179 protein-coding genes, 1 pseudogene and 2 riboswitches (1 of these 182 only partly in view) are annotated in these 178,678 nt (G+C 67.2%); of the genes and pseudogenes, 96 read left to right on the forward strand and 84 right to left on the reverse strand.

Annotated features, from left to right (window positions below; translation table 11 throughout):
• From LH400_RS17210 to LH400_RS17225, 4 genes are all read left to right on the forward strand, one after another.
• Nucleotides 1-162, forward strand: the 3' end of a protein-coding gene (locus LH400_RS17210) for an ABC transporter ATP-binding protein (RefSeq protein ID WP_229154136.1). 594 nt of this gene lie to the left of the window's left edge; 162 of the gene's 756 nt are visible here — the last part of the coding sequence; its start codon lies beyond the left edge, outside the window; the stop codon is at nucleotides 160-162.
• Nucleotides 159-2,753 (forward strand): ABC transporter permease, encoded by a 2,595-nt coding sequence (locus LH400_RS17215; protein ID WP_370638409.1) that lies wholly within the window; start codon nucleotides 159-161, stop codon nucleotides 2,751-2,753. The genes LH400_RS17210 and LH400_RS17215 overlap by 4 nt, the downstream gene beginning before the upstream one ends.
• 232 nt (nucleotides 2,754-2,985) lie before the next feature.
• A complete protein-coding gene (locus tag LH400_RS17220) occupies nucleotides 2,986-3,744 on the forward strand; it encodes a Bax inhibitor-1/YccA family protein (RefSeq protein ID WP_229154137.1) in 759 nt (252 codons plus the stop codon).
• A 106-nt stretch (nucleotides 3,745-3,850) separates the two neighbouring features.
• Entirely contained in the window at nucleotides 3,851-4,414 is a 564-nt protein-coding gene (locus tag LH400_RS17225; RefSeq protein WP_229154138.1) for a GNAT family N-acetyltransferase, read from the forward strand.
• 56 nt (nucleotides 4,415-4,470) lie between these two features.
• On the opposite strand, the gene LH400_RS17230 is transcribed toward LH400_RS17225, so the two are convergent.
• Nucleotides 4,471-5,205 carry an SDR family oxidoreductase gene (locus LH400_RS17230; protein WP_229154139.1) on the reverse strand — a complete coding sequence of 245 codons (735 nt, stop codon included), beginning with the start codon at nucleotides 5,203-5,205 and terminating at the stop codon, nucleotides 4,471-4,473.
• Between the two features lie 44 nt (nucleotides 5,206-5,249).
• Here LH400_RS17230 and LH400_RS17235 point away from each other — a divergent pair, with 44 nt between their 5' ends.
• Nucleotides 5,250-6,197 (forward strand): AraC family transcriptional regulator, encoded by a 948-nt coding sequence (locus LH400_RS17235; protein WP_229154141.1) that lies wholly within the window; start codon nucleotides 5,250-5,252, stop codon nucleotides 6,195-6,197.
• Nucleotides 6,198-6,201: 4 nt separating this feature from the next.
• Here the strand turns inward: LH400_RS17235 and LH400_RS17240 are convergent, their stop codons facing one another.
• The 4 genes from LH400_RS17240 to acnA all read right to left on the reverse strand — a co-directional run bounded on the left by LH400_RS17240 (nucleotide 6,202) and on the right by acnA (nucleotide 11,834).
• Entirely contained in the window at nucleotides 6,202-7,407 is a 1,206-nt protein-coding gene (locus LH400_RS17240; protein ID WP_229154143.1) for a YihY/virulence factor BrkB family protein, read from the reverse strand.
• A 122-nt stretch (nucleotides 7,408-7,529) separates the two neighbouring features.
• Nucleotides 7,530-7,874: a DUF2794 domain-containing protein gene (locus LH400_RS17245; protein ID WP_229154442.1), complete on the reverse strand. Its 345-nt coding sequence runs from the start codon at nucleotides 7,872-7,874 to the stop codon at nucleotides 7,530-7,532.
• 176 nt (nucleotides 7,875-8,050) lie between these two features.
• The gene (locus LH400_RS17250; RefSeq protein ID WP_229154145.1) at nucleotides 8,051-8,836 is read right to left on the reverse strand and encodes a DUF1223 domain-containing protein; all 786 of its coding nucleotides are present in this window, start codon (nucleotides 8,834-8,836) and stop codon (nucleotides 8,051-8,053) included.
• Nucleotides 8,837-9,074: 238 nt separating this feature from the next.
• The gene (gene acnA / locus LH400_RS17255; RefSeq protein WP_370638410.1) at nucleotides 9,075-11,834 is read right to left on the reverse strand and encodes an aconitate hydratase AcnA; all 2,760 of its coding nucleotides are present in this window, start codon (nucleotides 11,832-11,834) and stop codon (nucleotides 9,075-9,077) included.
• Between the two features lie 358 nt (nucleotides 11,835-12,192).
• On the opposite strand from acnA, the gene ccmA reads away from it, so the two are divergent.
• Nucleotides 12,193-12,891, forward strand: coding sequence for a heme ABC exporter ATP-binding protein CcmA (gene ccmA / locus LH400_RS17260; protein WP_229154147.1), 699 nt, complete (start codon nucleotides 12,193-12,195; stop codon nucleotides 12,889-12,891).
• A complete protein-coding gene (gene ccmB, locus LH400_RS17265; RefSeq protein ID WP_229154148.1) occupies nucleotides 12,888-13,547 on the forward strand; it encodes a heme exporter protein CcmB in 660 nt (219 codons plus the stop codon). The genes ccmA and ccmB overlap by 4 nt, the downstream gene beginning before the upstream one ends.
• A 69-nt stretch (nucleotides 13,548-13,616) precedes the next feature.
• Here ccmB and LH400_RS17270 read toward each other — a convergent pair whose 3' ends face one another.
• The gene (locus tag LH400_RS17270; protein WP_229154149.1) at nucleotides 13,617-13,883 is read right to left on the reverse strand and encodes a BrnA antitoxin family protein; all 267 of its coding nucleotides are present in this window, start codon (nucleotides 13,881-13,883) and stop codon (nucleotides 13,617-13,619) included.
• Entirely contained in the window at nucleotides 13,849-14,139 is a 291-nt protein-coding gene (locus LH400_RS17275) for a BrnT family toxin (protein WP_229154150.1), read from the reverse strand. Before LH400_RS17275 ends, LH400_RS17270 begins: the two co-directional genes overlap by 35 nt.
• Nucleotides 14,140-14,409: 270 nt before the next feature.
• Between LH400_RS17275 and tam the strand changes: the two genes are divergently transcribed.
• The 8 genes from tam (at nucleotide 14,410) to LH400_RS17315 (ending at nucleotide 19,141) form a co-directional block, all read left to right on the forward strand.
• Nucleotides 14,410-15,180 carry a trans-aconitate 2-methyltransferase gene (gene tam / locus LH400_RS17280; protein WP_229154151.1) on the forward strand — a complete coding sequence of 257 codons (771 nt, stop codon included), beginning with the start codon at nucleotides 14,410-14,412 and terminating at the stop codon, nucleotides 15,178-15,180.
• A gap of 71 nt (nucleotides 15,181-15,251) precedes the next feature.
• Nucleotides 15,252-16,013: a heme ABC transporter permease gene (locus tag LH400_RS17285; RefSeq protein ID WP_229154152.1), complete on the forward strand. Its 762-nt coding sequence runs from the start codon at nucleotides 15,252-15,254 to the stop codon at nucleotides 16,011-16,013.
• 10 nt (nucleotides 16,014-16,023) lie between these two features.
• Nucleotides 16,024-16,221, forward strand: a complete 198-nt coding sequence (gene ccmD, locus LH400_RS17290) for a heme exporter protein CcmD (RefSeq protein ID WP_229154153.1) — start codon at nucleotides 16,024-16,026, stop codon at nucleotides 16,219-16,221.
• Nucleotides 16,218-16,895: a DsbE family thiol:disulfide interchange protein gene (locus tag LH400_RS17295; protein WP_229154154.1), complete on the forward strand. Its 678-nt coding sequence runs from the start codon at nucleotides 16,218-16,220 to the stop codon at nucleotides 16,893-16,895. The genes ccmD and LH400_RS17295 overlap by 4 nt, the downstream gene beginning before the upstream one ends.
• Nucleotides 16,892-17,227, forward strand: coding sequence for a type II toxin-antitoxin system ParD family antitoxin (locus tag LH400_RS17300; RefSeq protein WP_229154155.1), 336 nt, complete (start codon nucleotides 16,892-16,894; stop codon nucleotides 17,225-17,227). Before LH400_RS17295 ends, LH400_RS17300 begins: the two co-directional genes overlap by 4 nt.
• A gap of 6 nt (nucleotides 17,228-17,233) precedes the next feature.
• Nucleotides 17,234-17,530: a type II toxin-antitoxin system RelE/ParE family toxin gene (locus tag LH400_RS17305; RefSeq protein WP_229154156.1), complete on the forward strand. Its 297-nt coding sequence runs from the start codon at nucleotides 17,234-17,236 to the stop codon at nucleotides 17,528-17,530.
• A 4-nt stretch (nucleotides 17,531-17,534) separates the two neighbouring features.
• A complete protein-coding gene (locus LH400_RS17310; RefSeq protein WP_229154158.1) occupies nucleotides 17,535-18,098 on the forward strand; it encodes an NUDIX hydrolase in 564 nt (187 codons plus the stop codon).
• A gap of 2 nt (nucleotides 18,099-18,100) precedes the next feature.
• Complete coding sequence (locus LH400_RS17315) at nucleotides 18,101-19,141, forward strand: DUF2332 domain-containing protein (protein WP_229154160.1); 1,041 nt, start codon at nucleotides 18,101-18,103, stop codon at nucleotides 19,139-19,141.
• A 27-nt stretch (nucleotides 19,142-19,168) separates the two neighbouring features.
• Here the strand turns inward: LH400_RS17315 and LH400_RS17320 are convergent, their stop codons facing one another.
• From LH400_RS17320 to dapF, 6 genes are all read right to left on the reverse strand, one after another.
• Nucleotides 19,169-19,921, reverse strand: coding sequence for a tellurite resistance TerB family protein (locus tag LH400_RS17320; RefSeq protein WP_229154162.1), 753 nt, complete (start codon nucleotides 19,919-19,921; stop codon nucleotides 19,169-19,171).
• Nucleotides 19,922-19,997: 76 nt separating this feature from the next.
• Entirely contained in the window at nucleotides 19,998-20,660 is a 663-nt protein-coding gene (locus LH400_RS17325) for a septation protein A (protein WP_229154164.1), read from the reverse strand.
• A gap of 199 nt (nucleotides 20,661-20,859) precedes the next feature.
• Entirely contained in the window at nucleotides 20,860-22,260 is a 1,401-nt protein-coding gene (gene ftsY, locus LH400_RS17330; RefSeq protein WP_229154444.1) for a signal recognition particle-docking protein FtsY, read from the reverse strand.
• Entirely contained in the window at nucleotides 22,257-22,574 is a 318-nt protein-coding gene (locus tag LH400_RS17335) for a hypothetical protein (RefSeq protein ID WP_229154166.1), read from the reverse strand. The genes ftsY and LH400_RS17335 overlap by 4 nt, the downstream gene beginning before the upstream one ends.
• A gap of 19 nt (nucleotides 22,575-22,593) precedes the next feature.
• The gene (gene mtaB, locus LH400_RS17340) at nucleotides 22,594-23,901 is read right to left on the reverse strand and encodes a tRNA (N(6)-L-threonylcarbamoyladenosine(37)-C(2))-methylthiotransferase MtaB (protein WP_229154168.1); all 1,308 of its coding nucleotides are present in this window, start codon (nucleotides 23,899-23,901) and stop codon (nucleotides 22,594-22,596) included.
• A complete protein-coding gene (dapF, locus tag LH400_RS17345) occupies nucleotides 23,901-24,815 on the reverse strand; it encodes a diaminopimelate epimerase (RefSeq protein WP_229154170.1) in 915 nt (304 codons plus the stop codon). Before dapF ends, mtaB begins: the two co-directional genes overlap by 1 nt.
• 690 nt (nucleotides 24,816-25,505) lie before the next feature.
• Here dapF and hrcA point away from each other — a divergent pair.
• The gene (gene hrcA / locus LH400_RS17350) at nucleotides 25,506-26,618 is read left to right on the forward strand and encodes a heat-inducible transcriptional repressor HrcA (RefSeq protein ID WP_229154172.1); all 1,113 of its coding nucleotides are present in this window, start codon (nucleotides 25,506-25,508) and stop codon (nucleotides 26,616-26,618) included.
• 223 nt (nucleotides 26,619-26,841) lie between these two features.
• Nucleotides 26,842-27,564: a nucleotide exchange factor GrpE gene (grpE, locus tag LH400_RS17355; RefSeq protein ID WP_229154173.1), complete on the forward strand. Its 723-nt coding sequence runs from the start codon at nucleotides 26,842-26,844 to the stop codon at nucleotides 27,562-27,564.
• 25 nt (nucleotides 27,565-27,589) lie between these two features.
• Here grpE and LH400_RS17360 read toward each other — a convergent pair whose 3' ends face one another.
• From LH400_RS17360 to LH400_RS17375, 4 genes are all read right to left on the reverse strand, one after another.
• Nucleotides 27,590-28,456: an alpha/beta fold hydrolase gene (locus LH400_RS17360; RefSeq protein ID WP_229154175.1), complete on the reverse strand. Its 867-nt coding sequence runs from the start codon at nucleotides 28,454-28,456 to the stop codon at nucleotides 27,590-27,592.
• Nucleotides 28,457-28,493: 37 nt separating this feature from the next.
• Nucleotides 28,494-29,009, reverse strand: coding sequence for a methylated-DNA--[protein]-cysteine S-methyltransferase (locus LH400_RS17365; protein ID WP_229154176.1), 516 nt, complete (start codon nucleotides 29,007-29,009; stop codon nucleotides 28,494-28,496).
• 124 nt (nucleotides 29,010-29,133) lie between these two features.
• On the reverse strand, nucleotides 29,134-30,054 hold the full coding sequence (gene folD, locus LH400_RS17370; protein WP_229154178.1) for a bifunctional methylenetetrahydrofolate dehydrogenase/methenyltetrahydrofolate cyclohydrolase FolD: 921 nt from the start codon (nucleotides 30,052-30,054) through the stop codon (nucleotides 29,134-29,136).
• Between the two features lie 413 nt (nucleotides 30,055-30,467).
• A complete protein-coding gene (locus LH400_RS17375) occupies nucleotides 30,468-31,967 on the reverse strand; it encodes a sensor histidine kinase (protein ID WP_229154180.1) in 1,500 nt (499 codons plus the stop codon).
• 259 nt (nucleotides 31,968-32,226) lie between these two features.
• Between LH400_RS17375 and LH400_RS17380 the strand changes: the two genes are divergently transcribed.
• The 3 genes from LH400_RS17380 (at nucleotide 32,227) to LH400_RS17390 (ending at nucleotide 34,097) form a co-directional block, all read left to right on the forward strand.
• On the forward strand, nucleotides 32,227-32,838 hold the full coding sequence (locus LH400_RS17380; protein ID WP_229154182.1) for a glutathione S-transferase family protein: 612 nt from the start codon (nucleotides 32,227-32,229) through the stop codon (nucleotides 32,836-32,838).
• Complete coding sequence (locus tag LH400_RS17385; RefSeq protein ID WP_229154184.1) at nucleotides 32,835-33,488, forward strand: uracil-DNA glycosylase family protein; 654 nt, start codon at nucleotides 32,835-32,837, stop codon at nucleotides 33,486-33,488. The genes LH400_RS17380 and LH400_RS17385 overlap by 4 nt, the downstream gene beginning before the upstream one ends.
• 123 nt (nucleotides 33,489-33,611) lie before the next feature.
• Nucleotides 33,612-34,097 (forward strand): Lrp/AsnC family transcriptional regulator, encoded by a 486-nt coding sequence (locus LH400_RS17390; RefSeq protein ID WP_229154186.1) that lies wholly within the window; start codon nucleotides 33,612-33,614, stop codon nucleotides 34,095-34,097.
• 94 nt (nucleotides 34,098-34,191) lie between these two features.
• On the opposite strand, the gene LH400_RS17395 is transcribed toward LH400_RS17390, so the two are convergent.
• From LH400_RS17395 to LH400_RS17410, 4 genes are all read right to left on the reverse strand, one after another.
• On the reverse strand, nucleotides 34,192-35,061 hold the full coding sequence (locus LH400_RS17395) for an NAD(P)-dependent oxidoreductase (protein ID WP_229154188.1): 870 nt from the start codon (nucleotides 35,059-35,061) through the stop codon (nucleotides 34,192-34,194).
• 89 nt (nucleotides 35,062-35,150) lie between these two features.
• Nucleotides 35,151-35,435, reverse strand: a complete 285-nt coding sequence (locus LH400_RS17400; RefSeq protein WP_229154190.1) for a helix-turn-helix domain-containing protein — start codon at nucleotides 35,433-35,435, stop codon at nucleotides 35,151-35,153.
• 16 nt (nucleotides 35,436-35,451) lie between these two features.
• Complete coding sequence (locus LH400_RS17405; protein ID WP_370638411.1) at nucleotides 35,452-36,264, reverse strand: ABC transporter permease; 813 nt, start codon at nucleotides 36,262-36,264, stop codon at nucleotides 35,452-35,454.
• Nucleotides 36,261-36,971 (reverse strand): ABC transporter permease, encoded by a 711-nt coding sequence (locus LH400_RS17410; RefSeq protein WP_229154192.1) that lies wholly within the window; start codon nucleotides 36,969-36,971, stop codon nucleotides 36,261-36,263. Before LH400_RS17410 ends, LH400_RS17405 begins: the two co-directional genes overlap by 4 nt.
• 111 nt (nucleotides 36,972-37,082) lie before the next feature.
• Between LH400_RS17410 and LH400_RS17415 the strand changes: the two genes are divergently transcribed.
• The gene (locus tag LH400_RS17415; RefSeq protein WP_229154194.1) at nucleotides 37,083-38,051 is read left to right on the forward strand and encodes an MBL fold metallo-hydrolase; all 969 of its coding nucleotides are present in this window, start codon (nucleotides 37,083-37,085) and stop codon (nucleotides 38,049-38,051) included.
• Between the two features lie 76 nt (nucleotides 38,052-38,127).
• Here LH400_RS17415 and LH400_RS17420 read toward each other — a convergent pair whose 3' ends face one another.
• The 3 genes from LH400_RS17420 to LH400_RS17430 form a co-directional block, all read right to left on the reverse strand.
• Nucleotides 38,128-38,925 (reverse strand): ABC transporter substrate-binding protein, encoded by a 798-nt coding sequence (locus tag LH400_RS17420; protein WP_229154196.1) that lies wholly within the window; start codon nucleotides 38,923-38,925, stop codon nucleotides 38,128-38,130.
• Nucleotides 38,926-39,062: 137 nt separating this feature from the next.
• Nucleotides 39,063-39,674, reverse strand: coding sequence for a molybdenum cofactor guanylyltransferase MobA (mobA, locus tag LH400_RS17425; protein WP_229154198.1), 612 nt, complete (start codon nucleotides 39,672-39,674; stop codon nucleotides 39,063-39,065).
• Nucleotides 39,675-39,735: 61 nt separating this feature from the next.
• Nucleotides 39,736-40,629, reverse strand: a complete 894-nt coding sequence (locus LH400_RS17430; RefSeq protein ID WP_255617739.1) for a DMT family transporter — start codon at nucleotides 40,627-40,629, stop codon at nucleotides 39,736-39,738.
• A gap of 325 nt (nucleotides 40,630-40,954) precedes the next feature.
• Between LH400_RS17430 and LH400_RS17435 the strand changes: the two genes are divergently transcribed.
• Nucleotides 40,955-41,551, forward strand: coding sequence for a hypothetical protein (locus LH400_RS17435; protein WP_229154202.1), 597 nt, complete (start codon nucleotides 40,955-40,957; stop codon nucleotides 41,549-41,551).
• A gap of 78 nt (nucleotides 41,552-41,629) precedes the next feature.
• On the opposite strand, the gene LH400_RS17440 is transcribed toward LH400_RS17435, so the two are convergent.
• Together LH400_RS17440 and moaA are read right to left on the reverse strand one after the other, a co-directional pair.
• Nucleotides 41,630-42,112 carry a hypothetical protein gene (locus LH400_RS17440; RefSeq protein WP_229154204.1) on the reverse strand — a complete coding sequence of 161 codons (483 nt, stop codon included), beginning with the start codon at nucleotides 42,110-42,112 and terminating at the stop codon, nucleotides 41,630-41,632.
• 5 nt (nucleotides 42,113-42,117) lie between these two features.
• On the reverse strand, nucleotides 42,118-43,107 hold the full coding sequence (moaA, locus tag LH400_RS17445; RefSeq protein WP_229154446.1) for a GTP 3',8-cyclase MoaA: 990 nt from the start codon (nucleotides 43,105-43,107) through the stop codon (nucleotides 42,118-42,120).
• Nucleotides 43,108-43,313: 206 nt separating this feature from the next.
• Between moaA and LH400_RS17450 the strand changes: the two genes are divergently transcribed.
• Nucleotides 43,314-43,679, forward strand: a complete 366-nt coding sequence (locus tag LH400_RS17450; RefSeq protein WP_229154206.1) for a gamma-butyrobetaine hydroxylase family protein — start codon at nucleotides 43,314-43,316, stop codon at nucleotides 43,677-43,679.
• A 59-nt stretch (nucleotides 43,680-43,738) separates the two neighbouring features.
• On the opposite strand, the gene LH400_RS17455 is transcribed toward LH400_RS17450, so the two are convergent.
• The 6 genes from LH400_RS17455 to LH400_RS17480 form a co-directional block, all read right to left on the reverse strand.
• Nucleotides 43,739-44,356 (reverse strand): pyridoxamine 5'-phosphate oxidase family protein, encoded by a 618-nt coding sequence (locus tag LH400_RS17455; RefSeq protein WP_229154208.1) that lies wholly within the window; start codon nucleotides 44,354-44,356, stop codon nucleotides 43,739-43,741.
• Nucleotides 44,357-44,502: 146 nt separating this feature from the next.
• Nucleotides 44,503-45,033, reverse strand: coding sequence for a copper chaperone PCu(A)C (locus LH400_RS17460; protein ID WP_229154210.1), 531 nt, complete (start codon nucleotides 45,031-45,033; stop codon nucleotides 44,503-44,505).
• A gap of 65 nt (nucleotides 45,034-45,098) precedes the next feature.
• Complete coding sequence (locus LH400_RS17465) at nucleotides 45,099-45,506, reverse strand: hypothetical protein (protein WP_229154212.1); 408 nt, start codon at nucleotides 45,504-45,506, stop codon at nucleotides 45,099-45,101.
• Nucleotides 45,507-45,686: 180 nt separating this feature from the next.
• Nucleotides 45,687-46,367 carry an energy-coupling factor ABC transporter permease gene (locus tag LH400_RS17470; RefSeq protein WP_229154213.1) on the reverse strand — a complete coding sequence of 227 codons (681 nt, stop codon included), beginning with the start codon at nucleotides 46,365-46,367 and terminating at the stop codon, nucleotides 45,687-45,689.
• 53 nt (nucleotides 46,368-46,420) lie between these two features.
• Nucleotides 46,421-46,635, reverse strand: a riboswitch (cobalamin riboswitch).
• Nucleotides 46,636-46,713: 78 nt separating this feature from the next.
• Nucleotides 46,714-47,445: a proteasome-type protease gene (locus tag LH400_RS17475; protein ID WP_229154214.1), complete on the reverse strand. Its 732-nt coding sequence runs from the start codon at nucleotides 47,443-47,445 to the stop codon at nucleotides 46,714-46,716.
• 167 nt (nucleotides 47,446-47,612) lie between these two features.
• Entirely contained in the window at nucleotides 47,613-48,224 is a 612-nt protein-coding gene (locus tag LH400_RS17480) for a hypothetical protein (protein WP_229154215.1), read from the reverse strand.
• Nucleotides 48,225-48,378: 154 nt separating this feature from the next.
• Between LH400_RS17480 and LH400_RS17485 the strand changes: the two genes are divergently transcribed.
• A complete protein-coding gene (locus LH400_RS17485; protein ID WP_229154216.1) occupies nucleotides 48,379-49,068 on the forward strand; it encodes a DUF2161 family putative PD-(D/E)XK-type phosphodiesterase in 690 nt (229 codons plus the stop codon).
• Between the two features lie 84 nt (nucleotides 49,069-49,152).
• Here LH400_RS17485 and LH400_RS17490 read toward each other — a convergent pair whose 3' ends face one another.
• Nucleotides 49,153-50,004 carry a delta-class carbonic anhydrase gene (locus tag LH400_RS17490; protein ID WP_229154217.1) on the reverse strand — a complete coding sequence of 284 codons (852 nt, stop codon included), beginning with the start codon at nucleotides 50,002-50,004 and terminating at the stop codon, nucleotides 49,153-49,155.
• A 325-nt stretch (nucleotides 50,005-50,329) separates the two neighbouring features.
• Here LH400_RS17490 and LH400_RS17495 point away from each other — a divergent pair, with 325 nt between their 5' ends.
• From LH400_RS17495 to LH400_RS17510, 4 genes are all read left to right on the forward strand, one after another.
• Nucleotides 50,330-50,863 (forward strand): prolyl-tRNA synthetase associated domain-containing protein, encoded by a 534-nt coding sequence (locus LH400_RS17495; RefSeq protein WP_229154219.1) that lies wholly within the window; start codon nucleotides 50,330-50,332, stop codon nucleotides 50,861-50,863.
• A complete protein-coding gene (gene trxA, locus LH400_RS17500) occupies nucleotides 50,860-51,873 on the forward strand; it encodes a thioredoxin (RefSeq protein ID WP_229154221.1) in 1,014 nt (337 codons plus the stop codon). Before LH400_RS17495 ends, trxA begins: the two co-directional genes overlap by 4 nt.
• A gap of 95 nt (nucleotides 51,874-51,968) precedes the next feature.
• Complete coding sequence (locus tag LH400_RS17505; protein ID WP_229154223.1) at nucleotides 51,969-52,676, forward strand: LON peptidase substrate-binding domain-containing protein; 708 nt, start codon at nucleotides 51,969-51,971, stop codon at nucleotides 52,674-52,676.
• Between the two features lie 123 nt (nucleotides 52,677-52,799).
• Complete coding sequence (locus LH400_RS17510; RefSeq protein ID WP_370638412.1) at nucleotides 52,800-52,994, forward strand: Trm112 family protein; 195 nt, start codon at nucleotides 52,800-52,802, stop codon at nucleotides 52,992-52,994.
• Between the two features lie 70 nt (nucleotides 52,995-53,064).
• Here LH400_RS17510 and LH400_RS17515 read toward each other — a convergent pair whose 3' ends face one another.
• The 8 genes from LH400_RS17515 to LH400_RS17550 form a co-directional block, all read right to left on the reverse strand.
• Nucleotides 53,065-53,247 (reverse strand): hypothetical protein, encoded by a 183-nt coding sequence (locus LH400_RS17515; protein ID WP_229154227.1) that lies wholly within the window; start codon nucleotides 53,245-53,247, stop codon nucleotides 53,065-53,067.
• A complete protein-coding gene (gene cysN / locus LH400_RS17520) occupies nucleotides 53,244-54,998 on the reverse strand; it encodes a sulfate adenylyltransferase subunit CysN (protein WP_229154229.1) in 1,755 nt (584 codons plus the stop codon). Before cysN ends, LH400_RS17515 begins: the two co-directional genes overlap by 4 nt.
• Nucleotides 54,998-55,900, reverse strand: a complete 903-nt coding sequence (cysD, locus tag LH400_RS17525) for a sulfate adenylyltransferase subunit CysD (RefSeq protein WP_229154231.1) — start codon at nucleotides 55,898-55,900, stop codon at nucleotides 54,998-55,000. Before cysD ends, cysN begins: the two co-directional genes overlap by 1 nt.
• Nucleotides 55,901-56,179: 279 nt before the next feature.
• Nucleotides 56,180-56,932 carry a phosphoadenylyl-sulfate reductase gene (locus LH400_RS17530; protein WP_229154232.1) on the reverse strand — a complete coding sequence of 251 codons (753 nt, stop codon included), beginning with the start codon at nucleotides 56,930-56,932 and terminating at the stop codon, nucleotides 56,180-56,182.
• Nucleotides 56,929-57,444 carry a DUF934 domain-containing protein gene (locus tag LH400_RS17535; protein WP_229154233.1) on the reverse strand — a complete coding sequence of 172 codons (516 nt, stop codon included), beginning with the start codon at nucleotides 57,442-57,444 and terminating at the stop codon, nucleotides 56,929-56,931. Before LH400_RS17535 ends, LH400_RS17530 begins: the two co-directional genes overlap by 4 nt.
• Entirely contained in the window at nucleotides 57,444-59,132 is a 1,689-nt protein-coding gene (locus LH400_RS17540; protein ID WP_229154234.1) for a nitrite/sulfite reductase, read from the reverse strand. Before LH400_RS17540 ends, LH400_RS17535 begins: the two co-directional genes overlap by 1 nt.
• A 75-nt stretch (nucleotides 59,133-59,207) precedes the next feature.
• Complete coding sequence (locus tag LH400_RS17545; RefSeq protein WP_229154235.1) at nucleotides 59,208-59,558, reverse strand: DUF2849 domain-containing protein; 351 nt, start codon at nucleotides 59,556-59,558, stop codon at nucleotides 59,208-59,210.
• 301 nt (nucleotides 59,559-59,859) lie between these two features.
• On the reverse strand, nucleotides 59,860-61,968 hold the full coding sequence (locus LH400_RS17550) for a TonB-dependent siderophore receptor (protein ID WP_229154236.1): 2,109 nt from the start codon (nucleotides 61,966-61,968) through the stop codon (nucleotides 59,860-59,862).
• 341 nt (nucleotides 61,969-62,309) lie between these two features.
• Between LH400_RS17550 and LH400_RS17555 the strand changes: the two genes are divergently transcribed.
• Nucleotides 62,310-63,539 (forward strand): ABC transporter substrate-binding protein, encoded by a 1,230-nt coding sequence (locus LH400_RS17555; RefSeq protein ID WP_229154237.1) that lies wholly within the window; start codon nucleotides 62,310-62,312, stop codon nucleotides 63,537-63,539.
• A 140-nt stretch (nucleotides 63,540-63,679) separates the two neighbouring features.
• Here the strand turns inward: LH400_RS17555 and LH400_RS17560 are convergent, their stop codons facing one another.
• On the reverse strand, nucleotides 63,680-64,930 hold the full coding sequence (locus LH400_RS17560) for a ubiquinone biosynthesis hydroxylase (RefSeq protein ID WP_229154239.1): 1,251 nt from the start codon (nucleotides 64,928-64,930) through the stop codon (nucleotides 63,680-63,682).
• Between the two features lie 135 nt (nucleotides 64,931-65,065).
• Here LH400_RS17560 and tesB point away from each other — a divergent pair, with 135 nt between their 5' ends.
• The 7 genes from tesB to LH400_RS17595 all read left to right on the forward strand — a co-directional run bounded on the left by tesB (nucleotide 65,066) and on the right by LH400_RS17595 (nucleotide 71,276).
• The gene (gene tesB / locus LH400_RS17565) at nucleotides 65,066-65,929 is read left to right on the forward strand and encodes an acyl-CoA thioesterase II (protein WP_229154242.1); all 864 of its coding nucleotides are present in this window, start codon (nucleotides 65,066-65,068) and stop codon (nucleotides 65,927-65,929) included.
• Nucleotides 65,930-66,191: 262 nt separating this feature from the next.
• Nucleotides 66,192-66,530: a P-II family nitrogen regulator gene (locus tag LH400_RS17570; protein ID WP_229154447.1), complete on the forward strand. Its 339-nt coding sequence runs from the start codon at nucleotides 66,192-66,194 to the stop codon at nucleotides 66,528-66,530.
• A 20-nt stretch (nucleotides 66,531-66,550) separates the two neighbouring features.
• Nucleotides 66,551-67,939: an ammonium transporter gene (locus tag LH400_RS17575; RefSeq protein WP_229154244.1), complete on the forward strand. Its 1,389-nt coding sequence runs from the start codon at nucleotides 66,551-66,553 to the stop codon at nucleotides 67,937-67,939.
• 284 nt (nucleotides 67,940-68,223) lie between these two features.
• On the forward strand, nucleotides 68,224-69,231 hold the full coding sequence (locus LH400_RS17580; RefSeq protein WP_229154246.1) for a zinc-dependent alcohol dehydrogenase family protein: 1,008 nt from the start codon (nucleotides 68,224-68,226) through the stop codon (nucleotides 69,229-69,231).
• 41 nt (nucleotides 69,232-69,272) lie between these two features.
• Nucleotides 69,273-69,635 (forward strand): nuclear transport factor 2 family protein, encoded by a 363-nt coding sequence (locus LH400_RS17585; protein ID WP_229154248.1) that lies wholly within the window; start codon nucleotides 69,273-69,275, stop codon nucleotides 69,633-69,635.
• Nucleotides 69,616-70,452, forward strand: coding sequence for a 4'-phosphopantetheinyl transferase family protein (locus LH400_RS17590; RefSeq protein ID WP_229154250.1), 837 nt, complete (start codon nucleotides 69,616-69,618; stop codon nucleotides 70,450-70,452). Before LH400_RS17585 ends, LH400_RS17590 begins: the two co-directional genes overlap by 20 nt.
• Nucleotides 70,449-71,276 carry a metallophosphoesterase family protein gene (locus tag LH400_RS17595; protein ID WP_229154251.1) on the forward strand — a complete coding sequence of 276 codons (828 nt, stop codon included), beginning with the start codon at nucleotides 70,449-70,451 and terminating at the stop codon, nucleotides 71,274-71,276. Before LH400_RS17590 ends, LH400_RS17595 begins: the two co-directional genes overlap by 4 nt.
• 436 nt (nucleotides 71,277-71,712) lie before the next feature.
• Here the strand turns inward: LH400_RS17595 and LH400_RS17600 are convergent, their stop codons facing one another.
• From LH400_RS17600 to LH400_RS17620, 5 genes are all read right to left on the reverse strand, one after another.
• Nucleotides 71,713-72,330: a ribonuclease D gene (locus LH400_RS17600; RefSeq protein ID WP_229154252.1), complete on the reverse strand. Its 618-nt coding sequence runs from the start codon at nucleotides 72,328-72,330 to the stop codon at nucleotides 71,713-71,715.
• Nucleotides 72,331-72,597: 267 nt separating this feature from the next.
• The gene (locus LH400_RS17605) at nucleotides 72,598-73,497 is read right to left on the reverse strand and encodes an MBL fold metallo-hydrolase (protein ID WP_229154253.1); all 900 of its coding nucleotides are present in this window, start codon (nucleotides 73,495-73,497) and stop codon (nucleotides 72,598-72,600) included.
• Between the two features lie 108 nt (nucleotides 73,498-73,605).
• On the reverse strand, nucleotides 73,606-73,860 hold the full coding sequence (locus LH400_RS17610; protein WP_229154254.1) for a hypothetical protein: 255 nt from the start codon (nucleotides 73,858-73,860) through the stop codon (nucleotides 73,606-73,608).
• Nucleotides 73,861-74,123: 263 nt separating this feature from the next.
• On the reverse strand, nucleotides 74,124-75,332 hold the full coding sequence (gene pcaF / locus LH400_RS17615; RefSeq protein ID WP_229154255.1) for a 3-oxoadipyl-CoA thiolase: 1,209 nt from the start codon (nucleotides 75,330-75,332) through the stop codon (nucleotides 74,124-74,126).
• A gap of 103 nt (nucleotides 75,333-75,435) precedes the next feature.
• Nucleotides 75,436-76,407 (reverse strand): CHAD domain-containing protein, encoded by a 972-nt coding sequence (locus tag LH400_RS17620; RefSeq protein ID WP_229154256.1) that lies wholly within the window; start codon nucleotides 76,405-76,407, stop codon nucleotides 75,436-75,438.
• A 575-nt stretch (nucleotides 76,408-76,982) separates the two neighbouring features.
• Here LH400_RS17620 and LH400_RS17625 point away from each other — a divergent pair.
• From LH400_RS17625 to LH400_RS17650, 6 genes are all read left to right on the forward strand, one after another.
• Nucleotides 76,983-77,393, forward strand: a complete 411-nt coding sequence (locus LH400_RS17625) for a twin-arginine translocation signal domain-containing protein (protein WP_229154257.1) — start codon at nucleotides 76,983-76,985, stop codon at nucleotides 77,391-77,393.
• Between the two features lie 520 nt (nucleotides 77,394-77,913).
• Nucleotides 77,914-78,537 (forward strand): Holliday junction branch migration protein RuvA, encoded by a 624-nt coding sequence (gene ruvA / locus LH400_RS17630; protein WP_229154259.1) that lies wholly within the window; start codon nucleotides 77,914-77,916, stop codon nucleotides 78,535-78,537.
• A gap of 61 nt (nucleotides 78,538-78,598) precedes the next feature.
• Nucleotides 78,599-78,877: an AbrB/MazE/SpoVT family DNA-binding domain-containing protein gene (locus tag LH400_RS17635; protein ID WP_229154448.1), complete on the forward strand. Its 279-nt coding sequence runs from the start codon at nucleotides 78,599-78,601 to the stop codon at nucleotides 78,875-78,877.
• A complete protein-coding gene (locus LH400_RS17640) occupies nucleotides 78,874-79,272 on the forward strand; it encodes a type II toxin-antitoxin system VapC family toxin (RefSeq protein WP_229154261.1) in 399 nt (132 codons plus the stop codon). The genes LH400_RS17635 and LH400_RS17640 overlap by 4 nt, the downstream gene beginning before the upstream one ends.
• A complete protein-coding gene (gene ruvB, locus LH400_RS17645) occupies nucleotides 79,269-80,315 on the forward strand; it encodes a Holliday junction branch migration DNA helicase RuvB (protein WP_229154263.1) in 1,047 nt (348 codons plus the stop codon). Before LH400_RS17640 ends, ruvB begins: the two co-directional genes overlap by 4 nt.
• Nucleotides 80,316-80,451: 136 nt before the next feature.
• Nucleotides 80,452-80,787 (forward strand): zinc ribbon domain-containing protein YjdM, encoded by a 336-nt coding sequence (locus LH400_RS17650; RefSeq protein WP_229154265.1) that lies wholly within the window; start codon nucleotides 80,452-80,454, stop codon nucleotides 80,785-80,787.
• Between the two features lie 107 nt (nucleotides 80,788-80,894).
• On the opposite strand, the gene LH400_RS17655 is transcribed toward LH400_RS17650, so the two are convergent.
• A complete protein-coding gene (locus LH400_RS17655; RefSeq protein ID WP_229154267.1) occupies nucleotides 80,895-81,500 on the reverse strand; it encodes a TetR/AcrR family transcriptional regulator in 606 nt (201 codons plus the stop codon).
• A gap of 121 nt (nucleotides 81,501-81,621) precedes the next feature.
• Between LH400_RS17655 and LH400_RS17660 the strand changes: the two genes are divergently transcribed.
• Nucleotides 81,622-82,878: an MFS transporter gene (locus tag LH400_RS17660; protein WP_229154268.1), complete on the forward strand. Its 1,257-nt coding sequence runs from the start codon at nucleotides 81,622-81,624 to the stop codon at nucleotides 82,876-82,878.
• Between the two features lie 23 nt (nucleotides 82,879-82,901).
• On the opposite strand, the gene LH400_RS17665 is transcribed toward LH400_RS17660, so the two are convergent.
• Nucleotides 82,902-84,323, reverse strand: coding sequence for a DUF2254 domain-containing protein (locus LH400_RS17665; protein WP_229154269.1), 1,422 nt, complete (start codon nucleotides 84,321-84,323; stop codon nucleotides 82,902-82,904).
• Between the two features lie 199 nt (nucleotides 84,324-84,522).
• Nucleotides 84,523-86,712 (reverse strand): esterase-like activity of phytase family protein, encoded by a 2,190-nt coding sequence (locus tag LH400_RS17670; RefSeq protein ID WP_370638413.1) that lies wholly within the window; start codon nucleotides 86,710-86,712, stop codon nucleotides 84,523-84,525.
• 158 nt (nucleotides 86,713-86,870) lie between these two features.
• Here LH400_RS17670 and ybgC point away from each other — a divergent pair, with 158 nt between their 5' ends.
• From ybgC to LH400_RS17725, 11 genes are all read left to right on the forward strand, one after another.
• On the forward strand, nucleotides 86,871-87,326 hold the full coding sequence (gene ybgC / locus LH400_RS17675) for a tol-pal system-associated acyl-CoA thioesterase (RefSeq protein ID WP_229154270.1): 456 nt from the start codon (nucleotides 86,871-86,873) through the stop codon (nucleotides 87,324-87,326).
• A 227-nt stretch (nucleotides 87,327-87,553) separates the two neighbouring features.
• Nucleotides 87,554-88,276 (forward strand): protein TolQ, encoded by a 723-nt coding sequence (gene tolQ, locus LH400_RS17680; RefSeq protein WP_229154271.1) that lies wholly within the window; start codon nucleotides 87,554-87,556, stop codon nucleotides 88,274-88,276.
• Between the two features lie 39 nt (nucleotides 88,277-88,315).
• Nucleotides 88,316-88,756: a protein TolR gene (gene tolR / locus LH400_RS17685; protein WP_370638425.1), complete on the forward strand. Its 441-nt coding sequence runs from the start codon at nucleotides 88,316-88,318 to the stop codon at nucleotides 88,754-88,756.
• Between the two features lie 17 nt (nucleotides 88,757-88,773).
• Nucleotides 88,774-89,886 carry a UCP034077 family protein gene (locus tag LH400_RS17690; protein ID WP_229154274.1) on the forward strand — a complete coding sequence of 371 codons (1,113 nt, stop codon included), beginning with the start codon at nucleotides 88,774-88,776 and terminating at the stop codon, nucleotides 89,884-89,886.
• Between the two features lie 253 nt (nucleotides 89,887-90,139).
• On the forward strand, nucleotides 90,140-91,450 hold the full coding sequence (gene tolB / locus LH400_RS17695) for a Tol-Pal system beta propeller repeat protein TolB (RefSeq protein ID WP_229154276.1): 1,311 nt from the start codon (nucleotides 90,140-90,142) through the stop codon (nucleotides 91,448-91,450).
• 241 nt (nucleotides 91,451-91,691) lie between these two features.
• A complete protein-coding gene (gene pal / locus LH400_RS17700) occupies nucleotides 91,692-92,228 on the forward strand; it encodes a peptidoglycan-associated lipoprotein Pal (protein WP_229154278.1) in 537 nt (178 codons plus the stop codon).
• 172 nt (nucleotides 92,229-92,400) lie between these two features.
• Complete coding sequence (gene ybgF / locus LH400_RS17705) at nucleotides 92,401-93,357, forward strand: tol-pal system protein YbgF (protein ID WP_229154280.1); 957 nt, start codon at nucleotides 92,401-92,403, stop codon at nucleotides 93,355-93,357.
• Between the two features lie 62 nt (nucleotides 93,358-93,419).
• Nucleotides 93,420-94,715, forward strand: a complete 1,296-nt coding sequence (gene tilS, locus LH400_RS17710) for a tRNA lysidine(34) synthetase TilS (RefSeq protein WP_229154282.1) — start codon at nucleotides 93,420-93,422, stop codon at nucleotides 94,713-94,715.
• Nucleotides 94,716-94,864: 149 nt separating this feature from the next.
• Nucleotides 94,865-96,802, forward strand: coding sequence for an ATP-dependent zinc metalloprotease FtsH (ftsH, locus tag LH400_RS17715; protein ID WP_229154284.1), 1,938 nt, complete (start codon nucleotides 94,865-94,867; stop codon nucleotides 96,800-96,802).
• A gap of 232 nt (nucleotides 96,803-97,034) precedes the next feature.
• Nucleotides 97,035-98,381, forward strand: coding sequence for a phosphoglucosamine mutase (gene glmM, locus LH400_RS17720; RefSeq protein ID WP_229154286.1), 1,347 nt, complete (start codon nucleotides 97,035-97,037; stop codon nucleotides 98,379-98,381).
• Between the two features lie 116 nt (nucleotides 98,382-98,497).
• Nucleotides 98,498-99,466, forward strand: coding sequence for an outer membrane protein (locus tag LH400_RS17725; protein ID WP_229154288.1), 969 nt, complete (start codon nucleotides 98,498-98,500; stop codon nucleotides 99,464-99,466).
• Nucleotides 99,467-99,606: 140 nt separating this feature from the next.
• On the opposite strand, the gene LH400_RS17730 is transcribed toward LH400_RS17725, so the two are convergent.
• Both LH400_RS17730 and LH400_RS17735 read right to left on the reverse strand, forming a co-directional pair.
• On the reverse strand, nucleotides 99,607-100,878 hold the full coding sequence (locus LH400_RS17730) for a GNAT family N-acetyltransferase (protein ID WP_229154290.1): 1,272 nt from the start codon (nucleotides 100,876-100,878) through the stop codon (nucleotides 99,607-99,609).
• Nucleotides 100,879-101,023: 145 nt separating this feature from the next.
• Nucleotides 101,024-101,575, reverse strand: a complete 552-nt coding sequence (locus LH400_RS17735; RefSeq protein WP_229154292.1) for a DUF924 family protein — start codon at nucleotides 101,573-101,575, stop codon at nucleotides 101,024-101,026.
• 119 nt (nucleotides 101,576-101,694) lie between these two features.
• Here LH400_RS17735 and LH400_RS17740 point away from each other — a divergent pair, with 119 nt between their 5' ends.
• Nucleotides 101,695-101,937, forward strand: coding sequence for a sulfurtransferase TusA family protein (locus LH400_RS17740; RefSeq protein WP_229154294.1), 243 nt, complete (start codon nucleotides 101,695-101,697; stop codon nucleotides 101,935-101,937).
• Nucleotides 101,938-101,996: 59 nt separating this feature from the next.
• Here LH400_RS17740 and LH400_RS17745 read toward each other — a convergent pair whose 3' ends face one another.
• Together LH400_RS17745 and LH400_RS17750 are read right to left on the reverse strand one after the other, a co-directional pair.
• Nucleotides 101,997-103,151 (reverse strand): CobW family GTP-binding protein, encoded by a 1,155-nt coding sequence (locus tag LH400_RS17745; protein WP_229154296.1) that lies wholly within the window; start codon nucleotides 103,149-103,151, stop codon nucleotides 101,997-101,999.
• Between the two features lie 23 nt (nucleotides 103,152-103,174).
• Nucleotides 103,175-104,707 carry a D-alanyl-D-alanine carboxypeptidase family protein gene (locus tag LH400_RS17750; RefSeq protein ID WP_229154298.1) on the reverse strand — a complete coding sequence of 511 codons (1,533 nt, stop codon included), beginning with the start codon at nucleotides 104,705-104,707 and terminating at the stop codon, nucleotides 103,175-103,177.
• A 306-nt stretch (nucleotides 104,708-105,013) separates the two neighbouring features.
• On the opposite strand from LH400_RS17750, the gene LH400_RS17755 reads away from it, so the two are divergent.
• Nucleotides 105,014-106,183 (forward strand): M20 aminoacylase family protein, encoded by a 1,170-nt coding sequence (locus LH400_RS17755; RefSeq protein ID WP_229154300.1) that lies wholly within the window; start codon nucleotides 105,014-105,016, stop codon nucleotides 106,181-106,183.
• 10 nt (nucleotides 106,184-106,193) lie between these two features.
• Here the strand turns inward: LH400_RS17755 and LH400_RS17760 are convergent, their stop codons facing one another.
• Nucleotides 106,194-107,339: a diguanylate cyclase gene (locus tag LH400_RS17760; RefSeq protein ID WP_229154302.1), complete on the reverse strand. Its 1,146-nt coding sequence runs from the start codon at nucleotides 107,337-107,339 to the stop codon at nucleotides 106,194-106,196.
• Between the two features lie 336 nt (nucleotides 107,340-107,675).
• Here LH400_RS17760 and LH400_RS17765 point away from each other — a divergent pair, with 336 nt between their 5' ends.
• Together LH400_RS17765 and LH400_RS17770 are read left to right on the forward strand one after the other, a co-directional pair.
• The gene (locus tag LH400_RS17765; RefSeq protein ID WP_229154304.1) at nucleotides 107,676-108,428 is read left to right on the forward strand and encodes a Crp/Fnr family transcriptional regulator; all 753 of its coding nucleotides are present in this window, start codon (nucleotides 107,676-107,678) and stop codon (nucleotides 108,426-108,428) included.
• 213 nt (nucleotides 108,429-108,641) lie between these two features.
• Nucleotides 108,642-109,298: a response regulator transcription factor gene (locus LH400_RS17770; protein WP_229154306.1), complete on the forward strand. Its 657-nt coding sequence runs from the start codon at nucleotides 108,642-108,644 to the stop codon at nucleotides 109,296-109,298.
• Between the two features lie 43 nt (nucleotides 109,299-109,341).
• Here LH400_RS17770 and LH400_RS17775 read toward each other — a convergent pair whose 3' ends face one another.
• Nucleotides 109,342-112,797 carry a PAS domain-containing hybrid sensor histidine kinase/response regulator gene (locus LH400_RS17775; protein WP_229154308.1) on the reverse strand — a complete coding sequence of 1,152 codons (3,456 nt, stop codon included), beginning with the start codon at nucleotides 112,795-112,797 and terminating at the stop codon, nucleotides 109,342-109,344.
• A gap of 191 nt (nucleotides 112,798-112,988) precedes the next feature.
• Here LH400_RS17775 and mscL point away from each other — a divergent pair, with 191 nt between their 5' ends.
• Entirely contained in the window at nucleotides 112,989-113,426 is a 438-nt protein-coding gene (gene mscL, locus LH400_RS17780; protein WP_229154451.1) for a large conductance mechanosensitive channel protein MscL, read from the forward strand.
• A gap of 174 nt (nucleotides 113,427-113,600) precedes the next feature.
• Nucleotides 113,601-114,776, forward strand: a complete 1,176-nt coding sequence (locus LH400_RS17785) for a pyridoxal phosphate-dependent aminotransferase (protein WP_229154310.1) — start codon at nucleotides 113,601-113,603, stop codon at nucleotides 114,774-114,776.
• Between the two features lie 123 nt (nucleotides 114,777-114,899).
• Here the strand turns inward: LH400_RS17785 and LH400_RS17790 are convergent, their stop codons facing one another.
• Nucleotides 114,900-115,841 carry a hydrogen peroxide-inducible genes activator gene (locus tag LH400_RS17790; protein ID WP_229154311.1) on the reverse strand — a complete coding sequence of 314 codons (942 nt, stop codon included), beginning with the start codon at nucleotides 115,839-115,841 and terminating at the stop codon, nucleotides 114,900-114,902.
• Between the two features lie 100 nt (nucleotides 115,842-115,941).
• Here LH400_RS17790 and LH400_RS17795 point away from each other — a divergent pair, with 100 nt between their 5' ends.
• Together LH400_RS17795 and LH400_RS17800 are read left to right on the forward strand one after the other, a co-directional pair.
• On the forward strand, nucleotides 115,942-116,181 hold the full coding sequence (locus LH400_RS17795; RefSeq protein ID WP_229154313.1) for a YdcH family protein: 240 nt from the start codon (nucleotides 115,942-115,944) through the stop codon (nucleotides 116,179-116,181).
• A gap of 393 nt (nucleotides 116,182-116,574) precedes the next feature.
• Nucleotides 116,575-117,591, forward strand: a complete 1,017-nt coding sequence (locus LH400_RS17800; RefSeq protein ID WP_229154315.1) for a TerC family protein — start codon at nucleotides 116,575-116,577, stop codon at nucleotides 117,589-117,591.
• A gap of 134 nt (nucleotides 117,592-117,725) precedes the next feature.
• Here LH400_RS17800 and LH400_RS17805 read toward each other — a convergent pair whose 3' ends face one another.
• Complete coding sequence (locus tag LH400_RS17805; RefSeq protein WP_229154316.1) at nucleotides 117,726-118,091, reverse strand: winged helix-turn-helix transcriptional regulator; 366 nt, start codon at nucleotides 118,089-118,091, stop codon at nucleotides 117,726-117,728.
• Nucleotides 118,092-118,147: 56 nt separating this feature from the next.
• On the opposite strand from LH400_RS17805, the gene LH400_RS17810 reads away from it, so the two are divergent.
• Both LH400_RS17810 and LH400_RS17815 read left to right on the forward strand, forming a co-directional pair.
• A complete protein-coding gene (locus tag LH400_RS17810; RefSeq protein WP_229154317.1) occupies nucleotides 118,148-118,471 on the forward strand; it encodes a nuclear transport factor 2 family protein in 324 nt (107 codons plus the stop codon).
• Nucleotides 118,471-119,256: an SDR family oxidoreductase gene (locus LH400_RS17815; RefSeq protein ID WP_229154318.1), complete on the forward strand. Its 786-nt coding sequence runs from the start codon at nucleotides 118,471-118,473 to the stop codon at nucleotides 119,254-119,256. Before LH400_RS17810 ends, LH400_RS17815 begins: the two co-directional genes overlap by 1 nt.
• A 338-nt stretch (nucleotides 119,257-119,594) precedes the next feature.
• On the opposite strand, the gene LH400_RS17820 is transcribed toward LH400_RS17815, so the two are convergent.
• The 4 genes from LH400_RS17820 to LH400_RS17835 form a co-directional block, all read right to left on the reverse strand.
• Complete coding sequence (locus tag LH400_RS17820) at nucleotides 119,595-119,975, reverse strand: cupin domain-containing protein (RefSeq protein WP_229154319.1); 381 nt, start codon at nucleotides 119,973-119,975, stop codon at nucleotides 119,595-119,597.
• Nucleotides 119,976-120,048: 73 nt separating this feature from the next.
• A complete protein-coding gene (gene hemA, locus LH400_RS17825; protein ID WP_255617776.1) occupies nucleotides 120,049-121,329 on the reverse strand; it encodes a 5-aminolevulinate synthase in 1,281 nt (426 codons plus the stop codon).
• 243 nt (nucleotides 121,330-121,572) lie between these two features.
• The gene (locus tag LH400_RS17830) at nucleotides 121,573-121,779 is read right to left on the reverse strand and encodes a hypothetical protein (RefSeq protein WP_229154320.1); all 207 of its coding nucleotides are present in this window, start codon (nucleotides 121,777-121,779) and stop codon (nucleotides 121,573-121,575) included.
• Nucleotides 121,776-122,711: an NAD-dependent epimerase/dehydratase family protein gene (locus LH400_RS17835; protein ID WP_229154321.1), complete on the reverse strand. Its 936-nt coding sequence runs from the start codon at nucleotides 122,709-122,711 to the stop codon at nucleotides 121,776-121,778. The genes LH400_RS17830 and LH400_RS17835 overlap by 4 nt, the downstream gene beginning before the upstream one ends.
• 116 nt (nucleotides 122,712-122,827) lie before the next feature.
• On the opposite strand from LH400_RS17835, the gene LH400_RS17840 reads away from it, so the two are divergent.
• Genes LH400_RS17840 through LH400_RS17850 form a run of 3 tightly spaced genes read left to right on the forward strand, consistent with a single transcriptional unit; the run spans nucleotide 122,828 to nucleotide 125,559 of the window.
• A complete protein-coding gene (locus LH400_RS17840; RefSeq protein WP_229154322.1) occupies nucleotides 122,828-123,457 on the forward strand; it encodes a sugar transferase in 630 nt (209 codons plus the stop codon).
• Nucleotides 123,458-123,512: 55 nt separating this feature from the next.
• The gene (locus LH400_RS17845; RefSeq protein WP_229154323.1) at nucleotides 123,513-124,829 is read left to right on the forward strand and encodes an NAD(P)H-dependent oxidoreductase; all 1,317 of its coding nucleotides are present in this window, start codon (nucleotides 123,513-123,515) and stop codon (nucleotides 124,827-124,829) included.
• The gene (locus LH400_RS17850; protein ID WP_229154324.1) at nucleotides 124,801-125,559 is read left to right on the forward strand and encodes an endonuclease/exonuclease/phosphatase family protein; all 759 of its coding nucleotides are present in this window, start codon (nucleotides 124,801-124,803) and stop codon (nucleotides 125,557-125,559) included. Before LH400_RS17845 ends, LH400_RS17850 begins: the two co-directional genes overlap by 29 nt.
• Here the strand turns inward: LH400_RS17850 and LH400_RS17855 are convergent.
• The 4 genes from LH400_RS17855 to LH400_RS17870 form a co-directional block, all read right to left on the reverse strand.
• Entirely contained in the window at nucleotides 125,546-126,031 is a 486-nt protein-coding gene (locus LH400_RS17855; protein ID WP_229154326.1) for a MarR family winged helix-turn-helix transcriptional regulator, read from the reverse strand. The two genes, LH400_RS17850 and LH400_RS17855, sit on opposite strands and share 14 nt — an antisense overlap.
• Nucleotides 126,032-126,166: 135 nt before the next feature.
• A complete protein-coding gene (locus tag LH400_RS17860; RefSeq protein ID WP_229154328.1) occupies nucleotides 126,167-126,880 on the reverse strand; it encodes a class I SAM-dependent methyltransferase in 714 nt (237 codons plus the stop codon).
• Nucleotides 126,881-127,272: 392 nt separating this feature from the next.
• Nucleotides 127,273-127,818, reverse strand: coding sequence for a hypothetical protein (locus LH400_RS17865; protein WP_229154330.1), 546 nt, complete (start codon nucleotides 127,816-127,818; stop codon nucleotides 127,273-127,275).
• A gap of 113 nt (nucleotides 127,819-127,931) precedes the next feature.
• The gene (locus LH400_RS17870; RefSeq protein WP_229154332.1) at nucleotides 127,932-128,363 is read right to left on the reverse strand and encodes a hypothetical protein; all 432 of its coding nucleotides are present in this window, start codon (nucleotides 128,361-128,363) and stop codon (nucleotides 127,932-127,934) included.
• 178 nt (nucleotides 128,364-128,541) lie between these two features.
• On the opposite strand from LH400_RS17870, the gene ureC reads away from it, so the two are divergent.
• Nucleotides 128,542-130,254 (forward strand): urease subunit alpha, encoded by a 1,713-nt coding sequence (gene ureC / locus LH400_RS17875; protein ID WP_229154334.1) that lies wholly within the window; start codon nucleotides 128,542-128,544, stop codon nucleotides 130,252-130,254.
• A gap of 82 nt (nucleotides 130,255-130,336) precedes the next feature.
• Here the strand turns inward: ureC and LH400_RS17880 are convergent, their stop codons facing one another.
• A complete protein-coding gene (locus tag LH400_RS17880) occupies nucleotides 130,337-131,065 on the reverse strand; it encodes a GntR family transcriptional regulator (protein WP_229154336.1) in 729 nt (242 codons plus the stop codon).
• Nucleotides 131,066-131,140: 75 nt separating this feature from the next.
• Between LH400_RS17880 and uxaC the strand changes: the two genes are divergently transcribed.
• From uxaC to kduD, 8 genes are all read left to right on the forward strand, one after another.
• Nucleotides 131,141-132,547, forward strand: coding sequence for a glucuronate isomerase (gene uxaC / locus LH400_RS17885; protein ID WP_229154338.1), 1,407 nt, complete (start codon nucleotides 131,141-131,143; stop codon nucleotides 132,545-132,547).
• A gap of 34 nt (nucleotides 132,548-132,581) precedes the next feature.
• A complete protein-coding gene (locus LH400_RS17890) occupies nucleotides 132,582-133,571 on the forward strand; it encodes a TRAP transporter substrate-binding protein (RefSeq protein ID WP_370638414.1) in 990 nt (329 codons plus the stop codon).
• A gap of 81 nt (nucleotides 133,572-133,652) precedes the next feature.
• Nucleotides 133,653-134,168, forward strand: coding sequence for a TRAP transporter small permease (locus LH400_RS17895; protein ID WP_229154340.1), 516 nt, complete (start codon nucleotides 133,653-133,655; stop codon nucleotides 134,166-134,168).
• 1 nt (nucleotide 134,169) lies between these two features.
• Nucleotides 134,170-135,450: a TRAP transporter large permease gene (locus tag LH400_RS17900; RefSeq protein ID WP_229154342.1), complete on the forward strand. Its 1,281-nt coding sequence runs from the start codon at nucleotides 134,170-134,172 to the stop codon at nucleotides 135,448-135,450.
• The gene (locus tag LH400_RS17905; protein WP_229154344.1) at nucleotides 135,447-136,925 is read left to right on the forward strand and encodes a mannitol dehydrogenase family protein; all 1,479 of its coding nucleotides are present in this window, start codon (nucleotides 135,447-135,449) and stop codon (nucleotides 136,923-136,925) included. The genes LH400_RS17900 and LH400_RS17905 overlap by 4 nt, the downstream gene beginning before the upstream one ends.
• Before the next feature lie 19 nt (nucleotides 136,926-136,944).
• A complete protein-coding gene (locus LH400_RS17910) occupies nucleotides 136,945-137,277 on the forward strand; it encodes a cupin domain-containing protein (protein WP_229154346.1) in 333 nt (110 codons plus the stop codon).
• A 90-nt stretch (nucleotides 137,278-137,367) separates the two neighbouring features.
• Complete coding sequence (kduI, locus tag LH400_RS17915; protein ID WP_229154348.1) at nucleotides 137,368-138,192, forward strand: 5-dehydro-4-deoxy-D-glucuronate isomerase; 825 nt, start codon at nucleotides 137,368-137,370, stop codon at nucleotides 138,190-138,192.
• Complete coding sequence (kduD, locus tag LH400_RS17920) at nucleotides 138,189-138,947, forward strand: 2-dehydro-3-deoxy-D-gluconate 5-dehydrogenase KduD (protein ID WP_229154349.1); 759 nt, start codon at nucleotides 138,189-138,191, stop codon at nucleotides 138,945-138,947. The genes kduI and kduD overlap by 4 nt, the downstream gene beginning before the upstream one ends.
• Before the next feature lie 36 nt (nucleotides 138,948-138,983).
• On the opposite strand, the gene LH400_RS17925 is transcribed toward kduD, so the two are convergent.
• Nucleotides 138,984-140,015: a Gfo/Idh/MocA family protein gene (locus LH400_RS17925; protein ID WP_229154350.1), complete on the reverse strand. Its 1,032-nt coding sequence runs from the start codon at nucleotides 140,013-140,015 to the stop codon at nucleotides 138,984-138,986.
• 207 nt (nucleotides 140,016-140,222) lie between these two features.
• On the opposite strand from LH400_RS17925, the gene LH400_RS17930 reads away from it, so the two are divergent.
• The 4 genes from LH400_RS17930 (at nucleotide 140,223) to argC (ending at nucleotide 144,270) form a co-directional block, all read left to right on the forward strand.
• On the forward strand, nucleotides 140,223-141,362 hold the full coding sequence (locus LH400_RS17930; protein WP_255617779.1) for a DegT/DnrJ/EryC1/StrS family aminotransferase: 1,140 nt from the start codon (nucleotides 140,223-140,225) through the stop codon (nucleotides 141,360-141,362).
• Nucleotides 141,363-141,647: 285 nt separating this feature from the next.
• A complete protein-coding gene (locus LH400_RS17935) occupies nucleotides 141,648-142,511 on the forward strand; it encodes a hypothetical protein (protein ID WP_229154351.1) in 864 nt (287 codons plus the stop codon).
• Nucleotides 142,508-142,888 carry a DUF2019 domain-containing protein gene (locus LH400_RS17940; RefSeq protein WP_229154352.1) on the forward strand — a complete coding sequence of 127 codons (381 nt, stop codon included), beginning with the start codon at nucleotides 142,508-142,510 and terminating at the stop codon, nucleotides 142,886-142,888. The genes LH400_RS17935 and LH400_RS17940 overlap by 4 nt, the downstream gene beginning before the upstream one ends.
• 326 nt (nucleotides 142,889-143,214) lie before the next feature.
• Complete coding sequence (argC, locus tag LH400_RS17945) at nucleotides 143,215-144,270, forward strand: N-acetyl-gamma-glutamyl-phosphate reductase (RefSeq protein ID WP_229154353.1); 1,056 nt, start codon at nucleotides 143,215-143,217, stop codon at nucleotides 144,268-144,270.
• A 94-nt stretch (nucleotides 144,271-144,364) separates the two neighbouring features.
• Here argC and LH400_RS17950 read toward each other — a convergent pair whose 3' ends face one another.
• Together LH400_RS17950 and LH400_RS17955 are read right to left on the reverse strand one after the other, a co-directional pair.
• Nucleotides 144,365-145,129 carry a dienelactone hydrolase family protein gene (locus tag LH400_RS17950; RefSeq protein WP_229154355.1) on the reverse strand — a complete coding sequence of 255 codons (765 nt, stop codon included), beginning with the start codon at nucleotides 145,127-145,129 and terminating at the stop codon, nucleotides 144,365-144,367.
• A gap of 156 nt (nucleotides 145,130-145,285) precedes the next feature.
• Nucleotides 145,286-146,371: a COX15/CtaA family protein gene (locus LH400_RS17955; protein ID WP_229154356.1), complete on the reverse strand. Its 1,086-nt coding sequence runs from the start codon at nucleotides 146,369-146,371 to the stop codon at nucleotides 145,286-145,288.
• Between the two features lie 133 nt (nucleotides 146,372-146,504).
• On the opposite strand from LH400_RS17955, the gene LH400_RS17960 reads away from it, so the two are divergent.
• Nucleotides 146,505-146,714: a DUF2842 domain-containing protein gene (locus tag LH400_RS17960; protein ID WP_229154358.1), complete on the forward strand. Its 210-nt coding sequence runs from the start codon at nucleotides 146,505-146,507 to the stop codon at nucleotides 146,712-146,714.
• Nucleotides 146,715-146,867: 153 nt separating this feature from the next.
• Nucleotides 146,868-147,137: a hypothetical protein gene (locus LH400_RS17965; RefSeq protein ID WP_229154360.1), complete on the forward strand. Its 270-nt coding sequence runs from the start codon at nucleotides 146,868-146,870 to the stop codon at nucleotides 147,135-147,137.
• Nucleotides 147,138-147,305: 168 nt separating this feature from the next.
• Here LH400_RS17965 and LH400_RS17970 read toward each other — a convergent pair whose 3' ends face one another.
• A complete protein-coding gene (locus tag LH400_RS17970; RefSeq protein WP_229154361.1) occupies nucleotides 147,306-148,058 on the reverse strand; it encodes a hypothetical protein in 753 nt (250 codons plus the stop codon).
• A 281-nt stretch (nucleotides 148,059-148,339) separates the two neighbouring features.
• On the opposite strand from LH400_RS17970, the gene LH400_RS17975 reads away from it, so the two are divergent.
• Entirely contained in the window at nucleotides 148,340-148,900 is a 561-nt protein-coding gene (locus LH400_RS17975) for a polysaccharide biosynthesis/export family protein (RefSeq protein ID WP_229154363.1), read from the forward strand.
• A gap of 223 nt (nucleotides 148,901-149,123) precedes the next feature.
• The gene (locus LH400_RS17980; RefSeq protein ID WP_229154364.1) at nucleotides 149,124-150,668 is read left to right on the forward strand and encodes an undecaprenyl-phosphate glucose phosphotransferase; all 1,545 of its coding nucleotides are present in this window, start codon (nucleotides 149,124-149,126) and stop codon (nucleotides 150,666-150,668) included.
• A 25-nt stretch (nucleotides 150,669-150,693) separates the two neighbouring features.
• Here the strand turns inward: LH400_RS17980 and aroQ are convergent, their stop codons facing one another.
• The 4 genes and pseudogenes from aroQ to LH400_RS17995 all read right to left on the reverse strand — a co-directional run bounded on the left by aroQ (nucleotide 150,694) and on the right by LH400_RS17995 (nucleotide 152,944).
• Complete coding sequence (gene aroQ, locus LH400_RS17985) at nucleotides 150,694-151,158, reverse strand: type II 3-dehydroquinate dehydratase (protein WP_229154365.1); 465 nt, start codon at nucleotides 151,156-151,158, stop codon at nucleotides 150,694-150,696.
• Between the two features lie 86 nt (nucleotides 151,159-151,244).
• Nucleotides 151,245-152,207, reverse strand: coding sequence for an agmatinase (speB, locus tag LH400_RS17990; protein WP_229154366.1), 963 nt, complete (start codon nucleotides 152,205-152,207; stop codon nucleotides 151,245-151,247).
• Nucleotides 152,208-152,335: 128 nt separating this feature from the next.
• Nucleotides 152,336-152,554 (reverse strand): annotated as a pseudogene (locus LH400_RS26400) (type II toxin-antitoxin system RelE/ParE family toxin); the annotation flags it as partial.
• A 63-nt stretch (nucleotides 152,555-152,617) separates the two neighbouring features.
• The gene (locus tag LH400_RS17995) at nucleotides 152,618-152,944 is read right to left on the reverse strand and encodes a hypothetical protein (protein WP_229154367.1); all 327 of its coding nucleotides are present in this window, start codon (nucleotides 152,942-152,944) and stop codon (nucleotides 152,618-152,620) included.
• Between the two features lie 437 nt (nucleotides 152,945-153,381).
• Between LH400_RS17995 and LH400_RS18000 the strand changes: the two genes are divergently transcribed.
• Nucleotides 153,382-154,557, forward strand: a complete 1,176-nt coding sequence (locus tag LH400_RS18000; protein WP_229154368.1) for an amidase — start codon at nucleotides 153,382-153,384, stop codon at nucleotides 154,555-154,557.
• 10 nt (nucleotides 154,558-154,567) lie between these two features.
• On the opposite strand, the gene LH400_RS18005 is transcribed toward LH400_RS18000, so the two are convergent.
• Entirely contained in the window at nucleotides 154,568-154,951 is a 384-nt protein-coding gene (locus LH400_RS18005; RefSeq protein WP_229154369.1) for a hypothetical protein, read from the reverse strand.
• Nucleotides 154,952-154,995: 44 nt separating this feature from the next.
• Nucleotides 154,996-155,103, reverse strand: a riboswitch (SAM-I-IV-variant riboswitch).
• 201 nt (nucleotides 155,104-155,304) lie between these two features.
• Between LH400_RS18005 and LH400_RS18010 the strand changes: the two genes are divergently transcribed.
• Nucleotides 155,305-155,787 carry a GntR family transcriptional regulator gene (locus tag LH400_RS18010; protein WP_370638426.1) on the forward strand — a complete coding sequence of 161 codons (483 nt, stop codon included), beginning with the start codon at nucleotides 155,305-155,307 and terminating at the stop codon, nucleotides 155,785-155,787.
• A 51-nt stretch (nucleotides 155,788-155,838) separates the two neighbouring features.
• Here LH400_RS18010 and LH400_RS18015 read toward each other — a convergent pair whose 3' ends face one another.
• Genes LH400_RS18015 through LH400_RS18025 form a run of 3 tightly spaced genes read right to left on the reverse strand, consistent with a single transcriptional unit; the run spans nucleotide 155,839 to nucleotide 159,636 of the window.
• A complete protein-coding gene (locus tag LH400_RS18015) occupies nucleotides 155,839-158,091 on the reverse strand; it encodes a xanthine dehydrogenase family protein molybdopterin-binding subunit (protein ID WP_229154371.1) in 2,253 nt (750 codons plus the stop codon).
• Nucleotides 158,084-159,142 carry an FAD binding domain-containing protein gene (locus LH400_RS18020; protein WP_229154372.1) on the reverse strand — a complete coding sequence of 353 codons (1,059 nt, stop codon included), beginning with the start codon at nucleotides 159,140-159,142 and terminating at the stop codon, nucleotides 158,084-158,086. The genes LH400_RS18015 and LH400_RS18020 overlap by 8 nt, the downstream gene beginning before the upstream one ends.
• On the reverse strand, nucleotides 159,139-159,636 hold the full coding sequence (locus LH400_RS18025; protein WP_229154374.1) for a (2Fe-2S)-binding protein: 498 nt from the start codon (nucleotides 159,634-159,636) through the stop codon (nucleotides 159,139-159,141). The genes LH400_RS18020 and LH400_RS18025 overlap by 4 nt, the downstream gene beginning before the upstream one ends.
• 188 nt (nucleotides 159,637-159,824) lie before the next feature.
• On the opposite strand from LH400_RS18025, the gene LH400_RS18030 reads away from it, so the two are divergent.
• Nucleotides 159,825-160,412, forward strand: a complete 588-nt coding sequence (locus LH400_RS18030; RefSeq protein WP_229154376.1) for a TetR/AcrR family transcriptional regulator — start codon at nucleotides 159,825-159,827, stop codon at nucleotides 160,410-160,412.
• Between the two features lie 277 nt (nucleotides 160,413-160,689).
• Here LH400_RS18030 and LH400_RS18035 read toward each other — a convergent pair whose 3' ends face one another.
• The 5 genes from LH400_RS18035 to LH400_RS18055 all read right to left on the reverse strand — a co-directional run bounded on the left by LH400_RS18035 (nucleotide 160,690) and on the right by LH400_RS18055 (nucleotide 166,969).
• A complete protein-coding gene (locus LH400_RS18035; protein ID WP_229154378.1) occupies nucleotides 160,690-162,771 on the reverse strand; it encodes an acetyl/propionyl/methylcrotonyl-CoA carboxylase subunit alpha in 2,082 nt (693 codons plus the stop codon).
• A 67-nt stretch (nucleotides 162,772-162,838) separates the two neighbouring features.
• The gene (locus LH400_RS18040; protein ID WP_229154379.1) at nucleotides 162,839-163,426 is read right to left on the reverse strand and encodes a hypothetical protein; all 588 of its coding nucleotides are present in this window, start codon (nucleotides 163,424-163,426) and stop codon (nucleotides 162,839-162,841) included.
• A gap of 589 nt (nucleotides 163,427-164,015) precedes the next feature.
• Nucleotides 164,016-164,492 carry a pyridoxamine 5'-phosphate oxidase family protein gene (locus LH400_RS18045; protein ID WP_370638415.1) on the reverse strand — a complete coding sequence of 159 codons (477 nt, stop codon included), beginning with the start codon at nucleotides 164,490-164,492 and terminating at the stop codon, nucleotides 164,016-164,018.
• Between the two features lie 362 nt (nucleotides 164,493-164,854).
• A complete protein-coding gene (locus LH400_RS18050) occupies nucleotides 164,855-166,168 on the reverse strand; it encodes a cation:proton antiporter (protein WP_229154381.1) in 1,314 nt (437 codons plus the stop codon).
• A 123-nt stretch (nucleotides 166,169-166,291) separates the two neighbouring features.
• The gene (locus LH400_RS18055) at nucleotides 166,292-166,969 is read right to left on the reverse strand and encodes a protein-L-isoaspartate(D-aspartate) O-methyltransferase (protein ID WP_370638416.1); all 678 of its coding nucleotides are present in this window, start codon (nucleotides 166,967-166,969) and stop codon (nucleotides 166,292-166,294) included.
• A gap of 331 nt (nucleotides 166,970-167,300) precedes the next feature.
• On the opposite strand from LH400_RS18055, the gene LH400_RS18060 reads away from it, so the two are divergent.
• The 9 genes from LH400_RS18060 to LH400_RS18100 all read left to right on the forward strand — a co-directional run bounded on the left by LH400_RS18060 (nucleotide 167,301) and on the right by LH400_RS18100 (nucleotide 178,608).
• Nucleotides 167,301-168,275, forward strand: coding sequence for an MDR/zinc-dependent alcohol dehydrogenase-like family protein (locus LH400_RS18060; RefSeq protein ID WP_229154461.1), 975 nt, complete (start codon nucleotides 167,301-167,303; stop codon nucleotides 168,273-168,275).
• Between the two features lie 531 nt (nucleotides 168,276-168,806).
• Nucleotides 168,807-169,910: an NAD-dependent epimerase/dehydratase family protein gene (locus LH400_RS18065; protein ID WP_229154383.1), complete on the forward strand. Its 1,104-nt coding sequence runs from the start codon at nucleotides 168,807-168,809 to the stop codon at nucleotides 169,908-169,910.
• The gene (locus LH400_RS18070) at nucleotides 169,907-171,964 is read left to right on the forward strand and encodes an NAD-dependent epimerase/dehydratase family protein (protein WP_229154385.1); all 2,058 of its coding nucleotides are present in this window, start codon (nucleotides 169,907-169,909) and stop codon (nucleotides 171,962-171,964) included. The genes LH400_RS18065 and LH400_RS18070 overlap by 4 nt, the downstream gene beginning before the upstream one ends.
• Nucleotides 171,965-172,067: 103 nt before the next feature.
• Nucleotides 172,068-173,189, forward strand: a complete 1,122-nt coding sequence (locus tag LH400_RS18075; protein ID WP_229154386.1) for a glycosyltransferase family 4 protein — start codon at nucleotides 172,068-172,070, stop codon at nucleotides 173,187-173,189.
• A gap of 2 nt (nucleotides 173,190-173,191) precedes the next feature.
• On the forward strand, nucleotides 173,192-174,307 hold the full coding sequence (locus tag LH400_RS18080; protein WP_229154463.1) for a CgeB family protein: 1,116 nt from the start codon (nucleotides 173,192-173,194) through the stop codon (nucleotides 174,305-174,307).
• Nucleotides 174,307-175,401 carry a CgeB family protein gene (locus LH400_RS18085; RefSeq protein ID WP_229154388.1) on the forward strand — a complete coding sequence of 365 codons (1,095 nt, stop codon included), beginning with the start codon at nucleotides 174,307-174,309 and terminating at the stop codon, nucleotides 175,399-175,401. The genes LH400_RS18080 and LH400_RS18085 overlap by 1 nt, the downstream gene beginning before the upstream one ends.
• A complete protein-coding gene (locus LH400_RS18090) occupies nucleotides 175,398-176,498 on the forward strand; it encodes a CgeB family protein (protein WP_229154390.1) in 1,101 nt (366 codons plus the stop codon). Before LH400_RS18085 ends, LH400_RS18090 begins: the two co-directional genes overlap by 4 nt.
• 57 nt (nucleotides 176,499-176,555) lie before the next feature.
• Nucleotides 176,556-177,617: a UDP-glucuronic acid decarboxylase family protein gene (locus LH400_RS18095; protein ID WP_229154392.1), complete on the forward strand. Its 1,062-nt coding sequence runs from the start codon at nucleotides 176,556-176,558 to the stop codon at nucleotides 177,615-177,617.
• A 226-nt stretch (nucleotides 177,618-177,843) separates the two neighbouring features.
• Complete coding sequence (locus LH400_RS18100) at nucleotides 177,844-178,608, forward strand: TIGR04290 family methyltransferase (RefSeq protein WP_229154394.1); 765 nt, start codon at nucleotides 177,844-177,846, stop codon at nucleotides 178,606-178,608.
• The last annotated feature ends 70 nt before the right edge of the window (nucleotides 178,609-178,678 follow it).

Here is a 178,678-nt window from a genome sequence, read left to right on the forward strand (position 1 = left end):
CTCGTCACCCATGATCCGGCGCTCGCGCATCGCTGCAGCCGCGAGATCAGGGTCCGCTCGGGCATGATCGGCGACGCCACTGGGACCGGCGCCGATGTCGGCGCTGACAGGATCCCCGCGCCGGCGGCTGCGGGATCCGCCGCGCAAGCGGACGCCATATGACCGCGATCGACAGTGCCGCCAGCTATGCCGGCACCGGCTCCGGGTCGCCGGCCGGCCGTCTGGCCCGGGCCCGCCTTGCCTGGCGCTTTGCTTTGCGCGAAATGCGCGGCGGGCTCTCCGGCTTCTACATCTTCCTGGCCTGCATCACCCTCGGCGTCGGCGCGATCGCGGCAGTGAATTCCGTCGCGACGATGATGACGACCGGCATTGCCGCCGAAGGCCGTGCGATCCTCGGCGGAGATCTGCGCTTTGCGCTCATCCAGCGGCAGGCGACGCCGGAGGAGGCCGACTATCTGAAGAGCCTCGGCGATGTCTCGAGCGCGGCTTCGCTTCGCTCGATGGTCCGGCTTTTAGACGGCAGCGACCAGTCGCTGACCGAAGTGAAGGCGGTCGATGGCGCCTATCCGCTCTACGGCGAGGTCGAGACCGAGCCGCAGCGGCCGCTGGAAGACTTCCTGGCCGAACGGGACGGGCGGTACGGTGCGGTCGCGGCAAGCGAATTGTTCGAGCGGCTGGGGGTCCAGCCGGGCGCTGTGGTCGATCTCGGCGGCATCGGGATCGAGCTGCGCGGCGTCCTCACCCGCGAGCCGGACGTCTTGTCGGACGGGATCAACTTCGCGCCGCGGCTGATGATCTCGAGAGCGGCGCTCGAAGCTTCCGGCCTCGTCCAGCCGGGCAGCCTGGTCGAATACGACTATCGCGTCCGGATGAAGGATTCGGCCGGCGCCAAGGCCGCCGAGGAGGCCGCGCGCAAGCGCTTCCCCGATTCCGGCTTCCAGATTCGCACGGCGCATGAGGCAGCGCCGGCGCTGCAGAGGAACATCGAGCGGTTCTCGCAATTCCTGACGCTCGTCGGCCTCACCGCCCTCATCGTCGGCGGGGTGGGCGTGGCGAACGCCGTCGGTGCCTATCTCGATTCCAAGCGGCAGGTGATCGCGACCTTCAAGAGCCTCGGCGCCAGCGGCGGCTTCGTCGTGACCGTCTATCTGATGCAGATCATGACGCTTGCCGGGCTCGGCATCGTCGCCGGCTTGATTCTCGGGATCATCGCGCCCTTCGCGACGGCACGGTTCCTGGAAAGCATCATCCCCGTCGCGGCCGAGGCGTCGGTCTATCCGCCGGCCTTGCTCCTGGCGGCCGCCTTCGGCGCGCTCACGGCGCTCGCCTTCGCGCTCATCCCCCTCGGGCGCACCCGCGACGTCGCCGCGACCGCCCTGTTCCGGGAGGCCGGCGGATCGGGAGAGGGGCGCATGCGCTGGTCCTATCTCGGCGGCGCGCTCGTCCTTGCGCTGCTGATCGCCGGCCTCGCGCTCTTGATGGCGAGCGACAAGCGCGTGGCGCTGATCTTCCTCGGCGGGACGGCTGCCGCCTTCGTCATCCTGCGCGGCGTCGCCATCGGCATCGAATGGCTGGCGCGCCGCGCGCCGCGCATCGCCTCGACGCCTCTGAGGCTCGCCATCGGCAACATCCACCGGCCGGGCGCGCTGACGCGGTCGGTGGTCCTGTCGCTCGGCCTCGGCCTGACGCTGCTCGTTACGCTGGCGATCATCGACTTCGACCTGCGCCGGGAGATCGGCACGGGCATGGCTTCCCGGGCGCCCGACTTCTTCTTCGTCGACATCCAGAAGGACCAGATGACGGGCTTTGCGAAGCGGATCGACGCGCTTGCCCCCGGCTCGCATCTCAACACCGCGCCGATGCTGCGCGGCCGCATCGTCAAGCTGAACGGCGAGGATGTCTCGAAGATCAAGGTGCCGCCTGAGGGGGCCTGGGTGCTGAAGGGCGATCGCGGCGTCACCTATTCGCCGACCGTGCCGGAACACTCGACGGTCACCGAAGGAAAATGGTGGCCGAAGGACTATCACGGCGCGCCGCTCGTCTCCTTCTCCGACGAGGAGGGCCGCGAACTCGGCCTGAAGGTCGGGGACACGCTGACCGTCAACGTCCTCGGCCGCAACATCACGGCGACGATCGCGAACTTCCGCAAGGTGGAATGGGAGTCGCTGTCGATCAATTTCGTCATGGTCTTCTCGCCGGACGCGTTCGCCGGCGCGCCGCATTCCTGGCTCGCCACGCTGACGATCCCCGATGCGGGCGAAGCGGCGGAAAAGGCCGTCGTGAACGGCGTCACCAACGCCTATCCGGCGATCACCACGGTGCGCGTCAAGGAGGCGCTCGACGCGGTCAACGACCTCATCGCGCAACTGGCGCTGGCGATCCGCGTCGCCGCCGCCGTGGCGCTGGTCGCTTCCGTGCTGGTGCTCGCGGGCGCGCTCGCGGCCGGCAATCGGGGCCGGGTCCACGACGCCGTCGTCCTGAAGACGCTCGGCGCGACGCGGCGGACCCTCATCCGCGCCTTCGCGACCGAATATCTTCTGCTCGGCCTTGCCACCGGCATCTTCGCCATCGGCGCCGGCGCTCTGGCGGCTTGGTTCGTCGTCTCCGAGATCATGGCGCTGCCCTTCGTCTTCGACTGGACGGTGGCGCTGACGACGCTCGTCGTCTCACTGGTCTTGACGGTCGGCTTCGGCCTTCTCGGCACATGGCGCATCCTGGGGCAGAAGGCGGCGCCGGTGTTGCGCAATTTGTGACTTCGGGAGGATGGGTCTCCGGCCGGTTCGCTCTCACTGTCGATAACGCAGAATTAATCCTGACTTACGCGGAATTGTTTCGATCGCACCGGCCCGCTCTTGTGTTGAAAAGGGCCAATCCGCATATTGTGGTCAGGACTGCTGGGGGTCCCGCCAGCGGCGCCTCCGTTTGACGATCCGCAAGGATTGGTCGACGGACACCGGACGGGACACGCAGAAAGGAATTCGATCCATGGCTGACTTTCGGAATGCCAGCGTGAGGTCCGTTCCCTCGGCCGGTACCCGCGCGGATATCGACCAGGGCCTCCGCTCGTACATGATCAAGGTCTACAACCTGATGGCGGGCGGCCTCGTCCTCACGGGTATTGCGGCCTATGCCTTGTACTCATTTTCCGTCGTGACAAACGGCGCGGGCGACATCATCGGGCTTACCGCCCTCGGCGAAACGGTCTTCCAGTCGCCCCTTCGCTGGGTGCTGATGCTGGCGCCGCTGGCGATGGTGTTCTTCCTGTCGTTCCGCGTCAATAAAATGAGCGTCGCCGCCGCGCAGGCCACGTTCTGGGCCTATGCCGCGATGGTCGGCCTCTCGCTGTCGACGATCTTCCTCGTCTACACGCAGGAATCGATCACCCAGGTGTTCTTCATCACGGCCGCCTCCTTCGGCGCGCTGTCCCTGTTCGGCTACACGACCAAGCGCGACCTGTCGGGCATGGGCTCGTTCCTGTTCATGGGCGTGATCGGCATCGTCATCGCGATGATCGTGAACATCTTCCTTGCCTCTCCGGCGCTGACCTTCGCCATCTCGTGCATCGGCGTCCTGGTCTTCGCAGGCCTCACCGCCTACGATACGCAGCAGATCAAGGAAATGTACTACGAGGGCGACGGCTCGGCCGTGATGGGCCGAAAGGCTGTCATGGGCGCCCTGCGCCTCTACCTCGACTTCCTCAACATGTTCCTCTTCCTCCTGCAGCTCTTCGGCAACCGCAACTAAGCGGGCAGGGTTCGAGACAGACGATCGGGGCGGTCCTTAGGGGCCGCCCTTTTCATTTGCGCCGGCTTCTGCAAGATCGCGGCGAAACGCCAGCACCGAGCAGAACATGACCGCCTTCATCATCCGCCCCGTCGCCTTGTCCGACGTTCCGGCAATTACCGCGATCTACGAGCATGCCGTGCTGCACGGCACCGCGACCTACGAGCTCGCGCCGCCGAACGAGGGCGAGATGAGGCAGCGGCTGGAGGCGACGGTCGGGCAAGGCTACCCCTATATCGTCGCGGAAGATCGGGCCGGCGCGGTGATCGGTTATGCCTATGCCAACGCGTTTCGCGCGCGTCCGGCATATCGGTGGTCGGTCGAGGATTCCGTCTACCTCGCGCCGGCGGCCAAGGGGCAGGGCGTCGGCACCGCCCTCCTGACCCGGCTCGTCGAGATCGCGACCGAGAGCGGCTTCCGGCAGATGGTCGCGGTCATCGGCGGCTCCGACCATGCCCCCTCCATCCGCTTGCACGAACGTGCGGGATTTCGGAAGATCGGCATCTTCGAGAAGTCTGGCTTCAAGTTCGGCCGTTGGATCGACACTGTCCTCATGCAGATGGCGCTCGGCGAGGGCGGCGACAGCCTGCCGGACGAGGACGCCTTTCCCGGCACGCTCTACCGCCGCTGACCCGATGCGGCCGGAGCGGCTCGTGGGAAGCCCTCGGGTCTCTATGCATCAAAGTCTCAGTCCTGCGCCGTCGGGCGGATGACGATACTGCCGACGTCCACATCCTCAGGCTGCTCAATCGCGAAGGCGATGCCCCGGGCGATCGCGTCTGGGGAAATCGCGATCTGCGCAAGCCGCGTCTCGATCGCCTCCCTCGCGGCCGCATCGGTCATCGAATTGGCGAAGTCAGTGGACGTCATGCCCGGTGAGACCTCCGTCACCCTGAGATGCGGACCCGCCTCCTGGCGCAGCCCCTCGGTGAGCGTGCGCACCGCATTCTTGGTGGCGGCATAGACGCCCATCGTCGGCAGGATCTTGAGGCCGGCGGTGGAGACGACGTTGACGAAATGGCCGGATTGCTGGCGCCTGAACACGGGCAGCGCGGCGGCGATGCCGTGAAGCACGCCCTTGATGTTGACGTCGATCATCGCGTTCCAGTCGTCCACCTTCAGGGCGTCGAAGCGGGAGATCGGGCCGATCCCAGCGTTGTTCACCAGGACGTCGAGACGGCCGAAGCGGTCGCATGCAAGATCCACGAGGCCCTGGACTTCCTGAGGCTGGGTGACGTCGACCGACTGCCAGACGGCTCGGCCGCCCGCGGCGGTGATGTCGTCGGCAAGCGATGCCAGCCGGTCGGCACGGCGGGCGCCGAGAACGACGGCGGCTCCGCGCTTTGCCAGCATCAGCGCCGTGGCGCGGCCGATCCCGCTGCTGGCGCCGGTAATCGCGACGATTTTCTTCTCGATGGACATGGGCGGCTCCCGTCTGGAGGATGTTCTGACGACGGAAGTTAGCCGTGAGGCGCAGGATGCTCTATGCCAGTGGCACCATGGTTTTGTCGCAAGCGTCCAAAGCTCCGCTCGACCCTCTCTTCGACGTCCTGTCGACGCTGGGCGCGCGCAGCGTTCGGCGCACGCGTTTCGAGGCGGCCGGCGACTGGGCGCTCGCCTTTCCCGCGTTGGCGCGGCTGAAGTTCGTCGCCATGGTGAGGGGCGAGTGCTGGATCGTGCTGCCGGATCGAGCGGCCCTGCGGATGGCGGCGGGGGACGTGTGCCTGATCGGGACGACACCCTTCGTCATCGCCAGCGACCCGGCGTTGGAGCCGGGCGACGGGGCGCCGCTCTATGCCGACGGCTGCGACGTCGTGCGCCGCGGCGGCAATGACTGCGTCATGCTCGGCGGCGGGATCAGCTTCGACAGCGAAGGAGCGGATTTCCTCCTCGAGATGCTGCCGCCTTTCATGCATGTCGAAGGTGTCTCTCCCTCAGCCTCGGCGATGGCGAAAATGCTGGGTCTGCTGGAACGGGAGATCGAGCAGCAGGGGCTCGGCGGCTCGCTGATCATCGAGCGGCTGACGGAAGTGCTACTCGTCGAAGCGCTTCGCGTTCATCTCAGCGATGTCGGCGGCGAGGGCCTCGGCTGGGTCGGCGCGCTCGCGGACCGCCAGATCGGCCATGCCTTGCGACTGATGCATGGCGACGTCGCTCGCGCCTTCACGGTCGCGGACCTGGCGGCGGCGACCGGCATGTCGCGATCCGCCTTCTCCGCCCGCTTCACCAGCCTCGTCGGCAAGGCGCCGCTCGAATATCTCCGGAACTGGCGCATGATCCGCGCGCGGGAGATGTTGCGGCAGGACGGGGCGCGGGTCGACGTTGTCGGCCTGGCGGTCGGTTACGCCTCGCAGAGCGCCTTCTGCCATGCGTTCAAGCGGATGTTCGGACATCCGCCGACACGCGGCCGGTGAGTGCTCAGCCCCGGCGCTGCCGGCGCTGGAGATAGGCCAGCGTGAGCGCTGCCGGCAGGGCGAATGCCAGGCGCCCGATGGAGAGCCGGTCCGGGCGCCCGACCTCGCGGCGGTTGCCGCTCCCTGGCGAGCCGGAGGAGGAACGCGCAGCATCGCCGTCGCCACGGCCTTGCTGCGACCGCCGGCTTCCGCCGTCCCGCCGCGTCGTGGTGCTGTCGTCGTCCGCGACCGTGTCGGCCATCAGCGCGCCACGCTTGCCCATCGGCTTGGTGGGGCCGGTGGTCGTATCGCGGGCCGTCTGGTGTTCCATCTCGGAGTTCAGCTCGGCCCCGATGATGAGGACGATCATCGTCAGCCAGATCCAGGTCATAAAACCGATCAGGGCGCCGAGCGACCCGTAGGTCGCGTTGTAGGAGCCGAAATTGGCCGTGTACCAGGAGAAGAGCACCGAGACGACCGCGGTGACGATGACGGTGAGGGCGGTGCCGGGCGTGATCCAGCGCCACTGCGCATTGGCGCGGTTCGGACCCCAGCGATAGAGCCCGGCGATGCCGAAGGAGATGACGAGGAGGGTCACGATCAGGCTGACCGCCGAGATCGTCCATTGGGCGGCGCTTCCCAGCCCGAGCGTCCCCAACAGGTTCGGCAGGACGACGGCGAGGACGACGAGCAGGATCGCCGCGATCACCAGGCACAGGGTGAAGAGGAGCGAGATGGCGTTGAGCATGAGGAAGGAGCGATCCTCCTTTTCGTCATACGCGACGTTCATCGCCTCGAACAGCGCCTTCACGCCGGAATTGGCGCTCCACAGCGAGATCGCGAGCGACAGGAAGAGCGACAGGCCGAGGGTGGAATTGTTGGACGAGGCGAGGCGGGTCAGCTGCTCGCGAAGGATGTCCATGGCACCGCCTGGAAGAACGCCGCCGAACTGGCCGAGCTGATCGGTGACGGTGGAGGCGTCGGCGAAGAGGCCGTAGACGGACATGATCGCGGCCATGGCGGGCACCATGGCGAGCAGCAGGTAATAGGTGACCCCGGCCGCGACCAGCATGACCCGGTCGTCGCCGATCTCCGCGTAGACGCGCCACAAGATGCTCTTCCAGCCGGCCGCCGGGATCTCGCTCGGCTTGACCGCGTCGCGGCCGTGACCGCCGCGCGGTGTCTGCCCGCGTCCGGCGTCGTTCGGCCTTCTTGCGCGTGATTTCGGCATCGTTCGTCTCCTCGTATCTGCGGAGACGTAACGGAGTGGCATGCGGGTCGATCCATAGGCGCGACCGGGACCGGCGAATCTTGCTTAGCCGGCACGAGGATGCGGACCGCCGACGATCCGGATCAGCCGGCCTCCGCCTGCTTCAGCGCCTTGTCGAAGACGCCGAGCACGGTGGAGAGGTCGTGGCCCCGCTTCATGATCAGCCCGCCGGCCGCGACGACCTGGTAGGCGCCCTGCTTGCGAGCGAGCTTGGGGTTCTTCTCGACACGGTACAGCGGCATCTCGCTGGTGCGGCGAAAGACCGAGAACACCGCCTGGTCCTTCAGCGTGTCGATCGCGTAGTCGCGCCATTCGCCGGCGGCGACCATGCGCCCGTAGATCTTCAGGATTTCCGACAGTTCCCGCCGATCGAAGGAGACGATCGGCATGCGCGCCCCGTTGGCGGGGAACGGCACCAGATTGGCCATCGCCTCGCCGTTGATAGTCGGATTTGCCAAATCGGTCCCTCGTCCCTAGCCGTGCATCGGCCGCCTTCATGACGGCATGGTGACATGAATTTGGGGACCCTGCAAAAGCCTTTCAAACCGAAAAAGCGGGATGGAAGGCAGGTTTGCCGCGTCCCTTCGCTGTTTCGCCCGGCCAACTATTCGTCGTCGAACTCGATCAGGCTGGCCGCCAGGATCGGGCCCGGCAGCCCGTCGGGCGTGACCGACTGGATGATCGCCGCGCAGCCATCGCTGCCATTGCCGCGCTTGGTGAGTGTCGCGATCGGAAGGTCGACCTCCAGCGGCTTTCCCGAGACGAGCCCCATGATTCGCCAGTCGCGGACGGAATGGGTGTTGATCAGCGTGTGCCCGCGGTTCTCGCCGCGGTCGACCTCCGTCTCGGACCGGTCGTCGAAGGTGACCAGCATCAGCACCGGCCCGTGTCCGCCGCTGCCGGCCGAGGCGGTCTTGGCGACGATGTGCAGGCGGTCGCCCTCGACGCTCAGCCCGACGCTGGAGCCGCCGGCGGGATCGAGCGCGGTACGCGGGAGCATCTTGCGGATCTTCTTCTCGTGCGATCCGACGACGCCGGTGCGGCCGTTGATCACGAGCTCCGGCGTATAGATCGTCGACTCGTGGAACGCTTTGGCATAGGCGCGCTGGCGCTCGGTGTTCTGCGGCGAGCCGAAGGTGTCGCGCCAGCCGATATAGTCCCAGTAGTCGACATGATAGGACAGGGCCAGCATGCCGGGCTCCTCGGCAATCCGTGTCAGCAACTGGTCCGCCGGCACGCAGGTCGAGCAGCCCTGGCTGGTGAAGAGCTCGAGGACATGGGTGATCGGCTGCTTGATCCGCTCGCCGCCATAGGTCGCGCCGCCGGCAAGGCAGGCAGCGGCCAAGGCGGTCAGCAGACAGAGGACGCGGCGGATCGCCGGGCGGCTCACGATTTCGATCCGACGGCTGCGGTCACGGGCCGAGCACTCGCAGGTTTCAGGGCAGAGGATGTCATGCGGCCGGACCCTAGAGATCGTGTCGGACACCGGCCACTCAATTGCGGGTGAAAGCCCGCTCCTGGCAAACAAAGTGGAATTTCAGCATCAATAAAACGACAAGGCCGCCGAAAATCAATCCGGCGGCCTTGTTCATCGGTTGGCGGCCCGGCAGCTACCGGCCGCGGCGGTCTCAGGCGGCGAGGCGCCGCAGCACGTAATGCAGGATGCCGCCGTTCTTGTAGTATTCGAGCTCGTCCAACGTATCGATCCGGGCCTGGATCTTCACCGTCGAGACGGAGCCGTCGGGCTTTTCGATCTTGGCGTCGAGGATCTGGCGCGGCTTCAGGTCGGCGAGGCCCTCGATCGTCACCTTCTCGTCGCCCTTCAGGCCGAGCGACTGCCAGCTGGTGCCTTCCTCGGCGAAGACGAAGGGCACGACGCCCATGCCGACGAGGTTGGAGCGGTGGATGCGCTCGAAGCTCTCGGCGATGACTGCCTTGACGCCGAGGAGCACGGTGCCCTTGGCCGCCCAGTCGCGCGAGGAGCCGGTGCCGTATTCCTTGCCGGCCAGAACCACCAGCGGCACGCCCTCGGACTTGTACTTCATCGCAGCGTCGTAGATGGACAGCTCCTCGCCGGACGGCTGATGCACCGTCACGCCGCCTTCGACGCCCGGCACCATCTGGTTCTTGATGCGGATGTTGGCGAAGGTGCCGCGCATCATGACCTGGTGGTTGCCGCGCCTGGCGCCGTAGGAGTTGAAGTCGATCGGGCGGACCTGATGGCCGACGAGATATTCGCCGGCCGGGCCAGACGCCTTGATCGAGCCGGCGGGCGAGATGTGGTCGGTGGTGATCGAATCCCCGAACAGGCCGAGGATGCGGGCCCCCTTCACGTCCTCGACCGGCTTCGGCTCCTGCGCCATCCCCTCGAAGTAGGGCGGGTTCTGGACATAGGTCGAGCGGTCGTCCCAGTCATAGGTGAGGCCGCCGGAGACGGCGATCTTCTGCCAGTGCTCGTCGCCCTTGAAGACGTCGGCATAGCGGGTCTCGAACATCTCGCGCGTCACCGTCTCGCGGACGATCTCGGCGATCTCGTGGGTGGTCGGCCAGATGTCCTTCAGGAAGACGTCGTTGCCTTCCTTGTCCTTGCCGAGCGATTCCTTGGTGATGTCGACGAACATCGAGCCAGCGATCGCATAGGCGACGACGAGCGGCGGCGAGGCGAGGTAGTTCGCCCGGACGTCCGGGTTCACGCGTCCCTCGAAGTTGCGGTTGCCCGAAAGCACCGAGCAGGCGACGAGGTCGTTGGCGTTGATCGCCTCCGAGATCGGCTCGGGCAGCGGGCCGGAATTGCCGATGCAGGTCGTGCAGCCATAGCCGACGAGGTTGAAGCCCATGTCGTCGAGGTCCTTCTGGAGCCCCGCCTTCTGAAGATATTCGGTGACCACCTGGCTGCCCGGCGCCAGCGAGGTCTTCACCCAGGGCTTCACCTTCAGCCCCTTCTCATGCGCCTTGCGGGCGACGAGGCCGGCAGCGACGAGGACGTTCGGGTTGGAGGTGTTGGTGCAGGAGGTGATTGCGGCGATGACGACGTCGCCGTCGGCAAGGCCGTGCTCGGCCCCCTCGACCGGATGGCGCACCGTCTCCGGCGTCTCCTTCGGCGGCACCGCGCCCTCGTCCATATAGCGCGAATCGCCTTCCGACTGCGGCGTCTCGCTCTTCTTGCGGCCGCCCTTGATCTCGTCGAGTGCATCCACGAACTTCGCCGCGGCGTCCGTCAGCGCGACGCGGTCCTGCGGGCGCTTGGGGCCGGCGAGCGAGGGCACGACGGTCGACAGGTCGAGGCCCAGCGTGTCGGTGAACACCGGATCCTCGATGCCGTCCTCGCGGTACATCCCCTGTGCCCGCGCATAGGCCTCGACCAGCGCGATCCGGTCCTTGTCGCGGCCGGTCGCCTCCAGATAGGCGATGGTGTCCTTGTCGATCGGGAAGAAGCCGCAGGTCGCGCCGTATTCCGGCGCCATGTTGCCGATCGTCGCCTGGTCCTCAAGGGTCAGGTTGGACAGGCCCGGGCCGTAGAACTCGACGAATTTGCCGACGACCTTCTTCTTGCGCAGCATCTCGGTGACGGTGAGGACGAGGTCCGTCGCGGTCGTGCCCTCGGGCAGCTTGCCCTCGAGGCGGAAGCCGATGACCTCGGGGATCAGCATGGAGATCGGCTGGCCGAGCATCGCGGCCTCGGCCTCGATGCCGCCGACGCCCCAGCCGAGGACCGACAGGCCGTTGACCATGGTGGTGTGCGAGTCGGTGCCGACGAGCGTGTCCGGATAGGCGATCGTCTCGCCGTTCTCGTCCTTCGTCCAGACCGTCTGGGCGAGATATTCGAGGTTCACCTGATGGCAGATGCCGGTGCCGGGAGGCACGACGCGGAAGTTCCGGAAGGCTTCCGAGCCCCAGCGCAGGAAGGTGTAGCGCTCGCCATTACGGCCGTATTCGGCGTCGACGTTCTTCTCGAACGAATCCTTCTGGCCGAAGAAGTCGACCATCACCGAATGGTCGATGACGAGGTCGACCGGGACCATCGGGTTGATCTTCTTCGGGTCGGCGCCGAGTTGGGTCGTCGCGTCGCGCATCGCCGCGAGGTCGACCACGGCGGGAACGCCCGTGAAGTCCTGCATCAGGACGCGGGCCGGGCGATAGGCGATCTCGTAGCCGGCCTTGCCCTTGTCCTCCAGCCACTTTGCGACGGCACGGATATCGTCGGCGGTGACCGTGCGCCCGTCCTCGTTGCGCAGGAGGTTCTCGAGCAGCACCTTCATGGAGAAGGGCAGGCGCGAGGCGCCGGTCAGGCCGTTCTTCTCGGCTTCCTTGAGATCGAAATAGACGTAAGGCTTACCGGCCGCGGTGAGCGTCTTCCTGGATTTGAAGCTGTCGGGATGCTGGGACACGATGTTCCGTTCCTTCTCGAACCGATGGTGAGTCCGAAGGGCGAACGGCCTTCATGCGCTGCGGAAAAGCGCTCGAAGATGCGGGTGCGACCATTTCCGCTGTCCGCCCTGACGCCCGTCGGTGCCATGCGGGCGCCTGAGATCGGCGCTGAAGATATCCACGCCGGTCGCTGGAGTGGGTTGCGGCCCTTATAGGCAAGTTTGTAACGGCTATAAAGGGCGCGATCGGCGGAATGGCCGAAATTCCGATGCAGTGCGGAAGAGACGGAGGAACCTTGGTGGAAAAAGCCGGCGCAGCGGCGAAATCTCGTGTCGATCCGGACCTTTGGCGCATGCGTCTTCTCGCGGTGCGGACGGCGTGAGCCAGGTTCTCGTCACCGTCTCGGGTCTCCTCGTCGGCCGCGGCAGCGCCGCCGTCGCGGGGCCGTTCGATGTCGTGATTCGCAGCGGCGCGGCGCTTCTCGTCACCGGCCCGAACGGCGCCGGCAAGTCGACGCTGCTGCGCACGCTTGCGGGGCTGCTGCGTCCGATCAGCGGGACGGTCTCTGTCGAGGGCGCGCTCGCGCCGGACGGCGAGGCGGCGCGGCATCTTGCCGAAGCCTGCCACTATGTCGGCCACAGGAATGCGATGAAGCCTTCCGTCGCCGTCGGCGACAACCTCGCCTTCTGGGCCCGCTTTCTCGGCGGCGGCGGGACGAGCGTCACTGCTGCGCTGGAGGCCGTCGGCCTGCCGGGTGTCGCGCATCTGCCCTTTGCCTATCTCTCCGCCGGCCAGCAGCGGCGGGCGAGCCTTGCCCGTCTCCTCGTCGCGGCGCGGCCGGTCTGGATCCTCGACGAGCCGACATCCGCGCTGGACAGCGCCTCGCAGGCGCGCTTCGCCGGCCTGGTCGACGACCATCGCCGGGCGGGCGGCATCGCCATCGCGGCGACGCACCAGCCGCTCGGCCTGGAGGACGCCGAAAGCCTGTCCCTTGCGCCCGGCGCCGTCGACTCGTCCGTGACGGGCTCCCCCGACATCGACGAGGCCGCGCTCGACGCCGCGGAGGGCTGGCTGTGATCGCGGTCTTCGCGCGCGACCTGCGCCTTGCCTTCCAGGGCGGCGGCGGGGCGATGACCGGCGTCATCTTCTTCCTCGCCGTGGTCGCGACCGTGCCCTTCGGCATTGGGCCGGACCTCAACCTCCTGTCGCGCATCGGCCCGGCCATCCTGTGGATCGGCGCGCTGCTGTCGGCGCTGCTCACCCTCGACCGGCTGTTCCAGGCCGACCGCGACGACGGCACGCTCGACCTCCTGATCACCGGCCCGACGCCGCTGCCGCTCACCGTCCTGTCGAAATGCCTGGCGCTCTGGGTCGCCTCCGGTCTGCCGCTGGTCGCAGCCTCGCCGCTGCTCGGCCTGTTCCTGGCGCTCTCGCCGCAGGCGATCGGCGCGGTCATGGCGACGCTCTTCGTCGGAACGCCGGCCATCACCTTCATCGGCGCCGTCGGCGCCGCCGTCGCCGTCGCCCTGCCGCGCGGCGGCCTCCTCGTCTCGGTGCTGGTCCTGCCGCTGGCGATCCCCGTCCTGATCTTCGGCGTCTCGGCGACCTATGGCGCGGTGAACGACCCCGACCCGTTCCTCCCGCCCTTCATGATTTTGTGTGCCCTGACACTGTTCTTCGGCGCGCTGGGGCCTGTCGCGGCCGCTGCGGCGCTGAAGGCGGGGGCGGATTAAAGGAGGTAGGGAGCGATGCTGCTGCTCGGCGGGATGAGACTGACCAGAACGCGATGATCCTGTTTTTGGTCACGGCTTTGCCCGGTGGGCCTGAACGTATGCCGACAGCACTGCGGCCATGCGCGACGTATAGCCCTTCGGACTTTCGGCCTTGAAAAAACTCAGCACATCCTCCGGCAGTCGCAGCGAGACGTTTGGCTTCGTCCTCGGCGGAGAGACACGCGCATGCTTCCAGAAGGACTCATCCATAGCAGGGATATCGCTGGTGTCGATCTCGCTGTCCGGCAATGCGGCAAGCTCTTCAGAGGTCAAAGGCTTTTCGAATCTCCGTCTCATACCGTTTCCTTTCATGACGCAGTGCCGGTCGAGCAGAAATTATGCGGCAGACGCCGGCGCGATCCGTGTGGACGACCACGACCACGGCTGCCCCATCAATCATTCCGACACTGATCTCGCGGATTTCTCCGTAGGCGAACCGATCGTCGATCCAGTCGACCGTGAAACCATCGAAGATTCGCGCGGCTTGCTCGAAGCTCATGCCGTGCTTGGCAACATTGTCGCGGTTCTTCTTGTCGTCCCATTCGAACTGCATCGACCGTCTCGCCGCTCGGGCCGAATTGTAATACGATTTGTATGACGAATCCATAGAACGGATATCGTCAGATGGCGTTCTTGGGCGACCTGCGTTCAATCTTGGCCCGCTGATTGAGCCGTCCGGCGGTTTCCAATCGGCGCACCGACAGGATCGCGATAACGCGATAATCTGTACGCCGCCGGCCTGGTCGACGCTCCCGCCTAAAGGACGGCTTTGGAAAGCACGCCTCGACACTAAACCGGCCCTCATGACAAACCGGACGCCCCCATGACCGACTGGAACGCCGACCTCTATCTCCGCTTCGCCGACGAGCGGACCCGCCCCGCTGCCGATCTCCTGGCGCGGGTGCCGCTCAAGAGCGTGCGCCACGCCGTCGACATCGGCTGCGGGCCCGGCAATTCGACCGAGCTGATCGTCCGGCGCTTCCCCGAGGCCTCCGTCGAGGGCGTCGACACCTCGCCGGACATGCTGGAGAAGGCCCGTGCGCGTCTGCCGGGCGTCACCTTTCGGCAGGCGGATGTCACGACCTTCCGGGCCGAGCCGCCGGCGGACCTGATCTTCGCCAATGCCGTGCTGCAATGGGTGCCGGACCATGAGCGCCTGTTCCCGCAACTGATGGAGAGCCTTGCGCCGGGCGGGGTTCTCGCCGTGCAGATGCCGGACAATCTCGATCAGCCCTCGCACCGGCTGATGCGGGAGGTGGCCGCCGAGCCGGAGTTTGCGGAGAAGATCGGCGACGCCAATGCGGTGCGCGCGACGATCCCGTCGGTCGAGGACTATTACGACCTCCTCCAGCCGCATGCCCGCGGGATCGACATCTGGCGCACGACCTACTGCCACGTGCTCCCGGACGCCGGGGCGATCGTGGAGTGGGTGCGCGCGACGGGGCTCAGGCCGTTCCTCGATCCCTTGGACGAGGCAGCGAAGGCGGACTTCCTCGCCGCCTATACGGCCCGGATCGCAAGGGCCTATCCGCCACTTCGCGACGGCCGCGTGCTTCTGCCCTTTCCACGCCTCTTTATCGTGGCAATGCGCTGAGTCCGTCCGATCGGCGTCGGACCGGAAAGAAGCCGTTTGCGGTCAGTTCGGAGAGGCTCTAAATTCGCGTCATGACCGACTTCACCGCCCCGGCCAAGCGTTCGCGCTTTTCGATACTCGCCAATCCGACGCGGTTCCTCGAACTGTCCGGCAAGGTCCAGCCCTTCCTCTATGGCCTGGCGCTTCTCGCCATCGCCGTCGGGATCGGCCTCGGCTTTGCCGCGCCGCCGGACTACCAGCAGGGCGCGACCGTCCAGATCATGTTCATCCACGTGCCCTTCGCCTGGCTGTGCATGATGATCTGGACCGTGATGAGCGTCTCGGCGCTCGGCACGCTCGTCTGGCGCCATCCGCTCGCCGACGTCTCGGTCAAGGCGGCGGCGCCGATCGGCGCGGTGTTCACGGCGCTGGCGCTGATCACCGGCTCGATCTGGGGCCGGCCGATGTGGGGCACTTGGTGGGTTTGGGACGCGCGGCTGACCTCGGTCTTCGTCCTGTTCCTGATGTATCTCGGCCTGATCGCGCTCACCCGCGCGCTCGACGACCCCGGCAAGAGCGCCAAGGCGGCGGCGATCCTCGTCCTCGTCGGCTTCGTCAACATTCCGATCATCAAGTTCTCGGTCGACTGGTGGAACACGCTGCATCAGGGCGCCTCGGTCATCCGCATGGACGGCCCGTCCATGCCGGCTGTTTTCCTGGCGCCGCTGCTCGTCTCGGCGCTGGGCTTCACGCTCCTGTTCTTCGCGCTGCATCTGACCGCGATGCGCAACGAGATCATGCGCCGACGCGTCGCCGCCCTGTCGCGCCTCGCCGCGCGCCGGGTCGAGGGCTGAGGAGAATTTCATGCAGCACGATTATTTCGGCTTCATCGCCTCGGCCTACGGCCTGTCGGCGCTTGGCATCGTCGCGCTCGGCCTCTGGGTCTTCTTCGACGCGCGGGTCCAGCGCCGGGCTCTGAAGACATTGGAGGCGCAGGGCATCCGCCGGCGCTCCGCCGGCCGCGACGACCGGGCCTCCGGCGCCGCAGGGGCGGGCCGATGAGCGAGGAGCCGGAGACCCCGACGCTGATCGAGACCGCTCCGGCCGATCAGTCGCCGACGGCCGCCGCCGGGGCCGGCAGGCGCCGGCGCAACTGGCTCGTGCTCCTGCCGCTGGTCGTCTTCGGCGGCCTCGCCGCCGTGTTCCTGGCCCAGCTCGTCGCGGGACGGGCTCCGAACGAGGTGCCGTCGGTCCTGATCGGCAAGACGGCGCCGGAGACGACGCTGCCGCCGCTCGAGGGCGTCACCCGCGCCGACGGCACGCCGATGCCGGGCCTGGACCTTACGGGCTTCGGCGACGGGCGGCCGGTGCTCGTCAACGTCTTCGCCTCCTGGTGCGCGCCCTGCCGCGAGGAGCATCCGCTCTTGATGCAGCTTGCCCGGGACAAGCGCTTCCGCCTCGTCGCGATCAACTACAAGGACAAGCCGGAGAACGCGCGCAAGTTTCTGCAGAGCCTCGGCAATCCCTATGACGCGATCGGCGTCGACGAGAAGGGCGCGGCGACCATCGACTGGGGCGTCTACGGCGTGCCCGAAACCTTCCTCGTCGCGCCCGACGGCGAGATCCTCTACAAGCAGACCGGCCCATTCACACCGCAGGCCATCGAGCGCGGCCTGATGCCGGCGCTGGCCGAAGCGCTGAAGCGCGAGCCGAAGGGCGTGTCGCCGGTGAGTTGAAAACGTTTCTTCGTTCCTCGGCAGGACTTAAATCCAGCGGCACTTGGGAGATTGGAGACAGGCTGACCATGGGGATCCAAAAGTCACTGAACTTCACCGAACATTTCGGCCGGCTGATCGAGGAGCAGGTCCGCGACGGGCGCTTTGAGAGCGAGGTCGAAGTCGTACAGGCCGGATTGCAGCTTCTCGAACAGCGCGAACGTAAGCTGGCCGCATTCCGTGCTGCGATCGACGAAGGCGAGGCGAGCGGCGGATTCCATGAGATCGACTGGGGCGACCTTTTTGAAGAGGTCGAAGCTGAGGAGCGGGGCGCACGCGATACGAAGGATTGACGCGGCATGGCTGGTCGCCCGCTCTATTCGGCGAGAGCCGAAAGTGATCTTCGGGAGATCTATCGAGACAGCCTTCGCCTCTTTGGCCGCCAGCAGGCTCGGCAATATTCCGGTCGGCTCCGAACTCTCTGTGAGAAGCTCGCCGAAGGATACACCCGCGGGCGGCCGTTCGACGAAACGAGGGCGGGTTATCTGCGCAAGCTCGTCGGGGCACACTACATCGTCTACCGGTTCGGCGACGAGGGTCGGATGTATGTCGTCCGCATCCTGCATTCCCGCATGAACCTTCCGGACCATCTGTAGCGGCATGACCGAACCCTCCTTCACCCACCGCACGCCCGAGGGCGACGACGTTGCGCGCAGGATCTGCGACACCTGCGGCTTCGTCGCCTATGAGAACCCGAAGATCGTCGTCGGCTCCGTCGTGCACCACGGTGGCGGCATCCTCCTCTGCCGGCGCGCGATCGAGCCGCGGCGCGGTTTCTGGACGATCCCGGCCGGCTATCTCGAGCTGAACGAGACGCCGGAGGAGGGCGCCAGGCGCGAGGCGCGCGAGGAGGCCAATGCGGCACTTCGCATCGACCGGCTGCTCTCCGTCTATTCGGTGCCGCGGATCAGCCAGGTGCAGCTGATCTATCGCGCAAGCCTCGCCGAGTCCGGCTTTTCTGCCGGGCCGGAAAGCCTCGATGTGGCGCTCTTCGCCTTCGAGGACATTCCCTGGGACGAGATCGCCTTCCCGTCGGTGCACTGGGCGCTGAACCATGATCGCGAGGCCGAGGCCGGAGCGCCGCCGGTGCCCTTCGCCAACCCGCAGGGGGCAACCGGCAACATGATGCCGGACGGGCGCCGGCTTGGCCACGGGGAGTTCTGACGGTGACGCTCGCCGGGCCGCTGCGCGTGCAGTTCGAGGGACAGGCCGAGGCCTGCGAGCGGCTCGGCTCGCCCTTCACCGCCGCGCTCTGCCGGCTCATGCCGCAGGTTCTGGACCGCACGACTGCGACCGGCCGGCTCGTCCACGATTGGGCCGAGGGACCGGATGCGGCGCTGCCGCTGCGCCTCGCCGGCGCGCTGCACCGCCTGGTCCTTGCGGGCACGGATGCCGCGCTCGCGTCCGTCTATCCGCCGAACCCGCTGGATGCGAGCGGCCTCGCGGCCGCCGCCGCCCGCGCGCTCGTCGTCCATGATGCGGAAGTCGCCGCCTTCCTCGCCTCGCCGCCGCAGACCAACGAGGTCGCCCGGTCGGCCGCGCTTCTGCCGGGGCTCCTCCTCGTCGCGCGGGAGACGGCACGGCCGATCGTGCTTGCCGAGATCGGCTCCAGCGCCGGCCTCAACCTGTCGCTCGACCGCTTCTTCTATGATTTCGGCGGGGCGCGCTGGGGCGATGCCGCCTCTTGTGTTCAGCTGAGGCCGGACCTTCACGGCGCCGTCCCGGACCTTGCCGGCGATCTCGCCATCGTGTCCCGACGGGGATGCGACATCTCGCCGGTCCCGTTGGAGACACCGGAGGCTCGTCTGCGGCTGCGAAGCTATGTCTGGGCGGATCAGGCCGCGCGGCTCGCCCGTCTCGGCGCCGCGATCGACATCGCCCTCGATCAGGGCGTCGTCGTCGAGAAGCGCGATGCCGCCGATTTCGTCCGGGACGCCCTGGCGGGCCGGCCGGCGGATGCGGCCTTCTGCCTGATGCATTCGATCATGTGGCAGTACATGCCGGAGCGGGCCAAGGCCGCGATTACCGAGGCGATGCGCGCAGCCGGCGTCGAGGCGACGGCGGACCGGCCCTTGGCCTGGCTGCGGCTTGAGCCGGATGGGGCCGGCGAGGGCGCGGCTGTCAGCCTCGACCTGTGGCCAGGCGGCGAGACACGGCAGCTCGGGCGCGCCGACTTTCACGGCCGCTGGCTCGACTGGCACAGCTGAGCCGGTCTGGCGCGCCCCGCGGGACGCCTATTCCTGCAGCTCGCCCGCCGTGCGGCCGATCTCCTCGACGAGTTCGGCCGGCAGTTCCAGCCTTGCGGCCAGCATGTCGAGATAGGCCTTCTCGGCCGGATGATCGGGATCGATCGCCACGAGCGAGGCTGCATAGACTTCGGCCGCCACCTCGCGGTTTGCCACCTTGGCGACGATCTCGTCGATCGACAGCGGCCGGCGCATCTGGTCCATCAGCAGGCCCTTTTCATCCGCCTCGAGGTCGAGCTCGTCGATCCGGCCGAAGATCCGCTCCTGTTCGGCCTGATCGATGTAGCCGTCGGCCTTGGCCGCCGCGATCATTGCCGACAGCATCAGCCGGGCGCGATCGTCCTCCTCGCCGTGCGGCAGGAATGGCGTGCCGGACGCTTCCGGAATGTCGTTCGCGGGAAGTCGCGCGGCACCGCCGCCCACTGGGCCCGCGGGACGCGCCTGCTGGTTCTGGTAGTTCTGATAGGCCTTGTAGGCGAGACCGGCGATCAGCGCGGCGCCACCGAGCTTCACCGCCGACCCGCCGAGCTTCTTCATCCCCTTGCCGCGAAACAGATGCGAGGCGAGGCCACCGGCGAGCGCCCCGGAAAGCGCCGATCCCGCCTGCCCCTGCAGCAGACCGCCGACCTGGTCGATCATCGAGCCGCCCGACTGGCGATCGTGAGGGGGCCGCGTGCCGTGCGGGCTCGGCCGAGCGGTGCCGGCGCCGAGGAAGTCGGATAGTAGGCGCTGAATGTCCATGGGGAAGCTCCGTCGAGAAAGGGTCTGACCCCGATATCGCGATGGCCCCCGCTCTTCGCAATCCTGCCGGCGCGATCTATTCCGTTTTGGGCTTTCCGGTGCCGAGGGGTTCCAGCGAGTGCTTCTTCAGGAGCGGGATCTGCGCGAGCATGAAGACGATGGTGATCGGCATCGTCGCCCAGACCTTGAAGGCGACCCAGAAATCCGTCGAAAAATTGCGCCAGACGACCTCGTTGACCACCGCCAGGAAGACGAAGAAGATGCCCCAGCGCAGCGTCAGCTTGCGCCAGCCTTCATCGTCGAGCTTGAACGCCTGGTCGAAGACATAGCCGAGCAGCGCCTTGCCGAAGAAAAGCCCGCCGAGCAGGACCGCCGCGAAGAGCACGTTGACGATGGTCGGCTTCATCTTGATGAAGGTCTCGTCATGCAGCCACAGCGTTAGCCCGCCGAAAACGATCACGACGGCGCCGGAGACCAGCGGCATCAGGGGAAGCGTCCGCGTGATCGCCCAGGACACGGCGAGCGCGATCGTCATCGACGCCATGAACAGCGCGGTGGCCACGAAGAGCGGCCCTCCCAGGCTGCCGAGGGCGGGCACGGCGGCCACGATGTCCTCGCCGCGCGAATTGGCGAAGAAGAAGACGACGAGGGGGCCGAGTTCCAGCGCGAACTTCAGGAGCGGGTTGACCTCCTTGCGCCCCGGTGTGTTCGGCTCGTCTTCGATGATGTGCTCGGTCATGTCAGCGGTATTGCCTTTTCAGCCCGGGGCTTCGCCCCGCATCCGTTCCAATTCGCCGCGGAACAGCCGTTCCGGCCTGCGGTTCGCGGCCGCTTCGGCCCGTTCCCAGCTGAGATGGCCCGGATCGAACCCCGGCTCAAGACCGCGACGAGGACCTCGGATGAATTCGGGTCGAATCTATGACTTGCCCCGGTGTCCGTCAGGCCATCTCGGTTCCCGCGATCGCCCGGGCGAAATCCTTCGCCTTGAAGGGTTCGAGGTCGTCGATCCCTTCGCCGACGCCGACGAAATAGACCGGCAGCTTGTGCTTGCCGGCGATGGCGACGAGGATGCCGCCCCTGGCCGTGCCGTCGAGCTTGGTCATCACAAGTCCGTTAACGCCGGCGACGTTTCGGAAGATCTCGACCTGGGAGAGGGCATTCTGCCCGGTCGTGGCATCGAGCGTCTGGAGGACCGTGTGCGGCGCGTCCGGCTCGCGCTTGCCGAGAACGCGGATGATCTTCTCGAGCTCGGCCATCAGCTCGGCCTTGTTCTGCAGCCGGCCCGCGGTGTCGATGATCAGGACGTCGGAACCGTTCTCCACCGCCCGGTCATAGGCCTCGAAGGCGAGCCCCGCGGCGTCGGCGCCGATCTGCTTGGCGATGACTTCGGAGCCGGTGCGTTCGCCCCAGATCTTCAGCTGCTCGACCGCGGCGGCCCGGAAGGTGTCGCCGGCACAGAGCGTCACCGTGAGCCCGGCGCGAGTCAGCTTGGCGGCGAGCTTGCCGATCGTCGTCGTCTTGCCGGTGCCGTTGACGCCGACGACGAGGATGACGTGGGGCTTCTTCTCGAGGTCGAGTTCCAGCGGCAGCGCCACCGGCTGCAGCGTCTTCTCGATCTCCTCGGCGAGGATGCTGCGCACTTCCGCGCCCGAGATCTCGCGGCCGAAGCGGCCCTCCGACAGGCGGTCGGTGATGCGGATCGCGGTCTCCAGGCCGAGATCGGCCTGGATCAGAACGTCCTCGAAGTCCTGCAGCGTGTCCTCATCGAGCCGCCGCTTGGTGAACAGCGAGGTGATCGAGGAGGAGAGCTGGTTGGAAGAGCGCGAGAGGCCTTCCTGGAGCCGCTGCAGCCAGGGAACGCGCGCCGGCTGCACCGCTTCGGCGGCGGGCTCCGCCTTCTCCCGCAGCCGGAAGCCCGCATCGGGCGAAACCGCAGGGCGGGGCGCCGCGGCGGAGGGGACGGGAGCGGACGTCGCCGGTCCTGCTACTGTTCCTGCCTCGGCGCCCGGCTCGTCCGCGAACTGGGGGTCCCTGCGCAGGGCCGCCGGGTCACGGTCTGGATCCTCGTCCTCGGGCGGCAGGTCTTCGTCCAGCCAGGAGAAGTCGGCTTCCTCCTCCTCCCCGGCTTCCACGGGCTCGACGCCCAGATGGTCGTCCGCATGGGCGGGCTCGACGTCCGGAGCCGGCAACTCCGGCTCGGCCTCCGGTTCGCGCGTCTCGCTCTCGATCGGCTCCAGCGGCGCGTCGAGAAAGGAGAAGTCGGTCTCCCCGTCCTCGGCCGGTGCGTTTTCGGCGTCGCTCGAACCGTCACCCTCGTCAGGTGCGGTGGCGCCGCTCAGCTCCCGTTGCTGCGCGTCGAAGTTTTTTTTTGAGCCTCGTCGGTCTCGGCCGGCGTGTCTTCGCTCTCGGGCGCCTGCTTGGCGGCTTCGGCGAGCGGCGTGATACCGCCGCCGTCGGCGACGTCCGCCCCGGCTTCCTCGTCGGTCAGCGTGTTGGCGGCGGCCTGCGGCCTCAGGTCCGGATCGGGAGCATCCGCGCGGCCGACTTCCGTGTCGCTCGGGCGCGGCGCCTCGCCATGTTCGGGAACGCGCGCATCTTCCGGGTCCGACCCGAAGGAGAAGATCCGCCGGAAGAAGCCTTTTTTCTCAGCCATGTCTGTCGTCGATTCTCTTTCAAAGGGCCGGCGCGGGAAGAAGCGCCGCATCTGGCTCGCCGAGCGTCTGCCCGACGAGAGATCCGTCCGCGATCCCCGTCATTCTAGCGGAGACGATCGCGCCGGGGAGGCCTGCATCGACCCGGCAGAGGGTGAAGTCCTCGCAGCGGCCCACGCCCTCGCGCTCGACGAGGACGCTCTGGCAGGTGCCGACGCGGCGCTGGAGGTGGGCCGCATGGGCGGCCTCGCCGAGTGCCCGCAGCCGCGCGGCCCGCTCCTTGACGACGGGCTTTTGCAATTGCGGCATCCGGGCGGCGGGCGTTCCGTCCCGCGGCGAGAACGGGAAGACGTGGAGGAAGGTCAGCCCGCATTCCTCGACGAGGTTGAGGGAGTTCTGAAACATCTCGTCGGTCTCGGTCGGAAAGCCGGCGATGATGTCGGCGCCGAAGACGATGTCGGGCCGCTTGGCGCGCATCTCGGCGCAGAAGCCGATCGCGTCGGCTCGCAGGTGCCGCCGCTTCATGCGCTTCAGGATCATGTCGTCGCCCGCCTGCAGCGACAGATGGAGATGCGGCATCAGTCGCCGCTCCGAGGCAACCGCCTCCACGAGCGCCGGGTCCGCCTCGACCGAATCGATCGAGGAAAGGCGCAGGCGGAGAAGGTGCGGCACGTGGCGCAGGATCGCCTGCACGAGATCGCCGAGCCGCGGGGTCCCCGGGAGGTCGGCCCCCCAGCTGGTCATGTCGACGCCGGAGAGCACGACCTCGTTGTAGCCGCCGTCGACGAGGCGCTTCACCTGGTCCACCGCGGCGCCCATCGGCACGGAGCGCGAATTGCCGCGGCCATAGGGGATGATGCAGAAGGTGCAGCGGTGGTCGCAGCCGTTCTGGATCTGCACGATCGCCCGCGCCCGGCCTTCGATCGCGTCGACCATGTGGCCGGCGGTCTCGGTGACGCTCATGATGTCGTTGACGCGCACCTTCTCTTCGGCCGAGACGCCGAAGTCGGGCAGTGCGCGATAGGCCTTTGCCGTGAGTTTCTCGTCATTGCCGATGACGGCGTCGACCTCGGCCATTTCGGCAAAGCGCGCGGGTTCGGTCTGCGCGGCGCAGCCGGTGACGACGATGCGCGCGCCCGGATTGTCGCGCCGCGCCCGGCGGATCTGCTGGCGCGCCTGGCGCACCGCCTCGGCGGTCACCGCGCAGGTGTTGAAGACGATCGCGCTCTCGCCGCCGGCGCCGAGGCCGGCGGCCTCCGCCTCGCGCTTCATGATTTCCGCCTCATAGGTGTTGAGGCGGCAGCCGAAGGTGACGACGTCGATGCCCATCAGGCCGGTTCCGCGGCGGTCTCTTGGTCGCGCGTGAACGCGCCGGTCGCGGGGTCGAGCCGCCCCGACCACTCCCATTCGGCCGGGCCGGTCATGACGACGTGATCGTCGTCGCGCCAGTCGATCAGAAGGTCGCCGCCCGGCACGGTGACCGTCACGCTCCGGCCGGTGCGGCGCGTGCGCGCGGCCGAGACGGCGGCAGCGCAGGCCGCCGAGCCGCAAGCCTTGGTCAGGCCCACGCCGCGCTCCCAGGTGCGGATCGTCAGATGGTCGCGGCCGGTCACCTCCGCGATGGAGATATTGGCGCGGTCGGGAAAGATCGGGTGGTTCTCGAGGACCGGCCCGAAGCGGTCGAGCGCGAAGGACCAGACGTTCTCTCTTACCCAGAACACCGCATGCGGATTGCCCATCGAGACGACCGAGGGCGAATGCAGGACCGGCGCGTCGATCGGCCCGATCTGCAGTTCGATCGCGCGCGTGTCGCGGAATTCCTCGGCGAGCGGGATCTCGTCCCACGCGAAACGCGGCTTGCCCATGTCGACGGAGATCAGCCCGTCCTCGCGCTCCGAGGCGTTGAGGATACCGGCCCGGGTCTCGAACACGAAGTCGCGGCCGCCGGTTTCGGCCGCAAGGGCCTGGACGACGCAGCGCGTGCCGTTGCCGCAGGCGCCGGCCTCCGAGCCGTCGCGGTTGATGATCGCGACGAAGGCGTCGGTGCCGCTGGTGCGCGCGTCGTGGATCGCCATGATCTGGTCGAAGCGGGTGGCGGGGTCGCTTGCGAGGGCGCGCGCGGCCTCTGCCGATATGCGGGCCTTCGTGCCCCGCAGATCGGCGACCAGGATCTCGTTTCCGAGCCCGTTCATCCGCGCGAAGGGGATCGACGGGCCGGCCAAATGGTCGGCGCTGGCGCTCATGCGCCCGTATATGGCCGATCCGGGCGTCGATTGAAAGGCGGGGAGCCGGTCCGAAACCTGCCGCCGGTCACCGAATGCATGTGATGGCGGCAGGAGGCCGGTTCCCCGCGCCGCAATCGGACGATGAGCCGGCGTCACGACCGCCTCCGCGGGGGGAGATCCCGAGACGGGTGAGTTCCTGCCGTCGAAGTTTCAATCCACGCCTCCGCAGGGGAGGCGACTCCGCGTCCAGCTCGTCCAGGGCAAGCCTGTAATGTTTCAATCCACGCCTCCGCAGGGGAGGCGACAGTCGCCGGCCACCAGGATCGAGAGGCCGGTGACCGTTTCAATCCACGCCTCCGCAGGGGAGGCGACCGACTTAGCCTAAGTCACGGACAGTGCTGGCGAAAGGGGCAAGGCTGCGCGAACCGGGTCGGGCGGGGCCCTTCCGTCTGCCGATTGCCGATCGCGGGCGACGAAATCGTCAGTCGTTTCAAGGAGCCGGTGTCGGCGCGAGCCTCACGGGGATGGCCGGCACGCTTCCGGTTCGCGCGGCGGGCTCGGGCCCACGCTCCGGCAGATTCGCCGCCGGCGGCCATTTCGGCAAGTGCCGCCTTCTGGAGACCTGCCAGCCGAGGCCGGCGCGCTTCCCCTTCCACCCGGCCGCCCTCCTGCCTATACTCCGGCCATGACCAATCCCTGCCGATCGTCATGACCGATTTGCGTATCTCCGCCAGTGACTTGGCCCAGGCGAGCCAGGGCGTCCTGGACGAGCGGGCGCGCGAGATCTTCCGGCTGATCGTCGAGAGCTATCTCGATCTCGGCGAGCCGGTCGGCTCGCGCATGCTGTCGAAGCTCCTGACGAGCTCGCTCTCGCCGGCCTCCGTCCGCAACGTGATGAGCGATCTCGAAACGCTCGGGCTGATCTATGCGCCGCATGTCTCGGCCGGCCGGCTGCCGACCGAGCTCGGCCTGCGCTTCTTCGTCGACGCCTTTCTCGAAGTCGGCGACCTCGCGCCCTCCGAACGCGATGAGATCGAGGAGAAGGTCCGGCTCGTCGGCGACGGCCGGCCGATGGATTCGCTGCTGACCGAGGCGAGCAATCTTCTCTCCGGCCTGTCGCGCGGCGCCGGCATCGTCCTGACCACCAAGTCCGATCTGCGGCTGAAGCATATCGAGTTCATCCGGCTGGAGCCGATGCGGGCGCTCGCGGTGCTCGTCGGCGAGAACGGCGAGGTCGAGAACCGGCTGTTCGACCTGCCGGCCGGGGTCACCGCCTCGCAGCTTCTGGAGGCGGCGAATTTCCTCAACGCCCACGTGGTCGGGCGCACGCTCTCGGAGGCCATGGAGCGGATCGCCCGGCTGAAGGGCGAGACGGCGACGGCGCTCGACAAGCTCTCGCAGGAAATGGTCGACAAGGGGCTCGCGGTCTGGTCCGGCGCCTCCACCGACCAGCCGGCCCGGCTGATCGTGCGCGGCCGCGCGAATCTTCTCGAAAACGTCACGGCGGCGGAGGATCTCGAACGCCTGCGGCTCCTGTTCGACGATCTCGAAACCAAGAGCGGCATCGTCGAGCTTCTCGGCCTCGCCGAGACCGGATCGGGCGTCAGGATCTTCATCGGCTCGGAGAACAAGCTGTTCTCGCTCTCCGGCTCATCCCTCGTGGTCGCGCCCTACAAGGGCGGCGGGGAGAGCGTGATCGGCGCGGTGGGGGTGATCGGGCCGACGCGGCTCAACTATCGCCGCATCGTGCCCATGGTCGACTATACCGCCCGCATCGTCTCGCGCCTCATCGCGCGCGGCACGCCCTCCGGCAAGGCTTGATTTCTCGCTCCCGCAATTCGATATGCCGCTGCGATAACGCTTTCGTGCTGCAGGCTCGCCGCCGCCGGGATTAATCCGGCGCAGGGGACTGCGGCCAGTCGCATCGGACCGAGAATCGGGAACCGACTTTCGGAAATTCCGATGCGATACCGATAACTTGGAGCGTAGGACCCGAAGCTGAAGCGGGGTCCTGCGCTCTTGAACTGAACGGGGTGACCAACGGATGACCAGCGAGACCGGCAAACGCGAAGAAGACAAGTTCGCACAGAAGGGCGCCGGCGCGGCGGGCGCAGCGGCGGGATCCTACGCGGCCAACGCCAATGGCGACGAGGCGGATGGCGGCGAGGCCAGCGGCTTCGCCGACCAGGAAGCCGCGGCCGGCGCCGACCAGGAGCGGATCGCGGCGCTCGAAGCGGAGAATGCCGACGTCAAGGATCGCATGCTGCGGCTCGCCGCCGACATGGAGAATCTGCGTCGCCGCACCGAACGCGAGATCAAGGACGCGCGCACCTACGCGGTGACGGGCTTCGCCCGCGAGATGTTGCAGGTGGCTGACAATCTGTCCCGTGCGCTGGAGGCCGTGCCGGCCGAGCATCGCTCCGACGAGGGATCGGGCCTGAAGGCGCTGATCGAGGGCGTCGAAGTGACCGAGCGCGGCCTGCTCTCCTCGCTGGAGAAGCATGGCGTCAGGAAGCTTGAGCCCGAGGGCCAGCGATTCGACCCGAACTTCCACCAGGCGATGTTCGAGGTGCCGAACCCGCAGGTGCCGAACAACACCGTCGTCCAGGTCGTCCAGGCCGGTTATGCGATCGGCGAGCGGGTGCTGCGCCCGGCCATGGTCGGCGTCGCCAAGGGCGGGCCGAAGCAGGCCGCCGGCGAGGCGAAGCCCGCGACGGCGGCGGAGACGCGCGAGGGCGCGGCGGACGAGTCCGACAGCGCGGCCTGAGCCGGCGCGGCCGGAGCCGGGCGGCTCACGGCCAGGACGCGACGGCGCGAAAGAATGCGAGGAGGCGCCGGGCGAGTTCGTCCGGCGCCTCTTCTGCCATATGGTGGCCGCTGTCGATCGCGCCGCCTTCGAGGCTGCCGGTCCAAGGTTTCCAGATGGCGAGCGGGTCGCCGTAGAGCAGTTCGAGATCGTCGCGCTTTGACCACAGGCACAGGGTCGGGCAGGCGAGCCGCCGGCCGGCCGCCCGGTCCGCTGCGTCGTCGGCCCGGTCGAGGGTGAGGCTCACGCGATAGTCTTCGACCATGCCGTGGACGACCGCTGGATCCCGGATGGCGGCCTGGAAGTCGGCGAAGTTCTCCCTGCCCATCGCCTCCGGTGACCCGCCGTACCATGCCTGCGGATCGGCAAGGATCGCGCGTTCCGGCTTTTCCGGCACGGCGAAGAAGAACCAGTGCCACCAGGCGCGGGCGAAATTCTCCGTGCACCGTTCCAGCGCCTCCAGGATCGGCACGCCGTCGAGGACGGCAAGCGCTGCAACGCGACCGGGATTGTCCATGGCGAGACGAAAGGCGGTGTAGGAGCCGCGGTCGTGGCCGACCACCGCGAAGCGCCGGTGGCCGAGCCGGGACATGAGTTCGGCAAGGGCCCGAGCCTTGGCGCGCTTCGACGATCCCGCATGATCCGCCGGCTGGAAGGAACCGCCGAAGCCCGGAAGGTCCAGGCAGATCACGGTGAACCCGGCAGCCGCAAGGATCGGCGCGACGAGGTGCCAGGTCGTGTGGGTTCGCGGATGGCCGTGAAGGAGGAGCAGCGGCGGGCCCGAGCCGCCGCGGCGAAGCCGGATCTGCCCGTCCGAGATCGCGACGGTTTCCAGCTCGAATCCTTCGAACATGCCAGACTCTCCATGGGCGGGTCGATGCGGCAAAGGGCTACAGCAGCGATAGCTGGGCGCTGGGTGCGCCGGCCCTGTTTCCTTCGAGGCGCAGGAGGAACGTCTTGGTCGGGAGCCCGCCACCGAAGCCGGTGAGCTGGCCGTTCGCGCCGATGACGCGGTGGCAGGGCAGGACGATCGGCAGCGGGTTCCTGCCGGCTGCAAGCCCCACCGCCCGGCTTGCCTCCGGCGCGCCGATCAAGGCCGCGACCTCGCCATAGCTGCGGGTCTCGCCATAGGGGATGTCCGCGAGGGCGTGCCAGACGCGCTCCTGGAAGGGCGAACCGCGAAAGCGCAGGGGCAAGTCGAAGCGACGCAGCTCCCCTGCAAAATACGCCTCGATCTGCCGTGCGGCCTCCGCGAAGGGGCCGTTATCGCGTCGCCAGCCGGGCTGCGGTCCGTCGGCCCCACGCCCGCCGGGAAATTTCAGGACCTGCAGTGCCGTCTCGTCCCCGGCGACCAGCAAGAGGCCGATGGGGCTCTCGACATAGGTGTATGACAATGGGGGCGCCATGCGTCCGGCCGCTCGGGAATTGAGGATCGTCTGGAATACATAGTTCGCCGGCTGCGGGGTGGAAGCCGGGGTCCCCGCCGGCATCCTGCAGCGTCGGACGCAGACTCGACCGGCGCGATATCGCTCAGAAGCGCGGCGGCTCTCGTCCCGCGGCGCGGCAGGCGGCGACGAGCGTGTTGGCCATCAGCATCGCGATGGTCATCGGACCGACGCCGCCGGGGACCGGCGTGATCGCGGCGGCCTTCTCGGCGGCCGAGGCGAAGTGGACATCGCCGACGAGCCGCGTCTTCGCGCTCCCATCCTCGCGCAGCCCCTTTTCCGGCGCCGCAATGCGGTTGATGCCGACATCGATCACCACCGCGCCGTCCTTCACATAGTCGCCGGTGATCATCTGCGGCCGCCCGACTGCGGCGACCAGAATGTCGGCGGACCGGCAGACGGCGGCAAGATCCCTGGTGCGCGAATGGGCGATCGTCACGGTCGCATTGGCGGACAGGAGCAGTTGCGCCATCGGCTTGCCGACGATGTTGGAGCGGCCGACGACGACGGCGGTCTTGCCCGACAGATCGTCGCCGAGGACGCTGCGGATCAGGAGCATCGAGCCGGCGGGCGTGCAGGGGACGAAAGCCTCGTCGACGGCTCCGGTCGACAGGAGGCCGACATTGACGAGATGGAAGCCGTCGACGTCCTTGGCCGCGTCGATCGCCTGGATCACCTTCGCCTCGTCGATCTGGACGGGCAGCGGCAGCTGCACCAGAATGCCGTGGATCCGAGGATCGGCGTTCAGCCTCGCCACCTCGGCGAGGAGCGCCGCTTCGGACGTATCCTCCGGCAGCTCGAACTTCTCGGAATGAAAACCGCATTCCGCGGCCATCTTCGCCTTGGAGGAAACATAGATCTGGCTGGCCGGGTCGGAGCCGACGATGACCACGGCGAGGCCGGGCGTCACGCCGGCTTCGCTGGAGAGTGTCTGCGCTTGCGCCTTGACCCTGTCGATGATGGTCGCCGCGACGGCCTTGCCGTCGATCCGTCTTGCTTCTGCCATGTCGTCTCGCTCCCGAACGCTTGAGGGCGGTGCCGCAGACTTCATAGAGCAGCGGGGCCGGCAGAAGAAAGGGCGGGCGGACGAAGGCGCATCCGCTGATGCGCAGACGCCGGGCCGCCCGGGATTCGGTCCGCCTCCAGACGGCGAGGCAAGTGACGTTCGTCACAGCGCGCTGCAATTGCTTCGATTATTGTCCTCTCATCGGCAGGAGCGAACCGCTCGCCGATCCCGATCATCCTGATACCGGCTCCGGGTCTGAGGCCGCCGGCATCGAGGCCATCTGCCGAAGAGTACTGCCCCGTCTCGACGGCACGATGCGGCGGGTCCCCGGTCTCTGGCCGGGGGCCCGCACATGATTCCCCTCCGAGCATGGCGTGCGCGCCGCGCGGCCGTTCCGCCGCTTCCTGTTCCCGTCAGGCGAATTCGTCGAGCGCCGGCATCGCTTCAAGGACGCGCGACGGCGGGAAGATCGCGATCGCCTCGGTGCCCTCCCGCAGCCGCGACAGAAGCTCGAACTGGCCGTTGTGCAGCTTGACCAGCGCCTGGACGATCGGCAGGCCGAGCCCGGTGCCCTGTTCGGCGCTCTTGATGGCGATCGAGCCCTGGCCGAAGGAGGACAGGACGATCGGGATCTCCTCTTCCGGAATGCCGGGGCCGTTGTCCCTGACCGAGACATATTGTCCGCCGCCGGCCGTCCAGCCGACGCGCAGGATGATCTCGCCGCCTCGCGGCGTGAACTTCACGGCGTTCGACAACAGGTTGATGATCACCTGCCGCACCGCCCGTTCGTCGGCCCACAGCGCCGGCAGATCCGGCTCGAACTCGGCGCGCAGCTTCAAGGATTTGGCTTCCGCCTTGATCCGGAGGATGGAGATGCAGTCGCGCGCGATCGCCACCATCTCAATCGCTTCCTCGTTGAGCGCGTAGCGCCCGGCCTCGATCCGCGACAGGTCCAGGATCTCGTTGATCAGGCCGAGCAGATGCTGACCGGAGGCGTGGATGTCGGCCACGTAGTCCTTGTAGGCCTCCGTTCCGATTGGCCCGAGGATCTCGTGGCCCATGACTTCGGAAAAGCCGAGGATCGCGTTCAGCGGCGTGCGCAGCTCGTGGCTGATGGTCGCAAGGAAATGCGATTTCGCGGCATTGGCATCCTCGGCCCTGAGGCGCGCCTCCTCCGACAGATTGCGCGCAGTCTCGAGCTCGGCGATCAGCTCGTCCTTGTCGGCCTGATAGGCGATCCGCTGTACGGCACTTCGCCTCAGGATCTCGGCGACCGCGGCGAAGAATGGCACCGCGCCGATCAGGACGCCGTTCATGGCGAGCCGCATCGGCTGCGGGTCGCTCAAGATGCCCCAGCCGAGCAAGGCGACGAGTGCCAGGAAGCTTGCCGGCACCACGGCCTTGAGGGTCGAGGAGATCATCGCCGTCGAGGCGATCGCCAGGAACAGGACCGCGAATCGGAAGATGTCGAAGGACAGCGGGGCGCACTGGCTGCAGCTGAGCGTCGCGAGATAGGCCCAGCACAGACCCGTCGCGATATGGCCGAACAGGAAGACCATCCGCCAGCGGGCGATCTGCTCGGCTTCGGCGGGCCCTGCCGAGTACCGCCGCGCCAGAATCACGAGGCCGAAATAGGCGGCGAGCGTCGCCAGCGTCCATAGCGCGGCGGCAAGGGCGCCGGTGAAGACCGACAGGCCGAAGCCGGCCAGCATGACCGGCAGCGGCATCACCACCGCCGCGCCGCGCAGGCCCGCGGCATGCTGTGCAAGGAGTTCCAGGCCGAAGCGGGGAATCAGGCCGCCGCGGGTCGACAGCCTTTCGCGCGTCGCCCGGAGCGTCTGCGTGAGGTCGCGGTTGCGCGGCTGGCGCCGGCGCGTGGCGAACTCGTAGGACGGCGGTGCTGCGATGGACATGAAACTAGGACGATCGCTCGGCTTCGCATTCGGACAGGGCTCATTCTGTTTCGAGAAGCTTAAAGAAATGCCTTAAAGAACCTGAAAGATCGGCCGGACCGGTGGAAAACCTCTGGAACCCCCGGTGCGACGGGGCTGCAGGCCGGAGCCTCAAGGGGCCAGCGGCGGGAGAGGTCGTCCCACCGGGCTCTTGCCGAAGCGGCGATTGAAACGGCGGCGGTGCCGGCCATTTCGTCGCGAAGGAGACAAGGAGGACGCCATGCGGCTCTATGACGGCGGGCGAGCCCCGAACCCGCGCCGGACCCGGATTTTCCTGGCCGAGAAGGGCATTGCTGTCGAGCTCGTGCCGGTGGACATCGCCAAGCTCGAGCACCGCGCCGGCGCGCTGGCGCAGAAGAACCCGCTCATGCGCTTGCCGGTGCTGGAACTCGACGACGGCACGATCATCACCGAATCGGTGGCGATCTGCCGCTATTTCGAGGCGATCAAGCCGGAGCCGCCGCTCTTCGGCACCGGGGCGCTGGGCCAGGCTAGGGCCGAGATGTGGAACCGCCGGCTCGAACTCGGCCTTTATCTTCCCGTCTCCACCGCCTTCCGGCACACCCATCCGGCCATGGCCGGGATGGAGGTGCCGCAGATCCGCGAATGGGGCGAGGCCAATCGCGGGAAGGCGCTGGAGTTCCTGGAGCTTTTCGATCGGCATCTGGCGGGCAATCGCTTTGCCGCGGGAGAGGATTTCTCGATCGCCGACATCACCGGTCTCGTCGCGATCGACTTTCTCAAGCCGGCGAAGATCGCGCTGCCGGACGATCTCGCCAATGTCCGGCGCTGGCACGAGGCGGTCGCCGCGCGGCCGAGCGCCGCGGCTTGAGGGGGCAGACTGCGCAGCAGCGGCCCGGCGAGGTCCCGCAGGAAAGCCCGGAAGCGCTCTACCGCCGCGTCCGCGCCTGCCGGATCTGCCGCGATTCGCCCGCCGGCAGACCGCTGCCGATCGAGCCCAATCCGATCCTCGCGATCTCCTCCACCGCGCGTCTCGTCGTCGCCGGGCAGGCCCCGGGCAACCTCGCCGACAAGACCACCAAGCCGTTCAACGACCCCTCCGGCGTACGCCTGCGCGACTGGATGGGGATCGGGCCGGAGGTGTTCTACGATCCGACCAAGCTCGCCATCGTACCGATGGGCTTCTGCTTTCCCGGCTATGACGCCAAGGGTGGCGACCTGCCGCCGCGCAAGGAATGCCGGGCGGCCTGGCATGATGAGGTGATGCGCGCCATGCCGCAGGTCGAGCTGATCCTGGCGATCGGTCTCTACGCGCAGGCCTTTCATATCGAGGGAGGCCGGCGGTCGCTGACCGAGACGGTGGCGGACTGGCGGGCGATTCTTCAGCGGGGCGGGCGCTACGCCCCGGTCCTGCCGCTGCCGCATCCCTCCTGGCGCAACAATGCCTGGCTGAAGCGCCACCCCTTCTTCGAGGCCGAACTCGTGCCGGCGCTGAGGCAGCGCGTGGCCGCACTCGTGTGAGCCGCTGCCGATCCGGTTGCAGCGGGAATCCGTGGGAGACGCAGCCGCAGCGGCGCGGCTCCACCCTACCGATTCAGCGCGCTCTCCTGTAAGTCTTTCGCCGTAAGACGGAGTGATGCGGGAATGGACCGGCTCGACAAGAAGATCCTGAGGCTTCTGCAGGAAGATGCGACGCTCGCCGTCGCCGACGTCGCCAAGCGCGTGGGGCTGTCGACGACGCCCTGCTGGCGGCGGATCCAAAAGCTCGAGGAGGAGGGCGTCATCAAGCGCCGGGTCGCGATCCTCGACCCGTCCCGCGTCAATGCGCGGGTGACCGTCTTCGTCTCGATCCGCACCAATTCCCATTCCAACGAATGGCTGAAGCGCTTTTCCGAGGTGATCGGCGAATTTCCCGAGGTGATCGAGTTCTACCGCATGAGCGGCGACGTCGACTATCTGCTGCGGGTCGTCGTGCCTGATATCGCCGCCTACGACGCCTTCTACAAGAAGATGATCGCCAAGATCGAGATCCGCGACGTCTCCTCCTCCTTCGCCATGGAGCAGATCAAGTACACGACCGAACTGCCGCTCGACTACATGGTGCTGGACAAGGAACCGCGCGGGGAGTGAACGGCGCGAGGGATCTCCTGTCGGCGCCGATTGCGCCGATCGCGGTTCCGCTTCAAGCGAGGATGACGGTGTAAGGCCGCTCCCGATCCGGACGTCACCGATTGAGCAGCGCCAGCAAACTCGACGTGTCCCAGCGCTTGCCGCCCATTGCCTCGACCTCGGCGTAGAACTGGTCGACGAGGGCGGTGACGGGCAGGCGGGCGCCGTTGCGCTTGGCTTCGGCAAGGCAGATGCCGAGGTCCTTGCGCATCCACTCCACCGCGAAGCCGTGGTCGTAATGGCCCTCGTTCATCGTCTTGTGGCGGTTCTCCATCTGCCAGGAGCCGGCGGCGCCCTTGGAGATCACCGAGACGACCTTCTCGATGTCCAGTCCGGACTTCTGGCCGAAGGCGATCGCCTCCGACAGCCCCTGGACGAGGCCGGCGATGCAGATCTGGTTCATCATCTTGGTCAGCTGGCCGGAGCCGGCCGGACCCATCAGCCCGACCATCTTGGCATAGGCCTCGATCACCGGCTTTGCCTCACCGAAGTCAGCCTGGTCGCCGCCGCACATCACCGTCAGCGCGCCGTTCTCGGCGCCGGCCTGGCCGCCGGAGACCGGGGCGTCGATGAATTTGATGCCCTTCTCGCTCGCCGCTTCCGCAAGCTCACGGGCGAGTTCGGCCGAGGCGGTGGTGTTGTCGACGAGGGTCGCGCCCTTGTCCATGCCGGCGAAGATGCCGTCCTCGCCATAGACGACGGAGCGCACGTCGTCGTCATTGCCGACGCACATGAACACGAAGCCGGCGCCGCTCGCGGCCTCGCGCGGCGAGGGCGCATGCTTGCCGCCGTACTGGTCGGCCCATTTCGCGGCCTTCTCGCTCGTCCGGTTCCAGACGGTGACGTCGTGGCCGCCCTTCTCCTTCAGGTGTCCGGCCATCGGATAGCCCATGACGCCCAAACCGATGAATGCGACCTTGGCCATGTGTCCGTCTCCCCGTCTGGCTCGCAATGGGTGCGAACTAGACCGCCGGGGGGCAGGGGTCAATCTGGGAGGCGCCGGGAAGGGCGGAATCAGGACGTGGCAGGCCTTGCGGGCAGCGGCCTGATCTCGATGGTGATCGGCCGGCCGACGGCGGAGGCATATTTCTGGATCGAGCCGGTCGAGACGGACTGGCGTCCGCTCTCCATCCGCGCGATCGCCGACTGCGACGTCCTCATCCGCTCGGCGACGTCCTTCTGGGAGAGCTTGGCGGCGCTGCGCGCGGCGATCAGGGCCTTGGCCACGGCGAACTCGGCGGCCATCGCGTCATAGGCCGCCTTCACCTCGGGATCGGCGAGGAGCTCTTCCCGAAACACCGAGAAGTCCTTCAATCTACCGCTCCAAATGCCGGGTCAGCCGCCGCTCCGCCCAGTTCGTGGCGTGCCGCAGGGCCTCGACGATGGCGAGGTAGAGGAGGGCCGCCCAGACATAGGTCTGGAAATCATAGGTACGCGAATAGGCCTGGCGGGTCTCGCCGAAGAGGTCGTAGACGGTGATGATCGCGACGATGGCGGACGCCTTGATCATCAGGATGATCTCGTTGGCATAGGGGCGAAGGGCGACGATCATCGCCTGCGGCAACACGACCTTGAAGAAGATCACCGCGCGCGACAAGCCGAGCGAGCGCGCCCCCTCCCACTGGCCCCTCGGCACGCTTTCGATCGCGCCGCGCAGGATTTCGGCCTGATAGGCCGCCGTGTTGAGCGCCAGCGAGAACAGCGCGCAGTACCAGGCCTCGCGGAAGAAGCCCCACAGGCCGATCGCCTCGAAGAAGCCGCGGAACTCGCCGAAGCCGTAATAGACGAGGAAGATCTGCGCGATCAGCGGCGTGCCGCGAAAGAAGTAGACGAAGACGAAGGCGGCGCCGCGCGCCAGCGGGTTCGTCGCCATGCGCCCGAGCGCCACGGGCAAGGAGACGATCGCCCCGCAGACGAAGGAGACGACGACCAGCGAGATCGTCACCCACAGGCCGGAGAGATAGGCCGGGCCGAAGCGGGTGAATAGCGACGGGTCGAACACCTCGACGATGTAGACGAGGAAGAGGACGGCGATCGCGATCCAGATGCTGATCGCGACGATGCCGGCGGGTTTCGGCCGCGCCCGCGGCGGGGCCGGTGCCTTGGCGGAGAGCGCCGCCTCGCTCACTTGGCCATCGCCCCGCGCTTGGTCCAGCGGTCGATCCGCCCGATTGCGAGCGAGGAGATCATCGTCAGGACGAGATAGAGGACGATCGCGACGCCGAAGAAGAGGAACGGCTCGCGCGAGACGCGCGCCGCGATCCCCGCCTGGCGCAGGATGTCGGATAGTCCGATGACGGAGACGAGGGCGGTGTCCTTCAGAAGGTTCATCCAGAGATTGGCAAGCCCCGGCAGCGCGATCTTGATCAGCTGCGGCAGGATGATCAGGAGCATGATGCGTGAATTCCTGAGGCCGAGCGCGGCGCCGCCCTCGCGCTGGCCGTGCGGGATCGCCCGGAAGGCGGAGAGGAACACCTCGCTCGCGAAGGCCGAGAAGACGACGCCGAGCGCGATCATGCCGGAGACGAAGCTCGACAGCGTGATGGCGGGAAGGCCCACCGCCTGGGTCGCCGACTTCAGCGCGCTGTTGACGCCGAAATAGACCAGGAACAGCGTCAGAAGTTCCGGCAGGCCCCGGAAGATCGTCGTGTAGATGTTGGCCGACAGGTTCAAAAGCCGGTCGTCCGACTGCTTGGCGATCGCCATCAGGAAGCCGACGACGAGCCCGATCGGCAGGGTCGCGACCGACAGCGAGGCGGTGACGAGGACCCCCCACGCGATGTCGTCGCCCCATCCCGTGGGGCCGAAGCCGATCAGGGTCCAGGTATCGTTCATCGGTTGTTATGGTTACGCATGACCGCACCGTTCAGCAAGCGACTGTCGCAGTGCATTCACAGTTGATGGCACTATGCATTTCTCTAACGATAAAGACCCGGAGGAACCCCCATGCATCTTTCCCGCCGCAACTTCGTCGCGAGCGCGCTCGCCGCGCCCGTCCTCGTGCGCTTCGCCAGCCTGCCGGCGCTCGCCAAGTCCGACATGCCCTCCGGCCAGGTGACGCCGATCTATCGCACTAAGGCCGGCGATGCCGTCGTCACCGCGGTCTCCGACGGCTATCTTGAACTCGACGTTTCGCTCCTGTCCAACATCAGCCCCGAGGACGCCGCGGCGCTGCTCCATCAGGCGTTCCGGGGAAAGCCGCCGGTGACGACGGGTGTCAACGCCTTCGTCGTCCAGATGGCGGACCGCACGGCGCTGATCGACACCGGCGCGGCCGGCGCGTTCCCCGAAACGGGCAGGCTCGTCGACCGGCTCACCGCCGCCGGCATTTCGCCCGAAACGGTCGACGATGTGCTGTTGACGCATCTGCATCCCGACCATGTCGGCGGCCTCGCCGCGAACGGCCAGCCGAACTTTCCGAACGCCATTGTCCATGTCCACCGCAAGGAACGCGATTACTGGACGAGCGAGGAGAACAAGGCGGCGGCTCCGGACGGCGCCAAGGGCATGTTCGACCTCGCCTCGGCGGCGATGACCGCCTATGGCGACCGGGTGAAGCCCTTCGACGGGCCCGGGGAGGTCGTGCCGGGCATTGCGGCGCGCGAACTCTTCGGCCATACGCCCGGCCATTGCGGCTACCAGATCGGCGAGGGCGAGGACGGGCTCCTCGTCTGGGGTGACATCGTCCATGTCGCGCCGATCCAGTTCCCGCGGCCGGATGTCGGCATCTCCTTCGATTCCGAGCCCGAAAAGGCGATCGCGACGCGCAAGGCGCTGCTCGATGAGGTCGCCCGGAACCGGACGAGGATCGCCGGCATGCACATCGCCTTCCCGAGCCTCGGCCATGTGGTTGAGGGGACGGGCGACCAGGCCTACGACTTCGTCCCGAGCGCCTGGCAGTACGATCTCGGCTGAGGCGCCACCAAGTCCGAGCGAAAGGAGCCGCGGCGAGGGATCGCCGCGGCTCCTTGTCTGACGAAGCGCCGGAAGCTTATTTGCCGTAGACGTCGAAGTCGAAATACTTGTCCTGGATCGTCTTGTAGGTCCCGTCCTCACGGATCGCGACGATAGCGTCGTTGAACATCTGCTTCAGCTTGTCGGAGCCCTTGCGCAGGCCGACGCCGACGCCCTTGCCGTAGATCTTCGGATCGGCCGGCAGCGTGCCGAGGATCTTGCAGCACTGGCCTTCGTCGCTCTTCACCCATTCGGTGAGAACGACGACGTCGTCCATGACCGCGTCGAGACGTCCGTTCTCGATGTCGAGCTTGTACTCCTCGGCCGTCGGGTACTGCCGCACCTCCGCGTCGGGGAAGAGCGCCTCGGCCGCCTGGGCGTGCGTGGTCGAGACCTGGGCGCCGATCTGCTTGCCCTTCAGCGCCTCATCCGTGGCTTCCTTGATGTCGGAATCCTTCGGCACGGCGATCGCCGGCGGCGTCTGGTAATATTTGTTGGTGAAGTCGATCTGTTTTTCGCGCTCCGGCGTGATCGACATCGAGGCGAGGATCGCGTCGAAATTGCCGTTCTGCAGCGCCGGGATCATGCCGTCCCAGTCCTGCGTGACGAAGGTGCAGGTGACCTTCATCTGGTCGCAGAGCGCCTTGGCGATGTCGACGTCGAAGCCCTTCAGCTCGCCCGAGGCGTCGAGGAAGTTGAAGGGTGGATAGGCACCCTCGGTGCCGATCACGACCTTAGACCAGTCCTTGCCGGAATCGTCCGACTGGGCGAAGGCGGAGCCGGCGGCGAGGGCGGAAAGGGCCGCAGCCAGGGCGAGGGTTTGGGCAAATCGCATGAAGACCTCTTGCTTGTCAGGAGGAGCATGCGCCGCGGCGTCTATCGAGCGCCGCTTTCCGATGCATGCCCACAAGGCGTGCATGCTGGCATTTTTTCCGGACCGGTGGCAACCGCGCCGGCCGGCGCGCGATGAATTTATGCTTTCCCGGAAAAGGCTTCGGCGAGAGCCAGATCGTCCGGCGTGTTGACGTTGAAGAAGGGATTGCCCTCCGGCGCGTGGTCGTTCGGCGGAATGTCGACGGCGCCATGCCCGACAGCGTCCAGGAAGGCGCGCATCGCGAGCGGCTTCCCGGCATCGAGCCATGCCGTGAGATCCGGCAAGATGGCGAGCGGCCAGAGCGACACCGTTGGCTGCAGCCGCCCGGCAAAGCGGGCGACGACGGGCCGGCTGCCTGCATCCTCCGTCATCCGTTCAACGATGTCCCTCGGCAGGAAGGGCGTATCGCCGGGGACGGTGAGGAGATGGGTGGCAAGAGCCGGCGTTTCGGCAAGCCGTGTCAGCCCGGCCTCGACCCCCGCCAGCGGTCCACGGAAATCCGCCCGGCGGTCGGCGACGAGTTCGAGGCCAAATGCCTCGTAGCCGGCCCCTGCCTGCGCGTTGATCCAGAGCGGCGCGCAGGAGCCCGACAGCCGGTCGACGACATGGGCGAGCATCGCCCGCCCGCAAAGGCGGAGCAGCGGCTTCGGCACGCCTCCGCCCATGCGGCTGCCGCGGCCACCGGCGAGGATGAGGCCGGCGGGCGTCATGGACGCAGAGGCGGCGCCGGCCGCCGGATCATCTCGGTGTGCTCGCTCGGCTCTGCCGACATTAATGCACCTGCGTCCTCGCCACTTTCGTCAGGCCGCGAACCCGCTCACGATAGAGCGTGTAGACGCCGCTCGCCACCACCACCGCCGAGCCGAAAAGCGTCGTCGCCGAAGGCAGGTCGCCGAACACCACGAAGCCGATGATCAGCGCGTAGAGCAGGATGGAGTAGCGGAATGGCGCGACGAAGCCGGCCTCGCCCACCCGCATCGCCTGGACGATGAAGATATAGCCGATGGCGATCGCCAGAGCGGCGCCGCAGAGATAGGCCGCGACCGGCGCGCTGACCGGTTGCCAGCCGCCGGTGAGCGGGATCAGCAGCCAGCCGACCAGGGTGACGCCGACGGCTGTGACCAGGGAGATGAAGAGCGAGGGGACCGCTCTGTCCATCCGCCGCGTGGTCAGGTCGCGCACCGCCGAGGCGAGGACGGAGGCGAGGACCGCCAGCGAATAGACGTTGAAGCCCTCCGTGCCAGGCTTCACGATGATCATCACCCCGAGGAAGCCGACGGCGAGCGCGGTCCAGCGGCGGCAGCCGACCGGCTCCTTGAAGAGCAGCGCCGCGGCGAGCGTGATCACCAGCGGCAGCGCCTGGAACACGGCCGAAGCGTTGGCGATCGGCATCTGGCCGAGCGCCGTGATGTAGGTGAGCGTCGCCAGGACGTCGGTCACCGTGCGCAGGAGCAGCCGGGGATTTTTGAGGAGTGCGGGCGGCCGCAGCGCTCCGAAGCGCCATGCCAGCAGGAAGAGGAACGCGGAGGCGGCAATCCCGCGCAGCGCCATGATCTGGGCCGTCGCGAGCTCCGCCGAGGCGAGCTTCACGAAGGTGTCGTTGACGACGAACCCCGCCATGGAAGCGAGCATCAACAGGGCTGCACGGAGATTGTCGCTGGGCAAGGGAGAAGCCGGAAGACATCGGGGCGGGAATTGCCGACGCTACATGATCTCCCTCGATTCGAGGATGATATTTCGAGAATTGCGCCGCGTCGGGCTGAGATCGAGCGGAATCGTCCTCCGATCAGGCGCTGCCTTTCGTGGATCGAGCACCGGCAGGCCTGCCGCCTCTCCCAATCCCGAGACGGTAGCGAGCCCGGGAATTCGAGCGCTGGAAGTATCGCCGGACCGTTCTAGCGAATACGCTGCGTAAAATTCTAATTTTCGACGTAATACGATGCTTGGATAGTTCGAGCAGGATGGGCTTTTCAAGGTGGGCAGGAAGAGGATGTCCTTCGATTTCTCTGCCGTGGATGCCGTTCTCGGTGGGTATCGCCAGCCGCGCAAGCGTCGCAGGCCGACGCATGCCGAGGTGGACGAGCCGGAACAGACGGCGCCCGCGCAGGCCCGGCCCGATCGGCCCCGCGAGGATGCGGATCCCGTGACCGGCGGGGCCGGCCGGGGCGTCGTCGGGCTGGAGACAGCGATCGGCGCGGTTTTTTCGGTCGCCAATCCCATCCCGGTCGAGGACCCGGCGCCTGCGATCGCAACTGCCGCCCCCGAACCGCCTCGCATGTCAGCGGATGGCGGCCATCGCGACGCACATTCCGGAATTGAATGCCTGACCAGCGAAGACGAACTGGCCAGCTTGCCCCTCGAGGATCTCGTGGATGCTCTGGCGCGGGAGCCCGAAAAGCCGGAACCGATCTCTGTGGAGCGACCGCCTTCATCTCGTGAGGATCCCCTCACGGAGGCGCACGGCGTTGTGGCAAGTGCTTCCCCTCCTCAGGACGAGGAGGCGGAGAGCGCTGCGAGCGTAGAGAGCGCTTCGGAGCCGGTAGCGGCGCCGGTCTTCAACTGGACGGACAGGGTTCGCCGCGTGTGAGCCTCGCGTCGCCCCAGTGGTAGGGGCAACGCGCTCTCATACGTCGGAGCGAGACGTTCGCCCGGCGGCGCTGCCGTATCAGCCCTCGCGTGACGGGCCGCGCAGCGTCTTCGTGATCGGTCCGACGAGCGGGTCGTATTCCGAGCGCAGCGAAGGCGGGTAGCGGATCGAGATCGAATGGATGAGGCCGCCGCGGAAGATGTAGCGCTCGTAGAAGATCTTGCCGTCCCGATATCCCGACACCACCGCCCAACTATTGCCGGAAGCGTCATAGGTCACGCGGTCGGTGGAGGCCCGATCCCCGATCACCGATTTCGGCGTCTCGCCGCCATTGTTGGGCCGGGCATAGATGAAGATCTGGGCGCCATCCGGTGAGGCCCAGCCAAGGCCGTCGCCATTGGTCGGCGCCGGCAGCCGGTTCGGGAATTCCTCCGACGGGAAGGTCGCGGAGGTGCCGTAGCGTTCGTTCCTGTAATTGATGTCGCCCGCCAGCGCGGGGGCGCAGCTTACCAGTGCCGCGAGCCCGATGCCCGCAGCTGTCGCGATCAGCGATGTCTGCATCAGAATTATCCTCCGGTCACGCTCATATGCCGCGAGACCGAAGGCCTCTTCGTCGCGCGGTCGATGATGAAGTCATGTCCCTTCGGCTTGCGGCCGATTGCCTCGTCAATGGCATGCGACAGCAATTCGTTCCCCTCCGAGGCCCTGAGTGGGGCCCTGAGGTCTGCGGCGTCTTCCTGGCCGAGGCACATGAATAGCGTGCCCGTGCAGGTGACCCGAACCCGGTTGCAGCTTTCGCAGAAATTGTGCGTCATCGGCGTGATGAAGCCGAGGCGCCCGCCGGTCTCGGCAATCTCGACATAGCGCGCCGGGCCGCCGGTCTTGAACGGAATGTCGTCGAGCGTCCACCGCTCGGAAAGGTCGGTGCGCACCTGGCTCAGCGGCAGATAGCGATCGGTCCGGTCCTCGTCGATCTCGCCCATCGGCATGGTCTCGATCAGGGTGAAGTCCATGCCCTCGCCATGCGCCCATTCGATCATCGACGGGATTTCGGCGTCGTTGAAGCCCTTCAGCGCGACGGCGTTGAGCTTGATGTGGATGCCGGCGTCCTGGGCGGCGCGGATGCCCTTCATCACCTGATCGAGTTCGCCCCAGCGCGTGATCTCGCGGAACTTGTCGGGATCGAGCGTGTCGAGCGAGACGTTGAGCCGCTTGACGCCGCAATCGGCGAGTTCGGAGGCGAAACGCGTCAGCTGCGAGCCATTGGTGGTCAGCGTCAGTTCCTGCAGGGCGCCGGAATCGAGATGGCGCGACAGCGAGCGGATGAGGTGCATGATGTTCTTGCGCACCAAGGGCTCGCCGCCCGTCAGCCGCAGCTTCTTCACGCCCTTTTCGACGAAAGCGGTGGCCAGCCGGTCGAGTTCTTCCAGCGTCAGGAGATCCCGCTTCGGCAGGAAGGTCATGTCCTCCGCCATGCAGTAGACGCAGCGGAAATCGCAACGGTCCGTGACGGAGACGCGCAGATAGGTTATCGCGCGGCCGAACGGATCGATCATCTCCGGCCCGACAGGTTGTGGCTGACGGGTCGTGGCGATCGGCTCGGCGGCGACAGGTCGCGGCGTCTTGATCAGGCCGGTCGTGTCGAGAAGATTGTAGCGCATGCGGGGCGTTGTCTCGGTCATGCGACGAATGTGGAAGGCGCTGGGGTCCCGGTCAAGCGGCCGGTTCCGATCAAGCCATTCAACGAAGGAATGAATCCGCTATGACCGAAAGCTCTCCAGCCCCCGAGGAACTGCGGGTCGGCGCCGACCGTCGGACCCTCGTCGTGGTGTTTCCGGGCGGGGCGCGGGACGAATTTTCCGCCGAATTCCTGCGCGTCCTCTCCCCCTCTGCCGAGGTCCAGGGCCATTCGCCCGACCAGAGGAAGACTGTCGGCGGCAAGAAGGATGTCGCCATCGCCAACATCCTGCCGATCGGCCATTACGCCATCCGCATCGTCTTTTCCGACGGTCACGACAGCGGCATCTACACCTGGAGCTATCTCGCCGAGCTCGGTCGCGAGAAGGACGAACGCTGGCGGGCCTATCTCGAAGAGCTGAAGGCCAAGGGGCTGAAGCGGGAGCGGTGACGTCCGGCGATGCCGGATGAGGGAGCCGGCCGCGTCCCCCAGTGCGAGACCGTCGCCGGTCAGTACAGCGTCGCCTTCATGTGCTCGGGATATCCGGCATCGTAGGTCTTGCCGTCGAATTCCCGGTCCAGGGCCGAGAGGATGTCGCCAGCGGTGGGAAGCGTCGAGCGCTCGACTTGGCACGCGGGGTCCCAGAGCCGGGAGCGGGCGAGCGCCTTCTGGCACTGGAAATAGACACGCTCGACATGGATGCGCAGCACCGACTTCGCCGGTTTTCCACCGACGTCGAACAGGGCGAGAAGGGCCGGATCGACGTCGATCTCGGCGGTTCCGTTCACCCTGAGCGTTTCGCCGACGCCCGGCACCAGGAAGAGCAGCGCGACGCGCGGATCGCGCACGATGTTCTTCAACGTGTCGATGCGGTTGTTGCCGCGCCGGTCCGGCAGGAGCAGCGTGCGCTGGTCGGCGACCTTTACGAAGCCCGGCGCGTCGCCGCGCGGCGAACAGTCGAGGCCTTCCGGCCCGACGCTGGCGAGGAGGACGAAAGGCGAGGCTTCGATCAGTGCGCGGTAGTGATCGGAGAGGTGGTCGAGCTCCTTCGTCAGCGCCCGAGCGACCGGCGGTTCGCTGTAGACCCGCTGTAGCGCCTCGATGTCGCGGATGATCGTGTCGCTCATGCTCTGTCCTCCATTCCGGGCGGACGCTGATCCATCCGCTTCGCACCGGCAAGCCCGCCCGCCGTCCGCCCGGAAATTGTGGGCTCCGGTGGAGGGCGGCCGATGCCCAAGTCGTGGCCGCCCTTGTCGCATCCGATCGCCGGTGGCTACTTGGCGGCCGTTCCCGGCTGGCCGGCGTGCATGCCGGACATGGCATCGTGATCGCCGGCCATCTCCGGCTTCCGCGTCGCAACGTCTTCGACCGCGAGTTCGACAGCGACCGAGCCCGCCTTCTCGAACTTCAGCGTCAGCGGCACCCGCATGCCCTTGGTCAGGCGCTCTGTGGGCCCGATCAGCATGAGGTGATAGCTGCCGGGCTTCAGCGTGACCGACTGGCCGGCGGGAATCTCCAGCCCGTCCGGCAATTGCCGCATCTTCATGACGCCGCCATCGACGGACATCTCATGGACCTCGACGGCCTTGGCGGCCGGCGTCGACCCGCCGATGAGGCGGTCCGCCTCGGACCCGGTGTTGTCGATGGTCATGTAGCCGCCCGCGACCGGCGCGTTCGGCAGCGTCGCGCGGGCCCAGGGATGTCCGATGGTGATGGCGCCGGCCTTGTATTCGTGCGCCGCCGCGCCGGACGCGGTTGCGAGGGTCATGAAGGCGCCAAGCGCCAGCTTTTGGATGAGAGCCATGTCGTTTCTCCGTGCTCAACAAGTCTGATGCGTCGCGCGGCCTTTGCCCGCGACATCGAAGCTGTTCAGACTGAGACGGAGGGCGGGCCCCTGGGGGCGGGTACGACGACCGGTGGCGGTCGCGGCCCCGATCTTTCGACGAGGGGCGGCAACCAGTCGCGGCGAGATTCGGCGAGCGCGAAGGCGGCGCCGAGGTCGGTCTGCGGCGGCAGGCTCGCGAGGAGATGGACCTGTGCGCCGCAGGCGATGCCGCACTGGCAGTCGAGGCAGCAATCATGCGTCTGGGATGGATCGCCCGGCAGCGTCACGGCGCCGCCATGGCAGATCACCGGCCCGCCGAAGAGATCGCTCGCGCCGGTGGCGGCGCAGCCGAAGGCGGAGGCCGCCGCCTGGACCAGTAGCAGCTGCACGAGGATCAGCACGGCCGCGAAGGCCGCCGACCGATCCCGGAACAGCTGGCGAAAGATCCTCATGACGCCACCGATAGCACGAAATCGGCCGCTGCCAAGGACTCAGTTCAAGGGGGATATCGATGGTCCGCAGAGATGGTCGAGGGAGGCAGGGGACAAGCGGGCCGTCGCATGAAGGCGGCCCGCCTGGAGATGCCGGATCGCCTGGCCCGGACGCGCGGTCCGGGCCGTTCGGAGCGCCCCTCAGGCCGCTTGGTGCAGGCGCCGGGCGAAGAGCGGGCCGCTTGTCGTCTTGGTGAGCGACTTCGCGGCCGCGAGCACGGCGAGGTCGATCAGCGGCTCGACGATGACGACCAGCATGTAGGCGCCGCCGAAGGTGGCGACGGCGGAGAAGCTCTGCGCTGTGACGCCCTCGCCATAGAACGCCCAGAAGGCGACCCAGGCGACGATGCCGCCCTGATAGGCCGTCGACAGCGACAGCGCCTGGAGGTAGCTCGTCTCGACATAGGGGGTGCGCTCGGGGATGATGCGCTTCGCCAGTGCCGAGATGCCCCAGAGCGGAACGAGCAGCGTCGTGACGTTCATGCCGTATTGCGGCAGGTCGAAGGGCGAGAAGAACAGCCCCTGGATCAGGAGGCCGGCGGCGAGGCCGATGGCGGCAGGCCCGGCGCCGAACATCAGGAAGAGCGTCGAGCCGAGGATGAGATGGACCTCGGAGATGCCGACCGGATAGTGCGGCAGGATCTGGAAGAACGAGAAGACGAGCGCGGTCGCGACAGCGCTGCGGCCGGCAAGGCTGACGAGGCCGCCGTCCCGCCGGACGGTGTCGGCCGCGAGCTTCAGGCCGACGACGGCCGCGCCGGCTCCGGTCGCGAAGGACAACGCGATCTTGGCGCCGGTGACGACACCGGGTTCGATATGCATGTGGGTCTCCTTTCTGCACCCGCCGTGCAGGAGATGTTGAGGATGCGCCAAAAGGGGCGCGACTTTCGATGGCAGGTCTCCTGGCTTGCGGGTCTTCGCTCGGCCTTGCCTTCCCGGCCTCTCAGCCAGTGGCAGTTCAGGCGTCGCTCGCCGCTTACAGTTGCGGGGGCAGCCACGGTCTCGGTCCCTGATGGGTACGCCTCACCGTGTTCCCTTTTCATCCGCCGGCGCGTCGGCGCGCGGCAGAACCATCGGCATCGATGCTAACCCGACAATTGGTTCGATGGGAAGACGCGCTTACGCTTTTTCCCGTTTCCGCCCGATCCGGCCCCCGTCGTACGGGCGATCAGCGCCGGAAGGCTGGCAGCGCGTCGAAAGCGCTTTTCAGGGCTTCGGACCAGCCCTCGGAGATCATCTGGTAATAGGGGTCGCGCTGGTCGAAGCGGCGGCGATAGCCGGCGACGTGGCTGTCGGTCTCGTAGAACTGCATGTCGATCGGCAGGCCGACGGAGAGGTTCGAGCGGATCGTCGAATCGAAGGAGACGAGCAGCAGCTTGGCGCATTCCTCCAGCGACATCGCCGGGTCGTAGGTGCGGATGATGATCGGCCGGCCGTATTTGTGCTCGCCGATCTGGAAGAACGGATTGTCCGCGCCCGCCTCGATGAAATTGCCTTCCGGATAGATCATGAACAGGCGCGGCCGGCCGCCCTTAATCTGGCCGCCGAGGATGAAGGAGGCGGAAAAGACGGCGTCCGCCGTCTGGCCCCCCTGGGCGGTGCCGGAGATCACTTCCTTGACCGTCTCGCCGATCAGCTTGGCGGTCTGGAACATGGAGGGCTGGGTGAGAATGCCGGGCTGGCGCTCGGCCGGCGCGACCATTCGCTCATCGAGCAGCGAGACCGTCGCCTGGGTCGTGGCGAGATTGCCGGCGCTAAGCAGGCACAGGAAGCGCTCGCCCGGCACCTCCCATGTCTTCATCTTGGATACGACGGAAATATTGTCGACGCCCGCATTCGTCCGTGTATCGGACATGAATACGAGTCCACGATCGACCAGAAGCCCGACACAGTACGTCATCGTAGTCATCTGCCCCAGAAGTGCCGCGACCGTTATAGGATTCGCTGCTTGCGCGGATCATTCGTCATGTCGACGCCGGGGGCAATCGGCGATATTTGGCCGGCCAAGATTGTTTCGAACTGTTGCCGGTTGGTGGCGCTGACGCAATCCCGCATCAGAAAGTGCGCCTACAGCGCCTCGCAGCAGTCCGTGACGCAGTGGCCTCGCTTCAAGTGGCGCTCGGCGGCCGCGAGGCGCGCCTCCTCCTGCCGCACCGGCCGGTCGGCGATGACCGGCACGAACGAGTTGCCCAGAAAGCCGGTGACGCTTTCGACGTCGCCCTTCGCCGAGCATTTCGACAAATAGCTCGGATCCTCGGTTCCGCCGCCCGTCGCCTCGAGAAGGCAGAATGCGCCCTTTTCCGCCGTGGCCGCTCGCCTGAGGCGCGAGCGATCGGGTCCGGCCGAGACCGCTGCCTGGAAATGGCTGATCTTCGCAAGGTCCACCGTGAGATTTGCCCTCAGGTCGGGGCTGCCGCCGAGGCCGCCGCTGCGAAAAATCTCGAAGACGAACCGGCAGTCGCTCTTGCGATACGTCTTGACCACGTTGAGGAAACCGCTCGCCTGAGCGCCCTCACCGGGGATCGTCAGCCGGAAGAGCCCCGAGCGCGGCGATTCCCATCGGTCCGGCGAGTGCGGGTTTCGCGCGCCCGGCTCGATGCCGAGGATGATGTAGGCGGCCGCATCTTCGGACGGCCCGGCCGCAGCCGGTGCCGGCGTCAGGGCGAGGAGTGCGGGCATTAAGGCGCAGGCCGCGATCGCGCGACGAAGGTGCATCATCGACATGCCTCGATTGTTTCGGAAGAGTCATTCTGCACCACCAGCTGTTAAGTCGGGCATGCTGCCGTCAGGCGCATTTGATTCGAAATGAACGCAAGCAAGGCCCGCAGCCATCGTGTCGGAAACCACCCTCTACGCCCCGGTCAAGTCGTTCCTCGAAGGGCTCGGTCTTTCGGTGAAAGGCGAGATCGGCGGCTGCGACATCCTGGCCGTCAGTCCGGATTCGCCGCCCATTCTCGTGGTTTGCGAGCTGAAGATGAGCTTCAACCTCGAACTCGTCCTGCAGGGCGTCGACCGGGCGGCGGCCTGCGACGAGGTCTGGCTAGCCGCCCGCCTCTCCGCCCGCGGCAAGGGACGCGAGAGCGACAAGCGCTTTCGCGCGCTCTGCCGCCGGCTCGGCTTCGGCCTTCTCGGCGTTGGCGGGGACGGGACGGTCGAACCGCTGCTCAGCCCTGCGGCTCCCGCGCCACGCCGCGATCCGCGCCGCCGGTCGCGCCTCGTCGACGAGCACCGGCGCCGACGCGGCGATCCGGCCGAGGGCGGCAGCACGCGGGCACCGATCATGACCGCCTACCGGCAGGACGCGCTCGCCTGTGCAAGGGCCATGGTGGAAGCGCCACAGCGGCCGCGCGATCTCAAGCAGGCCGTCCCGACGGCAGCCAAGATCCTGCAGCGCAACGTCTATGGCTGGTTCGAGCGCGTCGATCGCGGCCTCTACGGCCTGACGCCGGCCGGCATCGAGGCGCTCGCGCGCTGGCCCTCTGCCGAACACGGCGAGGACAGGGCGCCCGCGCAGGCGGCCTGACGTCTTCTGGCGCTTACGCGTCGGCGCGGCCGAAGGCCCGGCCGCTAGGGCTGTGGGAGATCCCGCACGAGCCGGAAAAAGGGGTCAAGGCGTTGCCAGCGGGTCGTCCCAGCGGGCTTCCTTCACCACTTCTTCCTTGATCTGCGACAGGAGATCGGGTGTGCGCACGAGCGGCCGCACGCCGTGCGAATGGTATTCGCCAAAGACATTGCCGTTCTCTGCCCAGCGCTCGAGCGAATTGATGTCGAGCTTGGCGCATTGCGGCCGGACGCTCCAGGTAACCTGGGCGGGCGAGCAAATCGCCTGGGAGTAATCCGGGCCTGTGGTCGAGCCGGAATAGACGACCGGCTTGCCGGTGCCGCTCGGCAGGGCCTTTGGCTGGTAGTGGCCGCCCATGCGTCGACCCTGATAGTCGAAATCGGCGAAGTCGAGCGCCTTGGCATCGTTGACGAGCAGGAAGACCTGCGCCTCGACGCGAAGCGTGGGGTTGCTGCAGGTGCCGCTCGAACAGGCGCCGAGACCTTCGCCCGGCGGAACGTCGCAGGATGTGTAGACCCAGTGAACCTCGATCGTGTCGCCGGGTTCGGCCCCTTCGAATGCCCTGCGTCCTTCGGCCGTGGGGGCCAATTCTGCCGCCGACAGCGCGTCACTGCCGTTGCACCGGTAGCCGCCTTTTTCGCCTTCGCCGGCATAGACGGAGAAGCCGGGACCCTTGTGCTCGGCATTGGTATGGGTGTGGATGTTGCAGAGATTCATCACGCCGGCATCCGGCGCCTCGCCGGAGACGACGCCGTTGCGGCCTTCATGGACGCCGATGTCGCGCGGCGACTGCGGCCCGTACCCCCGGCAGATGTCCTCGGCCAGACCCGGCGTCGCCAACACGACCGAGATCGCTGCGCCTGACATGGTCCGGACGAAGAGGCTTCGCGCTGTCATCGATGAATGATCCCCAGGCCGATCGGGGCCGGCCGCCCGTGCAAATGTCCCCGGCGTGACCGATACAGGATCCGGCTTGTCGTTCTGTTAATAATACGTAGACAATACAATAAGTTACCTCTCGGTCGGAATGAGGGGGCGCCTGGCGGCATCGCCGAAACCGCCGCCGGGACGGGCGCCGGCCGCAGCGGCCGGAGGCGAGGCGGCGCACGATCGATGTCGCTGGGCCCCTGGGCCGCAAGGGTCGACAGGCCGAAGCTCGTCTTCCCCGCCCTTCGCATCCCCGCCGCTTTCCGCTATGAGCCGGATCGAACGGAATGGGAGCATGGCCGTGCCGGCAACGCGTGACGATCTGATGCGCTACCTGCAGGAACTCGGGATCGACGTTACGACGGTCGACCACCCGCCCGTATTCACCGTCGCGGAAAGCCAGGACATCCACCGCGACATGGTCGGTGGGCACACCAAGAATCTGTTCGTCAAGGACAAGAAGGGCCGCCACTTCCTGATCGTCGCGGAGCACGAAACGGTGGTGGAACTGAAGAGCCTGCACAAGCGCATCGGAGCGCAGGGACGCCTGTCCTTCGCCGGCCCCGACGCCATGCAGGCCATGCTCGGCGTCACGCCAGGCTCGGTGACCGCCTTCGGCGTCATCAACGACGAAGCCGGGGCGGTCAGCGTCGTGCTTGATGAGCGGCTGCTTGCGCACGATATGGTGAACTGCCATCCGCTGACGAACGAAGCGACCACCACGATCGCGACGCCGGATCTGATGGCGTTCTTCCGATCCTTAAGGCACGAGCCCCTCGTCATCGGGCTCGAGGCTGCGGACACCGACGGCGACGGGCAGGACCGATGAGCAACAATCCCTATGGCAATTCCCAGGGCGGCTACGGGCGCCAGACCACCATGGCGGGCAGAGAGCCTGCCGCCGGCCAGGCTCCGGCCACCGGCCTTTCCGGCTTCGGCGGGAGCCAACCTTCGGCGCCGGCGGATCTGATCAAGGATACGACCACGGCCAAGTTCTCGGCCGACGTCATCCAGGAATCGCGCCGCCAGCCGGTCATCGTCGACTTCTGGGCGCCCTGGTGCGGCCCCTGCAAGCAGCTGACGCCGATCCTGGAGCGCGCGGTCACCGCGGCGGGCGGCAAGGTGAAGCTCGTCAAGATGAACATCGACGAGCATCCCGCGATCGCCGGCCAGTTGGGAGTCCAGTCGATTCCCGCGGTCTTCGCCTTCGTCGGTGGGCAGCCGGTGGACGGCTTCATGGGAGCCTTGCCCGAGAGCGAGGTGAAGGCCTTCATCGACCGCCTCACACAGGGGCACGGCGGCGAGGAAGGCGATCCGATCGCCGAGGCGCTCGACCAGGCGAAGGGCCTGCTCGACCAGGGCGACGCGGCGAGCGCAGCCCAGCTCTTCGGCGCCATCCTGCAGCACGAGCCCGGCCATCCTGGCGCGACGGCGGGCCTGGCGGAATGCTACATCGCGGCCGGCGACGCCGAGCGTGCCAAGGCGCTGATCGACCAGGTGCCGGCCGACAAGGCGGACGACCCGGCGCTGGCCGGCGTGCGCGCCAAGCTGAAGCTCGCCGAGGAGATCGCGGAGCTCGGCGATCCGGTGCAGCTGCAGGCGCGGATCGAGGGCGATCCGGACGATCATCAGGCGCGCTACGATCTCGCTCTGATCGCGCAGGCCCGCGGCGACCGCGCCACGGCGGCCGGCCATCTCCTGGAAATCATCCGGCGCGAGCGGGGCTGGAACGACGAGGGCGCCCGCAAGAAGCTGCTCGAATTCTTCGAAGCCTGGGGACCGACCGATCCTGCGACCAAGGAGGCCCGGCGCCGGCTCTCCTCGCTTCTGTTTTCCTAAGGCCTCTTGGCGCGCGAGCGGCTCTGACGGGCCGCATCGCGCGTCATTGCCGCAGGATGCGCTGCCTCCCTTGAGTTCGCCCGCCCGGGTCCCAAATGCAGGATCGGCAACGGAGGCGACGATTGGTTCAGGCGGGCAATGTCAATTATGCGGACGAGGCTGACCTTCCGTCGGCCGTCCCGGTGTTTCCGCTGAGCGGAGCGCTGCTCCTTCCCGGCGGCCAATTGCCGCTGAACATTTTCGAGCCGCGCTACCTGGCGATGATCGACGATGCCATGGCGAGCGACCGGATCATCGGCATGATCCAGCCCCGGCTTGACGGAGCATCGCGCTCGGACGGCGACCCCGAGCTCTGCCAGGTCGGCTGCCTCGGCCGCATCACCTCGCTGACCGAGACCGGCGACGGCCGCTACATCATCAATCTCCAGGGGATCGCGCGGTTCCGCGTCACTGAAGAGATCCACCGTCAGAACAAGCCCTATCGCTGCTGCCGGCTCACCGCCTTCCTGCGCGACCTGAATTTCGGCGAGGGGGCGAAGGAGGTCGACCGCGACGCCCTCCTGAAGGCCTTCCGCCAGTATCTCGACGCCAATCAGCTGGAAGCCGATTGGGAAAGCGTCAGCCGGGCCTCCAACGAGACGCTGGTCAATGCGCTCTGCATGATGTCGCCCTATGGTGCGGCGGAAAAGCAGGCGCTGCTCGAGGCGCCGGACCTGAAAACCCGCGCCGAGACGTTGATCGCCATCACCGAGATCGCCCTGGCCCGCGAGGGCGAGGACGGCTCGAACCACACGCTGCAGTGACGGGCATGCCTCGCGCGTTCGGCTCGCCGCCATCGGCGCTTTCGGGCGATGCGGCGGTGAGCTAGAACGGCTGCGAGGCGCGATGATTTGCGCCGCGCCCAGCCAAGCGCGCCGGAGAGAATGATGAGCGACCGCCAGAAGGCCGGCAAGCCGGATCCCAAGCTCCTGGAACTCCTGGTCTGCCCCCTGACCAAGACGACCCTGTCCTACGACCGCGAGAAGAACGAGCTCGTGTCCCGGGCCGCCAAGCTCGCCTATCCCATTCGTGACGGCATCCCGATCATGCTGCCGTCCGAGGCGCGGGAACTGGAGGAGTAGCGGGCGGAACAGGCACGCTGTCTGTCACTGCCTTCGAAGCGGCGCCATCTGGAGCGACTTCGGCGCGACGTCAGCCGATGAAGCCGCCGACGAAGGCAGCACAGACTGCGACGGCGGCCCCGAGCAGCGTCAGTTCGATGAGGGGGACCGGCCGGCGATAGGTGCGATGTTCCTCGCCGCCGATCGGCCGGAAGGGCGGGCGGCTCTCGCCGCCGACCCCGTAGGCAGAATGGCAGTCCGGGCAGGCCATCATATGCCGGCCCCGTCGCCGACCGTCGTCGGGTCATTCTTCTTTCCCTGCTCCGGCGGCTCGTTCGCCCCGAAGGCGACGGCCAGGAACGGCCGCAGCGCGAAGTCGAGGAGCGCCAGGACGAAGATCAGGGCGAAGTTCATCCCGAACAGCAGCGCCAGGAAGGCGACGAGAACCGAGCCGGCGATCCGCGAGCGCAGAACCGCCTCGCGCCGCGCCGGGCTGCCCGTCGCCGCTTCGCCAAGCCAAAGCGTCGTCAGCCGGCCGAGCAGACCCTTCTTCGCCGCCGTCGGCGTTTCCGCGTCTTCATCGGAACCCGCGGCGGCCTCGGCCACCGGCTGCCGGACGATGCCGAGCGCTGCGGTCTCGTTGGTCACCGGGTCGATGAGGATGAACGAGCCGAGCTCGCGGTTCTCGCCATAGGGGGCGGCGACGATCAGCCGGTCGGCGGCGATGGTCACCTTGCCGATCTCGTTCATCAAGAGGGCGTTGGCCGGCTTCTGCTCATAGGAGTGGATGTCGACCTGGCCGTCGAGGGTCCGGACGCTCGCCGGGGTCTGGCTGGAGGCGAGCTTCAGGACGAAGCGGCCGCCGGCGACCAGCGGGCGGTCGACCATCCAGAGGAGATCGGCCGTGAAGCTCCTGCCGACGGCAACGGTGTCGCCGGGCGCGACGAGCACGTCGCCACGCGAGACGTCGATCTCGTCGGCAAGCGTCAGCGTGATCGCCTCGCCCGCCTCGGCTTCCTCGACCTCGCCGTTCGGACCGAAGACGCCCTTGACGGTCGTGCGCCGATCGCCCGGCAGGACCGCGATCGGATCGCCCTTGGCGATCTGGCCGCCGACGATCGTGCCGGTGAAGCCGCGGAAATCGAGATTGGGCCGGTTGACCCACTGGACCGGCAGGCGGAAGGGCTCGGCCGACGCATCGAAGGTCTCCGGCTGCACGCTCTCCAGCCGCTCCAGCAGCGTCTCGCCGTCATACCACGGCGTATTGGCGGAGCGCGTGGCGATGTTGTCGCCGTTCTTGGCCGAGATCGGGACGAAGCTGACATCGGTGAAGCCGAGCGAGGGCAGGAGCGCCTCGTAGTCGCGGCGGATCTCTGCGAAGCGCTCCTGGCTGAAGTCGACGAGGTCCATCTTGTTGATCGCGACGACGACGCTCTTGATGCCGACGAGCGAGGTGATGAAGGAGTGCCGCCGGGTCTGCGGCAGGATGCCCTTGCGCGCGTCGACGAGGATCACCGCGAGTTCGGCCTGGGATGCGCCCGTCGCCATGTTGCGGGTGTACTGCTCATGGCCGGGCGTATCGGCGATGATGAAGGCGCGGCCGCCGGTCGAGAAGTAGCGATAGGCAACGTCGATGGTGATGCCCTGCTCGCGCTCGGCCGACAGACCGTCGACGAGGAGGGCGAAGTCGAGATCCTCGCCGGTCGTGCCGAACTTCTTGGAATCGCGCTTCAGGGCCTCCATCTGGTCGTCGAAGACCGCATTGGTCTCGTAGAGCAGCCGCCCGATCAGCGTCGACTTGCCGTCGTCGACCGAGCCGCAGGTGATGAAGCGCAGGAGCGATTCCGCCGGCGAGACGAGCGGCTGCATGGCCCCCTGCGGGTCGACCAGCGAGAGACCGCCCTCGCCGGGAACCGGGTCCGGCGCGGGACCGGCGAAGGTCTCGTCCTCTAGCGCAGCGGCGGGGGAGGGCGTTGCCCGATCGGCTTCGTCGGGAAGGCGGCGTGCCTGAAATGCGCTGGTCATCAGAAATAGCCTTCCTGCTTCTTCTCTTCCATCGAGGCGCCGGAATCCTGGTCGATCACCCGGCCCTGGCGCTCGGACACGCGCGAGCCGCGCATCTCGGAAATGACGTCGTCGAGGGTCCTCGCCTCGGATTCCACGGCGCCGGTGAGCGGGTAGCAGCCGAGGGTACGGAAGCGGACCATCATGGTCTCGACGCTCTCGCCAGGCCTTAGCTCCATGCGCTCGTCGTCCTTCATGATGAGAGCGCCGTCGCGCTTCACGATCGGGCGCGGCGCGGCGAAGTAGAGCGGCACGACAGGGATGGCCTCGAGCGCGATGTAGTCCCAGACGTCCTGCTCGGTCCAGTTGGACAGGGGGAAGACCCGGAAGCTCTCGCCCTTCTTCTTGCGCGTGTTGAACAGGCGCCAGGGCTCGGGCCGCTGGTTCTTGGCATCCCAGCGATGCTCGGGCGTCCTCAGCGAGAAGATGCGTTCCTTGGCTCTGGACTTCTCCTCGTCGCGGCGCGCGCCGCCGAAGGCCGCGTCGAACTTGTAGATGTCGAGCGCCTGCTTCAGCGCCTCGGTCTTCATCACGTCGGTGTGGACACGGCTGCCCGATGCGAAGGGATTGATCCCCCGCCGCAGCCCGTCCTGATTGGTGTGGACGATGAGGTCGAGCCCAAGTTCCTTGGCGCGCCGGTCGCGGAACTCGATCATCTCGCGGAACTTCCAGGTCGTGTCGACATGGAGGAGCGGGAAGGGCGGCTTGCCCGGCGCGAAGGCCTTCATCGCCAGATGCAGCATGACCGCCGAATCCTTGCCGATGGAATAGAGCATCACCGGGTTCTCGGCCGTCGCCGCCACCTCGCGGATGATGAAGATCGACTCGGCCTCGAGCCGCTGCAGATGCGTCATGTGCTTCATGGGAGGAAGCCTTCTCGTTGAGGGCGCTGCCGTGCGAGGCGACGGCGTCGCGCTACAGGCCGCAGACGCCGGATCGTCGGCGCAAAAACAGTCATGTCGTCATCCTCGGGCTCCGTCCCGAGGATCCAGTCCTTCATCGCAGCCCGTACCTGTCGGGCCGTATGCTCGCGTACGCCGCTCTTCTGGATCCTCGGGACGGTGCCCGAGGATGACGAAGCGGGGAGGGGCCGCGTCATCCTGAGGTGTGGCGGAGCCTTCGGCAGGAAGTCCGGCGCCGCCTCAGATCCCGGCGCCCTCGCTGACTGCCGCGGGATCGGGGTCCGGCACGTGTAGCCCGCATTCGCGCTTGGTGTCGTCCTCCCACCACCAGCGGCCGGCGCGCTCGGGCTCGCCCGGCTGGACCGCCCGGGTGCAGGGAGCGCAGCCGATCGACGGAAAGCCCTTGGCGTGCAGCGCGTTTATTGGCACGCCGTGACGCTCGACATAGTCGGCAACGCGTGGCCGCGACCAGTCGAAGATCGGGTTCGTCTTCACCAGCTTCCTGACGCTGTCATAGCCGACGAAGTCCATGTCGTGGCGGTTGGCCGACTGGTCGGCCCGAAGGCCGGTCACCCAGGCGCTCGCGCCGTCGAGCGCCCGTTTCAGCGGCTCGACCTTGCGCACGCCGCAGCAGGCGAGCCGGAACTCCTTGGCGTAGTAGAAGCCGTCGATCCCCTGTTCTTCGATGAGGGTCTCCAGCGCCTCGGCCCGCGGATATTTCGCATGGATGCGCTTGCCGTATTTCTCCTCGGTCTTGCGCCAGACGTCGTAGGTCTCGGGGAACAGCCGACCGGTGTCGAGCGTCACGACCTCGATCTTGATGGCGTTCGCGAAGATCAGATGGGTGAGCATCTGGTCCTCAATGCCGAGGCTGGTGGTGAAGACGATGCGGCCCTTCACCTTCTCGCGAAGCTGGAGCAGGCGCTCCAGGGGCGTCAGATCGTGGAACTCCGCGTTCAGCGTTTCGGCGAGGAGCTTCGGATCCTGGATCATGACGCGATGCCTTTCCGTGCGGCGAGGCGCTGCTCGAGAATGCTCGGCCGCTCGCCATAGCCCGTCTGGTAATGGTCGGTGACCGTGTCCTTCGCCGCCAGCCATTGCTGCACTGGCTGGCGGTTCGCCATGGTCTCCGGCAGTTCCACCTCGTCGAATCCGCAGGCGAGGATGTCGGCGAACTCGTCGGCGATCAGCGGACCGGAGGCGCGCAGGGTCCTGGCGAAGCCGGCCCGGCGCAGGCGCCTTGCGAGCGACAGGCCGCGTCCGTCGGAAAAGGCCGGGAACTCGACCGCGATCAGATCGGCACCATCGAAATAGGGCGCGATGTCTTCGATAAGGGCGTTGCAGGGGACCGAGAGGCCGAAGCCGAGATCCGGCCGGGCCGCGCATGCGGCCTCGGCCAGCGCCAGCGGCACGATGACCGGGCCCTCGGCGGCCTTGGCCGCATCGACGCTGTCGATCCGCGTGAAGGCGTCGTTCTTGGCGCCGCTTGCAGCGATCAGGGTCATTATTCCGCGGCCTCCTGGGCTTCGCTGCGGCTTGCAACGAATTCCGTGAACGTCGCCTTGAACGGGTCGAGGCCGGCCCGGCGCACGGTTTCGATGAAGCTCTCCTCACCCTGCTTTTCGGCAAGATAGGTCTCGACGATCGCCTCGATCGCGCCCGGCACGTCCTCGGCGTCGATGCCGGGACCGAGGCGTTCACCGAGCGCGGCGTGCTCGGTGGCGTCGCCGCCGACCGTGATCTGGTAGTTCTCGCGCCCGCCCTTTTCGAGCCCGAGAATGCCGATCGCGCCGACATGGTGATGGCCGCAGGCATTGATGCAGCCGGAGATCTTGATCGGCAGATGGCCGATCGCCCTTTGCCTGTTCTCGTCGGCGAAGGTCTTCGCGATGCCTTGCGCGATCGGGATCGATTTCGCCGTCGCCAGCGCGCAGTAGTCGAGGCCCGGGCAGGCGATGATGTCGGTGATGAGGCCGGCATTGGCCGAAGCGAGACCTGCCTCCTTCAGAGCCGCGAAGACCGCCGGGACGTCATCCTTCTTCACATGCGGCAGGACGAGGTTCTGGCTGTGCGTCACCCGGAACTCGTCGAAGGAGAAGCGCTCGCAGATGTCGGCGAAGGCCCGCATCTGGTCGGCGCTCATGTCGCCCGGCACGGCGCCGATCTCCTTCAACGCGATGGTCAGCGCGATATAGCCCGGCTGCTTATGGGCAAAGCCGTTCTGTTCGACGAAGCGGTCGAGCGCCGGGTCGATAGCCCGGGCCTGCTCCAAGACCTCGGAGGTCTCGGCCAGATCCTCATAGGACGGCGGCGCGAAATAGGCGGTGATACGCTCCACCTCTTCCTGAGGCGCGTTGATCGTCGGTCCGTCGAGCTTGGCGTATTCCTCTTCGACCCGGGCGCGGAACTCCTCCTCGCCGGTCTCGTGGACGAGGATCTTCACCCGCGCCTTGAACTTGTTGTCGCGCCGGCCCTCGGAATTATAGACCCGCATCACCGCCTCGAGATAGGCGAGCAGTTCGTCCTTGGGCAGGAAGTCCTTGATCTTCTTGCCGATCATCGGGGTCCGGCCGAGGCCGCCGCCGACGATGACCTCGTATCCGACGGTGCCATGCGCGTTTCGCTTCAGCTTCAGGCCGATGTCGTGGACCATGATCGCCGCGCGGTCGTGCTCGGCGCCGGTGACGGCGATCTTGAACTTGCGGGGAAGCCAGACGAATTCCGGATGCAGGCTCGACCACTGGCGCAAAAGCTCGGCCGTCGGGCGCGGATCCTCGACCTCGTCGGCCGCGACGCCGGCGAACTGGTCGGAGGTGACGTTGCGGATGCAGTTGCCTGAGGTCTGGATGCAGTGCATCTCGACATCGGCGAGACGGTCCAGGATGTCCGGCACGTCCTTCAGCTTCGGCCAGTTGAACTGCAGGTTCTGGCGCGTCGTGAAGTGGCCGTAGCCCTTGTCGTAGGTGTCGGCGATGTGCGCGAGTTGCCTCAGCTGCCGCGAATTCAGCGTGCCATAGGGCACGGCGATGCGCAGCATGTAGGCGTGGAGCTGGAGATAGAGCCCGTTCTTGAGGCGCAGGGGCTTGAACTCGTCCTCGGTCAGCGAGCCGTCGAGCCGCCGCTCCACCTGGCCCCGGAACTGGGCGACGCGCTCGCGTACGAAGCGTTCGTCGAATTCGTCGTAGCGGTACATGGCTCTTCCCTTGGAAATCGTCTGGCTGCGGCGGCGCCCGGACCGGCGCTTTGCCCCATTCCATTGCGTGGTGTCTCAGCCGAGCGGCGTGTATTCGGCCTGCTTGCCCATGTCCGGGTGGACCGACGGGCCCTTCTGGCGCATGGCGTCGCGGAAGTGGCGCGCGATGGGCAGGCCGGTGCCGTTGATGTCCACCGGCACGAGATAGGGATCGACAACCATGTTGGCCGCAGCCGCCGCCTTGCCCTCGGCCTCCATCTCGGCCGCGGTCTCCGCGTCATAGGCGACGCGCGCGGCCGACGGATCGAGCGTCCAGCCCTTGTCGGTCAGGAAGACGACGTCGCCCTCCAGGAGATGGTTCGCCATCACGATCGCCGGCAGCTTGTCGCCGCGGACCTTCGATCCCGCACGGTGGTCCTTCGCCATGCCCGTCTCCGCCTCTTCCTGCGCCGTCCTGGCGGCGATCGCGCCATAAGGCGACCCCGGCCAGTTTGTCAGCGTTCTAGATAGGCCGGATCGGCCGGAGGGTCACCGGCGGGATTTGCGGATTGGGTGGGGGAAGAGGAATGGATTTGCGGGCAAGGGGGGCGGCGAGAAAATTCGTGCGGGCGGGGGGTCTGCGAGCCGTTCCCACACGTAGGAACGCCGCCCGCCGTGATGACGGCGGGCGGCGTTGCGCATCCCCGGAGCGAGGTCAGAGTCCGGGGCGGCGATCTTTCGCCGAGCGTTAGAAGCGGTAGCGCAGGCTGCCGATGACCTTGCGGCCTTCGTCGCGGTAGCAATAGCCCGAGGTGCATATCGCCTTCTGCTCGTCGAACAGGTTCTTGGCGTTGACCTGCAGCTTCACGCCGTCGAAATCGGGGTCGAGTGCGCCGAAATCGTAGGAGAGCGCGGCGTCGACGAAGTAGCGATCGGAATTGTCGATCGTGTTGAGGTCGTCGCCGAAGCTCGTTCCGACATAGCGGACGCCCGCGCCGATCCCGAGCCCTGCGAGCCGCGATCCCGGCTGGAAGTCGTAGTGGCCCCAGATCGCGGCAATGTCGTTCGGCACGCCCGAGAGTTCCTTGCCGACGGTGCCGGCGGCACCGGCATCGATGGTCATCTCCATATGCGTGTAGGACGCGATGAGGCTGAGGCCGTTGTCGAGGGAGGTCCGGGCTTCGAACTCGACGCCCTTCGATGTGAGGTCGAGCTGGCGCTGCTTGTTGATGCCGGTCGATGCATCGAAGACGACGCCATCCTGCTGGGTAATGTGGAAATAGTCCGCCGTCAGAACCGCATTCGCGTCCGGGATCTCGTATTTGACGCCGACTTCCACCTGCTCGGCGATGGTCGGATCGGCGGTGCGGCTGACGCTGGAATTCAAATCGTCATAGACATTGCCGATGTTCGGGGAGAAGGAGCTCGAATAGTTGGCATAGGGAATGATGCCCCATTCGGTGCGGTAGGAGAGGCCGGCCCGGCCGGAAAACGCTTCGTCCTTCTGCCCGGTCTCGCTGTAGTCGGTGGCGTGCGACGTCGTGTCGACCCAGTCGTAGCGGCCGCTGAGGAACAGGTTGAAGTTGTTCCACTCCATCTGGTCGTGCAGATAGACGCCGGTCTGGTTGGTGTCCTGGCCGCCGTCATAGGCGAGATCGGCGTTCCGGATTGCGTCGAGGGAGACGTAGTCCAGCGCCTGCGCGCCGTCATAGGAGGCCCAGGTATAGTCGAGCCCGGCGACGGCGGTGTGTGCCACGGGACCGGTGTCGAAGGTGAACTGGGCCATGTTGTCGACGACGAAGGTCGACACGTCCTCCTGATAGTGTCCCCAGTAGCGGGCAAGATCCGGTGCGCCGGCATCGTAGAGCCCGCTATATTCGAGATCGGCATCGACATGGCTGTAGCGCAGGTTCTGGCGCACGGTCAGAAGATCGCTGAAGCGGTGCTCGAACTCGTAGCCGATACGGCCCTGTTCCTGGGTGAAGTCGTTGTAGCGCGGGTCGCCGTTGTAGATATCCGAGACTTGCCCGTAGGAGGGATTGTAGAAGGCGGCAGTGCCGCCCGTGACGCTGCGCGAGAGTTCGCCGAGGATGGTCAGAGACGTGTCGCCGTCGGGCCTGAACGCCAGCGCGGGGGCGATGTAGTACTTGTCATCCGGATAGCCCTCGAGCCAGGTGTCGGACTTCCTCGCCACGCCGGTCACCCGGTAGAGGATCGTGCCCGAGGCGTTTGCCGGGCCGGTTGCGTCGAAATTCGCCTGATAGCGTTGATCTTCGCCGTAGATCAGCTCGATCTCGTGGAACGGGACGTCCTTCGGACGCTTGGTGACGAGGTTCACGATGCCGCCGGGACCGCTGACGCCGTAGAGAGACGAGGCCGGCCCCTTCAGGATGGTGATGCCTTCCAGGCCATAAGGCTCGGTCTTGTAGAGGCCGGTCGGCGAATTGTACTGGCGCAGGCCGTCGCGGAAGAGCCCGTTGTAATAGGCGTTGAAGCCACGCAGCGTGAAGGCGTCGAAGCGGCTGTCGAAGCCGAAATTGCCGGTGTTCGCGCTTGCCGTGTAGGTGAGCGCCTCGTTCAGCGTCCGCGGTTCCTGATCCTCGATCTGGTCCTCGGTGACGACGGAAACGGCCTGCGGGATTTCGGCGATCGGCGTGTCGACCTTGGTGCCGATCCGGTCCTGCCTCGCGACATAGCCGTCCTGCTTCAGGATGTCGTTGCTCTCGGACTCGATCTGCACCGTGTCGAGATTGATGACGAGCCCGTTCTCCTGTGCGTGCGCGGCCAGGGGCCCTGCCATCAGGCCGATACCGCTCGCCAGGAGGGCTCGGTAGCTGGACTTTCTTCCGGTGTTCATGGACCTCTCCGTCATCTGCGACCGAAACCTCGTCACAAACATGAGTATAAGAGTCAAGATAACGTGCAGGCGCGGCGCCAAGGGCCCATTCGACGTGGCAGACCGGCAACAGTCGGCTTTCTCCCACAGCCGCGGCATTCGCACCATGGCGCTCGGCCCGTGCGGCTGGGTTGTCCTCGCTGCGAGCTAGCCGACGAACGGCCGATTTGCCCTCAGGGCAGGAGCCGGTCACTATGGCCCCGGGCATCGTCGGGCATTCGGCTCGAACCGCGGGCGGCAGGGAGGCCGCACCGGGGTCCTTTCGATGCTCGGACGAGATTTGTCCTTGGGAGGAAAGACGCATGAAATTTTTGAAGACGGTTCTGATGGCGGGGGCCGCGACGGCGCTCGCAGGCTCCGCGAGCGCGGCGGACGGCAGCGGAATCAGCAACGACGCCGTCAAGATTGGCATGATCCTCGACATGTCCGGCGCCTATTCGGCGCTCGACGGTGAGGGGTCGGTGGCCGCGGTCCAGATGGCGATCGACGAGATGGGCGGCAAGATCAACGGCGCGCCGATCGAGCTGATGTCCGGCGATCACCAGAACAAGGCAGACATCGGCACCAACATCGCACGCCAATGGGCCGATCAGGAGCATGTCGACCTGATCCTCGGCGGGGCGAATTCCGGCGTCGGCATCGCGCTGCAGGAGATCACCAGCGAGAAGAACGTCGCCTATATCAACAATGGCGGCGCGACCAACGCCCTCACCAACGAGAACTGCGCTCCCGCGACGGGTCTCCACTGGACCTACGATACCGACGCGCTCGCCAACGGCACGGCCGTGGCGATGGTGAAGGAGGGCAACACCTCCTGGTACTTCATCACCGCCGACTACACCTTCGGCCACAATCTCGAAAAGACGGCGGCCAATGCCGTGAAGGCGAACGGCGGGACGGTCGTCGGCGAGGTCGCCGCTCCGTTCCCGACCGCGGACTTCTCCTCCTTCCTCCTCCAGGCGCAGGGCTCGGGCGCCCAGGTGATCGGGCTCGCCAATGCCGGCACCGATACGCAGAACTCGGTCAAGCAGGCGCAGGAATTCGGCATCGTCCAGGGCGGCCAGAAGCTCGCCTCGCTCCTGCTCTTCCTTACCGATGTCGATGCCCTCGGTCTGAATGCGGCGCAGGGGCTGACGCTGACGACCGGCTTCTACTGGGATTTCGACGACAAGGCGCGCGAGTGGAGCGCGAAGTTCGAGGAGAAGACCGGCTCCAAGCCCACAATGGTGCAGGCGGGGATGTATTCCTCGGCTCTGCAATATCTCAAGGCCGTCGAGGCGACCGGCACGGACGACCCCAAGAAAGTCGTCGCGCAGCTGAAGACGATGCCGATCGAGGACGCCTTCGCCCGCAACGGCAAGGTCCGCGCCGACGGTCTGATGGTTCACGACATGTATCTCGCCCAGGTGAAGACGCCGGACGAGAGCAAGGAGAAGTGGGACTACTACAAGATCATCCGCACCATCCCCGGCGATCAGGCCTTCCAGTCGCTCGAGGACGGCAGCTGCGAGGCGGCCAAGAAGGCGCAATAGCGACGCGCTAGGGCGGTCCGCGGCTTCCTATGCCGCGGACCGTCCGACATCCCTTTGCACCTCGAATCCGGCACCAGGGCCACTCCTCAGGCGAGGGAGGGGGCCGAGGGGCGCGACGGCGTCGGACCGGCGGCCGGCCCTCAGATCGCCTCGCCCTGCAGCAGCCGCGGGCTCGGCCCGCGGCCCATTCCCGCGGCCTGGCCGATGAAGAAATCCTTCAGCGGGGGAGCGCGGTCGACGAGCGACAGGCCGAAGGAGCGCACCGCGCGCAGCAGCCCGACATCGTTGGAGAAGAGCCGGTTCAGGACGTCGGTGGTGACGCCCATCTGCAGCGTGTCGAAGCGGCGCCAGCGCTGATAGGTCTCGAGCACGTCGAGCGCGCCGATGTCGAGGCCGCGGCGCTCGGCTTCCACCACGGTCTCGGCGAGCGCGGCGGCATCCTTGAAGCCGAGGTTCAGGCCCTGTCCCGCAATGGGGTGGATGCCGTGCGCGGCGTCGCCGGCGAGCGCTACCCGCGGCTTGACGAAATCGCGGGCGAGCGTGAGGCCGAGCGGGAAGGCCCGGCGCGGCCCCTCGACGGTGAGGGCGCCGAGCTTGTGGCCGAAGCGCTGTTCGAGTTCCAGTTCGAAGACGAGGTCGTCCGCCGCGATCAGCCGCTCCGCCTCGCGCGTCGTCTCGGTCCAGACGAGCGAGGAGCGGTTGCCCTTGAGCGGCAGGATGGCGAACGGGCCGGACGGCAGGAAATGCTCTTCCGCGCGCCCTTCATGCGGGCGCTCATGGGCGACCGTCGCGACGATGCCGGACTGGCCGTAGTCCCAGTGGAGCGTGCGGATGCCGGCCATGTCGCGGATCTTCGACTTGACGCCGTCGCAAGCGATCAGGAGCCGCGCGCCGATCGATCCGCCGCCGGCAAGCCGGACCGTCACCGCCGCCATGCCCTGCTCGATTCCCGATACCGCAACGCCCTGGCGGACGGCGATGCCGAGTTCGCCGGCGCGCTTGCGCAGGGCGCCGTTCAGCACCGTGTTCGCCAGCATGTTGGCGAAGGGCTCGCCGGGCTTCGCCTCGCCGCCGAAGGTGAGGAAGACGGGCCGCACCGCATCGCCGGTCCGGGAATCAGTGACGATCATCTCGGTGATTGGCTGCGCCTCGTCCTTGACCTCGTCCCATACGCCGAGCCGGGACAGCATGCGCACGGCGGCGGCGGCGATGGCCGAGGCGCGCGCGTCCTTCTCCCAGACGCCCTCCGGCGCCGCGTCGACGAGAACGATCTCAAGATGCGGCGCCGCACTCTTGATGGCAACGGCGGTGGTGAGGCCAACATAGCCGGCACCGGCAATGACGATGTCGGCGCGCTCGCCGGGCTCGGCTTGGGCAGTAGTTTCGGCCATAAGGGTCTCCTCGCTGACGAGCGGCCTATAGCAGATGGCGCTCATGGCGGTCGATGATTGTGCGTCTTGGGCGGCGGGATGCGGCGGGTGGACCTCCGGTCCCGGTCCGGCCCTGTCGTGATGGAGTAGACTAGGATGCTCGACGCTGTTGAACAGCTTCTCGTGACGCTCGACCTTCAGCCTGTCGCGCGGGACAGCTTCCGCGGCCTCAGCCCGAACAATGGCTGGCAGCGCGTCTTCGGCGGCCAGGTGGTCGCTCAGGCGCTCATCGCCGCGCAGCGGACGGTGCCGTCGGAGCGCCCCTGCCACTCGCTGCATGCCTATTTCATGCGACCGGGCGATCCGAAGGTGCCGATCGACTACACCGTCGATCGCATCCGCGACGGGCGCTCCTTCACCACGCGCCGGGTGGTCGCCCTGCAGCACGATGTCGCGATCTTCTCCCTCTCCGCATCCTTCCAGACCGAGGAGGAGGGCTTCGATCATCAGGTTCCGATGCCCGACGTGCCGCGGCCGGAGGCGCTGCCGCACGGCGCGGCGCTCGCCGACACGATCCTGAAGGACGCGCCGGAGGCGGTGCGGCGCTACTGGCAGCGGCCACGGCCGATCGAGTTCCGGCCGGTGCTGCTCGACCACTATCTCTCGAACGAGAAGCTGGAGCCGGTGCAGCGGATCTGGGTCCGCTGCCAGGACGAGATCGGCGACGATCCCGGTCTCAACGCCGCCGTCCTCGCCTATCTGTCGGACATGACGCTGCTCGACACCTCGCTCTTTGCCCATGGCCTGTCGGTCTTCGACGAACGGGTGCAGGCGGCGAGCCTCGACCATGCCATGTGGTTCCACCGCCGGGTGCGGGTATCGGACTGGCTGCTCTATGCGCAGGACAGCCCATCCTCCTCGGGCGGCCGCGGTCTCACTCGCGGCTCGCTGTTTTCGGCCGATGGCACGCTGGTGGCGTCGGTCGCCCAGGAGGGCCTGATCCGGCCGCGTCGCCGCTGATCGCCGCCCGCCGGTTTGCGTAATTCATAGGCATACCGGCACAATTTTCATCAATCGTCCTGCAGTGCGACATGCCTTTTCGGCAGGCAGCCGCGCCGAAATCACCTCAGCGGGCGAGGAATTCGCCGAAAATTCGATCGCCGAGCCCAATTGGCACGCACCTTGATTCCCTCCCTTTCGTCACCGCGCGGGCATACCGCCCCAGGCGGGGGATGGCTCAACTCGGTGGCACCCGCAATGCCGCCCAAGGTTCGAGGTGAACATGAAAATCGTGATGGCGATCATCAAGCCATTCAAGCTGGATGAGGTGCGCGAGGCGCTGACCGGCGTTGGTATCCAGGGTCTGACCGTGACCGAGGTGAAGGGGTACGGCCGGCAGAAGGGTCATACCGAAATCTATCGCGGCACCGAATACGCCGTCAGCTTCCTGCCGAAGCTGAAGATCGAGGTCGCCGTGCCCGTCGACATGGTCGACCGAGCGGTTGAGGCGATCCAGACCGCAGCCAAGACCGGCCAGATCGGCGACGGCAAGATCTTCGTCTTCGGCATCGATTCCGCCGTGCGCATCCGCACGGGCGAAACCGACGCGAACGCGCTTTAATCCGAGGGGAATTGAGAAACATGCGTCTTGGAAAGACACTGCTAGCCGGCGGCGTTCTCGCCGCACTGGCGGCCACCGCTGCCTTCGCGCAGGACACTGGTGTCGCCGGGGTGACGCCCGACGTGGCCGCCGCGCCCGCCGCCGCCGCCGCCTCCACCGTCGACAAGGGCGATGTCGCCTGGATGATGACCGCGACCCTGCTCGTCCTGTTCATGACGATGCCGGGCCTCGCGCTGTTCTATGGCGGCCTCGTGCGTGCCAAGAACATGCTCTCCGTGCTGATGCAGTGCACCATCATCACCGGCGTGGTGATGATCGTCTGGACGCTGTGGGGTTATTCCTTCGCCTTCGGCGGCGGCACCAGCTATTTCTGGGGCGGGTTCGGAAAGCTCTTCCTCGCCGGCGTGACCGTCGATTCCAAATCGGCGACCTTCACGGACGGCGTCGAGATTCCCGAATATCTCTTCATCGTCTTCCAGATGACCTTCGCGGTGATCACCCCGGCGCTGATCGTCGGCGCCTTTGCCGAGCGCATCAAATTCTCGGCGGTGGTGCTGTTCACCATCCTGTGGGTGACCTTCGTCTACTTCCCGGTCGCGCACATGGTCTGGGACGGTTCGGGCCTGATCTTCAACGGCGTCCTGTCGGGCGGCGTCGGCGCGCTCGACTTCGCGGGCGGCACCGTGGTCCACATCAATGCGGGCATCGCGGCCCTGATCGGCTGCATGTTCGTCGGCAAGCGCGCCGGCCTCGGCAAGGACATCATGGCTCCGCACTCGATGACGCTGACCATGGTCGGCGCCTCGATCCTGTGGGTCGGCTGGTTCGGCTTCAACGCCGGCTCCAACCTTGAGTCCACCTCGGCAGCGGTGCTGGCGATGGTCAACACCTTCACCGCAACGGCCGGCGCCATGGTCGCCTGGTGCATCGTGGAGTCGGTCACCCGCGGCAAGGCGTCCATGCTCGGCGCCGCTTCGGGCATCGTAGCCGGCCTCGTCGCAGTGACGCCGGCCTGCGGCACGATCGGTCCGGTGGGCGCCATCGTCCTCGGCGCGATCGCCAGCTGCGTCTGCTACTTCTTCGTCTCCGTGGTGAAGAATGCGCTGAAGTACGACGACAGCCTCGACGTCTTCGGCGTCCACGGCATCGGCGGCATCGTCGGCGCGATCGGTACCGGCATCTTCACCTCCCCGGCACTCGGCGGCATCGGATATGCCGACGGCGTCACCATGGGCGGCCAGGTCTGGGCGCAGATCGTCGCCGTCATCATCACCATCGTGTGGTGCGGCGTCGGCTCGGCGATCTTCTTCGCGATCACCAAGGCGATCGTCGGCCTGCGTCCGACCATGGAGGAAGAGCGCGAAGGCCTCGACCTTACCTATCACGGCGAGGCGGCCTACCACTCGTAGCATCAGCCGCGGGCGCCCGGCGCCCGCAGCTTCCGCAGGATCCGCGACCCGCGTGCCACATGGTGCGCGGGTCGTCTTCGTTCCGATCGAGGGTATCGAAGCCGCTGCCTCGAGGCAGGACGTTCGGTGGCCGTCTGCCATACCGCGACAGAGCGTTCCCTTTGCCTCCCGCATGTCCGCGATATCTCGGCTGACCAAAGCCGGATCCCCGAAAGGGACGGCAATTTCGGATCTTGCGAATCAGGCGCCGCCTTCGGGCGGCGTTGCGACAAGGAGCAGACAGAATGAAAGCGATCACGCTCGCGAAGCCCGGCGGCCTCGACCGCCTGACGATGACCGACATGGAGGATCCCGGTGCGCCGGGCCCCGGCGAGATCCGCGTCAGGATCAGGGCGAGCTCGCTGAACTATCACGACTATGGCGTCGTCTCCGGCAACATGCCCACCGAGGACCGCCGCATTCCGATGTCTGACGGGGCGGGCGAGGTGGAGTCCGTCGGCGAGGGCGTCACCGAATTCAAGCTTGGCGATCGCATCGTCTCCGGCTTCTTCCCGCTCTGGCAGGACGGCGAGCCGCCGGTCGACCATTTCAAGACGACGCCGGGCGACGGGGTCGACGGCTATGCCCGCGAGATCGTCGTGCGGCCGGCGACCTGGTTCACGCACGCGCCGAAGGGCTACAGCCATGAAGAAGCGGCGACGCTGACGACGGCCGGGCTGACGGCCTGGCGGGCGCTCGTCGTCGACGGCGGGCTGAAGGCCGGCGACAGCGTGCTCGTCCTCGGGACCGGCGGCGTGTCGATCTTCGGGCTGAAGCTTGCCAAGGCGATGGGCGCCAATGTCGTGGCGACCTCGTCCTCCGACGAAAAGCTGGAGCGGCTGACGGCGCTCGGCGCCGACCATGTGATCAACTACAAGAAGACCGACAACTGGGGCACGAAGGTCCGCAACTGGACCGGCGGGCGCGGCGTCGACCATGTCGTCGAGGTCGGCGGGCCTGCGACCCTCGCGCAGTCGATCACGGCCTGCCGTATTGGTGGCCATATCGCGCTGATCGGGGTCCTCACCGGCCGCTCGGGCGAGGTGCCGACTGCCGCGCTGATGGCCAAACAGCAGACGCTGAAAGGGCTGATCGTCGGCAGCCGCCGACACCAGATGGACTTCGTCAGGGGAATCGAATCCAGCGGCCTGAAGCCCGAGATCGACAGCACCTTCCCGATGGCGGAAATCGCCGACGCCTTCCGCCACGAGGAGTCGGGCAAGCATTTCGGCAAGATCTGCCTGACGATCTGACGCGGTCGATGAAACAGCCTCTCGCCGCGCAGCTGATCGCATTGGAGACCGGCCTGCTCGATCCGGCGTTGCGCGCCGTTCCGGATGGGGTGGGCGAACTGCTTGCAGAGGACTTCATCGAGATCGGAAGTTCGGGCGGGGTCTTCGACAAGGCGGCGATCATCGCGGCGCTTCTCGCCGAGGCGGCTGAAGATCCTGTCCAGCGAAATGTTTCCGACATGGACGTGCAGCTGTTGTCGCCGGATGTCGCGCTGATCACATACAGGGTCAGGCGCAGCCGGTCGGATGCCGCGAGCGTCGTCAACCTGCGCAGCTCGATCTGGGCCCGGCGCGACGGCCGCTGGCGGATGCGCTTTCATCAGGGTACGCGGGTGCAAGAGCAAAGTGGACCAGAGACGGTATGACGGTTCGGCCATGACCCTCGGCATCGGCAGTGACGATTGCGGCGAGGGCGGGATCTGCGTCTTTCTCGTCGACCTCGACGCGGTCGACGAAGTGGCGGCCGAGTCCTATCGCGATCTCCTCGATCCGGGGGAGAAGGAGCGGTTCGAGCGCTACAAGGTCGAGGGCGCGCGGCGCGAATATCTCGTCGGCCGGGCGCTCGTGCGGACGGCGCTATCGCGGTTCGCACCGGTGGCGCCGGCCGACTGGCGCTTTGCTCCCAACCGGTATGGACGGCCCGCGATCTTCGCCGAACAGGCTCGCCTCGCACCGGGGCTGGTGTTCAACCTCTCGCACACGCGCGGACTGGTCGCGCTCGCCATCGGCCATTCCTGCGACCTCGGCGTCGATGTCGAGACGGTCGTGCGGGAGAGTGCCGTCCATGATCTTGCCGGACGCTATTTCGCACCGTCCGAGGCGGCCTATGCCAGAGCGGCCGAGGGGCCGGAACTCGTCGAGCGGTTCTTCGCGTTCTGGACGCTGAAAGAGGCCTATATCAAGGCGCGCGGCATGGGCCTCGCTCTGCCGCTCGACGGCTTCGCCTACGACATCGCCGGGCAGGGCGCCCCGACCATCGCCTTTACCGACGCCTGCCCGGACGATCCCGGGCGCTGGCGCTTCCTGCGCCGCCGGATCGGTTCCAGCCATCGCCTGGCGCTTGCGGTCTCCGCGCCGCAGGCCGCGATCCGCGTCCGCTTCGTGCGGACCGTGCCGCTCTCGGATGACGAGGAGGAGTTGGAGCGGGCGACGCTGCCTGCGGCGGCGGGAGCCGCGGCGTGAGGCTCCATGCCGTCAGCGACATCCACCTCGGCTACCAGGCCAATCGCGAGGCGATCCACGACATCGAGGCGCGGCCGGACGATTGGCTGATCCTGGCCGGCGATGTCGGGGAGACCGAGCGGCACATGCATCTCGCATTCGACGCGCTGCAGCCGAAGTTCAGGCAATTGGTCTGGGTGCCCGGCAATCACGAGCTCTGGGCCGTGACCGGCCGCGACGGCGAGCCGGGCGAGCGGCCGCTTCGCGGCGAGGCCCGCTACCGGCGCTTCGTCGATCTGTGCCGCGCGCGCGGCGTCCTGACGCCGGAGGATCCCTATCCGGTGGTCGATCTGGACGGAACCCGCGTGCGCATCGTGCCGATGTTCCTGCTCTACGACTATTCCTTCCGTCCCGCCGACGTGCCCGCCGAGGCGGCGCTTTCCTGGGCGCGGGAGGACGGCGTGCGTTGCGCCGACGAGCAGTTCCTGCCGCCCGACCCCCATGAGACGCGGGCCGACTGGTGCCGGGCGCGCTGCGAGGCGACGCAGGCGCGGCTCGATGCGGTAAGCGACGACCTGCCGAGCGTGCTGGTCAATCACTGGCCGCTGATCGAGGAACTCGCGAGACCGCCGCGGATTCCCCGCTTCTCGCTCTGGTGCGGCACGCGCCGCACCGCCGACTGGCACCGCCGCTACAATGCGCGCGTGGTGGTGTCGGGCCATCTGCACATGCCCTCGACCCGGATCGTCGACGACGTCGTGTTCGAGGAGGTTTCCTTCGGCTATCCGAAGCAGTGGCGGGGCCGCCGTGAGCCGGATGCGGCGCTGCGTCAAATCCGCATCTGATCCCCTCGCGGTAACGCAGCCTCGCCGGCCGTCCGCGCCCTCCGCAGACGCGAACGGCGCGGCAACCTCTCGGTCGCCGCGCCGTCGAAAGTCTTGCCTGTGCCGGCTTCGGTCTTCCGCGGGAAGGGCGTCAGCCGATGAGGTGGAGTAAGGCGACCGTCGCCGCGAGCGCGAAGGCGACGAGGGTGGTGACGGCGAGGGTCTGTGCGGCCTGACTGCGAAGCATGGGGTGCGCCTTTCGTGCGAGCGCGTTGACGATGCCGCGCATGTGGGGTGTCCGGCGCTTCGGCGAGAGCCTGTTTGCGACACGCCGTGACGCGTTTCGACAAGGTGCAAGTCACAGGCAAAAAATGTTGCTGGAATGGGCAACCTGCCGTTAATTTCGACAAGCTTGTCGCAAGCGCCGGTCGTCCCTAGCCCGGCGCCTGGCCGCCCGTCAGACGCTGTGCGAGAAGATGTCCTCTTCGCTCCAGCCGGCGAGGTCGAGCCGCACGCGCGTCGGCAGGAAGCCGAAGCAGGCCTTCGCGAGATCCATCCGGTCCTCGCGTTCCAGACGCTTGTAGAGAACGCCCATGATGTCGTGGAGGTAGAGGACGTCGGAGGCGGCATATTCCACCTGCGCCGGCGACAGCGTTTCCGCCGCCCAGTCCGAGGACTGCTGCTGCTTGGACAGGTCGACGCCGAGGAGTTCGCGCGCCAGGTCCTTCAGCCCGTGGCGGTCGGTATAGGTGCGGGTGAGGCGCGAGGCGATCTTGGTGCAGAAGATGCCGTCGGTCATGGCGCCGAACGCGTGGTAGAGCGCGGCGACGTCGAACCGGCCATAATGGAAGATCTTGGTCTTCGAGGCGTCCTTCAGAAGCGCCACGATGTTCGGCGCCTCGCGCTGGCCCTTGGCGATCTGCACGATGTCGGCCGTGCCGTCGCCGGGCGACAGCTGGACGACGCACAGGCGGTCGCGCTGCGTGACGAGGCCCAGCGTTTCCGTGTCGATGGCGACAGGGCCGGTATAGCGCGAAATCTCGGGAAGATCGCCTTTATGGACGCGGATGGTCATGATCGCTTGTGCCCTTCTGTAACAGTTCACGTGCCTTAGCGGATTTCAGCGCACCCGCAAAAGACTTCGCTTTGGAAATCGCCTCTTTCGACCTCTGCAACGCCGCGCTCCCGCCGCCAGGAGGCTCGCCCGGGATCTCATCGCTCACGGTCACGGATTGCGGAGTTCTGTGGAGGCGCCGGGCACCGCCGCGTTTCCAGACGCCGCCAAGATGGTGCAGACACTCGCCGCAGCAGGTCCTGAACTGGCGCCCCGAAGCGGCGGCGATCAGCTGCTGCCGGCGACCTTGCGGACATTGTCGGCGTGAACCGCTTCATAGGGCGGAAAATACTCCACCGCGCCGCTCTCGAAATCCTCTGCGATGAATGCGCGAAGCGGGAGCGCCGCCAGCCTTCGATCGCAGCGGCAGGCGAGCAGCCGCTCGACATAGCGTCGCGTGGCATCGATCAGCTCCGGCCCGAAACCGCCTGAAGCGATGCGGGCCTCGGCCCCGTGATTGGGCAGGATCCGCTTGGGGGCCAGCGCCGCCAGCTTTTCCAGATCGGCAAGATGGGCTTCCAGCCGGTCCGGCTCGGCGACATAGGTGATCGGGTCCTCGAGCGCGTCCCCCGCGAGCAGGAGACCCTCGTCCGGCAAATGGAGGAGCGTTCCGTCCCGGCTGTGAATGTCGACGAGCCGGATTTCCACCGCGGTCTCGCCGATCGTCAGCACCTCCCGGTCGGAAACCGTGCGCGTCGGCATGACCAGGGGCCGGATCGGCGGATTGCCGTCCTCGATGGTGTTCCGCTCGCGCGTCAGTGCCGCGATCGTTTCCTCCTGCGCAAGGATCGGCCGGTCGGCGAAGACGGCATTCCCTGCCACATGATCGCGGTGCCAATGGCTGAGGACGACGGTGATGTCGCTGACGCCCAGCTCTTCCAGTGTACGCCGCACGATCGCGGCATGCGCCGGCGAGATATGCGTGTCGTAGACCAGCGCCGCCTCTCCGGAGACGATCGCATAGGTCGCGACGCCGAGTTCGTAGGCACCATCGTCGAGCCAGTTCGGCTCAGCCGAATAAGCCCGCCGTCCGGCCATCCGACCGTCATAGAAGGCGACAATCCCGGGAGCCGGGCGATGCATTCGCAGGCTCGAGCCGAGAGAGGGGAAGGCGTCGGTCGTGTCCATGGGCCGACCATGGCAGAGGTCGGCCGAGCGGTCCATCGGCGCATCGGGGACGCCCTGCCGGGCATGAGCAACGGGCAAAGGGCAGGCGGCCGCGGGGGCGCCGACGGTTCAGCTGGCCTTGGCTTGCGGTCCCGGACACTCCCCTTGCGAATGCGAGCCCGGCTCCTCACCGAGCTGCATGGCGATTCCCGCGATCGCGCATTCGCGCATGATCAGGCGAAAGAGCATCAGGGTCTGGGCGCGCCCTTCATAGCCGAACTCGCTCGCGAGCGCGCTCGCAAGCACCGGCACGTCGACGAACGAACCTTCCGCCGAGATGTCTGCGATTCGGGATCTTACCAATCCCCGCAAGGACTGATCCATGGAATTCTCCCGTCCTCTCGAAGGCATGCGCCACGAGGACCCGTTCGTTGAAATCTTGTTGCCGCCACCAACGATTCGCCGCCACCCATTGCATGGTTGCGAACGAATCCCGCCCCTTGCGCAAAGGCTCTCCCCACCCGCCGGAGATCGGAGTCCGGCTGCGCTCCAGGGAACGCCCCGACGGGGGCGCTACGGTGTCAGCGAAGTGAATTTTCGGTAGGGCCGGGCTTCCCTCGTGAGGGAAGGGCCGGGCCCTGCGGGAGTTAGACCCGTTCCATCGCGACGGCGATTCCCTGGCCGACACCGATGCACATCGTCGCGAGCGCCAGCCGCTTGCCGGTTTGGGCGAGCTCCAGGGCCGCCGTGCCGGTGATGCGGGCGCCGGATGCGCCGAGCGGATGGCCGATCGCGATCGCGCCGCCATTCGGATTGATGTGCTCGCCGTCGATCGGCAGGCCGAGCTCGCGCAGGACCGCAATGCCCTGGCTGGCAAAGGCCTCGTTGAGCTCGACGACGTCGAAATCCGACGGCTTCAGCCCGAGCAGCTCGCACAGTTTCTTCGACGCCGGGGCAGGGCCCATTCCCATGATCCGCGGCGGCACGCCGGCGGTCGCTCCTCCCAGGACGCGCACGATCGGCGTCAGGCCGTGGCGCTTCACCGCCGCCTCGCTGGCGACGATCAGCGCCGCGGCGCCGTCGTTGACGCCGGATGCGTTGCCGGCGGTCACCGAGCCGCCCTCCTTGCGGAACGGCGTCGGCAGCCGGCCGAGCTTTTCCAGCGTCGTGTCGCCGCGCGGATGCTCGTCGGTATCGACGATTTGCGGCTCGCCCTTGCGCTGCGGGATCGACACGGGAACGATCTCCCTGGCGAGGCGCCCGGAGGCCTGCGCCGCGGCCGCCTTCTGTTGCGAGCGAAGCGCGAAGGCGTCCTGATCGGCGCGCGAGATGGAAAAGTCCGCCGCGACGTTCTCGCCGGTCTCCGGCATCGAATCGACGCCGTATTGCTGCTTCATCAACGGGTTCACGAATCGCCAGCCGATCGTCGTGTCGTAAATCGCCGAATCGCGCGAATAGGCGCTCTCGGCCTTGGGCATGACGAAAGGCGCACGTGACATGGATTCGACGCCGCCCGCGATCGCAATCTCGATCTCGCCGGCCTTGATCGCACGTGCCGCGGTGATGACCGCGTCCATGCCGGAGCCGCACAGCCGGTTCAGCGTCACGCCCGGCACGCTCACCGGAAGGCCGGCGAGCAGGGACGACATGCGCGCGACATTGCGATTGTCCTCGCCGGCCTGATTGGCGCAGCCGTAGAAGACCTCGTCGATCGCTTCCCAGTCGACCCCGCCATTGCGCTCCATCAGCGCCTTGATCGGCACGGCGCCGAGATCGTCCGCGCGCACGGCGGCGAGCGCTCCCGCAAAGCGTCCGAAGGGCGTGCGGATGTAGTCGCAGATGAAGGCGTCGGCCATGATGGGCGTCCTGTGTTGATCGGCGCGGTTATGCCGCGAGCGAATGCAAAAGGAAATGGGGCGTGTTCCCGGACCTTGGTCCGGCGGCACACCCGGGGGAAGGTCAGGCGGCGCGCCGGCTGGCCTCGCCGGATCCCGCCGCCGGCGCGTCGGCGGCGCGCGATGCCACGGTCCGGGCCGCATGGTAGAGCCGCTCGACCCGCTTTTGAAGACCCTTGGGGCTTTCCGCGTAGAGACGCTGCGCGGAGTCGCGCGCGGACTGGCGCAGCTCGCTCTGCCGCCTGTCCATCAGGCCGAGCACAATGGTCAAGGTCTGCTGCGAGCCGAACGAGCCGGGATCGGCCGCGACGGCGGCCCGAAACACCGCGTAGTCGTGGTCGAGGCCGAGGTCGTCGCCGATGCCCTTGGCCGTTTCCGCCATCGGGGCGAAGATCTCGGGCCAGAGAGGCCTGATCAGGCGGAAATGCATGGAGGCGTATTTCGCCCGCTTGCGCAGATCGTGGAAAAGCTCTGCGTCGCGCCGCTTCTCGGTCGCGGCCAGGGCCGACCGTCCGCGCGCGTGCGTGCGGGCGATGCCGCCGGCAAGGATCCGGCTCGCGCCCGCCCTGGGCTTTGCGATGCGCAGATGATCGAGCCGATCATGGGCCCTTTCGAGGGCCGTCCCCACCAGTTCCAGTTTCGGGCCGAGGTCGCCCTCGCTCGCCGCCGCTTCGTCGCGATGTTCGACGAGACGCCCCCGGACCTCGGCGAACGCCTCGGTGGTCACCTCTTCCTCGAAACGCTTGGACAGCGCGTCGAGCGCCTCCACCAGTGCGGCCTTGTCGCGGACGAAGGAAAGCTCCTTCGCCGTATCCCGGAACCTGTCGTTTTCCGATCGGTAGAAATCGGGGTCTGCATTGCGGATGATCCGGATGAGGCCGCGGAGCTTCTTGAAGCGCTTGCGGGCATCGTGGATCGCCTCGTGCGGATCGCCTTCCCGATCGGCGATGCTCTTCTCGATCTTGCGAAGCTGCTCGCGCGCGATTCGTCGGACCTCTTCGTCGAGCGGTGCAACTGGGTCGATCTGAAAGGCCATTTTCCCCGATCTCCTGTCTGATGCGGCGAATGTGGTCGCTGGGGACGCGAGCGCAAGCGGTCCCGCGCGGCGGCCGAACGATCGAGTGCGGACAGCCTGCGCCGGCATGCCGAAGCGTCAGGCGAGTCTATTGTTTCGGCCGATGTGCTCTCCCACGCAATCCGTGAGCCATGGCTCGCGGCAGTCGCCGAGGACCCTTGTCCAGATACTTTCATTATTTCGCAATGCGATATCGTGTCGAAGTCTTCGCGATTGTGGCGAGGAGTATGGGATGAGTCCCTTGGTATGCCTCGGCGAGATCAAAATCGAGTGACCGCAAAAGCACGATCTGGATGGGATTTCGCTGTAGTTTAGGCCTCTGGCGGCGCAGAATTGGTTACTGAATCTGCCGGTAAGTCCGGAATTGCCCTTACGGTATTTGAGAAAGGTTCGATCGGTGCTACCGTCGCGTGGCTCAGATCGACTGTCGAGAGAGCTGCTGGCAGCCAGCACCGAGCGTCGTTGAAACACAGGCCGACCGATCGGCCGTCATTCTGCGGCGCAGTCACGCAAGGGGCATCCAAACGGAGTCGAACATGAAGTTCTGGAGCTTGATCGGGTTCAGCCCGACGCGGGAAGCCGAGGCCGAAAGCGCGCCCGACGTTTCCCGTCGCCGCCTTCTGGTGGGGCTGGGGCTTGCGGGTTGTGCCGCTGTCGCTGGCCCCATTCTGTTTTCCGACGAGGCCGAGGCGGCCTTGGCGGAAAGCCCGGCCGACGAACCGGCCGCCGTACCTGCCGAGGACGGCAGTTACGAGACCGCGCAATATTATGACGACGGCCATCGGCGTCGCCGCCATCGCCGGTACCGGCGTCACGATCGTCGCCCGCGCAGGCGTCGCAGCGCCGCCTGGCTGTGCCGCAACGACCGTCACTACCGCCGCAGCCACAGGCGCTATTGCTATCGGCTGACGCATCGCCGCCGCCGGCATCGCGGCAACAACTACTAAGCAGGACGACCGGCTGATGCGGGCTGGAGCGCCCGGCCCGCATCGATCGGCTCGATCGATCAGCTCTGCGTTTCATCCGGGCTGACCCTCGGTGCGGCAGGCTTGAATCGGGCGCTCGGGGTAGGCATTGCCGCGTCGTCGAGCGGGCCGGTGAGTGTTTCTCCCGCGCCGCCCGTCGCGTCGGCGCAGCGCAGTCCCGTCTGATCGCCATGCCATGCGTCCGCAAGCATGCGCGGCATGTTGCGCCGTGGCCGGAAAGATGCCGCGGCGGGTGAAGCCTGCGGATTCTCTCTGCATTTCCCCTCGCGTCCTTCGCTGGACGTTCTTGACCTGTTCTTCCGACTGCACTAGGCCCGAGGGACGCGGGATTGCTCTTCGCGTCCGAGGCGGCCGGTGCGTCGCCGCATCAGGTGCGGATGGAAATGACCCTCCAGCGACGGTCCCGTGACGAGAAGATCCGCCCGGCATCGGCAAGATCGGGCTTGCTGGCGGCAGGCGCCTTGCGCTGGGTCTGGCGGGCATGATCGGCAAGCTGAAGGGGACCGTCGACGAGATCGGAGACGATCACGCGGTCGTCGACGTCCACGGGGTCGGCTATGTCGCCTTTTGCGGAGTGCGAACGCTTTCGGCGCTTCCCGGTGCCGGCGAGGCGGTGATCCTGTTCATCGAGACGGTCGTGCGCGAGGACGCCATCCGGCTCTACGGTTTTCTCTCCGCCTCCGAGCGCGATTGGTTCCGTCTCCTCCAGACCGTCCAGGGCGTGGGCGCCAAGGTGGCGCTCGCCGTCATCGGCACGCTTTCGGCCGGCGACCTCGCCAATGCCGTGGCGCTTCAGGACAAGGCGATGGTGGCGCGTGCGCCAGGCGTCGGTCCGCGGGTCGCGGCGCGGATCGTCGCCGAGCTGAAGGACAAGGTGCCGGCCTTCTCCGGCGCCGCGGGCGAGGAGAGCTTCGGCCTGAAGCGCGACATCGGCGGCGGCACCGCCGCAGCGCCGATCGCCGACGCGGTCTCGGCTCTGGTCAATCTCGGCTATTCCCGCGACCAGGCGGCGAACGCCGTCGCTGCGGCCGTCAAGGACGCGGGCGAGGGGGCGGAGAGCGCCAAGCTGATCCGGCTGGGGCTGAAGGCGCTCAGCCGCAATTGACGGAGCCTTCGCGGCGCTCATATTTCTTACTGCTGGGCCGTTTGTAAGGAGAAAGACCGTGATGGTTTCGGTGATCACCAGCAAAGGGCAGGTCACAGTTCCCAAACAGGTGCGCGATGCCTTCAATCTGAAGGACGGGGATCGACTGGAATTCGTGGTCGTCGACGATACGATCGTCGTGGTTCCCCGCAACCGCCCGATCGAGAGCCTTTTCGGGCGCTTGGCGAAGTACGGGAAGGCCGGTACCACGCTGGGGGATTACGATGACGCTATTGGTGAAGGTATAAGCCGGCATGTGGAGGGAAGTTGCGGTCCGATCCTCGACAAGGCTGGAGAATGATCGCCATCGATACGAATGTCCTCCCACGGGCCATGCTGGACGACGATCCCGTTCAGTCTCCGGCCGCCAGGCTTTTTTTGCAGACACTGACCCAGCAACATCCCGGCTACGTCGGCGTACCGGTGATGCTGGAGTTCTTTTGGGTGCTTCGAAGCAGCTTGCGCTTGCTCCGCCGTGAAATCGTCACTTCGATATTCGAGCTGTTCGGTGTCGACACGCTCGTCTTCGAAGAGTCGGATATCCTCATCCGATCGCTGCGATATTTCGAGATGGAGGGTATCGACTTCTCGGATGCGGTCATAGCCCAGAGGCACGCTCGGGACGGCTGTCAACGAACGGTCACCTTCGACCGGAAAGCCGCCGCCTGCATCCCATCCATGGAATTTCTTGCATGAGCGAGACCTCGCGCCTGATTTCGCCGGACAAGCGCGGCGAGGACGTCGATGCGACGCTGCGCCCGCAAAGGCTCGACGAGTTCGTCGGCCAGGCGGCCGCGCGGGCGAACCTGAAAGTGTTCATCGAGGCGGCGAAGGCCCGCGGCGAGGCGCTCGACCATGTCCTGTTCGTCGGCCCGCCGGGCCTCGGCAAGACCACGCTTGCGCAGATCATGGCGAAGGAGCTCGGGGTCAATTTCCGCTCGACCTCCGGACCGGTGATCGCCAAGGCCGGCGATCTCGCCGCGCTGCTCACCAATCTGGAAGAGCGCGACGTTCTCTTCATCGACGAGATCCACCGCCTGTCGCCGGCCGTCGAGGAGATCCTCTATCCCGCGATGGAGGATTTCCAGCTCGACCTCATCATCGGCGAGGGACCGGCGGCACGCTCGGTGAAGATCGACCTGTCGAAGTTCACGCTGGTCGCGGCGACGACGCGGCTCGGCCTCCTGACGACGCCGCTGAGGGACCGGTTCGGCATTCCCGTGCGCCTCAACTTCTACACGGTCGGGGAGCTCGAGCAGATCGTCAATCGCGGCGCCCGCCTGATGAGCCTGCCGATGAGCGAGGACGGGGCGAAGGAGATCGCCCGCAGGGCGCGGGGAACGCCCCGCATCGCCGGCCGGCTCCTGCGCCGGGTGCGCGATTTCGCCCATGCCGAGGGCGCCGAGATCGTCGACCGCCGCGCGGCCGATGCCGCGCTGACGCGGCTCGAGGTCGACAGTCTCGGCCTCGACCAGCTCGACCGGCGCTATCTGGATCTCATCGCGCTGAATTTCGGCGGCGGGCCGGTCGGGATCGAGACCATCGCCGCAGCCTTGTCGGAGCCTCGGGACGCGATCGAGGACATCGTCGAGCCCTATCTCCTGCAGCAGGGTTTTCTCCAGCGCACGCCGCGCGGGCGATTGCTGACGCAGCACGCCTTCCGCCATCTGGGGCTCGCGGTGCCGCCGGCCTATCAGGGCAGTCAGGCGAGCCTCTTCGAGGATGGCGGCGAGGGGTGAGGCGCTGCGGCGCTGTGGGGCGGCCGGGGAATGATCGCGCTTCACCTTGCGCGCGGCGACCGGGCGAGGCAGAGGGGGAGGGGCCGGCAGCCTTGTTCCGGCGCACCCCGTTCCCGCCGTCGAAAGCGCCGTCCCGATGAGCCAATTGCCTGCCTGCCCCGCCTGCCAGTCGGGCTACACCTATGAGGACCGCGATCTCCTGATCTGCCCGGAATGCGGACATGAATGGTCCGCCGCCGGGGAAGCCGCTCCCGCCGGCAAGGAATATCGCGATGCCAATGGCAATCTTCTGGCCGACGGCGACAGCGTGACCGTCGTCAAGGACCTGAAGATCAAGGGCACGTCCCAGGTGGTCAAGGTCGGCACCAAGGTGAAGAACATCCGCCTCGTGGAGGGCGACCACGACATCGACTGCAAGATCGACGGCATCGGCGCGATGAAGCTGAAGTCGGAATTCGTCCGCAAGATCTGAACGACCGGGGCAGGCTGTCGGGGCATCGAAGCTGCCGGGGCCGATCCGAACCGCTTTCGTCGCCGATCCGCACGGGACCCGATCCGACGCCGGAGCGCTTCTTGGCCTCACGCGCGGGCAGCAAGCCGCACAGGCGCGCTCGCGGCCAACCCGGCCTCGCCTTGCGTAAAAAGCTCCTCGACCAGCGCGCGGCAATAGTCCTGCGAGGGAGGCTCGGCGAACAGGATGCGGTAGACGATCGGCGCCACGACGCGGTCGATCACGGTCTCGGGGTCCGGGAAGCTCTCGGCGCGCTGCGCCGCGCGCGCGGCGAACGTCTCCATCTGCCGGCGAACGATGTCGCAGCATTTGCTGGCGTTGTTGACATCGGACCGGCTGGCGAGAATGTCGCGGAACATCTCGCGCCCCACATCGGACGCCATCTCCTCGGCATATTGCTCGGCCCAGGCCGAAAGGTCGCCCTTCGCCGAGCCGGTGTCCTGCGGCTCCCCGTCCGGGCGGATCCGTTCCATCGCGACATCCGCCAGAAGTTCGGAAAGGTCTCCCCAGCGCCGGTAGATCGTCGACGGCGTCACCTTCGCGCGTTCCGCGATCGCGGGGATCGTCAGCTCGCCGCGGCCGGCTTCTTCCATGAGACTACGGGTGGCCGCATGCACGGCGGCCTGCACCCGGGCGCTGCGGCCACCGGGACGGCTGGCCGATCTTGCGGACATGGCATTACTCCCGCAACGGCTTCGAGAGCCGCGCAATCTCTTATCGCAAAATAATTGCGTTAGCGGTGCGAAGGCGCTACATGGACGAACGCAAAGAATTTGCTTTAAGGAAGATAGGCGCATGTCCAGCACTTCCGCAACCGCTCCCGCGAATTCCGATCTGCGCGCACTCCGCTTCTACGGGCTGACCCTCGGCGCCTTCTTCGCGGCGTCGGCCGCGCCGACGCCGCTCTACCGCCTCTATCAGGAGGTCTGGGCGATCTCACCGATGCTGATCACGCTGATCTTCGCCATCTATGCCTTCAGCCTGCTCGCGGCGCTTCTGATCGTCGGATCGATCTCCGACCATGTCGGCCGACGCCCGGCGATCGCGGTGGCTCTCGTGGTCCAGGCGGTAGCGCTTGTCCTGTTCATTTTCGCGGAGAACGTCTGGTTCCTGCTTGCCGCGCGTCTGGTCCAGGGGTTCGCCACCGGTGCGGCGGCGAGCGCACTCGGGGCAGCGCTTGCCGATGCCGACGCCAAGCGCGGGCCGATCGTCAACAGCCTGTCGCCGCTCCTCGGCATGACCGTCGGCGCGCTCGCGACCGGAGCACTGGTCGAATACGGGCCGCAGCCGATGCGGCTCGTCTACGCGCTTCTGTTGGTCGTCGTCGGGGTGCAATTCGCCCTGGTGCGGACGATGCCGGAAACGGCATCGCTGCGGCCGGGCCTTGCCGCGTCCCTGAGGCCGCAGGTGCGCGTGCCGGCCGCGGCCCGGCGGGCGATGGCGATCATCGCGCCGATCAATATCTCGCTCTGGGTGCTCGGCGGTTTCTACCTGTCGCTGATGCCCTCGCTGATCGTCAGGGCGACCGGGCAGGATTCGCAGATGCTCGGCGGCGCGGTCGTCGCCGCGCTGATGCTGTCCGGTGCCGTCGCGGTGTTTTCGCTGCGCCAGCTGCCGCCCGCGCGCGTCCTGAGTCTTGGGGCGCCGGCCGTCTTCGCCGGCATCCTGGCGCTCGTCGCCGGCGTCCACACCGGCTCGGTGCCGGTGCTCTTCCTTGGCACGGTGATCGCCGGCGTCGGCTTCGGGGCGAGTTTCCTCGGCTGCCTCGGCACCATCATTCCCCTTGCCCCGGCCGATCAGCGCGCGGAACTCCTCTCGGCATTCTATGTCGAAAGCTATCTCGCCTTCAGCGTGCCGGCGATCGTGGCCGGCTCTCTCGCCGGTGCGATCGGGATCGAGAGGACGACCGACATCTATGCCGCCATCATCGTGCTTCTGGTCGCCCTCGGCCTGGCGGGACGCCAGTTCTTCGGGCTTCAGCCGCGGCCGGCAGTCAAGCAGGCGCCGTTGCAGCCGGTGGTGCCGGCCCTGGGCGAGTGCAGCGAGCGCTGAGGCCCTGCCGCCCGACAGATCCGTCAGCCGGTCGCGCGCTCGCGATCTCGGACTGCAGGCGCCGGCAGGCGATGCCCGGGATCGGCGATCGTGCCCTCGAATTTCTCGGACGCGGTCTCGACGCTCGCCAGCGCGGCGCCGCTCAGAGCCTGGCGGGCGAGGCCGAGGAAGGCGTCGCGCTGGAAGCGCAGCGCCTGGCGCTGATCGACACTGCGGCAGGCGGGGATCAGGACCGTCAGGCAGTTGAGATAGTGCTCGCCCGCAATCATATCGGAGGCGGCATACTGGCGGAGATGGCCGAAGGCGATTTCCAGATATTGGGCAAAGTTTGCGGTCATGACGATGGCGCGGAGCCGGCCGTCCTCGTCGCAGAGGAACCGGCTCGGCGGCTCGCGGCCGGCGAGATTGGCCACGGCCGAAGTCAGCCAGTCCATCGCGGTGATCGCGGTATAGGGGTCGTTGACGCCCGGCGACAGGGCACGTCCCGCGATTTCGACCAGCTCGTCGAAAAGGAAATTGATGTCCTGGCGCGGGCTGCGGCTGTTGCCGGCGGCAAGCGAGGACAGAAGATCCGACCGCGTGTCGTCGCTCGCCCGCTCCGCGGGCCAGGCCTGGAAGACGATCCGGCCGGGATGGACGAACATGCCGGGCCGGCAGGTGAGGCGCACCACGACGTCGCTCTTCCTGGCGCCGTTGATCAGCGATTCGCTGTCCACGATCTGCAGATAGCCGGCGCGGTCGGAGCCGATCTCGGCATAGGGCAGGGGATCGGCCCCCCGTTCCGCTTCGGCGCCGTCACGAAAGCAGGGGGGAACCTGCCACAGAACCGATTCCATCTCCTCCTTCGACCGCTCCGGTCCCTCGGGAAAGGCGTGCGCGATGCGATCGTTGAGGGAGGTCCCGATACCGGCGATCACGTTCGAGATGTGGATGTTCGAGGGCACGTGGTGGATGAAGTAGATGAGCACGCCGATCGAGAAGATGGCGAGGATGATCGCGCCGAAGATCGCGATGTTGGGAACGAACATCGCGCCGAACACGTCCTCGTCGCCGCCATCGCGCACGCTGCGCAGGACGAGCATGCAGTAGACGAAGGTGGCGACGAAGACGCCGAGGGTGATCTGGTTGCCGCGGTCGTTCATGAAATTGGTGAGGAGCCGCGGCCCGAAGCTGCCGGAGGCGAAGACCACCGCGGCCATGGTGACCGAGAACACCGTGCCGGCAACGCCGATCATCGACCCGCCGATGGCCGACAGGATCGCTCGCGCCCCGTCCGGCTGGGTGGCATAGAGGAACGGCCCGACGCCCAGCCAGTCCGGCTCGACGTTCACGTCGATCTCGATCAGCAGGAAGGCAAGGGCCGCCGCCAGAACCGCCATGACCGAGGGCAAGAACCAGTAGCTGGCGCTGATGCGCTCGTAATATTGCAGGAACAGGGCGCGCATCGAATCCCTTGGAAGACGGTCTCACAGGAGACGTGCATCTATGGGACCGGTGCGCAACTGACAGGGCGCGGGCCGCTCCCGAAGACTCTGCGACGGTGCTGGGGCGGCTGCGGGAGGCCCGAAAAGGACGCGGGCCGGCGATCCGGCCCGCGGGATGTTTCGCGATCGACGTGAAAGGCGTCGCGGCGAGCGCCGGTGCCTACATCGACGAGCCGAGATCGACCTTGAAGAACAGGGTCTCGCCGGAGGAATCGTCGACGCCGTCATTGTCGGTGACGGCATAGCCGGTGCCGTCGGCGGCGATGGTGAAGCCTTCGATCTTGTCGACGACATAGCCGCCGGTCGCCCTAAGGTCCGGCATGAAGTCGTGGACCTCTTCCTTCGTCACTACCGGAAGCTCGCCGCCGAGCGGGGCTGGGGTCACGCCGTCGAGGGACACTTTGAAGAGCTTCTTCTCCCTGGCCGCCTCGCCGATCTGATTGTCGCGCTCGATGATGTAGAGATTGCCGTCCCGTGCGGTCACCTCCGACAGGCCGACCCAGCCCTTGTCGGCCTTGTCCAGCGGATAGCGCACCGCGCTCCATTCCTTGGAGCCGGGCTTGTAGGCGAGGAGCTTGACCGTTCCCTTCGGATCGTCCTTCCACTCGCGCTGGATGGCGATCCAGAGCGTATCGCCGGCCATGGTGATGCCCTCGGCTCCGAATCTCGTCGACTGCGCGGTCAACTCTTCCGGCATGGGCACGGTCTCGGTGATGGCGCCCTTGCCGTCGACATGCAGGATCTGGTGCGGGATGTCCTTTTCCGGATTGCCTTCGCTCGCCAGCCAGAAGCCGCCTTCGCCATCGGAGGTGATCCCTTCGAGGTCCAGCTTTTCGGCCGGCTTTCCATCACGGGTGACGGTCATGGCACCGGTGATCTTCGCCGGCTTCGCCGAGGCGTCGATGACGAAGATCCGCGGCTGGTTCTTGTAGAAGGAATCGCTCACCGCATAGAGCTTGCCGGCATCGTCCTTGTCGGCGGCGAGGCCGGAGAGGGCGCCCCAGCCGAGCGGTATGCCGTCCTGGTCCTGCGACCGGATCATCGGATAGGTCGGCTCGCCCTCGCCGAGGCTGTAGATCATGACATGGCTGCGGGCCGCGCCGTCCTCGCCGAGATCGGTCTCGTTGGCGGTCGCCAGAAGGCCTCGCGCGGGGATCGCCACCGCGCCTTCCGGGCTGATGCCCGAGGGGAGCAGCTGGACGAATTCGGGATCGCCCTCGCCGATTTTGTAGACGCCGACCGCCGAGCCGCGCTCGGACAGGACGAAGGCGTAGGTCGTGCCGTCGAAGGTGGCGACCTCGAGGCCCTCCGGCTCGATGCCCTTGGCGTCGGAGCGCTTGTCGGGATAGTGGCCGGCGCGGATCAATTCGTATTCGAAGGCGGGACCGGATTCGTAGGCGACGCTGCCATCCTTGTTCCACAGGGTGAAGGAGCGCGTTCCGCCCTGATAGTCGCCCTCGTTGGCGGACAGGAAGCGGTCGTCGGCGACCCACTGCACGGCGTCGGGCTCGCGCTTGCGGGCGTCCTGGCTGCCGGCGAATTCGAGCCTGCCGTCATCCTTCGCGTCGATGCCATTGAGGTCGACCGCGCCGGCGGAAAAGTGGTTGACGACCTTGCCGGTCGCCGCGTCGATGATGGCGACGTGATTGTTCTCCTGCATCGAGACGACGATCTCGCCGGCCGCGTTGAAGTCGACGAATTCGGGCTCCGGGTCCTCCGGCGCGATCTCGGCGAGGCCTGTCACGTCGACGTCCTTGCGGGTCGCGCAGTCCGGCGCGCCGTCCGCAAGGTCGAAGATGGTCACGTAGCCGGCCGGCATCTGCGGGATCTTGCCGTCGTCGAGATCTTCGTCGCGCTCGTTCTCGATGGCGATCGCGACATACTTGCCGTCCTTGGAGACGGCGACCGAATCCGGCTGGCCGCCGACGTCGCAGGAGGCCGTCTCCTTCTTCGCCGCGACATCGACCACCGCGAGGCGGCCCGACGGGGTCTTATAATTCTCGGATGTGTTGACGCCGATCAGGACATCGGGGCCGGCAACGGCGACCGAGGTCGGCTCGCCGCTCATCGCAATGAAGCCGGCGGGCTTCGGGTTCGCGGGATCGGTGATGTCCACCATGCCGATGCCGCCGGCCGGGCTGTCGGAATAGATCAGCGTGTTGCCGTCCAGGCTGACGGTGATGATCTCGGCCGAGGTCTCGGTCTCCGGCGCCTTGTCGGCCGGCAGGTTGGATGCGACCGGGAAGGAGGCGACGCGGTTGAAGACGGGATCGGCCAGAGCCGCGGCAGGTGCTGCGAGCGCGCTCGATGCGAGAAGGGCGGCGAGAGACAGGCGGAGGGGGCTGGTCACGGGCGATTCCTATCCGATTTGTAATGTCCGCCCTATCAGCAGGGTCATGTAACAACGCCATGACATCCAGGGTCATCGGCCCGCGCCGCCTTTCGCGCGCATCTGGGCGGGCCGGCCAGGATCTTTCAGCCAAGGTCTTCACGACAAACGAGGAATCGATGAGCGAGACGATCAGCGGCCGGTTGACTGCGGCCGGTCACGAACTCGACGTCAGAATATATTTCGAGGACACCGACTTCTCCGGCGTCGTCTATCATGCCCGCTATCTGCACTTTCTCGAGCGGGGCCGGTCGGACTTCCTCCGCCTGAAGGGCTTCGACCACCGCGCCCTGATGGAGGGAGCGTTCGGCTCGCCGATGGCCTTTGCCGTGAGGCACATGGAGATCGACTTCCTGCGGCCGGCGCGGATCGATGACATCGTCACCGTCGAGACCCGCTCGCGCCTCGTGGGGGGCGCGCGCATCCTGCTCGACCAGACGATCCGCCGCGCAGACGAGACGCTGGTCACAGCCGCGGTGAAAGTCGCGGTCATCTCGCCTGAGGGCAAGCCGATGCGCATGCCGCAGGGCGTGATGAGCGGGCTGGCGCCGCCGGACGCAGAGGCGGGCGGCTAGAGAGTGAATTAACCGGGGCTTAACCCTGGCAATTCATTGTCCAGCCGAAAGGATTTGAGACGAATTGCGCCATTCTTTCACCTGATTCCCCTGTGAGATGGCATGAGGGGGGCGCATCGGCATCCCGAGGTTCCGGCGGCGGGACATCGGCCGAGGCGAAAAGGCGATGGCGCTAGGGTGCTGCGGGTCGCCGGGGTACCGTTTTTCGTATTCGAAGGTCGAGGGGAATGGACGGAAACATCGTTCAGGGGACGCTGGCTGCCGCCGGCTCCGTGTCAATCTGGGACCTGTTCTGGCAGGCCGGATTTATCGTCAAGCTGGTGATGATCGGGCTCCTCGGAGCCTCGGTCTGGACCTGGGCGATCATCATCGACAAGACCATGCGCTACGGCAGCTTCCGCCGGCAACTGAACAAGTTCGAGAGCCATTTCTGGTCCGGCCAGTCGCTGGAGGAACTCTACCACACCCTGTCCGATCGCCGGACCTCCGGCATGGGGGCGCTGTTCGTGGCGGCGATGCGCGAGTGGAAGAAGTCCTTCGAGAAGGGCGCCCGCTCGCCGCTCGGCCTGCAGACACGGATCGACAAGGCGATGGACGTCACCCTGGCACGCGAGATGGACGGTCTGGAATCGCGCCTCGGCTTCCTCGCCACGATCGGTTCGGCGGCGCCCTTCATCGGCCTGTTCGGGACCGTCATCGGCATCATGACCTCCTTCCAGGCGATCGCCGGCTCGCAACAGACCAGCCTCGCCGTCGTCGCTCCGGGCATCGCCGAAGCGCTTCTGGCGACGGCCATCGGCCTCGTCGCCGCCATTCCCGCGGTCGTCGCCTACAACAAGCTGTCGTCGGACGCGGGCAAGCTCGGCATGCGGCTCGAAGCCTTCGCGGACGAGTTCTCCGCGATCCTGTCGCGACAGATCGACGAGAAGCTCGCGCAGCAGCAGCGCTGAGGGCCGCAGAGCCTCGGCCGAAAGGACGTTACGATGGGTATGGGCACCGCTACCGGAGGATCGCATCGCTCGCGGCGCGGTCGCACCCGGCGTCGTCCGATGAGCGAGATCAACGTCACGCCGATGGTCGACGTGATGCTCGTTCTCCTGATCATCTTCATGGTCGCCGCGCCGATGCTGACGGTGGGTGTGCCGATCCAGCTCCCCAAGACCCAGGCGAAGGCGCTGAACTCCGACACGCAGCCGATCACCATCTCGATCAAGTCGGCGGGCGAGGTCTTTCTGAACGAGACCGAGGTCCCGATGGATGAGGTCGTCCCCAAGCTGCAGGCGATCGCCAAGGCGGGCTATGAGGAGCGCATCTTCGTCAAGGGCGACAAGGCGGCCGACTACGGCACGGTCATGAAGGTCATGGCCCGCATCTCGGCGGCCGGTTTCAAGAATATCGGTCTCGTCACCGATCAAGACGTGAACGCCTGAGCCCCGCTGCCTGACCCATGAAGACCGGCGTCGTCGTTTCCTCGATCCTGCATGCCAGCCTCCTCACCTGGGGGCTGTGGACGCTGTCGGCTCCCGAGCCGCTGCAGGTCGCCAACGCCGAATCGCTGCCGGTCGAGCTGGTGCCGCTGGAATCGCTGTCGCAGTCCCTTGTCGGCGAGAAGGACGCGCCGAAGACCGACAAGCCGGCGCCGGCCCCGACCAAGACGCCGCAGAAGCTGCCGATGCCGGCCGAGAACATCGGCGACAACGAGACCGATCTGCCGACGCCGCCGACGCCGCAGGAGCGGCCCAAGCCGACCGAACAGGCGGCCGCGCCGAAGGAAGCCGCCACGCCTCCTGCGCCAGATACGGTCCCGGAGCCGACCCCGCCGCCCCCGCCGCCCGAGCCGAAGGTAGCGGAGACGCCGCCTGCCGAGCCGGCGCCACCCGAGGCCGAGTCCGCGCCGGAGAAGCCGGCCGAGGCCGATCCGGTCGAACAGGCGATCGCCGAGGCCGCAGCGGAGCCCGCCCCGGCGCCTCTGCCCGACAACGTCCCGATCCCGAGCGACAAGCCGCGCCCGCCGCAGCCGCAGAAGACCGAGGCGGAAAAGCAGAAGCCGGAGCCGCCCAAGGAGACCAAGACCGCGGTGGCCGAGCGTCCGAAGCCGGCCAAGGACAAAGCGCGGGAAGAGGTGAAGGCGCCGGAGACCAAGGAGTTCGACGCCGACAGGATCGCCGCTCTCCTCAACAAGGAGAAGTCGTCCGGCGGCGGCGCTCGGCGGTCCGAGGAACAGGCTTCGCTGGGGCTCGACCGCAAGACCGGGGCGAAGCTCTCCCAGAGCGAAATGGATGCGCTGCGCGGCCAGATCTCCAAATGCTGGTCGCCGCCGGCCGGCGCTTTGGAGGCCGGCTCGCTGCGGGTGTCGATCGAGATGCATCTCGATCCCTCCGGCCAGCTGGAGGGGCGGCCGGTGATCGTCGACGGCGGCAACGGCTCGATGCAGCAGAGGATCGCCGGCGAGGCGGCTCTGCGCGCGGTTCGCCGCTGCGCGCCGTACAACCTGCCCGCCGACAAATACGACACCTGGTCGGAGGTCGTGCTCAACTTCGATCCGAGCCAGATGTTCTGACCGGCTCGGAGGAGCCGAAAGGCACAAGGCGATGCCGGCATTCGTCCGCCCGCCCGTTCCGCCGCCATACAAAATCCTGATTGCGGGTTACGACCGTGGCCGGACAGCGATAGACGGGGCGGGGACGGCGAGGCGGGGGGCTTGCAGCCCCCGGCACCGGGGCGGCAGGGACGGGACGCCGCAAAGAAAATTCTCTGGAGGGGGTGCAACGGCCGCGGCCGCGCGCCTTTCGACATGAACGGAAGGTCCGGGAATGCAGACCATCATCACGAAGCTTTTTGCCTGGACCCTGGTGCTGGCCTCAGCGCTGCTTTTGGCCGGACCGGCGGCCGCGCGCGTCGAGATCGACATCACCCAGGGCAATGTCCAGCCGCTGCCGATTGCGATCAGCCCGTTCCAGTCGCAGGATGGTCTCGGCAAGCAGATCTCCGACGTGATCTCCGCGGATCTCAAGCGCTCCGGCCTGTTCGCGCCGATCGACCCCTCCGCCTTCATTCAGAAGGGGCTGACGACGGATGTCAGCCCGACCTTCACCGACTGGACCGTGATCAACGCCCAGGCGCTCGTGGTGGGCCGCGTCTCGCCGGAGGCGGACGGGCGGCTGCGCGTGGAATTCCGGCTGTGGGACACCTTCGCCGGCCAGCAGCTCGACGGCCAGCAGTTCTACACCAATCCGGAGAACTGGCGGCGTGTCGCCCACATCATCGCAGACGCGATCTATGAGCGGCTGACCGGCGAGAAGGGCTATTTCGACACCCGGATCGTCTTCGTCTCGGAAAGCGGCGACAAGGCGAACCGGGTCAAGCGGCTGGCGATCATGGACCAGGACGGTGCCAATGTGCGCTACCTCACCGACGGCCGCGATCTGGTGCTCACCCCGCGCTTCTCGCCGAACCGGCAGGAGGTCACCTACATGTCCTTCGGCAATGGCGAGCCGCGGGTCTATCTCCTGCAGCTGGAGACGGGCCAGCGGGAGATCGTCGGCAATTTTCCGGGCATGACCTTCTCGCCGCGCTTCTCGCCGGACGGCCAGAAGGTGATCATGAGCCTTCAGCAGAACGGCAACGCCAACATCTACGCCATGGACCTTCGCTCGCGGGCGACGACGCGGCTGACGGCGACGAGCGCCATCGACACGTCGCCTTCCTACTCGCCCGACGGCCAGCGCATCGTCTTCGAATCCGACCGGGGCGGGCGCCAGCAGCTCTACGTGATGAACGCCGACGGCTCGAACCAGCAGCGCATCTCCTTCGGCGACGGCGCCTATTCGACGCCGGTCTGGTCGCCGCGCGGCGACCTCATCGCCTTCACCAAGCAGACCGGCGGCCAGTTCCAGATCGGCGTGATGCGGCCCGACGGCTCGGGCGAGCGGATCCTGACGTCGGGCTTCCACAACGAAGGCCCGACCTGGGCGCCGAACGGCCGGGTGCTGATGTTCTTCCGCGACCAGAAGGGGGGCGGGGGCCCGCATCTCTTCTCGATCGATCTGACCGGCTACAACGAACAGCAGGTGGCGACGCCGGGCTTTGCGTCCGACCCCGCCTGGTCGCCCTCGCTGGAATAGGATGATGTGCGGCGCCTTCGGCCCAGCCCGGCACAAGCTTCGCTGCATAAAAGCGGATGACTGTTGCGGTGCTGCATCAGGTCGGGGCGTCGGACGGGCCGGCGAGCGGCCCGTCGCAAAACCGGTCCGGCGACCGCAAGTCGCTCGGATTGTTTGGAAATTCCTCGGCTTTACCGGGTGTTAAGCTCCCGGATGGTAAGTGTCGGGTAACGGAAATCCATCGGATTTGAGGGAGCTGGCCATGCGCCGGATCGCATACGGATACGGGGTAAACAGCCGCATCGCATTCGCCTTGGCCGCGAGCCTTCTCGTCGCCGGCTGTGCGAGCAAGAAGGACATGTTGCCCGACAACGCCGCCGGCCTCGGCCTCAACGGCGCCAACGGGCTCAACGGCGCCGGGGCTGCGACGCCGGGCTCGACCCAGGACTTCACCGTCAATGTCGGCGACCGCATCTTCTTCGACACGGACTCCTCGTCGATCCGTGCGGACGCGCAGCAGACGCTGCAGCGCCAGGCGCAGTGGCTGAACCGCTACCCGCAGTACTCGATCACGGTCGAGGGCCATGCCGACGAGCGCGGCACGCGCGAATACAACCTCGCGCTCGGCGCCCGCCGTGCTGCGGCCACGCGCGACTATCTCACCCAGCTCGGCGTCCCGAGCAACCGCATGCGCACGATCTCCTACGGCAAGGAGCGTCCGGTCGCGGTTTGCGACGACATCTCCTGCTGGTCGCAGAACCGGCGCGCCGTCACCGTGCTCAACGGCGCCGGCAGTTGATCTCGGACACCTAACCCGGCGGCGGTACTCCGTCGCCGGTCGCATGCGGCAGCGCCAAACTTTGGCCGAACTCGGCGGTTTCATGCTAACGCCCTGACGACGATGGACGTGCGCGGTGCACCATACGGGCCCGCGGCGTTCCCGCGTTTCGATCGAGGGGAATAGCCGCATCATGATCAAGGGATCTCTGATCCGGGTCGCCGCAATTGCGATGACCGCCGTTCTTGCCGGCGCAGGCAGCGCCTCGGCATTCGACCTGCCGGGCATCTTCGGTGGGAATACGCAGGCCGTTTCGCCGACGCTGCAGGCCGAGCCGCAGCGCGACACGGCACCCGTCCGGATGGCACAGGCCTCCGGCAACGAGCTCCTGCGGATCAACCAGCTGGAGGAGGAGATCCGCCAGCTGACCGGGCGGGTCGAGGATCTCAACTTCCAGCTGCTGCAGACGCAGGAAGACCTGCGCAAGTTCCGCGAGGACACCGAGTTCCGCTTCCAGGATCTGGAGGGCGGCAAGGCGTCGAATGCGTCGAAGACCGAGCGGCGCGGCGAGGCGGCGCCCGCTCCATCCACCGGGTCCAGTACGCCGACCGAAACCGCCTCGACGTCCGCCTCCGGCGCGCCTTCCGTGGCGGGCGAGGGCTCCGGCGACAATATCGGCAACCTCCTGCAGAGCGGGCTCGGCGGGGACGGTGCCGCGCCCTCCGAGCCGGCGGCCGATTCCAGCACCGTCGCGGCGATCTCGCCGCGCGGCGCCGGGGAGATGTACGATCTCGCCTACAACTATCTCCTCGCCGGCGACTATTCGCAGGCCGAGCAGGCCTTCCGGCAGTATGCCCAGACCTATCCGAGTGCCTCCGATGCGCCGGATGCTGAATACTGGCTGGGGGAGAGCCTCTACCAGCAGCAGAAGTTCGCCGACGCAGCGGAAGTCTTTCTCGATGCCCAGAAGGACCATCCGGACGCCAGCAAGGCCCCGGAGATGATGCTGAAGCTCGGCATGTCCCTTGCCAAGCTGAAGAACCGCGAGACCGCCTGCGTGACCTATAAGGAGGTCGCCCGCCGCTATCCCGCGATGAGCGCCAATGTGAAGCGCAAGCTTGCCAGCGAGGAGAAGGCGGCGAACTGCTGACCGCAGGGCGGCCCCTCGAACCAATCTTGCAAGTACCGGACGCCGGGCCGGACGCGGCGCCCTTGTCTCCGTTCGAAATGTGCAAGCGCCTCGCCGCAGTCTTTTCCGCCGCTTCTCTCCGTGGAGCCTCGCTCGAAGCGGCCGTGCTCGCGGTTTCCGGCGGCCCTGATTCGCTGGCGCTGCTTCTTGCGGCACAGGCCTGGCGAAAGGCCGAGCGCAGCGGCCGGCCCCCGATCCGCTTTTATGTCGCGACCGTCGACCACCGCCTGCGGCCGCAGTCCGCGGCGGAGGCGGCCTTCGTGGCGAATCTCTGCCGCGATTTCGATCTTCCGCATCGAACCCTCGTCTGGGCCGCTCCCGCACCTGCCGGCAATTTGCCGGAGGAGGCGCGTCTCGCGCGCTACGATCTACTCCAGACCTTCGCCCGCCGCTGCAATGCCGGCCTGGTCCTCACCGCGCATCACGAGGACGACCAGCTAGAGACGCATGTGATGCGGGCTCGGCGCGGCGGCGGTCCGACCGGGCTCGCCGCGATGCGCCTCGTCCGGGAGATGACGCGGGGCATCGTGCTCGCGCGTCCCTTCCTGGACATTCCCGGCGCCCGGCTGAAGGCAAGCGTCGCGGCATGCGGGCTTGCGGCGGCGGACGATCCGACCAATCGCGATCCGGCCTATGAGCGGGTGCGGGTGCGGTCCGGGTTCGAGGCGGGAACGATCGACCGCGAGGCGGTACGTCAGGCGGCGGGCGAGGCGGCGGAAGCGCGCGCGCGGCTGGAGACGCAGCTTGCGGCGGTGCTGTCGGAGTTCGCCGCACACCGTATCCTTGAATGCCGTGAGGACGGAACGATCCGGCTTAAGCGGACTGCGCTGGTGGAACTTGGCGGCGATCTCGCCTTCCACCTGGTGCGCCGGGCGCTGGCCGCGGTCTCCGGCGCATCGCATTGGCCGGAGGCGGCGGGCGTGGAGCGCATCCTCTCCCGGCTGAGGGGTATCGAAGCGGCGGTCTCCGCGACCCTCGGCGGAGCGATCGTCGCGGCGGACGACACAGCCGAATTCTGCCGCGAGTTCGGGCGGTGCGGGATTGCCGGGCAAGAGGTCGCGGATGATGTGACCCCGCTGCTCTTCGATGGCCGCTTTGAGATCGATGTCGATCGCTGGCGCGGGTCGGACGCCCGGCTCGTCGCATTCGGCTCGCTCGGCCGGGGCAACCGGCGCGAGCGCACGCTGCCCGTACTCCTGTCGGCCGGGCGGCTATTGGCGGTGCCGCGGAGCCTGACCCGCAAGGCACCCGAAGCCGCCGAGACGCTTTCGCTCCGTTCCCTCGCCGAGTGGCGGCTGCGGCGCGATCTTCCGAGATGACGCAGCATTGCCGTCATGCGGACAGTGCTTGGTAACCGCCCCTCGCCATTTTGCCGCAAATCCGCCCGAGGATGTTGGCAAGACAGTGCCCAACACCTATCTTCGGCAGGCATCGCCGAGCTGCCTTGGCGCCTATTCCAGGAAGAGTGATGAACCAGAATTTCCGTAACTTTGCCCTGTGGGCGATCATCGCGCTGCTCCTGATCGCGCTCTTCCAGCTGTTCTCCAATGGTTCGCAGACCGCCGGCGCGCGCGAAGTTCCCTATTCGCAGTTCCTGTCGGACGTCGACAGCGGCCGGGTGCAGTCGGTGACGATCCAGGGCCAGCGAATCACGGGCAAGTACTCCGACGGCGCCTCGCCCTTCCAGACCTATGCGCCGGAAGACGCCCAGCTCGTCTCGCGGCTCGAATCGAAGAACGTCCAGATCAGCGCCAACCCGCCGGGCGACAACACCAATCCGATCTGGTCGATGCTCCTGTCCTTCGGACCGATCCTCCTGATCCTTGCCGTCTGGATCTTCCTGATGCGCCAGATGCAGGGCGGCGCGGGCGGCAAGGCCATGGGGTTCGGCAAGTCCAAGGCGAAGCTCCTGACCGAGGCGCATGGGCGCGTGACCTTCCAGGACGTCGCCGGCGTCGACGAGGCCAAGGAGGATCTGGAAGAGATCGTGGAGTTCCTGCGCGAGCCGCAGAAGTTCCAGCGGCTCGGCGGCAAGATCCCGCGCGGCGTGCTCCTCGTCGGCCCTCCGGGGACCGGTAAGACGCTGCTCGCTCGTTCGGTCGCGGGCGAGGCGAATGTGCCCTTCTTCACGATTTCGGGATCGGACTTCGTCGAGATGTTCGTCGGCGTCGGCGCAAGCCGCGTGCGCGACATGTTCGAGCAGGCCAAGAAGAACTCGCCCTGCATCATCTTCATCGACGAGATCGACGCCGTCGGGCGCCATCGTGGCGCCGGCCTCGGCGGCGGCAATGACGAGCGCGAGCAGACGCTGAACCAGCTTCTCGTGGAGATGGACGGCTTCGAGGCCAATGAGGGGATCATCCTCATCGCCGCGACCAACCGGCCTGATGTTCTCGACCCGGCGCTGCTGCGTCCCGGCCGCTTCGACCGGCAGGTGGTCGTGCCGAACCCGGACGTCACCGGCCGCGAGAAGATCCTCAAGGTTCATGTCCGCAACGTGCCGCTGGCCCCGAACGTCGACCTCAAGGTGATCGCGCGCGGAACGCCGGGCTTCTCCGGCGCCGACCTCGCCAACCTCGTGAACGAGGCGGCGCTGATGGCGGCGCGGCGCTCCAAGCGGCTCGTCACCATGCTCGAGTTCGAGGACGCCAAGGACAAGGTCATGATGGGCGCGGAGCGCCGGTCGATGGCCATGACCGAGGAAGAGAAGAAGCTGACCGCCTATCACGAGGCCGGCCATGCTCTCGTCGGCATCCACGAGCCGTTCAACGACCCGCTCCACAAGGTCACCATCATCCCGCGTGGCCGCGCGCTCGGTGTGACGATGAACCTGCCGGAGCGCGATCGCTATGGAATGCGCAAGAACGAGATGGAGGCGCGCCTCGCCATGATCTTCGGCGGCCGCGCGGCCGAGGAGATCATCTACGGCCCGGAGAACGTCACCACCGGCGCCTCCAACGATATCCAGCAGGCCACCAACATGGCCCGCGCGATGGTCATGGAATACGGCATGAGCGATAAGCTCGGCCGGCTTCGCTACAAGCAGAATCAGGACGAGGTCTTCCTCGGCCATTCCGTCTCGCAGCAGCAGAACATGTCGGAGGACACCGCCCGGCTGATCGACTCGGAGGTCCGCGAGATCATCGAGACCGCCGAGAACAAGGCGCGCAAGATCCTCAACGACCACATCGACGAGCTGCATATGCTGGCGAAGGCGCTGCTGGAATTCGAGACGCTGTCGGGCGACGAGGTGCGCGATCTCCTGGCCGGCAAGCCGCTCGCCCGCGACATGGGCGACGACACGCCGCCCTCGCGCGGATCGGCCGTGCCGAAGGCCGGTGCCTCGCGGCCGAGCGGAGCGCGGGGCGGCGAGGCCGGCGACGGCCTGGAGCCGCAGCCGACCTGACGGCGCCGCCGGTCATCGCGGGTAGCGGGCGACCGCGCAATCCGCGCAAGACGACATCGAAAGGGGAGCGGTTCGACAGGGCCGCTCCCCTTTTTCTTGACCTGATGCCGGCCGCTGCGGCAGGAGGGCTGACTTGCAAGAACCGATCGGCAAGATCGGGCTGGTACCGTGACCGGCGGGCCGCTCTGCAACCGGCCGGCCCGGTGATCCACATCCGACGACAGGACCTCAGATGGGCAGAAGCTATTTCGGGACGGATGGAATTCGCGGGACCGCCAATCGCCATCCGATGACCGCCGAGGTCGCGATGAAGGTCGGCATGGCCGCGGGCATCGCCTTCCAGCGCGGCAGCTATCGACACCGCGTCGTGATCGGCAAGGACACCCGTCGCTCCAGCTACATGATCGAGAACGCGATGGTCGCCGGCTTCACCGCGGCGGGCATGGACGTCTTCCTGCTCGGGCCGATGCCGACGCCGGCCGTCGCGATGCTGACGCGGTCGCTGAGGGCCGATATCGGGGTGATGATCTCGGCCTCGCACAACCCCTTCGAGGACAACGGCATCAAGCTGTTCGGCCCGGATGGCTACAAGCTGTCCGACGAGATCGAGAGCCGGATCGAGGAACTGCTGGACAGCGATCTCTCCGGCCGGCTCGCCAACGGCGACGGGCTCGGCCGGGCAAAGCGCGTCGACGGTGTCCACGACCGCTATATCGAGTTCGCCAAGCGCACCCTGCCGCGCGAGCTGTCGCTCGAAGGTGTCCGGGTGGCGATCGACTGTGCCAACGGGGCGGCTTACCGCGTGGCGCCCGAGGTGCTTTGGGAGCTGGGCGCGGAAATCGTCAAGATCGGCGTCGAGCCGGACGGGATCAACATCAACCGCAATTGCGGCTCGACCGCGCCGGCGATGCTGATCGAAAAGGTCAAGGAGGTGCGCGCCGACATCGGCATCGCGCTCGATGGCGACGCCGACCGGGTGCTGATCGTCGACGAGCGCGGCACGATCGTCGATGGCGACCAGCTGATGGCGGTGATCGCCGAGAGCTGGGCCGAGGACGGGCGCCTCGCGGCAGGCGGCATCGTCGCCACGATCATGTCCAATCTCGGCCTCGAACGCTTCCTGGAGGCCCACAAGCTCCAACTCGCCCGCACCAAGGTCGGCGATCGCTACGTCGTCGAGCACATGCGCGAGCATGGCTACAATGTCGGCGGCGAGCAGTCCGGCCACATCGTCCTGTCGGATTTCGGCACTACCGGCGACGGCCTCGTCGCAGCCCTCCAGATTCTCGCCGTCGTCCACCGCAAGGGTGGGACCGTCTCCGAGGTCTGCAGACGGTTCGAGCCGGTGCCCCAGGTCCTGAAGAACGTTCGGTTTTCCGGCGGCTTGCCGCTGGAGCGCGAGCCGGTCCAGGCGGCGATCGCGGCGGGGCGGGACAGGCTCGGCAATAGCGGCCGGCTGGTGATCCGCCCCTCGGGAACCGAACCCCTGATCCGGGTGATGGCCGAAGGCGACGATGCCGGTCTCGTCGCGGCCGTCGTCGACGACATCGTCGGGGCCCTGCGCGATCAGGCTGCCTGACAAGCTGTTACCGCGCATCCGGCGCGTAAACCGCCCGTTAACCACTCCGGTTTACCTTGTTTCTTAAGGTAACGGCGTCGCCAATCCCGGCCGCCGCAAGGACCGGAGACGATCTTATGAATAGAAGGTTTTTGACGACCGTTGCCGCGTTCGGCGTCGTGTCGTCCTTCGTTGGTTCCGCCCAGGCAGCCGACCTCATCGAGCCGCCCGCCTACATCGCGCCGCCGCCGCCCCCGCCGGCTCAGATCTCCACCGCCGGCTGGTACCTGCGTGGCGACGTCGGCTACGTGTTCAAGAACGACACCGACGGTGACTGGGACTTCTACAACTACGGCTACGGCGAAAACGGGATCGACGACACCCATCGCTACGACAGCCTGACCCTCAAGGGCGCTGCGCTCTTCTCGGGCGGTTTCGGCTATCGCTTCACCGACAATTTCCGCGCGGACGCCACCCTCGACTACTTCAAGACCGACATCGACGGCCGCACCGAATGCCCGTACCAGATCAAGGTCGGCCACGGCATCTATAACCCCGCCGGCGGCTGCCACTACGAGGATTCCGGCGAGGCCACGGTCTGGACCGCGATGGCAAACGCCTATGTCGACATCGGCCATTTCGGCCGCTTCACGCCGTATATCGGCGCCGGCATCGGTGCCGCCCATGTCAGCTACGATACGGGGACGAACCAGGAAGTCTGCGCCGATTGCGCACCGTCCTACGACCGCTATCGGGCGACGCATGATGGTGTCGACAGCTGGCGCTTCGCCTCCTCGCTGATGGCCGGCGCGAGCGTCGACATTTCCGACAAGCTGAAGTTCGATGCGGGCTACAAGTATACGCGCATCTCCGGCGGCGACGCCTACGAATTCGATGCCAACGACAAGGCGAACGGCGCCAGCGGCGTCCAGATGCGCGACAACGGCTTCAACATCCACACCGTCCGCGCCGGCCTGCGCTACGAGTTCGGTGGCGGCCAGGGCTTCGGCAAGGGCAAGGCGCCGGTCGTCGGCGCACCTTACGAAGAGCCGGCTCCGATCTACAGCGAGGCGCCGATCTACGATCAGGCCCCGGTCTACAAGTAAGCGCATCGAACCGGGCGAGGACGCCTCGCCCGGTCGCGACAGCGGATCGCTGATCCAAGGAGCGTCTTCGCCAGCTGCCGCTGGCGGAGACGTTTTCGCATGAGATGAGGGAGCAGGGTGGACGGAGGGGGAAGAGGCGGTCAGCCGCGCGAGAGCAATCCCCTCACGCGCTGCCTGGCCAGGCGCGCGAGATTGCGCGACCGGTGTCGCGCGTCGAGGCTCTTTGCAGCCTGCGCGACCTTCCGCTCGGTCCCCGGTCGCAGCCCGACGACGACGGTCGCCAGCGTGGTCCGGTTCGGCCAGAACCGGTTCATCGCGAAATGGTCCGGCATCGCGCAGGAATCCGCCCGCTTGACCGCGGGGTCGGCGATCAGGGCCCGCGCCGCCTCGGCGACGACCTGCTGGCCGGGGGAAGCCTTCGCGAACGCCTCGTCATAGGCCATCTTCCAGGCGAAGGCGTCGCCGCCGTCGAGAAGCACGACCAGGCTCGCCACCGTCCGGGCGCCGACGCTGAGCGCGAAGATGCGCACCCGGCCTTCCTGGGCAAGCCCGTTGACGGCCTCCCGCGCGAAGGCCGCGCGAAACCGGTCGATGACGAGGGCGCTGCGCTGGCGGCCCTTCCAGCCGCTGGCCTCGAGCGCGAGAAAGTCCTCGAAGGCGAGACGGACGGCATCCGCCTCGCGCACGACCTGGAAGCTGACAGGGCCGCTCGCCTCCAGCAGCCGCCACTGGCGCTGCATCTCCCGGCGGCGGCGTCCCGAGGACGGCTGCAGGAAGGCGACATGCTTTCCCTCGGATTTGTCGATCGCGGCGCGGTCGGCCTTGTTGGCGTGGGCGATCGGGAGGCCGCGTTCCGCGGCGACGGCCGCAAGGATTGCGGCGAAGGCGCCGTCGCTGCGGATGTCCGGCAGGACCAGGATATCCGGCATCCCACGCTCCGGCTCGGCCAGGAAGGCCAGGAAGCTGGCGAGCGTGCCGTGCGGGTCGTCGCCGTCGAGCGGCGGGACGCCGAGCCGGCCGAAGGGATGCGACCAGGCGCGGATCGTGTCGATCCCGCCGATGCGGGCGGTCCGTTCGAGCGTATAGGGCATCAGGAGCCGCAGCCGGCTGCGGCTGGCGCCTTCGTCGCGCATCACCATCAGCCTGACCTGCCGCTCGTCGAGCCGTGGCATGGCGGGGACGAGGAAGGTCGGATCGAAGAAGACGTTCGGCTCGATCGCCCTTCGCGACAGGTGCTTGAGCTCGTCGACGAGGGCGAAGGCGTCGGCCGGAGCGTAGATCGACAGACGGCGGCAGACTGGGCCTCGGAAAGGCGCCTGTGGCTTATCCGGCGCGCCCGTTCGCGGTCCCGCGGCGGGACCCGCCCCGTTTGCGAGATCGTGAAGATCGTCGATCCGGCGACCGAGTTGCATCCCACTCTTCCCGTTTCAAGCGCTGCGCGGGCCCGGCCGGTTCGGCGGGACCCGACGGAGCGAGAAAACCCCTGGGACCGAGCCTTAACCCGGACGCCTTAAATTTCCGTGGTGGAGGGACGAGATCGTGGAATGCACCGCCGGCTCAGCCGGCGAAGCCGCCATTTTCCAGGAATTCGGTCTCCTCGGGAGAGGATTCGCGCCCCAGTATCGCATTGCGATGGGGGAAGCGGCCAAACCGGTCGAGGATCTCCCGGTGCTCGCGGGCCGAGGCGACATTGGCCTCGTCGCCGATCTTCTCCATCCAGGCGACGCATTCGTCCTGTTCGGCCAGATCCTCGCAGTGCATCAGCGGCATGACGAGGAACTGGTTGATGTCCTCGGCCACCGTCATGTGGTCGCCGCGGGCAAGCGCCGTCTTGGCGAGTTCCAGCGCCTTGGCATCGGTCGCAAACGCGAGCGGCGTGCCTCGGAACATGTTGCGCGGAAACTGGTCGAGCAGGAGGATCAGCGCGAGAATGCCGGTCGGCTCCTCCTGCCAGCTGTCGAGTTCCCCGCGCGCCGCCCGCTCGTAGACGTCGCCGAAGCGGCGCCGGATGGTCTCGTCGAAGGCCTCGTCCTTGCCGAACCAGCGGTCCGGGCCCGCCTCCCGCCAGAACTCCACGATGGCCTGGGGATCGACGGTGTAATATGTCATCTTGGTCTCCGGCATGGATGTGAGAGGCGCGTGGCGGGCCAGCGGATCCCCGTGATCCGCAGGGCCGCGAGCGTCCGCCACGAAGATAGTCATGGAGTCGCCGCCGGCGAAGCGCCGAAATGTCAGAACTCGATCTCAAAGGCCTGAAATGTCCTCTACCGGCGCTTCGGACCGCGCGCCGGCTGGCGGCGATGGCGCCGGGAGAGGCGCTGGTGGTTCTCGCCGACGATCCGATGGCCGTGATCGACATTCCGCATCTGTGCGCCGAGCGGGGGCACCGGCTGGAGGAGGTCACGCGGACGGGCGACGTCCTGCGTTTTGCAATCGTGGTCGAAAATGTCGCGTCCGATCGTACCGACTGACGTGGGTTGCCGCAGTCATCGAGCCGGCGCCTTGTGTTGCCGTCGCTGCCGCAGCGCCTTCACCCGAAGCGATAGCCGGGCACGGCGAGCGGATTGTCTTCGAGCACGGCCCGGTCGGGCGCGTCGCTGCGAAGGCCGCCGGTGAAGGCAGCGAAGAGGTCGCGGAGCACCGCCTCGGGAACCCCTTGCGCGATCACCACCAGCCGGGTCTGTGGCGGCACGCCCTGCGGCCAGGCGGCGAGCCGGGCCGGCGGGTGCAGATAGCCGCGCACGCCGTGCAGGACGAGCGGCCGCTCCGGCGTCTCCCGCGTCTGCACGATCCCCTTCATCCTGAGAATGCGCTCGCCTTGGGTGGCGGTCAGGATTTCGAGGAAGGAGGCGACGGCCTCGAAGGCGACGGGTTCTGCGAGCTGTAGCGAGACGGAGCGAATGCTGGCGTGGCCGTGGGCATGCAGGTGGCCATGCCCATGCCCATGCTCGTGACTGTGCGAATGGTCATGCTCGTCTGCCTCGCCGGCATCCGGCGCCGCATTGAGGTTCTCTTCCCCGAGCCAAGCTGCCAGACGCGCCGCATCGAGCGGGCCGGCCGAGAGGCCGGAGCCGAGCAGCCGCTCCGCCAGCGAACCTGCGCCGGCGGACGGCACATGCACCGCCCGCGGATTGAGCGATGCGATCCGCGCGGTCAGCTCGTCCACACGCTTCGCCCCGGCGAGGTCCGCCTTGGTGAGAACGATCCGGTCCGCAACGGCCAGCTGGCGCCGCGCCTCGTCGTGATCATCGAGGTTGCGGGCGCCCGCCAGCGCGTCGACCACGGTGACCACGCCGTCCAGAACATAGGCCTCGCTGAGTCCGGGATGGCCGATCAGCGCCGCCAGGATGGGGCCGGGATCTGCGAGCCCGGTAGTCTCCACGATCACGCGCTCGATCGCGCGTGCGCCGTCCGGCCCGCGGCGTTCGGCAAGGGCGAGGAGCGTTTCGACGAGCTCGCCCCTGACGCTGCAGCAAAGGCACCCGTCCGAGAGCGTCAGCACGCCGTCGCTCGTCCGGGTCTCGACGAGCAGGGGATCGATCGCGGCTTCGCCGAATTCGTTGACGACGACGGCGGTGTTGCGCAGCCCCGGCTCGCGCAGGAGGCGGTTCAGCAGCGTCGTCTTGCCGACGCCGAGAAAGCCGGTGAGAAGCGTGAGGCGGATCGGGGCGCTGGCGCCGGGCATGGGTGAGGTCCTTTGCCGCTCGTTCAGTTCACCGCCTGCGCAGCCCGGGCGGCAGGTGTCGGGACCGGGATGCCGTGTCCGGCCCGCAGGCCGTCGCCGTCTTCGCCCAGAATGTCGATCCGCGGCCCCTTGGCGGCTTCCGGGCTGGGGCCGGGGCTCGGAACGAAGTTCTGCGCGTCCTCGACGGCGCTGCCCGAGGTCGCGACGGTCTTCATGTCCTCGGGCGCCGATTCCGCCTCCGGGCTTGCAACGGGCGCCGCGTCGGGCGCCTCCCCGTTGGGTGCCTTCTCGCTCGGCGGGGTCGGACGCGGCGTCGGGATGGGAATGCCGTAGGCGGCGATCAGCGAGATGCCGGGTGCGGCGATGGCATTGCCGGCGGCCCCGCCCAGGCCGACGCTCACGGTGACGGGCGCGCGGTTCATCTCGTGCATATAGGGCGAGCCGAAGATCTCGGTGTCCTCATCCTGCGCCTCGCCGGCGGTCCGCTTGCGTTCCTCGACCCGCTCGTTGGCGCGCGCCGTCCGTCCCTTGGCACCGCAGATATAGTCGCTGATGTCGAGCGGCTCGCCGGCCGATGTCGGCAGATCCTCGACCTTGGTCGTCACGCTGGCGGGATCGGTCTTGAAGCCGGCGTCGATGATCTCCGCCGTATGGCGCTCGCGGGCGATCGTGCCGTTGGCGCCCATGACCGCGGCGATGATCGTCCTGCCGTCGCGCGTCGCGGAGGAGACGAGATTGAAGCCGGCGGCGCAGGTGAAGCCGGTCTTCATTCCGTCGGCCCCGTCGAACCGGCCGAGAAGCTTGTTGCCGTTCTTGATCAAGGCCCGGCCGTTCGAGATAGCCTCGGTGCCGAAATAGTCCGAAAACGCCGGGAACTGCTTGCGGATCGCGATGGCGAGGATCGCGAGATCCTTGGCGCTCTGATACTGGCCCTCCTGCGGCAGGCCGTTCGCATTGACGTAGCGGGTGTCCTTCATGCCGAGTTCCGCCGCCTCGGCGTTCATCATGTCGACGAAAGTGTCCATCGAGCCGCCGCCGAGCATCTGGCCGATCGCATAGGCGACGTCGTTGGCGGATTTGACCAGCATCATTCGCATCGCATTGTCGAGACGCATGACCGAGCCCGGCTGGTAGCCCATCTTGCTCGGAGGCTCCTCCGAGGCCCGGCTCGTCATGATGACCGGGCTGTCCAGGCCGACCGTCTCCGCTCTCAGAGCCTTAAGAGCCAGGAACGCCGTCATCAGCTTGGTCGTCGACGCGGCATAGCGCCGCTCCGTCGCGTTTTCCTGAGACAGCACCTTCTCGGTCTCGAGATCGACGACGATCGAGGAGACGGGATAGCCGATCTCTTCGGGCGCCTGGGGTTCGGCGGACGCAGGCTTGCCGCTCGGCTCGGCCGCCGCGTCGGCGGCCGGCTTCTGCGCGGCGACGGCATCCGGCTTCGCTGCCTGCTTGGTGGTCTTGGCGAAGGCGAGGTTCCCGGCCGGCGCGAGCGGAGCCGCCGTCAGGCAGAGTGCCAGGAGAGTCGAGAAACAGATGGATGCGGGCGTCTTCACGCGGGGTCCCTTCGATCGATCGATCAGCCGTGTTGCAGAGCGCAAAAACTGCGGTAACGTGCGACGGGTCGCGCGCGGCCTATGGTTTCTATACCGCGAGTGATAAGGCAAAGAGCGACACCGGAAAACCGCATGTTCTAAACGTTCTTATCATGGCTCGTGCGAGCCGGGCGCGATCGGTGGGATGCGCTGCGGCGCATCGGGTGGCATCCCGTGCCACTGCCGCATCCGCCGAAGCGACCACCGTCCCGCCTTTGCGCGGCCCCGGCGCCGCGGTCCACCGTCCCTTGAATCGGAATTTCTCGAATGCCCGTCAACAACCATATCGCCGAGTGCGAAGCGGAAATCGCCGGCTGGCGCCAGGACCTGCACCGCCGGCCGGAGCTGCTCTACGACGTGGTGGAGACGGCGCGGTTCGTGACCGACAAGCTCCAGGAATTCGGCTGCGACGAGGTGTTGACCGGTATCGGGCGTACCGGCGTCGTCGGCCTGATCCACGGCCGCGGCGGCGCCGGCGGCAGGATGATCGGCCTTCGCGCGGACATGGACGCCCTGCCCATTCACGAGGAGACGGGGGCCGAATGGGCCTCGCAGCGGCCGGGGCTCATGCATGCCTGCGGGCATGACGGGCACATGGCGATGCTGCTCGGCGCCGCCCGCAGCCTCGCCGAGACGCGGGCCTTCGAGGGAACGGTGGCGGTGATCTTCCAGCCTGCCGAAGAGGGCGGGGCAGGCGGCAAGGCGATGATCGACGACGGGCTCTTCGAGCGCCTGCCGATCGAGAAGGTCTACGGCATGCATAATCTGCCGGGGATGCCGGTGGGTCGCTTCGGCATGCGCCATGGCGGGATCATGGCGTCCACCGACGAGTTCAAGATCACGGTACGCGGCCAGGGCGGCCACGCGGCGCTGCCCAACCGGACCGCCGACCCGATCGTGATCGCGTCGAGCATCGTCCTCGGCCTGCAGAGCATCGTGGCGCGCAACGCCGATCCGCTGAAGTCCCTGGTGGTCTCCGTCACTGAATTCAACGCCGGTTTCGCCCACAACATCATCCCGGACACGGCCGTCTTCTCCGGGACCGTGCGGGCCCTCGACGCGGGACATCGCGACCTCGCCGAACGCCGCATTCGCGAAATGGCCGCTGGCATCGCCTCGGCCTACGGGGCGAGCGTCGAGATCGACTGGGATCGAAACTATCCGATCACGGTCAACGATCCGGACGAGAGCGATTTTTGCTCGCAGGTGGCTGCGGAGATCGTCGGAGCCGACAATGTCGACCCGTCGGCGCCGCCGCTGATGGCCGGCGAGGACTTTTCCTACATGCTCGAGGCCCGGCCCGGCGCCTATGTCTTCATCGGCAATGGCGACAGCTCCGGCCTGCACACTCCCACCTACGATTTCGCCGACTCGGCGATCGCGTTCGGAGCGAGCTATTGGGTGCGTCTCGCCGAACGGGCGCTGGGGCGGGCCTGACGCGTCGGCGTCAGCGCACGGGCGGCCCGGCGGGAACCGCCGCGGGGCCGGAGAGCGAATAGGACTGCGCCAGGGGCGCAAGAACGTCGGGGACGAGCGCGGCCTCCTCGCTGCCGTCGTCATGTCCGATGCAGACGCGATCGCGACCGCTGCGCTTCGCCATGTAGAGCGCGGCATCGGCGGCCGAATAGAGGGAGGCCGCCGTGCTGTGGGTCTCGGCCTCCGCGAGGCCGATGCTGACGGTGATGTGGAGCGATGTCTCGCCGGCCGGAATCTCGACGGCACGGATCAGCTTGCGAATGCGTTCGGCGATGCGGCGGCCGGTGGGAAGCTTCGTATTGGGCAGAAGGATGCAGAACTCTTCGCCGCCATGGCGGCAGACGAGATCGACTCTGCGCATGCCGGGCTGGAGCAGCCGGGCGACCGAGCGCAGAACGTCGTCGCCGACGGCATGGCCCAGCGTGTCGTTGACGCGCTTGAAGTGGTCGATGTCGATGACCATCAGGACGAGGCCGGTGCCGCGCCGGTGCGCGGTCGCGAGGGCCTCGGCCAGCACGGCGTTCATGGCGCGGCGATTGGCGAGGCCGGTCAGCGGATCGGACAGGGTCTCGGCTTCGAGTTCACGCTGGCGCGTGATCAGGCGGATCTCGCGGGCCATCATCGAGCCCATGACGATGGTGCCGAAGAGATAGAGGGGAATGAGCGTGGCGGCGCTTTTGAGCGTCAGGGCAATCGGATCGGCGACCGGTAGCCACAGGAATGTCAGGACGTGCAGCGACGTCAGCAGAGCCAGAGCGGCGAGATGTCCCACTTTGACACCGTGCGAGACGTCGTAGCGATAGTGCCAGGCGAGCCCGACAACGCCCGAGATGAGGATTCCGGCCATCCCGACATAGGCGCCGCTGCCACCCATGAAGAAGCGGAACGCCTCTGCCAGAGCCGTCGCGATGACGGCCGCGATCGGTCCGCCGAAGGCGCCGGCCGCCGCGACGATAACGCAGCGCGAATCGAGAATGATGCCGAAGCCGATCACGGCGGATGTCTGCATCGCGCCGATGGCTCCGAGGCCGAACAGCAGACCGTTGATGACGCCGCGCCATCTTCGATGATCGACCGTCCGCTCCACGAAGCCGTGTGTGATCACCACAAGGGCCATGATGCCCAGTCCGTGAACAAGCGACAGAGTGGCGAGCGAATAGGGCAACGGGTGATCTACGCCAGGTTTCCTCGATAATTCATCTAATGGTTGTTCCCTTGATAATTGGTTTCGCTGATTGACATGATCCAACGGAAACCGGAATCTTCTTGAACGACCCGCGCCGCCTCCCCGACACCGGCCGTCTCCGGCCCATCGCCCCGGTGGCCCTTGCCATCGACCTCTCGCGGCGGGCACGCTAGGACAGGCCGACGAAGCATTGGCTATCGGACAAGCGCAATTCAGCAGCCAGACTGACGACTTCGGGAAGGGTGTGCGCGCCGGAGGGTGGACGGGTTGAAATTCGATGCACAGAACGCCTTGTCGCGGCGCCTGCGATTGATTGCCGATATCGACGCGGAGGACGAGGCCGCCGTGCGCGCGCTGCCGGTGACGCATCGCGAGGTGGACGACGGCGTCGACATCGTGACCGAGGGGGAAACGGTCCGCCAATGCTGCATTCTGATCGACGGCTTCACCTGTCGCTACCGCCACACGCTGGAGGGCAAGCGTCAGATCATCGCGTTCCATGTGCCGGGCGACATTCCCGACCTCCACAGCCTGCACATCAACCAGATGGATCACTCCTTCGCGGCGATGACGCGCTGCCGGATCGGCTTCGTGCCGCATGAGGCGGTCTGGTCCCTGTGCCTGAAGCGGCCGAACGTCGCCGCCGCTCTCTGGCTCGAGACCTTGATCGACGGGGCCATCTTCCGGGAGTGGATCGTCGGTCTCGGACGTCTGTCCGGAGCAAGCCGCACCGCTCACCTCCTGTGCGAACTCGCCATGCGCATCCGCTCGGTCGGGCTTGCGCCGGACAATGTCTACCGTCTTCCCCTGACCCAGAACGAACTGGCCGATGCACTCGGACTGACGGTGGTGACCGTCAACCGGGTGCTGCGCGACTTCAAGCTGGCGGGGCTCATCGACCGCTCCCGCTCCCGTCTCGAGATCAAGGATTGGAACAGGCTTGCCGAACTCGGCGAGTTCGATCCGAAATATCTGCATTTTCGCAGTCCGATCGCGACAACCGGCATCGCCCGACAGTAACGGTCCGGCGATCCGCAAGTCCTGTCGATCGGCCGGACGGGCGAGAGACCGAACGCGCCGATGCAATTATCTTGGCCGATGCCGTAAGATCGGGCCGCTCGCAGAACGTGCGTGACGGCGGACCGCCGGTGCCGGGGGAAGGACCGCGGCCGCTACAGCGCCGCAGTTGTTTGCGGCGGTCGGCCCGGATGGGGATAAAGGGAGAAGAACTCGATGCGCCATGTATTCATCGTTGCCGATGACCATCCGCTGTTTCGTGGCGCGCTGAAGGAGATCCTCAACTCGCTGCCAGACGGCGCGGAGATCGTCGAAGCCGCGGACTTCGACGAGGCGGCGCGCGCGCTCGAGGACAATCCGGAGGCCGACCTCCTGCTGCTCGATCTCGCAATGCCCGGCACCAGCGGGCTTTCCGGCCTTGCGCTCCTCAGGGCCGACCACCCGACCGTGCCGATCGCCATCGTCTCGGCCAATGAGGATACCTCGGTGATCGCCCGTGCGCTCGATCTCGGCGCCTCCGGCTTCATCCCGAAATCCTCCGGCTTCGAGGAGATCCGACATGCGGTGCAGGCGCTTCTGGCCGGCGAGACCTATCTGCCGCCCGACCTCGTGCTCGATCAGGGCATCGACCCGGAACTCGCCGATCTGATCGAGCGCATCAAGACGCTGACGCCGCAGCAGACCCGCGTCCTCACCATGCTCGGCCGGGGGCTCCTCAACAAGCAGATCGCCTATGAGCTCGGCATCTCCGAGGCGACGATCAAGGCTCACGTCTCTGCAGTCCTGTTGAAGCTCGGGGTCGACAGCCGCACGCAGGCGGTGATCCGCCTGTCGAAGCTCGGCCTCGATCCCCAGCGCCCGCTCGGCGGGTGAGGGGGCTTCGGGGCGTGATGCCCTGCGCGCCTGCGCGTCGCGCCTATTCCGCCGCCTCCTGCTGGCGCATCCGGGCGGCCATCGCGGCGCGCAGCGAGGCCGGCTTCAACGGCTTGGTGAGGACATGGATGCCGAGCTCCAGCGCCTCGTCGCGCACGAATGGCGAGCGATCGGCGGTGACGAGGATCGCCGGGAACTCGGCTCCCAGCCTCGCCCTGAGCGCACGGACCGCGTCGAAACCGGTCGTGCCGCCGTCGAGATGATAGTCGACCAGTGCGAGGTCGGGCGACGTGCCTCCGCTCTCGCCGACCGCCTGCAAGGCCTCCTCGGCCGAGCCGAAGGCGGCGATCGTGCAGCCCCAGCCCTCCAATAGCACCCGCATGCCGTCGCGGATCGCCGCCTCGTTGTCGATGCAAAGGACATGGGTGCCGGCGAGCGCGAGGCTGCCGCGGGCCGGTGCCGCGCCGGGCCGTGCCTCGGCCACCGCTTCGATGTGCACTGTCGGCAGGCCGACCCGGAAGCGTGTGCCGCGCCCATGCTTTGAGGCGACCTCCACCGGCAGGTCGAGCACGCGGGCGATGCGGTCGACGATCGAGAGGCCGAGGCCGAGGCCGCGGGCGGTCTTCGTGCCTTCGTCGAGCCGGACGAATTCCTGGTAGATCGCCTCGAGCTTGTCCCCCGGAATCCCGATGCCGCTGTCGGCCACCTCGACGTCGACCCTGCCATTCGTGCGCCGGCGGACCCCGACCACCACCTTGCCCTGCCGCGTGTATTTCACCGCGTTGGAGACGAGGTTCTGGATCAGGCGCCGCAACAGATTGCGGTCCGAGCGCACGGCGACGCTGGTCGGCACGAAGCGCAGGCTGATGCCCTTTTCGGCCGCCAGTGGGCGGATGTCCGTCTCGATCTGCCGAAGCAGGGGGCCGAGCGGGAAGCTGTCGAATTTCGGCTGCATGCCGCCGGCGTCCAGGCGCGAGATGTCGAGGACGGCGCCGATGATCGCCTCGACCGCCTCCAGCGAGGAGCCGATATTGGCGGCAAGATCCGCTCCCGGCATCTTGCCCTGCCGTTCCTCCAGCGCCGAGACGTAGAGCCGGGCGGCGTTCAAGGGCTGCAGGATGTCGTGGCCGGCGGACGCCAGAAACCGCGTCTTGCCGAGATTGGCGGATTCGGCCGCCGCCCGCGCCTTGGCGAGTTCGCCATTGGCGGTGGTGAGTTCGGCCGTGCGGAGCCGCACGCGCTCCTCCAGCGATTCGTTCATCTCGCGCAGGGCCGCCGCCCGCCGGACGCGTTCGGTCATGTCGGAGACGGTGGCGACGAGGCCGCCGTCCGGCATGCCGTTGACGCGGAATTCCAGCACCCGGTTCGAGCGCTTGAGGCCGATCTGCCGCTGCGCGGGCGGCTGGGTGAGCTGGTCGAAGCTGACGGCATATTCGGCCTGGTCGATCTCGCCGGCCTTCATCAATTCCTCGAAGACGACGGTCAGCGGCGTCCCGATCTGGCCGAAATCGGACGACAGGCCGACGAGGTCGCGGAACTGGCGATTCCAGAAGGTGAGGCGGAAATCGCCGTCGAAGATGGCGAGCCCCTGGTCGACCTGGTCGAGCGCGATCCGCAGAAGGTCGCGGTTGTACTGAAGGGCTTCGGAGGCGTCGTCGAGCAGCCTCAGGGCCGAGGTGGAGGAGTCGGCATGGCGCTGGAAGAGGAGCGACAGGACGAGGCGCGAGGAGGCCGAACCGATCGCCGAGGCGAGCAGCTGCTCGGAGAAGCGGACCGTGGCGCTGTCGGCCGGGGCTGCGTCGACGATCTCGCGCTGCTCGCTGAGCGAAAAGTTGCGGAAGGACCGCTCGGTCCTTTCGGAGCCGAGATAGCGGCCGATCGTCGTCTTCAACTCGGCGACGGTGACGTCGGTCCGCACCCGGCGCGCGCCGGCATTCTGGCCGCTGTCCTGGTCGGAGAAGATCGCTGCCTGGATGCGCTCCTGCGGCGTGGCGCTCCGGCTGAGCGAGCCGAGGACGAGGCAGGCGACATTGGCCGACAGGCTGACGAGGCAACCGACGAGGAGCGGGTCGGCAAAGGCGGTGTCCGCCGAGAGGTCGCCGGGCGCGGTCCCGGCGATCGCCGGCCACAGCAGGAAATAGCCCCAGCCGAGGATCCCCGCGACCATGCCGGCGACGGCACCTCTGGCATTGGCGCGCTTCCAGTAGAGGCCGAGGAAGAGCGGCGGCGCCAGCTGCGCGATCGCGGCGAAGGACAGAAGCCCGATCGAGGCCAGACCGCTGCCGCCTCCCGCGAAGCGGTAGTAGCAGTAGCCGAAGAACACGACGATCAGGATCGCCGACCGGCGCACCTTGAGGATCAGCCGGGTCTCGTCGCGCCTGCTCTCGCCCGTCGGGCTGCGGCGCTTCAGAATGAAGGGCAGGACGAGGTCGTTGGAGATCATGATCGAGAGCGCGACGGATGCGACGATGACCATCGCGGTCGCCGCCGACAGGCCGCCGGTGAAAGCGACGAGCGCCAGTCCGTCCGAACCGGAGATCAGCGGCAGCGACAGGACGTAGAGGTCGGCATCGACGGCCGGTCCCAGCCGCAGGATCCCGGCGGCGGCGATCGGCACGACGAAGAGGTTGATCGCCACGAGATAGAGCGGAAACAGCCAGCGGGCGCGGCGGATCTCGTCCACCGTGCGGTTCTCGACCACGGCCACATGGAACTGGCGCGGCAACAGGAGGATGACGAGCGCGCTGAGCCCTAGTCCGGCGATGAAGGCGCCGCCGATGCCGCTGCCGAAGGCGCCGAGCACGGCCGGGCTCGCCATCGCCTCGGACCACAGCGTCATCGGATCGAACAGGAAGAAGGTCGTCCAGATGCCGATGGCCAGGAAGGCGGCCAGCTTGACCAGCGATTCCATCGCCACCGCCAGCACCAGCCCGTCCTGATGCTCGGTCGCGTCGGCATGGCGGGTGCCGAAGAGGATCGCGAAGACGCCGAGCACGCCGGCGACGAAGAGCGCCAGGTCTCCGAAAACCGGCGGCATGTCGAGGGCCGGGCGGTAGTGGAAGACCAGCGTTGCGACCGAGGTGGAGATCGCCTTCAGCTGCAGAGAGATGTAGGGGACGGTGCCGACGATCGCGATCAGGGTCGCGAGCGCCGCGACCGCCGGGTTCTTGCCGTAGCGCGAGCCGATGAAATCGGCGACCGTCGTGATCCGCTCGGCCTTCGCGTGGCGCACGATCCGCGCGATCAGGCGTGGCGCGAAGAGGAAGACCAGGATCGGGCCGAGATAGATGGCGAGGAAGGAGAAGCCCTCGCGCGCCGCCACGCCGACCGAGCCGAGGAAGGTCCAGGAGGTGCAGTAGACCGCCAGGCTGAGCGCATAGACGCCGGGCTTGCTGGAGCGCATCGGACGCCCGCCCGCCCGCCGGTCGCCCCACCACGCGACGGCGAACAAAGCCAAGAGATAGACAATCGCCGTGACGACGATGAGGCCTGAGTGCAAGCCGGCTCCTCCACAGACGGACCGGCGGTCGGCGCCGTCCGTCCACCGGGAACACAACCACCCCGTCGCATCCAAGTCCAGCCGCACGGCTCTCGGCCCGAAATCCTCGACCGAAGGACATCCCGGCCGATTGTCCGGATGAAGCCGCGCGCTATGATCCTTCGCCGGCCAAGGATCTTTGCGAGGACATGGTGCTGAAGGAATTCCGGGAGTTCGCCCTCAAGGGCAACATGGTCGATCTGGCGATCGGCATCATCATCGGCGCAGCCTTTTCCGGCCTCGTCAACTCGATCGTCCAGGACCTGTTCATGCCGGTGGTCGCGGTGATCACCGGCGGCGTCGACTTCACCAACAAGTTCGTGCCGCTGTCCCCCGCCGTCACTGCGCCCGGCCTCGAAGCGGCGCGGGCGGAGGGGCCGGTTCTCGCCTATGGGCGGTTCCTGACGCTGGCGATCAACTTCCTGATCGTCGCCTTCATCCTGTTCCTCGTCGTCAAGGGAATGAACCGCATGAAGCGGCGCGAGGAGGCGAAGCCGCCTGAGGTCTCCAAGGTGCCACGCGAGGAAAAGCTTCTGGAGGAAATCCGCGATCTCCTCGCGGAAGGCGCCGGCCGCTCCCCGCGGGTCTGAGCCGGGCGGGGCCGTCGCGGCTGTGCCGCCGCGCTCGCGCGCCCGGCACCGGGCGGCGGCGACACTTGATCGCGGTGCGGTTTTGATCGCGTCGGGGATTGACTGCCGTTGCGCTTCGTCGGACAGCGAGATGAGGCTGACCGCAGCCGCGCATGAGATCCGAAAGCCCGCTCCATGACCGACATCACCCGCCTTCGCCGCGAAGCCGTCGCAGCGCCGGAAAGCGGCATCGTTGCCGTGATCAACCACGCCAGAGCCGGCGGCCTCGACGGGCTGATCCCGCTCTGGGCCGGCGAGGGCGACCTTGCGACGCCGGACTTCATTTCCGAAGCCGCCGCGGAAAGCCTTCGTTCGGGCGAGACCTTCTACACCTGGCAGCGCGGCGTGCCGGAGCTGCGCCAGGCGCTGGCGGACTACACCGCCCGGCTCTACGGCGGTCCCGCCGATCCCAACCGCTTCTTCGTCACCGGCTCCGGCATGCAGGCGATCCAGATCAGCCTCATCGCGCTCGCCGGTGCGGGCGACGAGGTCGTCTATCTCGGCCCGGCCTGGCCGAACTTCGCTGCCGCCGCTGGGCTGATCGGCGCGAACCCGCGCGAGGTTGCGCTGGACTGGACCGAGGCCGGCTGGCACCTCGACCTCGACCGGCTGCAGGCCGCGATCGGGCCGAAGACGCGGGCGATCTTCGTCAACACGCCGGGCAATCCGACCGGCTGGACCGCCGACCGCGAGACGCTCGCCGCAATCCTCGCGATCGCCCGCAAGGCCGGCGTCGGGATCATCGCCGACGAGATCTACAACCGCTTCTACTATGCGGGCGGGCGCGCCGCCTCCTTCCATGACGTGATGGAGGAGGGCGACCTGATCTTCTTCGTCAACTCCTTCTCCAAGAACTGGGCTATGACCGGCTGGCGCGTCGGTTGGATCGAGACCGACCCGGCGTTCGGGCAGGTGATCGAGAACCTGATCCAGTATTCGACCTCGGGCGTCGCCGCCTTCATGCAGCGCGGCGCGATTGCCGCGATCGAAAAAGGCGAGGACTTCGTCGAGAGCCAGATCGCCCGGGCGCATCAGGCGCGCGACATCTTCGCCAAGCGGCTCATCGCCACCAACCGCGTCCAGATGACGCCGCCGGACGGCGCCTTCTACGCCTTCTTCGCGATCGACGGGCTGGCGGATACGCGGGAGGCCGCCTTCCGCATCGTCGACGAGGCGCGCGTCGGCCTCGCCCCCGGCACCGCTTTCGGCCCCGCCGGCCCACGCTTCATGCGCGCCTGCTTCCACCGCCGCCTCGACGAGGTGGAAATGGCGGCCGACCGACTGGCGGACTGGATCGCGAAGGCGGTCTGAGGTGGGCGAGGGGCGCAATCCTGCGGGCGGTGACGCAAGCCCGCGCTGATGCCGTCCGATATTGCGTAGAGAGGGTCCGGAGTCGCCGATCCGGACGCGAAGATCGCTGCCGTGCCGTTCGGGCTAGCTGTCGTCGCCGTCCGAGCTTGATGCGTCTCGAAGCCCGAGGGCCGAGGCTGCGCGTCGTGCCTCGTCGGCGAGCGTCTCGAACAGGCGCTTCCGGCCGCTGTTGTCACGGAAGTAGAGGTCAATCGCACGCGTTTCGCGCCAGTCCTCGATGGAGATCAGCTTCACGTCGTCGGACTGGCGGAACTCGGCGCGGGCATAGAGTTCGGGAAACAGCGAGCAGCCCATGCCGATCGAGATCATCTGGCGGATCGCGTCGAGGCTCGTGCCCTCGTAATCGTCGACGATGACGGCACCGGACGCGCCTGCCAAATGGCGTACATTCTCCAGCAGGCGGTTCCCGCTCCCCAACGCCAAGAGATGCTCGCCGCGCAGATCCGCAACGCGCACGGCGGGGATCGTCGCCAGACGGTGATCGGCCGGCACGCCGAGATAGAGCTGTTCGTCGCCGATCGTCATCGCGGTCAATCCCGGCGACTCGCAGGTCGGTCCGATCCCGCAGTCGAGGACGCCTTCCGCTACGGCTGTCTCGATGGCGGCAGGGCGATCCTCGAGAATATGCACCTTGAGGGCGGGGTAGGTGCGGTGGATGGGAGGCAGGAAGGTGGGCAGGAAGTAGGGGCCGAAGCTCGGCGGCGTCCCGATCTTGACGAGGCCGCCGAGGCTGCTCGCGTCATCGGCCACCGCATCCATGAGATCGTTCAGCGCCGCGAGCGTCAGGCGCGCGCCATGAAGGAACCGCTCGCCGATCGGTGTCAGGAGGACGGCAGACGGCGTCCGCTCGAAGAGCTGGACGCCGAGCCCTTCTTCGACGCCGGAGATCTGTACGGACAAGGTCGGCTGGGACACGTGGCATCGGCGTGCCGCCTTGCCGAAATGGCCGCATTCGGCGAGGGCGACGACATATTCCAACTGGCGCAGGCTGGGACGATACGGCATCTCGCTATAGACGCAGACTAATACGCATATCGCAACAATCAATTGGCGCTATCGAGACCGGACGCCGACATGCGATTTGTCGTAATCGTTGGAGGTCTCCATGAACAATCTGCTGATGTCGCTTCGCAAGCGCCGCGCCCGTATCCAGCACCAGATCGACGAGGAGCAGACGCGTCCCGCGCCCGACAGTCTTCGGCTGCGCAGCTTGAAGAAGCTCAAGCTGCATCTTCGCGAGCGGATCGAGTTCCTCGAGCATCGCAGCCGCGAGGGCACGATCCGGATGATCCCGGTCGTGACGCGGCGAGCCCTTCGCTTCCGCACCCTGCAGACGATGGGGTGACCGGCATGGCTGATCGCCAGTATCGGGCCGATCGACCCAGGCCTTCGCTGGAGAGGCCGCGGCGGCCTCGTCCGCCAGATGGTCCGTGCCTGGCTTCACGAACCGTGCCGCTGTCGAGACTGGCATTGCCGGCTCGATGAAGGTTCGAACGAGGCGAGGCTTGCCCTGCCTCCCGGATATGGCGCCCGCGGTCCGCCGCCGTCGGCCTCTGCCCGTCCTGACACCGCTGCTTCGGCGCCCCGCCGTCCGCATCAGATGACGACCGGCCTCGCCGCTCGCGAAATCCGCGGGCGGCAAGGCGCTCCCCAAACGTTCGGGCCCCTCTGACGAGAGCCGCCGGCTCTCTCGTGATGTCGGACGCGACTTCCCCTCATCGCCGGAGAAGGGTCACCCATGGACTTTGCATTCCTGTACCTCGACTGGCTCGGCAAGCCGATCTGGATGTGGCTCGGCTTCATCGCCATCGTCCTTGCGCTGCTCGTCTTCGATCTCGGTGTCCTTCACCGCGACAACCGCGAGATCAGGGCGCGCGAGAGCCTGCTCCTCTCCTCGATGTATATCGGCCTCGGCGTCGCCTTCGGTGGCTTCGTCTGGTGGCAGCTCGGCTCGGAGCCCGGCCTGAACTATCTGACGGGCTTCGTGGTCGAGAAGACGCTTGCCCTCGACAACGTCTTCGTCATCGCCCTGATCTTCTCCTTCTTCGCCGTTCCCCGGAAGTACCAGCACCGCGTGCTGTTCTGGGGAATCCTGGGCGTGATCGTGTTGCGTGCCATCATGATCGGGCTCGGCGCGACGCTTATCTCGCAGTTCGCCTGGGTGCTCTACGTCTTCGCGGCATTCCTGATCGTGACGGGCATCAAGATGCTGTGGATCGGCGACAAGGAGCCGGAGATCGGCAACAACCCCGTCATCGGCTTCATGCGGCGTCGCTTCAACGTCACCGACGAGCACCATGGCGAAGCCTTCTTCGTGCGCAAGCAGAATCCCGCGACCGGTCGGCCCTCCTGGTTCATCACTCCGGTGTTCATGGCGCTCGTCATGGTCGAGATCGCGGACATCATCTTCGCGGTGGACTCCGTGCCCGCGATCTTCACGATCACGACGGACCCCTTCATCGTCTACACGTCCAACATCTTCGCCATCCTCGGCCTGCGGGCGCTCTACTTCGCGCTGGCCGCGATGATCCACCGCTTCCGCTATCTGAAGCCGGCTCTGGCGATCGTGCTGGTTTTCATCGGCTCGAAGATCTTCGTCGCCGACCTGATGGGTCTCGAGAAATTCCCGGCCACGCTGTCGCTGGGCATCACCTTCGCCATCATCGCCTCCGGCGTCGTCTGGAGCCTCGTCATGTCGCGGGATTCCAGCCGGGCTCGGGACGCGGGACTGGAGGTCGAGTCGGGAGGACGCTGATCGCCGCGGCCACTTACCGACGCTGCCTGAGGGCACATGGCCGATGCCTGCCCTTCGGGGGCGATCACGGACATCGGCCGCCTTGTCCAAGTGACACGGGAGAGGCCGACATCCGCCTTGGTCCGGGCTCCGGCCTACGGCTTTGCCTCGGCCCATGTCAAAAGGGCGTCGAGCGCCGGACAAAGGGACTGGCCCCACTCGGTCAGCCCATATTCGACCTTCGGCGGCACCTGATGATGGACGAGGCGCGTGACGATCCCGTCCGCCTCCATCTGCCGAAGCTGCTGGATCAGCATCTTCTGCGAAATGCCGGGGATTGCCCGCTCCAGATCGGAGAAGCGCAGGAGGCTGCCGCCAAAGAGGTGGAACAGGATGACCAGCTTCCAGCGGCCTTCGAGCATTCGGAACGCCTGCTCGATGCCGGAGGCCGCCGTTACCGCGGTGTGCGTAGGGGACTTACTTCTAGGTAAGTACCCGACTTTTTCGTCGGTACTTGTCATATCTGTCTCATAAGGCGATCTCTCGGGCGTCGCAATATCAACTCCCTGGAGACGACATGCCTTCTCTTCCGGACCCAATCGACATCTACTTCTCGCTGCCGACGAGCGCCCCTGTCACCGACCTCGCGCGCGCCTTTGCGGACCAGGCGATCGTGCGGGACGAGAAGCGGGTCCATCAGGGCCTCGATGCAATCCGCGACTGGCGCATCGATACCATCGCGCGCACTCCCTTCACAGCGCGCCCGCTCTCCGTCGATGAGCGGGAGGGCACGACGATCGTGCCGACCGAGGTGACCGGATCCTTCCCGGGCAGCCCGCTGGTTCTCGATCACCGCTTCACCTTGCAGGCCGGGCGCATCGTGTCGCTGGAGATCGCGTGATGAGCGCGGGCTGGATCGATCTGACCGCCCAGCGCGCGGTGGTGACCGGCGGCACGAAGGGCGTGGGCGCAGCCGTGGTGGCCGCGCTGGTCGCCGCGGGAGCCGTCGTCGCCACGGGTGCGCGTTCGGCGCCCGACGTGCTGCCCGAGGGCGTGCTCTTCCGGAAGGCCGATCTCATTTCGGCTGAGGGATGCGCCGAGTTCGCGAGCTTCGCCCTGTCCGAACTCGGCGCTGTCGACATTCTCGTGAACGTTGTCGGCGGCTCCAATGCGCCGGGCGGAGGCTATCGGGCACTCGACGACGAGATCTGGGCGCGCGAGATCGACCAGAATCTCATGTCGGCCGTCCGCCTCGATCGCGCCCTGGTACCTGGAATGGTCGAACGCGGATCGGGTGTTGTCGTCCATGTGACCTCAATCCAGCACGAACTGCCTCTCCCGGAATCGACGATCGCCTATGCCGCGGCCAAGGGCGCGCTGACCACCTACAGCAAGGCCCTGTCGAAGGAGGTCACGCCGAAGGGCGTACGCGTCGTGCGAGTGTCTCCGGGCTGGGTGGAGACGGAAGCCTCCGTGCGTCTGGCCGAGCGTCTGGCCGACCAGGCGGGCACCGACTACGAGGGCGGCAAGCGCATTATCATGCAGGGGCTCGGCGGGATTCCGCTGGGACGTCCAGCCAAGCCGCAAGAGGTGGCCGACCTCGTCGCGTTCCTCGTATCACCCCGAGCCGCCTCGATCACCGGTACGGAATACGTCATCGACGGCGGCACGGTGCCGACCGTCTAGGTCGCCGGGCGAAAAAGTGGAAACCGGTCTTTCGGCCACCCGGCGTGTCACCAAGGCGAGCGAGAGCATCGAGCGATGCCGATTTATCGCCCGATACCCTTGGCCTCGTTCGGACGGACGGACGGACCGGGCCGCGGCCGGCCGCTTCTGCAGGAGGGCCCGGACGCCGCCCTTCCACCTACGGGTCCATCGCGGCCGTTCGATCAGCTGTGCGACTGTCCGCCGTGAACGGCGAATTTCGTCCGAAAGCGCCGAGCGGCCGGCACTCCGCCGCATTGGTAGGGGGCCGTAAGCATGGCAGGGCGCCTGCAGGACCCGGCGGATCTGCCCGCCACGCCTCACGCGTCGATCGCGGCGAACACCGAGGGTTCCGGCGCTTCGGCCTCGCCGCCGGCGGGGCCGTAGAACACGACCCAGGTGACGAAGTCCTCGGACATGTCCTCGAAGCGGTGTTCGTCACCGGCCGGGACGAACAGGGCATCGCCCGCCTTCACCTCTGTGCGGTCGCCCTCGTGGACGAAGCCGCTCGAGCCGGAAGCAACGATGTAGAGTTCGTCCTGGCTGTGCGGCTCCTGATGGTCGGTGCCGCGTGGCGCGAAGACCTGCAGCGACATCGTGCCATGCGCGAAGGTTTCGACGTCGAAGCGTCCGTCCGGCCAGAGGGCGTCTCCGGGAAGCGGCAGGCGTTGGAGATAGTCGCGAAGCGAGACTTTCAGCATGGGAAGACGGGCGGCATGATCGTGGCGGGTCCTTTCGTCCGAGCGGACCCGCAACGCTGCGTGGCCCGCCTTGTCAGCCGCCGGCCTGGGAAACGACGAGCGGCGTGACCTTCTGCGAACGCTCCGGCCCCACCGGGCGTTCCGAGGCAAAGGGGATGCCGACCGTGTTCCAGGTCTCCACAAGCGCCTCGGTGAGCGTCGCGATCAGCTGGTCGTCGTGCAGCGGCGTCGGCGTGATGCGCAGCCGCTCGGTGCCGCGCGGCACGGTCGGATAGTTGATCGGCTGGATGTAGATGCCGTGACGCTGCAGGAGGTGGTCGGATGCCTTCTTGCAGAGATCGGCATCGCCGACGAGCAGCGGCACGATATGCGTGTCGGACGGCATCACCGGCAGGCCGGCCTCGGCGAAGACCGATTTGGCGCGCGCGGCCTGGCGCTGCTGTCCCGCCCGCTCGGCCTCGCTCGCCTTGAGATGCCGGATCGAGGCGGTGGCGGCGGCGGCGAGCGCCGGCGGAAGCGCCGTGGTGAAGATGAAGCCCGGCGCATAGGAGCGGACCGCATCGATCAGCGCCCTCGACCCGGTGATGTAGCCGCCGAGGACGCCGAAGGCCTTGGCCAGCGTACCCTCGATGACGTCGATCCGGCTCGCCATCTTCTCGCGCTCGGAGATGCCGCCGCCGCGCGACCCGTACATGCCGACGGCGTGGACCTCGTCGATATAGGTCATGGCGTTGTAGTATTCGGCGAGCTCGACGATCTTCTCGATCGGAGCGACGTCGCCATCCATCGAATAGACGCTCTCGAAGACGATCAGCTTCGGCCGGCCGGGCTCGGCGGCCTTCAGCAGTTCTTCCAGATGCTCCACGTCATTGTGGCGGAAGATCTGCTTCTTGGTACCGGCCTTGCGCACGCCCTCGATCATCGAGGCGTGGTTGAGCTCGTCGGACAGGATCAGGCAGTTCGGCAGGAGCTTGGCGATGGTCGAGATCGAGGCTTCGTTGGAGACGAAGCCGGACGTGAAGACCAGCGCCGCTTCCTTGCCGTGGAGATCGGCAAGCTCGGCTTCGAGCTCGACCAGCGGATGGTTGGTGCCGGAGATGTTGCGGGTGCCGCCGGCGCCGGAGCCCATCGCCGTCACGGTCTGCGTCATCGCCGCGATCACGTCCGGGTGCTGGCCCATGCCAAGGTAGTCGTTCGAGCACCAGACGGTGATCTCCCGCGCCTTGCCGCCATTGCGCCAGATCGCCTTGGGAAATGCGCCGGCAATGCGCTCGAGGTCGGCGAAGACCCGGTAGCGCTTCTCGGCGTGAAGGGCTTCGATCGCCGCGGCGAAATGACTCTGGTAGTCGATCATCAGTCTGGGCTCCTCATCAGAAGCGTTCTAAGTCTCGCCCCGGGCGATGTCCATGCCTGAGGACAGCAGATTCCGCGGAAGTGTCAAGAAAACTTTACGCCAAGCCGCGGCTGAAATGACAATGCGGGTTGACAGTCAGAACGCCACTCCCGGGTCCTTTCGCCGTCACCGCGGGGGGAAGGGGAGCGATTTCCGACACTTGTCCCTTGTGAACAAGGCGCGAGCCGGCCGCCTTGAGATAGGTCAACCCTCTTCCCGCTGCCCCTTGTCAAATTGTCCAACCCCGTCCTGACGCTCCCCGCTCTGGTGATCGCCCTCGTCGGTGCCGGGAGCATCGGAGGACTGCCGGGCGCGCGCCTGTTCCTTGCGGCGCTTGAGGTTCTGCCGAAGTGCCGCCTCCAGTCGTTCCTGGCGTTTCGATTTCTGCCCGTCCGAATGTTTGTCGCTCATCTTGGTTTCGGCTCAGTTTCTGGATGTGGAAGTTCCAGGGCGTTGCGAGCAGTCGAGGCCGGGCGGAAGGCGAGCAGACCCTGCAGGCGCCCGGTATCGAGGACGAAGGGTCGGCGGAGCTGGGCGAGCGCTTCGCCGCGGCCGGCAAGGCCCGCAAGCTGCGTCAGCAGCCCTGGCGGGGCCGCGAAGAGACGTCTCGAGCGGCCGAGGCCCCGGCGCACCGCGGCGATGATTTCCGCCGGCGAGAGCGGGTCGGGGTCGGCGACGAGAGCGGTTTCGCCCGCCGCCGCCTCGCTTTGAAGGGCTAGGCGGATCGCCTCGACCAGATGGTCGACGAAGAGAACGCTGCGCGGCGCGGTGAAGGCTGCGAAGGGAAGTGGCGCCGGGGTCGAGGCGAGACGGATGAGGAGCCCCAGCGTGCCGCGCCCGCCGGGGCCGAAGACGGGGCCCGGCCGCAGGATGCAGGCACTGGTGTCGCTACCCTCCAGCGCCCGCCACAGCGCGTCTTCGGCCTCGGCTTTCGACGCGGCATAGAGGTTCTGCGGCGCGATCGGGGCGGTTTCGGAAATGGGGTCCGCCGCCGGCGCATGCACATTGGCCGTGCTCAGGAAGACGAGGCGCCTGACCTGCCGCGCGGCGGCGGCTGCGGCAAGGGCGGCCGTGCCGTCGCGATTGGCCCGGCGCAGGAAGGCGATGTCTCCCGCCTCCTCGGTGCCGCGCTCGGGATTGGCGGCGGCGAGATGAACGATCGCGTCGAGCCCCTCCGGCAGGTCGCGAGGCGTCAGCTCGGCGAGATCAACCGGGCCGGCGATGCGGCCGGGGCCGGGCGCACCGCCGCGCGCTAGGACGAGGACATCGGCGCCGCTGGAGGTAAGCTCGGCGTGAAGATGCCGGCCGACAAAGCCGCTGCCGCCGGTGAGGAGAACGCGCAAGGGAGCACCATCGTGGCGTTTTCGCTCGTTCTGCCGAAGCCGGGCGCGCGGCGCAAGTCTTGCGAACCGTTCCAAAATCGGCTGCGGCTCGCCGGCTCCTGTGCTAGCGGATCGGCATGAAACGGCTTTTCGATCTTTCGGCCAGCTGTGCCGGGCTTCTGTGTCTCGGCTGGCTGATCGCCCTCCTGGCGCTCATCATCCGTCGCGGCTCGGACGGCCCCGGCATCTTTGCGCAGGAAAGGGTCGGTCGGGGCGGCCGGGTGTTCGTCTGCTACAAGCTGCGCACCATGTATCGCACCACGCGCTCGGCCGCCTCGCACGAGACGCCGGACTCCGCCGTCACGCCGCTCGGGCGCCGCCTGCGGGCCCTGAAGCTCGACGAACTGCCGCAGCTGTGGAACGTCCTGAAGGGCGAGATGAGCCTTGTCGGCCCGCGCCCCTGCCTGCCCTCGCAGACCGCTCTTGTCGCCGAGCGGGAGAAGAGGGGCGTGCTCGAGCTCCGCCCCGGGATCACCGGCAAGGCGCAGGTGATGGGCGTCGACATGTCCGATCCGACCCGGCTTGCCGAGATCGACGCCTCCTATGCGGCCGAGCAGAGCTTTCTCGGCGACCTCAGGCTGGTGATGCGCACGATCTTCGGCGGCGGCCGCGGCGATCGCGTGGCGCCTTCGGCCGCTCACGGCCCGCGCGTGCCGAGCCGTCCACCGGTCGGCGGACTTGACACCGACCGGCGCGACGGCAGCTAGATCCCCAGATGTTCCATCCCTTCAGATTCCTCACCTTCTTCCAGGACGAGCGACCATGATCGACCGCGTCGGCTTTGCCGCCGAGCTTGCCGCCCATACCGACCGCCACGGCCCGGTGACGATCGGACTGGCGGGTGCCGGCCAGATGGGGACGGACATCGTGGTCCAGGTGGCGCTGATGGAGGGAATCCGGGTGGGCGCGATCGCCGCGAACCGGCCGACGCGGCCGCTGGAGGCGATCGCCATGGCCGGCTATCCGGAGGGGCACGGCCGGCTCGCCTCCTCGCCGGCCGAGATCGACCGGACGATCGAGACCGGCGGCATCGCCGTGACCGACGATCTCGGCGCGCTCTGTGCGGCGGGCCGCATCGACGTCGTCGTCGACGCCACCGGCAGTCCGGAGGTCGGGACGTTCCTGGCGCTGGAAGCGATCCGCAACGGCAAGCACATCGTCATGCTGAACGTCGAGGCGGATATCACCGTCGGCCGGCTCCTTGCCCGCAAGGCGCGCGAGGCCGGCATCGTCTACACCGGCTCCGCCGGCGACGAGCCGGCCTCGACGCTGGAACTGATCGGCTTCGCCCAGGCGCTCGGCATGGACGTCGTGGCCGCCGGCAAGGGCAAGAACAACCCCTTGCGCCACTCCGCCGTGCCGGAGGAGTACGAGGCGGAGGCGCGGGCGCGCAACATGAACGCCCGCATGCTGGTCGAGTTCATCGACGGTTCGAAGACCATGGTCGAGATGACCGCGATCGCCAACTGCACCGGGCTGAAGCCGGACGTTCCGGGCATGCACGGGCCGGAAGCGACGCGCGACAATCTCGGCCAGGTGCTGTGCTCGGCGGACGATGGCGGCATCCTGTCGAAGCCCGGCTGCGTCGACTATACGATCGGCAAGGGCGTCGCCCCCGGCGTCTTCTGCGTCGTCAAGCCGCGCCATCCGCGCGCGATCGAGCGCATGGCGGATTTGAAGGTCGGGCCGGGGCCGTGTTTCGGGCTGATCCGGCCGTTCCACCTGACCAGCCTCGAGACGCCGCTGTCGGCCGCGCGGGTGGTGATGTATCGCCGGCCCGACATGGTGCCGGTCGACCGGCCGGTCGCCGAATGCGGCGCCGTCGCCAAACGGGCGCTGGCGCCCGGCGACAGGCTCGGCCGCATCGGCGAGTCCGACTATCGCGGCTATGCCATGACCTGGGACGATGCGCGGGCAAAGCGCGCCCTGCCGCTCGGCCTTGCGGAGAAGTCGCGGGTGGTGCGGCCGGTCGCCGTCGGCGAACTCCTCACCCACGACAACTGCACACCGGACGAGACGCTGCTCGTCACCCGCATGCGGGCCGAACTCGATGCCGAAGACGGCCGCTTCGCCGCCTGATCGCGAACCGGGCGCGGATCAGGTCGCGGAGGCGGCCGGACCCGAGCGGCTTCGCGTCGTCACCTGGAACTGCCACGGCAGTGTCGGGCGGGACTGGCGCTGCGACCCCGAACGGACGCTTTCGGTCATCGAAAGGCTTCAGCCGGACCTCCTCGCCCTGCAAGAGGTCGACGGGCGCAGCCATCTCGGCCGACGGGCGCGGGCCTTCGAATTCTTTGCCGAGCGGCTTGGCGGCCATGTCGCGGAGGCCCGCACGCTGCGCCGGCCGGACCGCGACTACGGACATCTCCTGTGGTCGCGCCGGCCGATCCGGCCGGTCGCTGTGCATGCGCTGCCGGGGCCGGGAATCGAGCCGCGTGCGGCCATCGAGATCGTGATCGACCGCACGGACGGCGGCGTCCTGAACGTCTTGTCCGCCCATCTCGGCCTTTCGCAAAAGGGGCGCCAGCGCCAGAGCATGCAGATCGCCGGGCTGGTTGCCGCATGGGCTGGGCCCGGTCTCGTCCTCGGAGACTTCAACGAGTGGCGTCTCGGCACGGTCCACCGCGTGTTGAGCTCAAGGTTGCCCCATCATGCGGCGCCGCGAAGCTGGCCCTCGCTGATGCCGCTGGCCCGCATGGATCGGATCTATCTCTCCTCCGGCCTATTGCCGAAGCGCGCCTTTCTGGACGAGGAGGCCGCCAAGGCGTCCGACCATCTGCCGCTCGTCGCCGATCTCATGCTTCGGTAAGCGGAGGCTCGACCTTGCGCGCGCCCTTCGCACGCTTCTGCGCGGGTTCGCTGCGGGTCGCGCCGATAGCGATTTCCAGTCCCTTGGCGAAGGTCGCGCGCTCGTCCTGCGTCAGGCCTTCGAGCGACTGCCCGATGATCCGCATCGGGTCCTTCTTGAGGAGCTTCACGCCGCGGTCCGTCAGGTCGAGCCGTTCGGCCCGCCCGCGGCCGATCGTGCCGCCCTTGGCGAGGTAGCCCTTCTCGATCAGCGTGCGCACCGTCCTGGCGACGGCGCCGGATGCAAGCCCTTGATGCCGGGCAAGATCGATTGCGGTCCGCATTTCGGGTGGCGCGGACTGGATGTAGCGCAGGGCGGACCATTGCGCGGGAAAAAGTTGGGCCGCGTAGCCTTTGGAATGGAGGCGGCGGGCGACCTGCTCCAGCAGTCCCGCAAGGACCGCTGCAGATGTCTCGTCGATGCCCGTAGTCATTTCGCTCTTGATGGTATCCCCTCCCGTGTTCACACGGTCGTGAGGAATCTACCGAAGGTGAGACGCAATGCGACAACAGAAACGTTGCAAATTGTACGCCGGGGCGTCGCAGACGGCTCGGCCACGGCGGCAGGCCTATTTCAATGCGGCAAGCCAGTAGATCCGGAGAGGTTGAACGAGAACCCGTCCCTCGTCAATGGACTCGGTGACCGCATCGAAGCGAGCCCGGATCTCGTCCCTGGCGTCTGCGATCGCTGCCTCGCGCAGAGGGTCGACGGCCTGCAGGCGGTCGATATAGGCATCGGCATCGACATAGCGGTCGCGGCGGTCGAAGACCACATTGCCGCGCAGAGCGAAGTCGCCCTCGCGAACGGCATCGGCAATGGCCCGGCCGGCCGCGTCCAGGACTTCCGTCTCGTCTTCCAGCGGCTTCATAGCCTCGTGACCCGGCCCTTCCGCTAGAGGCTCGACGATCAGGATCGTGCCCTTTGCGCCGGTCACGCGCCTTGCCTCCGCAAGCGCTTTTCGCATGACGGCGACCGGCACGTGATGAAGGGAATTGAGGAAGACGGCGGCATCGAAGGTATCTTCTGCGAAGCCCAGGCTTTCCGCGTTTCCGACTGCGAAGTTCGCGTCCGGCAGCGCCGCCCGCGCGGCGTCTACCGCCGCGGGATTGGGATCGACCCCCGAGACCACGAAATTCCGCGCCGCCAGGAAGGCGGCGAGCCTGCCGTGGCCGCAGCCGATATCGAGGACGGTTCGGGCCCCGGCGATCTTCAGGCTTTCGGCGACGGCAAGAAGCGCGTCGCCCGCTGCGAAGGCTGTGTTAAGCGCGGCCGGTGTCTGCATGAATCTATCCCTTCGCCAGTCCGTGAAGCGGGAGACCATACCTGGGCGGCTCGGTCAGCGGGTCCATCCCGACATGTCGATGCATGATCCTGTCGGAACCCGCCCGCCTTGTCCCGCTCATGCTTCGGATGCCGGACAAAACTGTTCCGGCGGCCTCCTGTGGCTGCGCCTGTCCCAGATAGCAAGGCCGTCGCGATCCTGAGACGGGTTTCGCGGCGGCGACTGTCGACTCGGCCGCTCAAAGTGGCCGCGTCTCAAGAAGAATTTAGGGAGGGCGGCCGGCGCTTTATGCGCGAATGAACAGGCAGCCTTGCGGTGCCGTCGTGCCACGACAGAGACATTGGAGTGGGTGGCGGTTCAGCCTGACCGCTTCCGCCCCGATCCCTCGAACGTCAGTCTCCGTGGGCGTCGGGCGTGGCGCTCGGCGCTGCGCGTAGGCCGCGACGGATCGCACCGAGATCGACTCCGACCCGGGGTTCGGGGATCCGGTACTCCGCAGGTGTTCCCGCACCGGCGGTGTTGCGAAAGTCGTACCCGCTCGATCCGAGTGTGCTTGCGGAGGAGGTCCCGATATTGCCCGACCGCGCCAAGGCGTCGACGTTCGTGCTGTTGATGGTGGACGAGCCTTCCTCGGCCCGTGTCTGCGTGTCGCTGAGCGAGGATCCTGTGCTCGGACCCGAATAGACCGAGGAGGAGGGCGTCGTGCCGGGGTCGGTGATGGAATCCACCCCGATATCGGTGCCGGCGCTGGGGTTGAGGCTCGTTCCGGTGCTGCTGGTGCCGGTCCCGAGGCTCGATCCCGTCGTCGCCGTGGTGCCGGTCGGCGCCAAGGTCGAGCTTCCCGTGCCCGTCGATCCGCCGAGCGAGGACTGCGCCATCGCGGGAGCGGTGACGAGCACTGCGGCAAGCATTACGGGCAGGCTCTGGCTGATACGCATCGCAAACTCCATCGGACGGCGCGAGCTGGCGTTCCTCGCCAGGTTTCAAGCGCGGTAGGTCCCGCGGATACATGCCAGAAATCCCTCACCTCGGCGAGGGTTCCAAGGCGGGCTCAGCGGTCGCCCTGCGAGCGCCTGATGATCGCTCGGTGCGAGCCGACCGAGCCGCCATGGGTCACAGAGCTCTTCCCGATGGCGTTCGGGCCGCCCCGGGCGAAGCTCTCGGCATTGATGCCGTTCAGATCAGACCGGCCTTCCATCGCCCGTTCCTCGGTGGTTATCTCGGGGCCGCCCCCACCGCGCGGGATGCGCGGATGCAGGTAGCTGTTGTCGTAGTCGCGACCATAGGCGCGCTGTTCCACCGTCTCTCCGAACACATGGGCGCCCTTGATGCGCACGCCGCCGAGCGGCGGCGGCATCCCGTCGATCCGCATTCCGGACACGGACGAGCCGGGCACGCTGACCGTCGGGCCGGGATCGAAGGGCTGCGCCACCGAATCGAGGGGAACGAGGAGCGGGGCGATCAGAAGGAGGCGGGGCAGCATGGGACCTTTCCTGGCCCGGCGGCCAAGCGCTTGCGAGAGGAATTTGCCCGAGCTTCCGGCAGACGGGCCATCAAGGGAAGACAAGCTTTCGCGACCGACATATGGTCGGAGCTGTTGCGCCGCAACCGAGGGGTCCGCGGCGTCGAACGATCCGGGGACATCAGCCGCGAGACCGCCCATGCCCGCAAAAATCTCCCGCTCCTCCTATGCCGCGATGTTCGGCCCGACCACCGGCGACAAGGTGCGCCTCGCCGACACCGAGCTGTTCATCGAGGTCGAAAAGGACCTGACGACATATGGCGAGGAGGTGAAGTTCGGCGGCGGCAAGGTGATCCGCGACGGCATGGGCCAGTCGCAGCACTCCAGGGCCGACGGGGCGGTGGACACGGTGATCACCAACGCGCTGATCCTCGACCATACCGGCATCTACAAGGCCGATATCGGCCTGAAGGATGGGCGCATCGCGGCGATCGGCAAGGCCGGCAACCCCGACACCCAGCCCAACGTGACGATCATCGTCGGCCCCGGAACGGAGGCAATCGCCGGCGAGGGCAAGATCGTCACCGCCGGCGGCTTCGACAGCCACATCCACTTCATCTGCCCGCAGCAGATCGAGGAGGCGCTGTTCTCCGGCGTCACCACCATGCTCGGCGGCGGCACCGGCCCGGCCCACGGCACGCTGGCCACCACCTGCACGCCCGGTCCGTGGCATCTCGCCCGGATGATCCAGGCGGCCGACGCCTTCCCGATGAATCTCGGCTTTTCCGGCAAGGGCAATGCCTCGCTGCCGGCCCCGCTCGTGGAAATGGTCAAGGGCGGTGCCTGCGCGTTGAAGCTGCACGAGGATTGGGGCACGACGCCGGCGGCGATCGACAACTGCCTGTCGGTCGCCGACGACTATGACGTCCAGGTGATGATCCACACCGACACGCTGAATGAGAGCGGCTTCGTCGAAAACACGGTCGACGCCTTCAAGGGGCGCACGATCCACGCCTTCCACACCGAGGGCGCGGGCGGAGGTCATGCGCCGGACATCATCAAGGTCTGCGGCCTGCCGAACGTCCTGCCGTCCTCGACCAATCCGACGCGGCCCTACACGGTGAACACGCTCGAAGAGCATCTCGACATGCTGATGGTGTGCCACCATCTCGACGCGTCGATCCCCGAGGACATTGCCTTCGCCGAGTCGCGCATCCGCAAGGAGACGATCGCGGCGGAAGACATTCTCCACGACCTCGGCGCCTTCTCGATCATCGCCTCGGACAGCCAGGCCATGGGCCGGGTCGGCGAGGTGATCATCCGGACCTGGCAGACCGCCGACAAGATGAAGCGCCAGCGCGGACGGCTGAAGGAGGAGGCCGGCGACAACGACAATTTCCGCGCCAGAAGGTACGTCGCCAAATACACGATCAACCCGGCGATCGCGCAGGGCATGTCCAGGGAGATCGGCTCGGTCGAAATCGGCAAGCGGGCGGATCTCGTCCTGTGGGATCCGGCCTTCTTCGGGGTCAAGCCGATGATGGTGCTGATCGGCGGGATGATCGCGGCCGCCCCGATGGGCGATCCCAATGCCTCGATCCCGACGCCGCAGCCGGTGCACTACCGGCCGATGTTCGGCGCCTTCGGCAAGGCGATCGGCGCCACCGGTGTCACCTTCGTCAGCCAGGCGGCGATGGACGACCGGCTGAAGGAGCGCGTGGGCTGCGAGAAGACCTTTCTCGCGGTCGAGAACACCCGTGGCGGCATTTCCAAGGCCTCGATGATCCACAACTCCGCGACGCCGCATGTCGAGGTGAATCCCGAGACCTACGAGGTGAGGGCGGACGGGGAGCTTCTCACCTGCGAGCCGGCCACCGTTCTGCCGATGGCACAGCGCTACTTCCTGTTCTGAGGGAGACCCGATCGAGGCGACCCGCGGTCAAGGGGCTGCCGGCGCGATAGATCCGCCGGCAGGTCCATAAACTGGCGTTGGATCAGAGGCCGGCGCGCTCCTCGGCGGTGCCGGCTCCCGTATCCTCGAAATACTCCTCGAACTCGGTCTTCAGCCGTTCCAGATGCCGGATGATCCGACCGAGATGGATCCGCATGGCGGCTTCGGCAGCGGCGGCATCGCGCGCCTTCAGCGCTTCGAAGATCGCATAGTGGTCGTCATAGACCGCGGGCTGGCCATAGGAGAGCGTCAGGAAGCGCATCCGGTCGAGCTGCGCCTTCTGCTCGTCGATCAACTCCCAGGCGAAGCCGCAGCCCGCCCCATCCGCGATCAGCCGGTGGAACATGTCGTCGAGCCGGTGGAATTCGCGCCGGTCGTCCGCTTCCTGCGCCTCGTGCTGGCGGGCGAGATTGTCGGTGAGTTGCTCGATCAGCGCGCCGTTTTCGCCCTCGCAGGCCCTGCGGACCACCGCGATCTCCAGCGCCTCACGGATGAAGCGGGCGTTGAGGACCTCCTGAACCGAGATCTTGACGATCTCCGTCGCCCGCTGCGGCTGGACCCTCAGATAGCCGATCCGGGCGAGGCGGATGAAGGCCTCGCGCACTGGTTGCCGCGAGACGCCCATGCGCCGCGCGATCTCCGCCTCCGAAACGCGCATGCCGGGCTTCAGCCTGAGTTCGAGGATCGCACGTCTCAGATCCTGATAGACCGCATCGGCCATGGTCGCGCGGGGCGGCGAATGGGTGGGGGAAAGAGCGGCTTCGACGGTCATGGGGGTCCTCTTGACAGTCTTCGGATACTACCATACCAGAATTTTGGCAATGAGGTCCGGGATAGGAGATCGACCATGGCACTTTTGGACGACGACCGGCTGTTCCCGGCCGACGGGGCCACCCGCCGGATTGCGCGCTCGCTCTATGACGGCATCAAGGACCTGCCGATCATCTCGCCGCACGGCCATACCGAGCCGCGTTGGTTCGCCGAGAACGAACCCTTCCCGGACCCGGCGCATCTCATCGTCGTGCCGGACCACTACATCTTCCGCATGCTGGTCTCGCAGGGCGTGGGCCTTGCCGAGCTCGGTGTGTCCTCGGCCGACGGCTCGCCGGTCGAGACCGACGGGCGCAGGATCTGGCGCCGCTTCGCCGAGAACTACTACCTCTTCCGCGGCACGCCGACCCGCCTCTGGCTGGACCACACGTTCCAGAACCTTTTCGATCTCGACGTGAGGCTGTCCGCCGAGACTGCGGACGAGACGTATGACGCGATCGCGGAGAAGCTGAAGACCGAGGCGTTCCGTCCGCGCGCGCTCTTCGAACGCTTCAATGTCGAGGCGATCGCGACCACCGAGAGCGCGCTCGACGACCTCGCCTACCACCGACAGATCCGTGACAGCGGCTGGCAGGGGCGGGTGCTCACCACCTACCGGCCCGACGCCGTGGTCGATCCGGATTTTGCGGGCTTTTCCGACAATCTGAAGACGCTCGGCGAGATCACCGGCTGCGACACCGGGACGTTCGTCGGATACATCGAGGCGCATCGCCGCCGCCGGGCCTTCTTCCGCGACCATGGCGCGACGGCGACCGATCACGGCCATCCGACCGCCCGAACGGCGAATCTTTCGGCGGCCGACGCCTCGGCGCTCTACGACCGGGTGAAGGACGGCGCCGGCTCGGCCGAGGACCGCGAACTCTTCCGCGCGCAGATGCTGACCGAGATGGCGAAGCTCTCGGTCGAGGACGGCATGGTCATGCAGATCCATGCCGGCTCCTTCCGCAACCATTCCGACGCGATCTTCGAAAGCTTCGGGCGCGACAAGGGCTTCGACATCCCGCAGCCGACGAATTACGTGGCGGCGCTGAAGCCGCTCCTCGACGTCTGCGGGCTGGAAAAGGACTTTACGCTGATCCTCTTCACCCTGGACGAGACGGTGTTTTCGCGCGAGCTCGCGCCGCTCGCCGGCGTCTATCCCTGCCTGAGGCTCGGGCCTCCCTGGTGGTTCTTCGATTCCGCGGAAGGGATGATGCGGTTCCGTGAGGCCGTCACCGAGACCGCCGGCTTCTACAACACGGTCGGCTTCAACGACGACACCCGCGCCTTCTGCTCGATCCCCGCGCGGCACGACGTCGCGCGGCGCGTCGACTGCGCCTATCTCGCCGGCCTCGTCACGACGGGCCGCCTTGCCGAGGACGAGGCTTTCGAGGTGGCGCACGACCTCACCTATCGCCTGGCCAAAGAGGCCTACAGGCTCTGACCGGCGGCCTTGCCGCCATTTCTGGGAGGAAAGCATGAGCATGATGAAGACGACCGCGGCGGTACTCGCCGTCGCCACGGCGCTCGCCGGCGGCCTTGTCGCCGCGAAGGCGCAGGAGATCACGCTGCGTTCGGCCGACACGCATCCGGACGGTTATCCGACCGTCGAGGCTGTCAAGTACATGAGCGACGTCCTGAAGAAGGAGACCGACGGCCGCATCGCGATCCAGGTCTTCGATTCGCACCAGCTCGGCGAGGAGAAGGAGACGATCGAGCAGACCAAGTTCGGCGTCATCGATCTCAACCGCGTCAACTTCGCGCCGATGAACGGCATCGTGCCGGAGACGATCGTCCCCTGCATGCCCTACATCTTCACCTCCAAGGAGAACATGCGCGAGGTGATGGACGGGCCGATCGGCGAGGACATCCTCAAGGCCTTCGAACCCGCCGGCTATATCGGTCTCGCCGTCTACGATTCCGGCGCGAGGTCCTTCTATAATTCGAAGCACCCGATCAAGACGCTGGACGACCTCAAGGGCCTGAAGTTCCGCGTCATCCAGTCGGATCTCTTCGTCGACATGGTCAACGCGCTCGGCGCCAATGCAACGCCGATGGCCTATGGCGAGGTCTATTCCGGTCTGCAGACCGGCCTGATCGACGGCGCCGAGAACAACTGGCCGAGCTACGAATCCTCCAAGCACTACGAAGTCGCGAAGTACTATTCGCTCGACCAGCATTCGCAGTGTCCCGAAGTCCTGATGATGTCCAAGGTCAGCTGGGACAAGCTGTCGCCGGAAGACCAGAAGGCGGTCCGCGATGCGGCCAAGCAGTCGGTCACCAAGATGCGCGAGCTCTGGGATGCTCAGGAGGAGAAGTCGCGCAAGACGGTCGAGGCCGCCGGCGTCGAGATCAACGAGGTCGATCCCGCCCCGTTCATCAAGGCGATGGATCCGATCTACGAGAAATACGCCAATACCCCGGAGCTGAAGGAACTGGTGAAGCGGGTTCGCGACACTCAGAAGTAAGCATCCGACAAACCGGCGGCCCCGCATCGGAGATTAACCGGCGGGGCCGCCATTTTCGCTCGTTCACGGGAAAGGAAATCCGTGCGCACCGTCGCGATCTGGTTCGGCCGCCTGGCGACCGGCGCTCTCTGGCTGTCCGGGATCGGCCTGGTCCTGATGACCGGCTTCACCGCATGGCAGGTCTGGGGACGCTTCGTCCTCAACGATTCGCCGAGCTGGACCGAGCCGGCCTCCGTCCTGATGATGGGCTGGTTCATTCTCCTGGGGTCGGCGGTCGGCGTGCGCGAGGGCTACCATCTCGGCTTCGACATCCTGCTCGTCGTCCTGCCCAAGAATGTGCGCATGATGCTGAACACGGTCAGCGACGTGGCCGTGACGGCCTTCGGCGGCGGCATGGCCTGGTATGGCTACCTTTTGGCTGCCGGCACCTGGAACAACGTCTCGCCGGCCATGCAGATCCCGGTCGGCGTCGGCTATATCCCGCTGATCTTCGGCGGCGCTCTCATCGTCCTCTTTTCCCTCGAACGTATCTGCCGCCGCTTCGCCGGGCTCGAGGAGCCGCATCTGGAAGCCGCGCCGGCGGACTCGGTGTCCTGACATGGCGCTCACGATCCTCTTCGGCAGCTTCGTCCTGCTCCTGCTCATCGGCACGCCGATCGCCTTCTGTCTCGGCATCGCCTCCTTCGCGACCGTGCTGTTCCTGGGCATCCCGCCGGTCATCGTGTTCCAGAGCATGAATGCCGGCATATCGGTCTTCGCGCTGATGGCGATCCCGTTCTTCATCTATGCCGGCGACCTGATGGTGAGGGGCGACATCGCGGCCCGCCTCGTGGCGCTGGCGGCAAGCCTCGTCGGCCATTTCCGCGGCGGCCTCGGCCAGGTGAACATCGCCGCCTCGACGCTGTTCGGCGGCATTTCCGGCTCGGCGGTCGCCGACGCCTCGGCGATCGGCGGGCTGATGATCCCGCAGATGAAGGAGCGCGGCTACGACGTCGACTATGCCGTCAACGTCACGGTCACCTCCTCGATCATCGCGCTGATGATCCCGCCGTCCCACAACATGATCATCTATTCGATCTCCGGAGGCGGCCAGATCTCGATCGCCGACCTCTTCACGGCCGGCATCCTGCCCGGCGTCCTGCTCGCCCTGGGACTCGCCGCGGCCGCCTGGTACGTCGCCCGCAAGCGCGGCTATCCGATCACCGCCTTCGAAGGCTGGGGCAATATCGGCCGCCGGGCGCTCGGCGCCATTCCCGGCATCATCCTCATCGGCATCATCTTCGGCGGCGTGCGCTCGGGCGTCTTCACCGCCACGGAAAGCTCCTGCATCGCGATCGTCTACGCGCTGCTGATCACCGTCCTTGTCTACAAGTCGATGGGATGGTCGGATTTCGTCGCTGCGACGCTCGGAGCGGTCCGCACCACGGCGATGGTGCTCCTGATCATCGGCGCCGCCGCCGCCTTCGGCTGGCTGCTCGCCTATCTGCGCGTGCCCGCCCAGATGATCGACTTCATGCAGCAGCTGACCGATTCACCGGTGGTGATCTTCCTGCTCCTCAACGTGCTGCTCCTGTTCCTCGGCACGTTCATGGACATGTCGCCGCTGATCATCATCACCACGCCGATCTTCCTGCCGGTGGTGAAGGCCTTCGGCATGGACCCGGTGCATTTCGGCGTGATCCTCGTCCTCAATCTCGGCATCGGCCTGTGCACGCCGCCGGTCGGTGCGGTGCTCTTCGTCGGTTGCGCGGTGGCAAAGATCCGCGTGGCGCAGGCGATCCGGACGATCTGGCCGTTCTATTTCGCGGCCTTCGCCGTTCTCATGCTGGTGACCTACGTTCCGGCGATCTCCCTCTGGCTGCCGAGCGTGTTCAAATGAGTTCAAAGCAACGCCTGTCCTTCGAGACGCTGAACGATCTGCCCGAAACGGTCCAGCGCCCGTCCTATGATCCGCGCGAGGTGAAGGCGGGCATCGTCCATCTCGGCGTAGGCGCCTTCCACAGGGCGCATCAGGCGGTCTATCTCGACGACCTCCTGGGACATGATCCTCAATGGGCGATCGTCGGCGCCTCGCTGCGCCGCGCCGACATGCGCGATGCGCTGGCGCCGCAGGACGATCTCTATACGGTCGCCGTCCGCTCCGGCGAGGGCATGGCGCTGCGGGTCGTCGGCTCGATCCGGGCGATCCATGTCGCGCCGCAGGATCCGGAAGCGCTACTGGCCGCAATGAGCGATCCGGGGATCCGGATCGTCTCGCTGACCGTGACCGAAAAGGGGTATTGCCACGACCCGGCGACCGGCGATCTCAATCCCGAGCACCCGGACGTGAAGGCGGATCTTGCGGACCCGCGCGCGCCGACCTCCGCTCCGGGGCTGTTGGTCGAGGCACTGCGGCGCCGGCGCGAGGCGGACATCGTGCCTTTCACCGTGATGCCTTGCGACAATCTGCCGGCCAACGGCCCGACGGTGCACCGGATCATGGCGCAATATGCAGCGCTCCTTGACGACGACCTCGCCCGCTTCGTGGAACACGACGTCGCGGTCGCCGGCACCATGGTCGACCGCATCGTGCCGGCGACGACCGACGCCGACACTGCGGAGATCGCCGCGGCGCTCGGACTGGAGGATGCTTGGCCGGTAGTCACCGAGCCCTTCACGCAATGGGTGATCGAGGACCGCTTCCCGACCGGCCGGCCGGATTTCGGCGCCGTGGGCGCTGAGATGGTCGCCGACGTCGAGCCTTACGAGCGCATGAAGCTGAGGATGCTCAACGGCTCGCATTCGACGCTCGCCTATCTCGGCTATCTCGCGGGATACGAGACGGTCTCGCAGGCGATGGCCGACAAGGCGGTCGAGCGGCTCGTCCGGACCATGATGAGCGAGGAGGTGATGCCGACCCTCGACATGCTCGGCACCGACCTCGGCGCCTATCGCGACGCGCTGATCGAGCGCTTCCACAATCCGGCGCTGAAGCATCGAACCTGGCAGATCGCCATGGACGGCTCGCAGAAGCTGCCGCAGCGCCTGCTCGGGACGATCCGCGACCGGCTCGCCGCGGGCGCGCCGATCGACCGGCTGGCGCTCGGCGTCGCCGCCTGGATGCGCTACGTCACCGGCACCGACGAGAAGGGCGAGCCGATCGAGGTGAAGGATCCGCTCGCGGGCCGCCTGAAGGCGATCGGCGAGGAAGCGGGCCGCGATCCGCAGGCGCTGGCCAAAGCCTATCTCGGCGTCGGGGACGTCTTCGGCCGCGACCTCAAGGACGACCCGGCCTTTGTGGAGCCGGTGACCCGCGCGCTTGCTTCGCTTCTTCAAAAGGGCGCCGCGGCGACCGCCGCCGACTTTGCGCGATGATTGGAAGGGGACGCAGGCGATGAGCGAACGCACCGACGGAGCTACCGGAGACTGGGTCGAGATCGACGCGCACACGCGGCGGCGCATCCTCGCGCATGCGCCGGCGATGATGGTGGTGGAGGTCGAGTTCAAGCCGGGCGGCGCCGGTGCCGAGCATGCGCATCCGCATCTCCAGTCGTCCTATGTCAAATCCGGCACCTTCTCCTACACGATCGCCGGCGAGGCCCGGACGATCAGGGAAGGCGATGCCGTTGTGGTCCCGGCCAATGCGCGCCATTCGACGACGACCGAGACGGGGGGCAGCCTGATCGACGTCTTCACGCCCGCACGCGAGGATTTCCTGCCGGCCTGACCGGCGCACCCGAGAGCATCGCCACCCGCCGCCCGGACGAGCCGCCGGGCGACGCTGCAAAGCCATGCCCAGAACCGAGAGGTACATGCCATGAAAATCGAGACCCGCCAGGCTATCGACCCGCGCCACGCCAAGACCTTCGACACGTCGGCGCTGCGCGCCGAGTTTCTCATGGACAGCCTGTTCCTGCCGGGCGAGATCAGCCTCGTCTACAGCCATTACGACCGCCTGATCGTCGGCGGCGCCGTGCCATCGGGCGGCACGCTGGAGCTCAGCTCCGCCAAGGAGACCGGGACCCCCGGCTTCCTCGACCGCCGCGAGGCGGTGATCGTCAATATCGGCGAAGCCGGCACGGTGACCACCGGCTCCGGCAGCCATGAGCTCGGCCATCGCGACATGCTCTATGTCGGCCTCGGCGAAGGGCCGCTCGGCTTTTCCGGCGAATCCGCCAGGTTCTACATCCTCTCCGCGCCCGCCCATCGCAAGCTCGAGACGCGGCTGGTGACGATCGAGGCGGCCAAGCGGGTCGATCTCGGCGCGGCCGCGACCTCGAACGACCGCTCGATCTTCCAGTTCGTCCATCCGGACGTGATGGAGAGCTGCCAGCTCGTCGTCGGCATGACGACGCTGCACGGCGGGTCGGTCTGGAACACCATGCCCGCCCATCGCCACGACCGCCGCTCGGAGGCCTATCTCTATATCGGCCTGTCCGAGGAGACCCGCGTCTTCCACATGATGGGCGAGCCGGACGAGACCCGGCACCTCGTCGTGAAGAACGAGGAGGGCATCCTCTCGCCGCCCTGGTCGATCCATTGCGGGGCCGGCACCGCCTCCTACACCTTCATCTGGGCGATGGCCGGCGATAATGTCGACTACAAGGATGTCGACATGGTCGCGATGGAGGATCTGAAATGACGTCGCCTTTCGACCTGACGGGCAAGCGCGCCTTCGTCACCGGTGCCAATACCGGCATCGGCCAGGGGATCGCGCTGGCGCTGGCGAAGGCCGGCGCGGTCGTCGCCTGTGCGGGCCGCTCGTCCATGGCCGAGACGCTCACGCTGATCGCGGATGCCGGGGGCAGGGGCAGCGAGCACCTCGCCGATTTGGCGGACAAGGATGCCGCCGTCGCGCTCTTCGAGACCGCGGCGCGGGAGGGCGGGCCCTTCGATATCCTGGTCAACAATGCCGGGATCATCCGCCGGGCCGACGCGACGGATTTCACCGAGGAGGATTGGGACGACGTCCTCGACCTCAATCTGAAGGCCGCCTTCTTCCTCGCCCAGGCCTTCGGGAAATCGGCGATCGCGGACGGCCGGCACGGCGCCGTTGTCAACATCGCGTCCGTGCTCACCTTCCAGGGCGGCATCCGCGTCGCGAGCTATACGGCGTCGAAGCACGGCATGGCCGGCATCACCCGGCTGCTCGCCTGCGAATGGGCGGGGCGGGACGTCAACGTCAACGCCATTGCGCCGGGCTATGTCGTGACCAACAACACGGCGGCGCTGCGCGGGGACGAGGACCGCTCTGCCGCGATCCTCGCCCGCATTCCCGCGGGGCGCTGGGGCGATCCCTCCGATATCGGCGGCGCGGCGGTCTTCCTCGCCTCGGACGCCGCGCGCTACATCCATGGCGCGATCCTCCCCGTCGACGGCGGCTGGCTGGCGCGCTGACCGGAGCGCATGCCGGAGGCGACGCCGGGCGACGTATCAGGATCCGGCGACGGTGACGCTCGCTCCCGTCCGGCCCGCCTCGATGAGCGCATCGATCAGCCGGTGCGCCTTCAGCGCCTCGCGGCCGGTGACGCGCGGGGCGCGGCGCTCGTCCAGCGTGTCGAGGAAATCGGCGATGGCGCTGCGGTGCCAGTCATGCGGGAAGGCCATCGGATCGGCGCCCGTGCCGCCTTCGCTCGCGACCGGCTCGAAGCGCTCGCGCCGCCCGTCGCGAAAGGCGATGTCGAGGCCGGTGCCGGCGAGCACTGCCGTGCCATGCGCGCAGATCAGTTCGATCCGCTCGGGAAAGCCCGGATAGGCGGCGGTCGTCGCGTCGATCGTGCCGAGCGCGCCGTTTGCGAAGCGCACGCCGGCGGCGACCATGTCCTCGGTCTCCATGCGGTGCAGCGGGCTGGTTCCGGCAAAGCCGCGGACCTCGACGACGGGACCGGCCAGCGACAGCATCAGGTCGAGCGTGTGGATCCCCTGCGTCAGGAGCACGCCGCCGCCATCGCGGGCCAGCGTGCCGCGGCCGGGCTCGTCGTAATAGCCCTGCGGCCGCCACAGCCGGATCGTCGTCGAGCAGCCGGCGACGGCGCCGAGATCGCCGCGCCCAAGGATTTCCGCGAGCCTCTCCGCCGCCGGGCGAAACCGGTGCTGCAGGACGATGCCGAGCGTCGCGCCGGCCGCCTCGCAGGCCGCGACCATCGCCTCGGCGCGCTCCGTCGTGATCTCCAGCGGCTTTTCCAGGAGCACGTGCTTGCCGGCCGCCGCGGCCTTGCCGACGATGTCGCCATGCGTGTTCGGCGGGGTCAGCACGATGAGCGCGTCGACCGAGGGATCGCCGAGGATCGCATCGATGCTGCCCGCGGTCGGAAACGGATAACGTCCAGCGAAGCTTTCGCGCCGCGCGGGCGTCGGGCTGAAGGCGTAGGCGACCTCCACGCGGTCAGAAAGGTCGATGAGACTGCGGGCATGGACGTCGGCCACCATGCCGAGCCCGACGATCGCGACGCGCCGTTTTGTCATCTGCCGGGTCCTCCCTTGCCGCCTCGCTCGTCCTGCCGCTTCTAGCCCTTGCCCGGCCGGCTGTCTCGCATGCCGGCAAGCTGCCGCCGCAATTCCGCTGTTATGAGCCATTGACACGAATCTTGAATGGCGCGACCGCCGCGTTCCGATACCTCTCTCGGACAGCCGTTTGGCGGCGATTCGCGCAAATTTCCAAAGGCTCGACGCATGCAGACCATCCCCCTCATCGACCTCGCCACGCAGCGCGACAGGATCCGCGACAAGGTCGACCGGCGCATCGCCGCCGTGCTCGATCACGGCGCCTTCATCATGGGGCCGGAGATCCGCGAACTGGAGGCGGCGCTGTCGGCCTTTGGCGGGATGACCCATACGCTCTCCTGCGCCTCCGGCACCGACGCCCTCGCGCTGCCGCTGATGGCCTGGGGCATCAGGCCGGGCGATGCGGTCTTCTGCCCGAGCTTCACCTTCGCCGCGACCGCCGAGGTCGTCGCCTGGCTCGGCGCGACGCCCTATTTCGTCGACGTCGACATCGAGACCTTCAACATGGACCTGGACAGCCTCGAAACGGCGATCGCCGAGGCCGAGGCGGCCAAGGGCCTGACGCCGCGCGCGATCATTGCCGTCGACCTCTTCGGCCAGCCGGCCGACTATGCCGCGATCCGGCGGATCGCCGACGCGCACGGGCTGAAGATCATCTCCGACGCCGCGCAGGGCTATGGCGGCACGATCGACGGCAAGATGTCGAGCCACTGGTCCGATGTTGTCGCGACCAGCTTCTTTCCGGCCAAGCCCCTCGGCTGCTACGGCGACGGCGGCGCCGTCCAGACGAATGACGAGGAGCTTGCCGCGGTGATGACCTCGCTGCGCGTCCACGGCCAGAACCTCGACGACAAGTACGACAACATCCGCATCGGCATGAACGGCCGGATGGACACGATCCAGGCGGCGGTGCTCCTCGAAAAGCTGGCGATCTTCCCGGACGAGATCGAAGCGCGGGGCCGGATCGCGGCGCGCTACCATCAGAAGCTCTCGAACATCGCCACCCCGCAGACCCTCCTGCGCGATGCCGTCTCGACCTGGGCCCAGTACACGATCCGCCTGCCCGAAGGCGCGGACCGCGCGGGCGTCCAGGCGAAGCTCCGCGAGGCGGGCGTGCCGACGGCGATCTACTATCCCCGCCCGCTCCACCGCCAGACCGCCTACCAGCACTTCCCCGTCGCCGGCGGCGAACTCAAGGCCTCCGACGCGCTCGCGCGCGACGTGCTCAGCCTGCCGATGCACGCCTATCTGAGCGACGAGACGCAGGATTATATCGTCGAGACGCTGGCGGGGGCGCTCGGGGGGTGAGGGCGTCGCTCCGGACGGGTTGGGTGCCGGCGACCTTGTGTCGGCGCTCTCTATCTTGCGGCGGTCTTCGATCTGGGCCAGCGCCTCTCATCGTGAGGCACTCGCGCGTGCCGAGGGGCGCAGGATCGCGGGGGAGGTGCACGCATCATCCTGATACCCCTCCACCCTCTCCTGTCGGCAGGCGCAGGGTTGCGGAAGCTGACTTGAAGGCTTTAAATATAGGAAAATAATCCCCATCCTTCATTCTCCTCGCAGACTGCTCCCCGTCGATGACGGAGGCTGCAGATGCGAGAACGTGAGACTGATGGGGAGCGGTGGGCAATCCGGCAGGGCCTGCTCGCACTACGCGCCCAGATCGCCGGGCTCCGCGTCAGTCTCGCCGCGCGTCGGCTGGGCCGCAAACACAACTTCGATCCGAACCAACCGCGCTGGCCGAAGGGCAGCGGCGGCATCTCCGGCCGCTGGCGCGATGCGGGCGGCGGTTCCGCCGGCGCTCGGCCTGTCCGCTATGCCGGGCTCACGGGCAAAGGTCCGAAGACGCGGAGCGACGCGTTCCCGACCGCGCCTGGCAAGACGCGTAGGCTGCGCCTGCCGCCGCCCGAGCGGTTGCCGCCGGGGATCGGTGATAACGGCGGTCCGCCGCTGGAGGATCCGCCGGAGATCCCGAAGCGCGATCCCGGCAGTGACAGAGGCCGCTTCCCGATCGCAAAACGGACGGCCTTCTGGCTCCTGCGGGCGCTGAAGCGCGGGGACAGGCGCGTCGCGATTGTCGTCGCGGCGATAGAAAGCATCGGGTATCTCACCGGGTTTTTTGATGAAATCGAGGCGTCCATCGACGGTCCCAAGTCTCTTGATGAGCTGCGGCGCGCCGTAAAGGAGCAGGATGGCCGCAAGGGCACTCACGTCCACCACATCGTAGAGAAGGCGTCGGCGGAACAGGACGGCTTCCCGAAGTCGATGATCGAGGGCGAGAATAACCTGGTTCGTATCCCCCGCTACCAGCACGAGAACATCTCGGCTTGGTATCAAAGAAGGAATCCGGACTATGACTGGCAATCGCCAAGGCGCTATTTGCGCGGACGAAGTTGGGAGGAGAGAATGCAAATGGGGCTGGATCTCCTCATCAAAGAAGGACTCTTGAAGCCATGAGCTCCCTGTCGCTTCGTCATCTGACATCCGCCTCCGTCGAGGAGATCCTCGCCGACTACGTGCGGATGAGCCTCGAACAGTACGAATACAATCTCGACGGTGATTTCCGGTCCTATAACATGACGGTTCCCCGGCAGATCGCGCTCGAAGCCGAACTCCGGCGGAGGGACGGCGATCAGCGACGAGCACTTCTTGCGCTGTTCGATCATCCGAACATGCAGGTGCGCTTGAACGCTGCCCGGGCGGCGAGACCGGTCGCTCCCGTCGAGGCCCGCCGGAAGATCGAAGAGATTGCCGCCTCCGGTCACTACCCCCAGTCTGCCGATGCCGGATCGAGCCTTTCTGCAATGGATAGAGGCATCTACAAGCCGGATTGACGTCAGCGTGACGAGCAACCGCTCGAATATCCGCAACCCGCAGCCCGCAGCCCGCAATCCGCCGACGCCTGGGGGGCATGCTCGATGCGCTCGATAGAGGCGTCTTCTTTTCCGGTGTCGGTCGGATCGACGTCCAGCCGCTGCAGCCCTTGGCGCCGGAGGATTCGCCCCGCGACCGAAGCGCCGGAACTGCGCCCTCTAGCCAAGTTCCGCACCCGTCGAACGCCCCGTCGCTCTGGACGCCGCGCTGAAATGCTGTAAACCCCGCCGCGATTGCCGGGCGCCGTTGGGCACGCTGCCGTCCGGCGCAAGCGATGGAGACGGTCATGGCCGAGAAGATCAGGATCGGCGTTCTGGGCGCCAGCGGCTATACGGGTGCGGATCTCGTGCGCCTTGCCGTGCGCCATCCGAACATGGAGATCGCGGTGCTGACCGCGAACAGCCATGCCGGCAAGCCGATGCGCGCCGTCTTCAAGCATTTCGCGCATGTCGACCTGCCGGATCTCGTCACCATCGAGGACGCGGACTGGGGCGCCGTCGACGCGGTGTTCTGCGGCCTGCCGCACGGCACCACGCAGGCGATCACCAAGGACATCTTCGAGCGCTATCCGAAGGTGAAGATCATCGACATGTCTGCCGATTTCCGGCTGCGCGATCCCGCCGTCTACAAGGAGTGGTACGGGCTCGACCACACCGCGATGGAGATCCAGACCGAGGCGGTCTACGGCCTCACCGAGCTCTATCGAAGCGAGATCGCCGGGGCGCGGCTGATCGCCTGTCCCGGCTGCTATCCGACGGCGGTCCTTCTGTCGCTGGTGCCGCTGGCGAAGGCCGGGCTGATCGACATCTCCGACATCGTCATCGACGCCAAGTCCGGCGTCTCCGGCGCCGGCCGGGGCCTGAAGGAGAACACGCTCTTCTGCGAGGCGGGCGAGGGGCTCTCGCCCTATTCCGTCGGCAAGCACCGGCACATGGCCGAGATCGAGCAGGAGATCGGCAAGGCCGGCGGGGTGGCGGATCTGCGCGTCAACTTTACCCCGCATCTCATCCCGATGAGCCGGGGCGAGCTGTGCACGAGCTATGTCCGGCTTCCCCAAGGCCAGACCGCCGCGGATTTGCGCGGGCATCTGATCGAGACCTATGCCAGGGAGCCCTTCGTCACCATCGCCGACGAGGGCGTCCTGCCGCAGACCCAGATGGTGCGCGGCTCGAATTATGTCGTGATCAACGTCGTGCCCGACCGCATCCCCGGCCGCGCGATCGTCATCTCGACCCTCGACAATCTGGTGAAGGGATCGGCCGGCCAGGCGATCCAGAACTTCAACGTCGCCTACGGCATCAAGGAGACGACCGGCATCGAGCAGCTGCCGCTGTTCCCATGATGACGGGCCCGGACGGCTTCGGTTGAAGTCGTCCGGGTTCTTTCGCTGCGGTCAGCGACCACTGGTCGCGGGCGCCGCCTTGGGCGGGATGCCCTCAGCTCTCCTTCCCGAGATACCGGCCGAGGAAGCTCTGGAGCGCGTCCCAGGATTTCTCGTCCGCGACCTTCCGGTAGCGGTCCGAGTCGAAGACGGTAAAGGCGTGCGGGGCGCCGGAATAGACTTCGAGCTCGTAGGCGATGCCCTTGTCCTCGAGCGTCTTGACCAGCGAGAAGGCCTCGCTCGGGGGAACCGAGCTGTCGGCGCCGCCCTGGGCGATCAGGATCGGCGCGGTACCGTCGGGATAGGTCTGGCCGTCGGGCGTTGCGAGCGTGCCGTGGAAGGTCGCATAGCCGGCGACGTCCGACCCCTTGCCCGAGCGGGCGAGCTCGAGGACGCCGGCGCCGCCGAAGCAATAGCCGATGACGACCGCCTGCTCCTCTCCGGATCGTTCGCGCGCTTTCTGAAGCCCGGCGGCAACGCGCGTCAGCATCGCCTCGCGGTCCTCGTAGAGCGTGCCCGTCGCCGCCTTCTTCGCCTCGGTGGTCTCCGGCCGCTTGCCCTTGCCGAAGAGGTCGAGCGCGAAGGCGTCATAGCCGAGTTCGGCCAGCATGTCGGCGCGCTTCTTCTCGTAGTCGGTCAGCCCGTCCCAGTCGTGGATGACGAGGACGAGACCCTTCGCCTCGCCGTCGGCGGGGGCAAAATAGCCTTCGTAGTCGGCGCCCGCGGCCTGATAGGTCACGGCCTCGCCGGCCATTGCGGGCGCTGCGCCGGCAAGTAGCGTCAGCGTGGCGGCAATCGAAATGGTGCTGCGCGTCGTCATCTGGTTCTCCCGTGCGTTCCCCTGGTCCACGCGAAGGTAGACCGGCGGAAGCGGCAGGGGAGCGGCAATCGCCGCGATTGCGATAAAGCCGGTATCACAGCCTCGTGCGTCGCGGCGCTCGGGCCCCGCGGCGGCGGCCGCCACAGGCCTGATGCGTCAGGCGGCGAGCGGCTCGCGATGCTCGCCTTTCAGTCCGCGCGCATGGATCACTGCGGTCGCCAGCACGATCATCCCGCCGGCCTGGTGGGCGAGCGCCCATCCGATCGGCACGACCATCAGGAGCGTGGTGATGCCGATCGCGGCCTGGGCCGCGACGACGAGGAACAGGACAAACGCGCCGCGCGTGTGGCGCGTGCCCGGCGTCTGCAGCCAGGCGGCCAGGGCATGGAGGCCAGTGACGGCGAAGAGCAGATAGGCGCAGCAGCGATGCACGAACTGCACGGTCAGGACGTTCTCGAAGAAATTGCGCCAGGCAGGGACGATCGACAACAGATTATCGGGCACGAGCGCGCCGTCCATCAGCGGCCAGGTGTTGTAGATCAGCCCGGCCCGCAGCCCGGCGACGAGGCCGCCCAGATAGATCTGCACGAGCGCTAGAAGCACGATCAGCCCGCCGACGAAGACCGACCCGCGCGAGGGCGGCGCCACGATCGGTCGGCGCGCGAGCCCGCGCGCGACCCAGATCGTCGCGGCGAAGATGATGCTCGCCACGGTGAGGTGAGTGGCAAGCCGGTACTGGCTGACCTCGGTCCGGACGCTGAGGCCCGAGGCGACCATCCACCAGCCGATCGCGCCCTGCAGCGCCCCGAGGGCGAGAATGCCGAGGAGCCGGGGCTTCAGGAACGGCTCCAGCCGTCCGGTGAGCCAGAAGAACAGGAGCGGGAGCGCGAAGACGACACCGACGCCTCTCGCGAGCAGCCGGTGCGTCCACTCCCACCAGTAGATCGTCTTGAACCCAGAGAGATCCATGCCCTGGTTCATCTCCCGGTATTGCGGGATCTGCTGGTAGCGGACGAATTCCTCCTGCCACTCGGCGGCCGAAAGCGGCGGGATCACTCCATGGATCGGCTTCCATTCGGTGATGGACAGGCCGGACTCGGTCAGCCGCGTCGCGCCGCCGACGAGAACCAGCGCGAAGATGAACAGCGCCACCGCATAGAGCCAGATGCGCACGGCCGATCGGTCGCGCCGGGCAGGCGTTGCGGTCAGGGGGCTGTCGTCGGTATAGGCGAGGCTCGTCATGGCGCGAGGCTTTGCACCCAAAGCCCGGCGCGATCAAGACGCCGAAACGTCCCAGCCCCGTCGGGCGGACACCTCGTGTGCCGGATCGGGCGAAGCGCCCAGCGTGCCGCGAAGCGCGAGAGGAGCGAAGACAATGCCGGTCCGGATCAAGAAGCTCATCGGCACGGTCATCCTGATCCTGCTCGTCTCGATCTATGCGGTGCTCGCGACGGCGATCGCCAGCCTCTATCTCGGCAATGCGAGTGGCTGGGTGCATCTGGCCTATTTCCTGTTCACGGGCTTCCTGTGGGTTCTGCCGGCGATGTGGGTGATCAAGTGGATGGAGACCGCGCCGCGCGGCTGAGGCCGGGCGGAACGGCAGGGCAGGGGGCTGCGGGATCGTCCTGTCCGGTCCGGCTTTGCCTGTGACCCGGGTCACAGCCGGCGGGACGGGCTCCGGCTACCTTCTGGTCATCGGCGGACACGGGGTTCGCCGGCAACGAGAAGGAAGACAGATATGATCCGCAAGACCATTCTCGCCCTCGCCACTGTCGCCATCGCGGCCACCGGCTCCATGACCACCGCCAATGCCGGCGGCTACTCGGGCGGCTACAGTTTCGGCAGCTACGAGCAGGCCGGCTACTACGGCTCCCATTCCGGCCATCGCAAGAACTACCGGGCTCACCGTAAGCACTGCTTCTGGAAGAAGAGGAAGGTCATCGTCGGCTACGACTATGACGGCTATCCGCGCTACAAGATCAAGCGCGTCAAGGTCTGCTCCTACTGAGCGATCACATGCCGCCAACAGGAATAGGGCCCTCGGTTTTACGCCGGGGGCCTTTGCTTTGTGACAGGCGTTACCGCCGCGCTTGCCGACCGAGATGCCGGAAGCGGCAGGTCATCCTCGGCCTTGCGGAGAAGGGGGCTGGCCCGTATGCGAGCCGGCAGCACCGCATCAAGCGCGTTCACGGGCCCCGGCGACGCCGCGCCGCGCGTTCGGCATGAAGATCACGTCGCTGATGCCGAGGGCCCGCAGCGCCGCCGCGACGTCGCCGGCGAGCTCGTCCGTCCGCGGATTGCCCGCCACGACCACCGCCGTCTCCTCGTCGAGGATCGCGGGCAGACGCTCGATGTCAAGCAGCGCGAATTCGACCACGACCGTCTCGTAGGCTTCGCCGAATGCGGACAGGAAGTTTTCGAGCCGGACGAGATCCGCCGCGCTCGCCTCTGAAAGATCGGCGCCGTGCGAGGGCACGACATGGACGCGGGTGTAGTGGTCGCGGTGGATCACCTCGGCCAGGGTGGCGAGCCCCGAAGCGAGGTCGCCATAGCCCTCGCTGTCGGCGGTGATCCCCATCTTGGCGGCGATCCGGTCCTCGCCGGTCAGGTCGACCAGCACGGTCGCCCGGCCAGCCGAGGCCAGCCGCCGCGAAAGCTCGACGCCGCCGAACTGGTCGCGGTCGGCATTGACCGAGAGGACGACGAGGCGCCTTACGGCGCTGTGCTGGATCGCGAGCACCAGTTCGCTGGCGGTGGCGATCTGTTGCGTCTGGCTGGCTTCCGCCGCCGCCGCCGGCTGCCGCTTCGTCTCGGTGGTCGGTGCGGCTGGGTCCGGAGCCTTCTCTGCGGAAAGCTCCTTGGGAGACGTCTGGCGGCCGAGCATGGTGCCGAGCGAGCTCCCGAATTCTGCCATGGCCTGTCCGAGCATCAGTGCGGTCCCTTCGTTGCCGACCTTCCAGCCGTCATCGTGATCGCGCGAGGTTTGGGGAGGGGCCGGCCGCCGCTGGCGGCGCAGTCGGCCCGAAATCCCCGCCCCGCGCGAAAGATCTTGAGGCCCGATCCTGCCGGAGCCGGGTAACGACGCGGTTAAACGTCCTGATGGAAAAAGCGGATTTGCCTGATTAACCCCAGGTTAACCCTAACGAACGTACAACAACCTTGCGAATGGAATGCACCCGGACGGACAATATCCCCTCAAGGACCAAGGCGATGAACAAGGCGACCTTCTGCATTATCGCAGCTGTGGTGGCGAGCTTGGCCGGGTGCGCGTCCTACGAGCCGGTTCCGCCCGCCTTCCACCGGGTCCTCAACGAACCCTATCACCTCGACAGCGGCGACGTCCTGCGCATCACGGTGTTTGATCAGGAGGGGCTGTCGAAGACCTATCCCGTCGACAAGGCCGGCTATATCGCGATGCCACTGGTCGGCTCCGTGCCGGCCCGCGGACGAACCCCGCAGCAGCTGGAGCGCGAACTCGCGGATCGGCTGCGCGACGGCTACATCAACGATCCCGACGTGACGGTCGAAGTGGAGCAATACCGCCCCTTCTTCATCATGGGCGAGGTGAACACCGGCGGCCAGTACAGCTATGTCCCGGGCATGACCGTGCAGAAGGCGGTCGCGATCGCCGGCGGCTTCTCCCCGCGGGCCGAACAGGAAACCGTCGACATCACCCGCCAGATCGGCGGCCGGATCGTGACAGGCCGCGTGCGCACCTCCGATCCGCTGCAGCCGGGCGACACGGTCTATGTGCGCGAGCGCTGGTTCTGACGCCTGGGTCCGGGCGACCGGGCGCCGGCGACCTCCCAAAGCGGGCTGAAAACCACAGCGCCGTAAGCGACCCAGCGCAATTCCGGCGAATTTTCGTCGCATCCGAAACCGTCTCTTAGCCTTCATCGACTACTGTCCCGGAAAATTTGGGCGTCGCGTCCGGCCGCATGGGTCCTTCGGACCTTGCCGGAGGGGATCGACGGCAAACGGGATCCGTAAGGTCATGGCGAATATCGACGACGGTCAGCCATTCACCGCGGACGCCATCCGGAAGTTTCAGGCGGAGGCTGGGCCTACCCCGGCGCCGGCCGAGCTGAACCCGCTTGCGCAGCGTGCCGTCCTCCAGTTCCGCGAGGATTTCATCACGCCGCGCATGCTCTGCGGTCTGCTGAGGGCTGCGGAATTCGTCGTCCTCGCTGGATCAGGCCTTCTGTCCTGGCTGTTCGTGCGCCAGACGACCGACGAGGCGGCACTTGTCGGCGCCTGGCCGGCCATTGCCGGAGCGGCCGCCGGGGTCCTCTTCATCGGCCTGTCGCACGGCTATGATCTGTCCTTCCTGCGGGGACGGGCATCGCGGCTCTGGCGCGTCGTCGCCGGCTGTGCCGCGGCTGCGGCCTTCGCTTCCGCGCTGCTCCTTTTCCTCCTGCCTGGCGACGCCACGAACGGACGCGGCTGGCTCATGACCTGGTTCGCGGTCAGCTCCGTCACGCTGGTGGTCGGAAGGCTGATCCTTGCGGCGAACGTGCGGCGCTGGGCGCGCAACGGCCGGATGGAGCGGCGCGCGGTGATCGTCGGCGGCGGCAAGAACGCCGAAACGCTGATCCGCAGCCTGGAGATGCAGCCAGACGGCGATATCCGCATCTGTGGGATTTTCGACGACCGCGACGACACTCGCTCGCCGCCGATCGTCGCCGGCTATCCCAAGCTCGGCACCATCGCGGAACTCGTCTCCTTCGCGCGGCTGACCCGCATCGACATGCTGATCGTGACGCTGCCCCTGTCCGCCGAAAGACGGCTCCTGGCGCTTCTCAAGCATCTCTGGGTGCTGCCGCTCGATATCCGTCTGTCGGCCCATTCGGCCGAGCTGAAGTTCAGGCCGCGCACCTATTCCTTCGTCGGCCAGGTTCCGCTGATCGACGTCTTCGATCGGCCGCTCGCCGACTGGGACGGGATCGTCAAGCGGATCTTCGACATCGTCATTGCCTCGATCGCGATCGTCGCCCTCCTGCCGGTCTTCCTGGTCACGGCGATCGCGATCCGCCTGGACTCGACGGGACCGGTCCTGTTCCGGCAGAAGCGTCACGGCTTCAACAACCAGATCGTGGAAGTCTTCAAGTTCCGTTCGCTCTACCACGAGATGTCCGATCCCGAGGCGAGGACGATCGTCACCAAGAACGACAAGCGCGTCACCCGGGTCGGAGCCTTCATCCGCAAGTCGTCGATCGACGAGCTGCCGCAGCTCTTCAACGTCCTCAGGGGCGATCTCTCACTGGTCGGGCCGCGGCCGCACGCCGTCCATGCCCAGTCCAGCCGCAGCGAGACCTTCGTCGAGATCGTCGACGGCTATTTCGGCCGCCACAAGGTCAAGCCGGGCATCACCGGATGGGCGCAGATCAACGGCTGGCGCGGCGAGATCGACGAGCCGGAAAAGCTGAAGCAGCGCTTCGAGCACGACCTCTATTACATCGAGAACTGGTCGCTCTTGTTCGACATCTACATTCTGGTGATGACGCCGATCAGTCTGTTCAGGACCAACGCCGCCTATTGAGCGGCGCGTCCCGTCCCGGTCTTCCTCACCCGGCTCGGGACGCCGCTTCGAACAGCGTCAGCATCCGCGACACGGCAAGGACATAGCCCTGCGTCCCGCAGCCGGCGATCACGCCGTCGGCGCGCTGCGACACATAGGAGTGGTGCCGGAAGGCCTCACGCTTGTGGATGTTGGAGATGTGCACCTCGACGACCGGCCCCTCGAAGGTGTTCAGCGCATCGAGGATGGCGACCGAGGTATGGCTGTAGGCGGCTGGGTTGATCACGATGCCGAAGGAATCCTCGCGCGCCTCGTGGATCCAGTCGATGATCTCGTGCTCGGCATTCGACTGCAGGAAGCGGATCGACAGGCCGCCGGCCTCGGCTGCATCGCGGCAGGCTGCTTCCACGTCGGCGAGGGTCTCGCGGCCGTAGATTTCTGGCTGACGCTTGCCGAGGAGGTTGAGGTTCGGGCCGTTGAGGATGGTGATAATTGTCGGGGCGGCGGTCATGGCGGCTCCTCCGGCGGCGTCGGGGCGAAAGCGGTTGTCGGACCGGATGCGCGTCTCGGGGAACGCGCGCAAGCCGGGAAGGCGGCTCAGACGGTCCGCTTTTCGGCGAGATGACCGAGGACATACATCGCCACGCTCGATCCGGCTATGGCCGTGACGTCGGCATGATCGTAGGGCGGGGAGACCTCGACGACGTCGGCTCCCACGATGACGAGGTTCTTCAGATGGCGCAGGACCGACAGGATCTTGGCGCTCGACGGGCCGCCAGCGACCGGCGTCCCCGTGCCGGGCGCGAAGGCGGCGTCGAGGCAGTCGATGTCGAAGCTGAGATAGACATTGGTGCCGCTGGTACGGGCATAGATCCGTTCGGCGACCTGTGCCGCCGTCATCTCCTCCACCGCCTCACCGCCCAGAATTTCGAGGCCGCAGGTCTCGGGCGCATGGGTGCGGATACCGACCTGTATCGAGGTCGAAGGGTCGATCAGGCCTTCCTCCGCCGCCGCCTTGACGAAGGATCCATGGTCGACGCGCAGGCTTCCGTCGGTGGCGTGAGCGAGCGGCCAGGTGTCCTGATGGGCGTCGAACTGCACGAGCGACAGCTTGCCGTGGCGCTTTTCATGTGCCTGAAGCAGCGGATAGGTGATCGAGTGGTCGCCGCCGAGGGTGAGCAGGAAGCCGGTCTGGTCGAGGAGGGCGTTCGCTTCGGCGAGGATCCGGGCATGGGCCGTCTCCGGCAGCCGGTAGTCGAGCAGACAGTCGCCATAGTCGACGACGGACAGCGCCGCGAAGAGATCGCGGTCGAAGGGATATTGGGGGTCGTTGTCGAAGATCGCCGAGGCCCGCCGCAGCGCCTGCGGCCCGAAGCGGGTGCCCGGACGGTTCGACACCGCGCTGTCGAAGGGCACGCCCCAGACGGTGACGTCGGTCCCCGACACGTCCTTCGAGAAGCGCCGGCGCATGAACGAAAGAGCGCCGGCATAGGTCGGGTCCGAGGCCGCGCCGAGCGGACCGTCGGCGGTGAAGGCGTGGTCGATGGAATGGGAGGACATCAGCGTTCCGGCACAGACAGGTCAGATCGGCACTCGTCCTACTCCATTCGCAGCCATGTTTGAAGGAACGGCTCGAGTACGATGCGACCGGCGGCGCCGGGACGATCAGCGCCCGTGACCGGACCAAGTCATCGCCGTGCAGGCCAGCGCTGGCGCTCATGCAGCAGTCGAACGATCGAGATGTCGGTCCCGTCTACCCGATAGACCAGGATGAAGGGGGGCCGGGGAACGGATAGTTCGCGGGTACCGGGAACCCGTCCGGGCCGCCCACTCAGAGCCAGGAAATCCAGCCGCTTTGTCGCAGCTTGAATCTCGTCACCGGCGGCGATCGCCGCTAGGGGATTTGCGTTCGGCGATGTAGTTCAGCTGTCGGTATCGATCGCGCTCGGCACGACGATACCAGTTGACCGTCATCCCGTTTTCCGCGTTGCACGCTTCAGGAGTGCCGCCCGCTGTTCTTCCCATGCACGCGAGACGTCCTCGCCCGGAATGAATTCCGCGCCAGGGTCGTCCATCTCCCGCAGCGCCGTCTCGACCTCCTCGCGGAACCAGGCGTCATAGCCCTCCGGCTCGGTTTCCCGCTGGGCGTATTCGGCGATGATCTGGCCGAGAAGGCCGGCGCGGTCGGCATGGCGCTTCTGTTCCGACAACTGGTCGAGGGAGGCGGCGGTGGCCTCGTCGATCTCGATGGTCAGGGTCGCGATGGTGGCTCTCGTCGCTGATGTCCGTCCCGACAAGCTATGGTGCCGGAGCCGAAGCCAATGCCGGTCTCGCCCTGTCGCCCGGAGAGCAGCAACATCTCCAAGTGCACCGCCCTGGTGGCGGGCAGTTTCGATGATGATCGGCTTGTCGCCCTTCGTCGCCTTGGCGGCCGTTGGGATCCTCCCGGGTGGCTGCGAATCGGGCTTCGCATACGCCCGCATCGTCGCCTGACGATCACCGCGAAGTCCGGCGGGTTGATAGCCGCGCGAAGCGGCCATTCCTGGCCATTGGGCGGTAAAGAGCCGCGATCCGGCCCGTCTGACGATCCGCTTCATCTCCTGCACTTGCGCGGTTTGCGCTGCAGCGCAACTTCGCCCAGGATGGCGGGCGACAGGGCTGGCCGCTGACGGCGCCGCCCGCGGGGACGACGGCGAGCACGAGCTCGGCGCCAGCGTAGGAGAGGGACGGCGCGATGCTGCTCAAAGACGATCCGGTTCATGCCTTCATGCCGTATCCGGCGGTGGACGTGGCCAGCGCCGGTCAAGGGCCGCTCGCGGGGCTCCGGCTGGCCGTCAAGGACCTCTTCGACGTCAAGGGCTATCGGACGTCCTGCGGCTGTCCGACCAAGCTCGCGATGAGCGAGGTGGCGAGCGTATCGGCGCCCGCCGTGCAGGCACTGCTCGACGCTGGAGCGCAGTTCGTCGGCAAGACGCAGACGGACGAGCTTGCCTGGGCGCTCTACGGGATGAACTCGCATTTCGGCACGCCGATCAACTCCGCGGCGCCGGACCGCATCCCCGGCGGCTCCTCCTCGGGCTCGGCGGCGGCGGTCGCGGCCGGGCTTGCCGATCTCGGCGTCGGCACCGACACCGGCGGATCGGTGCGCGCGCCCGCGAGCTTCTGCGGACTCTACGGCTTTAGGCCGACGCATGGCCGGATCACGCTCGACGGCTGCATGGAACTGGGCGCGAGCTTTGATACCTGCGGCCTTTTCGCCCGCGACGCCGACACACTGGCGGCCGGCGCCTCCGTCCTCCTCGGTCCCGACGACATCTCGCTTTCCGAGAGCCCGCGCTGGCTGCGGCCGCAGGACATGGTCGCCCGGCTCGGCTCGGACCAGGCGGCCATATACGAGGAAGTGTTCGCCGATCTTCCGGCCGAGCCGGTCACCGTCTATCCCGCGGCCGGCGCAGACGCGCTCCACGAGGCCTTCCGCGTGCTGCAGAGCTGCGACTGCAAGCGTTCGGTCGTGCCGTTCATCGAGGCGTCCGGCATGCCGCTCGGGCCGGGACTGGACGACCGCGTAGCCTTTGCGCAGGGATTGAGCGAGGCCGACGAGGCCGCGGCCAATGCCGTGCGCGAGCCGTTCGCCGATGCCATGGACCGGCTGCTCGGCAATGACGGCGTGCTCCTTGCCCCGGTCGTCCACGATGCGCCGTTCCGCCGCGACGCTGGCCGTGACGTCTTCGACGGATTCCGCCCGGCGGCGATGACGCTGCTCTGCGTCGCCGGCATGGCGCGGCTGCCGCAGGTGGTGTTCCCGGCCGGAACGGTCGACGGCGCTCCCTTCGGCCTGTCGCTGATCGGTCCGCGCGGCTCGGATCGCTCGCTGATCGCGCTGGCGGGGCAGTTTGCCGCCGCGAAATAGGCGGGCCTCTTTACGGAGCGACGAGCAATCGCTCGTCCGCGCGCTTCCGGACCTTCGATTCTCCGGCGCGGGTCTCGATGGCCGGCGCGGCCGGGAGTGGCTTGTGCTCCGCTTTTGCGGGCGCGGGGCAGAGCCTTGCAGCGAAGCGCTCGGCCGCGGCGAGGTCGTGTCCAGCGATCACCGTCTCCAGCCGGACCTCCGTCCGGCCGTGACGTCGCGTCTCGCTCAGACTGTAGACATGGGTGAAAGCGCCGTGCCGGCGATGCAGGACGGCGACGATCGTCTCGACGGCATGGCCGCGAGGTGTGCGCCGGTCGGCATGGCCGAGGCAATGCGCGGCGTCGCCTTCGGCGAGTGGAAGCCAGGAGAGCTGATGGGCGATATCGATCTGCACGTCGTCTGTCTCCGTTCTGGAGGCCGAGCGTGCGACGATGCGGCTTTTGTCCGTTTGGTTGCCGGGCACGGCCACATCTCTCCCGAAGGAGATGCCACCTTGCCCGGATCGGCAGGTTGGCGTCGGGCCACGCCCAACTCTTGATGCTGGCGGCCTGATAGCAGCGTCTCCTTTTTCCGGCAATAGGCGCGGGTGGCCGCAGCGCCCCTTCCCAGGGGACCCACAGTTCTCGCGAGCGCCGTCTTCGGACCAGCCACGAAGGTGCTGCCGGGAAGTTCGCAGATCTGCCTAGAATTGATCAGATGGAAATCGCCGAGATCCAATAAGCGGCCGGCTGCTCGCATCGCGGCACGATCGTCACCAAGCTCCCGGCCCGCGATCTCGACGAGGCCTTCGTCGTCATGGCCCAGCTCGAGTCGCTGTGCGCGCGCCTGTGCGCGGCCAATCTCTCCGGCGCGAAGCTGCATGATCTGATGGAACTCCACCGCCAGGGCGACGAGGCGGCGCAATACGATGCCGTCGACGCCTATCGGATTCACAACGAACGCTTTCACGCCGCCATCTATCATGGCTCGGGAAACGCATTTCTCGAACGCACGACGCTGTCGGTACGGCGTTCGCTTGCGCCGTTCCGCGACCTCCAGTTCGAGGGCTTCAAGCGGCCCGAGGCCTCGCACCGCGAGCATGGCGCGATCGTCGACGCGATCGTCGCGGGGGAGGGTGAGCGCGCATCGGCTTCGATGCGCAAGCACATCCTCACCGTCCGCCGAGCGATCGACGCGGTCGAGCCGGGCGATCACGGCGACGAGGCGGCGCGTCCGTCAGATCCGGAATGACGGGCTGCCGCGGCGAAGATCGTCGCGGCAGGGGCAGGATGACGGTCCGGCCTAGCCGATCAGATCGGCGAGCGTGATCGGGAAGCGGCGAGTTCGCTTGCCCGTCGCGTGCCATACGGCATTGGCGATGGCGCCGGCCGTTCCGGTGATGCCGATCTCGCCGGCGCCCTTGACGCCGAGCGCGTTGACGTGGGGGTCGTCCTCATGGATCAGGATCGTCTCCAGCGACGGCACGTCGGCGTTCACCGGCACGTGGTACTCGGCGAGATTGGCGTTCATGATCCGCCCGCTCCGCTTGTCGTGCACGGCTTCTTCCTGGAGCGCGAAAGAGATGCCCCAGATCATGCCGCCATAGTACTGGCTCTCGACCATGCGCGGATTGATCACCCGGCCGGCGGCGAAGGCGCCGACGAGCCGCGTCACCCGCATCTGGCAGAGGTCCGGATCGACGCTTACCTCGGCGAAGACCGCGCCATGGGCGTACATGGCATGGCTTTCCGCGGCGGACGGGTCCCTGGCGCCCTCGCCATGCCCCTCGATCTCGGACAGACCGGCGCGCTTCAGGATGTCGCCATAGCCTTCGCCGCGGCTCTCGTCGTCCTGGCGTACCAGCCGGCCGTTCCGCGCCACGACGCCGACATTGCCGGCGCCGTAGAGCGGCGAGCGCTCGTCATTGACGGCGAGCTCGGTGAGCTTCGCGATGACGTCCTCGCCGGCCTTGTGCAAGGCTAGGCCGGCGGTCGCCGTATGGCCGGAGCCGCCGGCGATGCCGGCATCGGGAAGATCGGAGGAGCCGGCGCGGAACTCGGTCTCCTCCATCGACAGGCCGAGCCCGTCGGCGGCGATCTGGTGCAGCGCCGTCCAGGCTCCCTGGCCCATGTCGTGGGCGCCGGTCTCCATCAGCCCGCTGCCGTCGGCGCGGATTGCCGCCCGAGCCTGCGCCTGGAACATGACCGCGGGAAACAGCGCCGTGCCGACGCCCCAGCCGACGAGCCGGCCGTCCTTGTCGCGCATCGATCGCGGCTCGAACGAGCGCCTGGCCCAGCCGAAGCTTTCGGCGCCCTTCTCGTAGCATTCGCGCAGCGCCTTGGACGAGAACGGCTTGCCCGAGATCGGCTCGACCTCGGCATAGTTAAGCAGTCGGAACTCCAGAGGATCCATACCGGCGGCGAAGGCGGCCTCGTCGATGACGCCTTCCAGCGCCGCCGAACCCGAAGCCTCGCCGGGCGCGCGCATGAAGCCGGGCGTGCCGATATCGATGCGCACCGCCTTATGCGACGTGCGGATCGCCGGCGCGGCATAGAGCGAGTGGGAGGCGTTGGAGGAGGGCTCGATGAAGTCGTCGAACCGGCTCGTCGGTGCCAGGGTGAGGTGTTCCATCGCGGTCAGGCGGCCGTCCTCCGCGACGCCGAGGCGCAGCGTCTGGCGCGTCTGGCCGCGATGGCTGACCGGCCCGTACATCTGCTGGCGGCTGAGGACGAGTTTCACCGGTGCGCCGACCATCTTCGCGGCGATGATGCCGAGCATCTGCGGGCCGGCCGGCATACCCTTGGAGCCGAAGCCGCCGCCAAGGAAGGGGCTGCGGATGTGGATGTTCTCGGCTGGAATGCCGAACAGGCCGGCGACGCGCCCGACCGCCATGGCGAGCCCCTGCGTGGGCATGTCGATCGACACGCTGTCGCCGTCCCAGCTTGCGACGATCGAATGCGGCTCCATGGCGTTGTGGTATTGCGGCGGCGTCTCGTAGGTCGCCTCGATTGTCTTCGGCGAGCCGGCGAAGGCCGTATCGAAATCGCCGCTCTCAGCCTCGGCGGGAGCGCCGGGGCCGACGGCGTCCGGGACGAAGCTTTCGCCGTCCAGACCGACATCCACCGCCTCGGCCTCGTAGCGCGGGGCGAGCAGCATGGCGCCCTCGCTCGCCGCTTCCAGCGTCTTCGCGATCACCACCGCGATCGGCTGGCCGGCATAGCGAACGCGGTCGTTCTGCAGGAGGTCCATACGGAACATGAAGGGGTGGAGCTTTGCGTCGGGGTCGAGCGCCAGCGGCGGCCGGTTGTCCGGCGTCATGACCTCGACCACGTCCGGATGGGCCTTCGCCGCCGCGACGTCGAGATGGGCGACCCGTCCGCGGGCGATCGCGGCGGTTGCGACGACGGCGTGGAGCACGCCCTCGGGATTGTTGTCGGCGGCGTAGGTGGCGCGGCCGGTGACCTTCAGGAGGCCGTCGCGCCGGGTCAGGGGCTGGCCGATATTGGAGCCCTGGCGCACGCGCGAACCGGTGGGAAGCGAAGCGATCTCAGACATTGACGACACTTTCCGGAATGGGGGCGAAGGGCGAGGCGGGCAGCGCGGGGAGACGGTCGGGCGTGCCGGCGGCCGCCATCGCGAGCACCCGGGCGACGACCCGCTTGCCGAGTTCGATCTTGTAGGCGTTTTCGCCGGAGGGCTTGGCGTCGGCGAAGGCGATCTCGGCAGCCGCCGCGAAGGCTTGCCTGCCGGGTGCCTTGCCGGCGAGCGCGGCTTCGGCCGCCTCTGCGCGCCAAGGCTTTGGGGCGATGCCGCCGAGCGCCAGCCGGGCGGCGGAGATGACGCCGTTCTCGAACGTCAGCGCCGCCGCCGCCGAGGCGAGAGCGAAGGCGTAGGAGGTACGGTCGCGGACCTTCAGATAGCGCTGATGGCCGGAAAAGGCCAAAGCGTCCGCCGGCAGTCTGACCGCGACGATCATCTCGCCGGCCGAAAGGAGGGTCTCCCTATCGGGCGTTTCGCCCGGCAGCAGGTAGAACGCGGTGATCGGAACCTCGCGCCTGCCGCCGGGGCCGGCGATCTCGACGATTGCCCCAAGCGCCGTCAGCGCCACGCAGAAGTCGGAGGGATGGACGGCGATGCAATGATCGCTCCAGCCGAGGACCGCATGGGACCGGTTCTCGCCGCCGATCGCGTCGCAGCCGGCGCCGGGCTGGCGCTTGTTGCAGGTGCTGGCGGGGTCGGTGAAATAGGCGCAGCGGGTGCGCTGCATCAGATTGCCGCCGACCGTCGCGGCGTTGCGCAGCTGCGCCGAGGCGCCGGACAGGAGCGCTTCGGCCACGGCGGGAAATCGCTTCGAAAAGTCCGCGTCATGGGCGAGGTCGGAATTCCTCACCAGCGCGCCGATGCGGATGGAGCCGTCCGGCGCGGTCTCGATCGCGGCGAGATCGGGCAGGTGGGTCACGTCGACCAGCCGGTTCGGGTTCGCGATCCCACCCTTCATCAGGTCGAGAAGATTGGTGCCGGCGCCGAGAAAGGCAGCGCCCGGCTCGGCCGCCGCCGCGACGGCTTCGGCGATCGTCTGCGGCTTCACATAGTCGAACCGGTTCATGCCGCCTTCTCCCGCTTGGTGCCGCTCATCGCGGCCTCTGCGTCGAGCACCGCCTCGGTGATGCCCTTGTAGGCGGCGCAGCGGCAGATATTGCCGCTCATCGCCTCGCGCACCCGCTCCGGATCGCTGCCGGCCTGACCTTCGGAGATGAGCCCGACGGCGCTCATGATCTGTCCGGGCGTGCAGAAGCCGCACTGGAAGCCGTCATGATCGATGAAGGCCTGCTGCACCGGGTGGAGGGCGTCGCCGTCGGCGAGCCCCTCGATCGTGGTGATCGCGGCGCCGTCATAGCTGACGGCCAGGGCCAGGCAGGAATTGATGCGCCGGCCGTCGACGAGGATGGTGCAGGCGCCGCACTGGCCGCGGTCGCAGCCCTTCTTGGCGCCGGTGAGATGCAGTCGCTCGCGCAGGAGGTCGAGCAGCGTGACGCGCGGATCGTCGAGCTCGATCTCCCGTCGGTCGCCATTGATTGTCAGGCTGATGGAGGGGTTCATGCCTTCACCCGTTTCAGTGATATGTCGAACCAGAGGGTGCAGTCGCCCGGCCGACATGGCCGCGAGCGGGAGCACGATGATGGTCGGGCGGGATCGGACGAGAGCAGGATGGACCTGCCGGCCGCCGCATGACCAATTATACGGAGGGGCCCTCCGTTTTCAAGGCTGAAGGAGTTCTAATTTTCGAGATGGGACCAGACCCCCGAAAGGCAACGCGCAAGCCCCGCGCCGATTCGCTCCGCAACCGCGAGCGCCTGCTGACGGCGGCGGCCGACATTTTCCGCACCGGCGGTCCGGAGGCCAGCCTCGAAGCGGTGGCGCGCCGGGCCGAAGTCGGCATCGGCACGCTCTACCGGCATTTCCCGACCCGCGAGGCGCTGTTCGAAGCTGTCTACCGACGCGAAGTCGAGCAATTGGCCGAGCTTGCCGAAACCCTTGCCGCTCAGAAGCCGCCGATCGACGCGCTGCGCCTCTGGCTGCATGCGAATGTCCGGCTCGTCGCGACCAAGAAGGGCATGCTCGCTGCGCTGGCGCTGGCCGCCAACACGAAGTCGGACCTTTACCGGCACACCTATCCGCGGCTCTTGGAAAGCGTCGGCTCCCTGCTGAATCCCGCCGTGGAAGCCGGCGCGATCCGCGACGACGTTTCCGCGGAGGACCTGATCCGGACGCTCATCGGCATGTGCCACATGCACGATCAGCCCGGCTGGGAGACGACGGTCCTGCGGATGGTCGACGTCTTCGTCGACGGCTTGCGGATTTCGACCCGGACGTAGTCGCGCCGGCTTTCAGGCTAGCGCATCGGGCGACAAATCGGCATCGCTCGATGCTCTCGATCTCCTTGGTGGCGCGCCGGGTGGCCGAAAAACCGGTTTCCACTTTTTCGCCCGGCGCTCTATACCAGCCGGAGTAGAAGGCGCAGCCAGCTCTCGGCCGGCCCGATCGGTCGCCAAGCGCGGGTGAAAAAGGCGGGCCTACCAATGCGGCATGGCTGCGGGCCGGGCGGCAGTGGGACCGTGGGACGGATGTCGCTGCGGCGCCTCTGCGTCGCGCCTATTCCGGGGCTTGCGAGAACGTGATCAGCCGGGCGCCGTCCTCGACCTGATCGCCCTCCGCCACCAGAATTTCCGCGACCGTGGCCTCGCGCGGGGCGCGCAGCGTGTGCTCCATCTTCATCGCTTCGAGCACGATCAGAGCAGCGCCCTTTTCCACGCTGTCGCCGATCGTCGCCAGAACGAGCTTGACCAGACCCGGCATCGGCGCCGCGATATGGTCGCCGCTCACGGCATCGTCCTCTCCCACACCGGGGCGAAAGTTGTTGAAGCGATAGGATTCGGCGCCGAAAAATACGGTCACCGCATCGGCTTCGCAGGCGACGAACACCGTCTGCCTTCGGCTGTCGACGGAGAGGCGGACGGCACCGCTCGACGCCTGTCCGGAAGAAGGCGGCAGCGGCATGGGGCCCTGATCGCCCTCCGTCAGCGCGCCGAGGACGGCGATTTCGACGCCGGCATCCTCCGACATGCCATTGCCGGAGACAAGATAGCGCCGCGGTCCGCGCGTCGTGACACAAACGTCGGTGCGGCCGCCATCGGCATCGCTGAAGCGGGCGAATTGCCGAGCTTCGCCGAAGGCGCGGAAACCATCGAGATCGAGGAAGGGATCGGCTGTCCCCGTCGGCCGGGCGGCCGGAACCTGCAGGCGACCGAGCGCCGCCAGCGCTGCGACGGCACGCGCCTCGGGCCGATGCTGCGGCGGCCGCGTCAATTGATCGATGTCGCGGCCGATCAGCCCCGTGTCGACAGCGCCGGCCACAAAGCCGGCATGGCCCGCCAGCCGCTCCAGAAAGGCGACATTGGTGACGCAGCCGCCGATCCGCGTCTCGGCGAGCGCCCCTCTGAGCTTGCGAAGGGCGGCGTCGCGGTCGGCGCCGTGGACGATCAGCTTGGCGATCATCGGGTCGTAGTGCGGAGTGATCCGGTCGCCCTCGCGCACGCCGGTGTCGATGCGAGCACCCGCCCACTCCCGCGGCATCCGCAAGGTCGTCAGCCGCCCGGTCGCGGGCAGGAAGCCCTTGGCCGGATCCTCGGCATAGATGCGTGCCTCCACCGCGTGACCATCGATGCGGAGGTCCTCCTGCTGAAAGGGCAAGGCTTCGCCGGCGGCGACGCGCAGCTGCAGTTCGACGAGGTCGAGGTCGGTGATCGCCTCGGTCACCGGATGCTCGACCTGCAGCCGCGTGTTCATCTCCATGAACCAGAACCGGTCGGGCCTGAGGCCCTCGGAGGCGTCAACGATGAATTCGATCGTGCCGGCGCCGGCATAGCCGATCGCCTTGGCGGCGGCGACGGCAGCCGCTCCCATTGCCACGCGCATCTCGTCCGCCATGCCGGGGGCGGGCGCCTCCTCGATGACCTTCTGGTGGCGCCGCTGCAGCGAGCAGTCCCGCTCGAAGAGGTGGACGGCATGGCCGTGGCTGTCGCCGAAGACCTGGACCTCGATGTGCCGCGGCGTCCCGATCAGCTTCTCGATCAGACAGTGCGGGTCGCCGAAGGCGGCTTCGCCCTCGCGCCGCGCGGCGGCCAGCGCTTCGGCGAAGTCGGCCGCCCGCTCCACCGCGCGCATGCCCTTGCCGCCGCCGCCGGCCCGCGCCTTGATCAGCACCGGGAAGCCGATGCGCTCGGCTTCCGCAGCCAGGACTTCCGGGTCCTGGCTGTCGCCGTGATAGCCGGGGACGACCGGCACACCGGCCTCCTGCATCAGCCGCTTGGCCGCGTCCTTGAGGCCCATCGCCCGGATGGCGGAGGCGGAGGGGCCGACGAAGGTCAGCCCGGCCGCTTCGACGGCCTCTACGAAATCCGGGTTCTCGGACAGGAAGCCGTAGCCGGGATGGATCGCGTCGGCTCCCGTCCGCCGCGCCGCCTCGAGAATGCGGCTGGCGTCGAGATAGCTTTCCGCGACCGGAGGCGGGCCGATCGGAACGGCTTCGTCGGCCATTTCGACATGCAAGGCGTCCGCATCGGCATCGGAGAACACTGCGACCGTGTGGATGCCGAGCCGCTTAGCGGTTCGGATGATCCGGCAGGCGATCTCGCCGCGATTGGCGACCAGCAGAATGTCGATCGGTCGGGCCATCGGATCTCCGCATCCACGCTACGCCGCGCCCTGCGGCGACGATCGCCGGGCCAGGGATCCCGGCGTGTCAGAACAGCGGAGGCGCCGGCTCCGACAACAGCCGCGATCCCGCCATTGTATGGGAAACCGGCGCGCTGTCGAAGGAGACGCCGATTTCGACGGTCCGGTTCCAGACGATCCGCACCCGGCGGGCCGTCTGCTGCGTCACGTCGTACATCAGGACGAGCGGGGGAAGCTTCTGCCGCGACATCCGCCGCAGCCGCGCCCCGCCGTCGGAGATGTCGAAGATCAGGACCTCTTCCAGCGGGCGGCGGTCGACGGTCAGAAGGATCGCCGGACGGAACCTTGTCCTCTTGCGCGGCGACAGGCGTCGCTCGACCGCCACCGGCGTCGCCGGGCTTTCGGCCAGCCAGACGCGTTCCTGATCGAGCATCGCGGCGATCTGATCCTCGCTCACGCGATGCGCTGCGCCCTTGAAGCTCAGCCCCGCGTCGCGGCCGCGCGCCCAGGCGATCTTGGCGAAGCGGAAGGTCTTCTCGGTCAGGTCGAACGCCGTCAGCGTCGGAGGGAGCTGACCGCCATGCGTGCGACGGATGCGGATACCGCCGTCCGAGATGTCGACCACGCTGGCCGTTTCCAGGTAGAGGCGATTCACGGTCGCAAGGAGCGTCGTGCGAAAGCGCTGACGACGGCGCGGTGATTTTCGCTTGTCGACCCCCATCGCTCCACTCTGACGTTTTCTTATCCGCCCTTTAAAGCAAGAACAGCCTTCAAGTTTGTTAATCGGCGGGCGCTCGAGGCTGCCAAGGCCGCCGACAGGAGACCGGGATTCGCAAGGCGGGCCGCGAGCAGAAGGCGGCTTCCACAGGACTGCGCGAAGGCCCTCGTCGTCCTGGCAACACCGTCGGCACGGGTTCACCGCCGTCGCCATTCGGCCGCGGTGGAGGCGGAGGCACTCGTCGCCCGCATCTAGCAGGCGCGCGGCCAGTTCATCGGCTCCCCCGCCGCTCCAGCGATGACCTCGCAAGCCAGGATGAGGTCGCCGGCCTGCGCCGCCGGGTCGAGACCGCCGAAGGCCGAAGCTGACGACGGCCCGAAGGCCGGCAGGGTCAAGGGCTTCGAGCGCCGTCTCGCGAGGGCCGCCGGCGGCGCAGCGCAGGTCAGAATTCCGTCACCCGCCGCGATCCCCGCCTCGGCGGCAAGTCCGCTGACGACGAGGCGGGGACCGACGGCGGGCTGATGCCTCAGAGCTTCACTGTCCCCGTGTCACCCATGTCGGGCCGGCTGTCGGACACCGCTGCTGCGAACATCTTGATGTAGCTCACGGCCGTGCCCGGGCTGTTCCAGTAGTGGGCGTCCTTCGGGTCGATCTTCAGGATGCGGATCGAGGGATCCTCGGGGCTTTCCCACCAAGCCTTGGCGGGCGTGCCCCAAAGCTCCTTGATCTTCTCCCGGTCGTTGCTGATCTCGGCCGTCCCGGAAACGGAAACGTAGTTCTGCCCGGACGTGTCGGCGAAGGCGAGATTGACGTTCGGATTGGCGGCGATGTCGGCATCCTTGTGGCTGGCGACGTCGGTCAGGAAGTAGATCGCATGCGCCTTCCGGTCGACATAGGCGGCCATCGGCCGTGACCGGATGTCCTGCCCCTCATGGGTCGCAAGCATGCAGAAGCCGATCTTCTCCACGAGGTTCCAGACCTCTTCGACGTCCTGATTGGCCACGATATCTCTCCTTTGCCGGACGATGAATGTTCGGCGAGGAGACGTCCGAGACCCGGCCACGGTTCCGTTCCCGGCCGGGACCATGCGACTGCTCAACGAGTGCGACCTGCGGCCCACGAAGCATCTTAGTTCTGCCATTCCCCGTCACACCGCTGTCGCTGCATCGGCTGCCACGACATCCGACCGCGGCATTCACGGCCATTTCAACAAAGGCGATCGGCGGTTCGTTGCGGCGAGATTGGGAAGTTATGTTCGCCGCCGAATGATGCGGCACTGCAGCAGCGAGGTATGCGGCGAGAGGGCGGCGCCGGCCCTGCGGCCATTCTATCCACACGTCCCTACCGGAGCGGCGACCGATGCCGTCATACGTCTTGCCGGGCGCGTTGCCTCGTGTCATCAGAGCTGTCGGATGCCCGCTCGGCCTTGGCGGGCGACGGGTGGCCCGCTGCGTTCTCCGCTTGCTTGTGGCGGCCAAGCCAATGCGAGAGCGGGGTTGCGGTGACGCCGTGAACGGTGGCCGAGACCGCGACGGCAAGGGTCGCGATCGGCCAGAATTCGTGGCGGCCGGTCTCGTGCATAGCCATGATCGCGTAGTAGATCGATGCGACGCCCATCGGGCCGAACCAGCCGACGAAGGCCGTCTCCGCCCAGCCGCGCACGCAGGTCATCGGCCGTGCCAGGAACAGCCAGAAGGGCGGCCGCCTGAGAAAGATGAGGGCGATGGCGAAGGCGAGGCCCGGCCATCCCAACTGGTACCACTCGCCCCAGGGCAGCATCACGCCGAACAGGATGAAGACCGGCAGGTCGAAGAACCGGCCCATCGCCTCCTGAGCATGGCCCTGACGGGTCTCGCGCTCCGAAATGAAGCGGTTGAAGACGAGGCCTGCGGCAAAGACCGCAAGAATTCCGTCGCTGCCCATCAGCTTGACCGCGGCGAGAACGGTGATCGATAGTGAAAGGCCGACCGTGACGGTAGACTGCGTCTCCGAATAGGGCTGCTCATAGGCCCAGATCAGGAGCCTGCCGGCTAGCCAGCCGATCAGCGCGCCGATGACGACGGCGAAGATGATCTCCCAGAAGAGGACCCGCGTCGCCCATTCCAGCCAGGCATCGTGCGAATCCTTGGTGAGCAGCAGCAGCGGCAGCATGACGAACAGCATGCCGAGCCCGTCATTGCCGCCGCTCTCGGCGCTCAGAATGTTGCGCACCCGGGTCGGAACCGAGTTCACGGCCGATTGGCCGCTGACGATCGAGCCGGCGAGCACCGGATCGGTGGGAGCGAGGATCGCGCCGAGCAGCAGTGCCGGTAACAGGCTGAAGCCGAGGATCCCGATCGCGAGGCCGGCGCCGGCGAGCCACATCACCAGCATTCCGCCGCCCAGCGCGAGCGCCATGTCGCGCCAGCGGGCGATCTCGAAGCCGGCGGGCAGCCGCAGCGCCGCGCCCATCACCGCAAGGCCGAGGGTCAGCCGGGCTACTTCCTGCATCACCACGAACCGGTCGCCCGGCGTGTCCGACATGTCGACGAAGTTCAGGACCGCAGGCCCGATGATGACGCCGACCAGAAGGCATAGTGCCGTCTCGGTGATCCACAGCCGGTTCTTCACATAGCCGGAGAGGATGCCGAGGACGAGCACGGCTCCCCCGGCGATCAGCAGCGCCGCGTTCAGGTCCAATCTCTTGCCTCCGTCGCGTCGTTCGACCTGCCTCGGCTGGGCGAGGAGTGCCCGGCGCCGCCTGCATGCATGCGAGCGGTGAGGGACCGACTGCCAGACCTTATCGGGTGGGACATGATCGGCTCACTTCCCGCGAGAGCCATCGTCGGGCGTGGCAGCGGATTCGGGCCGGCCATGCGCCCCGATCAACGGCACGAAGGAGACCCTCGACAAAGCCTCTTCTCGAAATCCGTCCTCGCCCCTGGTGATGCGCACGAGTCTCTGGCTGGCAGGCCCACGCTCGAGCGGAATGACGAGCCGGCCGCCGACGGCCAGTTGCTCCGTCAGCGGCTCGGGCACGCCGGGGGATGCCGCCGCGACGATGATCGCGTCGAATGGAGCGGCCTCCGGCAGGCCCAGCGTGCCGTCGCCGATCCTGGTCTCGACCTTATAGCCGAGCGCCTCCAGACGCTGCCGCGCCCGCTCCCCGAGAGCCGGATCGCGCTCGATGGACGAGACGATCGCGCCCATCGCTGCCGCGACGGCCGCCCCGTAGCCGGAACCCGTGCCGACATCGAGCACCCGCTCGCCGGGTCTGACCCGCGCTGCCTGCAGCATCTCCGCAACAATCAGGGGTTGCGAGATCGTCTGGCCGCCGCCGATCGACAGAGGGCCGTCCTCATAGGCGAATGCCTGCATGTGCTCCGGCACGAAGGCCTCGCGCGGGACCGAGCCCATCGCCGCCAGCACGGCCTCGTCTTCGATGCCACGCCTCTTAAGCTGATACTCGACCATGGACTGGCGACCGGACACAGAACTCACGGCGATGTCCTTTCGGGCTGAGGAAGAGGCGGGGGCGACGGTGAAGGCGTCTCCCGTTCAATCGTCTTCGTCGTCGCCCGTTCCGGTGGAAGTGGCGGCAAACCCTCCACCGCTTTTGTAGCCGCCAATGCTTCGACATTGCCGGAGCGGGGCTCTTTCGGCGCCCAGTTCGGCCCGAGGGAAGGGCGTCGAAGCGCCTCTGCCTGTTCATACGCGCTCGCCGCGCCACATGCGCCGCACGAGAGGAGATCCATCGTCTGCGGGGAGTCGCGGGCGGCGGTCCTCTCCGACGGATCAACTGGATGTGTGAAGGACGGAGTTCGGGGTGAGCATGATGGACGAGGGGCAGACGATGCGGGCGGCTGTGGTGACCGGGCCGGGAGAACTCCGGGTCGAAGAGGTCGCGCGGCCTGAGCCGGGACCGGGCGAGGTTCGGGTCCGGCTCGAAGGCTGCGGCGTCTGCGCCTCCAACCTCACGCCCTGGGCCGGGCCGGAATGGATGCAGTTTCCGACCGAGGCGGGCGGCCTCGGCCATGAGGGCTGGGGGATCGTGGACGCCGTCGGCGAAGGAGTGGAAACCGTTGCGCCCGGCGACCGCGTGGCCGCGCTGTTCTACAAGAGCTATGGCGAATACGACGTCGGCCCGGCCGAAAACGTCGTGAAGCTGCCCGAGGCGCTCGCCGGGATGCCGTTCCCGGGCGAGCCGCTCGGCTGCGCCATGAACATCTTTCGCCGGTCGGGCATCAAGGCCGGCGAGACGGTGGCGATCATCGGCATCGGCTTTCTCGGCGCGATCCTGACGCGGCTCGCCTCCGCGGCGGGAGCGCGCGTCATCGCCATCTCGCGGCGGCCGTTCTCGCTCGAGATCGCGGAGCGGATGGGCGCGGCCGAGACGATCGCGATGGACGATCACTGGGAGATCATCGAGAAGGTGCGCGAGCTCACCGGCGGCCGGTTCTGCGACCGGGTGATAGAGGCCGTTGGCAAGCAGTGGCCGCTGGACCTTGCCGCCGAGCTCACGCGCGAACGCGGCACGCTGATTGTCGCAGGCTACCATCAGGACGGCGCGCGGCAGGTGAACATGCAGCTCTGGAACTGGCGCGGGCTCGACGTGATCAATGCGCATGAGCGGGACCCGGCAATCTATGTGCAAGGCATCCGCGACGCGGTCGAGGTCGTGGCGGGCGGACGGCTGGATCCGACCGTGCTCTACACCCATTCCTTTCCGATCGAGCGGCTGGACGAGGCGTTGAACGCGACACGCGATCGTCCGAAAGGCTTCATGAAGGCACTCGTCACGTTCTGACGAAGCGGGTTCCTCACCTCGCGGGCCCTTCGACGGCGAACCTCCATCGAGGACGGCAAGTCGAGATTTCCGTGTGTTCTTGCGGCTTTACACGTTTGCGAAGTTGCGTAGCTCGCTAATGAAATCGTTGCGGATCGCTTCTGTCACACGAGCGTGAAGGTTTTAGATGTTCCCAAGACGTCGCCGGGCCGTGGGCTGAACTCTTCGCGGATCGGCGAGATCTTTTCTTTCGTCTGCCGGCTTCCTCCGGCGGCCATCACGCGAACGGATGTGAGTCATTTGCCGATCGAGTGCCTGGACAGCTGCGACGACGAGTTCTGGCGGTCGCCCAACGGGGCGAGGCCGGTTCTGCGAGGTCACCGCGTTGGGCGGGCAAGTGCTCCCATCGGTCGCACGAACTCCTGCCGCCGCCCCCGGTCCCGCGACGACCGCCGGTGCGGCGGTGCCATTCGGCGGTCCGTTTGGATCGACTGACCGTCTTCGTGCGTTCTCATCATCATCATCAACAATCCTGACTGTAAGGAGGTCCGATTGTCCCGTTATCTCGTGACCGGTGGCGCCGGCTTCATCGGCCGCCAGGTCTGCCGCGAGCTCCTGGAGCATGGCCACGAGGTTCGCGTCCTCGATGCGATGATCGAGCAGGTGCATGGCGGCGGCGAATCGCCCGACCTTGGAGATGTGGAGCTTCTTCGCGGCGACGTCCGGGACGCTGAAAAGGTCCGGGCGGGGCTGGCGGGTGTCGATGGGGTCGTGCACCTCGCCGCCGAGGTGGGCGTCGGCCAGAGCATGTACGAGATCGAGCGCTATGTCAGCACCAACGACGTCGGGACGGCGGTGCTCCTCCAGGAGATGATCGATCAGCCCGTCGACAAGATCGTCGTCGCTTCCTCGATGAGCGTCTATGGCGAGGGTCGCTACAGGACGCCGCACGGGCGCGTGGTTGACGATGCGAGGCGCCGGCCGGAGCAGATCAAGGCCGGGCGCTTCGAGATCTTGTCGGACGAGGGCGAGCCGCTGGAGCCGGTGGCGACCGACGAGACCAAGCGGACTGACCTTGCATCCATCTATGCGCTGACGAAGTACCAGCAGGAGCAGGCGGTGCTGATCTTCGGCAACGCCTACCAGACCGACGCGGTGGCCTTGCGCCTGTTCAACGTCTTCGGTCCCGGCCAGGCGCTGTCGAACCCCTATACCGGCGTTCTTGCCAACTTCTCCTCGCGCATTGCGGCGGGCCAGGCGCCGACGATCTTCGAGGATGGCAAGCAGCGACGCGATTTCGTGCATGTGAACGATGTTGCGCGTGCCTTCCGCCTGGCGTTGGAAAAGCCGGAGGCGAAGGGCGAGACCATCAATGTCGGCAGCGGCCGCTCCTATTCCGTCACCGAGGTGGCCGAGAAGGTCGCCGAGGCGATGGGCAGCGACATCAAGCCCGAGATTACCGGCAGGGCGCGCTCGGGCGATATCCGCAACTGCTTCGCCGACATCTCGAAGGCGCGGCGCCTTCTCGGCTTCGAGCCGGAGCGGCGTCTGGAGGATTCGCTCGGCGAGTTGGCCGAATGGGTCGCCTCCCAGGCGGTGACCGATCGCAATGCGGAAATGCGCCGCCATCTGGAAGCGCGGGGCCTCGTCGCATGACGAAGCCGGAATTCGGGGCAGGGGCAGATCGGGACAGCCGGAAATTCGGCTTTGCGGAGTGGTTCCGGCCGGGCGAGTACGACCGCACCTCCGCAGCGCTCGATGGCATGGAGCGCGTGGGAGCCCATCATCTGCGCACGCATCTGTCCTGGGCGGAATATCATGGGGAGGGCGGCAAGGAATGGTACGACTGGCTTCTGCCTGAAATCGGTCGCCGCTTCGATCTTCTGCCCTGCATCCATTACACGCCGCCGTCCCTGTCGCGCACCGGCACCTCGGCGGGCGCGCCGCGGCAGCTCAAGGACTATGCCGACTTCGTCGATTATGTGCTGACCCGCTATGGCGAGCATTTCGAGGCGGTGGAGCTGTGGAACGAGCCCAACAACCTCCTCGACTGGGACTGGCGCGAGGACCCGGATTGGGCGCTTTTCTGCGAAATGGTCGGCGGGGCGGCGCACTGGGCGCGCGAGCGCGGCTTCAAGACGGTGCTTGGCGGCCCGTCGCCCTTCGACGCGCACTGGCTGCGGCTGATGGGAGAGCGCGGCGTCCTCGGCGTGATGTCGGCGGTCGGGCTGCACGGCTTTCCCGGCACCTGGGACAGCGATGTCGGCACCTGGGGCGGATGGGAAGCGCTCACCTCCCAGATGCGGGAGATCCTCGCCGAGTACAATCCGGACGCGGAGATCTGGATCACCGAGGCCGGCTATTCCACCTGGCGGCATGACGAGGCGGCGCAGGCGCAGAGCTTCCTCGACGCGCTCTCGGCGCCGGCCGACCGGCTCTACTGGTATGGCTGGCAGGACATCGCCGACACGGTCGCCGTGCAGGAAGGACTGCGCTTCGACGATCGGCACTACCACATGGGCGTCGTCGACCAGGACGGACGCGAAAAGCTCCTGGCGCGGCTTCTCGGCCAAGGCGGTCCGCAGGCGGTCGCTGACACCCTGGCGCTCGCCGCGCCGAATTTGCGCCGGGCGGAAAAGCCGATCGTGATAACCGGCGGGGCAGGTTTCATCGGCTGCAATCTTGCCGACAGCTTCCTTTCGGAGGGCCGCGACGTTCTCCTCCTCGACAACCTCTCGCGCCCCGGCGTCGAGACGAACCTCTCCTGGCTGAAGGAGCGGCATGGCGAGCGCGCCGGCTGGGCGCCCGTCGACATGCGCGACGGCATGGCGCTGCGCGATGTCGTCAGGGACGCGGAGGCCGTCTTCCACTTCGCGGCGCAGGTCGCGGTGACCACCAGTCTCGACGCGCCGGTCGAGGATTTCGAGGTGAATGCTCGTGGCACGCTGAACCTCCTCGAAGCCGTGCGCCGCTCCGGCCGCAAGACGCCGGTGATCTTCGCCTCGACCAACAAGGTCTATGGCGATCTCGCCGATCTCACGCTCGTCGATAGCGGCGACCGCTATGTGCCGACCGACAACGCGATCGCCGCGCATGGCGTCGGCGAGCGGCGGAACCTCGATTTCTGCACGCCCTATGGCTGCTCCAAGGGCGTCGCCGACCAGTATGTCCTAGACTACGGAAAGAGCTACGGCCTGCCGACGGCAGTCTTGCGGATGAGCTGCATCTACGGGCCGCGCCAGTTCGGCACGGAGGACCAGGGCTGGGTCGCACATTTCCTCATCCGGGCGCTCAAGGGCGAGGAGATCGTCATCTATGGCGACGGCAAGCAGGTGCGCGACATCCTGCATGTCGCCGACGCGGTCGCTGCCTATCGCGCACTGCTAGCCAATATCGACAGCGTGCGCGGCAGCGCCTTCAATCTCGGCGGCGGGCCGGTCAATGCGATCAGCCTGCGCGTCCTCCTGCGCGAGATGGGCGAGATGCTCGGCCGCGAGGTGGCGATCCGCTTTTCGGAGACCCGCAAAGGCGACCAGGCCTATTTCGTCGCCGACACGCGCAGCCTGTCCGAAGCGACCGGCTGGCGCGCGCGGATCGGCTGGCGCGACGGCGTGCGCGACCTGAATACATGGCTGTCCACCTGGAACGGACCCGACGCCGCGCCCGAAGCGGAAGCGATCGCCCCGCTTGCCGCGAGGCTGCGAGCATGAGCGAGAAGCGAACCTCACGCTCTTTCTTGCCGGCCGGTCGGCCAGGTCTGAAGCGGCACCCCATTCCCGCTTTCCAAGTCTCGTGCGTAACGGAGGCGTTCCGATGATCCCGACCCGCGTGTTGATGACCACCGACGCCGTCGGCGGCGTGTGGCGTTATTCCGTCGATCTCGCCCGCTCGCTGAACGAGGCGGGGATCGAGGTCGTGCTGGCCTGCCTCGGCCCGGCGCCATCCGACGACAAGATCCGCGAGGCCGAGGCATCGGCGGCGACGGAGCTCGTCACGCTCGACTTGCCGCTCGACTGGATGGCGAGTGGGCCGGAGGCGCTGTTCGCCGTGCCGCGGCGGCTGGTGGAACTGGCGGACGAGACCGATGCCGATCTCTTGCATCTCAACCTGCCCTCCCAGGCGGCCGGGATCGAGACGGACAAGCCCGTCGTGGTGGTGTCCCATTCCTGCGTCGTCACCTGGTGGGCGGCAATGCGCAACGAGGCGCTGCCTGCCGACTGGCAGTGGCAGTTCGCGCTGAATCGGGCCGGCTTCGAGCGCGCCGACGCGGTTATCGCGCCCTCGCGCAGCCATGCCCAGGCGGTGCGGGAGGCCTTTGGCGCGTTCGGCGCGGTCCGGGCCGTGCCGAACGCGGTGCAGCCGCCGCTGGAGGAGCCGCGGGCCGCCAAGCGCCCGCTCGTCTTCGCGGCAGCGCGCTGGTGGGACGAGAGCAAGAATGCCGGTCTCCTCGACGCCATGGCCGGCAAAGTCGCCTGGCCGGTCAAGGCGGCCGGCGCCTGCCGCGGCGGCAATGGGCAGGTCTTCACCTTCGCGCATGTCGAGGCCCTGGGGGAACTGCCTTTCGCCGAGACGCAGGGGATCATGGCGGAGGCGGGCATTTTCGTCTCGCCCTCGTTCTACGAACCCTTCGGCCTCGCCGTTCTCGAAGCGGCCAATGCCGGCGCCGCGCTGGTTCTCGCCGATATTCCGACCTATCGCGAACTCTGGAGTGGAGCGGCACGCTTTGCCGATCCGGACGATCCCGCCGCCTTCGCGCGGGAGGTGGACGCGCTTGCCGGGGACACTGCCGCGCGGGCGCTGCTGGGTGCGCTGGCCAGGGAGCGGGCCCGCCGCTTCACGCCCGCCTGCCAGCTGGAAGCGCTCTTCGCCGCCTACCGCACGGCCGCCGTCGCCAGGGCCGGTCTTCCCCTCGACGCGCCGCAGGCCGCCGAGTGACCATGCGCTTCGTCTTCTACACCCACTCCCTCGTCTCCGACTGGAACCATGGCAATGCGCATTTCCTGCGCGGCGTGATGCGCGAGCTCGTGGCCCGCGGCCATGACGCGCTTGCCCTGGAACCGGACGGTGGCTGGAGCCGCACCAATCTCCTCGAAGGCCAGGGCCAAGCGGCGATCGACCGCTTCGCCAGGGATTTCCCCGAATTGCGGAGCGAGAGCTACGGCCCGGAGTTCGATCACGAGGAGGCGCTGGACGGGGCGGATGTCGTCGTCGTCCATGAGTGGACCGAGCCGGCCCTGGTCAAAACGATCGGCGACATTCGCCGAAGGGGCGGGGACTTCCTCCTCCTCTTCCACGACACGCACCATCGTGCAGTCTCCGACGAAGGGGCGATCGCGGACATGGCGCTCGCCGATTATGACGGCGTGCTCGCCTTCGGCGAGACGCTCCGGCGGCGCTATCTCGACCGCGGCTGGGGCCGGCAGGTGGTCACCTGGCACGAGGCGGCGGACGATCGCCTGTTCCGCCCGATCGACGCGGAAAAGACCGGCGACCTCGTCTGGATCGGTAATTGGGGCGACGGCGAACGCACCGAAGAGCTCCGCCGCTTTCTGATCGAACCTGTCAAGGCGCTCGGGCTTTCCGGCAGCGTGCATGGCGTGCGCTATCCGGAGCCGGCGCTTGTCCAGCTGGCCGATGCCGGCCTCGCCTATCACGGCTGGATCGCCAATGCCGACGTGCCCGCCGCCTTCGCGCGCCATCGCGTGACCGTGCATGTTCCGCGCCGTCCTTATGTCGAGGCGCTGCCGGGGATTCCGACGATCCGCCCCTTCGAGGCGATGGCCTGCGGCATCCCGCTCATCTCGGCGCCGTGGCGCGACGAGGAGGGGCTGTTTCGGACGGGCATGGACTATCTCGTCGCCAATGATGGCGAGGAGATGCGAACGCAGCTTCGCCGGGTTCTCAGCGATCCGGATCTCGCGGCCTCGCTGACGGCCTCGGGCCTCGAGACGATCCGGGCCCGGCACACCTGCCGCCACCGCGTCGACGAACTCCTTGAAACGATCGCGGCGCTGCGGGGCTCCGCCGCGCCCCACACGGAGGCCGCGCAATAATGAAGATCGCCTTCTACGGTTCGAGCCTACTTTCCTCCTATTGGAACGGGGCCGCCACCTATTATCGCGGCCTCCTGCGCGCGCTTGCCGCTCACGGCCACGAGATCACCTTCTACGAGCCGGACGCCTATGGCCGGCAGGAAAACCGAGACATCGAGCCGCCGGACTGGGCGAAGGTCGTGGTCTGGCAGGCGACGCCGGAGGCCTTGAAGGAGGCGGCCTCCGAGGCGGCGAAGGCGGATGTCGTCGTCAAGGCGTCGGGCGTCGGCTACGAGGACGACGCCCTTCTCGACGCGGTCCTTGCTGCCGCCCGGCCGGAGGCGGTCCGGATATTCTGGGACGTCGACGCTCCGGCGACGCTCGCCGAGCTGAAGGAGAAGCCGGATCATCCGAGCCATCGCCAGCTTGCCAAGCTCGATTTCGTCCTCACCTATGGCGGCGGCGATCCCGTGATCGAGGCCTACCGGGCGCTCGGCGCGCGGGCCTGCGTGCCGATCTACAATGCGCTGGATCCTGAGACCCATCACCCGGTGGCGCGGGAGAAGCGCTTCGCCTCCGCCCTCGGCTTTCTCGGCAACCGTCTGCCGGACCGCGAGGCACGGGTCGAGGCATTCTTCCTCGAGCCCGCCGAACGCCTTCCGGATGCGACCTTCCTCCTCGGCGGGTCGGGCTGGGCCGACCGGCCGCTGCCGGCGAACGTGCGCGCCATCGGCCATGTCGGCACGCGCGACCACAACGCCTTCAACGTCACGCCCAAGGCGGTCCTCAACATCAACCGGGCCAGCATGGCTGAGATCGGCTTCTCGCCACCGACCCGCGTCTTCGAGGCGGCGGGCGCCGGCGCCTGCATGATCACCGACGAATGGCCGGGCATCGACCTCTTCCTGAAACCGGGGGAGGAAGTGCTGGTCGCGCGCGACGGCACCGACGTTCTCGAAATCATGGCAGGGCTGTCGGAGGAACGCGCCGCCGCGATCGGCAAGGCGGCGCTCGCGCGCGTTCTCGCCGAGCACACCTATGAGCAGCGCGCGGTGCTGGTCGACGAGCTTCTGCGCACGACCTTCGCGGCGAAGCGCGAAGGGAGGGCGGCATGACCGCGCCGCTCGACATCGTCGTCGTCGGCCTGTCGCTCTCTTCCTCCTGGGGCAACGGCCATGCAACCACCTTCCGTTCGCTGTTGAAGGGGCTCGCTGCGCTCGGCCACCGGGTCCTTTTCCTGGAGCGCGACAAGCCCTGGTACGCCGCGAACCGCGATCTGCCGGAGCCGGACTTCTGCGAACTCCGCCTTTACGACTCGGTGGAGGAACTCAGCACCACCTATCGCCGGGCGCTCGCCGAGGCGGATGCCGTCATCGTCGGCTCCTACGTTCCGGACGGCGTTGCGGTCATCGACCTGCTGATGGAGATCGCGTCCGGACGGGTGAGCTTCTACGACATCGACACGCCGGTGACTCTCGCCAGGCTGCAGCGCGGCGACGAGGAATATCTCGCCGTCCGCCAGATTCCGGGCTTCCAGATCTATTTCTCGTTCACCGGCGGGCCGACGCTGGTCCGTCTGGAACAGGAGTTCGGCGCGAAGAGCGCGCTGCCGCTCTACTGCTCCGTCGAGGCCGAGCGATACCGCTACACCGGCGCCGAACCGGTCTGGGACCTCGGCTATCTCGGCACCTACAGCCCGGATCGCCAGCCGGTGCTGGAGCGGCTCCTGATCGAGCCGGCGCGGCGTCTGCCGGACAAGCGCTTCGTGGTCGCCGGTCCGCAGTATCCGGCGGAGATCGACTGGCCGGAGAATGTCGAGCGGATCGACCATCTGCCGCCGGCAGAGCATGCCGATTTCTACAGCCGTCAACGCTTTACCCTCAACGTCACCCGCGCGGACATGGTCGCCGCCGGCTGGTCGCCCAGCGTGCGCCTGTTCGAGGCGGCGGCGGTCGGCGTGCCGATCATCAGCGACCCATGGGACGGGCTCGGCGATCTCCTGCCGGAGAAGGAAGCGATCCTGATCGCCCGCGGAACCGATGACGTGGTGGATGCGCTTTGTCGCACGGATGACGGCGCTCGCAGCCGTCTCGCCGATGCCGCGCAGGCGATTGTTCTTACCGCGCACACGGGCGTTGCGCGAGCACGGGAACTTGCCGCCGCGCTCGATCAGGATTTCGCCCCGGCGAGGATGGCCGGCGGCCGTTCGTGAGGAGGCTCGCTCTGCGTGTCGCTCAGGTTTCGCGTTCCAGAAGAAGGATGTGCCGGGATGAAGCGTGAAGACTTCCCCGTCGGTGCGGTCATGAAGCGGGTTCTGGTGGCGGGAGGCGCAGGCTTCCTCGGCTCCCATCTCTGCGAGTATCTGGTCGGCCAGGGCCATCACGTGACCTGCGTCGACAGTTTCGCGACGGGCTCGCTGAACAATGTGAAGGCGCTCACCGGCAGCAACCGTTTCGTCCTCCTGACGCAGGACATTTGCGACCCTTTGCCCGAGAGCGTCACGGCGGACGAGATCTACAACCTTGCCTGCGCTGCCTCGCCGCCGCATTATCAGGCCGATCCGGTCCATACGATGATGACCTGCGTCGTCGGCACCAACAACCTCCTGGCGCTGGCCGAGCGCTGCGGTGCCCGGTTCCTGCAGGCTTCGACCAGCGAGGTGTATGGCGATCCCGAGCAGCATCCGCAGCGCGAGGACTATTGGGGCCATGTCAATCCGACCGGCCCGCGTGCCTGCTACGACGAGGGCAAGCGGGCTGCCGAGACGCTGTGCTTCGACTATCTGCGGGCAGGCCGAGCGGATGTGCGCGTCGTACGCATCTTCAACACCTATGGCCCGCGCATGCGCCCGGACGACGGGCGGATCATCTCCAATCTCGTCTGCCAGGCGCTCGCGGGCGAACCCTTGACCGTCTACGGCACCGGGGAGCAGACCCGGTCCTTCTGCTATGTCACGGACCTGATCGGCGGGCTCGTGCGGATGATGGCGGCGAAGGACAATCCGGGGGCGCCGGTGAATTTCGGCAATCCCGGCGAGTTCACCATCAACGAACTCGCCGAGCTCGTCCTGAAGATCACCGGATCGTCCTCCACGATCAGCCTGCATCCCCTGCCGACTGACGATCCGCAGCGCCGCCGTCCGGACATCGACCGCGCGCACAAGCTGTTCGGCTGGCAGCCGGAAATTCCGCTGGTCGAGGGCCTGCGCCCGACGATCGAATGGTTTGCACGCGAGACCCGGAAGGCGCGGCAGCGCATCCCCGGCGCGGCCCGGCTCGCGGCCGGAAGCGCCGGCCGGCTGCCGGAGCCCGTCGCGGTCCCCAGGCACTAGAGCCCGATCCGGAAGGGCTGGAACCGGTTCTTCCGGATCGGGAGGCTGAGATCGCGCGGCTGACAAGTGTCGGCGCCGAAAGCGAGCGCAGGCGTGCCGTGCGCGGGCCTGCCTGAGACGACGAGACATTCGGAACGCTCCGCCCATTTCCCGCGCGGATGAATGACATGCGAAGGAGGCGCGGGTCCCGCGGGGGCGGAGGACCGCGCCGGAAAGGATGAGCCTCATGGACGATGCAGCGCCTGCGCCGGACATCGAACAGCGGGTCCGCGACCTCGACCCCTGGTTCCACAATCTCGATCTGGCGGGAGTTCGGACCGCGCCGGATCATTTCCTCGGCGACTACCCGAACTTCAAGTGGCAGCGCTTCCGCCATCTCGTGCCGGAGAGGCTGGACGGTCTCTCGGTCCTCGACATCGGCTGCAATGCGGGCTTCTACAGCCTCGAAATGAAGCGGCGCGGGGCCGAACGCGTGGTCGGCATCGATTCCGATCCGCGCTATCTCGCGCAGGCTCGGCTGGCTGCCGAGATCGCCGGGCTCGAGATCGAATTCGTCCAGATGTCGGTCTACGATGTCGGTGCGCTTCAGGAGCGGTTCGACTTCGTCATCTTCATGGGGGTCCTCTACCACCTCCGCCATCCGCTTCTCGCCCTCGATCTTCTCTACGAGACCGTGGTCGGCGGCGACATGCTCTTCCAGTCGATGCTGCGGGGCAGCGCGGCGGTTCCGGAGGTTGCTGCGGACTATCCGTTCGAGGAGACCGCGATCTTCGAACGCGAGGGATATCCGCGCATGGTCTTCGTCGAGCAGAACTATTCGGGCGATCCGACCAATTGGTGGATCCCGAACCGCGCCGGCATGGAGGCGATGCTGCGCAGTTCGGGATTTTGCATCGTCGGCGCGACCGACGACGAGGTCTATCTCTGCCGTCGCGGCGAGCGCGGTTTCATGGTCGAACCTCCGCCGCCCATCGAAACGTCCAGGGCCTAAGCGGGGCGGATCGGGCTAGAGCGTCGGGCGATTAATCTGCAACGCAGCCTGCAGCTTTGAAGTAGTTCCA

The sequence above is a fragment of the Jiella soli genome, from assembly GCF_020615385.1.
In the GTDB taxonomy this organism is placed as follows: Bacteria; Pseudomonadota; Alphaproteobacteria; order Rhizobiales; family Rhizobiaceae; genus VKMB-3413.

What these genes read in the sequence shown, in the direction of transcription:
- argC (WP_229154353.1), top strand. Translation starts at nt 143,215, where the DNA reads ATGGCCGAGAAGATCAGGATCGGCGTTCTGGGCGCCAGCGGCTATACG.
- aroQ (WP_229154365.1), bottom strand. Translation starts at nt 151,158, where the DNA reads ATGACCGCCGCCCCGACAATTATCACCATCCTCAACGGCCCGAACCTC.
- tolR (WP_370638425.1), top strand. Translation starts at nt 88,316, where the DNA reads ATGGGCACCGCTACCGGAGGATCGCATCGCTCGCGGCGCGGTCGCACC.
- LH400_RS17930 (WP_255617779.1), top strand. Translation starts at nt 140,223, where the DNA reads ATGCAGACCATCCCCCTCATCGACCTCGCCACGCAGCGCGACAGGATC.
- LH400_RS17310 (WP_229154158.1), top strand. Translation starts at nt 17,535, where the DNA reads ATGACCGAACCCTCCTTCACCCACCGCACGCCCGAGGGCGACGACGTT.
- LH400_RS17380 (WP_229154182.1), top strand. Translation starts at nt 32,227, where the DNA reads ATGCGGCTCTATGACGGCGGGCGAGCCCCGAACCCGCGCCGGACCCGG.
- LH400_RS17575 (WP_229154244.1), top strand. Translation starts at nt 66,551, where the DNA reads ATGCGTCTTGGAAAGACACTGCTAGCCGGCGGCGTTCTCGCCGCACTG.
- hrcA (WP_229154172.1), top strand. Translation starts at nt 25,506, where the DNA reads ATGACCGATTTGCGTATCTCCGCCAGTGACTTGGCCCAGGCGAGCCAG.
- LH400_RS17745 (WP_229154296.1), bottom strand. Translation starts at nt 103,151, where the DNA reads ATGCCCGGCGCCAGCGCCCCGATCCGCCTCACGCTTCTCACCGGCTTT.
- LH400_RS17440 (WP_229154204.1), bottom strand. Translation starts at nt 42,112, where the DNA reads ATGCAGACATCGCTGATCGCGACAGCTGCGGGCATCGGGCTCGCGGCA.
- LH400_RS17755 (WP_229154300.1), top strand. Translation starts at nt 105,014, where the DNA reads ATGCCCGTCAACAACCATATCGCCGAGTGCGAAGCGGAAATCGCCGGC.
- LH400_RS17655 (WP_229154267.1), bottom strand. Translation starts at nt 81,500, where the DNA reads ATGTCCGCAAGATCGGCCAGCCGTCCCGGTGGCCGCAGCGCCCGGGTG.
- trxA (WP_229154221.1), top strand. Translation starts at nt 50,860, where the DNA reads ATGAGCAACAATCCCTATGGCAATTCCCAGGGCGGCTACGGGCGCCAG.
- LH400_RS17570 (WP_229154447.1), top strand. Translation starts at nt 66,192, where the DNA reads ATGAAAATCGTGATGGCGATCATCAAGCCATTCAAGCTGGATGAGGTG.
- LH400_RS17870 (WP_229154332.1), bottom strand. Translation starts at nt 128,363, where the DNA reads ATGCTGCCCCGCCTCCTTCTGATCGCCCCGCTCCTCGTTCCCCTCGAT.
- LH400_RS17465 (WP_229154212.1), bottom strand. Translation starts at nt 45,506, where the DNA reads ATGAGGATCTTTCGCCAGCTGTTCCGGGATCGGTCGGCGGCCTTCGCG.
- LH400_RS18015 (WP_229154371.1), bottom strand. Translation starts at nt 158,091, where the DNA reads ATGTCTGAGATCGCTTCGCTTCCCACCGGTTCGCGCGTGCGCCAGGGC.
- ftsH (WP_229154284.1), top strand. Translation starts at nt 94,865, where the DNA reads ATGAACCAGAATTTCCGTAACTTTGCCCTGTGGGCGATCATCGCGCTG.
- folD (WP_229154178.1), bottom strand. Translation starts at nt 30,054, where the DNA reads ATGGCAGAAGCAAGACGGATCGACGGCAAGGCCGTCGCGGCGACCATC.
- moaA (WP_229154446.1), bottom strand. Translation starts at nt 43,107, where the DNA reads ATGATCGATCCGTTCGGCCGCGCGATAACCTATCTGCGCGTCTCCGTC.
- LH400_RS17480 (WP_229154215.1), bottom strand. Translation starts at nt 48,224, where the DNA reads ATGCCCGCACTCCTCGCCCTGACGCCGGCACCGGCTGCGGCCGGGCCG.
- LH400_RS17800 (WP_229154315.1), top strand. Translation starts at nt 116,575, where the DNA reads ATGGACTTTGCATTCCTGTACCTCGACTGGCTCGGCAAGCCGATCTGG.
- tolB (WP_229154276.1), top strand. Translation starts at nt 90,140, where the DNA reads ATGCAGACCATCATCACGAAGCTTTTTGCCTGGACCCTGGTGCTGGCC.
- LH400_RS17740 (WP_229154294.1), top strand. Translation starts at nt 101,695, where the DNA reads ATGTCAGAACTCGATCTCAAAGGCCTGAAATGTCCTCTACCGGCGCTT.
- LH400_RS17625 (WP_229154257.1), top strand. Translation starts at nt 76,983, where the DNA reads ATGAAGTTCTGGAGCTTGATCGGGTTCAGCCCGACGCGGGAAGCCGAG.
- LH400_RS17760 (WP_229154302.1), bottom strand. Translation starts at nt 107,339, where the DNA reads ATGGCCCTTGTGGTGATCACACACGGCTTCGTGGAGCGGACGGTCGAT.
- LH400_RS17605 (WP_229154253.1), bottom strand. Translation starts at nt 73,497, where the DNA reads ATGGACACGACCGACGCCTTCCCCTCTCTCGGCTCGAGCCTGCGAATG.
- LH400_RS17880 (WP_229154336.1), bottom strand. Translation starts at nt 131,065, where the DNA reads ATGACCGTCGAAGCCGCTCTTTCCCCCACCCATTCGCCGCCCCGCGCG.
- LH400_RS17955 (WP_229154356.1), bottom strand. Translation starts at nt 146,371, where the DNA reads ATGACGAGCCTCGCCTATACCGACGACAGCCCCCTGACCGCAACGCCT.
- ruvA (WP_229154259.1), top strand. Translation starts at nt 77,914, where the DNA reads ATGATCGGCAAGCTGAAGGGGACCGTCGACGAGATCGGAGACGATCAC.
- mobA (WP_229154198.1), bottom strand. Translation starts at nt 39,674, where the DNA reads ATGACGCCCGCCGGCCTCATCCTCGCCGGTGGCCGCGGCAGCCGCATG.
- LH400_RS17925 (WP_229154350.1), bottom strand. Translation starts at nt 140,015, where the DNA reads ATGACAAAACGGCGCGTCGCGATCGTCGGGCTCGGCATGGTGGCCGAC.
- LH400_RS17735 (WP_229154292.1), bottom strand. Translation starts at nt 101,575, where the DNA reads ATGACATATTACACCGTCGATCCCCAGGCCATCGTGGAGTTCTGGCGG.
- LH400_RS17770 (WP_229154306.1), top strand. Translation starts at nt 108,642, where the DNA reads ATGCGCCATGTATTCATCGTTGCCGATGACCATCCGCTGTTTCGTGGC.
- LH400_RS17855 (WP_229154326.1), bottom strand. Translation starts at nt 126,031, where the DNA reads ATGACTACGGGCATCGACGAGACATCTGCAGCGGTCCTTGCGGGACTG.
- ruvB (WP_229154263.1), top strand. Translation starts at nt 79,269, where the DNA reads ATGAGCGAGACCTCGCGCCTGATTTCGCCGGACAAGCGCGGCGAGGAC.
- LH400_RS17550 (WP_229154236.1), bottom strand. Translation starts at nt 61,968, where the DNA reads ATGAACACCGGAAGAAAGTCCAGCTACCGAGCCCTCCTGGCGAGCGGT.
- LH400_RS17240 (WP_229154143.1), bottom strand. Translation starts at nt 7,407, where the DNA reads ATGCCGAAATCACGCGCAAGAAGGCCGAACGACGCCGGACGCGGGCAG.
- LH400_RS17840 (WP_229154322.1), top strand. Translation starts at nt 122,828, where the DNA reads ATGAAACGGCTTTTCGATCTTTCGGCCAGCTGTGCCGGGCTTCTGTGT.
- LH400_RS17905 (WP_229154344.1), top strand. Translation starts at nt 135,447, where the DNA reads ATGAGTTCAAAGCAACGCCTGTCCTTCGAGACGCTGAACGATCTGCCC.
- LH400_RS17365 (WP_229154176.1), bottom strand. Translation starts at nt 29,009, where the DNA reads ATGGCGCCCCCATTGTCATACACCTATGTCGAGAGCCCCATCGGCCTC.
- LH400_RS17810 (WP_229154317.1), top strand. Translation starts at nt 118,148, where the DNA reads ATGCCTTCTCTTCCGGACCCAATCGACATCTACTTCTCGCTGCCGACG.
- ybgF (WP_229154280.1), top strand. Translation starts at nt 92,401, where the DNA reads ATGATCAAGGGATCTCTGATCCGGGTCGCCGCAATTGCGATGACCGCC.
- LH400_RS17360 (WP_229154175.1), bottom strand. Translation starts at nt 28,456, where the DNA reads ATGTTCGAAGGATTCGAGCTGGAAACCGTCGCGATCTCGGACGGGCAG.
- LH400_RS17960 (WP_229154358.1), top strand. Translation starts at nt 146,505, where the DNA reads ATGCCGGTCCGGATCAAGAAGCTCATCGGCACGGTCATCCTGATCCTG.
- LH400_RS17540 (WP_229154234.1), bottom strand. Translation starts at nt 59,132, where the DNA reads ATGTACCGCTACGACGAATTCGACGAACGCTTCGTACGCGAGCGCGTC.
- LH400_RS18075 (WP_229154386.1), top strand. Translation starts at nt 172,068, where the DNA reads ATGATCCCGACCCGCGTGTTGATGACCACCGACGCCGTCGGCGGCGTG.
- LH400_RS17335 (WP_229154166.1), bottom strand. Translation starts at nt 22,574, where the DNA reads ATGGCTGAGAAAAAAGGCTTCTTCCGGCGGATCTTCTCCTTCGGGTCG.
- LH400_RS18100 (WP_229154394.1), top strand. Translation starts at nt 177,844, where the DNA reads ATGGACGATGCAGCGCCTGCGCCGGACATCGAACAGCGGGTCCGCGAC.
- LH400_RS17830 (WP_229154320.1), bottom strand. Translation starts at nt 121,779, where the DNA reads ATGAGCGACAAACATTCGGACGGGCAGAAATCGAAACGCCAGGAACGA.
- LH400_RS17580 (WP_229154246.1), top strand. Translation starts at nt 68,224, where the DNA reads ATGAAAGCGATCACGCTCGCGAAGCCCGGCGGCCTCGACCGCCTGACG.
- cysN (WP_229154229.1), bottom strand. Translation starts at nt 54,998, where the DNA reads ATGACCAGCGCATTTCAGGCACGCCGCCTTCCCGACGAAGCCGATCGG.
- LH400_RS17515 (WP_229154227.1), bottom strand. Translation starts at nt 53,247, where the DNA reads ATGATGGCCTGCCCGGACTGCCATTCTGCCTACGGGGTCGGCGGCGAG.
- kduD (WP_229154349.1), top strand. Translation starts at nt 138,189, where the DNA reads ATGACGTCGCCTTTCGACCTGACGGGCAAGCGCGCCTTCGTCACCGGT.
- LH400_RS17475 (WP_229154214.1), bottom strand. Translation starts at nt 47,445, where the DNA reads ATGACGTACTGTGTCGGGCTTCTGGTCGATCGTGGACTCGTATTCATG.
- LH400_RS17225 (WP_229154138.1), top strand. Translation starts at nt 3,851, where the DNA reads ATGACCGCCTTCATCATCCGCCCCGTCGCCTTGTCCGACGTTCCGGCA.
- LH400_RS17970 (WP_229154361.1), bottom strand. Translation starts at nt 148,058, where the DNA reads ATGCTCGGACAGGCCATGGCAGAATTCGGGAGCTCGCTCGGCACCATG.
- LH400_RS18060 (WP_229154461.1), top strand. Translation starts at nt 167,301, where the DNA reads ATGATGGACGAGGGGCAGACGATGCGGGCGGCTGTGGTGACCGGGCCG.
- LH400_RS17555 (WP_229154237.1), top strand. Translation starts at nt 62,310, where the DNA reads ATGAAATTTTTGAAGACGGTTCTGATGGCGGGGGCCGCGACGGCGCTC.
- LH400_RS18070 (WP_229154385.1), top strand. Translation starts at nt 169,907, where the DNA reads ATGACGAAGCCGGAATTCGGGGCAGGGGCAGATCGGGACAGCCGGAAA.
- LH400_RS17690 (WP_229154274.1), top strand. Translation starts at nt 88,774, where the DNA reads ATGAAGACCGGCGTCGTCGTTTCCTCGATCCTGCATGCCAGCCTCCTC.
- ccmD (WP_229154153.1), top strand. Translation starts at nt 16,024, where the DNA reads ATGCAGCACGATTATTTCGGCTTCATCGCCTCGGCCTACGGCCTGTCG.
- LH400_RS17820 (WP_229154319.1), bottom strand. Translation starts at nt 119,975, where the DNA reads ATGCTGAAAGTCTCGCTTCGCGACTATCTCCAACGCCTGCCGCTTCCC.
- speB (WP_229154366.1), bottom strand. Translation starts at nt 152,207, where the DNA reads ATGTCCTCCCATTCCATCGACCACGCCTTCACCGCCGACGGTCCGCTC.
- LH400_RS17495 (WP_229154219.1), top strand. Translation starts at nt 50,330, where the DNA reads ATGGCCGTGCCGGCAACGCGTGACGATCTGATGCGCTACCTGCAGGAA.
- LH400_RS17935 (WP_229154351.1), top strand. Translation starts at nt 141,648, where the DNA reads ATGCGAGAACGTGAGACTGATGGGGAGCGGTGGGCAATCCGGCAGGGC.
- ureC (WP_229154334.1), top strand. Translation starts at nt 128,542, where the DNA reads ATGCCCGCAAAAATCTCCCGCTCCTCCTATGCCGCGATGTTCGGCCCG.
- LH400_RS17975 (WP_229154363.1), top strand. Translation starts at nt 148,340, where the DNA reads ATGAACAAGGCGACCTTCTGCATTATCGCAGCTGTGGTGGCGAGCTTG.
- LH400_RS17270 (WP_229154149.1), bottom strand. Translation starts at nt 13,883, where the DNA reads ATGAGACGGAGATTCGAAAAGCCTTTGACCTCTGAAGAGCTTGCCGCA.
- glmM (WP_229154286.1), top strand. Translation starts at nt 97,035, where the DNA reads ATGGGCAGAAGCTATTTCGGGACGGATGGAATTCGCGGGACCGCCAAT.
- LH400_RS17230 (WP_229154139.1), bottom strand. Translation starts at nt 5,205, where the DNA reads ATGTCCATCGAGAAGAAAATCGTCGCGATTACCGGCGCCAGCAGCGGG.
- LH400_RS17455 (WP_229154208.1), bottom strand. Translation starts at nt 44,356, where the DNA reads ATGAGCGACACGATCATCCGCGACATCGAGGCGCTACAGCGGGTCTAC.
- LH400_RS17815 (WP_229154318.1), top strand. Translation starts at nt 118,471, where the DNA reads ATGAGCGCGGGCTGGATCGATCTGACCGCCCAGCGCGCGGTGGTGACC.
- LH400_RS17535 (WP_229154233.1), bottom strand. Translation starts at nt 57,444, where the DNA reads ATGACCCTGATCGCTGCAAGCGGCGCCAAGAACGACGCCTTCACGCGG.
- LH400_RS17215 (WP_370638409.1), top strand. Translation starts at nt 159, where the DNA reads ATGACCGCGATCGACAGTGCCGCCAGCTATGCCGGCACCGGCTCCGGG.
- LH400_RS17850 (WP_229154324.1), top strand. Translation starts at nt 124,801, where the DNA reads ATGCCGAAGACGGCCGCTTCGCCGCCTGATCGCGAACCGGGCGCGGAT.
- LH400_RS17415 (WP_229154194.1), top strand. Translation starts at nt 37,083, where the DNA reads ATGCATCTTTCCCGCCGCAACTTCGTCGCGAGCGCGCTCGCCGCGCCC.
- LH400_RS17285 (WP_229154152.1), top strand. Translation starts at nt 15,252, where the DNA reads ATGACCGACTTCACCGCCCCGGCCAAGCGTTCGCGCTTTTCGATACTC.
- LH400_RS17865 (WP_229154330.1), bottom strand. Translation starts at nt 127,818, where the DNA reads ATGCGTATCAGCCAGAGCCTGCCCGTAATGCTTGCCGCAGTGCTCGTC.
- LH400_RS17325 (WP_229154164.1), bottom strand. Translation starts at nt 20,660, where the DNA reads ATGACCGAGCACATCATCGAAGACGAGCCGAACACACCGGGGCGCAAG.
- LH400_RS17460 (WP_229154210.1), bottom strand. Translation starts at nt 45,033, where the DNA reads ATGGCTCTCATCCAAAAGCTGGCGCTTGGCGCCTTCATGACCCTCGCA.
- pcaF (WP_229154255.1), bottom strand. Translation starts at nt 75,332, where the DNA reads ATGGCCGACGCCTTCATCTGCGACTACATCCGCACGCCCTTCGGACGC.
- tam (WP_229154151.1), top strand. Translation starts at nt 14,410, where the DNA reads ATGACCGACTGGAACGCCGACCTCTATCTCCGCTTCGCCGACGAGCGG.
- LH400_RS18080 (WP_229154463.1), top strand. Translation starts at nt 173,192, where the DNA reads ATGCGCTTCGTCTTCTACACCCACTCCCTCGTCTCCGACTGGAACCAT.
- kduI (WP_229154348.1), top strand. Translation starts at nt 137,368, where the DNA reads ATGAAAATCGAGACCCGCCAGGCTATCGACCCGCGCCACGCCAAGACC.
- LH400_RS17220 (WP_229154137.1), top strand. Translation starts at nt 2,986, where the DNA reads ATGGCTGACTTTCGGAATGCCAGCGTGAGGTCCGTTCCCTCGGCCGGT.
- LH400_RS17805 (WP_229154316.1), bottom strand. Translation starts at nt 118,091, where the DNA reads ATGACAAGTACCGACGAAAAAGTCGGGTACTTACCTAGAAGTAAGTCC.
- LH400_RS18085 (WP_229154388.1), top strand. Translation starts at nt 174,307, where the DNA reads ATGAAGATCGCCTTCTACGGTTCGAGCCTACTTTCCTCCTATTGGAAC.
- LH400_RS17650 (WP_229154265.1), top strand. Translation starts at nt 80,452, where the DNA reads ATGAGCCAATTGCCTGCCTGCCCCGCCTGCCAGTCGGGCTACACCTAT.
- LH400_RS17295 (WP_229154154.1), top strand. Translation starts at nt 16,218, where the DNA reads ATGAGCGAGGAGCCGGAGACCCCGACGCTGATCGAGACCGCTCCGGCC.
- LH400_RS17470 (WP_229154213.1), bottom strand. Translation starts at nt 46,367, where the DNA reads ATGCATATCGAACCCGGTGTCGTCACCGGCGCCAAGATCGCGTTGTCC.
- uxaC (WP_229154338.1), top strand. Translation starts at nt 131,141, where the DNA reads ATGGCACTTTTGGACGACGACCGGCTGTTCCCGGCCGACGGGGCCACC.
- LH400_RS17435 (WP_229154202.1), top strand. Translation starts at nt 40,955, where the DNA reads ATGTCCTTCGATTTCTCTGCCGTGGATGCCGTTCTCGGTGGGTATCGC.
- LH400_RS17275 (WP_229154150.1), bottom strand. Translation starts at nt 14,139, where the DNA reads ATGCAGTTCGAATGGGACGACAAGAAGAACCGCGACAATGTTGCCAAG.
- LH400_RS17410 (WP_229154192.1), bottom strand. Translation starts at nt 36,971, where the DNA reads ATGAACGATACCTGGACCCTGATCGGCTTCGGCCCCACGGGATGGGGC.
- hemA (WP_255617776.1), bottom strand. Translation starts at nt 121,329, where the DNA reads ATGATCGACTACCAGAGTCATTTCGCCGCGGCGATCGAAGCCCTTCAC.
- LH400_RS17320 (WP_229154162.1), bottom strand. Translation starts at nt 19,921, where the DNA reads ATGGACATTCAGCGCCTACTATCCGACTTCCTCGGCGCCGGCACCGCT.
- LH400_RS17635 (WP_229154448.1), top strand. Translation starts at nt 78,599, where the DNA reads ATGGTTTCGGTGATCACCAGCAAAGGGCAGGTCACAGTTCCCAAACAG.
- mtaB (WP_229154168.1), bottom strand. Translation starts at nt 23,901, where the DNA reads ATGGGCATCGACGTCGTCACCTTCGGCTGCCGCCTCAACACCTATGAG.
- dapF (WP_229154170.1), bottom strand. Translation starts at nt 24,815, where the DNA reads ATGAGCGCCAGCGCCGACCATTTGGCCGGCCCGTCGATCCCCTTCGCG.
- tesB (WP_229154242.1), top strand. Translation starts at nt 65,066, where the DNA reads ATGCTCGACGCTGTTGAACAGCTTCTCGTGACGCTCGACCTTCAGCCT.
- LH400_RS17795 (WP_229154313.1), top strand. Translation starts at nt 115,942, where the DNA reads ATGAACAATCTGCTGATGTCGCTTCGCAAGCGCCGCGCCCGTATCCAG.
- LH400_RS17505 (WP_229154223.1), top strand. Translation starts at nt 51,969, where the DNA reads ATGCAGGATCGGCAACGGAGGCGACGATTGGTTCAGGCGGGCAATGTC.
- grpE (WP_229154173.1), top strand. Translation starts at nt 26,842, where the DNA reads ATGACCAGCGAGACCGGCAAACGCGAAGAAGACAAGTTCGCACAGAAG.
- LH400_RS17665 (WP_229154269.1), bottom strand. Translation starts at nt 84,323, where the DNA reads ATGCGCGCCCTGTTCCTGCAATATTACGAGCGCATCAGCGCCAGCTAC.
- LH400_RS17510 (WP_370638412.1), top strand. Translation starts at nt 52,800, where the DNA reads ATGAGCGACCGCCAGAAGGCCGGCAAGCCGGATCCCAAGCTCCTGGAA.
- LH400_RS17965 (WP_229154360.1), top strand. Translation starts at nt 146,868, where the DNA reads ATGATCCGCAAGACCATTCTCGCCCTCGCCACTGTCGCCATCGCGGCC.
- LH400_RS18020 (WP_229154372.1), bottom strand. Translation starts at nt 159,142, where the DNA reads ATGAACCGGTTCGACTATGTGAAGCCGCAGACGATCGCCGAAGCCGTC.
- LH400_RS17610 (WP_229154254.1), bottom strand. Translation starts at nt 73,860, where the DNA reads ATGGATCAGTCCTTGCGGGGATTGGTAAGATCCCGAATCGCAGACATC.
- LH400_RS18035 (WP_229154378.1), bottom strand. Translation starts at nt 162,771, where the DNA reads ATGGCCCGACCGATCGACATTCTGCTGGTCGCCAATCGCGGCGAGATC.
- LH400_RS17660 (WP_229154268.1), top strand. Translation starts at nt 81,622, where the DNA reads ATGTCCAGCACTTCCGCAACCGCTCCCGCGAATTCCGATCTGCGCGCA.
- LH400_RS17375 (WP_229154180.1), bottom strand. Translation starts at nt 31,967, where the DNA reads ATGTCCATCGCAGCACCGCCGTCCTACGAGTTCGCCACGCGCCGGCGC.
- LH400_RS17545 (WP_229154235.1), bottom strand. Translation starts at nt 59,558, where the DNA reads ATGGCGAAGGACCACCGTGCGGGATCGAAGGTCCGCGGCGACAAGCTG.
- LH400_RS17640 (WP_229154261.1), top strand. Translation starts at nt 78,874, where the DNA reads ATGATCGCCATCGATACGAATGTCCTCCCACGGGCCATGCTGGACGAC.
- LH400_RS17725 (WP_229154288.1), top strand. Translation starts at nt 98,498, where the DNA reads ATGAATAGAAGGTTTTTGACGACCGTTGCCGCGTTCGGCGTCGTGTCG.
- LH400_RS18025 (WP_229154374.1), bottom strand. Translation starts at nt 159,636, where the DNA reads ATGAACCCCTCCATCAGCCTGACAATCAATGGCGACCGACGGGAGATC.
- LH400_RS17620 (WP_229154256.1), bottom strand. Translation starts at nt 76,407, where the DNA reads ATGGCCTTTCAGATCGACCCAGTTGCACCGCTCGACGAAGAGGTCCGA.
- LH400_RS17950 (WP_229154355.1), bottom strand. Translation starts at nt 145,129, where the DNA reads ATGACGACGCGCAGCACCATTTCGATTGCCGCCACGCTGACGCTACTT.
- LH400_RS17395 (WP_229154188.1), bottom strand. Translation starts at nt 35,061, where the DNA reads ATGGCCAAGGTCGCATTCATCGGTTTGGGCGTCATGGGCTATCCGATG.
- LH400_RS17420 (WP_229154196.1), bottom strand. Translation starts at nt 38,925, where the DNA reads ATGCGATTTGCCCAAACCCTCGCCCTGGCTGCGGCCCTTTCCGCCCTC.
- LH400_RS17860 (WP_229154328.1), bottom strand. Translation starts at nt 126,880, where the DNA reads ATGCAGACACCGGCCGCGCTTAACACAGCCTTCGCAGCGGGCGACGCG.
- LH400_RS17530 (WP_229154232.1), bottom strand. Translation starts at nt 56,932, where the DNA reads ATGATCCAGGATCCGAAGCTCCTCGCCGAAACGCTGAACGCGGAGTTC.
- LH400_RS17940 (WP_229154352.1), top strand. Translation starts at nt 142,508, where the DNA reads ATGAGCTCCCTGTCGCTTCGTCATCTGACATCCGCCTCCGTCGAGGAG.
- LH400_RS17845 (WP_229154323.1), top strand. Translation starts at nt 123,513, where the DNA reads ATGATCGACCGCGTCGGCTTTGCCGCCGAGCTTGCCGCCCATACCGAC.
- LH400_RS17490 (WP_229154217.1), bottom strand. Translation starts at nt 50,004, where the DNA reads ATGACAGCGCGAAGCCTCTTCGTCCGGACCATGTCAGGCGCAGCGATC.
- LH400_RS17600 (WP_229154252.1), bottom strand. Translation starts at nt 72,330, where the DNA reads ATGACCATCCGCGTCCATAAAGGCGATCTTCCCGAGATTTCGCGCTAT.
- LH400_RS17450 (WP_229154206.1), top strand. Translation starts at nt 43,314, where the DNA reads ATGACCGAAAGCTCTCCAGCCCCCGAGGAACTGCGGGTCGGCGCCGAC.
- LH400_RS17245 (WP_229154442.1), bottom strand. Translation starts at nt 7,874, where the DNA reads ATGGCCAATCTGGTGCCGTTCCCCGCCAACGGGGCGCGCATGCCGATC.
- LH400_RS17890 (WP_370638414.1), top strand. Translation starts at nt 132,582, where the DNA reads ATGAGCATGATGAAGACGACCGCGGCGGTACTCGCCGTCGCCACGGCG.
- LH400_RS18000 (WP_229154368.1), top strand. Translation starts at nt 153,382, where the DNA reads ATGCTGCTCAAAGACGATCCGGTTCATGCCTTCATGCCGTATCCGGCG.
- ybgC (WP_229154270.1), top strand. Translation starts at nt 86,871, where the DNA reads ATGAGCGAGACGATCAGCGGCCGGTTGACTGCGGCCGGTCACGAACTC.
- LH400_RS18090 (WP_229154390.1), top strand. Translation starts at nt 175,398, where the DNA reads ATGACCGCGCCGCTCGACATCGTCGTCGTCGGCCTGTCGCTCTCTTCC.
- cysD (WP_229154231.1), bottom strand. Translation starts at nt 55,900, where the DNA reads ATGAAGCACATGACGCATCTGCAGCGGCTCGAGGCCGAGTCGATCTTC.
- LH400_RS17790 (WP_229154311.1), bottom strand. Translation starts at nt 115,841, where the DNA reads ATGCCGTATCGTCCCAGCCTGCGCCAGTTGGAATATGTCGTCGCCCTC.
- pal (WP_229154278.1), top strand. Translation starts at nt 91,692, where the DNA reads ATGCGCCGGATCGCATACGGATACGGGGTAAACAGCCGCATCGCATTC.
- LH400_RS17910 (WP_229154346.1), top strand. Translation starts at nt 136,945, where the DNA reads ATGAGCGAACGCACCGACGGAGCTACCGGAGACTGGGTCGAGATCGAC.
- tolQ (WP_229154271.1), top strand. Translation starts at nt 87,554, where the DNA reads ATGGACGGAAACATCGTTCAGGGGACGCTGGCTGCCGCCGGCTCCGTG.
- LH400_RS17390 (WP_229154186.1), top strand. Translation starts at nt 33,612, where the DNA reads ATGGACCGGCTCGACAAGAAGATCCTGAGGCTTCTGCAGGAAGATGCG.
- LH400_RS17785 (WP_229154310.1), top strand. Translation starts at nt 113,601, where the DNA reads ATGACCGACATCACCCGCCTTCGCCGCGAAGCCGTCGCAGCGCCGGAA.
- LH400_RS17900 (WP_229154342.1), top strand. Translation starts at nt 134,170, where the DNA reads ATGGCGCTCACGATCCTCTTCGGCAGCTTCGTCCTGCTCCTGCTCATC.
- LH400_RS17980 (WP_229154364.1), top strand. Translation starts at nt 149,124, where the DNA reads ATGGCGAATATCGACGACGGTCAGCCATTCACCGCGGACGCCATCCGG.
- LH400_RS17305 (WP_229154156.1), top strand. Translation starts at nt 17,234, where the DNA reads ATGGCTGGTCGCCCGCTCTATTCGGCGAGAGCCGAAAGTGATCTTCGG.
- LH400_RS18030 (WP_229154376.1), top strand. Translation starts at nt 159,825, where the DNA reads ATGGGACCAGACCCCCGAAAGGCAACGCGCAAGCCCCGCGCCGATTCG.
- LH400_RS18095 (WP_229154392.1), top strand. Translation starts at nt 176,556, where the DNA reads ATGAAGCGTGAAGACTTCCCCGTCGGTGCGGTCATGAAGCGGGTTCTG.
- LH400_RS17730 (WP_229154290.1), bottom strand. Translation starts at nt 100,878, where the DNA reads ATGCAACTCGGTCGCCGGATCGACGATCTTCACGATCTCGCAAACGGG.
- LH400_RS17560 (WP_229154239.1), bottom strand. Translation starts at nt 64,930, where the DNA reads ATGGCCGAAACTACTGCCCAAGCCGAGCCCGGCGAGCGCGCCGACATC.